The organism is Amycolatopsis sp. 505, from assembly GCF_031625235.1.
Taxonomy (GTDB): domain Bacteria; phylum Actinomycetota; class Actinomycetes; order Mycobacteriales; family Pseudonocardiaceae; genus Amycolatopsis.
Genome location: NZ_JACKQP010000014.1, coordinates 1 through 228,686, shown reverse-complemented (window position 1 = coordinate 228,686; position 228,686 = coordinate 1). Strand labels below are relative to the sequence as shown.

202 protein-coding genes and 5 pseudogenes (1 of these 207 running past the window's edge) are annotated in these 228,686 nt (G+C 71.8%); 123 read left to right on the top strand and 84 right to left on the bottom strand.

The genetic code is table 11. The features are described 5' to 3' along the window. The 3 genes from H5965_RS41205 to H5965_RS41195 form a co-directional block, all read right to left on the bottom strand. On the bottom strand, positions 1-697 hold the 5' portion of the coding sequence (locus H5965_RS41205; RefSeq protein ID WP_310976509.1) for a hypothetical protein. It extends 281 nt beyond the left edge of the window; only the first 697 of its 978 coding nucleotides appear in the window; its start codon is at positions 695-697; its stop codon lies off the left edge, out of view. Continuing rightward, a complete protein-coding gene (locus H5965_RS41200) occupies positions 694-1,194 on the bottom strand; it encodes a SigE family RNA polymerase sigma factor (RefSeq protein WP_310976507.1) in 501 nt (166 codons plus the stop codon). Before H5965_RS41200 ends, H5965_RS41205 begins: the two co-directional genes overlap by 4 nt. Positions 1,195-1,264: 70 nt before the next feature. Further along, entirely contained in the window at positions 1,265-2,437 is a 1,173-nt protein-coding gene (locus H5965_RS41195) for a phytase (RefSeq protein WP_310976538.1), read from the bottom strand. Positions 2,438-2,545: 108 nt separating this feature from the next. Between H5965_RS41195 and hisF the strand changes: the two genes are divergently transcribed. Genes hisF through H5965_RS41175 form a run of 4 tightly spaced genes read left to right on the top strand, consistent with a single transcriptional unit; the run spans position 2,546 to position 4,411 of the window. Then, positions 2,546-3,319, top strand: coding sequence for an imidazole glycerol phosphate synthase subunit HisF (gene hisF, locus H5965_RS41190; RefSeq protein ID WP_310976505.1), 774 nt, complete (start codon positions 2,546-2,548; stop codon positions 3,317-3,319). Then, positions 3,316-3,693: a hypothetical protein gene (locus H5965_RS41185; protein WP_310976503.1), complete on the top strand. Its 378-nt coding sequence runs from the start codon at positions 3,316-3,318 to the stop codon at positions 3,691-3,693. The genes hisF and H5965_RS41185 overlap by 4 nt, the downstream gene beginning before the upstream one ends. After that, a complete protein-coding gene (hisI, locus tag H5965_RS41180) occupies positions 3,690-4,052 on the top strand; it encodes a phosphoribosyl-AMP cyclohydrolase (RefSeq protein WP_310976502.1) in 363 nt (120 codons plus the stop codon). Before H5965_RS41185 ends, hisI begins: the two co-directional genes overlap by 4 nt. Next, on the top strand, positions 4,049-4,411 hold the full coding sequence (locus tag H5965_RS41175) for a DUF1304 domain-containing protein (protein WP_310976500.1): 363 nt from the start codon (positions 4,049-4,051) through the stop codon (positions 4,409-4,411). Before hisI ends, H5965_RS41175 begins: the two co-directional genes overlap by 4 nt. A 9-nt stretch (positions 4,412-4,420) precedes the next feature. Here the strand turns inward: H5965_RS41175 and H5965_RS41170 are convergent, their stop codons facing one another. Together H5965_RS41170 and H5965_RS41165 are read right to left on the bottom strand one after the other, a co-directional pair. After that, positions 4,421-5,254, bottom strand: coding sequence for a helix-turn-helix transcriptional regulator (locus H5965_RS41170; RefSeq protein WP_310976498.1), 834 nt, complete (start codon positions 5,252-5,254; stop codon positions 4,421-4,423). Positions 5,255-5,829: 575 nt separating this feature from the next. Then, positions 5,830-6,444 (bottom strand): TetR family transcriptional regulator, encoded by a 615-nt coding sequence (locus H5965_RS41165; RefSeq protein ID WP_310976497.1) that lies wholly within the window; start codon positions 6,442-6,444, stop codon positions 5,830-5,832. Between the two features lie 95 nt (positions 6,445-6,539). Between H5965_RS41165 and H5965_RS41160 the strand changes: the two genes are divergently transcribed. The 7 genes from H5965_RS41160 (at position 6,540) to H5965_RS41130 (ending at position 12,791) form a co-directional block, all read left to right on the top strand. Beyond that, positions 6,540-8,099, top strand: a complete 1,560-nt coding sequence (locus H5965_RS41160; protein WP_310976496.1) for an anthranilate synthase component I — start codon at positions 6,540-6,542, stop codon at positions 8,097-8,099. A gap of 43 nt (positions 8,100-8,142) precedes the next feature. Then, positions 8,143-8,670, top strand: a complete 528-nt coding sequence (locus H5965_RS41155; RefSeq protein ID WP_310976536.1) for a Trp biosynthesis-associated membrane protein — start codon at positions 8,143-8,145, stop codon at positions 8,668-8,670. Between the two features lie 124 nt (positions 8,671-8,794). Further along, complete coding sequence (gene trpC, locus H5965_RS41150) at positions 8,795-9,604, top strand: indole-3-glycerol phosphate synthase TrpC (RefSeq protein WP_310976495.1); 810 nt, start codon at positions 8,795-8,797, stop codon at positions 9,602-9,604. Further along, positions 9,583-10,809 (top strand): tryptophan synthase subunit beta, encoded by a 1,227-nt coding sequence (trpB, locus tag H5965_RS41145; protein WP_310976535.1) that lies wholly within the window; start codon positions 9,583-9,585, stop codon positions 10,807-10,809. The genes trpC and trpB overlap by 22 nt, the downstream gene beginning before the upstream one ends. After that, complete coding sequence (trpA, locus tag H5965_RS41140) at positions 10,806-11,597, top strand: tryptophan synthase subunit alpha (RefSeq protein ID WP_310976493.1); 792 nt, start codon at positions 10,806-10,808, stop codon at positions 11,595-11,597. The genes trpB and trpA overlap by 4 nt, the downstream gene beginning before the upstream one ends. Before the next feature lie 115 nt (positions 11,598-11,712). Continuing rightward, positions 11,713-12,090 (top strand): Uma2 family endonuclease, encoded by a 378-nt coding sequence (locus tag H5965_RS41135; protein WP_310976491.1) that lies wholly within the window; start codon positions 11,713-11,715, stop codon positions 12,088-12,090. Between the two features lie 47 nt (positions 12,091-12,137). After that, the gene (locus H5965_RS41130; RefSeq protein WP_310976490.1) at positions 12,138-12,791 is read left to right on the top strand and encodes a peptidoglycan recognition family protein; all 654 of its coding nucleotides are present in this window, start codon (positions 12,138-12,140) and stop codon (positions 12,789-12,791) included. Here H5965_RS41130 and H5965_RS41125 read toward each other — a convergent pair. Then, the gene (locus H5965_RS41125; RefSeq protein ID WP_310976489.1) at positions 12,783-14,141 is read right to left on the bottom strand and encodes a glutamine synthetase family protein; all 1,359 of its coding nucleotides are present in this window, start codon (positions 14,139-14,141) and stop codon (positions 12,783-12,785) included. The two genes, H5965_RS41130 and H5965_RS41125, sit on opposite strands and share 9 nt — an antisense overlap. 71 nt (positions 14,142-14,212) lie before the next feature. Between H5965_RS41125 and H5965_RS41120 the strand changes: the two genes are divergently transcribed. From H5965_RS41120 to lgt, 4 genes are read left to right on the top strand one after another with little or no spacing between them, the layout of a single operon-like run. Further along, on the top strand, positions 14,213-15,640 hold the full coding sequence (locus H5965_RS41120; protein WP_310976487.1) for an APC family permease: 1,428 nt from the start codon (positions 14,213-14,215) through the stop codon (positions 15,638-15,640). Further along, positions 15,637-16,761, top strand: a complete 1,125-nt coding sequence (locus H5965_RS41115; protein ID WP_310976486.1) for an amidohydrolase family protein — start codon at positions 15,637-15,639, stop codon at positions 16,759-16,761. The genes H5965_RS41120 and H5965_RS41115 overlap by 4 nt, the downstream gene beginning before the upstream one ends. Continuing rightward, positions 16,758-17,927, top strand: coding sequence for an amidohydrolase (locus tag H5965_RS41110; RefSeq protein ID WP_310976485.1), 1,170 nt, complete (start codon positions 16,758-16,760; stop codon positions 17,925-17,927). The genes H5965_RS41115 and H5965_RS41110 overlap by 4 nt, the downstream gene beginning before the upstream one ends. 18 nt (positions 17,928-17,945) lie before the next feature. Further along, positions 17,946-18,965: a prolipoprotein diacylglyceryl transferase gene (gene lgt / locus H5965_RS41105; protein WP_310976484.1), complete on the top strand. Its 1,020-nt coding sequence runs from the start codon at positions 17,946-17,948 to the stop codon at positions 18,963-18,965. A 3-nt stretch (positions 18,966-18,968) separates the two neighbouring features. Here the strand turns inward: lgt and H5965_RS41100 are convergent, their stop codons facing one another. Continuing rightward, positions 18,969-19,754 carry an SDR family oxidoreductase gene (locus tag H5965_RS41100; RefSeq protein WP_310976482.1) on the bottom strand — a complete coding sequence of 262 codons (786 nt, stop codon included), beginning with the start codon at positions 19,752-19,754 and terminating at the stop codon, positions 18,969-18,971. A gap of 300 nt (positions 19,755-20,054) precedes the next feature. Here H5965_RS41100 and gltB point away from each other — a divergent pair, with 300 nt between their 5' ends. The 5 genes and pseudogenes from gltB to H5965_RS41070 all read left to right on the top strand — a co-directional run bounded on the left by gltB (position 20,055) and on the right by H5965_RS41070 (position 28,987). Beyond that, positions 20,055-24,608 (top strand): glutamate synthase large subunit, encoded by a 4,554-nt coding sequence (gltB, locus tag H5965_RS41095; protein ID WP_310976481.1) that lies wholly within the window; start codon positions 20,055-20,057, stop codon positions 24,606-24,608. Next, complete coding sequence (locus tag H5965_RS41090) at positions 24,601-26,109, top strand: glutamate synthase subunit beta (protein ID WP_310976480.1); 1,509 nt, start codon at positions 24,601-24,603, stop codon at positions 26,107-26,109. Before gltB ends, H5965_RS41090 begins: the two co-directional genes overlap by 8 nt. 162 nt (positions 26,110-26,271) lie before the next feature. After that, positions 26,272-27,153, top strand: coding sequence for a peptidase (locus tag H5965_RS41085; protein WP_310976479.1), 882 nt, complete (start codon positions 26,272-26,274; stop codon positions 27,151-27,153). A gap of 82 nt (positions 27,154-27,235) precedes the next feature. Continuing rightward, a pseudogene (locus H5965_RS41075) lies at positions 27,236-28,636 on the top strand (alpha/beta hydrolase). Positions 28,637-28,675: 39 nt separating this feature from the next. Then, positions 28,676-28,987, top strand: a complete 312-nt coding sequence (locus H5965_RS41070) for a hypothetical protein (protein WP_310976476.1) — start codon at positions 28,676-28,678, stop codon at positions 28,985-28,987. 8 nt (positions 28,988-28,995) lie between these two features. Here H5965_RS41070 and H5965_RS41065 read toward each other — a convergent pair whose 3' ends face one another. Further along, a complete protein-coding gene (locus H5965_RS41065) occupies positions 28,996-29,592 on the bottom strand; it encodes a hypothetical protein (protein ID WP_310976475.1) in 597 nt (198 codons plus the stop codon). Between the two features lie 24 nt (positions 29,593-29,616). On the opposite strand from H5965_RS41065, the gene H5965_RS41060 reads away from it, so the two are divergent. Next, the gene (locus H5965_RS41060) at positions 29,617-31,008 is read left to right on the top strand and encodes a class II 3-deoxy-7-phosphoheptulonate synthase (protein WP_310976474.1); all 1,392 of its coding nucleotides are present in this window, start codon (positions 29,617-29,619) and stop codon (positions 31,006-31,008) included. Here the strand turns inward: H5965_RS41060 and H5965_RS41055 are convergent. Then, positions 31,005-31,139, bottom strand: coding sequence for a LuxR C-terminal-related transcriptional regulator (locus H5965_RS41055; protein ID WP_310976472.1), 135 nt, complete (start codon positions 31,137-31,139; stop codon positions 31,005-31,007). The two genes, H5965_RS41060 and H5965_RS41055, sit on opposite strands and share 4 nt — an antisense overlap. A 461-nt stretch (positions 31,140-31,600) precedes the next feature. Here H5965_RS41055 and H5965_RS41050 point away from each other — a divergent pair, with 461 nt between their 5' ends. Continuing rightward, positions 31,601-31,807 (top strand): hypothetical protein, encoded by a 207-nt coding sequence (locus H5965_RS41050; RefSeq protein WP_310976469.1) that lies wholly within the window; start codon positions 31,601-31,603, stop codon positions 31,805-31,807. An 81-nt stretch (positions 31,808-31,888) separates the two neighbouring features. Here the strand turns inward: H5965_RS41050 and H5965_RS41045 are convergent, their stop codons facing one another. From H5965_RS41045 to pknB, 5 genes are all read right to left on the bottom strand, one after another. Continuing rightward, on the bottom strand, positions 31,889-33,205 hold the full coding sequence (locus H5965_RS41045; protein ID WP_310976467.1) for a wax ester/triacylglycerol synthase family O-acyltransferase: 1,317 nt from the start codon (positions 33,203-33,205) through the stop codon (positions 31,889-31,891). Positions 33,206-33,391: 186 nt separating this feature from the next. Beyond that, the gene (locus H5965_RS41040; protein WP_310976465.1) at positions 33,392-34,096 is read right to left on the bottom strand and encodes a hypothetical protein; all 705 of its coding nucleotides are present in this window, start codon (positions 34,094-34,096) and stop codon (positions 33,392-33,394) included. A 136-nt stretch (positions 34,097-34,232) separates the two neighbouring features. Continuing rightward, complete coding sequence (locus H5965_RS41035; RefSeq protein WP_310976464.1) at positions 34,233-35,729, bottom strand: SPFH domain-containing protein; 1,497 nt, start codon at positions 35,727-35,729, stop codon at positions 34,233-34,235. 206 nt (positions 35,730-35,935) lie between these two features. Next, positions 35,936-36,145: a hypothetical protein gene (locus H5965_RS41030; protein WP_310976463.1), complete on the bottom strand. Its 210-nt coding sequence runs from the start codon at positions 36,143-36,145 to the stop codon at positions 35,936-35,938. Further along, positions 36,142-38,166: a Stk1 family PASTA domain-containing Ser/Thr kinase gene (gene pknB / locus H5965_RS41025; RefSeq protein ID WP_310976461.1), complete on the bottom strand. Its 2,025-nt coding sequence runs from the start codon at positions 38,164-38,166 to the stop codon at positions 36,142-36,144. The genes H5965_RS41030 and pknB overlap by 4 nt, the downstream gene beginning before the upstream one ends. Positions 38,167-38,269: 103 nt before the next feature. On the opposite strand from pknB, the gene H5965_RS41020 reads away from it, so the two are divergent. Further along, the gene (locus H5965_RS41020; RefSeq protein WP_310976460.1) at positions 38,270-38,638 is read left to right on the top strand and encodes an Rv2175c family DNA-binding protein; all 369 of its coding nucleotides are present in this window, start codon (positions 38,270-38,272) and stop codon (positions 38,636-38,638) included. A 207-nt stretch (positions 38,639-38,845) separates the two neighbouring features. Here the strand turns inward: H5965_RS41020 and H5965_RS46270 are convergent. After that, positions 38,846-39,811 (bottom strand): annotated as a pseudogene (locus H5965_RS46270) (MFS transporter); the annotation flags it as partial. On the opposite strand from H5965_RS46270, the pseudogene H5965_RS41010 reads away from it, so the two are divergent. After that, positions 39,810-40,325: pseudogene (locus tag H5965_RS41010) on the top strand (CGNR zinc finger domain-containing protein); the annotation flags it as partial. The pseudogenes H5965_RS46270 and H5965_RS41010 sit on opposite strands and share 2 nt — an antisense overlap. Positions 40,326-40,363: 38 nt before the next feature. On the opposite strand, the gene H5965_RS41005 reads toward H5965_RS41010, so the two are convergent. Genes H5965_RS41005 through merB form a run of 5 tightly spaced genes read right to left on the bottom strand, consistent with a single transcriptional unit; the run spans position 40,364 to position 45,381 of the window. Next, the gene (locus H5965_RS41005; RefSeq protein WP_310976458.1) at positions 40,364-41,143 is read right to left on the bottom strand and encodes an LLM class F420-dependent oxidoreductase; all 780 of its coding nucleotides are present in this window, start codon (positions 41,141-41,143) and stop codon (positions 40,364-40,366) included. Continuing rightward, positions 41,140-42,066: a phytoene/squalene synthase family protein gene (locus H5965_RS41000; protein WP_310976457.1), complete on the bottom strand. Its 927-nt coding sequence runs from the start codon at positions 42,064-42,066 to the stop codon at positions 41,140-41,142. The genes H5965_RS41005 and H5965_RS41000 overlap by 4 nt, the downstream gene beginning before the upstream one ends. After that, on the bottom strand, positions 42,063-43,535 hold the full coding sequence (gene crtI / locus H5965_RS40995) for a phytoene desaturase family protein (protein ID WP_310976456.1): 1,473 nt from the start codon (positions 43,533-43,535) through the stop codon (positions 42,063-42,065). Before crtI ends, H5965_RS41000 begins: the two co-directional genes overlap by 4 nt. Before the next feature lies 1 nt (position 43,536). Next, on the bottom strand, positions 43,537-44,628 hold the full coding sequence (locus H5965_RS40990) for a polyprenyl synthetase family protein (protein ID WP_310976455.1): 1,092 nt from the start codon (positions 44,626-44,628) through the stop codon (positions 43,537-43,539). Between the two features lie 60 nt (positions 44,629-44,688). Further along, a complete protein-coding gene (gene merB / locus H5965_RS40985; RefSeq protein WP_310976454.1) occupies positions 44,689-45,381 on the bottom strand; it encodes an organomercurial lyase in 693 nt (230 codons plus the stop codon). 49 nt (positions 45,382-45,430) lie between these two features. Between merB and metF the strand changes: the two genes are divergently transcribed. The 3 genes from metF to H5965_RS40970 all read left to right on the top strand — a co-directional run bounded on the left by metF (position 45,431) and on the right by H5965_RS40970 (position 49,120). Beyond that, complete coding sequence (gene metF, locus H5965_RS40980) at positions 45,431-46,315, top strand: methylenetetrahydrofolate reductase [NAD(P)H] (RefSeq protein WP_310976453.1); 885 nt, start codon at positions 45,431-45,433, stop codon at positions 46,313-46,315. A 42-nt stretch (positions 46,316-46,357) separates the two neighbouring features. Then, positions 46,358-48,040, top strand: coding sequence for a DUF885 domain-containing protein (locus tag H5965_RS40975; protein ID WP_310976452.1), 1,683 nt, complete (start codon positions 46,358-46,360; stop codon positions 48,038-48,040). Positions 48,041-48,256: 216 nt separating this feature from the next. Beyond that, positions 48,257-49,120: a DMT family transporter gene (locus H5965_RS40970; RefSeq protein ID WP_396136991.1), complete on the top strand. Its 864-nt coding sequence runs from the start codon at positions 48,257-48,259 to the stop codon at positions 49,118-49,120. Between the two features lie 19 nt (positions 49,121-49,139). Here H5965_RS40970 and H5965_RS40965 read toward each other — a convergent pair whose 3' ends face one another. Further along, the gene (locus tag H5965_RS40965; RefSeq protein ID WP_043783214.1) at positions 49,140-49,712 is read right to left on the bottom strand and encodes a GNAT family N-acetyltransferase; all 573 of its coding nucleotides are present in this window, start codon (positions 49,710-49,712) and stop codon (positions 49,140-49,142) included. After that, on the bottom strand, positions 49,709-50,221 hold the full coding sequence (locus H5965_RS40960; RefSeq protein WP_310976450.1) for a YbaK/EbsC family protein: 513 nt from the start codon (positions 50,219-50,221) through the stop codon (positions 49,709-49,711). The genes H5965_RS40965 and H5965_RS40960 overlap by 4 nt, the downstream gene beginning before the upstream one ends. Before the next feature lie 168 nt (positions 50,222-50,389). Here H5965_RS40960 and H5965_RS46265 point away from each other — a divergent pair, with 168 nt between their 5' ends. The 5 genes from H5965_RS46265 to H5965_RS40935 all read left to right on the top strand — a co-directional run bounded on the left by H5965_RS46265 (position 50,390) and on the right by H5965_RS40935 (position 54,698). Continuing rightward, a complete protein-coding gene (locus tag H5965_RS46265) occupies positions 50,390-51,574 on the top strand; it encodes an SAV_6107 family HEPN domain-containing protein (RefSeq protein WP_396136990.1) in 1,185 nt (394 codons plus the stop codon). Then, complete coding sequence (locus H5965_RS40950; protein ID WP_310976449.1) at positions 51,564-52,331, top strand: maleylpyruvate isomerase family mycothiol-dependent enzyme; 768 nt, start codon at positions 51,564-51,566, stop codon at positions 52,329-52,331. Before H5965_RS46265 ends, H5965_RS40950 begins: the two co-directional genes overlap by 11 nt. 58 nt (positions 52,332-52,389) lie before the next feature. Then, positions 52,390-53,121 carry a VOC family protein gene (locus H5965_RS40945; protein WP_310976448.1) on the top strand — a complete coding sequence of 244 codons (732 nt, stop codon included), beginning with the start codon at positions 52,390-52,392 and terminating at the stop codon, positions 53,119-53,121. 234 nt (positions 53,122-53,355) lie between these two features. After that, entirely contained in the window at positions 53,356-53,562 is a 207-nt protein-coding gene (locus H5965_RS40940; RefSeq protein ID WP_310976447.1) for a hypothetical protein, read from the top strand. A gap of 56 nt (positions 53,563-53,618) precedes the next feature. Beyond that, the gene (locus H5965_RS40935; RefSeq protein WP_396136989.1) at positions 53,619-54,698 is read left to right on the top strand and encodes a GNAT family N-acetyltransferase; all 1,080 of its coding nucleotides are present in this window, start codon (positions 53,619-53,621) and stop codon (positions 54,696-54,698) included. A 4-nt stretch (positions 54,699-54,702) separates the two neighbouring features. Here H5965_RS40935 and def read toward each other — a convergent pair whose 3' ends face one another. The 5 genes from def to pdxA all read right to left on the bottom strand — a co-directional run bounded on the left by def (position 54,703) and on the right by pdxA (position 63,215). Next, positions 54,703-55,203, bottom strand: coding sequence for a peptide deformylase (def, locus tag H5965_RS40930; protein ID WP_310976446.1), 501 nt, complete (start codon positions 55,201-55,203; stop codon positions 54,703-54,705). Positions 55,204-55,489: 286 nt separating this feature from the next. Next, positions 55,490-60,160, bottom strand: coding sequence for a DEAD/DEAH box helicase (locus H5965_RS40925; RefSeq protein WP_310976445.1), 4,671 nt, complete (start codon positions 60,158-60,160; stop codon positions 55,490-55,492). Continuing rightward, complete coding sequence (locus tag H5965_RS40920) at positions 60,153-60,941, bottom strand: DeoR/GlpR family DNA-binding transcription regulator (protein ID WP_310976444.1); 789 nt, start codon at positions 60,939-60,941, stop codon at positions 60,153-60,155. The genes H5965_RS40925 and H5965_RS40920 overlap by 8 nt, the downstream gene beginning before the upstream one ends. Then, entirely contained in the window at positions 60,913-62,190 is a 1,278-nt protein-coding gene (locus H5965_RS40915) for an MFS transporter (protein WP_310976443.1), read from the bottom strand. The genes H5965_RS40920 and H5965_RS40915 overlap by 29 nt, the downstream gene beginning before the upstream one ends. Continuing rightward, positions 62,187-63,215 (bottom strand): 4-hydroxythreonine-4-phosphate dehydrogenase PdxA, encoded by a 1,029-nt coding sequence (pdxA, locus tag H5965_RS40910; RefSeq protein WP_310976442.1) that lies wholly within the window; start codon positions 63,213-63,215, stop codon positions 62,187-62,189. Before pdxA ends, H5965_RS40915 begins: the two co-directional genes overlap by 4 nt. A 648-nt stretch (positions 63,216-63,863) precedes the next feature. On the opposite strand from pdxA, the gene H5965_RS40905 reads away from it, so the two are divergent. The 5 genes from H5965_RS40905 to H5965_RS40885 all read left to right on the top strand — a co-directional run bounded on the left by H5965_RS40905 (position 63,864) and on the right by H5965_RS40885 (position 68,101). After that, entirely contained in the window at positions 63,864-65,699 is a 1,836-nt protein-coding gene (locus tag H5965_RS40905) for an Hsp70 family protein (RefSeq protein WP_310976441.1), read from the top strand. Positions 65,700-65,730: 31 nt separating this feature from the next. Next, positions 65,731-65,925, top strand: coding sequence for a DUF3046 domain-containing protein (locus H5965_RS40900; RefSeq protein ID WP_310976440.1), 195 nt, complete (start codon positions 65,731-65,733; stop codon positions 65,923-65,925). Positions 65,926-66,161: 236 nt separating this feature from the next. Next, a complete protein-coding gene (recA, locus tag H5965_RS40895) occupies positions 66,162-67,208 on the top strand; it encodes a recombinase RecA (RefSeq protein ID WP_310976439.1) in 1,047 nt (348 codons plus the stop codon). 150 nt (positions 67,209-67,358) lie between these two features. Beyond that, on the top strand, positions 67,359-67,886 hold the full coding sequence (locus tag H5965_RS40890) for a regulatory protein RecX (protein WP_310976530.1): 528 nt from the start codon (positions 67,359-67,361) through the stop codon (positions 67,884-67,886). Next, a complete protein-coding gene (locus tag H5965_RS40885) occupies positions 67,886-68,101 on the top strand; it encodes a hypothetical protein (protein WP_310976438.1) in 216 nt (71 codons plus the stop codon). The genes H5965_RS40890 and H5965_RS40885 overlap by 1 nt, the downstream gene beginning before the upstream one ends. Before the next feature lie 142 nt (positions 68,102-68,243). On the opposite strand, the gene H5965_RS40880 is transcribed toward H5965_RS40885, so the two are convergent. The 4 genes from H5965_RS40880 to edd all read right to left on the bottom strand — a co-directional run bounded on the left by H5965_RS40880 (position 68,244) and on the right by edd (position 74,273). Next, entirely contained in the window at positions 68,244-69,587 is a 1,344-nt protein-coding gene (locus H5965_RS40880) for an MFS transporter (protein WP_310976437.1), read from the bottom strand. Positions 69,588-69,609: 22 nt separating this feature from the next. Beyond that, positions 69,610-71,577 carry a PEP/pyruvate-binding domain-containing protein gene (locus H5965_RS40875; protein WP_310976436.1) on the bottom strand — a complete coding sequence of 656 codons (1,968 nt, stop codon included), beginning with the start codon at positions 71,575-71,577 and terminating at the stop codon, positions 69,610-69,612. Positions 71,578-71,781: 204 nt separating this feature from the next. After that, a complete protein-coding gene (eda, locus tag H5965_RS40870) occupies positions 71,782-72,387 on the bottom strand; it encodes a bifunctional 4-hydroxy-2-oxoglutarate aldolase/2-dehydro-3-deoxy-phosphogluconate aldolase (protein WP_310976435.1) in 606 nt (201 codons plus the stop codon). After that, entirely contained in the window at positions 72,384-74,273 is a 1,890-nt protein-coding gene (gene edd / locus H5965_RS40865; RefSeq protein WP_310976434.1) for a phosphogluconate dehydratase, read from the bottom strand. The genes eda and edd overlap by 4 nt, the downstream gene beginning before the upstream one ends. Before the next feature lie 234 nt (positions 74,274-74,507). Between edd and H5965_RS40860 the strand changes: the two genes are divergently transcribed. From H5965_RS40860 to H5965_RS40845, 4 genes are read left to right on the top strand one after another with little or no spacing between them, the layout of a single operon-like run. Beyond that, entirely contained in the window at positions 74,508-74,795 is a 288-nt protein-coding gene (locus H5965_RS40860; RefSeq protein ID WP_003054488.1) for a hypothetical protein, read from the top strand. Further along, positions 74,792-75,616 carry a hypothetical protein gene (locus H5965_RS40855; protein ID WP_310976433.1) on the top strand — a complete coding sequence of 275 codons (825 nt, stop codon included), beginning with the start codon at positions 74,792-74,794 and terminating at the stop codon, positions 75,614-75,616. The genes H5965_RS40860 and H5965_RS40855 overlap by 4 nt, the downstream gene beginning before the upstream one ends. 52 nt (positions 75,617-75,668) lie before the next feature. Further along, positions 75,669-77,585 carry a fumarate reductase/succinate dehydrogenase flavoprotein subunit gene (locus H5965_RS40850; protein WP_310976432.1) on the top strand — a complete coding sequence of 639 codons (1,917 nt, stop codon included), beginning with the start codon at positions 75,669-75,671 and terminating at the stop codon, positions 77,583-77,585. Then, positions 77,582-78,334, top strand: coding sequence for a succinate dehydrogenase/fumarate reductase iron-sulfur subunit (locus tag H5965_RS40845; protein WP_043783250.1), 753 nt, complete (start codon positions 77,582-77,584; stop codon positions 78,332-78,334). Before H5965_RS40850 ends, H5965_RS40845 begins: the two co-directional genes overlap by 4 nt. A gap of 53 nt (positions 78,335-78,387) precedes the next feature. On the opposite strand, the gene H5965_RS40840 is transcribed toward H5965_RS40845, so the two are convergent. The 3 genes from H5965_RS40840 to H5965_RS40830 form a co-directional block, all read right to left on the bottom strand. After that, a complete protein-coding gene (locus H5965_RS40840; RefSeq protein ID WP_310976431.1) occupies positions 78,388-79,509 on the bottom strand; it encodes an amidohydrolase family protein in 1,122 nt (373 codons plus the stop codon). Next, complete coding sequence (locus H5965_RS40835; RefSeq protein ID WP_310976430.1) at positions 79,506-80,030, bottom strand: GNAT family N-acetyltransferase; 525 nt, start codon at positions 80,028-80,030, stop codon at positions 79,506-79,508. The genes H5965_RS40840 and H5965_RS40835 overlap by 4 nt, the downstream gene beginning before the upstream one ends. 349 nt (positions 80,031-80,379) lie before the next feature. Further along, a complete protein-coding gene (locus H5965_RS40830) occupies positions 80,380-81,231 on the bottom strand; it encodes a helix-turn-helix transcriptional regulator (RefSeq protein WP_310976429.1) in 852 nt (283 codons plus the stop codon). Positions 81,232-81,513: 282 nt separating this feature from the next. Between H5965_RS40830 and H5965_RS40825 the strand changes: the two genes are divergently transcribed. Further along, entirely contained in the window at positions 81,514-82,182 is a 669-nt protein-coding gene (locus tag H5965_RS40825; RefSeq protein ID WP_310976428.1) for a YoaK family protein, read from the top strand. Between the two features lie 43 nt (positions 82,183-82,225). Here the strand turns inward: H5965_RS40825 and H5965_RS40820 are convergent, their stop codons facing one another. Beyond that, the gene (locus H5965_RS40820) at positions 82,226-82,732 is read right to left on the bottom strand and encodes a hypothetical protein (RefSeq protein WP_310976427.1); all 507 of its coding nucleotides are present in this window, start codon (positions 82,730-82,732) and stop codon (positions 82,226-82,228) included. A gap of 285 nt (positions 82,733-83,017) precedes the next feature. Here H5965_RS40820 and H5965_RS40815 point away from each other — a divergent pair, with 285 nt between their 5' ends. Both H5965_RS40815 and H5965_RS40810 read left to right on the top strand, forming a co-directional pair. Then, complete coding sequence (locus H5965_RS40815; protein WP_310976426.1) at positions 83,018-86,686, top strand: ALF repeat-containing protein; 3,669 nt, start codon at positions 83,018-83,020, stop codon at positions 86,684-86,686. Positions 86,687-86,692: 6 nt separating this feature from the next. Continuing rightward, positions 86,693-87,310, top strand: coding sequence for a hypothetical protein (locus H5965_RS40810; protein WP_310976425.1), 618 nt, complete (start codon positions 86,693-86,695; stop codon positions 87,308-87,310). Here the strand turns inward: H5965_RS40810 and H5965_RS40805 are convergent. The 5 genes from H5965_RS40805 to H5965_RS40785 all read right to left on the bottom strand — a co-directional run bounded on the left by H5965_RS40805 (position 87,307) and on the right by H5965_RS40785 (position 91,501). Then, positions 87,307-88,044 carry an SDR family oxidoreductase gene (locus tag H5965_RS40805; RefSeq protein WP_310976424.1) on the bottom strand — a complete coding sequence of 246 codons (738 nt, stop codon included), beginning with the start codon at positions 88,042-88,044 and terminating at the stop codon, positions 87,307-87,309. The two genes, H5965_RS40810 and H5965_RS40805, sit on opposite strands and share 4 nt — an antisense overlap. Before the next feature lie 75 nt (positions 88,045-88,119). After that, positions 88,120-88,980: an amino acid ABC transporter permease gene (locus H5965_RS40800; protein ID WP_310976423.1), complete on the bottom strand. Its 861-nt coding sequence runs from the start codon at positions 88,978-88,980 to the stop codon at positions 88,120-88,122. 73 nt (positions 88,981-89,053) lie between these two features. Next, positions 89,054-89,701 carry an amino acid ABC transporter permease gene (locus H5965_RS40795; RefSeq protein WP_310976422.1) on the bottom strand — a complete coding sequence of 216 codons (648 nt, stop codon included), beginning with the start codon at positions 89,699-89,701 and terminating at the stop codon, positions 89,054-89,056. A gap of 86 nt (positions 89,702-89,787) precedes the next feature. Next, the gene (locus H5965_RS40790) at positions 89,788-90,714 is read right to left on the bottom strand and encodes a glutamate ABC transporter substrate-binding protein (RefSeq protein ID WP_310976421.1); all 927 of its coding nucleotides are present in this window, start codon (positions 90,712-90,714) and stop codon (positions 89,788-89,790) included. Between the two features lie 58 nt (positions 90,715-90,772). Next, the gene (locus H5965_RS40785; protein ID WP_310976528.1) at positions 90,773-91,501 is read right to left on the bottom strand and encodes an amino acid ABC transporter ATP-binding protein; all 729 of its coding nucleotides are present in this window, start codon (positions 91,499-91,501) and stop codon (positions 90,773-90,775) included. 278 nt (positions 91,502-91,779) lie between these two features. On the opposite strand from H5965_RS40785, the gene H5965_RS40780 reads away from it, so the two are divergent. Together H5965_RS40780 and H5965_RS40775 are read left to right on the top strand one after the other, a co-directional pair. Continuing rightward, positions 91,780-92,454 carry a response regulator transcription factor gene (locus H5965_RS40780; RefSeq protein ID WP_310976527.1) on the top strand — a complete coding sequence of 225 codons (675 nt, stop codon included), beginning with the start codon at positions 91,780-91,782 and terminating at the stop codon, positions 92,452-92,454. Positions 92,455-92,459: 5 nt separating this feature from the next. Beyond that, positions 92,460-93,854 carry a HAMP domain-containing sensor histidine kinase gene (locus tag H5965_RS40775; RefSeq protein WP_310976420.1) on the top strand — a complete coding sequence of 465 codons (1,395 nt, stop codon included), beginning with the start codon at positions 92,460-92,462 and terminating at the stop codon, positions 93,852-93,854. On the opposite strand, the gene H5965_RS40770 is transcribed toward H5965_RS40775, so the two are convergent. Beyond that, complete coding sequence (locus tag H5965_RS40770; protein ID WP_310976419.1) at positions 93,851-94,777, bottom strand: TAXI family TRAP transporter solute-binding subunit; 927 nt, start codon at positions 94,775-94,777, stop codon at positions 93,851-93,853. The two genes, H5965_RS40775 and H5965_RS40770, sit on opposite strands and share 4 nt — an antisense overlap. Positions 94,778-94,902: 125 nt before the next feature. Here H5965_RS40770 and H5965_RS40765 point away from each other — a divergent pair, with 125 nt between their 5' ends. Beyond that, positions 94,903-95,619 (top strand): zinc ribbon domain-containing protein, encoded by a 717-nt coding sequence (locus tag H5965_RS40765; protein WP_310976418.1) that lies wholly within the window; start codon positions 94,903-94,905, stop codon positions 95,617-95,619. 10 nt (positions 95,620-95,629) lie between these two features. Here H5965_RS40765 and H5965_RS40760 read toward each other — a convergent pair whose 3' ends face one another. Next, positions 95,630-95,965: a hypothetical protein gene (locus H5965_RS40760; RefSeq protein WP_310976417.1), complete on the bottom strand. Its 336-nt coding sequence runs from the start codon at positions 95,963-95,965 to the stop codon at positions 95,630-95,632. Positions 95,966-95,967: 2 nt separating this feature from the next. Continuing rightward, positions 95,968-97,722 carry a hypothetical protein gene (locus H5965_RS40755; protein ID WP_310976416.1) on the bottom strand — a complete coding sequence of 585 codons (1,755 nt, stop codon included), beginning with the start codon at positions 97,720-97,722 and terminating at the stop codon, positions 95,968-95,970. 375 nt (positions 97,723-98,097) lie between these two features. On the opposite strand from H5965_RS40755, the gene H5965_RS40750 reads away from it, so the two are divergent. Together H5965_RS40750 and H5965_RS40745 are read left to right on the top strand one after the other, a co-directional pair. Then, on the top strand, positions 98,098-99,948 hold the full coding sequence (locus tag H5965_RS40750; protein WP_310976415.1) for a phosphatase PAP2 family protein: 1,851 nt from the start codon (positions 98,098-98,100) through the stop codon (positions 99,946-99,948). Then, positions 99,945-101,270: a jacalin-like lectin gene (locus tag H5965_RS40745; RefSeq protein ID WP_310976414.1), complete on the top strand. Its 1,326-nt coding sequence runs from the start codon at positions 99,945-99,947 to the stop codon at positions 101,268-101,270. Before H5965_RS40750 ends, H5965_RS40745 begins: the two co-directional genes overlap by 4 nt. On the opposite strand, the gene H5965_RS40740 is transcribed toward H5965_RS40745, so the two are convergent. Both H5965_RS40740 and H5965_RS40735 read right to left on the bottom strand, forming a co-directional pair. Further along, complete coding sequence (locus H5965_RS40740; RefSeq protein WP_310976413.1) at positions 101,255-101,962, bottom strand: serine/threonine protein kinase; 708 nt, start codon at positions 101,960-101,962, stop codon at positions 101,255-101,257. The two genes, H5965_RS40745 and H5965_RS40740, sit on opposite strands and share 16 nt — an antisense overlap. Positions 101,963-102,173: 211 nt before the next feature. After that, on the bottom strand, positions 102,174-106,229 hold the full coding sequence (locus H5965_RS40735; RefSeq protein WP_310976412.1) for a family 43 glycosylhydrolase: 4,056 nt from the start codon (positions 106,227-106,229) through the stop codon (positions 102,174-102,176). A 273-nt stretch (positions 106,230-106,502) separates the two neighbouring features. Between H5965_RS40735 and H5965_RS40730 the strand changes: the two genes are divergently transcribed. The 3 genes from H5965_RS40730 to H5965_RS40720 all read left to right on the top strand — a co-directional run bounded on the left by H5965_RS40730 (position 106,503) and on the right by H5965_RS40720 (position 111,165). Next, positions 106,503-107,876: a glycoside hydrolase family 43 protein gene (locus H5965_RS40730; RefSeq protein ID WP_310976411.1), complete on the top strand. Its 1,374-nt coding sequence runs from the start codon at positions 106,503-106,505 to the stop codon at positions 107,874-107,876. A gap of 21 nt (positions 107,877-107,897) precedes the next feature. Further along, the gene (locus H5965_RS40725) at positions 107,898-109,334 is read left to right on the top strand and encodes an RICIN domain-containing protein (RefSeq protein ID WP_310976410.1); all 1,437 of its coding nucleotides are present in this window, start codon (positions 107,898-107,900) and stop codon (positions 109,332-109,334) included. 79 nt (positions 109,335-109,413) lie between these two features. After that, on the top strand, positions 109,414-111,165 hold the full coding sequence (locus H5965_RS40720; RefSeq protein WP_310976409.1) for a cellulase family glycosylhydrolase: 1,752 nt from the start codon (positions 109,414-109,416) through the stop codon (positions 111,163-111,165). A 12-nt stretch (positions 111,166-111,177) separates the two neighbouring features. Here H5965_RS40720 and H5965_RS40715 read toward each other — a convergent pair whose 3' ends face one another. Beyond that, positions 111,178-112,275: an NAD(P)/FAD-dependent oxidoreductase gene (locus H5965_RS40715; protein WP_310976408.1), complete on the bottom strand. Its 1,098-nt coding sequence runs from the start codon at positions 112,273-112,275 to the stop codon at positions 111,178-111,180. Positions 112,276-112,358: 83 nt separating this feature from the next. On the opposite strand from H5965_RS40715, the gene H5965_RS40710 reads away from it, so the two are divergent. Continuing rightward, a complete protein-coding gene (locus H5965_RS40710; RefSeq protein ID WP_310976407.1) occupies positions 112,359-113,018 on the top strand; it encodes a helix-turn-helix domain-containing protein in 660 nt (219 codons plus the stop codon). A 3-nt stretch (positions 113,019-113,021) separates the two neighbouring features. On the opposite strand, the gene H5965_RS40705 is transcribed toward H5965_RS40710, so the two are convergent. Next, positions 113,022-113,705: a TetR/AcrR family transcriptional regulator gene (locus H5965_RS40705; RefSeq protein ID WP_310976406.1), complete on the bottom strand. Its 684-nt coding sequence runs from the start codon at positions 113,703-113,705 to the stop codon at positions 113,022-113,024. A gap of 67 nt (positions 113,706-113,772) precedes the next feature. On the opposite strand from H5965_RS40705, the gene H5965_RS40700 reads away from it, so the two are divergent. The 3 genes from H5965_RS40700 to H5965_RS40690 all read left to right on the top strand — a co-directional run bounded on the left by H5965_RS40700 (position 113,773) and on the right by H5965_RS40690 (position 117,699). Continuing rightward, complete coding sequence (locus H5965_RS40700) at positions 113,773-114,885, top strand: NAD(P)/FAD-dependent oxidoreductase (RefSeq protein ID WP_310976405.1); 1,113 nt, start codon at positions 113,773-113,775, stop codon at positions 114,883-114,885. Positions 114,886-115,735: 850 nt separating this feature from the next. Further along, a complete protein-coding gene (gene miaB, locus H5965_RS40695; RefSeq protein ID WP_310976404.1) occupies positions 115,736-117,229 on the top strand; it encodes a tRNA (N6-isopentenyl adenosine(37)-C2)-methylthiotransferase MiaB in 1,494 nt (497 codons plus the stop codon). Continuing rightward, a complete protein-coding gene (locus H5965_RS40690; protein WP_310976403.1) occupies positions 117,226-117,699 on the top strand; it encodes a hypothetical protein in 474 nt (157 codons plus the stop codon). Before miaB ends, H5965_RS40690 begins: the two co-directional genes overlap by 4 nt. Before the next feature lie 19 nt (positions 117,700-117,718). On the opposite strand, the gene H5965_RS40685 is transcribed toward H5965_RS40690, so the two are convergent. Both H5965_RS40685 and H5965_RS40680 read right to left on the bottom strand, forming a co-directional pair. Then, a complete protein-coding gene (locus H5965_RS40685; protein ID WP_310976402.1) occupies positions 117,719-118,150 on the bottom strand; it encodes a hypothetical protein in 432 nt (143 codons plus the stop codon). 155 nt (positions 118,151-118,305) lie between these two features. Continuing rightward, positions 118,306-119,619: a DUF349 domain-containing protein gene (locus H5965_RS40680; RefSeq protein WP_310976401.1), complete on the bottom strand. Its 1,314-nt coding sequence runs from the start codon at positions 119,617-119,619 to the stop codon at positions 118,306-118,308. Positions 119,620-119,836: 217 nt separating this feature from the next. Between H5965_RS40680 and miaA the strand changes: the two genes are divergently transcribed. Then, positions 119,837-120,748: a tRNA (adenosine(37)-N6)-dimethylallyltransferase MiaA gene (miaA, locus tag H5965_RS40675; protein ID WP_310976400.1), complete on the top strand. Its 912-nt coding sequence runs from the start codon at positions 119,837-119,839 to the stop codon at positions 120,746-120,748. 9 nt (positions 120,749-120,757) lie between these two features. Continuing rightward, on the top strand, positions 120,758-121,585 hold the full coding sequence (dapF, locus tag H5965_RS40670) for a diaminopimelate epimerase (protein WP_310976399.1): 828 nt from the start codon (positions 120,758-120,760) through the stop codon (positions 121,583-121,585). Positions 121,586-121,589: 4 nt separating this feature from the next. On the opposite strand, the gene H5965_RS40665 is transcribed toward dapF, so the two are convergent. From H5965_RS40665 to H5965_RS40655, 3 genes are read right to left on the bottom strand one after another with little or no spacing between them, the layout of a single operon-like run. Then, entirely contained in the window at positions 121,590-122,477 is an 888-nt protein-coding gene (locus H5965_RS40665; RefSeq protein WP_310976398.1) for an aminoglycoside phosphotransferase family protein, read from the bottom strand. Next, positions 122,470-124,983 (bottom strand): valine--tRNA ligase, encoded by a 2,514-nt coding sequence (valS, locus tag H5965_RS40660; protein WP_310976397.1) that lies wholly within the window; start codon positions 124,981-124,983, stop codon positions 122,470-122,472. The genes H5965_RS40665 and valS overlap by 8 nt, the downstream gene beginning before the upstream one ends. A 9-nt stretch (positions 124,984-124,992) precedes the next feature. Next, positions 124,993-126,246, bottom strand: coding sequence for an MFS transporter (locus H5965_RS40655; protein WP_310976396.1), 1,254 nt, complete (start codon positions 126,244-126,246; stop codon positions 124,993-124,995). A gap of 64 nt (positions 126,247-126,310) precedes the next feature. On the opposite strand from H5965_RS40655, the gene H5965_RS40650 reads away from it, so the two are divergent. The 3 genes from H5965_RS40650 to H5965_RS40640 are packed head-to-tail and all read left to right on the top strand — an operon-like array spanning position 126,311 to position 129,359. Then, positions 126,311-126,814: a winged helix-turn-helix domain-containing protein gene (locus H5965_RS40650; protein ID WP_310976395.1), complete on the top strand. Its 504-nt coding sequence runs from the start codon at positions 126,311-126,313 to the stop codon at positions 126,812-126,814. 42 nt (positions 126,815-126,856) lie between these two features. After that, on the top strand, positions 126,857-128,299 hold the full coding sequence (gene hflX, locus H5965_RS40645) for a GTPase HflX (protein ID WP_310976394.1): 1,443 nt from the start codon (positions 126,857-126,859) through the stop codon (positions 128,297-128,299). Positions 128,300-128,351: 52 nt separating this feature from the next. Then, positions 128,352-129,359 carry an esterase-like activity of phytase family protein gene (locus H5965_RS40640; protein ID WP_310976393.1) on the top strand — a complete coding sequence of 336 codons (1,008 nt, stop codon included), beginning with the start codon at positions 128,352-128,354 and terminating at the stop codon, positions 129,357-129,359. A gap of 329 nt (positions 129,360-129,688) precedes the next feature. Here the strand turns inward: H5965_RS40640 and lexA are convergent, their stop codons facing one another. Further along, positions 129,689-130,348, bottom strand: a complete 660-nt coding sequence (lexA, locus tag H5965_RS40635; RefSeq protein ID WP_167384977.1) for a transcriptional repressor LexA — start codon at positions 130,346-130,348, stop codon at positions 129,689-129,691. A 361-nt stretch (positions 130,349-130,709) separates the two neighbouring features. Here lexA and H5965_RS40630 point away from each other — a divergent pair, with 361 nt between their 5' ends. The 3 genes from H5965_RS40630 (at position 130,710) to H5965_RS40620 (ending at position 135,874) form a co-directional block, all read left to right on the top strand. After that, positions 130,710-131,183 (top strand): LysM peptidoglycan-binding domain-containing protein, encoded by a 474-nt coding sequence (locus H5965_RS40630; protein WP_310976392.1) that lies wholly within the window; start codon positions 130,710-130,712, stop codon positions 131,181-131,183. A 278-nt stretch (positions 131,184-131,461) separates the two neighbouring features. Further along, the gene (nrdR, locus tag H5965_RS40625; protein ID WP_033261941.1) at positions 131,462-131,956 is read left to right on the top strand and encodes a transcriptional regulator NrdR; all 495 of its coding nucleotides are present in this window, start codon (positions 131,462-131,464) and stop codon (positions 131,954-131,956) included. Between the two features lie 30 nt (positions 131,957-131,986). After that, positions 131,987-135,874: a vitamin B12-dependent ribonucleotide reductase gene (locus H5965_RS40620; RefSeq protein ID WP_310976391.1), complete on the top strand. Its 3,888-nt coding sequence runs from the start codon at positions 131,987-131,989 to the stop codon at positions 135,872-135,874. 49 nt (positions 135,875-135,923) lie between these two features. On the opposite strand, the gene H5965_RS40615 is transcribed toward H5965_RS40620, so the two are convergent. Next, entirely contained in the window at positions 135,924-137,462 is a 1,539-nt protein-coding gene (locus H5965_RS40615; protein ID WP_310976390.1) for an FAD-dependent monooxygenase, read from the bottom strand. A 94-nt stretch (positions 137,463-137,556) separates the two neighbouring features. Here H5965_RS40615 and H5965_RS40610 point away from each other — a divergent pair, with 94 nt between their 5' ends. Both H5965_RS40610 and H5965_RS40605 read left to right on the top strand, forming a co-directional pair. Beyond that, on the top strand, positions 137,557-138,252 hold the full coding sequence (locus tag H5965_RS40610) for a TetR/AcrR family transcriptional regulator C-terminal domain-containing protein (RefSeq protein ID WP_310976389.1): 696 nt from the start codon (positions 137,557-137,559) through the stop codon (positions 138,250-138,252). Between the two features lie 61 nt (positions 138,253-138,313). After that, positions 138,314-139,060 carry a ferritin-like domain-containing protein gene (locus tag H5965_RS40605; protein WP_310976388.1) on the top strand — a complete coding sequence of 249 codons (747 nt, stop codon included), beginning with the start codon at positions 138,314-138,316 and terminating at the stop codon, positions 139,058-139,060. Here the strand turns inward: H5965_RS40605 and H5965_RS40600 are convergent. Then, complete coding sequence (locus tag H5965_RS40600; RefSeq protein ID WP_310976387.1) at positions 139,057-139,602, bottom strand: helix-turn-helix domain-containing protein; 546 nt, start codon at positions 139,600-139,602, stop codon at positions 139,057-139,059. The two genes, H5965_RS40605 and H5965_RS40600, sit on opposite strands and share 4 nt — an antisense overlap. Positions 139,603-139,679: 77 nt before the next feature. Between H5965_RS40600 and H5965_RS40595 the strand changes: the two genes are divergently transcribed. Together H5965_RS40595 and H5965_RS40590 are read left to right on the top strand one after the other, a co-directional pair. Further along, positions 139,680-140,291, top strand: a complete 612-nt coding sequence (locus tag H5965_RS40595) for an NAD(P)H-dependent oxidoreductase (protein ID WP_310976386.1) — start codon at positions 139,680-139,682, stop codon at positions 140,289-140,291. Continuing rightward, a complete protein-coding gene (locus H5965_RS40590) occupies positions 140,291-140,605 on the top strand; it encodes a multidrug efflux SMR transporter (protein ID WP_310976385.1) in 315 nt (104 codons plus the stop codon). The genes H5965_RS40595 and H5965_RS40590 overlap by 1 nt, the downstream gene beginning before the upstream one ends. On the opposite strand, the gene H5965_RS40585 is transcribed toward H5965_RS40590, so the two are convergent. Next, on the bottom strand, positions 140,595-142,607 hold the full coding sequence (locus H5965_RS40585; RefSeq protein WP_310976384.1) for a prolyl oligopeptidase family serine peptidase: 2,013 nt from the start codon (positions 142,605-142,607) through the stop codon (positions 140,595-140,597). The genes H5965_RS40590 and H5965_RS40585 overlap by 11 nt on opposite strands. Before the next feature lie 112 nt (positions 142,608-142,719). Between H5965_RS40585 and H5965_RS40580 the strand changes: the two genes are divergently transcribed. Continuing rightward, a complete protein-coding gene (locus H5965_RS40580; protein ID WP_310976383.1) occupies positions 142,720-143,697 on the top strand; it encodes a neutral zinc metallopeptidase in 978 nt (325 codons plus the stop codon). On the opposite strand, the gene H5965_RS40575 is transcribed toward H5965_RS40580, so the two are convergent. Then, positions 143,690-144,262 carry a TIGR03086 family metal-binding protein gene (locus H5965_RS40575; RefSeq protein ID WP_310976382.1) on the bottom strand — a complete coding sequence of 191 codons (573 nt, stop codon included), beginning with the start codon at positions 144,260-144,262 and terminating at the stop codon, positions 143,690-143,692. The genes H5965_RS40580 and H5965_RS40575 overlap by 8 nt on opposite strands. A gap of 83 nt (positions 144,263-144,345) precedes the next feature. Between H5965_RS40575 and H5965_RS40570 the strand changes: the two genes are divergently transcribed. The 3 genes from H5965_RS40570 (at position 144,346) to H5965_RS40560 (ending at position 146,729) form a co-directional block, all read left to right on the top strand. After that, positions 144,346-145,752, top strand: coding sequence for a PLP-dependent aminotransferase family protein (locus tag H5965_RS40570; protein ID WP_310976381.1), 1,407 nt, complete (start codon positions 144,346-144,348; stop codon positions 145,750-145,752). Beyond that, positions 145,749-146,195, top strand: a complete 447-nt coding sequence (locus H5965_RS40565) for a hypothetical protein (RefSeq protein ID WP_310976380.1) — start codon at positions 145,749-145,751, stop codon at positions 146,193-146,195. Before H5965_RS40570 ends, H5965_RS40565 begins: the two co-directional genes overlap by 4 nt. 102 nt (positions 146,196-146,297) lie before the next feature. Further along, entirely contained in the window at positions 146,298-146,729 is a 432-nt protein-coding gene (locus H5965_RS40560; protein WP_310976379.1) for a CBS domain-containing protein, read from the top strand. Between the two features lie 50 nt (positions 146,730-146,779). Here H5965_RS40560 and H5965_RS40555 read toward each other — a convergent pair whose 3' ends face one another. Then, on the bottom strand, positions 146,780-150,346 hold the full coding sequence (locus tag H5965_RS40555) for a toll/interleukin-1 receptor domain-containing protein (protein ID WP_310976378.1): 3,567 nt from the start codon (positions 150,344-150,346) through the stop codon (positions 146,780-146,782). Between the two features lie 240 nt (positions 150,347-150,586). Between H5965_RS40555 and H5965_RS40550 the strand changes: the two genes are divergently transcribed. Beyond that, positions 150,587-151,234 carry a hypothetical protein gene (locus H5965_RS40550; protein WP_310976377.1) on the top strand — a complete coding sequence of 216 codons (648 nt, stop codon included), beginning with the start codon at positions 150,587-150,589 and terminating at the stop codon, positions 151,232-151,234. A 9-nt stretch (positions 151,235-151,243) separates the two neighbouring features. Here the strand turns inward: H5965_RS40550 and H5965_RS40545 are convergent, their stop codons facing one another. After that, positions 151,244-152,803 carry a DUF4139 domain-containing protein gene (locus tag H5965_RS40545; protein WP_310976376.1) on the bottom strand — a complete coding sequence of 520 codons (1,560 nt, stop codon included), beginning with the start codon at positions 152,801-152,803 and terminating at the stop codon, positions 151,244-151,246. Between the two features lie 84 nt (positions 152,804-152,887). Between H5965_RS40545 and H5965_RS40540 the strand changes: the two genes are divergently transcribed. Genes H5965_RS40540 through H5965_RS40530 form a run of 3 tightly spaced genes read left to right on the top strand, consistent with a single transcriptional unit; the run spans position 152,888 to position 156,804 of the window. Further along, entirely contained in the window at positions 152,888-154,684 is a 1,797-nt protein-coding gene (locus H5965_RS40540; protein ID WP_310976375.1) for a Xaa-Pro dipeptidyl-peptidase, read from the top strand. After that, positions 154,684-155,349 (top strand): YdcF family protein, encoded by a 666-nt coding sequence (locus H5965_RS40535; protein WP_310976374.1) that lies wholly within the window; start codon positions 154,684-154,686, stop codon positions 155,347-155,349. Before H5965_RS40540 ends, H5965_RS40535 begins: the two co-directional genes overlap by 1 nt. 57 nt (positions 155,350-155,406) lie before the next feature. Beyond that, positions 155,407-156,804, top strand: a complete 1,398-nt coding sequence (locus tag H5965_RS40530) for an FAD-binding oxidoreductase (protein WP_310976372.1) — start codon at positions 155,407-155,409, stop codon at positions 156,802-156,804. 4 nt (positions 156,805-156,808) lie between these two features. On the opposite strand, the gene H5965_RS40525 is transcribed toward H5965_RS40530, so the two are convergent. Then, complete coding sequence (locus tag H5965_RS40525) at positions 156,809-157,450, bottom strand: response regulator transcription factor (RefSeq protein ID WP_310976525.1); 642 nt, start codon at positions 157,448-157,450, stop codon at positions 156,809-156,811. Further along, the gene (locus H5965_RS40520) at positions 157,447-158,559 is read right to left on the bottom strand and encodes a histidine kinase (protein ID WP_310976371.1); all 1,113 of its coding nucleotides are present in this window, start codon (positions 158,557-158,559) and stop codon (positions 157,447-157,449) included. Before H5965_RS40520 ends, H5965_RS40525 begins: the two co-directional genes overlap by 4 nt. 97 nt (positions 158,560-158,656) lie before the next feature. Here H5965_RS40520 and H5965_RS40515 point away from each other — a divergent pair, with 97 nt between their 5' ends. Further along, positions 158,657-159,511, top strand: a complete 855-nt coding sequence (locus tag H5965_RS40515) for a M23 family metallopeptidase (RefSeq protein ID WP_310976370.1) — start codon at positions 158,657-158,659, stop codon at positions 159,509-159,511. A gap of 174 nt (positions 159,512-159,685) precedes the next feature. Then, complete coding sequence (locus H5965_RS40510) at positions 159,686-160,708, top strand: DUF4192 domain-containing protein (RefSeq protein ID WP_310976369.1); 1,023 nt, start codon at positions 159,686-159,688, stop codon at positions 160,706-160,708. Positions 160,709-160,939: 231 nt separating this feature from the next. Here the strand turns inward: H5965_RS40510 and galE are convergent, their stop codons facing one another. The 3 genes from galE to H5965_RS40495 form a co-directional block, all read right to left on the bottom strand. Further along, entirely contained in the window at positions 160,940-161,920 is a 981-nt protein-coding gene (gene galE / locus H5965_RS40505) for a UDP-glucose 4-epimerase GalE (protein ID WP_310976368.1), read from the bottom strand. Positions 161,921-162,019: 99 nt separating this feature from the next. Continuing rightward, positions 162,020-163,204 (bottom strand): galactokinase, encoded by a 1,185-nt coding sequence (galK, locus tag H5965_RS40500; RefSeq protein ID WP_310976367.1) that lies wholly within the window; start codon positions 163,202-163,204, stop codon positions 162,020-162,022. Next, positions 163,201-163,917 (bottom strand): metal-dependent transcriptional regulator, encoded by a 717-nt coding sequence (locus H5965_RS40495; RefSeq protein ID WP_086838114.1) that lies wholly within the window; start codon positions 163,915-163,917, stop codon positions 163,201-163,203. The genes galK and H5965_RS40495 overlap by 4 nt, the downstream gene beginning before the upstream one ends. Positions 163,918-164,132: 215 nt before the next feature. On the opposite strand from H5965_RS40495, the gene H5965_RS40490 reads away from it, so the two are divergent. From H5965_RS40490 to H5965_RS40475, 4 genes are all read left to right on the top strand, one after another. Then, positions 164,133-164,978: a sulfurtransferase gene (locus H5965_RS40490; protein ID WP_310976366.1), complete on the top strand. Its 846-nt coding sequence runs from the start codon at positions 164,133-164,135 to the stop codon at positions 164,976-164,978. A 445-nt stretch (positions 164,979-165,423) separates the two neighbouring features. Beyond that, the gene (locus H5965_RS40485; RefSeq protein ID WP_310976365.1) at positions 165,424-166,593 is read left to right on the top strand and encodes an acetoin utilization protein AcuC; all 1,170 of its coding nucleotides are present in this window, start codon (positions 165,424-165,426) and stop codon (positions 166,591-166,593) included. A 3-nt stretch (positions 166,594-166,596) separates the two neighbouring features. Beyond that, positions 166,597-169,278, top strand: coding sequence for a GNAT family N-acetyltransferase (locus H5965_RS40480; protein ID WP_310976364.1), 2,682 nt, complete (start codon positions 166,597-166,599; stop codon positions 169,276-169,278). Positions 169,279-169,280: 2 nt separating this feature from the next. Further along, positions 169,281-170,414: a serine hydrolase domain-containing protein gene (locus tag H5965_RS40475; protein ID WP_310976363.1), complete on the top strand. Its 1,134-nt coding sequence runs from the start codon at positions 169,281-169,283 to the stop codon at positions 170,412-170,414. Here H5965_RS40475 and H5965_RS40470 read toward each other — a convergent pair. Both H5965_RS40470 and H5965_RS40465 read right to left on the bottom strand, forming a co-directional pair. Then, complete coding sequence (locus tag H5965_RS40470) at positions 170,411-171,436, bottom strand: acyl-CoA dehydrogenase family protein (protein ID WP_310976362.1); 1,026 nt, start codon at positions 171,434-171,436, stop codon at positions 170,411-170,413. The genes H5965_RS40475 and H5965_RS40470 overlap by 4 nt on opposite strands. A gap of 8 nt (positions 171,437-171,444) precedes the next feature. Further along, the gene (locus tag H5965_RS40465; protein ID WP_310976361.1) at positions 171,445-172,608 is read right to left on the bottom strand and encodes an acyl-CoA dehydrogenase family protein; all 1,164 of its coding nucleotides are present in this window, start codon (positions 172,606-172,608) and stop codon (positions 171,445-171,447) included. A 70-nt stretch (positions 172,609-172,678) separates the two neighbouring features. Here H5965_RS40465 and H5965_RS40460 point away from each other — a divergent pair, with 70 nt between their 5' ends. From H5965_RS40460 to H5965_RS40400, 13 genes are all read left to right on the top strand, one after another. Then, positions 172,679-172,870, top strand: coding sequence for a ferredoxin (locus H5965_RS40460; RefSeq protein WP_310976360.1), 192 nt, complete (start codon positions 172,679-172,681; stop codon positions 172,868-172,870). Positions 172,871-172,952: 82 nt separating this feature from the next. Then, positions 172,953-173,810 (top strand): 3-oxoacyl-ACP reductase, encoded by an 858-nt coding sequence (locus tag H5965_RS40455; RefSeq protein WP_310976359.1) that lies wholly within the window; start codon positions 172,953-172,955, stop codon positions 173,808-173,810. After that, entirely contained in the window at positions 173,807-174,565 is a 759-nt protein-coding gene (locus H5965_RS40450) for a glucose 1-dehydrogenase (protein WP_310976358.1), read from the top strand. Before H5965_RS40455 ends, H5965_RS40450 begins: the two co-directional genes overlap by 4 nt. A gap of 99 nt (positions 174,566-174,664) precedes the next feature. Further along, positions 174,665-175,453: an ABC transporter permease gene (locus H5965_RS40445; RefSeq protein ID WP_310976357.1), complete on the top strand. Its 789-nt coding sequence runs from the start codon at positions 174,665-174,667 to the stop codon at positions 175,451-175,453. Continuing rightward, positions 175,453-176,301 (top strand): ABC transporter permease, encoded by an 849-nt coding sequence (locus H5965_RS40440; RefSeq protein ID WP_310976356.1) that lies wholly within the window; start codon positions 175,453-175,455, stop codon positions 176,299-176,301. Before H5965_RS40445 ends, H5965_RS40440 begins: the two co-directional genes overlap by 1 nt. Further along, the gene (locus H5965_RS40435) at positions 176,298-177,620 is read left to right on the top strand and encodes an MCE family protein (protein ID WP_310976355.1); all 1,323 of its coding nucleotides are present in this window, start codon (positions 176,298-176,300) and stop codon (positions 177,618-177,620) included. Before H5965_RS40440 ends, H5965_RS40435 begins: the two co-directional genes overlap by 4 nt. Next, on the top strand, positions 177,617-178,654 hold the full coding sequence (locus tag H5965_RS40430; RefSeq protein WP_310976354.1) for an MlaD family protein: 1,038 nt from the start codon (positions 177,617-177,619) through the stop codon (positions 178,652-178,654). The genes H5965_RS40435 and H5965_RS40430 overlap by 4 nt, the downstream gene beginning before the upstream one ends. Beyond that, positions 178,651-179,682 (top strand): MCE family protein, encoded by a 1,032-nt coding sequence (locus tag H5965_RS40425; protein ID WP_310976353.1) that lies wholly within the window; start codon positions 178,651-178,653, stop codon positions 179,680-179,682. The genes H5965_RS40430 and H5965_RS40425 overlap by 4 nt, the downstream gene beginning before the upstream one ends. Next, positions 179,679-180,872, top strand: coding sequence for an MCE family protein (locus tag H5965_RS40420; RefSeq protein ID WP_310976352.1), 1,194 nt, complete (start codon positions 179,679-179,681; stop codon positions 180,870-180,872). Before H5965_RS40425 ends, H5965_RS40420 begins: the two co-directional genes overlap by 4 nt. Then, on the top strand, positions 180,869-182,014 hold the full coding sequence (locus tag H5965_RS40415) for an MCE family protein (protein WP_310976351.1): 1,146 nt from the start codon (positions 180,869-180,871) through the stop codon (positions 182,012-182,014). Before H5965_RS40420 ends, H5965_RS40415 begins: the two co-directional genes overlap by 4 nt. Beyond that, the gene (locus H5965_RS40410) at positions 182,011-183,240 is read left to right on the top strand and encodes an MCE family protein (protein ID WP_310976350.1); all 1,230 of its coding nucleotides are present in this window, start codon (positions 182,011-182,013) and stop codon (positions 183,238-183,240) included. The genes H5965_RS40415 and H5965_RS40410 overlap by 4 nt, the downstream gene beginning before the upstream one ends. Beyond that, a complete protein-coding gene (locus H5965_RS40405) occupies positions 183,237-183,725 on the top strand; it encodes a hypothetical protein (protein WP_310976349.1) in 489 nt (162 codons plus the stop codon). Before H5965_RS40410 ends, H5965_RS40405 begins: the two co-directional genes overlap by 4 nt. After that, the gene (locus H5965_RS40400; RefSeq protein WP_310976348.1) at positions 183,722-184,204 is read left to right on the top strand and encodes a hypothetical protein; all 483 of its coding nucleotides are present in this window, start codon (positions 183,722-183,724) and stop codon (positions 184,202-184,204) included. The genes H5965_RS40405 and H5965_RS40400 overlap by 4 nt, the downstream gene beginning before the upstream one ends. Here H5965_RS40400 and H5965_RS40395 read toward each other — a convergent pair. Further along, entirely contained in the window at positions 184,201-184,680 is a 480-nt protein-coding gene (locus tag H5965_RS40395) for a hypothetical protein (RefSeq protein WP_310976347.1), read from the bottom strand. The genes H5965_RS40400 and H5965_RS40395 overlap by 4 nt on opposite strands. A 63-nt stretch (positions 184,681-184,743) precedes the next feature. On the opposite strand from H5965_RS40395, the gene H5965_RS40390 reads away from it, so the two are divergent. The 3 genes from H5965_RS40390 to H5965_RS40380 all read left to right on the top strand — a co-directional run bounded on the left by H5965_RS40390 (position 184,744) and on the right by H5965_RS40380 (position 188,253). After that, a complete protein-coding gene (locus H5965_RS40390) occupies positions 184,744-185,985 on the top strand; it encodes an aminotransferase class I/II-fold pyridoxal phosphate-dependent enzyme (protein ID WP_310976346.1) in 1,242 nt (413 codons plus the stop codon). A 116-nt stretch (positions 185,986-186,101) separates the two neighbouring features. Beyond that, entirely contained in the window at positions 186,102-187,079 is a 978-nt protein-coding gene (locus tag H5965_RS40385; RefSeq protein ID WP_310976345.1) for a ferritin-like domain-containing protein, read from the top strand. Between the two features lie 67 nt (positions 187,080-187,146). Further along, entirely contained in the window at positions 187,147-188,253 is a 1,107-nt protein-coding gene (locus H5965_RS40380) for an FAD-dependent monooxygenase (protein WP_310976344.1), read from the top strand. Here the strand turns inward: H5965_RS40380 and H5965_RS40375 are convergent. After that, on the bottom strand, positions 188,243-189,286 hold the full coding sequence (locus H5965_RS40375; RefSeq protein ID WP_310976343.1) for a LacI family DNA-binding transcriptional regulator: 1,044 nt from the start codon (positions 189,284-189,286) through the stop codon (positions 188,243-188,245). The genes H5965_RS40380 and H5965_RS40375 overlap by 11 nt on opposite strands. Positions 189,287-189,446: 160 nt before the next feature. Between H5965_RS40375 and H5965_RS40370 the strand changes: the two genes are divergently transcribed. Genes H5965_RS40370 through H5965_RS40355 form a run of 4 tightly spaced genes read left to right on the top strand, consistent with a single transcriptional unit; the run spans position 189,447 to position 194,018 of the window. Next, positions 189,447-190,727, top strand: a complete 1,281-nt coding sequence (locus H5965_RS40370; protein ID WP_310976342.1) for an ABC transporter substrate-binding protein — start codon at positions 189,447-189,449, stop codon at positions 190,725-190,727. Next, positions 190,727-191,647 (top strand): sugar ABC transporter permease, encoded by a 921-nt coding sequence (locus H5965_RS40365; protein WP_310976341.1) that lies wholly within the window; start codon positions 190,727-190,729, stop codon positions 191,645-191,647. The genes H5965_RS40370 and H5965_RS40365 overlap by 1 nt, the downstream gene beginning before the upstream one ends. An 8-nt stretch (positions 191,648-191,655) precedes the next feature. Next, positions 191,656-192,543, top strand: coding sequence for a carbohydrate ABC transporter permease (locus H5965_RS40360; RefSeq protein ID WP_310976340.1), 888 nt, complete (start codon positions 191,656-191,658; stop codon positions 192,541-192,543). A 17-nt stretch (positions 192,544-192,560) separates the two neighbouring features. Beyond that, entirely contained in the window at positions 192,561-194,018 is a 1,458-nt protein-coding gene (locus H5965_RS40355; RefSeq protein WP_396136988.1) for a GH1 family beta-glucosidase, read from the top strand. On the opposite strand, the gene H5965_RS40350 is transcribed toward H5965_RS40355, so the two are convergent. From H5965_RS40350 to H5965_RS40340, 3 genes are all read right to left on the bottom strand, one after another. Next, positions 193,994-194,746, bottom strand: coding sequence for a hypothetical protein (locus H5965_RS40350; RefSeq protein WP_310976339.1), 753 nt, complete (start codon positions 194,744-194,746; stop codon positions 193,994-193,996). The genes H5965_RS40355 and H5965_RS40350 overlap by 25 nt on opposite strands. Then, positions 194,743-195,090, bottom strand: coding sequence for a hypothetical protein (locus H5965_RS40345; RefSeq protein ID WP_310976338.1), 348 nt, complete (start codon positions 195,088-195,090; stop codon positions 194,743-194,745). The genes H5965_RS40350 and H5965_RS40345 overlap by 4 nt, the downstream gene beginning before the upstream one ends. Before the next feature lie 129 nt (positions 195,091-195,219). Beyond that, a complete protein-coding gene (locus H5965_RS40340; RefSeq protein ID WP_310976337.1) occupies positions 195,220-197,016 on the bottom strand; it encodes a long-chain fatty acid--CoA ligase in 1,797 nt (598 codons plus the stop codon). Between the two features lie 127 nt (positions 197,017-197,143). Here H5965_RS40340 and H5965_RS40335 point away from each other — a divergent pair, with 127 nt between their 5' ends. Genes H5965_RS40335 through H5965_RS40310 form a run of 6 tightly spaced genes read left to right on the top strand, consistent with a single transcriptional unit; the run spans position 197,144 to position 201,410 of the window. Continuing rightward, on the top strand, positions 197,144-197,554 hold the full coding sequence (locus H5965_RS40335; protein ID WP_310976336.1) for a polyketide cyclase / dehydrase and lipid transport: 411 nt from the start codon (positions 197,144-197,146) through the stop codon (positions 197,552-197,554). A 10-nt stretch (positions 197,555-197,564) separates the two neighbouring features. Continuing rightward, positions 197,565-198,359 carry a metallophosphoesterase gene (locus H5965_RS40330; protein ID WP_310976335.1) on the top strand — a complete coding sequence of 265 codons (795 nt, stop codon included), beginning with the start codon at positions 197,565-197,567 and terminating at the stop codon, positions 198,357-198,359. Between the two features lie 27 nt (positions 198,360-198,386). Then, positions 198,387-198,821 carry an SRPBCC family protein gene (locus tag H5965_RS40325; protein WP_310976334.1) on the top strand — a complete coding sequence of 145 codons (435 nt, stop codon included), beginning with the start codon at positions 198,387-198,389 and terminating at the stop codon, positions 198,819-198,821. Position 198,822: 1 nt separating this feature from the next. Further along, positions 198,823-199,950: an ArsA family ATPase gene (locus H5965_RS40320; protein WP_310976333.1), complete on the top strand. Its 1,128-nt coding sequence runs from the start codon at positions 198,823-198,825 to the stop codon at positions 199,948-199,950. Next, on the top strand, positions 199,947-200,456 hold the full coding sequence (locus tag H5965_RS40315; RefSeq protein WP_310976332.1) for a hypothetical protein: 510 nt from the start codon (positions 199,947-199,949) through the stop codon (positions 200,454-200,456). The genes H5965_RS40320 and H5965_RS40315 overlap by 4 nt, the downstream gene beginning before the upstream one ends. A 15-nt stretch (positions 200,457-200,471) precedes the next feature. Beyond that, on the top strand, positions 200,472-201,410 hold the full coding sequence (locus tag H5965_RS40310; protein WP_285993738.1) for an ROK family protein: 939 nt from the start codon (positions 200,472-200,474) through the stop codon (positions 201,408-201,410). 565 nt (positions 201,411-201,975) lie between these two features. Here H5965_RS40310 and H5965_RS40305 read toward each other — a convergent pair. Beyond that, complete coding sequence (locus H5965_RS40305) at positions 201,976-202,452, bottom strand: SMI1/KNR4 family protein (protein ID WP_310976331.1); 477 nt, start codon at positions 202,450-202,452, stop codon at positions 201,976-201,978. Positions 202,453-202,478: 26 nt separating this feature from the next. On the opposite strand from H5965_RS40305, the gene H5965_RS40300 reads away from it, so the two are divergent. Next, positions 202,479-203,321 (top strand): NUDIX domain-containing protein, encoded by an 843-nt coding sequence (locus tag H5965_RS40300; RefSeq protein ID WP_310976330.1) that lies wholly within the window; start codon positions 202,479-202,481, stop codon positions 203,319-203,321. Between the two features lie 65 nt (positions 203,322-203,386). Here the strand turns inward: H5965_RS40300 and H5965_RS46260 are convergent. The 5 genes and pseudogenes from H5965_RS46260 to H5965_RS40280 form a co-directional block, all read right to left on the bottom strand. Continuing rightward, positions 203,387-203,524 (bottom strand): annotated as a pseudogene (locus tag H5965_RS46260) (IS481 family transposase); the annotation flags it as partial. A 22-nt stretch (positions 203,525-203,546) separates the two neighbouring features. Further along, positions 203,547-203,682: pseudogene (locus H5965_RS46255) on the bottom strand (IS481 family transposase); the annotation flags it as partial. A gap of 119 nt (positions 203,683-203,801) precedes the next feature. Further along, the gene (locus H5965_RS40290; RefSeq protein WP_310976329.1) at positions 203,802-204,941 is read right to left on the bottom strand and encodes a glutamate--cysteine ligase; all 1,140 of its coding nucleotides are present in this window, start codon (positions 204,939-204,941) and stop codon (positions 203,802-203,804) included. Positions 204,942-204,954: 13 nt separating this feature from the next. Continuing rightward, positions 204,955-205,446, bottom strand: coding sequence for a hypothetical protein (locus tag H5965_RS40285; protein WP_310976328.1), 492 nt, complete (start codon positions 205,444-205,446; stop codon positions 204,955-204,957). Continuing rightward, positions 205,443-206,210 carry an alpha/beta fold hydrolase gene (locus H5965_RS40280; RefSeq protein ID WP_310976327.1) on the bottom strand — a complete coding sequence of 256 codons (768 nt, stop codon included), beginning with the start codon at positions 206,208-206,210 and terminating at the stop codon, positions 205,443-205,445. The genes H5965_RS40285 and H5965_RS40280 overlap by 4 nt, the downstream gene beginning before the upstream one ends. 212 nt (positions 206,211-206,422) lie before the next feature. Here H5965_RS40280 and H5965_RS40275 point away from each other — a divergent pair, with 212 nt between their 5' ends. Both H5965_RS40275 and H5965_RS40270 read left to right on the top strand, forming a co-directional pair. Beyond that, complete coding sequence (locus tag H5965_RS40275) at positions 206,423-207,184, top strand: 1-acyl-sn-glycerol-3-phosphate acyltransferase (RefSeq protein WP_086845273.1); 762 nt, start codon at positions 206,423-206,425, stop codon at positions 207,182-207,184. Between the two features lie 17 nt (positions 207,185-207,201). Then, positions 207,202-207,690, top strand: a complete 489-nt coding sequence (locus tag H5965_RS40270; RefSeq protein WP_310976326.1) for a polyadenylate-specific 3'-exoribonuclease AS — start codon at positions 207,202-207,204, stop codon at positions 207,688-207,690. Positions 207,691-207,909: 219 nt separating this feature from the next. Here the strand turns inward: H5965_RS40270 and H5965_RS40265 are convergent, their stop codons facing one another. Next, entirely contained in the window at positions 207,910-208,992 is a 1,083-nt protein-coding gene (locus tag H5965_RS40265) for a 3-deoxy-7-phosphoheptulonate synthase (RefSeq protein WP_310976325.1), read from the bottom strand. Between the two features lie 282 nt (positions 208,993-209,274). On the opposite strand from H5965_RS40265, the gene H5965_RS40260 reads away from it, so the two are divergent. Further along, positions 209,275-210,300, top strand: a complete 1,026-nt coding sequence (locus H5965_RS40260; RefSeq protein ID WP_310976324.1) for a 6-phosphofructokinase — start codon at positions 209,275-209,277, stop codon at positions 210,298-210,300. A 62-nt stretch (positions 210,301-210,362) separates the two neighbouring features. On the opposite strand, the gene H5965_RS40255 is transcribed toward H5965_RS40260, so the two are convergent. Both H5965_RS40255 and H5965_RS40250 read right to left on the bottom strand, forming a co-directional pair. After that, complete coding sequence (locus H5965_RS40255) at positions 210,363-211,799, bottom strand: aromatic amino acid ammonia-lyase (RefSeq protein WP_310976323.1); 1,437 nt, start codon at positions 211,797-211,799, stop codon at positions 210,363-210,365. 34 nt (positions 211,800-211,833) lie between these two features. After that, on the bottom strand, positions 211,834-212,310 hold the full coding sequence (locus H5965_RS40250) for a group II truncated hemoglobin (RefSeq protein WP_310976322.1): 477 nt from the start codon (positions 212,308-212,310) through the stop codon (positions 211,834-211,836). Between the two features lie 69 nt (positions 212,311-212,379). On the opposite strand from H5965_RS40250, the gene H5965_RS40245 reads away from it, so the two are divergent. Then, positions 212,380-212,730, top strand: a complete 351-nt coding sequence (locus tag H5965_RS40245) for a helix-turn-helix domain-containing protein (RefSeq protein WP_310976321.1) — start codon at positions 212,380-212,382, stop codon at positions 212,728-212,730. Between the two features lie 3 nt (positions 212,731-212,733). Here H5965_RS40245 and H5965_RS40240 read toward each other — a convergent pair whose 3' ends face one another. Then, the gene (locus H5965_RS40240; protein WP_310976522.1) at positions 212,734-213,042 is read right to left on the bottom strand and encodes a metalloregulator ArsR/SmtB family transcription factor; all 309 of its coding nucleotides are present in this window, start codon (positions 213,040-213,042) and stop codon (positions 212,734-212,736) included. Positions 213,043-213,199: 157 nt separating this feature from the next. Here H5965_RS40240 and H5965_RS40235 point away from each other — a divergent pair, with 157 nt between their 5' ends. The 8 genes from H5965_RS40235 to H5965_RS40200 all read left to right on the top strand — a co-directional run bounded on the left by H5965_RS40235 (position 213,200) and on the right by H5965_RS40200 (position 222,718). Further along, on the top strand, positions 213,200-214,423 hold the full coding sequence (locus H5965_RS40235) for a glycoside hydrolase family 18 protein (protein WP_310976320.1): 1,224 nt from the start codon (positions 213,200-213,202) through the stop codon (positions 214,421-214,423). 273 nt (positions 214,424-214,696) lie between these two features. Further along, entirely contained in the window at positions 214,697-215,362 is a 666-nt protein-coding gene (locus H5965_RS40230) for a DUF2461 domain-containing protein (RefSeq protein WP_310976319.1), read from the top strand. 90 nt (positions 215,363-215,452) lie between these two features. Next, on the top strand, positions 215,453-216,877 hold the full coding sequence (gene pyk, locus H5965_RS40225; RefSeq protein ID WP_310976318.1) for a pyruvate kinase: 1,425 nt from the start codon (positions 215,453-215,455) through the stop codon (positions 216,875-216,877). Positions 216,878-216,913: 36 nt separating this feature from the next. After that, on the top strand, positions 216,914-217,810 hold the full coding sequence (gene tesB / locus H5965_RS40220) for an acyl-CoA thioesterase II (RefSeq protein WP_310976317.1): 897 nt from the start codon (positions 216,914-216,916) through the stop codon (positions 217,808-217,810). A gap of 349 nt (positions 217,811-218,159) precedes the next feature. Continuing rightward, positions 218,160-219,062, top strand: a complete 903-nt coding sequence (locus tag H5965_RS40215) for a helix-turn-helix transcriptional regulator (protein ID WP_310976316.1) — start codon at positions 218,160-218,162, stop codon at positions 219,060-219,062. A gap of 13 nt (positions 219,063-219,075) precedes the next feature. Further along, complete coding sequence (locus tag H5965_RS40210; protein WP_310976315.1) at positions 219,076-219,279, top strand: DUF397 domain-containing protein; 204 nt, start codon at positions 219,076-219,078, stop codon at positions 219,277-219,279. A 153-nt stretch (positions 219,280-219,432) separates the two neighbouring features. Continuing rightward, positions 219,433-219,633, top strand: a complete 201-nt coding sequence (locus H5965_RS40205) for a hypothetical protein (RefSeq protein WP_310976314.1) — start codon at positions 219,433-219,435, stop codon at positions 219,631-219,633. Between the two features lie 61 nt (positions 219,634-219,694). Further along, positions 219,695-222,718: an AAA family ATPase gene (locus H5965_RS40200; protein WP_310976313.1), complete on the top strand. Its 3,024-nt coding sequence runs from the start codon at positions 219,695-219,697 to the stop codon at positions 222,716-222,718. Positions 222,719-222,859: 141 nt separating this feature from the next. Here H5965_RS40200 and H5965_RS40195 read toward each other — a convergent pair whose 3' ends face one another. The 3 genes from H5965_RS40195 to H5965_RS40185 form a co-directional block, all read right to left on the bottom strand. After that, positions 222,860-224,470: a succinic semialdehyde dehydrogenase gene (locus tag H5965_RS40195; RefSeq protein WP_310976312.1), complete on the bottom strand. Its 1,611-nt coding sequence runs from the start codon at positions 224,468-224,470 to the stop codon at positions 222,860-222,862. A gap of 102 nt (positions 224,471-224,572) precedes the next feature. Beyond that, positions 224,573-225,460, bottom strand: a complete 888-nt coding sequence (locus H5965_RS40190; RefSeq protein WP_310976311.1) for a hypothetical protein — start codon at positions 225,458-225,460, stop codon at positions 224,573-224,575. Between the two features lie 84 nt (positions 225,461-225,544). Next, positions 225,545-226,162 carry a TetR/AcrR family transcriptional regulator gene (locus tag H5965_RS40185; protein ID WP_310976310.1) on the bottom strand — a complete coding sequence of 206 codons (618 nt, stop codon included), beginning with the start codon at positions 226,160-226,162 and terminating at the stop codon, positions 225,545-225,547. Positions 226,163-226,256: 94 nt separating this feature from the next. Between H5965_RS40185 and H5965_RS40180 the strand changes: the two genes are divergently transcribed. Continuing rightward, positions 226,257-227,408, top strand: a complete 1,152-nt coding sequence (locus tag H5965_RS40180; protein WP_310976309.1) for an acyl-CoA dehydrogenase family protein — start codon at positions 226,257-226,259, stop codon at positions 227,406-227,408. A 13-nt stretch (positions 227,409-227,421) separates the two neighbouring features. Then, positions 227,422-228,558, top strand: a complete 1,137-nt coding sequence (locus H5965_RS40175; protein ID WP_310976308.1) for a CaiB/BaiF CoA-transferase family protein — start codon at positions 227,422-227,424, stop codon at positions 228,556-228,558. Positions 228,559-228,686 lie beyond the last annotated feature (128 nt).

The window sequence follows — 228,686 nt, the reverse complement described above, 5'->3', positions numbered from 1 at the left end:
CGGTCAGCTCGGTACCCGCGTCACCGGGACCGGTGCCCTTCACCACGGTCGAACGTTCGGCCAGTCCCGCCGGCAGCGGGCCGAACCGCAGCTCGCCGCGGACGCCGACCGGGTCGGCGGCGACCGAGTCGGCGACCCGCTGGGCGATCGCCCGGGCGTCCGGGAGCCCGAGGACCTGCACGACCAGCACGTGCTGCTCGTCGGCCAGCCAGGTGAGCTCCGCGGTGCCGCGGGAGCCGGTGAGCATGGCGACCCGGCCGTGCACCAGGACCTGGTCCTTGATGGACGCGATCCGCAGCGCCGTCTGCGACCACTCGGGGTCGGCGGTGGGGTACGCCGTCAGCGTGACCTTCGCGAAGCCGGCCGTCCACTGCCGGACCTGCGGGGTGAGCCCGGGTCCGCCTTCGCGGTACTGCTCGGTGAAGCCGTCCGGCAGCCACTCCGGGCCGTAGCCGAGCACCGGGCGGCTCGCGGCCGGCGCCGGGTCCGGCCGGGTCAGCAGCTGCGTGCCGGAGACGACGCCGACGACCACCACGACCACGGCGGCGGCGACCAGGGCCAGCCGGGTCGCCGGCCGCCGCTTCCGCCCGGCGCGGGCGAGCGCGTCGCGCACCGCGTGGCCGTCCGGGGCGCGGGCGGCGAGGCGGTCCAGGCTGTCCCGGATCAGCGTCTCGGTCTCGTGGTCGCTGCGGGTCATTCGGGGGCTCCGGTGGTGACGGCGGTGTGCTTCAACCCGGCTTGGCGCAGGGTGGTCAGGGCGCGCGAGATCTGGCTGCGCACGGTCGACGCGCCGCAGCGCAGGACCGCGGCGATCTCGGCGTCGGAGTAGTTCTCGTAGTACCGCAGCACGACGGCCGCGCGCTGCTTGCGGGGCAGCGTGGCGAGCAGGCCGAGCACGGCGTCCCGCTCGTCGTAGGCGGTCGCGGGGTCGGGCTCGGGCGGGCCGAGGTCGTCGAGGACGTCGTGGCTGCTCGACACCATCCGCCGCACCGCCCGCCGCCGCCAGGACAGGTACTCGTTGGTGATCATCCGCCGCACGTAGGTCGGCGGCGCGGCGATGCCGTCCCACCGCTGCTGGGCGCGCAGGAGCACGTCCTGGACGACGTCCTGCGCCAGGTGCGGGTCGTTCGTCAGGACGGTGGCGTAGCGGAGCAGCCCGTCCAGCCGCTCCGCCACGAACTCTTCGAAGGTCACACGCGTCCTTTCGGTCCCTCCTGTGGACGCGCGAGGGGGCCGTGCCGCTGCACGGCGGACGGAACTTTTTTCACCGGGGCAGGACGTCCTCCAGCCGGACGAACGCGAAACCGGTGGTCGGCAGGTTCCCCACCGCGGGGCGGCGCTCGCCGTCGTGGACCACCAGGAGGCCGTGCGGGAAGCGGCGGCCGAGGGAAGCGGTGCTGATCGCCGAGCCGTCGGAGTGCTCGACCGAGTCCGTGCCGCGGCCCGCGACGATCCGCAGGTCACGGACGTGCCGGCCGTAGACGACGAACCGCGAGTCGCCCTGGCTGGAGGCGAACAGCGTGCCGTTCGCCACCGCGAGGCCCTCCGCGTCGGCGGTCAGCCACCGGCCGCCGTACCCGGGGTCGGCGCCGTCCGGGACGCACTCCTCCGACGCCGCGTCCCAGCGCTGCGGGACGCCGAAGGAGCGCACGCGGTCGATCAGCTCGGGCCGCCCGAAGCCCCCGGACGTCAGCGGGATCCGCCAGATCCCGACGTCCTCCTGGGCGGTGTAGAGCACGCGCCCGTCGAGCACCGAGCCCTCCAGCTGCGGCCGTTCGCCGGGTTCCTCGCACGGCGACCACGAGGTGCCGTCCGGCAGCCGGAACCGCGCCGGCAGGTCCACGGTGTCGATCGGCTCGGTGCCGACGGTGCCGCCCGGCCGGTCGACCAGCCGCAGCAGGGCCACGCGCGTCTCGTGCCGCCGGGTCACCGCGACCCAGCGGAGGCCGGTGCGAGGGTCCCGGCCCGCGGCCAGGCCGTAGGCGGTCCGCTGCTCGTCCACTTCGGACTCCGACGCGGAGAACACCGGCGCGGCGGCGGGGTCGGTGACGTCCCGCAGCAGGTGCGCGCCGGCCGCCGCGCCCGCGGGGTCGATCCGGTAGACGCGGATGCGGTCCCGGCCCCGGTCGCTGACGACGGCCAGGTCCCCGACGACGTCGACGTTGTTGAACCGCCCGCCCGGCCCGGCGGGGACCAGCTGCAGCGTCCGCGCGCCGAGGTCGAACGCGGCGAGGCCGCCCTCCTTGAGGGTGCCGAGGACGACGCTGCGCTCGGGGTCGCGCGGGTGCACCCAGATGGCCGGGTCGTCGGCGTCGGCGTCGGCCGGGGTGGCGCCGGCGTCGTCGACGAAGGCCTGGGTCTGGAGGACGGGCGCCGGGTCGCGGGGAGCGGCCGACGCGGGGACGGCGGTCAGGACGGAGACGGCGGCCACGGCCACCGGGAGGAGTCTGCGCACGCGCGGAAACTAGACGAACCGGGTGGCCGGGGCGTGAACGGCGGATGCCGGATCGCGGCCGGTCCGACCCCCTTGACTACGCTGGTGGCCATGTCTGTCGCGGTGCGGGTGATCCCCTGTCTCGACGTCGACGCGGGCCGGGTGGTGAAGGGGGTCAACTTCGCCGGCCTCCGTGACGCCGGAGACCCTGTCGAGCTGGCCCGGCGCTACGACGCCGAAGGCGCCGACGAGCTCACCTTCCTCGACGTCACGGCCTCCTCCGGCGACCGCGAGACCACCTACGACGTCGTCCGCCGGACCGCCGAGCAGGTCTTCATCCCGCTCACCGTCGGCGGCGGCGTCCGCAGCAACGACGACGTCAACCGGCTGCTGCGGACCGGCGCCGACAAGGTGAGCATCAACACCGCCGCCATCGCGCGGCCGGAGTTCCTCAGCGAGGCGTCGCGGAGGTTCGGTGCCCAGTGCATCGTGCTGTCCGTCGACGCCCGCCGCGTGCCCGAGGGCGGCGAGCCGACCGCCTCCGGCTTCGAGGTCACCACCCACGGCGGCCGCCGCGGCACCGGGATCGACGCCGTCGAGTGGGCCGCCCGCGGCGAGGAGCTGGGCGTCGGCGAGATCCTGCTCAACTCCATGGACGCCGACGGCACGAAGAACGGCTTCGACCTGGAACTCCTCGAACTGGTGCGCAAGGCCGTGCGCGTCCCGGTGATCGCCAGCGGGGGAGCGGGGGCCGTCGAGCACTTCCTGCCCGCGGTGCGGACCGGGGCCGACGCCGTGCTCGCCGCCAGCGTGTTCCACTTCGGACAGCTGACGATCGGGGACGTCAAGGGCGCCCTGCGCGAAGGCGGGGTCGAGGTCCGGTGAAGTCCTGGCAGGCACCCGTCGAGGTGAAGGTGACCGCCGGCCTGCTGGTCGGGCTCCCGGTCGCGTGGGCGCTGCTCGACCTGATCCCGGTGCTGAGCGCCGGGGCGGGCCTGGCCATCTACCGGATGCCCGCGCTTGCGCTGCTCCTCGGCGCCGTGGTGACCACCGGGCTCGTGCTGAAGATGGGCAGCGCCCGGATCGGCGGCCTGGTCGTCACCGTCGTCTTCGCGCTGCTGCACGCGTTCCTGCTGCTCGCCGCCGAGCTGTGGTTCAACAAGCTGTTCTCCGGCCTTTCCTTCGCCGGCTACGGCTACGCGTTCGTCCTGCTGAACTCGATGCCGCTCAAGCGGCACATCCTGGGAGCCACCGCATGACCCTGGACGCGGCCGTCTCGGCGCGCCTCAAGCGCAACACCGACGGCCTGATCGCCGCGGTCGTCGTCGAACACGCCACTTCGGACGTGCTGATGATGGCCTGGATGAACGACGACGCCCTCGCGGCGACGCTGGCCACCCGCCGCGGGACGTACTGGTCGCGCAGCCGGCAGAAGCTGTGGGTGAAGGGCGAGACGTCCGGGCACTACCAGCACGTTCGCGAGGTGCGGATCGACTGCGACGGCGATACGGTGCTGCTGCGCGTCGACCAGACCGGCCCGGCTTGTCACACCGGCACGCACACCTGCTTCGACACCGAGGAACGCCTCCTCCTGGCGGATGAGAAAGAGCACGCGTGACCATCGTCGCCGACATCCTGGTCGGGCTCGTCGCCCTGATCCACCTCTACATCGTCGTCCTGGAGATGTTCCTCTGGACCTCGCCGCGCGCCCGCGCCGGTTTCGGCACCACGAAGGAGTTCGCGGAGGAGACGAAGACGCTCGCGGCGAACCAGGGGCTGTACAACGGCTTCCTGGCGCTCGCGCTGGTGTGGGGCCTCATCGCGAGCGACCCGACCGGGTTCCAGCTCAAGCTGTACGGCATCGTCTGCGTGATCGTCGCGGGCCTCTACGGCGCCGCGACGGCCAGCAAGCGGATCCTGTTCGTCCAGGTGGTGCCCGGCGCGCTGGCGCTCATCGCGCTGCTGCTCGCGCGGTAGCCCGTCCGGTCACCGGGCGGCGTCCCGGAGCAGCGCCAGGGACGCCTCCTCGCTCAGCGCGGCCTTGGCGAGCAGCCTGGCCACCTGCTGGTGCCCGGAAATCTGCGCGTCCTCGTGCAGGAAAGCCGTCGAGCAGACGTGTTCGACGGAGGCGATCGGCGGCGAGCCGGGGAACTCGTAGATTTCGAACGGGCCGATCAGGCCGGGGTGGTAACCGATTCCGGCGGGGACGATGCGCAGGCTGATGTTCCGGCGCTGTGCCATCGCCTCGAGGTGGTCGATCTGGTCGGACATGACCCCGGGAATGCCGAAGTCCTCCTGCAGGGAACGTTCGCCGAGCAAAGCGGTGAACCGGATGGGTTCGCGGCGGGTGAGAATTCCCTGCCGGGCGAGCCGGACCCGCAGTTGCCGGTCGGCCTGTTCGATCGGGACCGCGGAACTGTCCACGATGGCCCGGATGTAGTCCGGGGTCTGCAGCAGCCCGGGAACGATCAACGGCGACCACGAGGTGATGGCGTTCGCGGTCCGTTCCAGGTCCAGTCTCGTGGTGAGCGCGAAGGGGAGATCGGTGTTGCCCGAGGCGAGCCAGTTGGGTTCGCGGGCGTGCCGGGCGAGCGCCCGGATCCGGTCGCGCTTTTCCCCGGTGACGCCGAGCAGCGCCAGGATCGCCGACACGTCTTCGACGCTCGGCAGGCGCTGTCCCTTTTCCCACACGGACAGCAACTGGGGGAGGATGCCCAGTTTGTCGGCGAGAGCCCGCAGGCCGATTTTGCGCGCTTCGCGTTCTTCGCGCAGCGAAGCGGCAAGTGTTCTCGCGGCGGGTCCCGAAGACGTTGGCTTCATGCGGCGATACTACGAATCGCTCAATTCCACGATTGTGCGAATGGTGTCCACGAATGGCGATCGGCCGCAATTCGTCCGGCATTCGGGTGACGCTGATTCACGATCGTTGGTGCCTTGGCTGCGTCGTTTGTCGATGTAGTGCTGGGTCCGGGGGCAGACGCGCCGTCGAGTGAGCATGATGGCATGAAAGGCGTTGTCGAGAGCTCGGTCGCCGCAACGTCCAGGGTGGGACACCGACGGAGCTCAGGAGTGCGGGGCCGGGGCGGAGAGCTGCGTCTTGTTGTCGGTGAGTTCGTCGCGGATGCGCCGGATCGATCCGGTCGGACGGCGCAGTTCGGTGCGGCGGCCTGCAGCGCCCGGGTCGGGCCGATGCCATAGCCGCGGGTGCCCTCCAGCGCGATCACCACACGCGGTCCTGGCGCGTGGTCGACGATCCAGCTCAGTGTGTCTGCGAAGCCCGTTTCGTTGTTGCTGATCCTGGCAACGGCCCAGACCGGAACCGCTGCCCACCACACTCACAGAGCCGGTTGACTGGTGGCTTTTCTCGCGGCTTCGGCGCGATTCCGGCCGCGGGGTCAGCCGATCTCGCCGGTCAGGTACCGCTGCAGGTTCGGCGCGATCGCCCGCACCAGCACCTCGACGTCTTCGGTGGTGAGCGGCTCGAACTTCGCCACGTACCGGACCATGCCCAGGCCCACCATCTGGGTCGCGCACAGGTTCATCCGCAGCGCGTTGCGGTCCGAGCCGATCGAGGTGATCAGCCCGCTGAAGAACCGCTGGAAGAAGTCGCGCAGCACGTGGCCGGCCTGCTCGTGGCCGGTGATGCTGCGGATGAGCGCCACGAACTGGCCGCCGCCCGCGCTGTCCCAGCGGGTGATGAACGTGCGGACGATCCGTTCGCCCAGTTCGTCGGCGGGGCCGTTGCGGAGCGCCTTCTGCAGCTCCAGGGGGTCGAACGGCAGCTCGAGGACCGCCTGGGCGAACAGGCCCTCCTTGCTGCCGAACCAGTGGTTGACCATGGCCGCGTCGACGCCGGCGCGGGTGGCGATCGCCCGCACGGTCGCACCGTCGTAGCCGTTTTCGGCGAACACCGACCGCGCGGCGTCGACCAGCGCCGTGCGGGTGTCCTGGCCGGCCGGGCGGCGCCCGCGGCGGCGGGCAGTAGTCTCGGGGTGGTCCGTGGTGCTCACGACCCCATCATGACGCACGGATCCGCGGAATTCAATGAACGTTGAATTCGACACCCGGAGAAGCCGGGTGCCGAGGGACCGGCACAATGAGGTCCATGGTCAGCGCATCCGCCGGTCCGGCCGGTCCCGGCACGGTCAGCCCGTCCCGCGAAGACTTCCGCGTCCTCGCCGAGAGCCGCCGCGTGATCCCGGTCGTGCGCCGGGTCCTCGCCGACGGCGAGACGCCGATCGGGGTGTACCGCAAGCTCGCCGCCGACCGGCCCGGCACGTTCCTCTTCGAGTCCGCCGAGAACGGTGCGTCCTGGACCCGCTGGTCGTTCATCGGCGTCCGCAGCCCGGCCGCGCTCACCGTCCGCGACGGCGAAGCGGTCTGGACCGGCACCCCGCCGGTCGGCCTGCCCAGCGAGGGCAACCCCCTGGAAGTCCTGCGCGAGACCATCGAGGCCCTGCACACCGAGCCGCTGCCCGGGCTGCCCCCGCTGACCGGCGGCATGGTCGGCTACATCGGCTACGACGCCGTGCGCTGGCTGGAAAAGCTGCCCGAGCTGGCCGAGCGCGACCTCGACGTGCCCGAGCTGACCATGCTCCTGGCCACCGACCTGGCCGCGTTCGACCACCACGAGGGCACGGTCACGCTCATCGCGAACGCCGTCAACTGGGACGACTCGCCCGAGCGCGTGGACGCGGCCTACGACGACGCCGTCGCCCGCCTCTCCGCGATGACCGAGCAGCTGCAGGTGGCCGCGCCCGCCACCGTCGCCGCGTTCGACCGGCCCGCGCCGGACTTCGTGCGGAAGCGGTCCAAGGAAGACTTCCACGCGGCCGTCGAGAAGGCCGTCGAAGCGATCAAGGCCGGCGAAGCGTTCCAGATCGTGCCGTCGCAACGGTTCGAGATCCCGACCGCGGCCGACGCGCTCGACATCTACCGCGTGCTGCGGACGTCCAACCCGAGCCCGTACATGTACCTGCTGCGGCTCGAAGGCTTCGACATCGTCGGCTCCAGCCCCGAATCCCTGGTCACCGTGCGGGACGGCCGCGCGACCACGCACCCGATCGCGGGCACCCGCTGGCGTGGTGTCGACCCCGAAGAGGACGCGCAGCTGGCCAAGGACCTCCTGGCCGACGAAAAGGAGCGCGCCGAGCACCTGATGCTCGTCGACCTCGGCCGCAACGACCTCGGCAAGGTCTGCAAGCCGGGCACCGTGCGCGTGGTCGACTTCTTCCAGATCGAGCGCTACAGCCACGTCATGCACATCGTGTCCACCGTCACCGGCGAGCTGGCCGAGGGCAAGACGGCGTTCGACGCGGTCACGGCGTGCTTCCCGGCCGGGACGCTGTCCGGCGCGCCGAAGGTCCGCGCGATGGAGCTGATCGAGGAGCTCGAGCCGGTCCGCCGCGCGCTCTACGGCGGGGTCGTCGGCTACCTCGACTTCGCCGGCGACGCCGACACCGCGATCGCGATCCGCACCGCGCTGGTCAAGGACGGCATCGCGCACGTCCAGGCGGGCGGCGGGGTGGTCGCCGACTCGGTGCCGGACTACGAGGACACCGAGTCGCTGAACAAGGCCCGGACCGTGCTGTCGGCGGTGGCCGCGGCGCAGACGATGGTGCCGGCGGGCGCCCTCGACCCGGCCGCGGACGCCGCCCGTGTCTGACGCGCCGGGCCCGGACCCGGCCGCCTCGAAGCGTCCACTGTGGATGATGGTGACCGCGCTGCTGCTGGGCGCGGCCGCGTTGTGGGGTGCGTCACGGCTGACGTGGTTCGCCGAGTTCCGCGACGGCGGCGTGCGGGGCACGGTGCTCTACCGCGAGACCGGCGAGCAGCAGGCCGCCGCGCTCGTGCCGCTGGCGCTGCTGGCCCTGGCCGGCGTGGCCGGGCTGGTGGCCACCGGCGGCTGGGCGCGGCGCGTGCTCGGCGTCGTGCTGGCGCTGGCCGGCGTGGCGGCGGTCTGGCTCGGCGTCGCCGGGGTCCGCTTCTCCGGCTACGCCGACGGCCTGCCGGTCACCCAGATGCTGGTGGGCCGCGGCCTGGCCGTGCTCGGGGGAATTCTCGTCGCCACCGGCGGGTTGGCAGCCGTCAAGGGCGCGTCCCGGGCCACCCGGCTCGGGGCGAAGTACGCAGCTCCGGCCACCCGGAAAAAGGTCCGTGACCCCGACGCGGAGCTGTGGGAGGCCCTGTCCGAAGGGGAAGATCCGACCGACGTCCGAGGGAGGCATTCGGAGTAACGCGCACACCCGGAACCGGGCGTCGCGGATGCGGGGGTTAGCATCGTTTCGGCGGGAAGGGGAAGGTTTTTGTGAGCGACCTTGCGAGTGAATCCGTGAGCACGCGCCCTGGTGGGGGCGCCCGGTGAGCGTGCTCGAAGACATTGTCGCCGGCGTGCGGGAAGACCTCGCCGTGCGGGAATCCGCGCTGCCGTTCGACGAGCTGAAGCTCCGCGCGGCCGCCGCCCCGGCGCCGCGCGACGTGATGGCCGCCCTGCGCGAGTCCGGCATCGGCGTCATCGCCGAAGTCAAGCGGCGCAGCCCTTCGAAGGGCGAGCTGGCCGACATCCCCGACCCGGCCGCGCTGGCGAAGGACTACGAAGCCGGCGGGGCGCGCGTGATCAGCGTGCTCACCGAGCAGCGCCGCTTCGGCGGTTCGCTGGCCGACCTGGACGCGGTCCGCGCCGCGGTGGACATCCCCATCCTGCGCAAGGACTTCATCGTCAGCCCGTACCAGGTGCACGAGGCCCGCCTGCACGGCGCCGACATGGTGCTGCTGATCGTCGCCGCGCTGGAGCAGAACGCGCTCGTCGCCCTGCTCGACCGCGTCGAATCGCTCGGCATGACCGCGCTGGTGGAGATCCACAACGCCGAGGAAGCCGACCGGGCCCTCGAGGCGGGCGCCAAGGTCATCGGCGTCAACGCGCGCAACCTGCACACCCTCGAGGTGGACCGCGACGTCTTCTCGCGGCTGGCCCCCGGCCTGCCGATGGACGTCTACAAGGTCGCCGAATCCGGCGTCCGCGGCCCGGGCGACCTGATGTCCTACGCCGGCCACGGCGCCGACGCGGTGCTGGTCGGCGAGGGGCTCGTCGCGTCCGGCGACCCGAAGGGTGCGCTGGTCAAGCTGGTCACCGCCGGGTCCCACCCCGCCTGCCCGAGGCCGTCGCGGTGACGGAACACGGCAAGCACGACCCGGACGAGCGCGGCTACTACGGCCCGTACGGCGGGCGGTTCATGCCGGAGGCGCTGATCGGCGTCGTCGACGAGGTCGCCACCGAGTACGAGAAGGCCCGCCACGACCCCGAGTTCCTGAACGAGTTCAACCGCCTGCTGCGCGAGTACGCCGGACGTCCGTCGCTGCTCACCGAGGCCAAGCGCTTCGGCGAGCACGCCGGCGGCGCGCGCGTGTTCCTCAAGCGCGAGGACCTGAACCACACCGGCTCCCACAAGATCAACAACGTGTTGGGCCAGGCGTTGCTCACCAAGCGGATGGGCAAGAAGCGGGTCATCGCCGAGACCGGCGCGGGCCAGCACGGCGTCGCGACGGCCACCGCGTGCGCGCTGCTCGACCTCGACTGCGTCGTCTACATGGGCGAGGTCGACACCGAGCGCCAGGCGCTGAACGTGGCCCGCATGCGGCTGCTGGGCGCCGAGGTGATCCCGGTCAAGACCGGGTCGCGGACGCTGAAGGACGCGATCAACGAGGCGCTGCGCGACTGGGTCACCAACGCCGACAGCACGCACTACCTGTTCGGCACGGCGGCCGGCCCGGCGCCGTTCCCGACCATGGTGCGCAACTTCCACCACGTCATCGGCGAAGAGGCCCGCGCGCAGATCCTCGAGCAGGCCGGGCGCCTGCCCGACGTCGTCGCGGCCTGCGTCGGCGGCGGGTCGAACGCGATCGGCATCTTCTCGGGCTTCTACGACGACCCGTCGGTGCGGCTGGTCGGCCTGGAGCCGGGCGGCGAGGGCATCGAGGGCAACCGCCACGGCGCGACGCTCACGAAGGGCACGCCGGGCAACCTGCACGGCGCGATGACGTACCTGCTGCAGGACGAGGACGGCCAGACGGTCGAGTCGCACTCGATCTCGGCCGGGCTCGACTACCCGGGCGTCGGCCCGGAGCACGCGTGGCTCAAGGACACCGGCCGCGCCGAGTACCGCCCGGTGACCGACGCCGAGGCGATGGACGCGTTCAAGCTGCTGTCCCGCACCGAGGGCATCATCCCGGCGATCGAGTCGGCGCACGCGCTGGCCGGCGCGCTGGAACTGGGCCGCGAGCTGGGCCCTTCGGGTCTCATCGTGGTGAACCTCTCCGGCCGCGGCGACAAGGACATGGACACGGCGGCCAAGTGGTTCGGACTGGTGAACGAATGAGCGGGCTGGACGACCTCTTCGCCTCGACGCGCGCCGAGGGCCGCGCCGCACTGGTCGGCTACCTCCCGGCGGGCTTCCCGACGGTGGCCGGCTCGAAGGACCTGATCGCGGCCTGCGTCGACGGCGGCGCAGACCTGATCGAGGTCGGCGTCCCGTATTCGGACCCGGTGATGGACGGCCCGACGATCCAGGCGGCCTCGGTGACGGCGCTGGACAACGGCTTCCGCCTCAAGCACGTGTTCGAGGTGGTCGAATCGGTGTCCGCCCGCGGCGGCCGCGCGGTCGTGATGACGTACTGGAACCCGGTGAACCGCTACGGCGTGGACCGGTTCGCCCGCGACCTGGCCTCGGCGGGCGGCCTGGGCTTGATCACGCCGGACCTGATCCCGGACGAGGCCGGCGCCTGGATGACGGCTTCGAAGGAGCACGGCCTGGACCGCACGTTCCTGGTGGCGCCGTCGTCGTCGGAGGAGCGCCTGGCGTTGACGGCGGCCGCGTCGTCGGGGTTCATCTACGCGACCGCGGTGATGGGCGTGACGGGCGCGCGCGACCAGGTCGGCGCGGGAGCGGAAGAGCTGGTCCGCCGCACGAGGGCGCACACGTCGTTGCCGATCGGCGTGGGTCTGGGTGTCCGCTCGGGCGACCAGGCGGCCGAGGTGGCCTCGTTCGCGGACGCGGTGATCGTGGGTTCCGCCCTGGTCACGGCGGCGGCCGAGGGCGCTGACGGCGTGCGTGCGTTGTCGGCGGAGCTGGCGGAGGGTGTGCGCCGGGCGGTCGCGACCGCGTGAGCCGGCGCGCTGTCGCACCCGTGTGACACCCATCGCCCGATCAGAACAGTCGGTGGTGGTCTGCATACTCCTCGTGTGCTGATCCAGAACGCGCTTTTCCTGCCGCCACGACCGGGTGGCTGGACCGTCGACGAAGTCCTCTGGGGAAGGTCCAAGCCGCCTTGGCGCCTGCTTTGCCGGACGACACCGAGCTGCTCCCCGGCGTGAACGTGCGGATCGGACCACAACGGCTGCTGATCCCCGACCTGGTCATTCTCAATTCCTGCTGGCCGCGGAGATCGTCTCACCGTCGACCAAAATCCAGGACCGGGTCCTCAAGCGGGCCATCTACGCCGAAGCCCTGATCCCGTACTACCTCCTGGTCGAACCCGGCGACCCCATCGCGGCGACCCTGTTCGAGCTCCACGGCGGCGAGTACGAACCCATCGCCAAGAGCGACAAAACGGATCTCGCCCTCACTCGCCCCTTCACCGCCACAATCCGCCTCGCCTGACCCGCCTTTGTACGAAAGCTGTACACCCGCGCGGCAAAGTCCGCGCCATGGACATCGCACACCTCCCGCGGCGCAGCTTCCTCCGCGGTGCCGCCGGGCTCGCCGTCGCCGGGGCCGCCGGCCTGGTCCTCCCCCGAGCCGCCCAAGCCGCCACCGAGCCGCGGACCTACAGCTGTGCCGAGTGGGGTGCCCGCCCGCCCGCCGATGCGCTCACCACGCTCGACCACCCCGCGAACCGGATCCTCATCCACCACATCGCCAGCGCCAACAGCACCGACTACTCGCTCGCCCACGCCTTCCAGGTCGCGCGCGACGACCAGCACGACCACATCGACAACAACCACTGGTCCGACACCGGGCAGCACTTCACCGTCAGCCGCGGCGGGTACCGGCTCGAAGGGCGGCACGGCAGCCTCGACGCGCTGCGCGGCCGGAGCACCATGATCCAGGGCGCGCACTGCCCCGGGCAGAACACCAACGCCATCGGCATCGAAAACGAAGGCCTCTACACCAGCGTCGAACCACCGCAGCCGCAGTGGGCATCGCTCGTCGTCTTCTGCGCCTACATCTGCCGCCAGTACGGCATCCCCGTCGAAGAGATCAAGGGCCACCGCGACTACTACAACACCGAATGCCCGGGTGACCGGCTCTACGCGAAGCTCCCGCAGCTCCGGAGCGAGGTCGCGAAAGCCCTAATGTAGGTACCGCATCACGGCGCACAGCTCGTCCGGCGGCAACGCACCCAGCCGGTCGAGCTCGCCGCGGCGGACGTCCATCAGCGTCGTCGCCAGCTCGGGGCCGAACGCCGATGTCAGGGCCGAGTCCGCCTCGAACGCCGTCACCGCTTCGGTCAGCGACGCCGGCAGCCGCGACGCCGAGGGGAGCGTTCCCGGGTCGACGTCGACCGGCTCCGGCAGCGTCGCCTCCTCCGAAACCCCGGCCAGGCCGGCGAAGATCAGCGCCGCCACCAGCAGGTACGGGTTCGCCGTCAGGTCGAAGCACTTGACCTCGAAGTTCGCCGCCCGGTCGCGCTGCCCGGCCGGGCCCTGGACCAGCCGCAGCGGCGCCTCGCGGTTCTCCAGGCCCCACGCGTGGAACACCCCGGCCCAGTGGTGCGGCTCGAGCCGCAGGTAGCTGACCACCGAAGGCGCGCCGATCGCCAGCAGCGCCGGCAGCCGGGCCAGGATCCCGGCGCCGAACGCCTCCGCCGTCTCGGTGAGCCCGAACCGCCGGTCGCCGCCGGCGCACAGGTTGCGGTCACCGTCCCACAGGCTCAGGTGGACGTGCCCGCCGTTGCCGACGCCGTCCGGGGCGAACTTCGGCGTGAACGACGCCCGCAGCCCGTGGTGCTCGCTGACCGTCCGGATCGTCTCGCGCGTCAGCACGGCGACGTCCGCCGCGCGCACCGGGTCGCCCGCCGCCACCGACACCTCGAACTGCCCGGCCGCGTACTCGGGGTGGATCTGCTCCACCGCGACCCCCTGGGCGGCCAGCGTCGACACCAGCGTCCGCAGGTAGCGCGCCTGCGAAGACAGCCGCGCGTAGCCGTAGGCCGGGCCCGCGGTGGCCGAGCGCGGATCGTCCGGCGCGTCGGCCGCCGTGACCACCCACTCGATCTCGAACGCCGTCCGCACGTTGTAGCCCAGCTCCGCGAGCCGGGCCGTCGCGGCCGCCGCCAGCGCCCGCGCGTCCTGCGGGTGCGGCTCGCCTTCCTGGTCGTAGCGCCAGGCCGGCGCCCACGCCCAGCCGGGCTGCGCGGCCAGCGGCACGAGCGCGTCGAGGTCCGGGTGCAGCCGCAGGTCGCCGACCGGGCCGCGCGAGTACTCGCCGCCCACGATGTCGTCGGTGGCCAGGAAGAAGTCGAACGAGTTCGACGCGCCGACGCCCCACGCCGCCGCCGACCACAACCGGTCCACCGGGACCGCCTTCACCCGCGCGATGCCGCTGTTGTCCACGAAGGTCAGCGCGACGAGCTCCACGCCGGCGGCGCGCAGGCCGTCGGCCCGGAGTGCGCCCTGTTGCGCGAGTTCTGCCCGATCGAGCTGGCTCATCCTGCCCCCGTCGATGTTCACTGGGTCGGTTGCTTGCGCTGAGTCGATGGCTTGCGAGTGAGGTGGAGATCGTGTCAGACACCGTCGAAACCCGTCCAGGGCTACGCCGATCCCTCTCCGTCTGGCAGGCCGTCGGCCTGTCCGTGGCGCTGATGGCCCCGAGCATGGCCGCCAACATCAACCCCCAGCAGACCGCCGCGGCCGCCGGCCGGGCGGTGCCGCTCGCCTTCCTGCTCTCCGCGGTCGGCGTCCTGCTGGTCGCGTACGGCTTCGTCAAGCTCTGCCAGCACTACCAGCACGCCGGGTCGGTGTACGCCTTCGTCGGCGCGACCCTCGGCCCGCGCGCGGGGGTCGTCTCGGGCATCGGGCTGCTCGGGACGTACACGTTCTACGCCGTCGTCACCAGCTCGGCGGCGGGCACGCTGGGCACGGCTTTCCTGACGCAGACCGGGATCTGGCCGGATCCGCCGTCCTGGGGCCCGTTCGTGCTGACCGCCGTGGCGTTGATCGGCGCCTGGCTGCTGTCCGTGGTGCCCGCGCGCCGCGGCACGAGCACCCTGCTCGCCGTCGAAGGCGCGACGATCGCGGTGATCCTGCTGGTCACCGTGGTGATCGGGGTCCGGCTCGTCGCCGGGAACGCCCCCGGCGGCGCCCGGTTCACGATGGAGGTCTTCGTCCCGGAAACCGGGCTGTCCGGGGTGTTCCTCGGCGCGGTCTTCGGCTTCCTGTCGTTCGCCGGGTTCGAAGCCGCCGCGACGCTCGGCGAGGAAACCCACGACCCGAAGCGCAACATCCCGCGCGCGATCCTCGGCACGGCCCTCTTCGGCGGCCTCTACTTCGTGGTGGTGACGGCCGTGGAGATGATGGCGTTCGGCAGCGACGCGAGCGCGTTCCACGACTCGCCGTCCCTGCTCGGCGACCTCGGCAGCCGGTACGCGGGCGCCTGGGTCGGCGACGTCATCAGCGTCGGTGCCGCGATCAGCGCGTTCGGTTGCTGCCTCGCCTGCGTCGTCGGCGGTTCGCGGCTGCTCTACGCCCTGGGCCGCGACGCCGGTGGCGGCCTCGGCCGGACGTCCTCGCGCGGTACCCCGGTGGCCGCGGTGAGCGTCGTGACCGCCGCGGCGGCGCTGATCATCGTGGTGTGCGCGGTCTTCTTCGGCGCGACGGCGTCGGACACGTTCGCCTGGTCGGGCTCGATCGGGACCCTCATCCTGCTGGTCATCTACCTGCTCACGACGATCGGCGCGATCCTGCTGCTGTTCGTGAAGCGCCGGATGCGCGTGCCGGGGTGGCACCTCGTCTTCCCGATCGGCGCGCTCGCCGTGCTCGGGTACACCGTGTACGTCAACGTCGTGCCGTACCCCACCGAAGGCCCGGCGCGGTGGTTCCCGGTGGTGGCTGCGGCGGTACTGGTGCTCGCGGTGATCGCCGTCCTGTCCGCGCCGCGGTTCGCTCGTAGGGTGGGGGAGAGGCTGACGAACGCGGACGGAGGCGCATGACGAGTTTGCTCCCGTTCGTCGCGGATCTGCCGCTGGTGGACCACCACTGCCACGGCGTCGTCACCCGGGACGTGACCCGCGCGGACTTCGAAGCGATGCTGACCGAGGCCGACGCGCCGTCACCGCTGGGGACGAGCCTGTTCGACTCGCTGATCGGGCTGGCCGTGCGCGCCCGCTGCGCGCCCGTGCTAGACCTGCCCGAGCACGCCCCGGCCGAGGTCTACCTCGAACGCCGCGCCGAACTGGGCGCGGCCGAGGTGGCCCGGCGGTTCCTGCGGGCCACCGGCACGACCGCCTTCCTGCTGGACGGCGGCTTCCTGCCGGACGCGCTGACCACCACGCCGCAGTTCGCCGAGCTCGCGGGCACCCGCGCGCACGACGTCGTCCGGCTGGAACAGGTGGCGGAGGCGGTGATCGGGGGAACCACGGCAGCCGGGTTCGCCGGGGCCTTCGCCGACGAGCTGGGGAAACGCGCGGCCACGGCCGTCGGGCTCAAGTCGATCGCGGCCTACCGCGTCGGCCTGGAGCTGGCCGGGGAGCGGCCGTCGCCGGCGGAGGTCGAGGCCGCCGCTGGGAGGTGGCTCGCCGCGGGCGGCGGGCGGCTGGCCGACGAGGTGCTGCACCGCCACCTCGTGTTCACCGGCCTCGACCTGGGCCTGCCCGTGCAGTTCCACGTCGGCTACGGCGACTCCGACGTCGACCTGCACCGGTGCGACCCGCTGCTGCTCACCGGGCTGCTGCGGGCGACCCGTGGCCGCGGTGTGCCCATCCTGCTGCTGCACAACTACCCGTTCCACCGCCACGCGGCGTATCTGGCGCAGGTCTTCGAGCACGTGTTCGTCGACGCCGGGCTCATCACGCACAACGCGGGCTTCCGGGCGCCGGCCGTGCTGGCCGAGCTCCTGGAGCTCGCGCCGTTCGGGAAGGTGCTCTTCTCCACCGACGCCTTCGGGCTGGCCGAGCTGTACCACCTGGGCACGGCCCTGTTCCGGCAGGGCCTGTCGGACTTCCTGCGTGCCGCGCTGGCCGCGGACGCGATGTCCGAAAAGGACGCCGTCCGGCTGTGTGCTTTGGTGGGACACGAGAACGCGAAGAGGATCTACCGCTTGGAGCACGTGTGAGTGATCTGTGGACCCGGTGGACGCAGGCGATCGCCGACGAACTGCCCGCCGCCGTCGAGCTCCGGCACGCCGTGCACGCCGACCCGCGCGGCTCCGGTGACGAGGAGGACACCGCCCGCCTGGTCGCCGGCGCGCTCGGCGCGGGCGACGGCACTCGTATCGCCAAGACCGGGCGCGCCATCCCGCTGCCCGGCGGGGCCGGCCCGGCCGTGGCGCTGCGGGCCGAGCTCGACGCCCTGCCGGTGCTGGAGGGCACCGGCGTGCCGTGGGCGTCCGGGAACGAGTTCATGCACGCGTGCGGTCACGACGTCCACCTCGCCGCGCTGGTCGCCGTCGGCCGGGCCGCGCAGCGCGTCGGCGTGCCGCGGCCGATCCTGGCGCTGCTGCAGCCGCGGGAGGAGACATCGCCGCCGGGCGCGCTCGACGTCGTCGAGTCCGGGGTGCTGGCCGAGCACGGCGTGGACGCGGTGATCGGCGCGCACGTCCAGCCGCGGATCGCGCACGGCGTCGTCTCGGCGGTGCCGGGGCCGGTCAACGCCTCCACCGACGAGTTCGAGGTGACGATGCACGGCCAGGGCGGCCACGCCGGCTACCCGCACCTGCTGCGCGACCCGATCCTGGCGCTGTCCCAGCTGGTGGTGAGCCTGCAGCAGGTCGCGTCCCGCCGGATCGACCCGGTGTTCGGCGCGGTCTGCTCGATCGGCCGCATCCAGGGCGGCGCGGCGGCCAACGTCGTTCCCAACAGCGCGAGCGCGTTCGGCTCGCTGCGCCTGATGCGCACGAAGGACCGCGAACGGGCCCTGGAAACGCTGGCGGAGATCGTCCACGGCACCGCGCGGGCCCACGGCTGCACGGCCGAGCTGGAGATCAGCCCCTGCGAGCCGGTCCTGGACAACGACGCGGCACTGGCCTCGGGCGCGCAGCGGTGGCTGCGGCACGCGGGCTTCGTCGTCGACGAGGGGTTCCGCTCGTTCGGCGCCGACGACTTCGCCCACTACTGCGGCGGCGGCACCCGCGGGCTGATGCTGTTCGTCGGCCTCGGCGACACGGCGGGGGTGCCGAGCCTGCACGACGAGCGGTTCCTGCCGCGTGACCAAGCCGTCACCCAGGTCGCCCACGCGCTGGTGGCGGGGTACCTGGCCGCCTTGGAGGCTCCGGTGCCTTAGCGCTACGGTGGCCGCGTGATGAGCGCCTACCTCGCGACGATCCCGAGCCCCGACCGCGGTGTCTGGCACCTGGGACCGATCCCGCTCCGCGCGTACGCCCTGTGCATCATCGCCGGCATCATCGTGGCGATCTGGTGGGGCGAGCGCCGGTGGATCGCCCGCGGCGGCACCAAGGGCACGGTGATCGACATCGCGGTGTTCGCGGTGCCGTTCGGCCTGGTCGGCGGCCGGTTGTACCACGTGATCACCGACCCCGAGCTGTACTTCACCGAGGGTCGCAACCCGTGGAACGCGTTCGCGATCTGGGACGGCGGCCTCGGCATCTGGGGCGCGATCGCCCTCGGCGCGGTGGGTGCGCTCATCGCCTGCCGCCGCAAGGGCATCCCGCTGCCGGCGATGGCGGACGCGGTGGCGCCGGGCATCGTCGTCGCGCAGGCGATCGGCCGCATCGGCAACTACTTCAACCAGGAGCTCTACGGCGCGCACACGGACCTGCCGTGGGGCCTGGAGGTCTACCAGCGCTTCAACCCGGAGGACCCGGACAACCTCCTGAACGGCGTCGCGACCGGCCACATCCCGCTGCCGGAGAGCCCGGTCCACCCGACGTTCCTGTACGAGCTGATCTGGAACCTGCTGGTCGCGCTCCTGGTGGTCTGGGCGGACCGCAAGTTCAAGCTCGGCCACGGCCGGGCCTTCGCGCTCTACGTGGCGGGGTACACGGTCGGCCGCGGCTGGATCGAGATGATGCGGACCGACACGGCGAACCACATCCTCGGGCTGCGGGTGAACGTGTGGACGTCGATCCTGCTGTTCGCGGGCGCGGTGGCGTACTTCGTGGTCGCCGGGAAGCGCGGGCCGCGGGAGGCGCCGGAGACCCTGGTCAGCAAGGACGCCGCGGGCCCGGACGAGGTCCCGGCTTCGGAGGCCCCGGCCGAGCAGCCCGAGGCCGAGCCCGCCAAGGTCACGGCCGACGTTCCGGCCGAGAAGCCCGCGGAGGAGACCCCGGCCGAAGAGCCGAAGAAGACCGACGAGAGCTGAGCGTCAGAGGTCCGGCAGGCCCAGCTCCAGGTTCGGCGCCTGCAGCCCGCCGTCGACCTCGAGGATCTTGCCGGTGATGTACCCGCCGGCCCGGGACGCCAGGAACACCACCGTCGCCGCGATGTCCTCCGCCTCGCCGATCTTGCCCAGCGGTGTCTCGCCCTCCATCTTGGCGCGCAGCTCCGGGTTGCCCACCACGATCTCCAGGGCCGACGTCGCCACCGAACCCACCGAGATGGCGTTCACCCGGACGCGAGGGGCCAGATCCGCCGCCGCCAGGCGCGTGTAGTGGGCCAGGGCCGCCTTCGCCGTTCCGTACGCCGCGAAGCCCCGGCCCGCGAGGCGGCCCATGACCGAGGAAATGTTGACTACCGAGCCGCCCGTCTCCAGCAGCGAGGGTGCCGCCGCCACCGTCAGCGCGTGGGCCGTCGCCACGTTGAAGCGGAACGCTTCCTCCATGAAGTCCACCGACGACTCGAGCAGGGGCCGCGGGTACGTGCCGCCCACGTTGTTGACCACCAGGTCGAGCCGGCCGAACTCGGACACCGCCGTCGCGGCCAGCGCGGCCGCCGCCTCGGGGGAGGAGAGGTCGACGGGTACTGGGAACGCTCGGCGGCCGGCCGCGGAAACCCGGGCCGCGACCTCGTCGAGCTGGGCGGCGGTCCGGGACGCGATCACCACGTCGGCGCCCGCTTCGGCGAGGGCCACGGCGGTGGCCGCACCGATCCCGCGCCCTGCTCCGGTGACCACCGCGACCTGGTCGGTGAGCTTGAACCGATCGAGGATCATGCGGCGAAATGTAACACGTTCTAGTGACCGCGGACACAGCGAGCCGATCAGGTCACGTTAGACTCGACCGGAGTTTCCGGGCCGTATACTTAGCGGAACGAACTACCGGAAGCCCATCAGGAACTACGTCGTTCCGCGCAGCCAGATCGTTACCGTCCGACGCCGTCCGGGGCGCTCTGAGATGCTGCTGGCATGTTTCCCAGGTGTTAAAGTCGCGCTAACAAGCGGGCCATCGTCGTCCCGTGCGCTCCCCGGCCGGTAGCCCGGCCCCGCACGAACAAGACGACGAAGGAGGTCCCGTTGATCTTCTCCGCCATGCCCGGCAAGCAGGGTCTGTACGACCCGGAGACCGAGCAGGACTCCTGCGGTGTGGCCATGGTGGCCGACATCCGCGGGCGCCGTTCCCACGGCATCGTCACCGACGGCCTGGCCGCGCTGACCAACCTCGACCACCGCGGCGCCGCGGGCGCCGAGCCCACCTCCGGCGACGGCGCCGGCATCCTCCTGCAGCTGCCCGACGCGCTGCTGCGCGCCGAGGCCGGCTTCGAACTGCCCGCGCCCGACGAAGACGGCCACCACTCCTACGCCGCCGGCATCGCGTTCCTGCCCCAGGACGCCGAGCAGCGCCGCAAGGCCGTGGGGCTGGCCGAACGCATCGCCGTCGAAGAGGGCCTGGAGGTCCTCGGCTGGCGCGAGGTGCCGGTCGACGCCGATCGCGCCGACATCGGCCCGACCGCCCGCTCGGTCATGCCGCACTTCGCCATGCTTTTCGTCACCGCCGACGGAAAATCCGGCCTGGAGCTGGATCGGCTGGCCTTCTGTCTGCGCAAGCGCGTCGAGAACGAGAGCGCGAACGCCGGCTGCGGCACGTACTTCCCGTCCCTGTCCTCGCGGACGATCGTCTACAAGGGCATGGTGACACCGGAGCAGCTGCCCGCGTTCTTCGCCGACCTCCGCGACGAACGCCTGGAAAGCGCCATCGCGCTGGTGCACTCCCGCTTCTCCACCAACACCTTCCCGTCGTGGCCGCTGGCCCACCCGTTCCGGTTCGTCGCCCACAACGGCGAAATCAACACCATCCGCGGCAACCGCAACCGCATGCGGGCCCGCGAGGCGCTGCTCGAATCCGACGTCCTCCCCGGCGACCTGTCCCGGCTGTTCCCGATCTGCTCGCCGGACGCGTCGGACTCGGCGTCCTTCGACGAGGTCCTCGAGCTGCTGCACCTGGGCGGCCGGTCGCTGCCGCACGCGGTGCTGATGATGATCCCGGAGGCGTGGGAGAACCACGCCACCATGAAGCCCGAGCGCCGCGCTTTCTACCAGTTCCACGCCAGCCTGATGGAGCCGTGGGACGGCCCCGCGTGCGTCACCTTCACCGACGGCAGCCTGGTCGGCGCGGTCCTGGACCGCAACGGCCTGCGCCCGGCGCGCTGGTGGCGCACGGCCGACGACCGCGTGGTCCTGGCCAGCGAGGCCGGTGTCCTGGACGTCGCCCCGAAGGACGTCGTCGCCAAGGGCCGGCTCAAGCCCGGCCGGATGTTCCTGGTCGACACGGTGGCCGGCCGGATCGTGGACGACGAAGAGGTCAAGTCCGCGCTGGCGAGCGAGCTGCCCTACGACTCGTGGCTGCACGCGGGCCTGCTCCAGATCGCCGAGCTGCCCGACCGCGACCACGTCGTGCAGAGCCACGACTCCGTGCTGCGCCGCCAGCTTTCCTTCGGCTACACCGAAGAAGAGCTCAAGATCCTGCTCGCGCCGATGGCCGAGAAGGGTGCCGAGCCGATCGGCTCGATGGGGTCGGACACCCCGCCCGCGGTGCTGTCGCAGCGGTCCCGCCTGCTCTACGACTACTTCAAGCAGAACTTCGCCCAGGTGACCAACCCGCCGCTGGACGCGATCCGCGAGGAGCTCGTCACCTGCATGGCGCGGATCATGGGCCCCGAGCGCAACCTGCTGGCCCCCGGCCCGGCGTCGTGCCGCCACCTGAAGCTGCCGTACCCCGTCATCGACAACGACGAGCTCGCCAAGCTCATCCACATCAACGACGACGGCGACCTCCCCGGCTTCGCCTGCAGCGTCCTTTCCGGACTGTACGAAGTGGACGGTGGCGCGGAAGCGCTCGCGGGCGCGATCGAGCGCGTCCGGCGCGAGGCGTCCGAGGCGATCGCGGCCGGCGCGCGCACGCTCGTGCTGTCCGACCGCGACTCCGACCACCGGATGGCGCCGATCCCGTCGCTGCTGCTGGTCTCCGCGGTGCACCACCACCTGGTCCGCACCAAGGAACGCCTGCGGGTCGCGCTGGTCGTCGAATCCGGTGACGCGCGCGAGGTGCACCACATCGCGCTGCTGCTCGGCTACGGCGCCGCCGCGGTCAACCCGTACCTGGCCTTCGAGACCATCGAAGACATGATCTCCCAGGGCGCGGTCACCGGCATCGAGCCCGCCAAGGCCGTCCGCAACTACGTGTACGCGCTGGTCAAGGGCGTCCTGAAGATCATGTCCAAGATGGGCATCTCCACGGTCGGCGCGTACACCGCCGCCCAGGTCTTCGAATCCCTCGGCCTGAGCCAGGACCTGCTCGACGAGTACTTCACCGGGACGTCGTCGAAGCTCGGCGGCGTCGGCCTGGAGGTGCTCGCCGAAGAGGTCGCGACGCGCCACCGCCGCGCGTACCCGGAGAACCCGACCGACCGCGTCCACCGCGGACTCGAGACGGGCGGCGAGTACGCCTACCGCCGCGAGGGCGAGCTGCACCTGTTCACGCCGGAGACGGTGTTCCTGCTGCAGCACGCGTCCAAGACCGGCCGCGACGAGGTGTACCGCAAGTACACCGACGAGGTGCACCGCCTCTACCGCGAGGGCGGCACGCTGCGCGGGCTGTTCTCGTTCAAGGACGGCGTCCGCGAGCCGGTGCCGCTCGACGAGGTCGAGCCCGCCGAAGCGATCTTCAAGCGCTTCAACACCGGCGCGATGTCCTACGGCTCGATTTCGGCCGAGGCGCACGAGACCCTGGCCATCGCCATGAACCGCATCGGCGGCCGGTCCAACACCGGCGAGGGCGGCGAGGACCCGGAGCGGCTCTACGACCCCGAGCGCCGCAGCGCGATCAAGCAGGTCGCGTCGGGCCGCTTCGGCGTCACCAGCGAATACCTGGTGAACGCGGACGACATCCAGATCAAGATGGCGCAGGGCGCGAAGCCCGGCGAGGGCGGCCAGCTGCCGCCGAACAAGGTGTACCCGTGGATCGCGCGGACCCGGCACTCGACGCCGGGTGTCGGCCTCATTTCTCCGCCGCCGCACCACGACATCTACTCCATCGAGGACCTGGCCCAGCTGATCCACGACCTCAAGAACGCCAACGAGCACGCCCGCATCCACGTGAAGCTGGTGTCCTCGCTCGGTGTCGGCACGGTCGCGGCCGGCGTGTCCAAGGCGCACGCCGACGTCGTGCTCATCTCCGGCCACGACGGCGGCACCGGCGCGTCCCCGATGAACTCGCTCAAGCACGCGGGCACGCCGTGGGAGATCGGCCTCGCCGAGACCCAGCAGACGCTGCTGCTCAACGGCCTGCGCGACCGGATCACCGTGCAGGTGGACGGCGCCATGAAGACCGGGCGCGACGTCGTCATCGCGGCGCTGCTCGGCGCCGAGGAGTACGGCTTCGCGACGGCCCCGCTCGTCGTCGCGGGCTGCATCATGATGCGCGTCTGCCACCTCGACACGTGCCCGGTCGGCGTCGCCACGCAGAGCCCCGAGCTGCGCAAGCGCTACACCGGCCAGGTCGAGCACGTGGTCAACTTCTTCAAGTTCGTCGCCGAAGAAGTCCGCGAAACCCTGGCCGCGCTGGGCTTCCGCACGCTGGACGAGGCCATCGGCCACGCCGAGCTGCTGGACACCGACGAGGCCGTCGACCACTGGAAGGCGGCCGGGCTCGACCTGAAGCCGATCTTCGAGATGCCGTCGGAGACCCCGTACGGCGGCGCGAAGCGGCGCACCCGTGGCCAGGACCACGGGCTCGAGCACGCCCTGGACCGCACGCTCATCCAGCTCGCCGAGGCGGCCCTGGAAGACGCGCACCACGTCAACATCGAGCTGCCGGTGCGCAACGTCAACCGGACCGTCGGCACGCTGCTGGGCTCGGAGATCACCCGCCGCTACGGCGGCGACGGCCTGCCCGAGAACACCATCAACGTCAAGCTCACCGGTTCGGCGGGCCAGTCGCTCGGCGCGTTCCTGCCGCGCGGCGTCACCCTCGACATGGTCGGCGACGCGAACGACTACGTCGGCAAGGGCCTCTCCGGCGGCCGGGTCGTCGTCCGCCCCGACCCGGAGGCGACTTTCGCCGCCGAGGCGCAGACGATCGCGGGCAACACGATCGCCTACGGCGCCACCGGCGGCGAGATCTTCCTGCGCGGCCAGGTCGGCGAGCGGTTCTGCGTCCGCAACTCCGGCGCCACGGTCGTCGCCGAAGGGGTCGGCGACCACGCCTTCGAGTACATGACCGGCGGCCGCGCGGTGGTGCTCGGCCCGACCGGGCGCAACCTGGCGGCCGGCATGTCCGGCGGCATCGCCTTCGTCCTCGACGTCGACGCGAAGAAGGTCAACCAGGACATGGTGGACCTGCTGCGCCCGACCGCCGACGACCTGGCGTGGCTCAAGAAAACCGTGCAACAGCACTACGATCTCACCCGCTCCGCGGTCGCGGCTTCGCTGCTCGGCGACTGGCCGCGCCGGTCCGTGGCGTTCACGAAGGTGATGCCGCGCGACTACCAGCGGGTCCTGGACGCGGCGAAGGCGGCGCGCGCTGCCGGCCGCGACGTCGACGAGGCGATCATGGAGGCCGCTCGTGGCTGACCCGACCGGTTTCCTGAAGTTCGAGCGCGAAGAGCCCGCGAAGAAGTCTTACGAGGAAAGGCTTTCCTCGTGGGGCGAGGTCTACGCGGACGTCGACCCGAACGAGCGCAACGAGCAGGTGCGCAAGCAGGCGTCGCGGTGCATGGACTGCGGCATCCCGTTCTGCCACTCCGGGGGGTCCGGCTGCCCGCTGGGCAACCTGATCCCGGAGTGGAACGACCTGGTCCGCCGCGGCGACTGGGCCGCGGCGAGCGACCGGCTGCACGCGACCAACAACTTCCCCGAGTTCACCGGGAAGCTGTGCCCGGCGCCGTGCGAGGCGGGCTGCGTGCTGTCGATCTCGCCACTGTCGGGCGGGCCGGTGTCGATCAAGCGCGTCGAGCAGACGATCGCCGACCAGTCCTGGGAAGCGGGCTACGTCCAGCCGCAGGTGTCCGAAGTGTCCAGCGGCCGCCGGGTGGCGATCGTCGGCTCCGGGCCGGCCGGGCTCGCCGCCGCCCAGCAGCTGACCCGCGCCGGCCACGAGGTGACGGTGTTCGAGCGCGACGACCGCCTCGGCGGGCTGCTGCGCTACGGCATCCCCGAGTTCAAGATGGAGAAGAAGGTCCTCGACCGGCGCCTGGCGCAGCTGCGCAAGGAGGGCACCCGGTTCGTGACGGGCTGCGAGGTCGGCGTCGACCTGTCGGTGGAGGACCTGCGCGCGCAGTACGACGCGGTGGTCCTGGCGGTCGGTGCCCTGCGCGGCCGCGACGACACGACGACCCCGGGCCGCGAGCTGGCGGGCATCCACTTGGCGATGGAGCACCTGGTCCCGGCCAACAAGTTCGTCGAGGGCGACGGCCCGCCCGCGATCGACGCCCGCGGCAAGCACGTGGTGATCATCGGCGGCGGCGACACGGGCGCGGACTCCTACGGAACGGCAACACGCCAGGGCGCGCTGTCGGTGACGCAGCTCGACCAGTACCCGATGCCGCCCTCGGTTCGTGACGACGAGCGGTCGCCGTGGCCGACGTGGCCGTACATCCTGCGCACGTACGCGGCGCACGAGGAGGCGGGCGAGCGCAAGTTCGCGGTGGCGGTGCGCCGGTTCGTCGGGTCTTCCGACGGGCGCGTCACGGCGGTGGAGCTGCAGCAGGTCCGCGTCCAGAAGGATCCCTCTTCCGGCCGTCGCGAGGTCATCCCGGTCAACGACGAGGTCGAGACGCTGCCGGCGGACCTGGTGTTGCTGGCGATCGGCTTCGAGGGCGTCGAGGAGATGCCGCTGCTGTCGGGGCTCGGGTTGTCGTTGACCCGCAGGGGAACGCTGTCGTGCGGCGCGGACTGGCAGACGGAGACGCCCGGGGTGTTCGTCTGCGGTGACGCGCACCGCGGAGCGTCGCTGGTGGTCTGGGCGATCGCGGAGGGCCGCTCGGTGGCCAACGCGGTGGACACGTACCTGACGGGCGCGTCGGACCTCCCGGCCCCGGTGCACCCGACGGCGTTGCCGCTCGCGGTCGTCTGATCTTGTTCCACGCGAAGGCCCCCTCGCCGCTGGTGAGGGGGCCTTCGCCGCGTCCTGAAAGCGTTACGCCGAACGGCGGCTGTGCACTCTGTACACAGACAACTACTTTCGAGTAGCTGTGTCGCCTTTGCGACGATTCACTTCTGCGGAAGGTGGGGCGTCTTGAAGCACACGAAAACCGCGGTGGTCACCGCCATCCTCGCTCTCGCGTTCGCCCTGGTCGGCACCCCGGCCCAGGCGGCACCGAAACCCTTCTGGACGCCCGATGCCATGCGGGCGGCCGTCCCCATGGAGTCGCTCGTCAAAGCCCCGGAAGTCACGCCGAAGGACGTGGCCAAAGGGCAGAGCGCGATCATCCGGAGCATTCCGAACGGCGGGGGACCCTGGACCGGCGGCGGCAAGGTCACGCAGACCGCCGGGCGGGTGTTCTTCCTGTTCAACGGCCAGAAAGCGTCGTGCTCCGGGGACGCCGTCACCAGCACCAACGGCAGCGTCGTCGTCACCGCCGGGCACTGCGTGAAGTACCAGGGCAGCTGGCACACCCAATGGGTCTTCGTGCCCGGCTACAACAACGGCAACGCCCCCTACGGCCAGTGGACGGCGAAGACCACCCTCACCACGCCGCAGTGGGAAGCCAGTGAGGACATGAACTACGACGTCGGCATGGCCGTCGTCAACCCGCTCGACTCGCAGCGGCTCACCGACGTCGTCGGCGCGCAGGGCATCGCCTTCAACCAGCCGAAGAACCAGAACATGTACACCTTCGGCTACCCCGCCGCCGCGCCCTACGACGGGACGAAGCTGGTCTACTGCAGCGGCAGCACCTTCACCGACTTCCTGCTGACCAAGGACCACGGCATGAACTGCAACATGACCGGCGGCTCCAGCGGCGGTCCGTGGTTCCTGTCGTTCAACGAGGGCACCGGCACCGGCGTGCAGGCCTCGGTGAACAGCTTCGGCTACACCTTCCTGCCCGGCTACATGTTCGGGCCGTACTTCGGCACCGACGCGCAGAACCTGTACAACCGCGCGCAAGCCGCGTGACCGCACGTCAGCCCAGGGGCGGAGCACGAGTTCCGGTCCCTGGGCTGACGTCCGCGCGCGGCGGGCAGGCCAGGCTCGGGGCATGCGGAAAACCCTGATCGCCCTGGTGTTCCTGCTCGCCGCGCCCCCGGCGGAGGCGGAGGCGGAGGCGGCACCACGGCTCCAGTGGACGACTCCCTGCCCGGACTACGGCATGTCGCCGTCCCCGACGGCCGGCCTCGAATGTGCCACCCTGCGCGTTCCGCTCGACTACGCGCACCCGGACCGGACCATCGAGCTCACGCTCTCCCGCCACGCCGCCGCCCCCGGCGAGAAACGCGGCGTGCTGCTGATGAACCCCGGCGGGCCGGGCAGCCCCGGGCTCGCCATGCCCGCCCAGCTGCTGTAGCGGATGGGCGGCTCCGGCCTCCCGGACGTCTACGACGTCATCGGGTTCGACCCCCGCGGCACCGTCTACAGCACCCCGGTGACCTGCGGCATGACGACGCCGGAGGAGCGCGGCGCGGTCCTCGGCCCCTATGCGGACGGGCCGCGGGACGTTCTCGCCACCGCGGCGAAAGCGCGGGCCGTGGCCGCCAAGTGCGGCAGTGCGTCCACAACGGACCTGCTGCCGCACATGACGACCGCGAACACCGCCCGGGACCTCGACCGGATCCGGGAAGCACTGGGGGAGAACAAGATCTCCTACTACGGCGTCTCCTACGGCAGCTACCTCGGCGCCGCCTACGCGTCGATGTTCCCGGCCCGCACCGACCGGATCGTGCTCGACAGCGTCCTGGGCCCGCGGGGCCTCGACGTCCGCGCCAACCAGCGCTTCGCGGAAGGCTTCGACGACCGCTTCCCGGACTTCGCCGCGTGGGCGGCCGAGCGCGACGACGTCTACCACCTGGGGCGGACGCCGGCCGCGGTGACGGCGAAGTTCTTCGAGCTCGCCGCCGTCCGCGGGCCCGGATTCCGCGCGAACACCTGGAACGGGCTGTACGACGACGCCTCCTTCCCCGCCGTGGCGCGGGACTGGGCGGGCACCGCGCGCGCCGCGGCCGGGCCGCTCGACGGCGACAACCACGCCGCCCTCCAGCTCCAGGTGCTCTGCAACGACTCCGACTGGCCCGAGCAGGTCGGCTACTACCAGCACGCGGTCGAACGCGAACGGGCGCGGCACCCGATGTTCGGCCCCGCCGCGGCGAACGTGAACCCGTGCGCGTTCTGGCCCGTCGAGCGCGCCGAGCCGCCGGTGCGCGTCGGCGGCCCCGGCCCGGCGAACGTCCTGCTGGTGCAGAACCGGCGCGATCCGGCGACCCCGCTGTCGGGCGCGCGGGAGACGCGGGCGGCGTTCGGGGCCCGCGCGCGGATGATCACCGTCGACGCCGGCGGGCACGGCGTCTTCACGCGGGAAAACGCTTGCGGAAACGAAGCGGTGCTGAGCTATCTGCGTGACGGGGTCTTCCCGGCGGCGGACGGTTCCTGCCAGTCTGAGCGGTGAGGGGGACGATTCCCCCTCGGGGGAATGAGGGGAAAAATCATGAAAAGAATGCTGTTCTTCGCCGTGTCCGTGCTGGCCGCCGCCCTGCTGGCCGCCCCCGCGGCGTCGGCCCGGACCACGTTCTGCATTCCGGAAAGCCTCCGATTGCTCGGCACGGACGGCAACGACCTCTGCCTCGGGGTGCCGACACCGTCGATCACGCCGCCGTTCACCGCGTTCGCCGAACAAAACGGCAGTCAGGACACCTGGTGCCTGTACACCGGCCCGAAATACAGTGGATCGATGCTGCGCGTTCCCGCCTTCTCGAGCGCCACCGTGTTCGCGACGTTCGCCTCGGGACGGCCCTGCTGAGCCCGGGGTCAGCGCAAGGCGGTGAGCAGCGCCCAGTAGCCGCCCCCACCGACGACGACCCCCATCAGCAGGCCGGCCAGCACCTCGGGAGTGGTGTGGTCACGCAGCGCGACGCGTGACCACGCCACCCAGGCCGCGGGCAGGGCGAGCAGCAGCGCCCACGGGCCGTACGTCAGGGCCAGCACGACGACGGCGGCCGAGGCGACCGCGGCGTGCAGGGAGATCTTGAACTTCGCGCCGAAGGTGATCGCCACCGCGACCAGCAGGCTCGCCAGCATCGACGCCGCCAGGGCGACCAGCGGCGCGGGTGCGCCCCCGGCCAGCAGCACGGCGAAGCCGAGGCCGAGCGACACCCCGGCGGCCAGCAGCGGGACCCGGCGGCCCGCCCGGTTCGTCACGTGGTGGCCGTCCCACCGGCCGCGCCTGGCCCCGCGGACGATCACCGCCATCGGGATCAGCGAGCCGGTGACCGAGATCAACAGGCCCCAGCCGAGGGTCGGCAGCGGCCGGTGGCCGGTCGCGGCCCAGGCGACGGCGAGGGGCAGCGTGAGGACCCAAACCCAGGGTGCCAAGACCTCGGTGGCAAACCTGGCGAAGCGGAGCACGGCGCAAACCTTATATTGGTCTGCGTGAACTGGACTGTGGACGTCCCCGTCGACACACTGCCCGAGCTGCCGCCGCTGCCGCCTGAACTGCGTCAGCGGCTCGACAAGGCACTGGCGCTCCCGGCCGCGCAACAGCCGGAGTGGCCCGATCCCGAGGCGACCCGCCGGGTCCGCGCCGTGCTGGAGAGCGTGCCGCCGATCACCGTCCCGGCCGAGATCGACCGGCTCAAGGGCCAGCTGGCCATGGTCGCCCGCGGCGAGGCGTTCCTCCTGCAGGGCGGGGACTGCGCGGAGACGTTCGAGTCCAACACCGAGCCGCACATCCGGGCCAACCTGCGCACGCTGCTGCAGATGGCGGTCGTGATGACCTACGGCGCGAGCCTGCCGGTGGTCAAGGTCGGCCGCATCGCCGGGCAGTACGCGAAGCCGCGCTCGGCCGCGACGGACGCGCTGGGCCTGCCGGTGTACCGCGGCGACATCATCAACTCCCTGGTCGCCAAGCCCGAGCTGCGCGTGCCGGACCCGGGCCGGATGATCCGCGCCTACGCGAACGCGGGCGCCGCGATGAACCTGGTCCGCGCCCTCACCGCGGCCGGCATGGCCGACCTGCACCAGGTGCACGACTGGAACAAGGACTTCGTGTCGGCCTCGCCGGCGGCGCAGCGCTTCGAGTCGCTGGCCAACGAGATCGACCGCGGCCTGCGGTTCATGTCGGCGTGCGGCGTCACCGACACGTCGCTGCAGTCGACCGAGATCTTCGCCAGCCACGAGGCGCTGCTGCTCGACTACGAGCGTTCGATGCTGCGCCTGGACAACGCCGACGTGGCGAACCCGAAGCTGTACAACCTCTCGTCGCACTTCCTCTGGGTCGGCGAGCGGACCCGGCAGCTGGACGGCGCACACATCGCGTTCGCCGAGCTGCTGGCCAACCCGATCGGGTTGAAGATCGGCCCGACGACCACGCCGGCGCAGGCCCTCGAGTACGTCGAGCGGCTCGACCCGCGCTTCGAGCCGGGCCGGCTGACGCTGATCGCGCGGATGGGCAACGGCAAGGTCCGCGAGGTGCTGCCGGCCATCGTGGAGCAGGTCGAGGCGTCCGGGCACAAGGTCATCTGGCAGTGCGACCCGATGCACGGCAACACCCACGAGTCGTCGACCGGCTACAAGACCCGCCACTTCGACCGCATCGTGGACGAGGTCCAGGGCTTCTTCGAGGTGCACAACAAGCTGGGCACCTACCCGGGCGGCATCCACGTGGAGCTGACCGGCGAAGACGTCACCGAGTGCCTCGGCGGCGCCCAGGAGATCTCGGACGTCGACCTGTCGGGCCGCTACGAGACGGCCTGCGACCCGCGGCTGAACACGCAGCAGTCGCTGGAGCTGGCGTTCCTGGTCGCGGAGATGCTCCGCGGCTAGACCGGGGCCAGGCCCGCGGTCCGGGCCGGGGTGATCGCCTCCGCGCGGCCCCTGGCCCCCAGTTTCACGCTGATCACCGACACGCGGTTGCGCACCGTCTTGGGCGCGATCCCGAGGCGGCGCGCGATCACCGCGTCGGCGACGCCGCCCGCCGGTCCGGCGCGGCGCGGGGGACAGCAGCAGCCGGGGGATCCGGTCGGCGAGGCCGTCGCCGAACACGACCGCGCCGGCCGCGACGTTGCGGATCGCGCGCGTGACGTCGGCCGGCCCGGTGTGCGCGGGCAGGTAGCCGCGCACCCCGGCCCGCAGAGCGCCGGTGAGCGCGACGTCCAGCACCAGGACGTCCGGCCGGTGCTCGAGCACGGCCTCGATCGCTTCCGCGCCGGTCGCCGCGGTGGCCAAGTTCCGGCCAGGACGACGGTGGTCATCCGCCGACCGGGACCGGCGGGCCTTGCCAGACGTTCTCGCGGGTCATCCGGCCGTCGCGGAATTCGCAGACGTGCAGCAGGCGGAACGTCACCCGCTCGACCGCTGGTTCGAGCAAGGCGGCACGTCGGCGGAAGCGCCGGTCCGCGGCCAGAGCCGGATCCGCATGACGCGGCAGGTCCTCGAGCCGCTCGAAGGCAAGCTGCCGCCGGAGGAGTACCGCCGGCTGACGATGCCCCTGATGCTCGTCTACGGCGTCGAGGCGCTGATCGTCACCCGGGACGCCTGTCACCTCGAGCCGGACGAGGCCACCGAGGTGATGCGCTGGGCCGTCCAGGTGCTGATCCGGGCGGCCACCGAGCGTCCGGTGTGATGTGGAGGCGGTAGCGGTCGGCCCAGTCCGGGCGGTTTGCCGGCGACCATGAAGGTCTCGGCCGCTGCGGCGCAGCTCCAGCTAGGAAGCGTCGAGCAGCCGGGCGGCCGACTTCAGGACCGCGTCGCGCAGGGAGCCCACGTCCGGCACCGCCGCGCCGTTGACCTGCAGACCGATGTGGACCGAGTCCCGGTAGGTCGCGACCGCGATGCCCACCGCGTGGCGCGGGGCCAGCGGCACGAACGGGTAGATCTCCGCCAGCCGGGCGCCGTCGAGCGAGAGCCGCGTCGGGGGCAGCGGGACGGTGGTGATCACCAGGTCGAACAGCATCGGCGCGGCCTGGCCCGCGGTGCGGGTGCCGAGGCGGTGCAGCAGCGGCGGGACGCGCCCGGCCAGCAGCGGCAGCGCGCCGGCCCCGCGGCTCGGGCCCGCCGCCTTGTTGCGGGTCATCGCCCGGCGGACCACCCGCAGCCGCTCGACCGGGTCGTCTTCGCCGACCGGCAGGTCGCAGAGGTAGCCCGAAAGCTTGTTGCCGCCGAGCTGGTCGGCCGCCCGGCCGCGCACGCTCACCGGGATCAGCGCGCGCAGCGTGCGGCCGTCGGCGCGCTGCCCGCGGTTCACCAGCCACTCGCGCAGCGCCCCCGACAGCACCGCCAGGACGACGTCGTTGGTCGTGCCGCCGTGCGTGCGGCGCACCCGGCGCAGCTCGGTCAGCGGCAGCCGGACGAACCCGAGGCGCCGCTCGGCCGACGGCGGGGCCGACACCGGCGAGAGCGGCGGGCGCGCGGCCCGCACGAGCGACGACGCGATCCCGGCGGTCTCGTTCGCCTGGCCCCACACCGTGCCGAGGGCGTCCTTCACCGTGTCCAAAGTGGAGCGCGGGGCGGGGATCGGGCGGGCCGGCGCGGCGATCCGTTCCGGCAGCTTGACGCCGTCGAGCAGCCCGGCCGCGACCGCGTACGCGCCGGCGCCGTCGGTGAGCGCGTGGTGCAGTTTCAGCAGCAGCGCGAACTTCCCGTCCGGCAGCCCGGTGACGAGGGTCAGGTGCCACAGCGGCCGGGTCGTGTCGAGCGGCTCGGCGATCCACCGCGACGCGTACGCGGACAGAGGGTCCGGTTCGTACAGTGAGCTCAACACGACGTGGTGAATGTGGTCGCTCGCAACAAAACCGGGGTCGTCGCTCCAGCGGGCCGAGCCGGGCGGGAACAGTTCGGCGCGCGCCCGCTGGCGCAGCTTGGGCAACCGGGCGGCCCGCTGCGCGAGCAACGCCGTCAGCGCGGCCGGGTCGAGGTGGCCGCGGGCGGTGAAGGTGACCACCGCTCCCATGTGCATCGGGGTGGTTTCGCTTTCCAGGCACAGGAAAGCGACGTCGAGTGCGCTGAGCGGCGAGCCTGCCATGGGCGACCTTTCCGGGTTCGCGGGGGGCGCACGGCCACGTGCGTCGGAAGGGAAGGAACCCACTGCACCAGCCCGACATGACGGCCGGGTGGTCGAAGTGTTTCCACCACGCTAACGAGCGGCCCCGTTCATCCATTCGAGATACCCCGGGCCGCGGTGCCCGGGCTCACAGATCGAGAAGACGGTTCATTCCCCCGGAGCAGGCCGGGGTGCGTCCGCCTGGGCGACCGGCGCCCCCCAATCGGGGGTGAGCGCCACCTGCTTGCCGACGCGGCGCACCGGCAGGCCGTTCACCTGCCGCCGGCCGAGCCCCGGCCAGATTTCCGCGGCGTCCTTCGCCGCGGAGCGGATCGCGCCGCCGTCGAGCGTCGTGCGGGTCTCCGGGATTTCGCGGTCCGTCCACTGCACGACCAGCTTGAGCGGGCCGGCCGAGGGGAGCGGCCACAGGAAGACCTCGTGCTCGACGGCGAAGCGCGTGCCACCGACCGGCGTGGCCCGCAGCACCGGGGCCTCCGGCTCGGACGCGGACGGCACCGAGATCGTCTCGGAGCTCGCCCGGCTGCCGTCGGCGTAGAGCACGCCGATCAGCAGCCCGTTGTAGTCGGGCTTGCGCCGGTGGTCGATCAGCCCCTCGGCGGGGTCGTCGACCAGGCTGTCCCGCGAGTACACCGTGACGCGCAGGGTCAGCGCCTCCGGCCACACCTCGATGGCCCGCAGCGCGACCACCGTGCGTTCGGAGCGGCCCAGTGGCTGCGCCCACGGCAGCACCGCCGGGACGATGTGCTCGCGCGGGGGATCGGTCCAGTGCCGTCCGTTGAACGCGTAGAGCTCCTGCTCCGGGACGGGGAACAGGGGACGCTCGCGCGGACCGCCGGTGAAGAAGCTGCTCATCGGGCGGCCCGCGACACGCTGTCCGGCACCATGCGCCCACGGTAGGACAACCGCCCGGGAATTTCCGCCCCCGATCGGGCGTACGGCCCCTGCTTCCGGTGATCCCGGACACAAGGGCCGTACCCAGCGTGACCTGTCAATCGCTCAGTTTGAGTTCGCCGTTGCGCCGGGCGGTCTCGTCTTCGGCCGGCTTGCCCATGGCGTCCATGAGCTGCCGGGCCAGGCCGAGACCGGTCCCGCCGAGCGAGAGGGCCTTGGCGAACATGTCGGACATGCCGTCGGCGCCGTTGAGCACGACCATGTGGTCGACGTTGCCGAACGCGCTCGCGCCCGCCTCGACGATCTCCGGCCAGCGCTCGGCCAGCTGCTGCGCGACGACGGCTTCCTGGTTCTCCGCCAGCGCCGCGGCGCGCGCCTTGATCGCGTCGGCTTCGGCCAAGCCTTTCGCTCGGGCCGCCTCGGCTTCGGCGAGGCCGCGCGCCTTCGCGGCTTCCGCCTCGGCGAGACCGCGGGCCTTGGCCGCGGCGGCCTCGGCTTCACCGGTGGCCCGGGTCGCGCCCGCCATCGCCTCGGCGCGGGCCTTGGTGGCTTGGGCCTCGGCCTCGGCGGCGGTCTTGACGCGGGTGGCGTCCGCCGCGGCCCGCAGCTCGGTCTCCTTCGCCTCGGCCTGGGCCTTGGCGATCGAGGCGTCGCGGGCGGCGTCGGCGGTGGTGCGGGTGTCGTAGGCCTTCGCGTCGGCCGGCTTGCGGACCTGCGACTGCAGCCGCTGTTCGGCCAGCGCGGCCTCCAGCTCAGCGGCCCGGGTCTCCTGGACGACGACCTCCTGGCGCGCGGTCGCCTCGGCCAGCGGACCGGACTGCGACGCCTTCGCCCGCGCCTGGTCGACCTCGGCCTGGTAACCGGCCTGCTGGATCTGGCTTTCGCGGACGGCGGCCGCCTTCTTCGCGGCGGAGACCTGCTCGACCTCGGCGGCCTCCTGGTCCCGCTGCGCCTCGGCGATGCGGGCCGACGCGGCGACCGCGGCGGCGTGCGGCTTGCCGAGGTTGAGGATGTACCCGGACTCGTCGTCGATCTCCTGGATCTGCAGCGAGTCGACGATCAGCCCGAGCTTGATCATCTCGGTGGCCGAGGACTGGCGGACCTCGCCGGTGAGCGCGTCCCGGTTGTGGATCATCTCCTCGATGGTCAGCCCGCCGACGATCGAGCGCAGGTGGCCGGAGAAGAGCTCGTGGATGGTGTCGTTCATGCCCTTCTGCTGGTCCAGGAACCGGCGGGCGGCGTTGGCGATCGAGGCGTAGTCGTCCCCGACCTTGTAGATGACGACGGCCCGCACGGTGACCGGCAGCCCCTGCTTGGTGACGCAGGAGACCTGCAGGTTGACCCCGCGCGTGTCCAGCGACAGCCGCCGCGCGGTCTGGAACCCGGGGATGACGTTCACCCCGCGGCCGGTGATGATCTTGAAGCCCAGGCTGTCCGCGGTCTCGGCCCGGTCGACGCGGACCCCGAGCCCGGAGATGATCAGCGCCTCGTTCGGTTCGGCGACCTTGTAGAGCAGCCGCAGGATCCCGAAGACGACGATCAGGACGGCGATGACGCCACCGGCCGAGACCAGCAGGATTTCGACGAGACTCATGGCACCGACCCCCTCGCTTTTCTGTTGTGGGTGTGTTGGTGCCTCTTCGACGCCGTCAGCGGGTCAGCGGTTGCCACCGTTCGACGGGGAAATCGCGGCCGCGCCCCGGCGGAACGTCGCGAATGACTCATTCGGGACGTCCGAGGTCCCGAATGAGTCATTCGCGGCACCGGAAGCCGGGCGGAGCGGGGCCGCCGAGCCCGTCGTCAGCGGGTCAGCGGTTGCCACCGTTCGACATAAACCGTCCGCGGCGGTTCGAAGTCCACCACCAGCACCTGGGTGCCGGAGCTGAACGTCTCCTCCGGGTCCGCCGGGTACGCGTAGAACGCCTCCGTGCCGCCGCGGACGTTCAGCAGCACTTCGCCGATGAGGCCGGGGCCGATCGTGCCCGTCACGCGGCCTCGGCTGCCGATCATCCCCCGAAGCCCTTCAGCTTGACCTTGGAGTTCTTCGCCACGAACGTGCCCGGCTGCGGGTCCTGCTGGAACACGAAGTCGAACCCGCCGCCACCGCCGTTGCCGCGCCCGCGGCCGCCTTCGCGGTCGGCCTTCAGACCGGCCTGCTCCAGGATCTTCTGGGCGTCGTCGAACGAGCGGAACCGGACGTCCGGCACCTGGACCGCGTTGTTGACGAACACGCCGATCCGCTTGGCCTTCGGCTGGGCGTTCGCCGGCGGGTCGGTCCGGGTGACCGCGCCGGCCGGGACGTCCTGCTTGAACTCCTCGCCCGCCTGGAACGGCTCGAACCCGGCCTGCTGCAGCAGCTGGAAGGCCTCGTCCTTGGGCCGGCCGGTGACGTCCGGGACCGGCGGCAGCGGGATCGGGCCCTTCGACACGATGATCGTGACCTGGCCGCCGATGGTCAGCTGGCTGCCCGCCGACGGCGTCGTGCGGATGACCGCGCCCTGCGGGACCTCGGCGTCGAAGTCGTCGCCGCCGCGGACCGGGGTCAGCTGCGAAGCCTTGATCGCCTGCTCGGCGTCGGCGAGCGCGGTGCCCGGCTGGATGTCCGGCACCTGCGGGCGGCCCTTCGACAGCACCACCGACACCGTCGCGTTCGGCGACAGCGTGGTGCCCTCGGCCGGGTCGGCGCGCAGCACCGTGTTCGACGGTGCGGTGTTGTCGTACTCCTGGCTGAACTGCGGGTTCAGCTTCACCGCCCGCAGCGCGTCGCCGGCCGCGGCCTGGTTGAGCCCGACCAGCTTCGGCACCCGCGCGGTCTTGTCGCCGCCGGTGTCGGTCAGGATGAACGCGAACGCCCCGATCAGGCCGCCGAGCAGCAGCACCGCGGCCGCGATGACGAGGATCCGCTTGCGGTTGTCCTGCGGCGGCTTCTCCGGCTCGGGCCGGCTCCGGCGCCGCGGCGGGGGCGGCGCCACGGGCGGCACCCGGGTGGTCGCCGGCCCGGCGGCGTGGCTCAGCGCCCGCGTCACGTTCGGGCGGTGCACCGGCATCGTCTTCTCGGTGTCCGGCACCTGCGGGATCCGCGGCAGCGTGCGCTCGGTGTCGGCGAGGTCGCCCTGGCCGTGCGACACCGGGATCGGCACGGTCACCGGCAGCAGCCCCAGCTGGGCGCGCACCGCGGTCAGCTCGGTGAGGAACTCCCCGGCGTCGGCCGGCCGCAGCCGCGGGTCGCGGCGCGTCGCCCGGACGACCAGGTCGTCGAGGGCGGGCGGCAGGTCCGGGCGCAGCCGGCTCGGCGGCGGCACGTCGTCGTTCACGTGCCGGTAGGCGACCGAGATGGCCGTGTCCCCGGTGTAGGGGACCTGGCCGGTCAGCATCTCGTAGAGCAGGATCCCGGCCGAGTAGACGTCGCCGCGCGCGGACGCCGCGCCGGTTTCGACCTGCTCGGGGGCGAGGTAGGCGACCGTGCCGAGGATGACGCTCGAGCTGGTCGTGCCCGCGCTCGCCACGGCCCGCACCAGGCCGAAGTCCGCCACCTTCACCGCACCGCCGGTGTGCTGCCCGACCCGGCCGATCAGCACGTTCTCCGGCTTCACGTCCCGGTGCACCAGCCCGGAGGCGTGCGCGGCGGCCAGCGCCGACAGCACCGGCTCGGCGACGCTCAGCGCCACCGCGACGTCCAGCGGGCCCTCGTCGTCCAGCAGGTCGCGCAGCGTCCCGCCGTCCACCAGCTCCATCACCAGGAACGCCAGGCCCGACTCCGCACCCGGCGGCAGGTCGAAGCCCTGGTCGTGCACCGCCACGACGTGCGGGTGGTGCAGTTGCGCCGCGGACTGCGCCTCGCGCACGAACCGGTCCACGAACGACCGGTCGTCGGCGAAGCGCGGGTCCATGATCTTGATCGCGACCGGACGGTCCAGCCGGGTGTCCGTCCCCCGATAGACGGAAGACATTCCGCCGTGGGCGAGCAGCCGGTCCACCCGGTAGCGCCGCTCCAAGAGCGTGCCGACCAGGCTGGGTTGGGTGCGTGTCACGAGTATGGATCGTACGGAATCGCACACGCCTCGTGGAGGAGACCTCGCGGGTCACCCGTGCGCACTAGCGGGTGAGGGGACGGAATGTGGCACAGTGTCACCTGTGAGTGGGATTCCTGTCGCCGAAGACATCCTCGACACCGCCATCGCGGTCCTTCCGCTGGCGGAGGTGGCGACCGTCCTCGGGACTTCGGCCAACAAGGTGCGGCAGATGCTGCGCGACGGGCAGCTGATCGCGCTCAAGCGCGGCGGCGAACTGTGCGTGCCCAGCGATTTCTTCGTGAAGGACGGCGTCGTCAAGGGCCTGACCGGGACGATCACCGTGCTCGCCGATTCGGGGTTCTCCCGGACCGAGATGCTGCGGTGGCTGTTCACCGCGGACGACACGCTGCCCGGGAGCACGCCCATCAACGCCCTGCGGACCAGCCACGGCACCGAGGTCAAGCGGCGCGCCCAGGCGATGGCGTTCTGACCCGCAGCTCTTTCGGGGGTCCGGGTGGCGGAGCCCCCGGCCCGGGGCGAAGCCCCGGATGTCACTGCTGATACAGCTCGCCGCGGCGCTCAGCTGAACAGCCGCCGCGGCGATCAGGCACGCCGGCAGCGACCACGCGGCCAGTGGCCCGGCCAGCGCCGCGCCCGCGGCCAGCCCGGTGATCTTCACGCTCGCCGCCGTCGTGAACACCTGCGCGCGGACGTGCTCCGGTGCCTCCCGGTGGCGGATCGCGAACAACGCCGTGAGCTGCGGACCTTCGGCGACTCCGGCCAGTACGGCCGCGACGGCGACGCCGTGCCCGGTCGCGGCCACGAGGCAGCTCACGGCCAGCAGGAGGGCGCTCAGCCAGACGATCCGGTCGGGCGTCCACGGCAGCGGCTTCTTCGCGAAGACGGCGTTGGCCAGCAGGGAGGCCACGGCCAGGACGGCCAGCAGCAGGGCGCCGTCCGCCGGGCCGCGCAGGTGCGCCGCGCCCAGGAGGGGATAACAGACGGTGACCATGCCGATCCCCGCGCAGGGGATCGTCGAGGCGACGGTCGCCCGCCGCAGCGGCGCGTTGCGGACCAGGACCCGGAAGCCGTCCCTGAGGCGCGACTTCCTCGGCGTCCGCTTCGGCAGGAACCACGCCACGGGCATCGCCACGGCGACCATGCCGACCGCGGCGACCAGGCCGGCCGAGCCGCCGAGGAGCCCGGCGAGCCCGGGCCCGGCGAGGGCGGCGGCGGTGAACGTCATGGCGTCGAGCCGGCTGGCTTTCGGCAGCGCCGGCCCGGCGACGGCGGGCAGCTGCGCGGTCCAGCCACCGGCGATGGCGGGGTTGAGCAGCCCGGCGACGACCGCCACCCCGACGACGGCGAGTAGCGGCAAGTGCCCGAAGAGGGCGCTGACCAGCGCGATCCCGCCCGCGTACCCGCCCAGCGCGACGGCGAGCAGCCGCCCGGGGTGAGCGCTGCGATCCAGCAGGGCGCCGAACCCGGGCCCGCCCACGGCGGCGGCCGCGGTCAGCCCGGCGAGCAGGGCCGCGCCGGCGTGCGGGCCCGCGGTCATCCCGAGCAGCAGCAAGGCGGGACCGGACAGCTCGTCACCGGTCCGGGCGAGCGTGGCGCCGAGCAGGTAACGGCTTATCACTGTCGAGACGTTACAGTGAGGCATGGCCTTTCCGCACCGGGATTCCGTGCAGCGCGCTGTCGACCTGCTGAACGTCCTGCTGGTCCCGTCCCCCGACCCGGCCGCGGTGGCGCAGGTGCTGCGCAATCACGGCGAACCGGAGGTCTCGCTGTCCCCGGAGGACATCGCGGATTTGCGGGCGGCGGCCCGCGAGCTGCGCGAAGTGTTCGCGGCGCGCGACGTCGCTTCGGCGGCTTCGGCGCTCAACGCGTTGTTCGCGGCGTACGCGGGCCCGCCGCGCCTGACGAACCACGAAGAGGGCTACGGCTGGCACCTGCACGCGGACGCGGCCGACGACGGGCCGTGGGGAGCGTGGCTGGTGACGTCGTCGGCGCTGGGGCTGGCGTCGCTGCTGGCGGAGCGCCAGGGGGTGCCGGGCGGGCTGTGCGCGTCACCGACGTGCGGGAAGCCGTTCGCCCACACGGGCGGGGGAAGCCCGCGAAGGTACTGCTCGCCCCGGTGCGCGACGCGCGAACGCGTCGCCGCGCACCGGGCGCGCGGGCCGGGACCACGGGCGGGTCCCGGCCACCGGGCAACTCAGCCCTGGGTCTTGTCGCGCCAGGCGATCCAGGACTTCAGCGCGTCGAGGTCGTAGTCCGGGCCGCCGACGCCGACGGTGAACGTCGTGACGCCCAGCTCCAGGAGCTTCGGCCCCAGCTCGTCCGGGTCGCCCTGGACGCCGCACGAGCGCTCGATCTCGGCCGGGTCGCGGCCGACGTCCGCGCAGTGCTGGTCGAGGATCTTGACCTTGCGGCCGACGACCTCCGGGTCGCCGAAGCCGTGCCAGATGTCGCCGTGCTTGGCGACCAGCTTGAGCGTCTTCTTCTCGCCGCCGCCGCCGATGAGCACCGGGATCTTGCGGGTCGGTGCCGGGTTCAGCTTGCCCAGGCGCGACTCGATGCGCGGGAGGGACTCGGCGAGGTCGTCGAGCCGGCCGCCGGCGGTGCCGAACTCGTAGCCGTACTCGTCGTAGTCCTTCTCGAACCAGCCGGAGCCGATGCCGAGGATGAGCCGGCCGCCGGAGATGTGGTCGACCGTGCGGGCCATGTCGGCGAGCAGCTCGGGGTTGCGGTAGCTGTTGCAGGTGACGAGCGCGCCGATCTCGACCCGGGACGTCGACTCCGCCCACGCGCCGAGCATCGTCCAGCACTCGAAGTGCTTGCCCTCGGGCTCGCCGTACAGCGGGTAGAAGTGGTCCCAGTTGAAGACGATGTCGGCCCCGAGGTCTTCGGCGGCCGACGCGGTGCGCCGGATGCTGTCGTAGTCGGCGTGCTGCGGCTGGAGCTGCAGGCCGATCCGGATGCGTCGTTGGGTCATGATCGCAGCCTACGACCGCCGCGGAACGTCTCGCGCGCCCAGACCGCGGCCAATGGGGGTAGTGCGACCACCAGCCTCCGCGACTTCGGCACCACCGCCCGCCGCGTCAGGATGTCGTAGTCCAGGGCCACGATCTCGTCCAGGATGCCCTCGTACAACGTCAACGCCGTCCGCACGCACGGGCGCGATTCCGGACGCAGCAACGCCACCCCCGCCTCGGCCCGCCGGTACACCGCCCGGGTGCGCGCGACGAAGTACGCCAGCGCCGCCCGGATCCGCGGGTCCGGGGCGCGCCGCTCCAGCATCGAGCGCGAGACGCCGAACGCGGCCAGCTCGTCGAGCGGCAGGTAGAGCCGTCCCCGGTCGAGGTCCTCGCCGACGTCGCGGAGGAAGTTCGTCAGCTGGAACGCCTCGCCGAGCGCGATCGCGCCCGGCTCCGCGTCCGCCACGGCGCCCACCGTGCCGAACACCGGCAGCATCTGCAGCCCGATCACCGCGGCCGAGCCGTACATGTAGTCCCCGAGCTCGCCGAACGTCCGGTATTCGACCGGCGAAAGGTCCATCCGCATCGACTTCAGGAACGCGTCGAACAGCTCCCGTGCGAGGCCGTGGCGCCGCACGGTGTCCGACAGCGCCGCCAGCACCGGGTCGTCCGGCGTGCCGCCCGCGAAGACGACGTCGACCATCTCGCCGACCGCGTCCAGGGAAGCCGCCGGATCGCTGCCCGGTGCCGGGTTGTCGACCAGCTCGTCCGCCATCCGCGCGAAGCCGTACAGCGTGTGCGCCGCCGGCCGGGCGCGGGCCGGCAGCAGCCGCGTCGCGAGGAAGAACGTGCGGCCGTAGTGGGCGTTGATGCGGCGGCACTCGGTGTACGCCGCCCGCAGCTCCGGCGAACGGATGCCCGCCGCGTCGAGTTCGTTCACCGGCCGGTGATCCGTTCCGCCGCCAGCCGGCCGGAGATGAGCACCGGCGGGATGCCGACGCCGGGCGTGGTGCCGCAGCCGGCCAGCACGACGTTCCCGGCCGCGCGGACCAGGTTCGCCGGCCGGAACGGGCCGGTCTGGGTGAACGTGTGCGCCAGTGAGAACGGCGTCCCGGCGGTGAGCCCGCGCGCCGCCCAGTCCGCCGGGGTGATCGTCTCGTCGACGCTGAACTCGCCGCCGAAGCCGGTCAGCCCGCGCGCTTCCAGGGTCCGCAGCAGCTCTTCGCGGTACGGCCCGCGGACGCGCTCCCAGTCGATCGGCCCGCGGCGCAGGTTCGGCGCGGGCGCGAGCACCGAGACGATCTCTCCGCCGCGCCCGGCCAGCCCCGGGTCGGTCGCCGTCGGCCGGGTGACCAGCAGCGACGGGTCGCTCATCAGCTTGCCTTCGCGGATGATCTCGGCGAACGTCCGCTCCCAGGCGCCGCCGAAGAAGATGGTGTGGTGCCCGAGGTCCCACTTTTCGCCGGTCCGCCCGTGCAGGACGACGGCCGACGGCGAATAGCGCAGCGGCAGCGGACGGCGGGGCCGCGCGCCGAGGAGCCGGTAGGCCGTGCCGAGCTCGGTGGCCAGCACGACGGCGTCGCAGGCGATCCGCTCGCCCGAGCGCGTCCGGACCGCGCGCACCCGCGAATGCACCCGCTCGAGCCACGCGGCCTCGGTCCCGAACCGCACGTCCGCGCCCGCTCGCGCGGCGGCCCCGGTCATCGCCCGGCCGATCTCGCCCATCCCGCCTTCGGGGTAGTAGACGCCGCCGACGGTGTCCATGTAGGCGATGACGCCGTACGCGCCGATCGCGCGGGCCGGGTCGAGGCCCGCGTAGAGCGCCTGGAAGGTGAAGAGCCGCCGCACGCGCTCGTCGAGCAGGTACCGCCCGACGCGCGGGCCGAGCCGCCCGAAGCCGCCCAGCGCGGCCAGGCGGGCCAGCTCGGGGCGGGCCAGGTCGAGCGGCGAGTCGAAGTTCGCGGCCAGGAAGTGGTCCTTCTGCGCCGCGTACAGCTCGGTCAGCCAGCGGCGCAACGCCCGGTAGCCGGCTGCTTCGCGGGCGCCGGCGAAGGCGCGGATTTCGGCCTCCATCGCGTCGCCGTCGGTGCGCAGCGCCAGTGAACTGCCGTCGGCGAACCGCGCCTGGTAGGCCGGGTCGAGCCTGGTCAGGCGCAGGTTCTTGGCCAGCGGCTCGCCGACCGCGGCGAACGCCTCTTCGAGCAGTTCCGGCATGGTGAGCACGCTCGCGCCGGTGTCCACGGCGTTGCCGTCGAAGCTCTGCTGCCCGGCTCGCCCGCCCGGGACGTCCGCCTGTTCCAGCAGCGTGACCTGCCGTCCCGCGCCGAGCAGGTGCAGGGTCGCCGAAAGGCCGGCCAGTCCCGCGCCGATGACGACGACGTGGTCGGCCGGTGCGTCGAGCGTGCGCACGTCAGTACGTCCGCTGGGTGGCCTTGACGACCAGCCCGGTCAGCGCCGCGGGCGCGGGCTCGGCCAGGTGCGCGCGGTCCAGCGCGGCCATCGCCGCCGACGTCAGCTCGTCGATCCGGCGCTCGACCGCGTCGACCGCGCCGACCTGCTGCAACGCCATCCGGACGGTCTCGACGCCTTCGTCGGACAGGTCCGCGTCGCCGATCGCGTCCGCGATCACCGTGGCCGCGGCCTGCTCGTCCTTCTCGGCCGCGAGCTGCAGGCCGAGCGCGACGAGCAGGGTGCGCTTGCCCTCGCGCAGGTCGTCCCCGGCGGGCTTGCCGGTGACCGACGGGTCGCCGAAGACGCCGAGCAGGTCGTCGCGCAGCTGGAACGCCACGCCGACCTCGCCGCCGAACTCCAGCAGCGTGGCGATCAGTTCCGGCGACGCGCCGCCGAGGGCGGCGCCCAGGTGCAGCGGCCGCTGCACGGTGTAGGCGGCGGTCTTGAGCCGGTCGATCTTGAGCGCGGCCTCGACCGAGGCGTCCCCGGTGGCCTGCGTGCGGACGTCGAGGTACTGCCCGGCGAGGACTTCGGTGCGCATCGCGCGCCAAGCCGGGCGCGCCGCGGCGAGCGTCTCCGCGGGCAGGGGCGCGTCCGCGAACATGTCGTCGGCCCAGGCCAGCGCCAGGTCGCCGACCAGGACCGCGGTGGCCAGGCCGAACGTCGCGGGGGAGCCGAGCCAGCCGCGGTCGGCGTGCAGCTTCGCGCCCGCGATGTGCACCGTCGGGTTGCCGCGGCGGGAGTCGGAGGAGTCGATGAGGTCGTCGTGGATCAGCGCGCACGCCTGGATCAGCTCCAGGCTGGACACCGCCTGCAGCACGCCCTCCGCGTCCGGGCCCGCCGGGTCGCCGCCCGCGCCGCGCCAGCCCCACCAGGCGAACGTCGGGCGCAAGCGTTTGCCGCCGCCCAGCACGAACCCGCGCAGCGCGTCGATCCCGGCGGCCACGGTGGGCTCGGTGGCGAGGATCGCGGTGCCCGCCCGATCGAGGAACCCGGCCAGCGCGCGCTCGACGTGGGCGGGCAGGTCACTGTCGGCGGCGGGCGCGTTCATCCCGCCATCCTCGCCGAACCCGCGCAGGCGGGGCCCGCCGGGGCCCCCGGATGTGGCGAATCAGACTCCGGCCGTGGCCGGGGCCCAGAACGGCCCGGTGAGGCCCGCCTCGGCGAAGTAGGCGACCGCGCTGTCCGGTTCTCGCCGCCGGTAGCCGCGCTCGAGCCGGCCCGCGTACCAGCCGCGGGCGAGCCGCCAGAGCGTGACGAGATCCATGACGTACCCCTTGGCCTGCGCGGTCGCCGCGAGCCAGGCGTCCACACAGGACTCGCAGCAGAACAGCCGCTGGTGGCCGCAGGTGTGCAGCACGTCGTCCCACATCCGCGCGGCGGGGACGAGGAAGTGCGCCACCTGCGCGCCCTCCGGCGGCGCCGTGCGGTTCACGACCAGGGCGTGCGGCTGGGCGCAGCCGGGGCAGCGGGTGGCGACCAGCACCTCGGGCTCGTCGTCGACCAGGTGGGGGATGGCGAACGAGTCCCACGCGCAGCCGCCCCACCAGAGCGTGTGCGAGCCCATCACGGAGAACCCGAGCGGCTTCGCCGCGAACGGGTGGGCCAGCACGACGTGCTCGCACTCGTCGAGCACCAGGTGGTGGGCGTCGGCGAGGCGGTGCAGCGCCTGCTTGGCGACGGCCAGGGACCCGCCCGCGGCGTCGGCCAGCTCCGGCCCGGTCGGCGCGCGGCCGCGGTCGGCGAAGGCGTGGTAAACGGCCAGGCGCACGTCTTCGTCCCAGCTCGCGTCGTCGTACCTCATCGCTCACTCCTGTATCGAGTCTAGAGCCGGGACCCTTAACATTCGAGGTATGACGTCGGTGATCGAGCGGTTGCGAGGAGACGGGCCGAAGTTCTCCATCGAGTTCTTCCCACCCCGGGACGCGGCGGACGAGGCCGTCCTGTGGAAGGCCATCCGGGAACTCGAGCCGTACGACCCGGCCTACATGTCGATCACCTACGGGGCCGGCGGCTCCAGCCGCGACGGCACGGTCCGCAGCATCGCCCGCGTCGCGACCGAGACGACGCTGGTGCCGATGGCCCACCTGACCGCGGTCAACCACTCCGTCGCCGAGCTGCGGAACGTGATCGGCTGGTACGCCTCGGTCGGCGTCCGCAACATCCTCGCGCTGCGCGGCGACCCGCCCGGCGACGTCTACGGCGAGTGGATCCCGCACCCCGAAGGCCTCACCTACGCCGAAGAGCTGGTGCAGCTGGTCCGCGAGCTGGGCGACTTCTGCGTCGGCGTGTCGGCGTACACCTACGGCCACCCGCGTTCGTCCGACCTCGAGTCGGACACGAAGTACCTGGTCCGCAAGCTGCGCGCGGGCGCGGACTTCGCGATCGCGCAGCTGTTCCACGACCCCGAGGACTTCCTGCGCCTGCGCGACCGGGTCGCCGCGACCGGCTGCGACGTGCCGGTGCTGCCCGGGGTCATGCCGCTGACGACGATGCGGACCCTGCAGACGACGATCAAGCTGTCCGGCGCGCCGGCCCCCCGCAAGCTCCTGGACCGGCTCGAACCGCTGGCCGACGACCCCAAGGCGTTCCGCGCGGCGGGCATCGACGTCACCACGGAGCTGTGCGAGAAGCTGATCGCCGAGGGCGTGCCGAACCTGCACTTCTACACGTTCAACCGGTCGAAGGCGACGCGCGAGGTGATCGCCCGGCTGGGCCTCGTCCCGGCCCGTGCTTAAGTACGTACCACCAGGTACGGGTGGCCCGGTAGCGTGCCGGACATGGCTTCTACTGCTTCCGAAGGCGTGCACGAAATCTGTGACCGGTACGTCGACGACTACGCGGCCGCCGACCCGGTCGCGGCGACCGCGCACGGGATCGCCGGCCACGACCACCGGCTGACCGACTACTCGGCGGACGGGTACGCCGAGCGCGCCGGCCTGGCCGCGCGGGCGCACGCCGCCGTCACCGCCGCCGAGCCGCGGGACGCCGCCGAGCGCGCGGCGAAGGCCGTGTTCACCGAGCGCGTCGGCCTGGAGCTGGAGATCCACGAGGCCGGCCTGGACGTGGCGAGCCTGAACGTCATCTCCAGCCCGGTGCAGGAACTGCGGATGGCGTTCGACCTGATGCCCCGGGAAACCGAGCGGGACTGGGCGGTCCTCTCGGACCGGATCGCCGAGGTCCCGCAAGCGCTGGCGAACATCCGCAGCGGCCTGCTTTCGGCGTCCGACGCGGGGCACGTCGCGGCGCTGCGGCAGGTCGCGAAGGTCGCGGAGCAGTGCGAAACGTGGGCGGGGCTGAAGGAGGAGACGGGCTTCTTCACCGAGCTCGCCGGCGGCGCGGCGCCGGAGGGGCTGCAGGCCGACCTCGGGCGTCACGCGCGGGCCGCCGACGAGGCGTTCGCGGAGTTCGCCGGCTTCCTGCGGGCCGAACTGGCCCCGAAGGCCCCGGTCAAGGACGCCGTCGGCGAGGACGTCTACCGCCTGTGGTCCCGGTTCTTCGTCGGCGCCACGCTGGACCTGCGGGAGGCGTACGACTGGGGCTGGGCGGAGTTCGCCCGGATCGAGGCCGAGATGCGCGCGGTGGCGAACCGGATCAAGCCGGGCGCGTCCGTCGCGGAGGCCGCGGCCGCTCTCGACGCGGACGCGCGGTACCGCATCCGCGGCCGCGCGGAGTTCGAGGCGTGGATGCAGCGCCTGTCCGACGACGCCCTGGAGTCGTTGCGCGGCAAGCACTTCGACATCTCCGACCGGGTGATGGCCCTGGAGTGCAAGATCGCCCCGCCCGGAGGCGGCGTCGGCGCGTACTACACGGGACCGAGCGAGGACTTCGTGCGGCCGGGCCGCATGTGGTGGTCCCTCCCGGCGGGCCGTGACGAATTCAGCACCTGGCGCGAGACGAGCACGGTGTACCACGAGGGCGCACCGGGTCACCACCTCCAGATCGCGACGGCGGTGGACCAGTCGGGCGGGCTGAACAAGTACCAGAGGCTGCTGGCGTTCACCTCGGGCCACGCGGAGGGCTGGGCCCTGTACGCGGAGCGCCTGATGGAGGAACTGGGCTACCTCGCCGACGACGGCGACCTGCTGGGGATGCTGTCGGAGCAGCTGTTCCGCGCCGCCCGCGTGGTGGTGGACCTCGGCATGCACCTGGAGCTGGGGATTCCGGCGGGAACGGGCTTCCACGAAGGCGAGCGGTGGACGCCGGAGCTGGGCCTGGAGTTCATGCTCACCCGCACGATCACGGACCAGGCCCACATCCGCGACGAGATCGACCGCTACCTGGGCTGGCCGGGCCAGGCCCCGGCGTACAAGATCGGCGAGCGCCTCTGGCTGACGGCCCGCTCCGAGGCCCAGGCCCGCGCCGGAGCGGGGTTCGACATCAAGCGGTTCCACACGGAGGCGCTCAAGCTGGGCGGGATGGGCCTGGACACGCTGCGGGAACAGCTGTCCCAGCTGGACTGAGCACTCGGGGGCGGGGCCACCGTAAACCGGTGGCCCCGCTTCGCTTCTCCCCGATAGGTTTCCTCCGTGCGCCGAATCCTCTTCGTCACCCCACCGCCTCGCGCCTGAGCGGGGTGGTCCTCCGCCGCGTGGCCTTCGGGGCCCGCGGCTGATTCGTGGTGCGCACTCACCCCGCGTCGTCGATCTCCGTTTTTCCTTCGACGCAGGAGCGTTCCCTTGGTGTCTCTGTCCACGCGCGCCCATTCTTCGGCCGCGCTCGTTCTCGCCGGTGTCCTCTGGGGCACCGGTGGCCTCGCCGGCTCGCTGCTTGCCCGGCGGGCCGGCCTCCATCCGCTCGCAGTCGCCGACTACCGGCTGCTCGTCGGCGGCGCCGTCGCGACCCTCCTCCTGAACGGCCGTTCCCTTCCCCGCACCGCGGAGGCCGCCCGGCGCGTCCTGGCCGTCGGCGGGCTGTTCGCCCTCTTCCAGGCGAGCTACTTCGCGGCCGTCGCGCTCAGCTCGGTGAGCGTCGCGACCATGACCACGATCGGCGCCGCGCCCGTCTTCGTCACCCTCGCGTCAGTGCGGAAACTCCGCCGCTGGACGCTGGTCTCGGTGACGGGCACCCTCGCCGGACTGGTGCTGCTCCAGTGGTCACCGGGCGAAGCGATCTCGTTCGGCGGCCTCGGTTTCGCGCTGCTCGCGGCGGCCGGTTTCGCCACCCTCACGCTGGTCACCGCGAAGCCCGTCGAAGGCCTGGACCCGCTGTCGACGACGGGGTTCGGCTGCCTCGCCGGCGGCCTGCTGCTCCTGCCGGCCGCGAGCTGGTCGGGCATGGCGGTCCCGCTGCACGCGGACGTCCTCGCGATCGTCTGCTACCTCGGCGCTGTCCCGACAGCGCTCGCGTACGCCGCGTACCTGCGCGGCCTGGCCGATGCGCACCCCGTGCTCGGCTCGCTCTCGGCGGTCCTGGAGCCGCTGACGGCCGCGGTGCTCTCCGCCGCGCTGCTCGGTGAGCGGCTGAGCGTCACGGCCTGGTGCGGCGCCGCCGTGCTGGTCGCGGCGCTGGTCGTCGGCTACTGGCGGCCCGAGCCGCGGTGAGGGCTTGCTGCCCCTCGGCTCAGCGCGGGTCGAGGGGCAGCGCCCGCCCCAGGATCGCGAACGGCCGCGGGTCGCCGGCGAAGTGGTAGTCGCGCAGGACGTCGACGAAGCCGGTGCGGCGGTAGAGCTTCCACGCCCGGCTCGTGCCCTCGGGCGTCGACAGCAGCACGTTCGCGCTCGGGACGCCTTCCAGGAGGCTGCGCAGCAGGTCCTCGCCGATCTGGTGGCCCTGGTTCTCCGGCCGGACGTGGATCTCGGTCAGCTCGAAGTAGTCCGACAGCCACCGGTCGGCCTCGGCGGCCCCGGACCGGCGGCTCAGGCCGTGGCGCACCTGCTCGTGCCACCACTGACCGGCCCGGCCGCGGTAGCCGTAGGCCACGCCGAGCAGGACGTCGTCGGCGTCGAGCGCGGCCATGCAGCGCCAGCCCTCGCGCAGCGCGTGGGTGAGCCACATCGGCGCGCGCTGCTCGGCGGTGCCCGCCGGGTACCGCATCGCCCGGACGTAGATGTCGAGCGCTTCGGGCAGGCGGGCGCGGAACTCGTCCGCGGAGAGCTGGACGTACCGGGAGCAGCCGGCGGGCATCGCGGTCACGGCTGTCCATCCTCCTCCGCGCCGCCGAGCGCGCCCGGGGTGCCCCCGGTCAAGGCGACCAGCCCGGCGAAGGTCGTGGGGAAGACGGCCTTCGGGTGCCCGGCGGCGGCCCAGACGACGTCGTGCTCGCGCAGCGCGGTGTCGACCAGGGTCGGCAGCGGCGACGGGTGCCCCACGGGGGCGACACCGCCGATCGGCTGCCCGGTGTGCGTCCGCACGAAATCGGGGTCGGCCTTGCCGATTTCGCCCCCGGCCAGCCGTTCGAGGGTCGCCGGATCGGCGCGGTGGGCACCCGAGGTGAGGGCGAGGAGCGCTTTTTTGTCGGACCCCAGGCGGAAGATGAGGCTGTTGGCGATGGCCCCGACGGGCACGCCGAGTGCCTCGGCCGCCTGAGCGGCGGTCCGGACCTCGGCGGGCAGGACACGGATGCCCTCGGCGGCGCCGCGCTGCCCGGCTTCGGCCAGCGCGGCCGCCACCTTGGCGACGGCGGGGTGCTCCAGCGAACTCATGAACCTATGAGATCACGGCACCGACCTGGTGTCCCGCACCACGCCCCCTGGGGTTGAGCGGGCACCGGGTCGGGGGTTACTCTGGAAATTGTTCGAACAGGCGTTCGACATCGGTGAGTGGGCACCGGTCAGGTGCCCGGGGCTCACCCGCGCAGGAGGAGGGTCGCCATGTCCGTCAAGGTCGTGTCCCCCACGGATCCCGGGCAGCCGGAGCTGCCCATGTCGCTGCGCCCGCAGCCGTCCCCGGCCGGTGCCCGGCGCTCCCGGCAGTGCGTGTCGCCGGCAGCGGAGTCGCGGCAGCGCCCTGCGTCGGCGGTGGATTCCCGGCAGCCGCAGCTGCCGATCGCCCTGTGCACCTCGGGAGCCGAGCTTCCGGCCCCGGAGATTCCCGAGCAGACCCGCCCGGCGGACATCGACTCCGGCCGGCCTGTCGCGGATTCGAGGCAGCTCGAGCTGTCGGCTGCGGAGCCGTCCGGGCAGCCGGTCGCGCCGCCCGCCTCCGGCCGGCCCGCCGCGTTCGAGCCGCAGCCGGTGGCGCCGTCTTCTGCCGGCTCGGGCCAGTCGGTCGCGCAGCCGCAGTCGGTGGCACCGTCCGCTTCCGTTCAGCCCGCCGCGTTGGCGGAGGCATCGCAGCCGGAGCTGCAGCAGCCTGCTGTCGCCGAGCCTGGGCGGCTTGAGCTGTCGGCCGCGGAGCCGGCCGGGCAGCCGGTGGCACCGTCCGTTGCCGGTTCCGGCGAGCCCGCCACGCTGGCGGATGCGCCGCAGGCCGAGCCGCGGCCGGTCGTGTCGTCCGCTGCCGGCTCCGGCGAGTTCGCCAAGCCGCAGGCCCAGCCGCCCGTGGCCGATCTGCCGGCTCCCGGAGCCCCGGCCGCCGGTGCGCCCGAACTCCCCATGGAGCTCCGCCCGCCCGGCGCCGACTCCGACCAGTCGCAGCTGCCCATGTCCCTGCGCCCGCCCGCGTCGCCGGCCGCCGCCGGGTTGCTGGCCCAAGCGCGGCGGGGGCTGGCCGAGGCCGCTCAGGAAACCCGGCCCGCCGAACGCTTCATCGGTGCCTACCTCGCCGCCCTTCGCGGGGCCGCCGCCGTGCTCGCCGCCCGGGGGCGGCCGCACCGGGGGCGGGCCCGGCCCGCCAGCACCTGGGTGCTGCTCGACTCCGTCGCCCCCGAGCTGCGCGAATGGTCCGCCTTCTTCGCCAGCAACTCGGCCACCCGCGCCGCCGCGCAGGCCGGGATCACCGGGAAGGTCACCGCCGAGTCCGCCGCCGGGCTGGTCGGGGCCGCCACGCCGTTCCTCGAGCTCGTCCGCCGTCTCGTGCACGGCCTGCCGATCACCGGGGAAGCCCATGTCGCGTGAGCACGGCCCGGTCGACCAGGGGCGGTTGCTCACGGCGTTGGGAATCGAAGGCAGGCTGCTCGCCGAAGCGGTGCACGCGGCGCCGACCGAAGCGCCGGTGCCCGCTTGTCCCGGCTGGTCGCTCGGCGAGGTCGCCCGGCACGTCGGGAGCCTCTACCGGCTGGTCCGGCGCCGGCTGACCGACGGCCGCAGCCCCGAAGACTGGCCACGCGAGCCCGAGCCGGGCCAGAGCCTGCGCGCGTTCCTGGAGGAGGGCCTCACCGAACTGCTCGACGAGCTCGCCGCGCACGACCCGGAGGACCGCGCCGACACCTGGTGGCCGGCCGACCGGACCTACGGGTTCTGGCGCCGGCGGATGCTGCACGAGACGGTCGTCCACCGGGTGGACGTCGAGCAGGCGTCGGGCGCCGAGCCGCGCGGCGTGCCCGAAGACGTCGCGATCGACGGCATCGACGAGGTGCTCACCCTGTGGTTCGGGCAGAAGCTCCCGATGCTCGGCCTGACCGGCACGAAGGCGGGCTCGGTCGGCGTCCGCGCCGGCGCGCACAGCTGGATCGCGCGGGCCGGTCCCGTCACGACCGAGGCCTGGCGCTGTTCGGCCGCGGAGGCCGAGGCCGCGGACGACGTCGTCACGGCCAAACCCGCGCAGATCTACCTGTGGCTCTGGGGCCGCGCGTCCCTGACCGCGGTGACCGTGCGCGGCGTGCACGACCAGGCGGCCCAGCTCTGGGCGCTGCTGCGGCTCGCGACCCGATGACCCGGCCGGTGGGGAAGCCGAACCGGAATTGTCGGAGGTGGCGGTTAGCCTGCGGCGCATGACCACGCGCCTGGTGAACCTGGTGATCGACGCGGCGCGGCCGGAAGTCCTGGCGGACTTCTGGGCCGCGCTGCTCGGCTGGCACGTCGCCGTCGAGGAGCCCGGCGAGATCGACGTCCGGGCTCCGAAAAGCGACGGCTGGGACCTGGACCTCGTCTTCGTGCCGGTCCCCGAACCCAAGGAGGTCAAGAACCGCATCCACCTGGACCTGGCGAGCACGACCCCGGAGCACCAGGCCGAGCTGGTGGCGCGCGCCCTGGAGCTGGGCGGCCGCCGGGTCGACGTCGGCCAGGGCGACGTGCCCTGGGTGGTGCTCGCGGACCCGGAAGGCAACGAGTTCTGCGTCCTCGAACCCCGCGAGCGGTACGCGGACACCGGCGCGGTGGCGTCGATCCTGGTCGACGCCCGCGACCCGGAGCTCCTGGCGGGCTTCTGGGCGGGAATCACCGGCCGCCCGATCCAGGCCCGCGAAGGTGACGTCCTGGTGGGGCTGCGCGCGCCGTCCGGCCGGGGGCCGTGGCTGGAGTTCCTGCGCAACGACGACGTCAAGAGGGGCAAGAACCGCGTGCACCTGGACGTCGCGCCCCCGGCGGAGGCCGATCACGCCGCAGCGGTGACGCAGGTCATCGCGGCCGGTGCGGCGCCGGCGGACCTGGGCGGTCCCGCGCTGCCGTGGCGGGTGCTGACCGATCCGGAGGGCAACGAGTTCTGCGTGCTCACCCCGCGCTGACCCAGCTTGGGGATCATGGAGATCTTCGACTGGCAGGGGCGCCGGATCGCCTGGGATCGCGCCGGATCGGGGCCCGCGGTGGTGTCGCGCACGACTACGGCGGCGCGGTTTCCCTGCGCGCCCACCTGGTCACCGGCGTACCGTACGCGTCGCTGCTGATGGCCGACGCCGTGGCTCGGACCGGAGGGGCAGCCGGCGTTCTACCGCCAGATCGCCGCGTACGACGAGCACTATTTGGTCGAGAACGAGGATCGGCTGGACCGGATCGACCTGCCCGTGCGCGTGCTGTGGGGCGTCGAAGACACGTGGATCCCGCAGGCCACCGGCGACCGGCTCGCCGCCGCCATCCGTGGCGCGGCGTTCGCCCCGGTCGCGCTGGCCACCGAGCTGCGGTCCTGGCTGAGTGTTTCGGCGGCGTTGCCGGGTCGCGTCGAACGCTGACCTGCGCGAAACACCGGCGTCCTGGAGCGGCAACAACCCCGGGGGACCGTGGGGGCATGGAGACTTCCAGAGCGTTGCCCCAGCCGGGCCGGACGGCCGTCGCCGAGGAGCCGGCGGCGCCGTCGGCGTGGCGGGTGCGGATCCGGATGCACGACCACCCGGGCACCCTCGCCCGCATCGCCATCCGGCTCGCCGACCTCGAGTGCAACATCCTCGGTCTGTCCGTGCTGCCGGTGCCGGGCGGAGTGCTCGACGAGATCGTGCTGCGCCCGGCGACCGGCCTGCCCCGGCGGCACCTGGTCGACGCCATCCGCGCCGAGGGCTGCGAGTGCACGGCGATCATCGACGCCGACGTCCACGAGCTCGTCGACCCGTCGGCATCGACGCTGCTCGCGGCCCGCCGCGCGATCGACGACCCGGCGCGCCTGGCGGAAGTGCTGAAGGACGTGCTGGCCGCGGACGTCGTCACGCTCGTCCCAGCCGCCGAGGCGAACCCGGCGCGCACGGAGAGCGGGCACCGGGCGGTGTTCGCGCTGACCGACGGAGGCGCGCTGGTGGCGCGCCGCCAGTGGGCGCCGTTCGTGCAGCTGGAGCTGACCCGCGCCGAAGCGCTGGTGACGCTGCTGGCGGCAGCGGCCCGGAACGCGGCCGGCCCGGTGGTCCTCGACCGCCCGGACGGCGCGGCGATCGTCCTGCGCAAGGGCGTCCCCGGCGACGCCGACGCGGTGGCCGAGCTGCACCGACGCTGTTCGATGGCGACGTTGTTCCGCCGCTACCACACGGGGGTGCGGACGGTCCCGCGCCGCCGCCTCCACCGGCTGCTGGTGCCCCCGCGCGGCACGAGCGTGCTGGCGGTGTTCGGCCGCGAGGTGATCGGCCTGGCCCAGCTCATCCCGACGCTGACCGGCGGAGCGGAGATTTCCCTGCTGGTGGAGGACGACTGGCAGCAGCAGGGAATCGGAACGGCCCTCCTGGCGCGGCTCGCGGTGCTGGCGGAGGCCCAGGGCATCAGGGAGCTGTCCGCCGAGTGCTTGGCGGGCGACGACATCCTGCCCCGCACGGCGGCCCGCGCCGGCCTGCGCACAGAACGCAGCATCGACGACGGCGCCCGGCTGAGGCTGTTCTTGCCGGCGTGAGCCGTCAGCGCTTCCAGAACCAGTCTTTGCCGCGCGCCTCACGCAGGGCGGTCTTCTTGCGCTCGGCGGTGAGCCGGTCGAGGTAGAGAACGCCGTCGAGGTGGTCGGTTTCGTGCTGCAGGCACTGGGCCAGCACGTCTTCGCCTTCGACCTCGATGGGCTCGTTGTGGACGTCGACGCCGCGCACCTTCGCGTGTTTCGCGCGCTTGGTGGGGAACCACAGTTCCGGCACGGACAGGCAGCCTTCGTCGATCTCGTGTGTCTCTTCGGACAGTTCGACGATCTCGGGGTTGATGACGTACCCGGTCAGCCCGGCAACGTCGTAGCTGAAGACGCGAAGCCCCACGCCGATCTGCGGCGCGGCCAGCCCCGCGCGCCCGGCGGGCTTGACGGAGTCGACCAGGTCCCGCACGAGCGCCTCGAGCTTCTCGTCGAACACGGTGACCGGATCGCAGACGGACTTGAGGATCGGATCCCCGAAATAGCGCAGTTCGCGCATCGCCATGAGCAGAACATCCTTCGTGCGTGTCGGACTGGCAGCTTAGGGCAGCGAGGAAGCCGATCGCGCGGGAATCGCCAACCAGCCTCGCTTGCCGACGGCTTGGGTTGCGCTGCCTGGGGTCGAGGGTGGAGTGCGCGGTGCGGCGGACCGACCGGCTTCGGCGTGATGGGTGCGGCGCGGCGGGTCGGCTTCGGCGGGATCGGCGGGCAATCGCGGCGGCGGTGAAGGGCCGGGCTGGCGATTCCAGCCCGCTCGCCCGGCCTGCCCGGGCTCGGCGGCCCGCCCTGGTCTAGGCGCGTAGGCGCAGGCCGGAGGGGGTGGCTCGGAAGCCTGCCTCCTGCAACACCTCCGCCAGCTCCGAGGTCAGGGCCTGCTCGCCGTCCGCGCGTTGGACCGACAGCTGACCCAGCCAACCTTCGCGGACCGCTGCCGACAATGCCTGGGCCGCCTCTGCGAGTGGCTGGCGCTCCTCTGTGAAACTCAGCAGGGATCGGCCTCCTCTCTCCACGTACAGGGCCGGGACTCCGTCGACCAGGACCGCCAGTGCGCCCGCCTTGCGGGCGGGGCGGTGTTTCGTGTCGCCCGTTGCCGCCGGCCAGGGGAGGGCTGCGCCGTACGGTTGGGCCGGGTCCGCCGCCGCCAGGACTACTGGGCGGCCCGGGGCCGGGCGGCCTGGGCCGGACAGGGCGCGCAGGCGGTCGACCGCGCCCTTCGCCGCGAACTGGGCCGCGCCGAGGCCCTCCACCACGTAGCCGCGGATCACCTGGCCCGTGTCCTCCATGCCGCGCAGGACCTTGTAGATCCCGGAGAACCCACCCGTGACGCGTTCGGTGTCCAGTGCGCCGCGGGTGAGGACGCCGTGGCGCTCCAAGAACGCTTCCGTCCTCGCGTGGGCGCGGCGGGTTGCGTCGGTTTCCCGGGGTGGGGTCAGTGCCCAGCGGCCCGCGACCGTCGGCGGGCCGGATCGCGATGGCATCTGGGGCCGCCCCGCCCGCAGCCGTGCGTAGCGGCCGCGAGGCGCCTGGCGACGGGGCTTGTGGGCGCCGTGCCCGGCGACCTGTGCCCGCAGTGGGCCGAGGGTGTCGCCTGTGACCAGCCCGGCCCAGACCAGGTCCCACAGCGCCGCCACGACTTCGGCGTCGTTGGGGGCCTTGTCCACCAGCACCGTCGCGCGGTCCACCAGCTGGCGGAAGAACAGCGCGCCACCCTCCAAAGTGGACACGATCGCGTCGTGCAGCGGGCCGGTCGGGATGTCCTCGACGACTTCGGGCAGCAGGAGATCGGCCACGTCGGTCGGGGCCAGCGCGATCCAGCCGTCGCCGCCGGACAGGGCGCCGCAGCCCGCCCACGTCACTTCGCCCGCCGTCGTCAGCTCGTCCAGCAGGGCGGGGGAGTAGCCCGGCAGCCGTCCAGGCAGGATCAGCGACTCCACCGCGCTCGCCGGCAACGGCGCCCCGGCGAGCTGCTCGACCACCGACAGCACGTCGTCCGCTGTCGGGGCCGCCCGGACGCGGCCGCCGAACCCGTGCCACGCGGGCAGGAACCGGCCCAGCGCCGCCGGTTCGACCGGTTCGACTTCGGCGCGCAGCTTCGCCAGCGACGCCCGCCGAAGCCGGCGCAGCACCGCCGCGTCGCAGTACTCGACTCCGACGCCGTGGGTTTCGGGATGGCCGACCGGGCTCAGCTCGCCGCGGACCAGGCGGCCTTCCCCGGTCATCCGGTCGAGCACGCCGGTGACGACCGCCGTGCCGAGCCCGAACCGCGCGGCCGCGTCCGCCGCCGCGAACGGGCCCCGGCCGCGGGCGTAGCGCGACAGCAGGTCCCCGAGCGGGTCCGCCACCGGTTCGGTGAACGCCTCGGGCACGCCCACCGGCAGCGCGGTGCCCAGCGCGTCACGTACCCGGCCGGCGTCCTCGATCGCCAGGAACCGTTCCGCGCCGCCGATCCGCACCCGGATCGCCCGCCGGGCCGCTTCCAGCTCGGTGAGCCACTCGGCCTGGATCCCGCGTTCCGCGGCCTCCTCGACGGTCAGGTCGCCGAGGAACCGCAGCAGGTCGGCGGCGTCCTCGGCCGAGCGGGCGTGCCTGTCCGGATCGAGCCGCTGCAGCGACCGTTGCACTTCGGCGACGGCTTCGGGATCCAGCAGCTCGCGGATCGCCTCGGTGCCCAGGAGCTCGGCCAACAGCGCCGAATCCAGCGACAGCGCCGCCGCCCGCCGCTCGGCCAGCGGTGCGTCGGTCTCGTACAGGAACATCCCGATGTAGCCGAAGAGCAGGCTGCGCGCGAACGGCGACGCGGCCGGCGTTTCGACCTCCACCAGCCGGACCTTGCGGGCCCGGACGTCGGCCATCAGCTCACGCAGGCCGCTCACGTCGTAGACGTCCTGCAAAACCTCCCGCATGGCCTCGAGCACGACCGGGAACCGCTCGTACTTCGCCGCGACCGACAGCAACTGTGACGCGCGTTGCCGTTGCTGCCACAGCGGAGTCCGCCGCCGCGGATCCCGGCGGGGGAGCAGCAGCGACCGGGCCGCGCACTCCCGGAACCGGGCAGCGAACACGGCCGAGCCGCCGACTTCGGCGACGATCAGCTGCTCGACCTCCTCGGGGTCGAGCAGCACGTCGTCCGCGCCGATGGTGACTTCGCCACCGTCAGCGTCCAGGGCGTCCGGCAGCCGCAGGACGATGCCGTCGTCGGAGTGCGCCACCTGCGCGTCCACCCCGCGGTTTTCCCGCAGCCGCGCGGCGATCGCGAGGGCCCACGGCGCGTTCACCTGCGCGCCGAACGGCGAGTGCACGACGATCCGCCAGTCGCCGAGCTCGTCGCGGTAGCGTTCCAGCAGGATCGTCCGGTCGTTCGGGACGTGCCGGGTGGCGGCCTTCTGCTCGGCGAGGTAGGCGAGCAGGTTGTCGCACGCCCGCTCGTCCAGCCCCGCCGCCTCGGCCCGCTCGCGCGCCTTCTCATCGTCCGAAGTGGACAGTTCGCGGACGAACTTCCCGAGCGCCCGGCCCAGTTCCAGCGGGCGGCCCGGCGCGTCACCCTTCCAGAACGGCATCCGCGCCGGTTCGCCCGGCGCCGGCACCACGATGACGCGGTCGTGCGTGATGTCGGTGATCCGCCACGACGACGTGCCGAGCAGGATGGTGTCGCCGACGCGCGACTCGTACACCATCTCTTCGTCGAACTCGCCGACGCGCGAGCCGGGCTTGTCGTCCGCGCCCGGCGTCATGACGGTGAACAGGCCGCGGTCGGGGATGGTGCCGCCCGACGTGACGGCCAGCCGCTGCGCGCCGGGCCGCCCGCGCAGCTCGCCGCCGATGCGATCCCAGGTGATCCGCGCCCGCAGCTCGCCGAACTCCTCGCTCGGGTAACGGCCGGCCAGCATGTCGAGCACCGCGTGGAGGGCGTCGTCGGGCAGCGCCGCGAAGGGGGCCGCCCGCCGGACCAGCGAGGCCAGGTCCGGCACCGTCCACGGCTCCAGCGCCACCATGGCGACGACGTGCTGCGCCAGGACGTCCAGGGGGTTGCGGGGGTAGCGGACCGCCTCGATCGCGCCGGTCGCCATCCGCTCCGCGACGACCGCGCAGGAGACGAGGTCCCCGCGGAACTTCGGGAACATCACCCCGGACGACACCGCGCCGACCTGGTGCCCGGCGCGGCCGACGCGCTGCAGCCCGGACGCCACCGTCGGCGGCGCCTCGATCTGCACCACCAGGTCGACGGCGCCCATGTCGATGCCCAGTTCCAGCGACGACGTCGCCACCACGCACGGCAGCTGCCCGGACTTCAGCGACTCCTCGACGTGCGTGCGCTGCTCCCGCGACATCGACCCGTGGTGGGCCCGGGCGATCACCGGCGGCGCCCCGGTGCTCACGCCGGACTGCGCGATGGCTTCGGCGGGGAACGTGTCGGCTGGGGTGAGCTCGGTCTGCTCGGCGGCGAGTTCGTTGAGCCGGGCGGTGAGCCGCTCGGTGAGCCGGCGCGAGTTGGCGAAGACGATGGTCGAGCGGTGCGCGCGGATCAGGCTCAGCACCCGCTCCTCGACCGCCGGCCAGATCGACGGCCGCTGGACGGGGTTGCCGGCCATCTCTTCGAGGGTGCCCAGGCCACCCGGCGCGATGTCCCCGGGCGGGAAGGCCTCGGTCAGCGACTCCAGGGATTCCAGCGCGTCGAGCGGGCTCGGCGCCGGGCCGCTGCGGGGCGCGTCGAGGTTGCTCATGTCCTCGACCGGGACCTCGACGCGGACCTCGATGGTCTTCGCCAGCTTCGGCTGGACCACGCGCACCGGCCGGCCGCCCGCCAGGAACGCGCTCACCTCGTCGATCGGGCGGACCGTCGCCGACAGGCCGATCCGCTGCGCCGGCTTCGGCAGCAGCGCGTCCAGCCGCTCCAGGGAGAGCGCCAGGTGCGCGCCGCGCTTGCCGCCGGCGACCGCGTGCACCTCGTCGACGATCACGGTCTCGACGCCGCGCAGCGACTCCCGCGCCGACGACGTGAGGATGAGGAACAGCGACTCCGGCGTGGTGACCAGCACGTCCGGCGGTGTCTTGGCGAACGCGCGGCGCTCGGCTGCCGTGGTGTCGCCGGTGCGCATGCCGACCTCGATGCCGGGCACCGGCAGCCCGAGCCGGCGGCTGGCCTGCGAGATGCCGGCGAGCGGGGCCCGCAGGTTCCGCTGGACGTCGACCGCGAGGGCCTTCAGCGGCGAGACGTACAGGATCCGGCAGCGCTTGGTGGCTTCCGCCGGTGGCGGCTCCACCGAGAGCCTGTCCAGCGCCCAGAGGAACGCGGACAGCGTCTTGCCGGACCCGGTGGGCGCGACGACGAGGGCGTGCTCACCCGCGTGCGCGGCCCGCCAGGCCCCTTCCTGCGCCGCGGTGGGCGCGGCGAAGGCCCCCGCGAACCAGTCCCGGGTCGCGGGGGAGAAGAGGTCGAGCACGTCAGTAGCCACGTCATTCATGATGCGCGGCACCACCGACAGTTTCCGGCGCGCTCGCCAGGATCACGCTGTGGGCGAACTGCGGGAACGTCACATCCACCCGCCGCTCGTCGGTGATGAGCCGGTACTCGCGGTCCAGGGGCGCCCAGTAGGAAAAAGGGGCCTGGTCCAGCTTGGAGCGGTCGGCCAGCACGTACGCCTGGCCGCCCGCGTGGAGCATCGCGTGCTTGACCACCGACTGCTCCAGTGACGGGCAGCACAACCCCCGGTCGGCGACCACGCCGTCCGCGCCCAGGAACACCCGATCGGGTGAGATGTGCCGCAGCTGCGCGAGCACGTTCTCACCGAGGATCGCTTCGCCGGGGTGCCGCAGCCGACCGCCCAGGACGATGAGGTCGATCCCGGAGAAGCCCGCGAGCTCGCGGATCGCGGTGACACCGTTGGTCACCACGGTCAGCTCCTCGCGGTGGGCGAGGTGGCGGGCGAGCCTGCCGGTGGTCGTGCCGGCGTCGAGCAGCACGACCTCGCCGTCCTGGACGAGCGCGGCGGCCTCGCGGGCGATCGCCTCCTTGGCGGCCGCGTGCTCCCGGTCCTTCTCGCGGGGGCTGCGTTCGGTGTCGAGCGCGCCGCCGTAGGTGCGGACGACGTGCCCGGCGCCGGCGAGCGAGGCGAGGTCGCGGCGGATCGTCGACTCGGAGACGCCGAACTCTTCGGCCAGCTCCGCGATGCCGCCGGCGCCGTCGCGGACGGCTTCCAGCAGCATCGCGCGCCGGTCACGGGTGCCTGGTCGCGGCTGGGACATGCGCCGACTCTTCCACAGTCGCGGGTTTCAGCCCGAAGAACGCCAGGCCGGCGGCCACGGCGAGGAACGCGGCCAGGACGACGAACCCGGTGGTCGCCGTGCCGGTGACGTCGGTGAGCCAGCCGACCAGGTACGGCCCGGCGAACCCGCCGAGGTTGCCCAGCGCGTTGATCAGGCCCATCGCCACGGCGACGACCTCGATGCCCAGGACCCGGCTGGGGATGGCCCAGAACGGCCCGTACGGCATGTAGACGCCGGTCGCGACGACGCAGAGCAGGACCAGCTGCACGGCCGCCGGCCAGTGCACGAGGTTGCCCAGCAGCAATCCGGCGATCGCGACGAGCAGCGGCACCGTGACCGCGAGCCGCCGGTTGCCGGTGCGGTCGGACCAGTGCGCGCAGGCGACCATCCCGGCCAGCGCCAGCACGTACGGCACGGCCGACAGGAAGCCGACCGCGGTGGCCGAGCCGCCCGTCATGGTCTTCACCACCGACGGCAGCCACAGGGAGAAGCCGTAGAAGCCGGTGATCCAGAAGAAGTAGACGCCGACCAGCAACAGCACCTGGTGGTTCGCCAGCGCCTGCCGGTAGCCCTGCTTGGCGAACGCCGGCTTCGCGTCTTCTTCGGCCTTCAAGGTGGTTTCGAGGTACTCGCGTTCCGCCGCGGAGATCCACCGGGCCTGCGCCGGCCGGTCGGCCACCGCGAACCACCAGACGACCGCCCACACCAGCGGCGGCAGCCCCTGCAGGACGAACACCCAGCGCCAGGACATGTGGTCGAGCATGAACCCGGACAGCGGCGACATGAGGATCGCCGAGATCGGCAGGCACGTCATCCACAGCGCGTTCGCCCGCGCCCGCTCCGCCTGCGGGAACCAGGACGCCAGCAGGATGAGCACCGCCGGCCACACACCGCCCTCGAACAGCCCGAGCAGCAGCCGGGCCAGGTGCAGCTGCGTTTCGTTCCGCACCAGGCCGCACAGCACCGCCGCGACCGCCCACGCGATCATCAGCAGCACCACGGTCTTGCGGGCGCTCCACTGCGCCGCCAGCACCGCCGCCGGGATCTGCAGCACGAGGTAGCCGACGAAGAAGATGCCGCTCGCCAGCCCTTTCGCGCTGGCGGACAACGGGAAGTCGGCGCCGATGTAGGGCAGGATCACCGCGACGTTCGTGCGGTCGAGGTAGGCCAGCATGTACATGACCACCGCGACCGGGATGACGTACGCCCAGCGCTTGCGGGGGATCACCGGAGGCCGGGCGGGTAGATGACCGGCAGTTTCCGCGCGTAGGGCGCCAAGGTGGCCGCGGCCTTGAACGCCGCCCGCATGGTGCCGTGCGACGCCCGGCCGGTGCCGGCGATGTCGAACGCGGTGCCGTGGTCGACCGAGGTGCGCAGGATCGGCAGGCCGACCGTCACCGACACCGTGCCGTCGAAGTCGTACGTCTTCGACGCGATGTGCCCCTGGTCGTGGTAGAGCGAGAGCACGCCGTCGAACCGGCCCTGGATCCCTTGGTGGAACACGGAATCCGCGGGGATCGGGCCGACCACGTCGAGCCCGGCCGCCCGCGCGGCGGCGACCGCCGGGGCGATCGCGACGATCTCCTCGTCGCCGAACTTGCCGTTTTCCCCGCCGTGCGGGTTCAACGCCGCCACGGCCAGTCTCGGTTTCTCCGTGCCGAAGACCTCCAGCGCGGTGTACGCCTCCCGGATCGCGTACTCGATGTTCTCGCGGGTGATCTGGTCGATCGCCTCGCGGAGGGAGAGGTGCCGGGTGGCGAAGAAGATCTTCAGCCCGGACACCCAGAACATCGTGTTGAACCGGGTCGACCCGGTCAGCTCGCCGAGCATCTCGGTGTGCCCGAGGTGCCGCGAGCCCGCCGCCCAGATGGCTTCCTTGTTGATCGGCGCGGTCACCACCGCGTCGACCTCGCCGGCCAGCGCGAGCCGGGTGGCGACCTCGATCGCCCCGACCGCGGCGGCCCCCGCTGTCGCGCTCACCTCGCCCCACGGCAGGTCTTCGGTGACGACGCCGAGGTTGAGCACGTCGATCACGCCGGTGGTGAAGCGCGCGTCGGCGACCGTGGCGATCGGGTTGATCTCCAGGTGCAGGCCCAGGTGCCGGACCAGGCGTTCCAGCACGATCGCGTCGCCCACCGCCACCCCGCGCGCCAGCTGGAGGGCTTCGGGCTCGGCGAGGGTCTTGAGGGTGATCTCCGGGCCGATGCCGACGGGGTCGCCGAGGGTGACGGCGAGAACGGGGAGGTCGCTCACGGGTTGTTCCTTCCGGTGGCCAGGACGTGGTTCAGGTGTTCCAGGCAGGCGACTGTGCCAACCGAGGGCCAGGGGCTCCGGCACCCGGACCCCCGAAATGCGGCGTGGGCGTCGCGTTTGCCGATCCGGTGCGTGCCGAGCACCAGTCGGGTGGCCTCCCCGAGGGCGGGCGAAAACCGGGCCGCCACCTCCGGGGCGACCGGTGTTCCGGGCGCGGGTGCACGTGCTCGCATGCCCACCACACGGTGGCCGGCGGCCAGGAGTTCGCGCGCGGCGGCGGCCGGGTGGGGCCTCTCCGGGGCGACGTCGCCGTACCGCGCGTCCAGCACGTGACCGAGGCCAGGGGATCCCGCGCCGCGGGACTTCCCGCCAGCGGCACGACGTCGACCGCCTGCGCCGCGTGTGGTGGCGGGACGTGCCGGGTACTCACGCTCACTGACAGCGCGTCGGTCCCGCTTTCCCACATTGAACCCTCCCTTTTGCGCAGTTCGAGCGGTCGAGTTGATCGAACTGCGCAACTATCGTGCACCTTGATCGCCGCCCGCGTCAAGGAGCAGTGACTTTCGCGGGTCCGCACGCACGGTGATCGCGCGCATGGCAGCATCACGCGGGCGCCGTCGTGGCGTGTTTTTCGCGAAGGGGAGTGCTGTGCGGATCCTGTCGGTGGACCTCGGGACGTCCAACACCGTCGCCGTGCTGTCGGCGCACGGCATGCCGCCCCGGGTCGTCGAAGTGGACGGCTCGGCCAACATGCCGTCGGCGGTGTTCGCCACCGAAGAGGGCACGATCATGGTCGGTCGCGACGCCGAGCGGCGCGCCCGCCTCGACCCGACGCGCTTCGAACCGAACCCCAAGCGCCGCATCGACGAGCAGACCCTGCTGCTCGGCACCGATGTCGTCCCGGTGACCGACGCGCTGGCCGCCATCCTGCGCCGCGTGCTCGAAGAGACCTCCCGCCAGCTCGGCGGCGAGCAGCCCGACGAGGTCCGGCTGACCCACCCCGCGCAGTGGGGGCAGACGCGCCGGAACGTGCTCATGTCCGCCGCCCGGCTCGCCGGGATGGGCCCGAACATCCTGCTGGTGCCCGAGCCGGTCGCCGCCGCGGCGCACTTCGCGTCGTTCCCCGGCAAGTCGCTCGCGCCCGGGCAGGCGCTCGCCGTGTACGACCTCGGCGCCGGCACCTTCGACGTCGCGGTCGTCGGTGCCACGCAGAACGGGTTCACCGTCCTCGCCGAAGACGGCCTGCCCGACCTGGGCGGCCTCGACGTCGACCAGGCGCTGATGGTGCACGTCGGGCGCGAGGTGTCGCACTCCGACCCGCAGCGCTGGCAGCGGCTCCTGCGGCCGGAATCGACCGGCGACCGGCGCACCCGGCGCGCGTTGCAGGAAGACGTCAAGGCGGCCAAGGAGGCGTTGTCGCGGCACCCGCAGACCGAGGTGCCGATGCCCGAGCCGTTCAAGGACGTCCTCGTCACACGCGGTGAGCTGGAGGGCCTGGTCCGGCCGGCGATGCTGCGCAGCGTCGAACTGTTGTCGCGGACGTTGCGGTCCTCGGGGCTGACCCCGGACCGGCTGGCCGGCATCTACCTCGTCGGCGGGTCGAGCCGGCTGCCGCTGGTCGGCACGATGATCGCGGAGAAGCTGGGGGTCGTGCCGGGCAGCCTCGACCAGCCGGAGACCGCGGTCGCGCTCGGCGCCCAGCACGTGGCCCGCGACGGGCTGTCCGTGCGCACCCAGAACGTCGAAGGCGCGGTGGCCGCGGGTGCGCCGCCGCACCGCCCGCAGTACGCGCCGCCACCTCCGCAGTATCCGGGCTACGCGCCGTCGAACTTCCCGCCGAGCGGCCCGCAGCCGGTGCCGTCGAACTTCCCGGCGTACTCGCCCGCGCCCGAGAAGGCCGAGCCTCGCGGGAAGAAGAAGCTGCTGATCGGGATCGCGGCCGCGGTCGTCGTGGTGCTCGCGGCCGGGGTGACGTACTTCCTCACGTCGTCGTCCTCGGTGCCGACCTATACCGCGGACCAGTGCAAGACGCCGGGGCAGGCGGACGACAAGGGGTTCACCGGGTGCCTGCGCCAGCTCGCCGGGAAGATCGCCGACACCGGCGACTGCAAGCCGGGCATGGGCAACGGCCCGGCGGCGCCGGCGCAGCGCCTGGGTGTCTCCTCCACCTGCTCCGCGCCGGGCCGGGCGGGCACGCAGGTCACCTACGTCCACGGTGACAGCGCCGACGCGCTCAAGCAGTACACCGACGGCCTGCTCGCCTCCGCGGGCGGCGACCGCACCGAGGCCGACTGGGGCGGCAACGGGCTCAAAGGGCACTACTCGTCGGCCGCGGGGAAGACGTCGGCGGTGCTCGTGTTCACGGTGTCGGACCGGCCGCTGGCCGGGTTCATCTACCAGCTGAACACCAGTGACCAGGCGGCGGCGACCACGCCCGGCACGCTGGCCGACTACTTCGAGGCGAGCGTCCAGCCGGGGCAGTAGCCGGTCGGGCCCGCCGGTTAGAGTGGGTCCGATGCGGATCACGGTTTTCCGGCGGCTGATGGCCGAGGAGTTCGGCCCCGGGCGGGCCCAGGTGCTGGCCAGGGACCACGTCCTGAGCGGGCTCGGCGGGCGCACCGTCGACCAGGCGCTGACCGCGGGGATCCCCGCCAAGGAGATCTGGCGCGAGGTCTGCGACGCCTTCGACGTCCCGGTCGAACGGCGCTGACCTGGGGTTTCCGGACCAGTGCCGACCCGGGCGGGCGAAAATCCTAGCGCAAGGGTGTGTCGCTGCCGACCTCGAACAGGTGTTCGTCTAAGGTGTTGTCCACATCGGGTCCAGCGATCCACAGATTGGGCGCCGCGCCTGGAATTGTCGGTCCCCGCCGCTAGCGTCGGACCGGACAGCTGAAGAACCGACACAGACCCCGGGACACGGGGCTTCGACCAGCGAGGTGGACTTCCATGCCTGCAGCACCCGACAAGGACAAGGCGCTCGAGCTCGCGCTCGCGCAGATCGACAAGCAGTACGGCAAGGGCTCGGTGATGCGCCTCGGCGAGGACACCCGGCCGCCCATCGCCGTGATCCCCACCGGCTCGATCGCCCTCGACGTCGCGCTCGGCATCGGCGGGCTGCCCCGCGGCCGCGTCGTCGAGATCTACGGCCCGGAGTCCTCCGGTAAGACGACGGTCGCCCTGCACGCGGTGGCTAACGCGCAGCGCGCCGGCGGCATCGCGGCCTTCATCGACGCCGAGCACGCGCTCGACCCGGAGTACGCCAAGGCCCTCGGTGTCGACACCGACGCGCTGCTCGTCTCCCAGCCGGACACCGGTGAGCAGGCCCTCGAGATCGCGGACATGCTGATCCGCTCCGGGGCGCTCGACATCCTGGTCATCGACTCCGTGGCCGCGCTCGTGCCGCGCGCGGAAATCGAGGGCGAGATGGGTGACTCGCACGTCGGCCTCCAGGCTCGCCTGATGAGCCAGGCGCTGCGGAAGATCACCGGTGCGCTGTCCAACTCGGGCACGACGGCGATCTTCATCAACCAGCTCCGCGAGAAGGTCGGCGTCATGTTCGGCTCCCCGGAGACGACCACCGGTGGTAAGGCGCTGAAGTTCTACGCGTCGGTCCGCCTGGACGTGCGCCGCATCGAGACGATGAAGGACGCCGGCGAGGCGGTCGGCAACCGGACCCGCGTCAAGGTCGTCAAGAACAAGGTGGCCCCGCCCTTCAAGCAGGCCGAGTTCGACATCCTGTACGGCCAGGGCATCTCCCGCGAGGGCTCGCTCATCGACATGGGTGTCGACCAGGCCATCGTGCGCAAGTCCGGTGCCTGGTACACCTACGAGGGCGACCAGCTCGGCCAGGGCAAGGAGAACGCGCGCCGGTTCCTGCGCGACAACCCGGACATCGCCAACGAGATCGAGAAGCGGATCAAGGAGAAGCTCGGCATCGGCCCGCAGGTCGACGCGGCCGCAGTCGACGCGGTCCCGGCGCCGGTCGACTTCTGATCGGAGGGGAGCGGCGGGGTGAGGTGTGCGCTCGCCTCGTCCCTCCGCCGTGTCTCCCGGAGTTGCGCCGGGTGGTGACGTCCGGCCTCGGTGACGTGTCTGCCGGGGCCGTGAGAACGAGGAGTGATCGAGGTGGCCAGGGCGCCGAAGGTGCCGCCGGCCGAGCTTCCTCCCGAGGAGCGGTACAAGAAGGCCAAGGAGATCTGCTTCGATCTCCTGGCCGCTCGGCCGCGGACTCAGGAAGAGCTGCGGCAGGCGTTGCAGCGCAAGGGGTTCGACGAGGAAACCAGCGAAACCCTGCTCGGCAAGCTCGACCGGGCCGGGCTGGTGAACGACGAGGAGTTCGCCCAGCTGTGGGTGAAGTCGCGGCACGCGAACCAGGGGCTGTCCCGCACCGCGCTGGTGGCCGAGCTGCGGCGCAAGGGCGTCGACGGCGAGGTCGCCGCGCAGGCGGCGGGCGAGGTCGATCGCGAGTCCGAGGAACAGATGGCCAGGGAACTGGTCCGCAAGCGCCTCGGCTCGCTCGGCAACGTCGACGAACAGACCGCCCTGCGGCGGCTGCTCGGCTTCCTCGCGCGCAAGGGCTACCCGCAAGGCCTGGCCTACACCGTGATCAGGGAGGAACTCCGCGAGTACGGCGCGGAGTCCACCCTGCTCGACGACGCCGTCATCGAGTGATGGCGGACGTCCGGACCGTCGAGCACTTCTCGCAGAGCAACCCGGTGGGGCCGGGGCAGGGAGACGTCTCCGCCCTGCTGCGCCGGGTCGCCGACACCCTCGACGAACTCGGCGACGTCCAGGTGCAGGACGTCGTCTTCGGCAGCGAAGTCACGGCAGGCGAAGACGACCTGCACGTCACCGTTTACTTCCACCGGGAGCCGCGGCGGCGGTGACGTCAGTGAAGCGTATCCGTTGTAGTCCCGCTCGTGCACCGAGTTGGTCGCGGAACGTTTCCACCGAGTGATTTGCCGGTCTCGTCGAGGCCTTCGATCGTGCTGGTGCGTAGTGTTCGGAGCTGCTCTGCGGCGGGCTGGCTCACGATCCCCGTGCTTCGAGGCGCGAATTTCCCGCATCCAAGTTCACTGCGCGAGCCGTGGCAACGGCAGGTCGGTCTGATACGTGGGAGGCGTGGCGGTACACGGCCTCGACGGCCGGCGTCCTTCGGTCCGAGCGGTGCTTGCGGACGGCCAGCAACAGCAACGCCAGCAAGCCCATCGCGACGCACGTCACCACGGCGGTCAGGACCAGGAACTCGTTCAGCTGCCCGGCCGCCAGGTACGCGCCCAGGGCCACCGCGACCAGGGCGCACACCGCCCTGTCCACAATGGACTCCATGGACAGGAGGGTGGCCCGGTAGCGGGAGTCCGGGATGGAGTCGTTCAGCAGCTGCTTCTGGACCGGGAACGCGATGCCCGTCGCCACCGCGAAGACGCACAACAGCACCACCGCCGGGAACGAGCCGACGAACACGATCACCCCGAGGCACACCGCCATCACGATCGTCAGCGTGAAGACCGTGCCCACCGGGCCGATCGCGCGGCGGAGGCGGTGGGGGCGGGCTGCGCCCAGGGCCTCGAAGACCGTCATCGCGGCCAGGACCGCTCCGTACCAGTTCACCGAGAGCGTCTTCGATTCCAGGATCGGCTGGAACAGGTTCACCTGGCAGATGCGCACCAACGTGAACATCGCGACGCCCTGCACCATCAGCAGCACCAGCCAGCGGGACGACCGCAGGGCCGACAGCGCGCCGCCGACTCCGGCCACCAGCGAGGCCGTCTTGCCGGTCACGCGGCGGCCTCCCGGGATCGGGGGGAGCTTGGCCGCGAAGACGAGCGCGATGGCCGCGTTGATCGCCGTCAACCAGTACGGCGAGGGGAGGCTCCAGGACATCAGGAGGCCGATCACCGGCCAGAACAGAATCTTGCCGACCAGGCTGTACGCGCGGCCGACGCCCTCCACCCGGAGGTAGTGTTCCCCCGCGCCGGATGCGTGCAGGTACTCGTACAAATACGCGCTCTGCGCGCCGGACACCAGCGAGCGGGCCAGGGCGATCAGGATGAAGTGCACCAGGAACCCCGTGTACGAGCCCAGGAACACCGGCACCAGGTTCGCCGCCACCAGCACGCCGGCGCCCGCCGTCAGGGACGTGCGGTAGTCGAAGCGGTCGGCGATCATCCCGGTCGGGATCTCGAGCAGGCAGAACACGATGTAGTAGATGCTCTGGATGCCGAAGATCTCGCCGTCGGAAAGTCCGATGAGCTTCTGGTACGAGTAGAAGATCGGCACCCACAGCAGCAGGCCGAAGAAGAACTGGAACCCGTAGGTGAGCCGGACGGCTCGCTGGACGTCGGGTTTCGCGGGCAGACGGAGGCCCAGCATGATCGCGTTTCTCCCGGGGAGGTCAGGCCGAATAGGGGCGCAGCTGCACGAGGTGGAGGTGCTCGCCGTCGGCGAGCCACTCGATGTCCACCGGTGCGTCGAACGTGTAGTCGGGCGAGAAGTGGCCCTGCAGCAGGCGGCCGGCGATCGCCAGCCGCTGGAGCTGGTCGTGGGCCCGCGAGTCGAGGTCCGCGGGCGCGTCGCCCAGGGACAGCGTGCGGCCGCCGCCCTCGACCGTCGAATACAGGTACTGCATCGGGAGGGCCGACCCGTCGACGACGTCGGTCACGCGCGGCGACACGTTGACGTACACCGTGCGGAAGTCCGCGCGGTTCATCGGGTTCGTCGTCACCAGCACCCCGCCGAAGTCCGCCGCGACCTGCTCCTGGATCACCACGCCCATGTAGCACTCGTCGAGGGAGATCCCCGCCTGCTGCCGCAGCCGGACGCTACGCACCGACACCAGCGACGCCCAGACCTCCTTGACGCTGGCGAAGATCCGCTCGGCCGTGGTGACGTGGTTGTGCGACTCGTAGATCCCGGCGGCGGAGAACCCGGCGAGGTCTTCCGCGTTCGACGAACTCCGGACGACGAACGCCCGCACGCCGGCCAGCTGCGACACCAGCGCCGAGTCGATCTCACCGGCGAGCGCGCCCGGCAGGCGTGCCGACCGGATCAGGCCCTGCAGCTCGACGCACAGCGGCTCGATCTCCCGCGCGTCCAGCTCCAGGGCCATCTTCAACTTGCCGATGGCCTGCTGGATCCGCGGCGACGACTCCAGGAACCGGCGTTGCAGCGAGAACGGCAGCGCGATGCCGCGCGGCACGCGGACGTGCTCGTCGAGCAGCCGGCGGGCCGCGGCACCGAGGTCCGCGTCGAGCGGGACCTCCAGCAGCCGCGCCAGATACGGGAGCAGGTTGTCCCGCGGCGGCCGCGGCACCTGGTAGAAGCCGAGCAGCCGCTGGGACCCGTGCGCCAGCACGTGGTGCAGCTCGCCGAGGTTGGCCGCCTTGGTGCCGTAGCGGTGGCGGTCGGCCGCGCGCAGCCGGGCCAGGTTCACGATCGGGCTGTGGTCGGCCTCCGGCTGCTCCAGGGTGACGCGCTGGGCGTACCAGGACGGCGGGACCGCGTCGGCCGGCTCGTCGACCTCGCGCAGGGTCAGCGCCTGGGCGTCCACTGTGTACTCGACCCACTTGCCGTCGAGCCCGCGGCGCTCGATCTCGGCCAGGGCGCCGAGCTGGACGGCGTTCGGGATCTGCCAGCCGGTGGCGAGGACGTTGGTGTGCGACAACGGCGTCGTGTGCCGGGCGTTGACGATCCCCGCCAGCCGCGGGATGTCGTCGGGGACGCGGTCCATCACGATGATGTCGGTCCAGTCCAGCGTCGCGGCCCGGTACTCGGCCTCGCTGCGGAACGCGCGCAGCCGCCCGACGGCGGTGCCCGGGTTCAGCGCCACGAACGGCGCCGTGGAGAACAGCTCGTGCGCGAAGACGCGCGGCAGCTCGCTCGCCGGGATCTCCCGGACGATCCGCTCCTGCAGCTGGTTGGCCGGTTTGAACAGCAGCGGCAGCGCCGGGTCGACGTACTGCGCGACGAAGGCGTGGAACTCGCGGATCAGTGCGGCCGGCATCGTGTCGACCTCGACCGTCTCCAGCGAAAGCATCTGCGGGTGCAGCGCGAGAATGCCGAGGAGGAACCGGCGGTCCGGCGCGTGATAGAAGGCTTCGTTGTACGAGTCGATCTCGGCGCGCACGCGTTCTCCGCCGACGCCGAGGATCTCTTCCCCGATATAGATCGCGTGAAAGGAATGGCGCGCGTTGTTCAGAAAGTGGATCTTCGCCTGCTCACGGTCGACCACGACCTTGACGAAGGAATAGCCGCCGAGAGTGCCGCCGAGCTGGTGGAGTGCGGACACCGAAAGGCGTTCACCGACAAGGGCGGCGACGGTCTCGGGGGCAGGACTGGGCGTGACCACGCTGGTCAGGGACACGGATTCTCCTCGCTGGAAATAGCGAAGAGAAACGATAACAGGCCGGTAAATCACCCACCTGCGCGGTGAATGCGCCATTCAGCGGGATGCATGACCGGCGCCACACCCGCTCGGAGCACCGTTCCAGCGCACTGGAACGGTGCTCCCGGAATGCGGACGCGCATTCCGCCGTTCGGGGACGGCGATGACGCGGAGTGATTTCCGCTACAGCGCGGCCGCCTCCGCGGCCAGCTTCTCGATCGTGGCGGGGTCGAGTGAGGCCGTCAGCCACGATCCGCCGATGCAGCCGACGTTCGGCAGCGCCAGGTACGACGGCGCCGAGGCCACCGTGATCCCGCCGGTGGGGCAGAACTTCAGCGACGGCAGCGGTCCGGCGATCGACTTCAGGTACGCGACGCCGCCGGACGCCTCCGCCGGGAAGAACTTCAACGCCGAAAGCCCGCGCTCGGCCAGCCGCATCGCCTCGGACACCGTGCTCGCACCCGGCAGGAACGGCAGCCCGGAGTCGAAGCACGCGTCGACGACGGCGTCCGTGCAGCCCGGGGTCACGAGGAACTTCGCGCCCGCGTCGGCCGCCTGCTTCGCCTGGTCCGGCGAGGTCACCGTGCCGGCGCCGATGACGATGTCCGGCACCTCCGCGGCGACCCGCTCGATCGCGGACAGCGCCGCCGGGGTGCGCAGGGTCAGCTCGATGACCCCGATCCCGCCGGCGAGCAGGGCCCGGGCCGTGGGCACCGCGTCGTCGGCGTCGTCGATCACCACGACGGGCATCACGGGGGACAGCTCGAGCAGGTCTTGACCGGTGGTCACTGACCGACCTCCTGGGTAGCGAAAGCGGGCGTTCCGAAGTGTTCCGGCGTCAAGCCTCCGAACACCGATGCGCCCTGGTCGGCGGGGCCGACGGCCCGGCGCAACGCGGCGAACAGCTCTCGGCCGGTGCCGGTCCAGGATGCTTCGGACGGAGGGGCGTCCACAAGTTCACGCCGGGCGAGTTCTTCGTCACCGACCAGCACGTCGAGCGAGCCCGCGGACGCGTCGAGCCGGATGACGTCGCCGTCCGCGACGCGGGCGATCAGGCCGCCCGCCGCGGCTTCCGGCGTCACCTGGATGGCCGCCGGGATCTTGCCCGAGGCACCCGACATGCGCCCGTCGGTGAGCAACGCCACGGCGTACCCGCGGTCCATCAGCACACCCAGCGCCGGCGTCAGGCCGTGCAGTTCCGGCATGCCGTTGGCCTGCGGGCCCTGCTGCCGGAGCACGACGACGACGTCCCGGTCCAGCTCGCCGGCGTCGAACGCGGCCTTGAAGTCCTCCTGCGTGGTGAACACCCGCGCCGGCGCCTGGACGACCCGGTGCTCGGGCGCCACCGCGGACACCTTGACCACCGCGCGGCCGAGGTTGCCCTCGACCATCCGCAGCCCGCCGTCGGCGGCGAAGGGGCGCCACACCGGACGCAGCACGTCTTCGTCGAGGCTGCGGGTGGGCACGTCCCGCCAGACCAGCTCGCCGTCGGACAGGATCGGCTCGGCGCGGTAGCGGTGCAGCCCGAACCCGGCGACCGTGTGCACGTCCTCGTGCAGCAACCCGGCGTCGAGCAGCGTGCCGACCAGGAACTGGATGCCGCCGGCGGCGTGGAAGTGGTTGATGTCGGCGCTGCCGTTCGGGTAGACCCGGGCCAGCAGCGGCACGACGGCCGAGAGGTCGGAGAAGTCGTCCCAGGTCAGCTGGATGCCCGCGGCCGCGGCGATCGCGACCAGGTGCATCGTGTGGTTGGTCGACCCGCCGGTGGCGAGCAGCGCGATGACGCCGTTGACGAACGCCTTCTCGTCGAGGATCCGCGCGACCGGCGTGTACTCCTCGCCACGGGACAGCGCGACGACCCGGCGCCCCGCTTCCTCGGTCAGCGCCTGGCGCAACGAAGAACCCGGCTGGACGAAGCTGGCGCCGGGCAGGTGCAGGCCCATCACCTCGACGACCATCTGGTTCGAGTTGGCCGTGCCGTAGAAGGTGCAGGTGCCGGCCGAGTGGTACGACGCCGCTTCGGCGTCGAGGAGGTCTTCGCGGGTCGCGAGGCCCTCGGCGTAGAGCTGCCGGACGCGGGCCTTCTCCTTGTTGGGCAGCCCGGAGTTCATCGGCCCGGCGGGAACCAGGATCGCCGGCAGGTGGCCGAACGACAGTGCACCGATCAGCAGGCCGGGCACGATCTTGTCGCAGACGCCCAGCAGCAGCGCGGCGTCGAACATGTCGTGCGAGAGCGCGATCGCCGTCGACATCGCGATGACCTCGCGGCTGAACAGCGACAGCTCCATGCCCGCGCGGCCCTGCGTGATCCCGTCGCACATCGCGGGCACGCCGCCGGCGAACTGGGCGACCCCGCCGGCGGAGCGCACGGCCTTCTTCAGCCAGGCCGGGTATTCCTGCATCGGCTGGTGCGCCGAAAGCAGGTCGTTGTAGGACGACACGATCGCGACGCCGGGGGCGCGCGCGGCCCGCAGCGCTTCCTTGTCGACGCCGTCCATCGCGGCGAAACCGTGGGCGAGGTTGCTGCACGCGAGACCGCGGCGGACCGGGCCTTCTTCGTGCGCGGCGGCCGTGCTGTCGAGGTAGGCGGAGCGGGTCGCGGCACTGCGCGCGGCGATGCGGGCGGTGACCTCGGCGATGACGGGGTGCAACGATGTGGTGGGGGTCGGGCTCATGTCCGGCTCCGGATCACTGGTGTGGGGTGGTCCGCGGGACGGCAGCGCTGACGCCTCAGGGTCGTGACACTGGCCACACTACCTCGGGAAAACGCCGAATCAAAATCGATTCAGAAGATCGCTTCGCGTGACCCCGATCACCTCCGGAACCGTTAGTGTGCTAGTTGTCACACTGCACGACGCGTGGCAAAGCCTTCGCCGGTTCCCTGCCAGCCCCACCACACGGGAGGCATGATGTCCACCTCCGAGATCGCCGAGCTGCGGCGAACCATCGGCCAGCTCCGGCAGTGCGTCGGCGCACTGCGCTCTCGCTACGGCGACGCGTCGGCGGTCCGCCGGCTCGCCAACGACGTCGAGCGCCTCGACATCGACACCGCGGACCTCGACGGCGTGCCCCTCGCGGTGCCCGCCCAGGCGAAGGCCGCGGAGCGCGTCCCCGTCCCCGACACCCCCTACGACCCGGCGCTGTGGCACGGCGCCGATGACGAAGGCGTCGGCGGCTACAAGCGCGACCAGCGGTGAGCGCTCCCGCTGACAACGGCGTCGGCACCGGCGTCCGGGCCCCGAAGCGGGCCCGGATCGCCGAGCGCACCCTCCGCACGGACCGGTGGTGGCTCCAGCCGCTGCTGACCGTGCTCGGACTGTCGGCGTTCATCATCTACGCGACGGTCCGGTCGTTCGTGCGCACCGCCTACTGGGTGCCCGACTACCACTACCTGACGCCGTTCTACTCGCCGTGCCTGTCCACTTCCTGCGTCGAGGGCTCGAGCCACTTCGGCCACTGGTTCGGCGACCTGCCGGGGTTCATCCCGCTCGGCTTCGTGGTGCTGCCGTTCCTGCTCGGGTTCCGCCTGACCTGCTACTACTACCGCAAGGCCTACTACCGGTCGGTGTGGTTCTCCCCGCCCGCCTGCGCCGTCGCGGAACCGCACGCCAAGTACACCGGCGAGACGCGGCTGCCGCTGATCATCCAGAACGTCCACCGCTACTTCTTCTACGTCGCGCTGATCGTCTCGCTGGTGAACACCTACGACGCGATCACCGCGTTCCACGGGAAGACCGGCGGCTTCGGCTTCGGGCTCGGCAACATCATCCTGCTGGGCAACGTGGTCCTGCTCTGGGCCTACACGCTGTCCTGCCACTCGTGCCGGCACGTGACCGGCGGCCGGTTGAAGCACTTCTCCAAGCACCCGGTGCGCTACTGGATCTGGACCAAGGTCTCGAAGCTCAACACCCGCCACATGACGCTGGCCTGGACGACGCTCGGCACGCTGGTGCTGACCGACTTCTACGTCATGCTCGTCGCCAGCGGCGCGATCTCGGACCTGAGATTCGTCAACTAGCGCCGCTTCTTCCCAACCACAGACGTCCCCAGTTCCGAGGTGGAATCTCTTCATGACCGAGGTCGAACGGCACAGCTACGACGTGGTGGTGATCGGTGCCGGTGGCGCCGGTCTGCGCGCCGTGATCGAAGCCCGTGAACGCGGCTTCCGCGTCGCCGTCGTGTGCAAGTCCCTGTTCGGCAAGGCGCACACGGTGATGGCCGAGGGCGGGTGCGCCGCCTCGATGGGCAACGCGAACTCGAACGACAACTGGCAGGTCCACTTCCGCGACACCATGCGCGGCGGGAAGTTCCTCAACAACTGGCGGATGGCCGAGCTGCACGCCAAGGAAGCGCCGGACCGGGTCTGGGAGCTCGAGACGTACGGCGCGCTGTTCGACCGCACTGCCGACGGCCGGATCAGCCAGCGCAACTTCGGCGGGCACACCTACCCGCGGCTGGCGCACGTCGGTGACCGCACCGGCCTCGAGCTGATCCGCACGATGCAGCAGAAGATCGTCTCGCTGCAGCAGGAGGACTTCGCCGAGACCGGGGACTACGAAGCGAAGATCAAGGTCTTCGCCGAGTGCACGGTCACCGAGCTGCTGACCACCGAGGGCCGCATCGCCGGCGCGTTCGGCTACTGGCGCGAGAGCGGGCGGTTCATCCTCTTCGAAGCGCCCGCGGTCGTGCTCGCCACCGGCGGCATCGGCAAGTCGTTCAAGGTGACGTCGAACTCGTGGGAGTACACCGGTGACGGCCACGCGCTGGCCCTGCGGGCGGGCGCGAAGCTGATCAACATGGAGTTCGTCCAGTTCCACCCGACCGGGATGGTCTGGCCGCCGAGCGTCAAGGGCATCCTCGTCACCGAGGGCGTGCGCGGTGACGGCGGCGTGCTCAAGAATTCCGACGGCAAGCGGTTCATGTTCGAGTACGTGCCCGACGTGTTCAAGGGCCAGTACGCGGAGAGCGAAGAGGAAGCCGACCGCTGGTACGCCGACGCGGACAACAACCGGCGGACGCCGGACCTGCTGCCGCGCGACGAGGTGGCCCGCGCGATCAACTCCGAGGTCAAGGAGGGCCGCGGCTCCCCGCACGGCGGCGTCTTCCTCGACATCGCCAGCCGGCTGCCGGCCGAGGAGATCCGCAAGCGGCTGCCGTCGATGTACCACCAGTTCAAGGAGCTGGCGGACGTCGACATCACCGCGGAGCCGATGGAGGTCGGGCCGACCTGCCACTACGTCATGGGCGGCATCGAGGTCGACCCGGACACGGCGGCGGCGAGCGTGCCCGGCCTGTTCGCGGCCGGCGAGTGCTCGGGCGGCATGCACGGCTCCAACCGGCTCGGCGGCAACTCGCTGTCCGACCTGCTGGTGTTCGGCCGCCGCGCGGGGCTCGGCGCGGCCGAGTACGTGCTCGGCCTCGACAGCAGGCCCGCTGTGCTCGAGTCCGATGTGGACGCCGCGGCGAAGATGGCGCTCGCGCCGTTCGACCCGCCGGCCGGCGCTTCCGCGGAGAACCCGTACACGCTGCACACCGAACTGCAGCAGTCGATGAACGACCTGGTCGGCATCATCCGCAAGGCGGAGGAGATGGCGCAGGCACTGGCGAAGCTCGACGAGCTGCGGCAGCGGATCCTGCGCGTCACCGTCGAAGGGCACCGGCAGTTCAACCCCGGCTGGCACCTCGCGATCGACCTGCGCAACATGCTGATGGTCAGCGAGTGCGTCGCGAAGGCGGCGTTGACGCGGACCGAAAGCCGCGGCGGGCACACGCGCGACGACTACCCGGGCATGGAAGCGGACTGGCGCAACAAGCTGCTCGTGTGCTCGGCGTCCCCGGGTGACAACCCGGTGGTGCCGGACGTCGACGTCGAGGTGAAGGAGCAGGTGCCGCTGCGGCAGGACCTGCTGGAGCTGTTCGAGTTCGGCGAACTCGGGAAGTACTACACCGATGCGGAGCTCGAGACGCACCCCGGGAGCAAGGCATGAGCTACAAGGCGAGTTTCCGGGTCTGGCGCGGCGACGCCGACGGCGGCGGGCTGCAGGACTTCACGGTGGAGGTGAACGAGGGCGAGGTCGTCCTCGACATCATCCACCGGCTGCAGGCGACCCAGGCCGCGGACCTCGCCGTCCGCTGGAACTGCAAGGCGGGCAAGTGCGGCTCGTGCTCGGCGGAGATCAACGGCCGCCCGCGCCTGCTGTGCATGACGCGGATGTCGACGTTCACCGAGGACGAGGTGATCACGGTGACGCCGATGCGGACGTTCCCGGTGATCCGCGACCTCGTCACCGACGTGTCGTTCAACTACACGAAGGCGCGCGAGATCCCGTCGTTCACCCCGCCGGCCGACCTGAAACCGGGCGAGTACCGGATGCAGCAGGTCGACGTCGAGCGGTCGCAGGAGTTCCGCAAGTGCATCGAGTGCTTCCTGTGCCAGAACACCTGCCACGTGGTGCGCGACCACGAGGAGAACAAGGAAGCCTTCGCGGGGCCGCGGTACCTGATGCGCATCGCGGAGCTGGAGATGCACCCGCTGGACGTCGCGGACCGGCGTGATGCCGCGCAGGACGAGCACGGTCTCGGGTACTGCAACATCACGAAGTGCTGTTCGGAGGTGTGCCCGGAGGGGATCCACATCACGGACAACGCGCTGATCCCGATGAAGGAGCGCGTGGCGGACCGGAAGTACGACCCGATCGTGTGGCTGGGCAACAAGCTCTTCCGGCGGGACAAGTAGGGCTTTCCCCCTCGACGCTCGCGAACCGCGCCTCGGGCCGGTTCGCGAGCGTCTTACTTTTCGGCGGAACCGGTGACGCGCTTCCCGTCGTGCCAGACCGCCCGGGTCCGCCCCGGCAGGTCGGTCACGTCGAGATCCGTGCCGTCCAGCAGCACCAGGTCCGCTCGTAACCCCGGCTCGATACGGCCGCGGTCGTCGTCGAGGCGGAGCAGCCGCGCCGCCGCGGCGGTCGCCGCCTTCAGCGCCGCCGCTTCGCCGAGCACCTCGGCCAGCAGCCGCAGCTCGGTCGTCAAGTCGACATGGGGACGCGGGGCCAGGTCCGAACCGGCAGCGACGCGGACCCCCGCCTCCGCCGCGAGCCGGAGCGAACGGCGGTGCGTCTCGGCGAATTCGCTGCCGCTGATCGGCGAGAGCGTCGGCACGTACCAAGCGCCGGCCAGCGCCTCGACAGCGGAGTCGTCGAGGAAGGTGCCGTGCTCGATGCTGCGCGCCCCGGCGCGGGCGGCCGAGACGACGGCGGCGGACGTGTGCGCGTGGGCCAGGACGTCCCGGCCGCAGCGGCGGGCCTCGTCGACCAGCGCGGTGAGCTCGTCGTCGGTCGGCCGGACGTCGGTTCCCGAGCGCACCGCTCGCATCGCCCCGCTCGCACCGACCTTGATCCAGTCGGCGCCCGCCCGCACCATCCGGCGGACCGCCGCGCGCGCCGCGTCCGGGCCGTCGAACAGCGGGTCGGGCAGCGACGGGTCACCGTAGTGGTCGACGGCGCCGGCGGGCGGCTCCCAGCCGTCGCCGAGCCCGCCGGTCGGCCCCAGCTGACGCAGGCTGATCCGCAGGTCCGGCCCGGCGATCCACCCTTCGCGCAGGGCGTGCTTGAACCCGGCGTCGGCACCCCAGGCGTCCCGGACGGTGGTGATCCCGCGCGCCAGCAGCCCGCGCAGCACCGGCACGGCTTCGAGGATCCGGGCGCTGCGCGGCAACGGCTCGGGCCGCGGAAAGGCGACGTGCACGTGGCAGTCGATGAGCCCCGGGATCAGCAGGCCGCCCGAGCAGTCGACCCGTTCGCCCTCGAGGCCCAGGCCGACTTCGGCGATCCGGTCGCCGTCCAGCCGCACGTCCGCGCGGGTCGTCTCCCCGGTTTCGGGGTCGAACACCCGCGCTCCGGCGAGCACCGTCACGCGAGTTCCTTGCGGTAGATGAGGAAATCGCACGGCGTGGCCAGCGACGGCGCGAGATGCGGGTAGTCCTCGGCGAGGTCGGCGCGGTGCGTCACGCGGTAGCCGAGCCGGCCGTACCACTCGGCCAGGAACTGCTTCGACGGATGCGTCCAGTCGCGCGGCACGAGCAGTTCGAGCTGCATCTCCCGGCATCCGGCGTCCCGGCTGGTCTGCTCGGCGAACCGCACCAGCTCCCGCCCGATGCCGAGGCCCCGCCGCGCCGGGTCGGCGGCGAGCATGCCGAATTCGCCGACGACGTCGTCGAGCCGCCGGATCCGCACGGACCCGGCGAGGTCACCGTCCACGAACGCGGCGGCGATTTCCCCGGCTGCCACGAACCCGGTGAACTCCTCGACGGACGTCCGGTCGGTGCTTCCGAGCCAGAGCCCCTTCTCGGACTCGGCGTAGACCTGGTTGACCAGCCCGGTGATCCGCTCGATCACCGCGGGATCGGCGGACGGCGGCAGCAGCTCGATCTCCATGTCGCCATCCTGCCGTGCGCTGGAAGAAAGCCGAAACGGGGCTGCCCTTTGTCCGAAGGGCCGGAGCACCGGTGGCACACAACGCGGAGCGGGAAGCGCCGCCCACACCAGCAGCTGCTGTGCGACTGGCGGATCAGCGGGCGAAAGGTGTTGACAGCAAACAAAGGAAGCGAGCCCATCTTGAGCTTCGGCAAGCGCGGGTGACCGGCCGAACGCCGACCGCGAAACAGAGACGGCGGAACGGGAGCCTTCGATGCGGCGTGGAACCGGTGCCCCACAAGCCATTCGGCCGTGAGGTGCCCGGCGCCGGGCGCCTTCGCGTCCCGGGCCGCGGTGCCGTCGTCGTCGGTCACTGTCTCAGGCGTTCGTACTCGTCCGCGAACCGGACGAGCCACTCCAGGGACTGTCCTTCGGGGAGGGCCACTTGTTCCAGGCGGGTGGTGAGCAGGTAGAACGCCTCCACGGCGATGCGGTCGTCGACGAACAAGCCCGCGGTGTAGGTCTCTTCGTAGACGACCGGTGGGTGTTCGGGGAACTCCATGACCGTGAAGGTCGTGCTCAGCACGCGGAACGTGGGGTCCGACTCCGGGACCACCCGGATGACGCAGTGCGGCAGGTTCGTGGCCAGCACGAGGTTCTGGAGCTGTTCGTGCATGAGCGACGGGCTTCCCACGACCGAGCGCAGCGCGCGCTCGTGGATGAAGAAGGTGCAGTTCGGCGGGTTGTGGCGTTGCAGGAGCTGCTGCCGGTCCACGCGGGCGCGCGTCAGCATGTCGAGCCTGTCCGCGGTGTAGCGGCCGGTGAGTTCGAAACAGGTGTGGACGTACTCCTCCGTCTGCAGCATCCCGGGGATGGCGGCCGGGCTGTAGTAGACCATCGACCGCGCGAGGTTCTCCTGGATGACGAGGGATTTCATCGGGTCGACGAGCTTGTCGAAGTACGGCCGCACCCAGTAGAGGTCGCCGGACGGCTTGGCCAGCTCGAGGAGCCGCGCGCGTTCGGCGGCTCCGGTGCCGCAGTGGGCGAGGTAGATCGCGGCGTCGACCGCCGAGATGCGGCGGCCGTTCTCCCAGGCCGACACCTTCGACGCCGACCAGTCCGCGCGGCGGGCCACCTCGCGCAGGGTCATCCGCTTCTGCTCGCGCTGGCCCTTGAGCTCGTAGGCCATTTCGCGCGTGCGCACCGTGCTCTTTTCGGTCATGGCACGGACGGTAGAGGGGACCTCCGACAAAACGACGCACGCCGCGCGCGGATTCACCGCAAGGAGGTCGCTGTTCCGCCTGTGTGACAACGCAATCCGGCTCCCGAAGCGCTGCGAAGCTGCTTCGCGCGGCGAAGGCGCTTCGCGCATCTTAAGCGATATATGGCGGCGGAAACAATGCGGCCGGCGATTCGGCGAAATGGCGCGGAGTCGCTTCGGCGCGCGGGTGGTCAGGGGCGGCCGACGGCCGCGCGTCCGGGCGCGAGGTGGTTGACTGCCCGCATGGCTGAACCGAAACCGCGGGGCCTGGCCGCCCTGTTGCTGACGCTGACCGTCGTCACCGGGGTGGTCGATGCCGTCAGCTTCCTCGGGCTGGGCCGGGTCTTCGTCGCCAACATGACCGGGAACGTGGTGTTCCTCGGGTTCGCGGCGGCGGGGGAGACGACGCTGTCGGTGCTCGCCTCGCTGACCGCCGTGCTCGCGTTCCTGGCCGGCGCGCTCGCCGGCGGCCGGCTCGCGCGGCGGGAGGACGACTACGACGCCCTGCGGCAGGCGACCGGGGCGCAGGCCGCCCTGATCGCGGTCGCCGTCGTGCTCTCCGCCACCCTCGGCGGCGGCACGCGGCTCGGCGCCGAACTGCTGATCGTCGTGCTCGGGCTGGCGATGGGGCTGCAGAACGCCGCCGTCCGCCGGATCGGGGCGCCCGATCTGACGACGACCGTCCTGACCATGACGCTCACCGGCTTCGCGGCCGACTCCAAGGCGGCCGGCGGGACCGGCTCCCACCCGCTGCGGAAGGCGGCCGCCGTCGGCGCGATGCTCGCCGGGGCCTTCGCCGGCGGCCTGCTGCAGCTGCACGTGGCCATGTGGGCCGCGCTCGCCGTGGCGCTGGTGCTGGTCCTGGCCGTGCTCGCCGCGCTGCACCGGGCGAAGCGGTCCACAGAGGACTGACCGGGACCGGGAAGGCCACCGCGGTGGCCTTCCCGGAGCCGGCTCAGGCGCCGGTGACCCTGAGCTCGACCAGCGTCGCCGGGTCCTGCCCCGCGCCCTCGCCGAATCCGGTCCAGCCGTGCGTGTCCACGTTCACCGTGGTCGGGGCACCCTTGATCGTGACCGTCGCCTTGACGTTGTGCGCTTCCTGGTCGTCGCCCTTGGCCTGGAAGGCGTACGGGATGCTCAGCTTGAGGTAGCCGCTCGGCCCGGTCACCTGGAAGCAGTAGTGACCCGGGTCGGTGCCGTGGTCGGCCGGGTTGTTCGTCGAGTACACCTCGATCACGCCGGTGTGGTCGGCGCAGCCGACCAGCAGGATGTGCCCGTCGCCGCTGACCAGGGTGATGCCGCGGTCGCGCAGGATCTTGTCCGCGCCCGGGTAGCTGTAGTCCTCGACCAGGCCGGGCGGGGTGTCGTCGGCGGTCGCGGCGTGGGTGATCGCCGCTGTGCCGGAGATCACGGCGGCACCGGCGACGGCGGCCGAGGCGAGCAGGGTGGTGCGGAAACGCATGTCGGGTTGCACTCCTTGTCGTTGACGGGGCTGGGCGCGCGTCGCCGGACAGGGTGCTGCGTCCTCGACCCGACATGGCCCCCCATGCGAGAACAGACGGACCGTATCCCCCGCTCGCCGTCCGGTCAACGCCGGTGATCATTACTTGATCGGAGTCTTTTCTTCGCGGCGAACCTGCGCTTAAGGTACGTCTCGGCTGACACAGGGGGGACCGCGTGTGCGCGGCAGCCGGCGGCTTGCTGCCGCCGAACCCCCTGCGGATCTGACGAGGGGGCAGCGGGGTACATGGGCATCCGACACCTACGGGCCGTTCTGACGGCGACGACGGCGTTCGCGCTCGTCGCCGGCATCGTGGCGACACCGGCCGCGGCGGCGGACCCGCCGCAGCCGACGGAACGCCAGCAGGTGCTGGCGCTGATGCGCGACGGCAGCCCGGTGATCTCCCGCGCGGCCGAGGCCGCGCTGTGCGGCACCGACGACGACGTGCACACCTTCCTGGCCACCGGGCTGAGCCGGGTGCAGGAGGTCTCCGACCGCGTCGCGGTGCAGCAGATGATCTCCACCGGCGGCCCGGCGACGCAGCACGCGGCCAACGCCGCCCTCGGCGGCACCATCGCCGACGTGCGGGCCTTCCTCGCGAACGGGTGGCGCCAGGCCTGGCAGACCGACCTGCGCGTGCAGGTCTCGCGGCTCCAGTCGGCCGCCACCGGCCCGACCGTGAAGAGCGCCGCCAACACCGCCCTCAACGGCACGTCCGACGCCCAGCTGGCCTTCCTCGGCCAGGGCTACCAGCGCGCCCAGGTGATGGACGACCGGATCGCCGTGCAGCGGCTGATCAACGCCGCCGGGGCCGAGGTCAAGAAGGTCGGCAACTGGGCGCTGTCGTCCAGCGCGGACGACGTGCGCTGGTTCCTCCAGAGCGGCTACCAGGTCGCGCTGCAGCGTGACCAGGAGACCGCGACGGTCGCGCAGCTCGCCGATCTCGCGAAGAGCTCGCAAGCCCGCGCGACCGAGCAGACGCAGGCGGCGAAGGACGCGGCCGACCAAGCCGCGACCGCCGCCGCGGCCGCGAAGGCCGACGCCCAGATCGCCGCCGACGAGACGCGCAAGGCGCAGGGCTCGGCCGAGCAGGCCGCCCAGGCCGCGGCGCGGGCGGCCGACGCCGCCAACCGGGCCGCGCGCGCCGCGCAGACCGCGATCAACGCGGCCAACGCGGCGAACAACGCGGCGCGCGAAGCCGCGGCCGCGGCCAGCCAGGCCGCCTGGGCCGCCTCGATGGCCGGCCGGGCCGCCTCGAACGCCCGCAACGCGGCCGCCGCCGCGGCCACCGACCGGGGCCAGGCCGACCGGGCGACGCAGGCCGCGAAGGACGCGCGGGACGCCGCCAACGGTGCGCAGAGCGCCGCCGACGCGCTGACCCACGCCATCGACGCCGTGCACGCCGTCGCCGTGACCGTGCAGGCGGCCGCCGCCGCGGCCAACGACGCCGCCGCGGCCGCCGCGGCTTCGTCCGAGGCCGGTGGCTACGCGCAGCAGGCCGGTGCCAGCGCCGCCGAGGCGAAGAACGCCGCCGCCCGGGCCCAGCGCAACGCCAACGAAGCCAGCCGCGCGGCCGCCGCCGCGCTCTCGCTGGCCAACGACGCCGCCGCCTGGGCCGGCCAAGCGCGGCAGGCCGCGCTGGACGCCGTCGCGCACGCCAACGCCGCGGCCGCCGCGGCCGACGACGCGGCCCAGCACGCCGGGGAGGCGGCCGGGGCCGCGCAGCGCGCGAAGGACGCCTCGATCGAGGCGAAGAACGCCGCCGACGCCGCGCAGGGGGCCGCCGACCAGGCCGAGAACACCGCGAGCCTGGCCCGCCGCGCCGACGCGGAGCGGCTCGCCCAGCAGCAGTCCCAGGCCATGCGCGACGCGCAGGACGCCAAGCAGGCCGAGGACTCCCGGACGGTGGCGGCGCACTGGAGCGCCGGCCAGCCCGAGCAGCTGAGCCAGCAGGCAGCGACCCTGCTGGCCGCGGCCAAGGATCCGGCGGCCCCGCCGGCGGCGGCGATCGCCAGCGGCCGGAAACTGGCCGCCGAGCTGATGCACACCGGCGGCCCGAAGCTGTTCGCCGCGGCGAGCACCGCGCTCGCGGGCACGGACGCCGAACTGACCGCCTTCGTCCAAAGTGGCCTGAACGGGGCACTGGAGCAGGACGACCGGCTCAGCCTCAGCATCGTGGGCGGCGCCTCCCTGGTGCCGGCCCAGCGCGCCGCGGCCGGCACCGCCGCCGCGGGCAGCCACGACCAGGTCAAGCAGTTCCTGACGACCCGCGACTACCAGGGCAAGGTGACCAACGACCGGCTCGAAGCGCAGCGCATCTCCTCTCTCGGCGGGCCGGCCACCAAGGACGCGGCCAACCGCGCGCTCTCGGGGACCCCGGCCGACGTCGCCGCGTTCCTGAAGACCGGGCAGTACACCGCGGCCAAGAACGACGACCGGATCGCCGTCCAGAAGATCCTGGACAAGGGCGGCCCGGAGGTGAAGGCCGCGGCCAACGCCGCGCTGTCGGGGCCGTGGACCTACGTCCGCCAGTTCCTGCAGTCCGGGCAGTACAGCGCCGCGTGGCGGGACGCCGACGCCGCGCAGCACGTCGCCCAGATCAACGGCTACGTCGCCAACGCGAAGGAAGCCGCGGCCCTGGCCCACCAACAGGCCGCCCTGGCCGCCGAGTACGCGGCCAACGCCGCCGGTTCGGCCGCCGAAGCCGCCGCGGCGGCCCAGGCGGCGAAGGACTCCGCGGCCGAGGCACAGCAGCACGCCGAAGCCGCCAAGGCCTCCGCCGACCAGGCCGAGAAGTCCGCCGCCCAGGCGGCGCAGTCGGCCGAGACCGCCCGGTGGGCGGCGTCGAACGCGCAGGCGGCGGCGCAGTCCGCGCAGCGCTCGGCGGCCCAGGCGGCGCAGTCGGCCGCGCTGGCCAACCAGTACGCCGCGGAGGCCCGCGAGGCGGCGGCCCGGGCGCAGGCCGACGCCGACGCGGCGGGCAAGGACGTGCTGGAAGCCAGCCAGGCGGCCGCGGACGCGTACAACGCGGTCAACGTCAAGCAGTCCGAGGAAAACGCCAAGCAGCAGGTCATGGACATGCGCGGCACCGTCCAGCAGGTCCGGGACGCGGTCGCGCAGGTCATCCAGGACCACCCGGAGCTGCAAGGGCTCCTGGACACGGCGAACCAGCTGCTGTCCATGATCGACACGATGGCCGGCGCCACCCTCGACTACGTGCGCGACCACGCGGGCGAGCTGCTCGCGCTCATCCAGCACCTGGCCGAGGTCGCCGGCGGCGTCGGAGCCGCGCTCGGCGGCGCGTCGGTCGCCGGCGGCGCGATCGCGGCGTGCGCCGAAGAAGTCGGTGCGGGTGCGGCGATCGGTGCCGGTGGTGGCGCCGCGTTCGCCGGCATCGGCGCGGTGCCCGGCGGCATCGGCGGCGCGCTCGTCGGGGCCATCGCGTGCATCTTCACCTCGGGCCCGGCGGTCTACGCCGGGATCGCCGAGATGATCGGTGGCCTGGCCATGGCCATGCACGGCATGGAGGGCATGGCCGACGACATCAAGAACCTCGCCGAGAACCCGGGCAACAAGATCGGCGACGCGCGCGAGGTGAAGGTCGCGGACATCGTCGGCGGCCGGCGCACCAAGGAGCTCACCAACGACGGCCAGGACTTCACGATCGTGCAGCCGGGTGTCGGCAAGACCGGCGTGGACGTGTTCGGTCCGAACGGTGAGTACATCGCGGTCGGCGGGCCGGGCAAGGCGCTGGACACCACCAAGCTGGGCAGCCAGATGAAGGTCCTCAGGTGGGGCGCCGACCAGGCGGGCGTGCGGGCCCTGGCGTACTTTGAGGAGGGCACGCCGCAGGCGGCGCTCGACCTCGCCAAGAAGTGGCTCGGCGACGGCAACGTCATCCTTTTCCCGAAGTAGGCAGGAATGTCCGACGGATTCGTGCGCCTGTACCGGCGGGACTGGACACCGGAACAGGTGCACCGGCGGGTCGACTCGCTGGCGGCGGCGGGGATGGTGCTGAGCCATCCCCGCACCGGCCGGATCACCGCGATCAGCGGCGAGGGCGAGACCATCGGCGAGCAGGTCGAGATGAACCGTGCCGGCCTGCTCGCCGCCATGGCCGGCCTGGGGGAGAAGCAGTTCACCTTCCAGTACTGGCTGACCGACGACGAAGACGCCGACGTGGTCTGCACGGTGAGACAGGCCGGTGACGGCGTGGTCGTCGAGGACTACGGGCTCGACGGCTTCGGCGGTCCGGTCCACCGGAAGGGACAGGACACGGTGATCCGCCGGATCCTGGCCGAGTTCCGGGCGACCGGGCCGGCCGCGGTCGGCCTGGTCGTCGACCGGTGGGGGCCGTCGCTGGACACCGACCTCGACGACATCGTGACCGGCGGCCCGACCCCGGTGACGATCACCCCGGAACTGATGGTGTTGCGGCCCGAGATCGCGCGCCGGCATTTCGAGCCCGGAGAACTGGTCCCGTTCGGCGACTTCCTCGCCCGAGACACGGACGGGATCCTCGCGCTGGTCCCGGACTAACCGAGCGAGCGGCCGCCGTCGACGAGCAGGCGTTGCCCGGTGATGAAGCCGGCTTCCTCCGAAGCGAAGAAGCTCACCGCGGCGGCCACCTCCTCCGGCGTGCCCAGGCGCCCCGCGGGGACCGAGGCCCGGTACTGCTCGCGCTCGGCTTCCGGGACCTCCGCGTGCCGCTCCACCGGGATGAACCCGGGCGCCACCGTGTTGACCGTGATGCCGTCCGGGGCCAGCTCGCGGGCCCACGCCCGGACCAGGCCGAGCTGGGCGCTCTTGGCCGTCGCGTACGCCGAGCGGCCGGGTGGCGGGCGGTCCGCCACCTCCGAGTCGACGTGCACGATGCGGCCGTGACCGCGGGCCCGCATCCCCGGCAGCACCGCGTGGCCCAGCAGCACCGGCGACCGGACGAAGAAGTCCAGCTGGGCCAGGTGATCCGGCCAGTCGACCGCGGACACCGGCGCTTCCGGCTGCGGTCCGGTCGCGTTGAGCACCAGCACGCCGATCGGGCCGAGCACCGCCGTGACCGCGTCGACCAGCTCGCCGGCCTGGCGCCGGTCCGTCACGTCCGCGGCGAACGCCGCCGCGCGGCCCCCTTCGGCGAGGATGCCTTCCGCGGCCGTCTTCAGGTCGGCGTTGTCGTGGCGGCCGTTGACCGCGACGGCGAACCCGTCTCTGGCCAGCCGGCGAGCGATCACGCGGCCGAGACCCCGGGAACTGCCGGTCACCAGTGCGACACCCATGCGCCCGACGCTAGGGGACACCTCCGGACACGACAAGGCCCCCGGGACAGGTCCCGGGGGCCTCGAACGGGTGACTCAGGCCGACGCGGCCGCCAGGTTTTCGGTCGCGGCGGGCGGTGCGGCCACGACCTTCTTGTTGCGGCGGTTGCGTCGCTCCAGGTACGTCGCCAGCGCTGTCAGCAGCAGGCACATCACGACGTAGATGGCGGTCGCCACGATCGTCGACGGCACGATCGGCCGCCCGAACGCGCCCTGCGAACCGATGTAGCGCGCGTAGTACAGCAGCTCCTGGTAGGTGATGATGAACCCGAGCGCGGTGTCCTTCAGCAGCACGACCAGCTGGCTGATGATCGTCGGCAGCATCGCCCGGATCGCCTGCGGCAGCAGCACCAGGAACATCACCTGCGTCTTGCGCATGCCCAGCGCGTACGCGGCTTCGCTCTGGCCCTTCGGCAGCGACTGGATGCCGGCGCGGAAGACCTCCGCGAGCACCGAGCCGTTGTACAGCGTCAGGCCGAACACCACGCCGAGGAACGGCGTCATCGGCACGCCCAGCGTCGGCAGGCCGAAGTAGAACAGGAACATCAGGATCAGCGCCGGGATGGCGCGGAAGAACTCGACGACGAACCCGGAGACCCGGCGGATCCACACGTGGTCGGACAGCCGGCCCGCCGCGAAGATCGCGCCGAAGATCACCGCGAGCACCGCGGCGGCGGCGAACGCCTCGACCGTCGCGAGCACCGCGTCGGCCAGGTCGCGCTGCACCTGCGCGTACTGCAGCCACTCCCACTTGCGGGCGGTGAACTGGCCGCTGTCGTAGAACCGCCAGCCGATGTAGCCGACGAAGGCGAGGACCACGAGCGTGCCGATCACCGCGTACGTGCGGTACCGGAGCCGGGCCTTCGGGCCCGGGACGTCGAACAAGACGTTGCTCATGCGCACACCTCGCTGACGCTCGGTGCGGCCTGAGCCGCAAGCGCAGTGTTGAATGATTCGGTCGCAAGCTCCCTCATCGGGCCACGCTCCAGCGCTTCTCCAGGCTGCGTTGGACGAACGACAGCACGGCGACCAGGATGATGAAGCCGAGCGCGACCCACAGCAGGCCGATCAGCTGGTTCTCCCCGCGTTCGGACAGGTACTGGCGGATCGCGCCGGCCTCGGCGACGGAGAAACCGGCCGCGATGGTGGTGTTCTTCAGCAGCGCGATCAAGGTGCTGATCAGCGGCGGCACGACCGAGCGCAGCGCCTGCGGCAGCACGACCTGGCCGAGGATCTGGCCGAAGGTCAGCCCCAGCGCCCGGCCCGCCTCGGCCTGGCCGACCGGCACGGTGTTGATGCCCGAGCGCACGACCTCGCAGATGAACGCCGAGGTGTACACGGTCAGCGCCGTCACCGCGGCCGGGAAGTAGTCGAGCTTGACGATGTCGAGCAGCGGGTAGGCGAACACGAAGAACGCGAACACCAGGGTGAGCGGCGTGTTCCGGGCGATCGTCACGTACGCCGCGCCGACGGCGCGGAAGACGGGGACCGGGCTCACCCGCAGCATCGCCAGGATCGTGCCCCAGATCAGGCTGCCGACGGCGGAGAGCACGAACAGTTCGATCGTGCGCAGGAAGAACGGACCGAACAGGTCCAGGTTGTTGAGCAGGACGTCCATGGAGCCTTCCCCGCGTCCGTGGTCAAGGAGTGGATGTGAGAGGGCCGGTGAACCGGGAAACCCGATCCACCGGCCCCGGTGTCACGTCAGTACTTCTCGAGGGTCGGCTTGGTCGCGGTCGAGCCCGACTTGCCGAGGGTGGCGTCGTAGATCTTCTGCCAGGTGCCGTCGTCCAGCGCCTTCTGCAGGATCTCGTTGACCTTGTCGCGCAGCACCTTGTCGTCCTTGTTGAGGCCGATGCCGTACTTCTCGGTCGAGAACGTCTTGCCGACGACCTTCAGGGTGTCCGGCTCCTGGGCCGCGTAGCCCTTGAGGATCGCGTCGTCGGTCGTGACCGCGTCGACGTCCTTCGACTGCAGCTTCTCGACGCACTGCGAGTACTTCTGGAACTCGACGATGTTGCCCGGCTCGGTCAGGTTCTGCTGCCGGACCTTCTGGATCGGGGTCGAGCCGGTGACCGAGCAGACCTTCTTGCCCTTGAGGGTCTCCGGGCCGGTGATCGAGGTGTCGTCCTTGCGGACGAGCAGGTCCTGGCCGGCGACGAAGTACGGGCCGGCGAAGGAGACCAGCGCCTTGCGCTTGTCGGTGATCGAGTAGGTGCCGACGTAGTAGTTCACGTCGCCGTTCGCGATCGTCTGCTCACGCGCGCCGGAGTCGACCGTGCGGAAGGTGATCTTCTCCGGGTCGAAGCCGAGGCCGGCCGAGACGAGCTTCGCGATCTCGATGTCGAAGCCGCCGAACTTGCCCGTCGTCGGGTCCTTCTGGCCGAGGCCCGGCTGGTCGTCCTTGGCGCCGACGGTCAGTGCGCCCGCCGACTTCATCTTGGCGTACACCGGCGAGCCGGCCAGGTCGACGCCCTGCGCGACCGGGTAGCTCAGCGCCGCGGGGGCGTTCGTGCCGCTCTGGTCACCGGAACCCGGCGAGGTCGGCGTGCCTTCCTTGCCACAGGCGGTCAGCGTGGTCAGCGCCAGGCCACCGGCGAGCAGTCCCACCGCGAGGGTGCGGATCCTCATGTGAATCTCTCCTGTGTGTCGTCACCCGGACGCCGACGGCGCCGCGGAACGTTTGTTCTCAGTGGGTCAGGATCTTGCCGAGGAAGTCCTTCGCGCGCTCGCTCTTCGGCGCGGTGAAGAACTCTTCCGGCGTCGTGTCCTCGACGATCTCGCCGTCGGCCATGAAGATCACCCGATCGGCTGCCCGCCGGGCGAAGCCCATCTCGTGGGTGACGACGAGCATCGTCATGCCGTCCTTGGCCAGCCCCGTCATCACGTCGAGGACCTCCTGGACCATTTCCGGGTCCAGCGCCGAGGTCGGCTCGTCGAACAGCATGACCTTGGGCCGCATGGCCAGCGCCCGCGCGATGGCGACGCGCTGCTGCTGGCCACCCGAAAGCTGCGCCGGGTACTTGTCGGCCTGGTTGGCGATGCCGACGCGCTCCAGCAGCTCCATCGCCGTCTTGCGCGCTTCGGTCTGCGAGGTCTTGCGGACCTTCACCGGCGCGAGCATGACGTTTTCGACGATGGTCTTGTGCGCGAACAGGTTGAACGACTGGAACACCATGCCGACGTCGGCCCGCAGCGCGGCCAGCGCCTTGCCCTCGGCGGGCAGCGGGACGCCGTCGACGGCGATCTCGCCCGAATTGATCGGCTCGAGCCGGTTGATCGCCCGGCACAGGGTCGACTTGCCCGAGCCCGACGGGCCGAGCACCACGACGACCTGGCCGCGAGGCACCTCGAGCGTGATCTCCCTGAGCACGTGCAGGTCGCCGAAGTACTTGTTCACGGCGGACGCCTTGATCATCGGCGCCGCCACCTCCGCGGTCATCTGGCCTCCCGGGTCGTTCGTGCAAATCGGGCATGGGTCACCACGCGATGGCGAGAACCTACCGTTGCTTCACCGGCTGGCAAGGCCGCTTGAGCAATACTTAGGGTTTCAACTGAGTATCGATGTCCCTTTTGGGGGGTGTCCACCCGGAGTCACGGAGTGTGACCGTCCGGGTGGCCGGTGCGGGAGCCGCCCGGACGTCCTAGAGTTCGCCGTACCGGCCGGTGAAGCAGGTCACCATGGGAGGCGGACGGGTGCGGGTGCTGCTGGTGGAGGACGACGACCGGGTCGCGGGCGCGCTCATCCCGGCGCTGACCCGCCGCGGCCTGGCGATCGCCCGGCTCGCCACCGGCGCCGGCGTGCTCGACCGGGTGCACGAGGTCGACGTCATCCTGCTCGACCTCGGCCTGCCGGACATCGACGGCGTGACGCTGTGCCGCCAGATCCGCGCGGTGAGCGACGTCGCGATCATCGTCGTCTCGGCGCGCGGCGAGGTCGACGACCGGATCCAAGGCCTGCGCGCGGGCGCCGACGACTACCTGGTCAAGCCCTACGACGTCGAGGAGCTGCTCGCCCGGGTCGAGGCCGTGCGCCGCCGCCGCGGGGAGCACCCCGCCGCCGAGCCGGTGGTCATCCGGGTCGGGGACGTCACCGTCGACGTCTCCCGGCACGAGGTACTGGTCGACGGCAAGGCGGTCGCGCTGTCCCGCAAGGAGTTCCAGGTGCTGGCGCTGGTGGCGGGCGCCCGCGGGGCGGTGTGCTCGCGCGAGCACGTGCTCACCGAGGTGTGGGGCCACCGCGGCGCGGCGGAGAGCCGGTCGCTGGACGTCCACGTCGCGACGCTGCGGACGAAGCTGGGCCGCCCGGCGCTGATCGAGACCGTCCGCGGGGTCGGGTACCGGCTCGGCGGCCAGGTCGCCCGGAGCTGAGGCGGGTGCGCGTCCGGCTGCAGGGCATCGTGCTGACGCTGGTGGCGTTGCTGGTGTTCGGCCTGGGCATCCCGCTGGCCAGGAGCATCGCCGCGGGGGCGCAGCAGGACCTGTTCCTGGACCGGCTGACCGACACGGCCCGGTTCGCGTCGCTGGCGCAGCGTCCGCTGCTGGACAACAAGCCGGGGCTGATCGAACCCGACCTGATCCGCTACACCGACGTCTACGGCGTCCAGGCGCTGGTCGTCAACCAGGACGGCAAGCTGTTCGCCTCCTCGCTCGGGCAGTCCGCGCGGATCGACCTGAAGGACGACCGGGTCAGCGGGCCGGTCCACGAGGCGCTCGCCGGTCGCCGGTCCCAGCCCACCGGGGTGCTGATGCCGTGGGATTCGACGCCGCTGGTGCTCGCCGAACCGGTGCTCGCGGACGGTGAGGTGCACGGCGCGGTGCTCACCGTGTCCGACACCGGCGCCGAGCGGGCGGACGTGCTGTGGTGGTGGCTGCTGCTCGCCGCGGGCGGGATCCTCGCGTTCACGCTCGCGCTGGCCGTGGCGATCCCGGTGGTCCGCTGGATCCTGCGGCCGGTGCACCGGCTGGACGACGCGACGGGCGCGCTGGTGGCGTCGGTGGTCAGCGGCCGGGAAGCCGAGCCGGTCGGGGAGAGCGGCGGGCCGCCGGAGCTGCGGCAGCTGGGCCGCTCGTTCGACCGGATGGCGTCCAGCGTGTCGGGTGCGCTGGCGGCACAGCGGGCGTTCGTCGCCGACGCGTCCCACCAGCTGCGCAACCCGCTGACGGCGTTGAAGATCCGGCTCGGCAACCTCGAAGGCCACGTCGACGACGAGCCGGCGGCCGCCGACCTGGAAGCGGCGCGGGTGGACGCGGGCCGCCTGCACCAGATCCTGGACGGCCTGCTGTCGATGGCCCGCGCCGAGGCTTCGGGTGGCGAGCTGGACCCGGTGGTGCTGGACGAGGTCGTGGCGGACCGGGTCGCCGATTGGTCGGTGGTGGGCGAGGCCCGCGACGTCCGCTTGGTGGTGGAGACGTCCGGCGACGGCGCGCGCGTGTGCATGCCGCCGAGGGGCGCGGAGACGATCCTGGACGCGTTGCTGGACAACGCTTTGAAGTTCACGGCGGCGGGGACGGAGATCCTGGTCGCGGTGGCGCGCTCGGGCGACCGGGTGCGGTTGTCGGTGCGGGATCACGGGCCGGGCCTGCCGCCGGAGGAGCTCGACCGGGCGCTGGACCGGTTCTGGCGGAGCCCGGCGCACCAGAACGTGCCGGGGTCCGGGCTGGGGCTGGCGATCGTGAGTGAGATCGTCGCGCATTCGGACGGGGAGCTGGCGCTGGAACTGCCCGAGGGGGGCGGGCTCCGGATCTCGATGGTGTTCCCGGTGGCCTAGGTCTTCTGCGACCGGTAGTACCGCAGCGCGCCCGGGTGCAGCGGGATCGGCTGGGTCTCGATGCCCGGGTGGACGTCGATCGACAGGGCCGCCGAGTTGGCGTTCGCCAGCTCGCGGCGGGCGTCGAACAGGCCGCGGACCAGGGCCTCCGCCACGTCGTCCGGCATGGACTCCGGGACCACCAGGAAGTTCGGCACCACCAGCGTCGTCACCGGGAAGGCCTGGTTGTACGTGCTCGCCGGGATCGTCGCGGTGCTGTAGACCTGGCTGCTCGCCTGCACCCTCGGCATGACGTCGGCGAGGTCGAGCAGGTGCAGCTTGCCCCGGTTCTCCGGCTCCAGCAGCTTCGGCGTGGGCAGGCCGCCGGACCAGAAGAACGCGTCGACCTCGTGGTTCAGCAGCGCGGTGACGGACTGGTCGAGGCCGCGGGTGCTGGTGCTGACGGAGTCCCGCAGCCCGATCGTCTTGAGCAGCCAGTTGGCGATGAACTCGACGCCGGACTGCGGTGAGCCGATCGCGATCCGGTGGCCGCTCAGCTGCGACACCGACCGGATGTCGGAGTCGGCCCGGACGACGATGTGCAGGTAGTCGTCGTGGATCCGGGCGAGCGCGGCGAACCTCGGCTTGGCTTGGTACTGGGCCGCGGCGACGTCGGCCGCGACGAAGGCGACGTCGGCCTGGCCGGTGAGGACCTTGTCGACGTTGTCGGGCGAGCCCTGCGTCTCGAGCACCGCGGGCCGGTCGATGCCCAGGCCGCCCTGCCAGGCCGTGGCGAGGGTCTGGGCGAGTTTGTAGTAGACGCCGCTGGAGGTGCCCGCGGCGATCCGCAGCTCGAGCCCGCCGAACCCGGAGGTGCAGGCGGCGAGCACCAGCAAGAGGGCGGCCGCGATCGCGAGTCCGCGCGTGCGCCTGCTGCTGGTCACCGCCTGATCGTGCCAGACGCCGGGCACCGGAGGGAATTCCGGGACCGCCGATTCCGCGGGAATCCGGAAAGATCGGTTTCGGCCCGGTTTGTAACAGGCCGCTTCACGCGACGGACTTCAAGGCCATGAGCTCCTGCACGGTGTGCGAACGAGAACTCGAACCCCAGGCCCGATTCTGCGGAACCTGCGGGACGCCGGTCGACGCTCTTTCCCCGGCGCCGTCCGGGACCGTGACCGGTTCGTCGTCGCGGAAACTGCTCCCGTTGCTGGCCGCGGGATCGCTGGTGGCGCTGGCCGCCGCCGGAGCGGTGATCTTCGCGGTTTCCCGTTCGCCGGGCCCCGCCGCGCCCGCGGCGCAGCCCGGAACCGGACCGGTGGAGGCGCCCACCCAGCCGTGGGCGCCCGCGACGAGCGCGGACCTGCGCACGACGTGGTCGCCGCCGTCCGTGACCACGTCGAGCACGACGGTCACCGAAGCCGACCTGCGCGACCAGGTTTCCCGCGACCACGACGTCGCGGAAAGCCTGGTCGGGCGCTGGCTCCCGCAGTTGTCGTCGAAAGCCGCCGGTCTCGTGGTGAACGGCGTGACCTACGACGACGCCGCCGTGCTGGCCGATTTCCGGCGGTTGCGGGAAAAGTACCCCGACGCTTTCATGGTCGATTCCGGTGATTACCGGAACTTCAGCCGCAGCGGCTTCTGGGTCACCCTGAAAGGGCAGGCTTTCTCCAGCGCCGACGACGCCAACGCGTGGTGCGGGCAGCAGGGATTCGCCCGGCAGGACTGCCACGCGAGCCGGCTCACCCACACCGGTGGGCCGAGTGGCAACTCCAAGCCGCGGTGACGAGGCCTCGTCACCCGAAGAGCTTGAGGACGAGCTCGGTGATCTTCGTGAGCGGTGCGCTCAGGTCGCCGATCAGGGTGGTGACGGTTTCCCAGCGCTTCCGGACCACCTTGCCGCGCGGCTCCTCCTTCTTCAGCTCCTCCTCGATCTTGCCCACTTCCGCCTGCACTTCGGCGCGGTCGGCCGCGGGGGCGGCGGCGATGATGTCGGGCCGCACCCGGGCGAGTGCCTCGAGCAGGTCCTCCACCGGCGCCGCCGGCCCGGACGTGTAGTGGTTCACGCTGGCCTGGTGCCCGACGGCGCTGCCCTCGAAGTGCGCGCCGCGCATGTCGAACCGGTCGCCCATGATCACTTCTCCTTTGCGGGCTTGCCGCCCTTGTTGACGCTGCTGTGCGAGCCGACCGCCGAATCGACGAAGGTGCTGCCGCGCAGGTCGTAGGTGTTGTAGACGGGATCGGCCAGTTTCGTGAACTCGACCACGGAGTAGCCGCGCTCCTGCAGGTAGGCGCCGACCGCGCGGAACAGCGTCGAATCCATGATCCGGACGTACCGCTCCACGTCGACGTCCTGGAAGTAGCTCTGCACCAGCTCGGCCTGCGCCAGTTCGCGCAGGCTCCGGCCGGCCCCGTACTTGGCCGGCTCGATCTTGTCGGGGCGCTGCTGCAACGCCTTGAAGCCGCGGAACACGGTCTTGGCGCGCCGGAGGACCGTCGCCGGCAGCAGGCACCACTCGACGGCCGCGGCCCGCAGCGGCGCGAGCACGGGGGACCGGTGCCGGTCGATGGTCCGGTAGCGCGGATCGATCGGCAGCAGGGCCAGGAACTGCCATTCGAGGAACAGCATCCGCTGGTTCGTCCCGACGTGGAGGTAACACGACGTGGTCAGGTCGCGGTCCCACGACTCGATGCGGTAGCAGCGGTAGTACCGCGCCCACTCCACCGAAGCGTCGGCGAGGTGGCGGGCCGCTTCGGGGTCCAGCTGCGGAGCCGGCCGCCCGGCCAGGCTCGGCAGGACGCCGGGCACCGCCGCCCGGTCGGCCACCAGCCGGTCCGCCGGGATGAGCACCTGCTCGCGCAGCACCAGGTCTTCGAGGCGCCGGCCGGGGCCCAGCGAGGACGTCCCGCGCAGCCGCGCCATCGCCGCGCTGACCTGGTCCTGCAACCCGGTGACGTTGATCGTCTCCGGTTCGGCGTCGTCGTCGGCCGGTTCGAGCGGCAGGGTGATCACCTGCTGGTGCAGCGGGATCCCGGCGCCCACGAACGGGGAGAACCCCCGGTGCACGACCACGTCCACCTTGTCGGGGTGGCGCGCCAGTTCCTGCTCCACCCGGGCCAGATCGCCCAGCGGCCCGGCGAACCGGTCCAGGCCGAGCCCGCGCAGCCACCGCTCCTGCTCGTCCGCGCTCATCTCCCGGTTGGGGACGAAGGTGCCGGTGCGGAACCGGTCGAAGACCAGGAAGTGCACCGCGAACTCGTCGGCGCCGAGGACGACGGCCATCAAGACGATCAGGACGAAGGGAACGACGATGACGCCCACGCCCAGGCCGGCGCCCACGCTCGAAGCCGCCGTGCCCAGCTCGGAGCCCGGTGACTCGGACCCGAGGCCGAACACCGTCCCCAGCGCGTAGCCGATGACGCTGATCCCGGCCAGCGGCAGGACGACGGCGACCATGAGGACCGTCCCGATCGCCGCGCCCCGCTTGGTGGGCGTGAGCTTGCCGGTGACCACGGCCAGGACGGTGGCGACCACCAGCCACGCGATGAACCACAGGGGGTTGAGGACCAGCATCACCAGCAGCAGCCCCAGCAGCACCCCGTCGCGGATGCGCCGCCGCGCGCGGGCGGCCACCGCCTCGCGCAAGACGGCGGTGGTGTCCACGCCGGGTGTCTGCGGAACGGCGCGGAACGGTTCGACGAGGAATTCCTTGATCGCCTCGTCGGCGAATTTCTCGTCGAGCTGCGCCGCGGCACAGAGGTATCGCGTGGTGATGTCCCGCCGCGCCAGGGAAGCGCCACACTGCTGGCAGTATTTGTCCCCGGCTCGGTTGACCGACCGGCAACGCCGGCAACGTCTGCTCTGTTCGGTTTCGACACCGACAGCCATGGAATTCCCTTTCCGGTCCGATCCCACCCGGGAGTCGTCCGGCCGGCCGTGCGGTGTTACAGACCGGAACCGCGTTCACCGGTTCCGGTCGTCGTGCGACCGGGCGGGTGCGCCGAGTTGCCGGTGTCGCCGGCAACCCGGCCCAGAGCGAGATCCGGGGCGCGGTCGCGGCGATCAGCCCGCTCGGGCGAGTCACCGCGCCCCGTCGAAGTCCGGATCGAGTGAATTCGTCGAATTCACAGAGGCTTCGCAAAAGATCAGGTTACTGACGGGCGAATTACTCCGGACGCTGCTTGACCCGGATCTCCCCGGCGCTGATCATTCCCGCAGCGATTCCCGGCGCGCATCTCCCGCGCGCCTTCCCAGGAGAACCCATTGAGCCTCGCGCCCTTGGACCGGCGGGCCTTCCTGCGCCTGTCCGCGCTCGTCCCCACCGTCGCCGTCCTGCCCGCTGTGCTCAGCGTGCCCGCCTGGGCGGAGGCGACAACGGCGTTCGTCGACTCCTACCGCACGAACATCCCGGCCAACCACACCGCGGAGACCAACGCGGCGGTGCGGATCCTGAGCGGGATGCAGCGGGTCTGGCGCACCGGGTCCACTTGGGACAGTGGGGCCGTGCTCGACGCCGCACTGCTGCGCGCGAACGTCCGGCACTGCGTCGCCGTCACCCGCGCCCGGACCGACGCCGAAGCCAAGCGCTCCTTCGTCTACGACCGCCAGCACCAGTCCTACGCCGCCATCGGTGGTCTTGGCCCGCTCGCGGACCTCTACCGCCGTGGCGCCAAGGCGGTCACCAGCATCACGAGTGCCCCGGACGGCACGCCGCCGGCGAAGATCGACGACGCCGTCCCGGCGAACGCCCCGGCGGGCTCGGCGCTCGGCGCCGGTTCGCACGACTCGGAACTGGGCCTGGTGGCCACCCTCATGGACACCGTCCGCGGCACCTGGGCCTCGGGCAACCCGAGCAAGGCCGCCTACCAGTACCCGCGGCCGTGGCGGATGACCGCCGACAGCCGGGTCGAGGACACCGGCCGGGTCGACGCGCTCGGCTTCCCGGTGTACCGGTCCGACGTGGTCGTCGCGCCGCAGCTGCTGCGCCAGCGCAGCACGACCCCGGCCGAGGACGGCGGCTTCCCCAGCGGTCACACCAACGCGTTCCACCTGGCCTGCCTCGCGCTGGCCTACGCGGTCCCCGAGCGGTTCCAGGAGCTGGTGGCGCGGGCCTACGACCTGGCCGACACGCGGATCGTCGCCGGGATGCACTCGCCGGTGGACGTGATCGGCGGCCGCACCCTGGCCACCGCGCTCACCGCCGCGACCCTCGCGGACCCGGAGAACGCGACGCTCAAGGCGGCGGCGCGGGAACAGGCGCTGAAGTACTTCACCGCGAAGACCGGCACGACCCCCGACACGCTCTTCGCCCGGGCACACACCGGCGCCGACGAGTACGGCGACCGCCGCGCCAACGCCGCGATGGTCGCCCGCCGGGCCACCTACGGCCTGCCGGACCGCGGGGCGCGCACCGCGATGCGCGTCCCGAAGGGCGCCGAGGTCCTGCTCGAAACCCGCCTGCCGTACCTGGACGCGGCGCAGCGGCGGGAAGTTTTGCGCACGACGGCGTTCCCGGGCGGCAACCCGCTGCTCGACGGCCCGGAGCCGTGGGGGCGGCTGAACCTCTTCGCCGCGGCCGACGGCTTCGGCGCGTTCCACACGAGCGTCCGCGTCACGATGGACGCCACCCGCGGCGGGTTCTCCGCGAACGACAGCTGGCGCAACGACATCGGCGGCGACGGCGGGCTCGTCAAGGCGGGCACCGGGACGCTGACACTGGCCGGGGCCAACCGCTACCGCGGCGGCACCCGCGTCGAGGCGGGCACGCTGGTCGCGGCGACGCCGGGCGCACTCGGCACCGGCACCGTCGAACTCGCCGGCGGCGTGCTGCGCGCGTCCGGCCTCCGGATCGGCGCCTACCACCAGACCGGCGGCACGCTGTCCGCTGCCACCGGGCCGGCGCTGGTCGTGCGCGGCGAGGCCATCCTCGACCGCGGCAGCGTCCTGGAGCTGCGGATCGACGGCTCCGGCCCGGGGCACGAGCTCGACGTGCTGTGCGCGCGGCGGCTGCGTGGCCGGTTCGCCGCCATCCGAGCCGACCGCCCGGGGTACCGGGTGGTCCCGCGCTACACCTCCACCGGTTTGTCCGTCCGAATCCAGCGGGAGTTCTCGTGAGAAAACGCATCGCCGCGTTGGCACTCGCCGTCACGGTGTCCACAGTGGTCAGTCCGGCGGCCGCGCGGGCCGCCGACGGCGGCAGCTTCTCGGTCCTGGCCTACAACGTCGCCGGCCTGCCCGAGAGCATCTCGAGCGCGCCGACCCCGCGTGACCCCGCCACGACGGCGATCGGGCAGCGGCTCGGCCCCTACGACGTGGTGCACGTCGAGGAGGACTTCAACTACCACGCGAAGCTCTACGCGGCCGACCAGCACCCGTACCGGACGCCGACCAGCGGTGGCGCGGGAATCGGCAGCGGGCTGAACACGCTGTCCTCACTGCCGTACGACGCCGACGACTTCGAGCGCGTCCGCTGGACGTCCTGCCAGCTCGACTCCGGCGACTGCCTGACCCCGAAGGGCTTCACCTTCATGCGGGTGCGGCTGGCCGAAGGCGTGTACGTCGACTTCTACAACGCGCACACCAACGCCGGGACGAACGCCGGCGACGAGGCCTCGCGCGCGTCCAACCTGGCGCAGCTGACCGCCTTCATCCGGTCGCACTCGGCGGGCAACGCGGTGGTCGTCATGGGCGACACCAACACGCGCTACACCCGGGCGGCCGACACGATCGCGCAGTTCGGCGCGGACAACGGCCTCACCGACGCGTGGGTCAAGCTCGTGCGCGGCGGCGTCGCGCCGGCTCCAGGCAGCCCCGACCTCGTGTGCGACAAGCAGGCGCCCGCCAACGACTGCGAGGTCGTCGACAAGGTGCTCTACCGCAGCAGCAAGCTCGTCTCGCTCGACGCGACCTTCTACAACAACGAGCACTCGAAGTTCCTGTACACCGCCGGCAACATGCTGTCCGACCACGACCCGATCACCGTGCGCTTCAGCTGGCAGCGCAACCCCGCGCTGCAGCTGTCGGACCAGTTCGGCGGCCCGCACGGCGACTACTTCACCGACGTCCCCGCGGTGCCCGCGAACGCCCGGGTGCGGACCTGGTCGCTGCGCAGCGGCAACCGCGTCGACCAGGTGGGGGTGACCCTGGAGAACGGCACCACGCTGACCCACGGCGGCACCGGCGGGACGGCGGCGTCGCTCGCGCTCGGCACCGGCGAGTACGTCACGACGGCGACCCTGTGCCAGGGCAAGTACAGCAACACGACCCGGATCTTCTCGGCCCGGTTCACCACCAACCTCGGCCGCGTCCTCGCCGGCGGCTCGACGACCGGCGACTGCGTCACCCGCACGGCCCCGGACGGCTGGCAGCTCGCCGGCTTCCACGGCCGCACCGGTGCCGAGGTCGACAAGGTGGGCTTCGTCTACACGCAGCGGTAGTCGCCGGCCGGCCCCCGAGGCGCCCCGCGGTCCGGAGCAGGTTCCGGACGGCGGGGCGTCACGCTGTTCAGCAGCTCTTCGGCGACGGCCATGGTGGGCCGGGCCGCGGGGTCCGGGTGCAGCAGCCGCAGCACGGCTTCGGCGAGCGGGTGCCGGACCAGGCCGAGATCGCCGCCCAGCGCGGCGTAGAGGGTGGCGCCCAGGGAGTACACCTCCGCCGGGAAGTCGGGGAAGCCGCCGTCGAGCACCTCGGGGGCGAGGTAGCTGTGCAGGGGGTTCCCGCCGCCCACGATCGCGGCGCGGCCCTGGGCGGAGACGACGACGTGGTCCGGATCGACGGCGGCGTGCAGCACGCCTTCGTCGTGCGCGGCGGCCAGCTGGGCGGCCAGCTGGACCCCGAACCGGGCGACCAGCCCGGCGGCGAGCGGACCGTGCTCGCCGAGCAGCTCGGTCAGCGTCCGCGCCCCGGGGTACTCGAGCACGAGGTAGGTGGTGCTGTCCTCGTCGACGACGTCACAGATGGCCGCCCGCGGCGCGGGGATGGCGGGCACCGCGGGCGGCTCGTCGAACAGCGGTTTGACGGCGACGATCCGGTCGAGCCGTTCGTCCTGGGCGTGCCAGACCACGGTGCCCGCCCCGGCCGGGCCGAGCAGGCGGTACCGGTCACCGATCAGTGTTCCTTCGCTCGCCACGTCGTTGTCCCTCCGCGTCGTCCACCGTCCTACCGGGAGATACGGCCGGAACCCGAATCCGGTTCGCTTGATCGACTCGATTCCCCGTTCGTGACAAAACAACGGCGGGTCACTGCCGCTTTTTCGACAACTTGTTCACCCCGGCGGGGGAGAACGGCCCGGGCCCGGCCCGGCGGCTTCGCGGCCACCCGGCCGGGCTCGGGCCCGGTGTTCACCTCCACTTGAGCGGCGGCACGCTCCCCAGCGTCGGCACCACCTCGGCGATCGTCCCGTCCGCGCCGAACCGCAGGCGGTCGATCGTCACCTCGCGGTGCGTTCCGTCCCCTCCCGGGATCGCGAACCGGTGGTAGGCGATGTACCACTCGTCCTTGCCCGGCACCTGCACGATGCTGTGGTGCCCGGTGCCCAGGATCCCCAGCGACGGGTCCTTCTCCAGGATCACGCCCCGGTTCACCAGCCCCGCACCCAGCGGGCCGGTCGCCGTCGCGTAGCCGACGCGGTAGTTCTCGCTGCCCGTGTCGTCGATGGACCACGTGAGGTGGTACGTGCCCGCGCGCTTGGTCATGAACAGCCCCTCGCGGAAGCCGTCGAGGCCGGTCAAGCGGGTGATCTTCGCCGGGTCGTACGACGTCAGGTCGGCGTTCAGCGGTACCACGTAGGCGGTGCCGTTGCCCCAGTACAGGTACGTCTGCCCGTCGTCGTCGGTGAACACCGCCGGGTCGATCGCCTGGCCGCCCGCCGGGTTCGCCGCGATCAGGGGCTTGCCCAGCGCGTCGGTGAACGGCCCGGTCGGCGACGAAGACACCGCGACGCCGATCTTGGCGTCCGCGCAGAAGTAGAAGTAGTACTTCCCGTTCTTTTCGGTGATCGTCGGCGCCCACGCCCGGCTGTCCGCCCAGGACACGTCCGGGCCGAGGTCGAGGATCTTCGGGTGCCGCGTCCAGGTGACGAGGTCCTTGCTCGACCACGCGTCGAACGTCGTCCCCGACCAGCCGGGGTAGCCGTCGGTCGTGGCGTAGACGTAGTACGTGTCGCCGAAGCGGACGATGTTCGGGTCGGCGTTGAAGCCGGGCAGGACCGGGCTGTTCATCACCACCGCGGTGACCGTCCACGTCCGCCGCTGCCGGCCGGCGCCGACGACCGCGTAGCCCACCGGGCCGGTGAAGTCCTGCCGCGAACCGTTGTGGGGGAACACCTGCGTGCCGTCGGCGACCTGCAGCACCGGCGCCAGCCGCCGCACGTCCGTGCCCGGCTTCACCGGCAGGACGATCGTGCCCTTCGCGCTGTCGACGATCGCCGGCACCCGGAGGGAGCCGAGCGTCACCGAGCCGACGGCCGTCTCGTTGCCCGGCGCACCGAGCACCTCCTTGGCCGTCAGGCCGCGGTTCCACACGGTGAACCGCCGCATCTTGCCCTGGAAGTACTTGTCGGCACCGTAAGCGGACCGACCTAGGTAGTTCGACGTCGTGATGCCCGCGCCGAGGTCGCCGGGTTTCGCCGTGACACCGTCCACACGGGCCACTTCGACGCCGTTGTCGTACAGCCGCGCGGTTCCGTTCGCCAGCGTGTACGTCAGCGTGTGCCAGGCGCCGCGGGACAGCGCCCGCTTGCTGTCGGCGTTCTGCTCGGTCGACCAGTTGCCCGCGGCGATCGCGGCCCGGTAGGTGTCCCCGGTCGCGAACAGGTAGCCGTCCCCGGCGTTGTCCGTGCTGTTGCCCAGGTTCCACAGGAAGTACGGCGTCTGCTGGCCGGGGTCGACCCACACCTGCGCCGACACCGTGATCCCGCTCAGGCCGCTCATCAGGTTGTTCGGCAGAGCGACATAACCGTCCTTGCCCCCGAAGGCGAGCCCGTCCGCCGAGCGCGTGACGCCGCCGTGCACCGTGGCGTCCCGCCCGTTCCCGGAGACGTCGGCGACGGTGTCGCCCCGGCCCGCCGCGGTGAGGTCGTAGTCGGCGACGACACCTTTCCTGTCGGCCGTCACCGGCGGCGGCCCCTGCCGGAGCCGGGCCAGCTCGGCCTTGGTCACCGGCAGCACCGTGCCGTGGCGCGGGCTCTTCGGGAGCTGGTACTCCGCCGGGATCGTCCAGTTCGGCTTCGCCAGGGAATCGGTGACGAACGGGACGTACCCGCGCCGCGGCGTCTCGTCCATGAACGCGTAGACCTTGGTGCTGTCGTTCGCCTTGAACACCGTCGGGCCTTCCACCCAGTCGGTGCCGAGCTTGGTGCGGATGCAGTCGGAGACCAGCTCCCAGTTGCGCGGCTTGGTCGTCGGCAGGTCCACCGCACGCAGGTTCTTCGACCGCTCGAGCACGATGTCCCGCTCGCAGGACCCGATGACCTTGCCGTCGGTGGTGAGGCGGTAGTAGTAGTCGCCGTCCTTGAGCACGGTGGAGTCGATGACGCCCTCACCGGGGTCGTTCCACACCTGCGGCTTGCTGAACGTCCGGAAGTCCCGCGTCGTCGCGTACATCATCCGCGGGTACGTCGAGCCGGTGTGGTCGACGTCGGTGGGGGCGTAGGGGCTGGTGGCCCAGTAGACGACGTAGGCACCGATCGCCGGGTCGTAGGTGGCCTCGGGCGCCCACGTCATGCCGGCCGTGTCGTCGGAGACCCGGACGTGCCGCTGGTTCGACCAGGTGACCAGGTCGGTCGACTCCCAGATCTCCAGGTACTGGCTGCCGTGGCGCTGCGCCTGGTCCCAGCCGCGGCCGTCGTTGATCTGCAGGTCGGTGGCGACGATGTAGAACCGGTCGCCTTCGGGTGAGCGGACGATGAACGGGTCGCGGACACCGGTTTCGCCGTAGTTCGAGCGCAGGACGGGCTTGCCGCCGTTGAGCTCGTCCCAGTGCAGCGGGTCGTTCCCGCGGCTGGCCGCGAAGTGGATCTGCTCGGTATCCTGCGTCGCCTCCCCGGTGAAGTAGGCGAACATGTACCCCTCGAGCGCTTCCTTCTTCGGCAGCGGCAGGACGGTGAGGGTGAAGGAGCGTTCGGCTGTCGCGTGGCCCTTTGTCGCACGGACCGTGAGACGCGCTTTGGCCGGCCGCGCACCGGCCGCGGGCCGGGTCACCTCGCCGGTGGCGGTGACGACGCGGGGGTCCTGGCTGCGCCAGGTCAGCGTGACGTCGCGGGCGCCCTTGACCGGCAGCGTGATGTTGCCGCGGATCGCGTCCTGGTCCGGGATGACGAGGTCCTCGAGTGCGTTGTCGACCTTCTGCCGGTCGGTGATGTCCTGCAGCACGGTGACGGTGAAGGAGCGGCTCGCGCTCTGGCCGGCGTAGGAGACGGCCGCGGTCAAGGTCACCTTCGCGTTGCCGGCGCCGGGCGCGGGCCGCGTCACCACGCCCGCCGGGGACACCACGGCCGGGTTGCTCGACGTCCAGGCGATCGCCGAGCCGCCGGCACCGGTCTTGGGCAGCGTGAGGTTGTCGGTGACGGCTGAGGTGTCGCCGAGGTCGAGGGCGGCCGCGTCGGCCGTCGCCCGCCCGGCGGCGGTGCGCTCGCCGAGGGCGCGGGCCTCGTCGGCGGTCACCGCGCGGTCGTAGACGCGGAAGTCGCGGACGTTGCCCTTGAGGTACTTGTCGCCGTCGTAGACCGACCGGCCCAGGTAGTCGGCGGTCGTGGTGCCGCCGCCGATCGAGCCGGGCGTGATCGTGATGCCGGTGTTGCGGGCGACCTCGATCCCGTCCTCGTACAGGACCGCGGTCCCGCCGCCGAGGGCGTAGGTGATCGTGCGCCAGCTGCCGCGGGAGAGGTTGCGGCCCGCGCTCGCGTTCTGCTCGGTGGACCAGTTGCCGGAGGCGATCGAGCCGCGGAAGGCGTCGCCGGTGGTGAACAGGTAGCCGTTCCCGGCGCCACCGCTCGTGTTGCCGAGGCCCCACAGGAAGTACGGCGTGTCCTGGTCGGCCGCGATGTTCACCTGAACCGAAACCGTGATGTCCGTGAGACCCCGCATGAGGTTGTCGGGCAGGCGCACGTGTCCGTCGGTGCCACCCAGGCGCAGGCCTTCGTCACCCTGCCACGTGGTGTCACCGCTGACGCTCGCGTTGCGGCCGTGGCCCGAGGCATCGGGCACCGTCGTGCCGGAGCCGCCGGTGAGGTCGTAGCGGACGACCAGGCCGTCGTCCAGGGTCGCCGCGTGGCCGGAAGCGGCCCACACGGTCGTGGACGCCGCGGCGATGGCGAGGGTGGCGAGGATCGCGGTCAGCGGGCGGGGCCGCCGGGAGAACTCCGGCGACGACGGCGTCGCCGAAAGTCGAACGGGCATACCGGCTCTCCAGGAAGTGGGCGCCGACGGCGCGGGAAGAAGGACCTCGCGCGGGGAGGATCCGGAGCCACAACCTGACTGCCGGGCGCGAAGTGAGCGCTAACATAGCTCCCGATCCACGCCGGGTCAATTGGCTGTTTTGCCTGGTGGCGTCGGATCTCCCGCCGATCGGACCCTTGACACCCGGTGGCGCGAGTCACTTACACTACGACCGCTTGTTAGCGCTAACAATCTCCTTTGGGCCCGGCACTCGACGACGAGGTGGACGAGACCATGATCAGTCGGCGTGGACTGATGGCGGGCACGGCGGGCGCCGTGGTCGCCGGCGTGCTCGGCAGCAGGGCCTCCGCCCAGGCCGCTTCCGGCGCCTACGTCATGGCGTACTTCACCGAGTCGCCGTCCATGACCGGTGCCGACTACGGGCTGCACCTGGCGGTCAGCGCGGACGGCCTCGACTGGATGCCGCTCAACCGGAACAACCCCGTCGTGACGCCGGCCGCCGGCACCGGCGGGCTGCGCGACCCCTTCGTGCTGCGCAAGCAGGACGGCCGGTTCACCGTGCTGGCGACCGACCTCAAGGGCACCGACTGGTCGCTGCAGAACCAGTACGTGCACGTCTGGGATTCCGCCGACCTGCGCGGGTTCACCGGGTACCGCCGGATCAAGCTGCACTCGATGGCCACGCACAGCTGGGCGCCCGAGGCGTTCTGGGACCCCTCGCGCAACCAGTACGCGATCATCTACTCGGCGGCCTCCGGTGGCCACGACGTCATCATGGTCAACTACACCACCGACTTCGTGACGGTCGGCGCGCCGCAGGTGTTCTTCGACCCCGGGCATGCGACGATCGACGGGACGATGGCCTCGATCGGCGGCGTCAATTACCTGTACGTCAAGAACAACACGAACAGCACCCTGGTCGGCCAGCGCTCCGGTTCCCTGGCGCCCGGCGGGTTCACCACGTACCGGACCGGGATATCGCCCGGGCGGGGGGTGGAAGCGCCGCAGATCGTCCCGGCGCTGTCAGGGAACCGCTGGTACCTCTGGGGCGACACCTGGAGCCCCAACGGCCGGTTCTTCTGCTGGGAGACCGCCGATGTCGCCGCCGGGACCTGGACGCTGCTGAACGACCGCGCCTACACCCAGCCGCTGAACTCCAAGCACCCCGGCATCACGCCGATCACGGCCGCCGAGCGGTCCGCCCTCGTCGCGCAGTGGGGCGCCCCGGCCTGGCGGCGGCTCAAGTCCTACAACTTCCCCGACCGCTACGTCCGGCACGCGAACTCCGTGGGCCGCATCGACGCCTACCCGTTCGACCCGTATGCCGACCAGCTCTGGAAACTGGTGCCCGGCCTGGCCGACGCGGCCGGCGTGTCGTTCGAATCCGTCAACTACCCCGGCCGGTACCTGCGGCACTACGCCTACGAGCTGCGCCTCGCCGCCGACGACGGGTCTGCGAACTTCAAGGCGGACGCCACCTTCCACCAGACGGCCGGGCTCGCCGACGCGAGCTGGTCGTCCTTCCGCTCGCACAACTACCCGGACCGCTACCTCCGGCACTACGACTACGTGCTGCGGATCGACCCCCTGGGCAGCACATCCTCCACTGTGGACAAGCAGGACGCGACTTTCCGCGTCGGCTACTGACCCGCTTGCGAAGGAGCCGTCATGCTACGACGACGTGGCCCGGTTTTGTCCTTGCTCGTGCTCGCCGCCCTGCTGCTCGGCGCGCCCGGTGCGCACGCCGCGCCGGTGACGGTGACCAGCGGGAGCCAGTTCACCGACACCTCCGGCGCCCTGGCGCACGCGCACGGCGGCGGGATGCTCAAGGTGGGGGCGTACTACTACTGGTTCGGGGAGAACCGCAACGCCGACGACACCTTCCGGGCCGTCTCGGCCTACCGCTCGACCGACCTGAAGACCTGGGAGTTCCGGGGCGACGTGCTGACGCAGTCGTCGGCGGCGGAGCTGGGCCGGGCCAAGATCGAGCGGCCGAAGGTGATCTACAACAGCTCGACCGGCCAGTACGTGATGTGGATGCACAAGGAGAACGGCGACGACTACGCCGAAGCACGCGCGGCCGTGGCCACTTCGTCGTCCGTCGACGGTAATTACAGCTACCGCGGCAGCTTCCGGCCGCTCGGCGCTCACATGTCGCGGGACATCACGCTGTTCAAGGACGACGACGGCACCGCGTACATGGCGTCGGCGGCCCGCGAGAACGCCGATCTCAACGTCTACCGGCTCACTGCCGACTACACCGGTGTTTCGGCGCTGGTGCAGACGTTGTGGCCCGGCTCGTACCGCGAGGCGCCGGCGATGTTCAAGCGCAACGGCGTCTACTTCCTGCTCACTTCGGGGGCCACGGGCTGGCAGCCGAACCAGCAGAAATACGCCACGGCCACGAGCGTCACGGGCACCTGGAGCGGGTTGGCGAACGTGGGGGACTCCACCGGTTTCGGCAGCCAGACCGCGTACGTCCTGCCCGTGCAGGGCTCGCAGGCGACCTCGTACCTCTACCTGGGTGACCGCTGGGCGGGCGCCTGGCAGCGTCCGGTCAACGAGTCGCGCTATGTCTGGCTGCCGCTCGGCTTTCCCAGCAGCACGACGATGTCGCTGAGCTGGTACCCGAAGGTGAGCGTCGACGCGGCGACCGGCGTGGTCGCCGGGGCCGGCTCCGGCAGCGCGTACGAGACGATGGTGGCGCGCCACAGCGGGAAGTGCGCCGACATCCCGAGTTCGTCCCGGAACGACGGCGTGGCGCTCACGCAGTACACGTGCAACAACGGCGCGAACCAGCAGTGGAGCGTGCTCGACCTCGGCGACGGGTACGTCAACCTGATCGCCCGGCACAGCGGGAAGTGCCTCGGCATCGCGGGCGGCTCGACGGCGGACGGCGCGGCGGCGGTGCAGGGGACGTGCACCGCGGGCACGAACCAGCAGTGGCAGGCCCAAGCCGTCGGCGGCGGGTACACCCGGTGGGTGGCGCGCCACAGCGGGAAGTGCCTGGACGTCGTTTCCGCGTCCACGGCCGACGGTGCCGCGGTGAAGCAGTACCCGTGCACCGGCGTCACGAACCAGCAATGGCAGCGGAAGGCGGCCTGAACGGCTCCGTTCGGCCCTTGACGACCGGGTGGCGGCTCGCTAACTTTTGCGAAACTCCTTCATGTTTGGGGCCGCCATCATGCGCATGCTCGTGGCTTTGCTCACCGCCGTGGCGCTGACCTCCGGCGTCGTCGCTTCCGCTGTCGCCGAAGACGTTCCCGCGCACCGGCTGTCGGTGCGCGGCTCGGCCTTCGTCGACGAGTACGGCCGCGAAGTCGTCTTGCGCGGCTTCAACGTCTCGGGCGAGGTGAAGCTGGCGGAAAACGGTTTCCTGCCGTTTGCCAATGGGGCCGACGCGCGTCGCTCGGCCCAGGCGATGAAAGCGCTCACCGGCGCGAACGCCGTGCGGATCCCGATCGCGTGGGCCGGGACGCAACCGGTGCGCGGGCCGGTGAACACGCAGTACCTGGCGAAGCTGACCGAGCAGGTGAAGGCGTTCCTGGACGAGGGCTTCACCGTCCTGCCCGACTTCCACCAGGACCTGTTCTCCCGCTACCTGTTCAACCGCGGCAGCTGGTACACCGGCGACGGCGCGCCGAAGTGGGTCGTCGACCTCGGCGGCTACCCGGCGGAGAGCTGCGGCATCTGCGCCCACTGGGGCCAGAACATCACCCAGAACGGTGCGGTCCAGGACGCCACGAAGGACTTCTGGCACAACGCCCGCGGCATTCAAGACGAGTTCGTCGGCATGGCCGCCCAGACGATGACCTACCTGCGGACGAACCTGAGTGCCGCGCAGTTCGCGGGCATCGCGGGCGTGGACCCGTACAACGAGCCGTTCGCCGGGCGGTACGACTCCGGCCAGGACAGCAAGGCGTGGGAGCAGAACGTCCTGTGGCCGTTCTTCCAGCGGTTCCGCGACGCGATGGATTCCGCCGGCTGGCAGGACAAGCCCGCGTTCGTCGAGCCGAACATGTTCTGGAACGCCAACATCTCCTTCCAGCTCCACCCCGGCGGCTTCCAGGACACCGGCGTCATGGGCCCGCGGTACGTGTTCAACACGCACTTCTACGACCAGCTCGCCCAGTCCGGCGTGTTCATGCCGGGCAAAGCGGGCGACGGCCAGTACAGCGGCGCCTTCGGCACGGTCCGGGACCGCGCGGCCGCGCTCGGCACGACGGCGATCGTCACCGAGTTCGGCCACCCGATGACCGGGTACACCTCGGACAAGACCCCGACCGTGGACAAGGCGATGTACCAGGCCCTGGACTCGCGGGTGTCCGGCGCGAACTGGTGGCGCAGGCCGGCGGACTCGGGCCCGGTGCTGTCGGCGACGCAGTGGCAGTGGGACATCTACAGCGGCCGCCACCACGAGCTGATGAACGACAACCCGGACAAGGTCAAGACGGACGGCGACGCCTGGAACGGCGAGGACTTCTCCTCGGCCCGCACGGCGGACGACGGAACGGTCCAGCTCCGCCAGGACGCCCGGCTCCTCGACCGCCTCTACCCGGCCGCGGTGGCGGGCCACACGCTGGCGTTCACCTACGAGGACCGCTCGCGGGACGGCAGCCAGACGCTGACGTGGAACCGGATCCCGTCGACGATGCCGGCCACGGCCGCACTGACCGGCGCGGGCCGCTACGGCGTCCTGGTGTGGCAGGGGACCGACGCGGGCGCGCCGACCGAGCTGCACGTCCCGGCGGGGATGACGCCGACGGTGGTCACCGACGTGGCCTCGCCGGCCCGGGTGGGCGACCGCCTGCGCCTGCCGGCGACACCGGGCCTGCACTACGCCCTGATCGCGGAACCGGCGTCGGCGCCGACCTCGGCCCAGCTGGCGGCGGTGCGGGCGGAGCTGGCGGCCTGGGCGCCGACGGCGGTGCGCTAGCCGCGTCGGCGCCTACCCGGCCAGCATGGCGACCATGCCGTGCGGGGCGTCGTCGCCGAACATGATCGCGTAGACGTCCTCGTCCGCCGCTTCCGCGGCCGCGCGCGCGAACATGGCCTGCTCGTATTCGGCCAGCGCCGTCTCGACGTCGCCGTGGGTGGCGAGGGCCCGGCCGAGTTCGGCGCCGTCCAGCATGGCCAGGTTCGCGCCTTCGCCGTTCGGCGGCATCAGGTGGGCCGCGTCGCCGAGCAGCGTCACGCCCGGCACGCGGTCCCAGCGGTGCCCGGCCGGCAGGGTGTGGAGGCGGCGCAGCACCGGCGGGACATCGCTTTCGGTGATCAGGGCGGTCAGTTCGGGAGCCCAGCCGGCGAACTCCTCGGCCGTGCGAGCCGTCACGGCCTCGGCGTCGGCCCCGGCGAGCCAGTCCCGCGGCTTGAACACCTGCGCGTAGGTGTGCAGTGTGCCGCCGCCTTCGCGGTGCGCGACGATCCCCTTGCCCGGCGCGAGCGCATAGAGCGCGCCGGCCCCGACGACCTTCGCCGCGGCGGGATGCCGGACGTCGCCGTCGAAGAGGAAGGTCTCGACGACCGACACGCCGACGTACTCCGGGACCGCATCGGAAAGCAGCGGACGGACTTTCGACCACGCGCCGTCCGCCCCGACCACCAGGCTCGTGGTGAAAGCGCTTCCGTCGGCCAGGCGGACTTCGTGGCGGCCGTCGCCGAGGGCCCGCGCGCCGGCGACCTTGTGTCCCCAGTGGACGGTGCCGGGTGGCAGCGCATCGAGCAGCAGCTGCCGCAGTTCGCCGCGCTGCACTTCGGGCCGTTCGCCGGTGCCGTCGTCGGGCTGGTCGAGCAGCACGGTGCCGTGGCGGTCGACGACGCGGGAGGACTCGCGGCCCGGCAGGACGAGCTCCCGGAAGCCGTCGGTCAGCCCGGCGGCGTCCAGCGCGGGCTGGCCGTTCCAGGGGTGGATGTCGAGCATCCCGCCCTGGCGGCGGGCGGCCGGTGAAGCTTCGGCCTCGTAGACCTCGGCCGGGATGCCGTGCCGGTGCAGGACGCGGGCCAGGACGAGCCCGCCGAGGCCGGCGCCGATGATCGTGACAGTCATGGTCACCTCCGATTGGATTGACGTTCCAATCACTACGCTAGCACGAGTTTGGATCGGCGTTCCAATCATGCGATGATCGGCCCATGGCGAAACGGCGCGCGGACGGGCTGTCCAAGGAAGTGATCGTGCAGGCGGCGGCCGCGATCCTGGACGACGGCGGCGAGGCCGCGCTGACCTTCCGCGCGCTCACCGCCCGCCTCTCGACCGGTTACGGCGCGATCTACCACCACGTCGCCAACAAGAGCGACCTCCTGGCCGCGGCGACCGACGCCGTCATCGCGCGCGTGATGGGCGACGCCGTGGCCGAGGGCGAGCCGCGGGAAGCGCTGCGCACGGTGTCGCTGGGCCTGTTCGACGCGATCGACGCCCATCCGTGGGTCGGCGCCCAGCTGTCCCGCGAGCCGTGGCGGCCCGCGCTCCTGGAGGTCTACGAGCGCATCGGCGGGCTGCTCGTCGCGCTCGAAGTGCCCGAGCGGGCGTTGTTCGACGCCGCGGGCGCGCTCGTCAACTACGTGCTCGGCGTCGCCGGGCAGAACGCGGCCAACGCCCGGCTCCTCGCCGCCGGTCAGGGGGACCGCTCGGCGTTCCTCGCCACCGTGTCGGCGAAATGGGCCTCACTCGACCCGGGCGAGTACCCCTTCGTGCACCGGGCCGCGACCCAGCTGCGGGAGCACGACGACCGCGAGCAGTTCCTCGCGGGTGTCGACCTCTTCCTGGCCGGGATCGCGACCCTGCGCGGGTAGGGCCTACCGGCGGCCGATGCCCGCTTCGATGCCGTCGAGCAGGAAGTCCAGGCCGATCCGGAAGGTCTGGTCGGCATCGAGGTGGGCGGCGTCGCGGACGACCGTCTCCAGCGCGGGGAAGCGGCCGGTGGCGAACATCCGCACCAGGTAGGGGCCGTGGGTGCGCTGCCACTGCCGCTGGTCCAGCCCGCTGGCGCGCTCGGCCCGCCGCTCGGCGATCTCCCGGCGGACCGCGCCGACCACGTAGGCGTCGACGGCGGCGGCCATCGGCATGACGACGTCGACGTCGACCCCGCCCAGCGCGGCCAGCACGGCTTCACCCCGGGCCAGCGCGTTCGGTCCGAGCTGGGGCCGGCCGCCGATCAGGTCGGCGAACCACTCGTGCCGGTGCGCGGCCTGCCGGGTGGCCTCGGCCACCGACGTCAGCACCTCCCGCCAGCCGTCCCCGGCCGGCCGGATCTCGCCGTGGACGGCGTCGACCATCAGGTCGAGCAGCTCGTCCTTGGTGTCGATGTAGCCGTAGAGCCGCATCGGCCCGACGTCCAGCGCGCCGGCGATCTTGCGCAGCGACACGGCTTCGAGGCCGGCTTCGTCGGCCAGCTCGACCGCGGTCCGGACGATCAGGTCCCGGCTCAGCGGAGCCGGCGCCGGCCGGTTCGCCGGCTCCGGCCGTTCCCACACCAACATGGGGGTGACAGTACAGCGCCCGCCGCGATACAGTGTATCGAGACGTACGGCGTATCGGAGGGGAGTCATGGCCATCGCTATCGTGGGAGCCGGCATGGGCGGCCTGGCGCTCGCTCGCGTGTTGCACGTGCACGGCATCGAGGCCGTCGTGTACGAACGCGACGCGGCGCGCGACGCCCGCCACCAGGGCGGGATGCTCGACATCCATTCCGGCCAGCGGGCGCTGCGCGAGGCGGGCCTGCTCGAGAAGTTCCTGTCCGTGGCCCGCAGCGAGGGCCAGGACATGCGCCTCCTGGAACCGGACGGCACGCTGCTGCTGCAGGAGGACACCCCGGACGACGCGCCACCGGCGCGGCCGGAGATCGACCGCACGGACCTGCGCAACCTCCTGCTCGACTCGCTCCCGCCGGGAGCGGTCCGCTGGGGTCGTGCGTTCGACCACGCCGAAGCGGGTGTCGTGCATTTCGCGGACGGCACCAGCGCGGGCTACGACCTGCTGGTGGGCGCGGACGGGGCGAACTCCCGGGTCCGGGCGTTGCTGACCGACGCCCGCCCGGTGCACCTCGGCCAGAACGCGGTCGAGCTGGCCATCCCGGACATCGACCGCACCCACCCGGACCTGGCGGCGATGGTCGGCCGAGGCAACTACTGGGTGTTCGGCGAGGGAAAGTCGTTGTCGGCCCAACGCAACGGCGACGGCTGCGTCCGCGTCGGCGTCAGCTTCTACAACACGGGCGAAGCCTGGTTCGCGGAGAGCGGCATCCGCTTCGACGACCCACCGGCGGTCCGGGCGCGCTTGGTCGAGCTCCTGGCCGGCTGGGACCCCCGCATCACGGCGTTGATCGCCGCGGCCTCCGACGACACGGTGGCCCCCCGCCCCCTCGCCACCCTCCCCGTCGGCCTGACGTGGCCATCGAACCCGAGCGTGACCCTCGTCGGCGACGCGGCCCACCTGATGCCCCCGGTGGGCGAAGGGGCGAACATGGCCCTCCTGGACGGCGCGGTCCTGGGGCTGGCGCTGGCGGAGCACCGGGACGACTTCGCCACGGCGGTGGCGGAGTACGAGCGGGAGATGTTCGCTCGCACCGCCGCGGCAGCCCGCATGTCGGCGGACATGCAGGAGCTGCTGATGTCCCCGGACGCGAGCCGGCGGTTGCTCGAGTTCTTCCAGCCGGGGTGAGGGGGCGCCCATACCCGCCGAGCCGACCCCGCCCGGGGTTCGGGTTCAGCCGAGCCCAACGCGCACACTTGCCGAACGCAGCCCGGCCCCGCCCAACCGGAGTCCGTGCCGCCCGGCCCAGCCCGCCCAGCCAGGCCCGGCCCGCCCAGCCGAGCCCAACCCGGCCCGGCCCGCCCGGCCGAGCCCAACCCGGCCTGGCCCGCCCGGTCGAGCCCAACCCGGCCTGGCCCGCCCGGTCGAGCCCAACCCGGCCCGGCCCGCCCAGCCCAACCCGGCCCGGCCCGCCCAGCCGAGCCCAACCCGGCCTGGCCCGCCCGGTCGAGCCCAACCGGACCCCGCCTGGCCCACCCGCCCGTCCGCCAAACCGAGCCCGGTCCCGCCCAGCTCGAGTCCGCGCTGCCCGGCCCAGCCGAGCTCAAACCGACCCGGCCCGCCCAGCCGAGCCCCACCCCGACCCAACCCGGCCGGGCCTGCCCACACGAGCCGGTCCGGTTCAGCCGAGCCCAACCCAACCCGGCCTGGCCCGGCCGGTCGAGCCCAACCGGACCCCGCCCGGCCCACCCCCGCCCGTCCGCAGCCCGGTCCCGCCCGACCCGAGTCCGCGCCGCCCGGCCCAGCCCAGCCCGCCCAGCCGAGCCGGCCCGCCAGCCGAGCCCGAGCCGCCCAACCCAACCCGGGCCGAGCCCGGCCCGGCAGCCGAGCCCAACCCGACCCGCCCGCCCCCAGTTGGGCCTCGCCGCGAACGGCACGCCGCCGCCCGGTACCTCCGCACACCAGACCCGGCCGCCCCGTCCACGCGACCCAGGGCACCGCGGAACCGCAGGCGGCGGCCGGTCTACCCTGGAGGCCGATGACCGAGAACCAGGCACCCAGGGCGTACCAGATCCGCACCTTCGGCTGCCAGATGAACGTGCACGACTCCGAGCGCCTCGCCGGGCAGCTCGAGGACGCGGGCTACGTGCCGGCCACCGCCGGGGCCAAGCCTGACCTGATCGTGTTCAACACCTGTGCCGTCCGGGAAAACGCGGACAACAAGCTGTACGGCACCCTCGGGCACCTGCGCCCGGACAAGGTCGCCAACCCCGATCTGCAGATCGCCGTCGGCGGGTGTCTCGCCCAGAAGGACCGCGGGGAGATCGTCAAGCGGGCGCCGTGGGTCGACGTCGTGTTCGGGACGCACAACATCGGGTCGCTGCCCACGCTGCTCGAACGCGCCCGGCACAACGCCGAGGCCGAGGTCGAGATCCTCGAATCGCTCGAGACCTTCCCCTCGACGCTGCCCGCGCGGCGCGAGTCGTCCTACGCGAGCTGGGTGTCCGTTTCGGTCGGCTGCAACAACACCTGCACCTTCTGCATCGTCCCGGCCCTGCGCGGCAAGGAACGCGACCGGCGGCCCGGCGAAATCCTCGCCGAGGTCGAGGCGCTCGTCGCCGAGGGCGTGCTCGAGGTCACGCTGCTCGGTCAGAACGTCAACTCCTACGGCGTCGAATTCGGGGACAGGCTGGCGTTCGGCAAGCTGCTGCGCGCGTGCGGGACCGTCGACGGCCTCGAGCGCGTCCGGTTCACCTCGCCGCACCCGGCGGCGTTCACCTCCGACGTCATCGACGCCATGGCCGCGACCCCGAACGTCTGCCACCAGCTGCACATGCCGCTGCAGTCCGGCTCCGACCGGGTGCTGCGCGAAATGAAGCGCTCCTACCGTTCGGCGCGCTTCCTGAACATCCTCGACGAGGTCCGCGCGGCCATGCCGGACGCCGCGATCACCACCGACATCATCGTCGGCTTCCCCGGCGAGACCGAGGAGGACTTCCAGGCGACCCTGGACGTCGTGGCGCAGGCCCGCTTCTCCAGCGCGTTCACCTTCCAATACTCGAAGCGCCCCGGCACGCCGGCCGCGACGATGGAGGGCCAGCTGCCCAAGGAGGTCGTGCAGGAGCGCTACGACCGCCTGGTCGAGCTGCAGAACGCGATCTCCTGGGAAGAGAACAAGAAGATCGTCGGCCGCACGGTCGAGCTGCTGGTCGCCGCGGGGGAGGGCCGCAAGGACGCCGAGACGCAGCGGATGAGCGGCCGCGCCCGCGACGGGCGCCTGGTGCACTTCACGCCGACCGGCGCCCACGTCGACCGCGCGGTCCGCCCGGGTGACGTCGTCGAGACGGTCGTCACCTACGGCGCCCCGCACCACCTGGTGGCCGACGGCGACCTGCTGTCCCACCGGCGGACGCGGGCGGGCGACAACGCGGAGGCCGGGCTGCGGCCGAAGACGAGCGGCGTCACGCTGGGCCTGCCGGGCTTCGGTGCCCCGGCCGCCCGGCCCGAACCGGTGAGTGGGTGTGCGCTGTGACCGAGTCGCGAGGCAACGGCGAGCTGGCCGAGCTGGCGGCCGAGATCGACGAAGCGGGCGCGCGGGCGTCCCGCACGGTGGAGCTGGGCCGCCGTGGGTTCACCATCGCGGTGTTCACCTTCGCGCTCCTGATCTGCCAGATCCTCCCGTGGGTCGGCGACCACGCGGGCTGGCAGGTGCTGGCCGGCGAGGGCGGCGGCATCCCGCAGCTGTTCGCGGCGACGTCGACGGTGGTCGGCATCCTGGCCTCGGCACTGGCCCTGGTGACGCGCCGCTGGTGGCTGTCCTGGGTCTGCGCGGCGGGCGGCTGGTTCGCCTCGGTGGACGGGCTGCTGGCCATCTGGTCCCAGCAGTCGTCCCACGCGCCGGGTTCCGCGGGCGGCGGCCCGGGGATCGGCATGGTGATCGCCTGGATCGCGATGATCTGCCTGGCGGTCTCCTGGATGCGCACGGCGTTCTCGCGCACCTGAGCACCGGTGGGGACCAGGCTCAGCCGACGCGCAGGGTGAGCGTGCCGGCCGAGTAGGCGGCGGCGTAGAGCGTGGTCTCGGGGTGGTAGAGCCGCAGCGAGACGGTGGCGCTCAGGCTGAAGCTGAGGCTGAGCGAGAACCCGCCGTTGGGCCGGCAGGTGGTGTCGGCGATGTTCACCCAGGCCCCGGCCTGCAGCTGCTGCACGACGACGGTCTCGACGCTCCCTTCGGAGCGGGCGGCGTCGAGCACCTTCAGGTTGCCCTTGAGGTCGACCTTCTCGCCGACCTTGACGTGGTCCTTGCCCAGCTTGCCCTCGACCTTCACCTTGCCCTTGCCGGCTTCGGTCGCCGAAGCGAGGGGCGCGGCCCCGGCCGGGGCCGCGAGCGCCGGCCCGGCGAGGGCGAGGGTGACGGCCAGAGCGGTGAGGATCCTGCGCGGTGTCCTGATCATGAGCAGAGTGGAGCACCGGGAGCGGAGCGCGGCGCGCGGTGACCCCCGGTCGGGGAACCGACCGGACCTCTTCGGGTGCTTCCGCTTGCCGTCAGCGCCGGGAACGCCACGAAGGCCGCATCCGAGGGACGCCCCGGATGCGGCCTTCGGCGACTTCAGCGGTCGGCGACCGCCGCCTCCGCGGCCTGCAGCCACTCACGCCACTGCGCGGCCTGCTCGTCGGCCTTCTTGGCCCGGCGCTCGTCCCCGGCCGCGCGCGCCTTCGCCGCCTGCGACTCGAACTGCTCGACCCGCTCGCGGAACTGGGCCGCGCGGGCCTGGGCCTCCGGGTCCGTCCGGCGCCACCGCGAGTCCTCCGCCGCCTTGACCGCGTCCTGGACCGCCTTCAGCCGGCCGTCCAGCTCGCGGATGCGCTCGCGGGGGACCTTGCCGATCTCGTCCCACTGCTCCTGGATCCGCCGCAGCGCGCTCTTCGCCGCCTCCAGGTTGGCCGCCGCGTCGATCTTCTCGGCCTCGACCAGCAGCTCTTCCTTGCGGGCGGCGTTCGCGCCGAACTCCGCGTCGCGCTCGGAGAACACCGCGGACCGGCGGGCGAAGAACTTGTCCTGCGCCGCGCGGAACCGCTGCCACAGCGCCTCGTCGCTGTCCTTCGGCGCCCGGCCCGCCGCCTTCCACTCGGTCATCAGGTCCTTGTAGCGGCCCGCCGTCTCGCCCCAGTCCTCGGACTCGCTGATGGCCTCGGCCTCGGCGATGAGCTCTTCCTTGCGCTGCTTGGCCGACGCGCGCTGCTTGTCCAGCTCGGCGAAGTGCGAGCCGCGGCGGCGGTTGAACGCCTCGCGGGCCTTCGAGAACCGCTTCCACAGCTCGTCGTCGGTCTTGCGGTCGACGCCCTTGACCGTCTTCCACTCGTCCAGGATCGCGCGCAGCCGGTCGCCCGCCGCCTTCCACTGGGTGGAGTCGGCCGCGATCTTCTCGGCCTCCTCGGCCAGCGCCTGCTTGCGTGCGACCGCGGCCGCCCGCGCCTCCTCGCGCTCCGCCTTCGCGCTGGCCAGCGCCTTCTCGGCGTGCCCGATGACGTACTCCAGCCGCGCGGCGAGCGCGGCCAGGTCGCCGACCAGGGCCGCCTCGGCCAGGCCGTCGCGGATCTGGGTGGCGCTCGACAGCGCGTGCTTCGGGTCGCCGGCCCCGGAGATCAGCCGGGTCTCCAGCAGCTCGACCTCGGTGCGCACGTCGTCGAACCGGCGTGCGTAGTGCACCAAGCCCTCGTCGGGGCTGCCGGCCTGCCAGACGCCGACGGCGCGCTCGCCCTCGGGGGTGACGACGTAGACGGTGCCCTCGTCGTCGATCCGGCCCCAGGTCGACGGGGTGGGTTCGGCGGGCGGCACGGGCGGGGCGGCGTGCCCGGCGTGCAGCGCGTGCGGCACCGGGTGCGGGGCCGGGGTACCGGTGGAAGTGTTCTCCTGGGCCATCGCAGGCTCCTTATCGCCTGTACGCCCGCGGGTGCGGGCGCCCCGCCGCGAAGCGGGGCCGGGTAATGCGGTCGTCACGGGCCGTGCTCGGATGCTACGGCCCCACGCGGCATTCAAGCAGCTCAGCGCGCACCGTGGTACTGGATGGGCCACCTGAAGCTCGTGATCCTACTTCCGGTGGACGCTCTCGATCGGCCCGCAGGTATCGTCAGCCGCCGTGAACAGCCCCGTCGTCCCGCTCGCGGTGGTCGGGCCGACGGCCACCGGAAAGACCGCGCTGGCCGTGGACCTGGCCCGCGAGCTCGGCGGCGAAGTCGTCAACGCCGACGCGATGCAGCTCTACCGGGGCATGGACATCGGCACTGCCAAGGCCACCGAGGCCGAGCGCCGCGGCGTCGCCCACCACCTGCTCGACGTCCTGGACGTGACCGAGACGGCGTCCGTCGCGGCCTACCAGCGGCACGCGCGGGCCGAGATCGAGCGGCTGCTGGCGGCCGGGAAGGTCCCGGTGCTGGCCGGCGGGTCCGGTCTCTACGTCCAGGCCGTGCTCGACGACCTCCGGTTCCCCGGCACCGACCCGGCCGTCCGGGCCCGGCTCGACGCGGAGGCCGAAGAACTCGGCACCCCCGCGTTGTACACCCGGCTGGGTGAGCGCGACCCGGTCGCCGCCGCCAAGATCCTGCCGACCAACACCCGCCGGATCGTGCGCGCCCTTGAGGTCATCGAGATCACCGGCGAGCCGTTCTCGGCGAACCTGCCGGCGCCGGGGCCTGCCCGCTACGGCACGGTCGTGCTCGGCGTCGACCGCCTGCCCGAGGAGCTCGACGAGCGGGTGAACGAGCGGGTGGTGCGGATGTTCGAGGCCGGGCTGGTCGACGAGGTCCGCGAGCTCGAAAAGCGGGGCCTGCGCGAGGGGAAAACGGCGTCGCGGGCGCTCGGCTACCAGCAGGTGCTCGCCGCACTGGACGGCGACGGCGACTTCGAGGCGGCCGCCGCGGCCACGGCGCAGGCCACCCGGCGCTTCGTCCGCAAGCAACGCTCCTGGTTCCGGCGCGACCAGCGGATCCACTGGTTCGACGGCGCCGATCCGGGGCTGGCCGCGCGCGTCCTGGATACCCTGGGCCGGTAATCTGCCCCCATGGGCGGAATCGAGTTCCTCAAGGGGCACGGCACGCAGAACGACTTCGTGCTGCTCCCCGATCCGGCGGGCCGCCTCGAGCTGACCGAAGCGAGGGTCGCCGCGCTCTGCGACCGCCGGCGCGGCCTCGGGGCGGACGGCGTGCTGCGCGTCGTGCGCGCCGCGGCGATCGGCGAGCCGTCCGCGGGCGAGTGGTTCATGGACTACCGCAACGCCGACGGCTCGATCGCGGAGATGTGCGGCAACGGCGTGCGCGTGTTCGCCCGCCACCTGGTCGACGCCGGCCTGGCGGCCGAAGGCGAGTTCGTCGTAGGCACCCGCGCGGGTGATCGCCCGGTCGTGGTGCACCCGGACCGCTCGGTGACCGTCCAGATGGGGCCGGCGACGATCACCGGCACGTCGGTCACGGTGGTGGCCGGCCGCCCGTTCTCCGGCGTCGCGGTCGACGTCGGCAACCCGCACCTGGTCTCGCTGCTCGACGACGACGTGGCCGCCCTCGACCTGCGCGACCAGCCGGATTTCGACCACGACGTATTCCCGAACGGCGTGAACCTCGAATTCATCAACCACCTCGGCGAGGGCGCGCTGCGGATGCGCGTGCACGAGCGCGGCGTGGGGGAGACGCGCGCGTGCGGCACCGGCACGGTCGCCGCGGTGGCGGCCGCCTTCCACCTGGCGGGCACGGACACCGGAGCCTCCACAGTGGACGTCCCGGGCGGCCGCGTCGAGGTCACGGTGTCCCGCGGCGCATCGACGCTGTCGGGCCCGGCGGAGATCGTGGCCCGCGGCGAAATCGACGAAGCCTGGTGGGCCGCCGCCGGTTCGTGACGCCCTAGCCGGCCAGGATCTCGCCGAGGACGCGACGTCCTTCCGCGGCCTCCTCGCCGTCCCGGGTGCAGGCGACGAGCGTCTTCCACAGCGCCCAGCCACGGCCGCGGGTCCAGGTGGCGTCGTCGACCGACAGGAGTTCGCGGAACACCCGCCTGCCGTCGGCCGTCAGCAGTGTCCAGGCGATCGCCAGGTCGCACGCCGGGTCGCCGACCCCGCAGGTCCCGAAGTCGATGACGGCCGCCAGTCCGCCGTCGCGCAGCAGGAGGTTGCCCGGGGCCAGGTCGCCGTGGAACCAGCGGTCCACGCCGTCCCAGGGCGCCGCCAGCGCCGCCTCCCAGAGCTCCCCGGCGGGGCCGGTGCCGTGCAGCTTCGCCAGCGCGCGCCGGGCCTGCCCGTCGTAGGTGCGCAGGGTGGCGCCCCGGAACCAGTTGTGCTTCCCCGGCTGCGGGCCGTCCGTCGCGTCGACGCCCTGAAGCGCCGCCACGAACCCGGCCAGGTCCCGCGCGAAGCGGACGGGGTCGGTCACCCCGTCCGCCGTCGCGGGTTCGCCGTCGAGCCACCGGTACACCGACCAGGCGAACGGGTAGCCCTCCCCGGGACGCCCCGCCGCCAGCGGGACCGGGACCGGCAGCGGCAGCCGCGGCGCGAGCGCCGGCAGCCACCGCTGCTCCTTCTCCACGGCCAGCGCGTACTCGGCGGCGCTGGGCAGCCGCACCACCATCGTGTCGCCGAGGTGGAAGGTGAAGTTGTCCCACCCGCTCGTCCGCACCGGCCGGACCGGGAGCCCGGCCCACCGCGGGAACTGGCCGTCGATCAGCCGCCGCACCTGATCGGTGCCGACGCTGACCCGCCGCGGCAGCGGGCCGAGGTCCCGGGGCGCGTCAGACACTGGCTTCGACCGCGAATTCGCCCTCTCGCGTGGTGATGTCCGCGACGGCGCCGGCGACCCGGATGTCCGACTGGACGTCCGCGAACCGCGCCAGCAGCTCGGCCGGGCCGGTCACGGTCAGCGTCTCGACGGCCGCCCGCATCGACACCTTCGCGTCCGTCTTCGCCCGGCGCACCGCGGCGATCACCTGGCTCGCCAGCGCGAGCAGCTCCGGATCGCCGTCCGACGACGTCACGACCGGCCAGGCGGCCCGGTGCACCGAACCCTCCTGCCACCACGACCAGACCTCCTCGGTCGCGAACGGCAGGAACGGCGCGAACAGCCGCAGCACCGCCGACAACGCCGTCACCAGCGCGACCTGCGCGGACTCCGCTCCCGCAGGACCGCTGTCGCCGTACGCGCGGCCCTTCACCAGCTCGACGTAGTCGTCGCAGAACGTCCAGAAGAACGTCTCGGTCACCTGCAGCGCCCGCGCGTAGTCCAGCGCCTCCAAAGCCGCGGTCGCCTGCTCGACGACGACGGCCAGCGACGCCAGCAGCGCCCGGTCCAGCGGCTCGGTGACCACTGCGGACGGCGAAGGCACGCCGAGGCCGAGGACGAACCGGCTCGCGTTGAGCAGCTTCGTCGCCAGCCGCCGCCCGACCTTCATCTGGCCTTCGTCCACGGCTGTGTCGACGCCGGGCCGCGCACTCGCCGCCCAGTAGCGGACCGCGTCCGAGCCGAAGCGCTCCAGCAGGTCCACCGGCGTCGTCACGTTGCCCTTGGACTTCGACATCTTCTTGCGGTCCGGGTCGAGCACCCAGCCCGCGATCGAGGCCGCCCGCCACGGCAGCACGCCGTGCTCCAGCTCCGCCCGCACCGCCGTCGAGAACAGCCAGGTGCGGATGATCTCGTGCGCCTGCGGCCGCAGGTCCATCGGGAACACCCGCGCGAACAGGTCGTCGTCGAGGCTCCACCGGCCGACGATCTGCGGCGTCAGCGACGACGTCGCCCAGGTGTCCATCACGTCGGGGTCGGCGGCGAACCCGCCCGGGACACCGCGCTGCTCCTCGGTGAACCCCGGTGGTACGTCGCTGCTCGGGTCCACCGGCAGCGTGTCCGGCAGCAGGCGCGCGTCGTAGTCGGGCTCGCCGTGGTCGTCGAGCCGGTACCACAGCGGGATCGGCACGCCGAAGAACCGCTGCCGGCTGATCAGCCAGTCCCCGGCGAGGTTCTCCACCCACGACGAGTACCGGACGCGCATGTGCTTCGGCACCCAGTTCAGCTCTTCGCCGCGGGCGAGCATCTTCTCCCGGAAGGCCGCGTCGTTCCCGCCGTTGCGCAGGTACCACTGCCGGCTGGCGACGATCTCCAGCGGCTTGTCGCCCTTCTCGTAGAACTTCACCGAGTGCGTGATCGGCCGCGGTTCCCCCTGCAGGGCCCCGGCTTCGCGCAGCAGGCGGACCAGGATCTCACGTCCCGTGTGGACGGTCTTGCCCACCAGCGGCGCGTACGCCTCCGCGGGCACCCCGGACGGCGCGTCCGGCAGGAACCGGCCGTCGCGGCCGAGCACCACCCGCGTCGCCAGCCGCAGCTCCCGCCACCAGGTGACGTCGGTGGTGTCGCCGAAGGTGCACACCATCGCGATCCCGCGGCCCTTCTCCGGATCCGCGAGGTGGTGCGCCACGACGGGCACCTCGACGCCGAACACCGGCGTCCGCACGGTTCTCCCGAACAGCGGCTTGAAGCGTTCGTCGTCCGGGTGGGCCACCAGCGCGACACAGGCGGGCAACAGCTCGGGCCGGGTCGTCGCGATCACGACGTCTTCGCCGTCCGGGCCGGTGAACGCGAGGTCGTGGAACGCACCTCGGCGTTCGCGGTCCTCCAGTTCGGCCTGGGCGACGGCGGTGCGGAAGCTGACGTCCCACAGCGTCGGCGCCTCGGCCTGGTAGGCCTCGCCGCGGTCGAGGTTGCGCAGGAACGCGCGCTGCGAGATCAGCCGCGAGTCGTGCCCGATCGTCTGGTAGGTCATCGTCCAGTCGACCGACAGCCCGAGCTGCCGCCACAGCTGCTCGAAGACCTGCTCGTCGGTCTCGGTCAGCGCCTCGCACAGCTCGACGAAGTTGCGCCGCGAAATCGAGACCACGTCCTTGCCCGGCTTCTCCGGGGCGCGGAAGCCCGGGTCGTAGGGCAGCGACGGGTCGCAGCGCACGCCGAAGTGGTTCTGCACCCGGCGTTCGGTCGGCAGGCCGTTGTCGTCCCAGCCCATCGGGTAGAACACCTCGCGCCCGCGCATCCGCTGGAACCGCGCGAGGACGTCGGTGTGGGTGTAGGAGAAGACGTGCCCGATGTGCAGCGACCCGCTGACCGTCGGCGGGGGAGTGTCGATCGAGTAGATCTCGTCCCGGGTCTTGGTGCGGTCGAAGCGGTAGGCGCCAGTGGACTCCCATACGGGTACCCACTTGGCCTCCAGACCGTCGACACCGACCTTGTCCGGGACTCGCGGGCGTTCGTATGGGGTGTTCATGAAGCAACTCTAGGGTGCGGCGGAACCGGTTTTCGCCTCGGTCGGCAGGTCGCGCATGTGCCGCAGGGGTGAGCACACCACCCACAGCACCGACGCGGCCTCGCCGGCCACGGCCACCCACAGCGCGCCGCGCAACCCGAGTCCTTCGCCGAGCGCGCCGCCCAGCAGCCCGCCGAGCGGGATCGTGCCCCAGACGACGAACCGCACGCTCGCGTTCATCCGGCCGAGCAGCCGGTCGGGGCAGATCACCTGCCGGTAGGAGACCGAGGCCACGTTGTAGACGATGATCCCGAACCAGCCGAGCGCCGACCCGAACCCGGCGAGGACGAGCCGCCAGCCCGGCGCGGCCAGCGGGAGCAGCAGGTGGCCGGGGAGGGTGCACAGGGGAACCAGCCAGATCGACCGCGCCTGGCCGATCCGCCGGGTGAGCGCGCTCGAGCAGACCGCGCCGAGGATCCCGCCGGCGCCCCCGACCGCCAGCAGCGCGCCGACCGCGGCCGGGGCCAGCCCGACGGTCCGGGTCAGGAACAGCACGTACACCGCGGTGAACGCGCCGCCGAAGAAGTTCGCCGTCGCCGTCGTGCCCACCGTCGCCCGCAGCGGCTTGTCGGAGAACACGAACCGCAGCCCTTCGGCGATCTGCGGCAGCAGCCGGGCCCGGCCGTCGCGCTCCGGCGCCGGTTCGACCGCGCGGATGCGCAGCAGGAACAGGGCCGACGTCAGGGAGCCGAGGCTGGTGACCAGCACGGTGTTCGCCGCGTTGAGGACCTGGACCAGCACGCCGGCCGCGCCCGGTCCGGCGATCTGCGCGGTCGACTGGACGGCCTGCAGCTTCGCGTTGCCCTCCAGCAGGTGCTCCCGCCCCACGAGCGACGGCAGGTAGGACTGGTAGGCGACGTCGAAGAACACCGTCGCGATGCCCACGAACAGCATCACCACCACGAGCTGGACGAGCGTCAGCACTCCGGCCCACCACGCGAGCGGCACGGTGAGCAGCAGCGCGAAGCGGGTGAAGTCGGCGGTGAGCATCACCCGGCGGCGGCTCAGCCGGTCCACCCACACGCCGGCGGGCAGCCCGATCAGCAGAAAGGCGAGCGTTTCGGCCGCGGTCAGCAGCCCCATCTCGAACGGCGTCGCGGCCAGCGTCACGGCCGCGAGCAGCGGAATCGCGGTGTACCCGACGGCGGTGCCGAACTGGCTGGCCGTGTCGCCGGCCCAGAGCCGCCGGAAGTCCGCGTGGCGGAAGAGTGACCCCCTGTGCATGGCTCCCGAGTCTGGCGGGACTGATTGGAAAGTGTCAATCACTGTTCGCTCTAAGCTGTGCGCCGTGCCACCCGAGAAACGACGTCCCGCGACCGAAGCCGAGGCCGCCGCGCTGGCCTCCGGAATACGGCTGCGCATCATCCGGTTGACCTTCTCGGAGGCGCTGACGAACAAGGAGCTGGCGAGGCGGCTGGGCCGGGACCCCGCGACCACGCTGCACCACGTGCGCAGACTCGTCGAGACCGGCTTCCTCGCCGCGCAGCCGCCGCGCCGCGGGGCCCGGGGCGCCCGGGAAATTCCGTATCTTTCGACGGGGCTTTCGTGGACACTCGACTCATGCGGTGACAAGGGCGTGGAACAGGCGGTTCTCGAGGCTTATCTGGCCGAGATCGCCGAAACCGGATTCGAGGGCGTGCACCAGTCGCGCCTGGTCGTCCAGGTGGCCCCCGAGGAGCGGGCAGAGCTGGAAACGCGGCTCAACGCCCTGCTCGAGGAGTTCCGCGCGCGCCCGCGCCGCCCCGGCGCCGAGCGCACCGCGGTCTACCTCGCCACCTATCCCAGCACGTAAAAGTTCGGTTCCCGCGGCGAATCGTGGGAACATGGAGGCACGATGACAGAACTGACACACACCGAAGACCACGACGACGACCTGTACGACCCGTCGACCGGCGAGATGGAGCTCGAAGACCGCGCGTCGCTGCGCCGGGTCGCGGGGCTGTCCACGGAGCTGGACGACGTCACCGAGGTCGAATACCGGCAACTGCGGCTCGAACGCGTCGTGCTGGTCGGCGTGTGGACCGAGGGCACGGCCCTGCAGTCCGAGGCGTCGCTGGCCGAGCTGGCGCGCCTGGCCGAGACGGCGGGCTCGGAGGTCCTCGAAGGGCTCATCCAGCGGCGGACCAAGCCGGACCCGGCCACCTACATCGGCTCGGGCAAGGTGCGGGAGCTGCGCGACATTGTCGGCTCCACCGGTGCCGACACCGTGATCTGCGACGGCGAGCTCTCGCCGGGCCAGCTGCGGCAGCTCGAGGAGAAGGTCAAGGTCAAGGTGATCGACCGGACCGCCCTGATCCTCGACATCTTCGCCCAGCACGCCCGGTCCAAGGAGGGCAAGGCGCAGGTCGAGCTGGCCCAGCTGCAGTACCTGATCCCGCGGCTGCGCGGGTGGGGTGCGTCGCTGTCCCGGCAGGCCGGTGGCCGCGCCGGTGGCGCGAACGGCGGTGTCGGCCTGCGCGGTCCCGGTGAGACCAAGCTCGAGACCGACCGGCGGCGGATCAACAAGCGCGTGGCGAAGCTGCGCCGGGAGATCGCGGCCATGGACACCATCCGCGAGACCAAGCGCGGGCGGCGGCTGGCCAACGAGGTGCCCAGCGTGGCGATCGTCGGCTACACCAACGCCGGCAAGTCGAGCCTGCTCAACGCGCTGACCGGGGCCGGGGTGCTGGTGGAGGACGCGCTGTTCGCCACCCTCGACCCGACCACCCGGCGCGCGCAGACGCCGGACGGCCGCGGCTACACGCTGACCGACACCGTCGGGTTCGTGCGGCACCTGCCGCACCAGCTGGTGGACGCGTTCCGCTCGACGCTGGAGGAGGCCGCGGACGCGGACCTGCTCGTGCACGTGGTGGACGGGTCCGACCCGGCGCCCGAGGAGCAGGTCAGCGCGGTGCGCGAGGTGCTCGGCGAGATCACGCGCAAGCGCAAGGAGCCGCTCCCGCCGGAGCTGCTGGTGATCAACAAGACCGACGCGTCCGACGAGGTCAGCCTGGCCCGCCTGCGGCACGCGCTGGCCGGCTCGGTCCAGGTCTCGGCCCGGACCGGGGCGGGCATCCCGGAGCTCGTCGAGGTGATCGCCGACCGCCTGCCGCGGCCGGAGGTCACGGTCGAGGTCCTCGTGCCGTACTCGCGCGGCGAGCTGGTCGCGCGGGCGCACGCGGACGGCGAGGTCCTCGAAGAGGAGCACGCCGAGGAGGGCACGCGCCTGCTGGTGCGGGTCCGCCCGGACCTCGCGGCGGCTTTGCGCGAGTACGAGACCAACTCGACCAGGGCCTGACACGTCTCCGTAGTGTGCGACCGGAGTGGTCGCACACTACGGAGGTGGCTGGGTGCGCTGGGCTGTCGTTCTGGTCTTCACGGTCGTGCTGGGCGGGGCGGCCCCCGCTTGGGCGGCTCCTGCGCCGGAGCCGTTGTGCACGATGAAGGACTCCCGGATCGGCGAGCTGTCCGGCCTGGTCTCCGACGGGTCCAAGCTGTACGCGATCAACGACGGCGGCAGCAAGGTCCAGGTGTTCGTGCTGGGCCGGGACTGCAAGGTGCAGAAGGTCCTCACGGACAAGACCGACCCGTTCGACGTCGAGGACCTGGCCCGCACGCCGGACGGGACGCTGTGGCTGTCCGACACCGGCGACAACAAGAAGGGCCGGCTGACGGTCGCCCTGCTGGAGATGAACCCGCAGGGCAAGGTGACGCTGCACCGGCTCACCTACCCGGACGGCCAGCACGACACCGAAGCGCTGATCATGGACAAGGCGGGAACGCCGTACCTGATCACCAAGGACATCCTCGGCGAGGCCCGGGTCTACCGGCCATCGGGGCCACTGGCGAGCCCGGGCCCGACCACGCTGGAAAAGGTCGGAACGGTGAAGATCGCCACGACGGACACCCAGGGCGGCCCGGTCGGTTCGATCGGCTCGGTCCTGGTGACGGGCGGTGCCTCGATGGCCGACGGCAGCGCGGTGGCCTTGAGGACGTACACGGACGCGTACGTGTACGCGGCCCCGGACGGCGACGTCCTGGCGGCCCTGCAGCGCAACCCGGTGCGGATCCCGTTGCCGGGGGAGAAGCAGGGCGAGGCGATCGCGTTCGACCCGGACGGGACGCTGATTTCGGGAAGCGAAGGCGTGGGCCAGCCGCTGCGCACGGTGAAGGGGGCGGCGGCGTTGGCGGCTTCGGCAGCGCCGGCGTCGGACGGCACACCGGCATCGAGCACGGGCGGTGGGGGTGGCTCGTCGGACGGCGGCGGAGTGCCGATCCTGCCGGCGGCGGGGATCGCGGTGGCGGTGGCGGGCTTGGGGTGGTTCGGGTTCTCCAGGTTGCGTCGCCGCCGAGGCTGAGCGCGCCGACCGCTGGCCCACCCTGGCCGCCACCGAGGCTTGGTGCGCGAAGCACCGCCGCAGCGGACGGCGTGCCTCGGGTGGCCCCTCCGCGCGGTGCGGGGCGCGGCGGCACTGGCCGCGCAGTCCGTCGCACCGGCGGAGGGAACGACCTTGACCGGCACGAGCGCGTCGTCCGGCTCGGCGGAGGACGGGGCCGGGCTCCCCGTCCTGCCTGCCGCCGGGATCACGGTCGCCATGGTCGGTCTCGGCTGGTTCGGCTCCCCACGGCCGAAGATCATCCGATCCGGTGAATCTCCCGGGCCGTGCGAAAGCCCGGAAGCCAATCCCTAGAGGCGGCGGAGCACCGCCACCACCTTGCCGAGCACCGTGGCGTCGTCGCCGGGGATCGGCTCGTACGCCTCGTTGTGCGGCATCAGCCAGATGTGGCCGCCCTTGCGCTTGAACGTCTTGACCGTGGCCTCGCCGTCGATCATCGCCGCGACGATCTCGCCGTTGTCCGCGTCCGGCTGCTGGCGGACCACGACCCAGTCGCCGTCGGTGATGGCCGCGTCGACCATCGAGTCACCGGTGACCTTCAGCAGGAACAGCTCGCCCTCGCCGACGATCTCCCGCGGCAGCGGGAACACGTCCTCGATGGCCTGCTCGGCCAGCACCGGGCCACCGGCGGCGATCCGGCCGACCAGCGGCACGTACGCCGCCTTCGGCATGACCGGCTGCTGGTCCATCTCGATGCCCATGGGGTTGTCGTCGGTCGCCGCGAGCACACCGACCGCGCGCGGGCGGTTCGCGTCCCGGCGCAGGTAGCCCTTGCGCTGCAGCGCGCGCAGCTGGTGCGAGACCGACGACGTCGACGTCAGCCCGACCGCCTCGCCGATCTCGCGGACGCTCGGCGGGTAGCCGAACCGGCTCACCCAGGTGCGGATCACGTCGAGCACCTGCTGCTGGCGGACGGTGAGGGTCTCGTCCACGTCGTACACCTCGGGCATGGCGTGCACCTTGCCCGAGCCGCCGGGGGACCCGCTGGTCCTGCCCGCCTTGTTCTCCTTCGCCACTGCGTCGCCTCCCAGACGTTCGCTGCACGTATCTGCGCGCCGGCCGCCGCCCGCGGGGTTGCGGGCAGGCTCGCCGGCGGCATCTGCCCGGCAGATGCCCTGGTCACCGACGTTAGCCCCCGGGCACGACGATTTCAAACATCTGTTCGATCGACACGCCGTGTCCGCTCGATTTTGTCGGTGGCAGGTGGTAGACCTTCGCACGGGCGTTCGATAGAACGCCTGTTCGACCTTGATCCACGGGCCGCTCCCGGCCCCGGAAACGGGCGGACACCAGGGTTTCGAGGAGGTTCGGATGTCCATTCTGGCCGAACGCGGACACGTTCGCCCGGCGACCCCGGTCCCGGCGCCCCTCCGTCCCGTGCGCATCCTGCGCGGGCGCCGCGGCGAGGTGCACCGCCCGCCGACGCGCGCGCGGGTCGTGGCGGGCCGGCGCCCGGCCGGGGCACCGTGCGCGGCACCGCGGCGGGTGCCGGTGCGGTGGCCCTGGCTCGCCGCCCTCGCCGTCGCGAGCTGCCTCATGATCACCGGATTGGGTCTTCTGGGGAGCGGGGCGTCCGGCGCCCCGGTGCCGGAGCGGACGGCGACGGTGTCCGTCGGCCAGGGCGACACGCTCGCTTCGCTGGCCGCCCGATTCGCGCCAGACAGTGAGCCTGGCGCGGTTGTCGCCCGGATCAAGGAGCTGAATCGCCTGGACCAGGCCGTTCTGGTGCCCGGGCTGCCGCTCACGGTCCCGGTGGCGGACGCCGCCGCCGTCCCCGCACCCTGATCCGCCGGCACCGTCAACCGCACTCACCCGGGCGTGGATCGGGTCCGGCGCGCCGCTTGCGCGCGTCCCTCTCGAGTTCTACCCTTCGCCGCTATATGTAGTAGTTACACCGCTGTAGTTGGTCCACAGGTTGGGGTAGACTGGGCAGCAGTTGTCCACAGCTGGTCGGCCTTTACCCACCGGATGTCCACAAAACGATCACCAGGTGCAGGGGTTGCGTGGTGGCCGCGGGGACGTCGACCGCGGGCGGCCGGCGCGGAGGGGAAGGTGATCGGCGGATGAGGTGCCCGTTCTGCCGGCATGCGGACTCTCGGGTCGTCGACTCCCGAGAGGTGGATGAAGGCCAGGCGATCCGCAGGCGGCGCTCGTGCGCGTCGTGCGGACGGCGGTTCACGACGTCGGAGACGATGGTGCTCGCCGTCGTCAAGCGGTCCGGGGTCACCGAACAGTTCAGCCGGGACAAGGTGGTGAGCGGCGTCCGCCGCGCCTGCCAGGGCAGGCCGGTCGACGACGACGCGCTGCAGCAGCTCGCGCAGCGCGTGGAGGAGTCGATCCGCTCCGCCGGGCTGGCGGAGATCCCGAGCCACGAAGTCGGCCTGGCCATCCTGGGCCCGCTGCGTGAGCTCGACGGGGTCGCCTACCTCCGGTTCGCCAGTGTCTACCGCTCCTTCTCCTCGGTCGAAGACTTCGAGAAGGAGATCGCCGACCTGCGTGAGGCCATGGCGGGTGCTGCTGCCGAGAAGGACAGCGATCAGCGCGAAGACGGCGACTGAGCCGTCCCGCTGCGGGAGAGGGTTCAACCGATGACGGAAACCGTGGGAACGGGGGCCCGCGCGGCCGCCGGCAAGAAGAGCAAGGCCGCCGGCGGGCTGAGCGTGCGGCGCGTCTTCACGACCGAAGGCCAGCACCCGTACGACCAGGTGACCTGGGAGCAGCGGGACGTCGTCATGACGAACTGGCGCGACGGCTCGGTCAACTTCGAGCAGCGCGGCGTGGAGTTCCCCGAGTTCTGGTCGGTCAACGCCACCAACATCGTCACCAGCAAGTACTTCCGCGGCGCCGTCGGCAGCCCGCAGCGCGAGCGCAGCCTCAAGCAGCTCATCGACCGCGTCGTGCACACCTACGTCAAGGCCGCCCGCGACCACGGCTACTTCGCCACGCCGCAGGACCTCGAAATCTTCGAGCACGAACTCACCTGGATGCTGCTGCACCAGGTCTTCAGCTTCAACTCCCCGGTCTGGTTCAACGTCGGCACCCCGTCGAAGCAGCAGGTCAGCGCGTGCCAGCCGTACGACGCCCTCGTGAGTACCCCCGGCGGCGCCGTGCCGATCGGCCGCTTCGTCGAGCTGAACGCCGTGGGTGCCAAGGTGTACGACGCGCACGGCCTTACCAAGGTCGTCGCCACCAAGGCGAACGGGATCAAGGAAGTCCTGCGGGTCACGACGAAGTCGGGCCACGTTCTCGACGTGACAGCGGACCACCTCGTGTGGCGAGCGAGTGCGGGTGGCGGGAAGTTCGTGCCCGCCGGCGACCTGCGGGTCGGCGACCAGCTCGAATGGCACCGCCGGGCCGCTTTCGGTGAAGAGGAGATCAGGGAAACCGACATCGCCGAAGCCGCGCTGGCCGGCTGGCTGCAGTCGGACGGCTTCGTCGGTCAGCACGACGGGACGAACCGCTCGCTCACCATCGAAGCCATGACCGTGAACGACGCCGAGCTGGCTTGGGTGCGTACGGCGCTCGACCGCGTCTTCCCGGACGTGCACCGCCACGAACGTGCCGTCGAAACCCAGGACAAGACCCTCGACTGCCGCCGAACCCGGCTCTACGGCAACGTCCTCGAGAACTTCGTCGAAACCTGGGGCCTGCGTGCTCGCGGAGTCGACATGGAGGTGCCGTCGTTCCTGTACACGGCGCCGCTGCCGGTCGTCGCCGCTTACCTGCGGAGCATTTTCCAAGCCGAGGGCTATGTCTCCGCGCGGGAGCGGTCCACTTTGGTCGCGCTGGACATGATCGGCGAAGACCTGGTCCGCGGTCTCCAGCAGTTGCTGGCCCGGTTCGGCATCTTCGCCCGGGTGGGCCGCGAGAAGGAGAGCCGGCCGGATCGGCACGACCTCTGGGGCATCCGCATCCAGAACGCCGGTGACCGGCGGATCTTCGCGGACGAGATCGGCTTCGTCGATCCGGTGAAGACGGCGAAGCTCGAGGCGTCCTTCGAAAAGCCCGGCCTGCCTGCCCACGAGCGGAAGCGGCTGGAGATCGCCGCGATCGAAAGCCGCGGCGAGCTGCCGGTTTACGACATCCAGACGGAATCCGGCGAGTACCTGTCCGGGAACCTCCGCGTCCACAACTGTTTCATCCTCGCCGTCGACGACACGATGGAGTCGATCCTCAACTGGTACCGCGAGGAGGGCCTGATCTTCAAGGGCGGCTCCGGCGCCGGCCTCAACCTCTCCCGCATCCGCTCCTCGAAGGAGCTGCTGACCTCCGGCGGCACCGCGTCCGGCCCGGTCTCGTTCATGCGCGGCGCCGACGCGTCCGCGGGCACCATCAACTCCGGCGGCGCCACCCGGCGCGCGGCGAAGATGGTCGTCCTCGACGTCGACCACCCGGACATCGAGGAGTTCATCCAGACCAAGGCGCGCGAAGAGGAGAAGATCAAGGTCCTCCGCGACGCGGGGTTCGACATGGACCTCTCCGGCGCGGACATCTCCTCGGTGCAGTACCAGAACGCGAACAACTCGGTCCGCGTGTCCGACGAGTTCATGCAGGCGGTCGAGAACGGCACCGACTTCGGCCTGCGCGCGCGGCTCACCGGCGAGGTCATCGACCGCACCGACGCGAAGAAGCTGTTCCGCACCATGGCGCAGGCCGCGTGGGAGTGCGCCGATCCCGGCATCCAGTACGACGGCACGATCAACGACTGGCACACCTGCCCCGAGTCGGGCCGGATCACCGCGTCGAACCCGTGCAGCGAGTACATGCACCTCGACAACTCCAGTTGCAACCTGGCGTCGCTGAACCTGCTGAAGTTCGTCACCCCCGAGGGCACGTTCGACGCGCCGCTGTTCGCCCGCGCCGTCGAGTTCGTCATCACCGCGATGGACGTCTCGATCTGCTTCGCGGACTTCCCGACCGAGCCGATCGCCGACACCACGCGCAAGTTCCGCCAGCTCGGCATCGGCTACGCGAACCTCGGCGCGCTGCTGATGGCGCTGGGCCACGCGTACGACTCCGACGGCGGCCGCGCGCTCGCGGCGGCGATCACGTCGCTGATGACGGGTGTGTCGTACCGGCGTTCGGCCGAGATGGCGCAGGTCGTCGGTGCGTACGAGGGTTACGCGCGCAACGCCGAAGCGCACCAGCGCGTGATGCGCAAGCACGCGGCGGCGAACGAGCTCGTCCGCACGTACCACTCGAACGACGCCGCGGTCCGCGCCCTGGCGACGGAGGAGTGGCAGAAGGGCATCGAGATCGGCGCGAAGCACGGCTGGCGCAACGCGCAGGCGTCGGTGCTCGCCCCCACCGGCACCATCGGCTTCATGATGGACTGCGACACCACCGGGATCGAGCCGGACTTCTCGCTGGTGAAGTTCAAGAAGCTCGTCGGCGGCGGTTCGATGCAGATCGTCAACCAGACGGTGCCGCGCGCGCTGGAGGCACTGGGTTACCCGGGCGAGCAGGTCGAGGCGATCGTCGAGTACGTGGCGCAGAACGGCCACGTCGTCGACGCGCCGGGGCTGCGTCCCGAGCACTACGAGGTGTTCGACTGCGCGGTCGGCGAGCGCTCGATCGCGCCGATGGGGCACGTCCGGATGATGGCCGCGGTGCAGCCGTTCCTCTCGGGCGCGATCTCCAAGACCGTCAACATGCCGGAGTCGGCGACGGTCGAAGAGGTCGAGGAGATCTACTTCCAAGGCTGGAAGCTCGGCCTCAAGGCCCTCGCGATCTACCGCGACAACTGCAAGGTCGGCCAGCCGCTGTCGACGGCGAAGAAGACATCGGAGACCGCCGCCGCCGAGCCGGAGAAGGTCGTCGAGTACCGCCCGGTCCGCAAGCGCCTGCCGAAGAAGCGCCCGAGCCAGACGGTGTCGTTCACCGTCGGCGGCGCGGAGGGCTACCTGACGGCGGGCTCGTACCCGGACGACGGCCTCGGCGAGATCTTCGTCAAGCTGGGCAAGCAGGGCTCGACCCTGGCGGGCGTGATGGACGCGTTCTCGATGTCCATTTCGGTCGGCCTCCAGCACGGCATCCCGCTCGAGTTCTACGTCTCGAAGTTCTCCAACCTCCGCTTCGAGCCGGCGGGCATGACGGACGACCCGGACATCCGCATCGCGACGAGCGTGATGGACTACCTGTTCCGCAGGCTGGCCCTGGATTACCTGCCGTACGAGAAGCGCTCCCAGCTGGGCATCCTCTCGGCGGACGAGCGCTCGGCCGAAGTCGAGGCGTCCTACGGCGCCCCGAAGGTCGACCTCGAAGCCCTTCAGTCCACTGTGGACGCGTCACCGGAGCCGCATGTGGCGGAGCCGGAGCACCCGCACCGCGAAGCCCAGACGACGACGGAGCTGATGGAGCTCCGCCTCGGCAAGGCGGCGGACGCCCCGCTCTGCATGACGTGCGGAACGAAGATGCGCCCGGCAGGTTCGTGCTACGCCTGCGAAGGCTGCGGCGCGACCTCGGGTTGTAGCTGACGGATCCGCGGCCGGGCCGGGCATCGCCTGCCCGGCTCGGCCGCGGTGCTCAGCGGGCCAGGATCTGCGCCACGACACCGCCGAGGTCGCCGGCCGGCTCGGTGCTCCGCCAAGCGACGAAGTGGTCCGGCCGCACCAAGACGGCGCCGCCCTCCGCGATCCCGGTGGTGCTGAGCCAGGTTTCGTCCTCGACGACGTGTGCGTCGACGTCGAGCCTCTGCGCCGCCTCGAGCCACGCCCGGCCGGACGGGCCGGCGAGCAGCGTGAGCCGCCGGCCGACCAGGTCCAAAGTAGACAGGCCGTCGCCCAGCCAGGTGTGCGGCACGCGGGAGCCGGGTGTCCCGTCCAGGATGACGTCCTCCGTGGACGGCAGCGCGGTCCGCGCACCGAGCACCGCCGTCGAGGCGTAGCGGAAGCCGAGGTGGACGATCGGGGCGTTGACCACGCCCGCCGCGGCGCGTGCGGCGGCCGCCGCCGGCCCCTGTTCCCAGTGCAAGCGGGGATCTTCGAGCCGCAGCAACGCCTGTTCGAGCGCGAGTGCCGCCACCGGACGGCGTTCGGCTTCGTAGGTGTCCAGCAGCGCCGGGCCGGCCGAGCCGTCGAGGACCGCGGCCAGCTTCCACGCCAGGTTGTGCGCGTCGGCGATGCCGGTGTTCGCGCCGAACGCGCCGAGCGGCGGCACCGCGTGCGCCGCGTCCCCGGCCAGGAACACGCGGCCGGCGCGGAACCGGTCGGCCAGCAGGCCCCGCACCCGCCACGGCAGCGCGCTCAGCACCTCCACCGCAAGGTCCGGGTCGCCGACGGCGGCGCGGATCAGCGCGCGGCAGCGGTCCGGGGGGAACGCCTCCGCCGGCTCGTCGCCGAGTCCGGTGTGGAAGATCCAGTCCTTTTCGCCGTCGACGGTCACCAGCATCCCGGGTGACTCGGGCGTGGTGATCGTGCAGTTCGCGAAGTGGTGGCCCTTGGTGTACGGCGTGAGGTCGGCGCGGAAGAGGATGTTGAGCAGGGGCTGCCCGAGTGCGCCCGGCCCGGTCGTGCCGATGCCGAGTGCGGCGCGCACCTCGCTGCGGCTGCCGTCGGCCGCGACCAGGTAGCTCGCGCGCACGGTTTGCCGGCCGTCCGGCCCGTCGAGCACCGCGGTGACGCCGGAGTCGTCCTGTTGTGTCGAGACGAGCGTGGTCGAGTACGCGACCGTGGCTCCGCGCTCCCGCGCCGCGCTCAGCAGCACCGCGTCGAGCCGGTCCTGCGGGCAGGTGCCGCGCAGCACGCCCGGGCTGAGCTCGCTCGCCGTGAGGTTCGGGGTGTTCGGCACGGCGGGCGGGGTGTCCGGCAGGTCCGCCGTCGCCAGGGTCGGCGCGGAGATCTTGCCGAGCGTGGCGGACGCCCGGACCGCGACGGCCTCGACGTCGCCGTGGATGCCGGCCTGGCGGAAGAACTCCATGGTGCGGAAGCCGAGACCGGTGGCGCGCGGGTGCGGGGACGGGCCGGCCGCGCGTTCCACGACGAGGGCCGGGACGCCGTGGCCGGCGAGGAAGAGGGCGGTGGACAGGCCGACGGTGCCCCCGCCGGCGATGAGAACCGGAATCATGCTGGAACCCCCAGTTGTGGCTACGGTGTACTCGATTCGGATACACCGTAGCCACTCGGGTACGATGTTCGCAACGGACGACGGGAGAACGACGATGGCCGACGAGCCGGCGCTGGTGTGGGCCAAGGAACGGCGCAGCCCGCGGCGCCAGGCCCCGGGGGTCGAGCAGATCGTGCGCACGGCGATCGCGATCGCCGACGCCGAAGGTCTCCCCGCGGTCTCGATGCGCCGGGTGGCGACGGACCTCGGCTCGGGCACGGCGTCGCTCTACCGCTACGTGGCGAGTCGCGACGAGCTGCTGGACCTGATGATCGACGAGGTGAAGGCCGCCGAGCACACCGAAATCACCGGCGACTGGCGAGCGGACCTGGCGAGCGTCGCCCACCAGGTCCGGCTGACGCTGCTGCGGCACCCCTGGCTGAGCGGCGAGCTGCCGGGCCGTCCGGCACTGGGAACGAACTCGTTGCGTCGCCACGAAGCCGCGCTGGCCGCAGCGGCCGGGCTGACCGCCGACATCACCTTGGCGGCGGGAGTGGTGGACACGGTGCTGGCGTACGTCTTCGGCACGGTCGCGCAGGAACTGGCGGAGCTGCAGGCCCAGCGCCGCTCCGGCCTGACGAAGGAGCAGTGGCAGGCGAGCGTGGGCCCGTACATCCGCGACGTCATCGCGAGCGGGCAGTACCCGCAGTTCACGCGCCGGGTGGTCGAGGGCGAAGAGTGGAGCGCGGAGCGGGTGTTCGAGTTCGGCCTGAACTGCGTCCTGGACGGCGTCGCGGCCCGGGCCGGCTGACTCACCGAATCTCCACGAAAGCCCCGCACCCCGACCACAAGCACGCGGCATCATCGACCCGATGACGTACGCACACTGGCTCCAGGATTTCGAAACCGAGGCCGAACGCCGCAGGCAGCGCGATGACCCGCCGTGGGAACGGGGCGCGCGCCTTCACCCCGACGTCGCCAAGAGCATCCAGCGGTTCCAGGTCGGCGAAGCCGGCGACGGGGCCAACCTCATCGCGAAAGCCGCCGGGGACGACACCTACCTCGCCGCCGTGAAGCTCTTCGTCGCCGAGGAACAGAACCACGCGCGGATGCTCGGCCTGCTGCTCGGCGCCGGTGGGGTGCCGACCCTGGCGAGCCACTGGTCGGACACCGTGTTCGTCAAACTGCGCCGGGCGCTCGGGCTGCGGCTGGAACTCATGGTGCTGCTCATCGCCGAGGTCGTCGCCCTGCGGTACTACCGCGCCCTGCGCGACGGCACGGCGGACCCCTTGGTGACGCAGGTCGCGGCCCGCATCCTCGCCGACGAGGAGCGCCACGTCCCCTTCCACTGCCACCGGCTCCGCGCCGGCTTCGGCGGCCTGTCCAAGGCAGCGCGCGCCGCGGTGTTCGGGGGCTGGCGGGTGCTGCTGCTCGGCGTCGCGGTCACCGTTGCCACGGACCACGGGCCGGCACTGCACCACCTCGGCGTCGGGCGGCTCGTCTTCGTCGCCGACGTGCTCACCGAGTTCGAGGCCGCCCTCGCGCGGATCCGCGGTGAGGAGCCGAGGCCGGAGCCGCGGCACCTCCCGAAGCGCGCCCGGCCGCGCGGGCTCTTCTAAAGGAGCCCGGCCAACTGCCGCAGCGCCGCGGTGATCCGCTCCGAAGACACGCCCCGCGACGTCTGGTGCAGGAACAGCTCGGGCGCCAACGGCGCCAGCAGCACATCCGCCAGGACGTCCGGGTCCGCAGCCCCCGCCGTCTCGGCCAGCACTCGCACGTGCGTCCGCCAGAAGCCGTACGCCCCCGTCGTGAACCGCGAATGGCCCACCTCTGCACCCAGCACCAAGGGTGCGTGCCGCTCCAGCAGCCCCACCATCGCCTCGTAGAACGCCGCCAGCCGCTCGGCCGGTGGTGCGCCCGGGCCCAGCGGTGGGTCTCCGCGCAGCAACGACTCCTGCAACCGTCGCTCGTGCTCGTCCAGGAGGGCCACCGCGATCGACGACCGGTCCGGATAACGCCGGTACAGCGTTCCCCGGCCGACGCCCGCCGCGCGGGCGATGTCCTCCATCGTCACCTCGGCCGCGCCGCGGGTGGTGAACAGCTGCTCGGCCGCCGCGAGGATCTTGGCGCGGTTGCGGGCCGCGTCGGCTCGTTCGGGCATGGCGCCAGCCTAGGGAATATCCGGACGGGGCGTCCAGTTAGCCTCAAGTGGACACCGCGTCCACTTGAGGAGGAATCGTGCCCCACCTGCTGCACCTCGACTCCAGCGCCCGCCGCTCGTCGTTCTCGCGCGAACTGTCCGCCCGGTACGCCGCCGGCTGGACCGGCACCCGGACCTACCGCGACCTCGCCGCCGATCCGGTCCCGGTGATCGGTGAGGCCTGGACGGAAATCTGCGACGCCCTGCTCGCAACCGGGATCACCGACCCCGCGCACTACGCCGACGTCGTCGAGACGCCGGAGCAGAAGCGGGCCTGGGCGATCGTCGAGCCGGTCCTGGCCGAGCTGCTCGAAGCCGACGTCGTCCTGATCGGCGCGCCGATGTACAACTTCTCGATCCCGGCCGCCCTGAAGGCGTGGATCGATCAGGTGACGTTCCCGAAGATGGACCTGAGCGGCAAGAAGTTCGTCATCGCCGGCGCCCGAGGGGGCACGTACGCGGAAGGGACGCCGCGAGCCCCCTTCGACCACCACGAGCGCTACCTGCGGGACTTCATCGCCGGGCACTACGGCGTCGACGACGTCCGGTTCGTGCACGCCGAGCTGACCAACGCCCTGGTCGACCCGCACCTCGCCGCGCGCGATGGCGAGCGGAGGAAGTCGCTCGAAGCGGCCCGGACGGCGTTCTGATGGGCTGGGTGACGCTCGTCTGCGCCGGGCTCGTCGAAGTCGCCTGGTCGCAGAGCATCAAACCGACGGAGAACTTCACCCGGCCGTGGCCGACGCTCCTGTGCTTCGTGCTCGGCGCCGCCGCCGTCTACCTGCTGTCGCGCGCGATGGACACCGTCCCGGTGGGCACCGCCTACGCGGTGTTCACCGGGATCGGTGCCGTCGGCGCGATCGTGCTCGGCGTCGTCGTCACCAAGGACCCGCTCAGCGTCGGCCGGGTGGCCGCGCTGGCCCTGATCGTCGGCGGCGTCGTGCTCGCGCGGGTCACTTCGTGAGCTGCTCCCACAGGAATTCGAACACCAGCGCCCACTTGAACGCCAGCTGCTCGTTGTCGGCCGCGGCACCGTGGCCGCCTTCGATGTTCTCGTGATACCGGACGTCGTGCCCCTGCTCACGCATCCGCGCCACCATCTTGCGGGCGTGGGCGGGGTGCACGCGGTCGTCGCGCGTCGACGTCACGAACAACGACGGCGGATACGTGCGTCCACTGTGGACGTTCTGATACGGGGAGTACCGGGAGATGTACTCCCATTCTGCGGCCTCGTCGGGGTCGCCGTACTCGGCCATCCACGACGCGCCGGCCAGCAGCAGGTGGTAGCGGCGCATGTCCAGCAGCGGCACCTGGCTGACGATCGCGCCGAACCGGTCCGGGTAGCGCGTCAGCATCACGCCCATCAGCAGGCCGCCGTTGCTGCCGCCCTGGATGCCGAGCCGCGACGGCGTCGTGATGCCCCGCGAGACCAGGTCCGCGGCCACCGCGGCGAAGTCCTCGTACACGCGGTGGCGCTCGGCCTTGATCGCCTGGGTGTGCCAGCCGGGCCCGTACTCGCCGCCGCCGCGGATGTTCGCGACCACGTACGTGCCGCCGCGGGCCAGCCAGCCGCGGCCGATCATGCCGCTGTAGGACGGCGTCAGCGAGATTTCGAAGCCGCCGTAGCCGGTCAGCAGCGTCGGGCCACCCTCGGCGCCGGACGGCCGGACGACGAAGTACGGGATCTTCGTGCCGTCCTCCGACGTCGCGAAGTACTGCGCCACGCTCATGCCCGAAGCGTCGAAGAACGCCGGGGCCTGCTTCAGCACTTCGACCTCTTCGCCGACGTGGCCGTAGCTCAACGTCGACGGCTGCAGGAAGCCACTGGAGTCGATCAGGTACTCGTCGCTGACGTCGGGGTCGGTGTCGAAGATGTCCGCGCTGCCGAACTCGGGCCCGCCGGCGAGGGGCTCCTCGGTCCAGGCGCCGGGCCCGGGCGTCAGGGTGCGCAGCTCGCTGCGGACGTCGCGCAGCGTGCCGAGCAGCAGGTGGTGGCGCGTCCAGGCCCAGTACTCGAGCGAGGTGTGCTCGTCGGGGGTGAACAGCGTCGTGAAGTTCCGCTCGCCGGCCATGAAGGCGTCGAAGAGGATGGCGATCAGGGAGCCCGCCGGGTGCTCGGTGCCGCCGACGGTCCACGCCGTCCGCGGCCGCACGAGCAACCACTCGCGGTGCACGGACGTGCTCGCGTCGTCCGGGACGTCGATCTTGACCAGCCCGGACGGCGTCTTCAGGTGCAGTTCCGAACGGTAGAAGTCGATCGCGCGGCTGACGAAGTCGCGTTCGAAGCCTTCGGTCGGGTCGTGGGACGCGCCGATCGAGACGTCGTCGGGCTTGCCCTCGAAGACCGTGACGGCTTCGGAGAGCGGCGTGCCGCGGCGCCACTCCTTGGCCAGCCGCGGGTACCCGGAGCTGGTCAGCGAGCCCGGGCCGAAGTCCGTTCCGATGTAGACGCGGTCTTCGTCGATCCAGCCGATCCGCGTCTTGGCCTCCGGGACGGTGAACCCGTCCGCGACGAACTCGTGCGCGTCCAGGTCGAATTCGCGGACCACCGTGGCGTCCGCGCCGCCGCGGGACAGCTCGACCAGGCCGCGCCGGTAGCCCGGCCGCAGCACGGTCGCGCCCTGCCAGACCCAGTTCTCGCCCTCGGCCTCGGCCAGCGCGTCGACGTCGAGCAGCAGCTCCCACTCGGGCTCGGCCTGCCGGTAGGACTCCAGCGTCGTCCGCCGCCACAGGCCGCGCGGGTGGCTCGCGTCCTGCCAGAAGTTGTAGAGGAACTCGCCGCGGCGGCGGACGTACGGGATCCGGTCGTCGGCGTCGAGCACCTCGCGCAGCTCGTCACGCAGTTCGGCGAACCGCGCGCCGGTGGTCAGCTCGGCCAGCGTCTCGTCGTTGCGGGTGCGCACCCAGTCCAGCGCTTCGTCGCCGGTCACGTCTTCCAGCCACAGGTAAGGATCCTCCACACTCATGCCGACAGTCTCGCCCGGCTGACGGCCTCGAGGCCACCCGGTGGCGTGTTCGTTTCGTGATCCCTGCCTCCCGGGGTGTCCGTATGCTGGTGCCACACAGCAGGGGGAGACCGTGAACGACGCCGAACCGCCATGGCCGGGGACGGCCCGGCCACCGGAACCCGCGTGGGTGCCGGAGCCGAACCCGTGGGCACCCAACTGGGCGGCGGCTCCGCCCGTCCCCATCGCGCCGCCGCGCAATCGGCTCTGGGGTGCCGTCACCGGAGTGCTGATCGTCGTCGTGTCCGTCTCGCTGATCGCGGCCACCATCCCGCGCCGGGTGGACGGCCGCGCGTTCGCCGCGCAGGGCGCCGATACCGGCCGGGCGTACGGCGACACCGGGAAGCCCCCGAAGGCCGTGCCGGAGCTGGCGCGCAACCCTCTGCTCGGCGACGGCATCAGCCCCGGCCCTGCGACCTGCACCCTGCCCGATCTCGGCCGGGCGGCCGAACAGCTCAAGGCCTACTACACCGCGCTCGTCACCTGCCTGGAGCAGTCGTGGCGCCCGGCGCTGGAGAAGGCGAACGAGCCGACGCTCACCGCCACCGTGTCGGTGACGCTGCCGGAACACAGCTCGTGCGGTGAGGCGCCGACGGAGAACGAAGCCGTCGCCTACTACTGCGGCGGCGACACGACGATCTACGCCCCGACCGACTGGATGCTGTCGGACGCCGGGCTCAACAAGGCCCGGCACATCGCGACGATCGCCCACGAATACGGCCACCACGTGCAGCGCGAGAGCGGCATCCTGTCCGCGGCGGCGGACAAGATGACCTCGCCGGACGAGAACAGCACGGCCGACAAGGAGGTCGTGCGCCGGATCGAACTGCAGGCGAACTGCTTCGGCGCGCTGTTCCTGACCGCCGTCGCCGGCTCGGGCTCGATCAGCCGGTCGCTGGCGAACGCCGCGGTCGCCGACTACGGCCGGGCCAACGACAGCGACACCCACGGCTCGCGCGAGCACCAGCTGTCCTGGGCGAAGGCCGGTTACGACGGCAAGGTGACGAAGGCCTGCAACACGTGGAGCGCCCCGGCCGACGAGGTCAGCTGACGGCCCAGGCGGGGTCGCGGCCGAGCAGGGCGAGGAACCGGTCGAGGGGGCTCGCGTCCGCGGGGACGTCGACGCTGGGGGCGAACGAGCCGTTTTTCTCGCGGGCTTCGTCCGGGATCCGCTCGGCCAGCTTCGTGGCGATGTACACGGCTTCGGCGTCCGGCTCGTAGGGCAGGCCGAGCGTGCGGGCCAGGTCCCAGCCGTGCGCGACCGTGTCGACCAGGTGCATGTGCGCGGCGATCGAGCCGGGGAACGTGCCGAAGTGGTTGATGGTGAGCTGCCGCTCGAGCACGGCGTCGCCCGCGAAGGCGTCGAGGAAGTCCTCGACGGACGCCCGGTACGCGGCGTGGGCGTCGTCGCCGAGGGAGCCGGCGTCCCAGTCCGGTGCCGAGCCTTCGCGGGCCGCCGTCGCGAAGGCGTGGTTCTCGCTGACCTGGTGGCGGAGCAGATCGGCGAGCGTCCAGCCGGCGCACGGGGTGGGGCGGGCGAGGTCGGCGGGGGTGACGCCGGCGACCAGCTTGTCGAGGAGGAGCAGGGTGCGGCGGTCGAGTTCGCGGAGATCCATACCGGGCACGTTAGGCGGGCCAGCGGACCACGAACAGTGCCAAATCCGCCGCAACCTTTGTGGGCCAATCTAGACTGGCGCCGGTGGAGATCCACATCGACCTGACCGGGACGCGCGGCCACCGCGACGCGATCTACCGGCAGCTGCGCGCGGCGATCCTGGCGGGGCGGATCCGGCCCGGCGAGGCGCTGCCGCCCACCCGTGAACTCGCGCAGCGGCTGGCGGTCTCCCGGACGACGGTCAGCGCGGCCTACGACCGGCTCACCGCCGAAGGGTTCCTCGCCGGGCGCGTCGGCGCGGGCACGTTCGTCACGGCTTCGCCGGTTTCCGCCGAGCCGGTGCCGGACGTCGCGGGCGTGCGGCCGCTGCCGGAGTGGGACGCCGTCCCGTCGCCGCCCGCGCCGTTCGCCCCGGCGCCGGAGTTCGACTTCCGGCCGGGCGTCCCCGACCTCTCGCTGTTCCCGTTCGACACCTGGCGGCGGCTGATCACGCAGCGGCTGCGGGCCGGCCAGGCCGACCTGATGACCTACGGCGACCCGCAGGGGCACGCCGGGTTGCGCGCCGAAATCGCCCGCCACATCGGCGTCTCGCGGGACGTCCGAGCGAGTGCGGCGCAGGTCGTCGTCACCGCCGGCGCCCAGCAGACGACCGACCTCGTCGCGCGGGTTCTGCTGCGAGCCGGCGACTTCGCCGCCGTCGAGGACCCCGGCTACCCGCCGCCGCGGCTGGTGCTCGGCGCGCGCGGTGTCCGGGTCGCCCCGGTGCCGGTGGACGCCTTCGGCATCGTCGTCGACGCCATCCCGGCGGGGACGCGGCTGGTGTACGTGACGCCGTCGCACCAGTACCCGCTCGGCCTGTCGATGTCGCTGGACCGCCGGCTCGAGCTGCTCGACTGGGCCGAGCGCAACGACGCGGTGCTCGTCGAGGACGACTACGACACCGAGTTCCGCTACACCGGACGGCCGCTGGAACCGTTGCACAGCTTGGATTCCCGCGGCCGGGTCGTGTACGTCGGCTCGTTCTCGAAGGTGCTCTCGCCGGCGTTGCGGCTGGGGTTTCTCATCGCGCCGCCGTCGCTGGTGCCCGCGCTCGTGAAGGCCCGTTACCTCACCGACTGGCACGCGCCGAACGTCGAACAGGCGGCGCTGGCGGCGTTCATGGCCGAGGGCGGCTTCGCCCGGCACGTCCGGCGGATGCGGAAGGTCTACCGCGCCCGGCACGAACTGCTGGGCCGGGCGCTGGGTGCGTTCGACTTCTTGACGCCGTTGCCGTCTTCGGCGGGCTTGCACCTCAGCGCGGTCGCGGCGGCCGACTGCGGCCCGCTGGTGCGCGCCGCCCGCCGTCACGGCGTCCGGCTGTACTCGCTGGGGGACTTCGGGGTGGGGGAGCGGCGGCACGGGCTCGTGTTCGGTTACGGTGCGGTCGCGGCCGAGCGGATCGAGCCCGGGCTGGCCCGGCTGCGGGCACTGGCGGACGAAGGAGCGGCATGACCGACGACGTGATGGTGGCGATCGACGCCGGTCTGCGGCAGCACATCGGCGGCGACCGCGCCGGCGCGTACGCGACCTTCGCGGGGCTGTGGGCTTCGATCGGCGAAGACGGCGACCCGCTGCACCGCGTCGCACTGGCCCACCACATGGCCGACGTCTGCGACGACCCGGCCGAGGAACTCGAGTGGGACCTGCGGGCCCTGGCCGCGGCCGATTCGCTGACCGACTCGCGAGCCCAGGAGTACCACTCGTCCCTGGCCGTGCGCGGCTTCTACCCGTCGCTGCACCTCAACCTGGGCGAGGACTACCGCAAGCTCGGCGACCTGCCCGCGGCCCGCGAACAGCTGGCGCTGGCCCGCGCACGCCTCGACGCCCTCGGCGACGACGACTACGCGGCCGGGATCCGGCTGGCCCTGGACGGCCTGGCCGAACGGCTCGGCTGAATCGGTACGAATACCACGAAGACGCCCCGTTTGCCGGACTTTCGCGGGACGCCAGGGGGCCCTAACCTGTGGTGATCCAGCTCACCGACGGGAAGGATCGCCATGCGGATTGCGGATCTGCTGCGCAAGAAGGGGTCGGCGGTCGCGACGGTCACCCCCGAGACGACGGTGACCACGCTGCTGGCCGGACTGGCCGAACACAACGTCGGCGCAATGGTGGTCGTCGCCCCGGACGGCGCCATCGCGGGCATCGTCTCCGAACGCGACGTCGTGCGGCGCCTGAACGACCACGGCCCCGGCCTGCTCGACGGCCCGGTCTCGGAGATCATGACGAAACTGGTGGCGAGCTGCACCCCGGACGATTCGGTGGACCAGCTGTCGGTCCTGATGACGGAGCGGCGCATCCGCCACGTCCCGGTCCTCGCCGACGGCCGGCTGGCCGGCATCGTGTCCATCGGGGACGTCGTGAAGAACCGGATGGAACAGCTGGAGCAGAGCCAGGAACAGCTCCAGGCCTACATCTCGCAGGGTTAGTGCGCGCACCGCGGGTGCTCGCCGGAGTCTTCGGCGAGCACCCGTTGCCGTCACGGCACTCGCGAGTCGCCGACCCGCTCACGGATGCTGAGCCGCGGATCCGTGGTCAGGATCTTGCGGATTCGCGTGTGTTCCGGCCGGTCGGTGAGGGCGTCGGCCAGGCTGGCCCGCACGATCCGTGCCGGATCACGCGCCAACGACACTCCCGGCTCCGGATCGGTCGGTGCTTGAGCCCACAGTACGGCAGCTAGCGCCCGGACGTGCTCATTCACATGAGTGGCCAGAAGGTCGGGCGGAAGATCGTCCGGAGATGACCGCACCACCAGCAACGTCCGAACGATTTTCATGATCTCGACCTCGTCCGGCCGGGCGAGAAGCCGGATCGCGTGCCGCCGGACCAGTTTCCGGTCGTCGTCCGTGGTGGCCAGGCGTGCACACGTCTGGACGGCCGCGTCGACGACGGTGTCCGGACCCATGTCGACCCGCATGGCGCTCAACGGGTGCCGCATTCCCGCCATCAGGAGATCGTGCCCGCTGAGCGGCTGGTCGTCGCCCATCAGCGGCCGTACGGCTTCGAAGGCACGCTTGCGTTCTTCGGAAGACAGGTCCGGCGCGATGCCGGCCAGCTCGTCGAGGGTGCCTCGCCTGTTCGCGATGCCCTCGTCGGCGTCGAGTGCCCTGCACACCAACGCGGACACGAGCTCGGACCTGACCTCGTCGTCGAGGAGCTCGGAGGTGGCGACCATCCAGGTGTTGTAGCCCCAAATCGACATGACGCCCGGCTGTGGACGTGTGCGACCGAGCGTCGCCCGCGCCGCGGTGGCCACTCGCTCGCGGAGCCGTTCCGTGCTGACGCCGATTCTGACCAAGATGGATTGAGCCCAGCGGTTCCCCGTCTCGGCCGGGCCGAGTAGCACGGCCTTGGCCCGATCCAGGTGCCGTTCCAGCACAGTCAACCCGGCGATCAACGCCTTTCCGCCGAAGTCCTCATTCAAGACGGCGCCCTCGAGCAGCTGCTGGACGGCGACATCGGCCAAGCCGGGCTGACGTTCGGCGATCCCGATCAGCAGTCGGGCGTGATCGGAGTCGGTGCGCCGACCGGTCTTGTCGTCCCTGGGCAGCCACGGTTCGGTAGCGGTCAGCGCGCGGCGTGCCTGGGACTCCGTCATGCGTGGGCAAAGGGCCACGAGCACCTTCGTGCCTCGCGTTACCAGATTGCTGAAGAGGGTGGGCCGCGGACCGCGTCCCTCGATGACATCGAGGGCGACCTCGATCCAGGCTTCCGCGTCTTCCTTGTCGAGAAGATCGCCCACCACGGCAGCGACCTCGAGCGCGGCACCGAGTTGGCCGGCCGTCCGTCCGGCGACCTGGATCGGCCAGCCCAACGTCGCGTCGGGCAGGGCCGCGGCGGCCTCTCCGGCGGTCTTCCCGGCCTCGGCGCGGACCAACTCCCGCAGACCGGCGAGTGGCTCTTCGTTCTTCTGCAGCACTGAACCGAGAAGTTCGGACGTCTCATTCTCGCCGACGAGGTCCGCTCGGACGATGGCCTTCCACCTCCACTGGGTGAGCAGCCGTACTGCCCGCCGGCCGCCCTTCCCCTCGGTGACGCTCCGGAGCGCTCGTTCTTCGATCGTCGGGCTGCCCGGCAAGCGGTGTGACCAGGTACCGTTCCGTAGGTGCTGCGCGAACGGGTGTTCCGCGTCTCCAGTTGCGAAGAAAGTGCCGCCGCGCACGCGAAGCGCTCTGAGCGCATAAAGCCAGTCGGCTGCTTCGTCGGTCATCCGCTCGGTGAGGGCTCGGGTGATTGCGTCCTGGTACGCGCGGATCGCTCCCTCGAATTCTTTGGTGAACGACAGGGCACGCGCTTTCCGAGCCAGCACCCACGCGCGATGCTCCGGACCGAACTGGCCGGCCCGGTCGTCCAGGTCCGTCCACTTCCCGGTCACGTCCGCCACGCACATGCCCAGCCGCACCACCAGGTCTTCCTCGCGGGAGCCTCGAAGAGGCAGCGGAAGAGCCAGCTCGGCAAGCCGTTCGACACGCTGCTCGACCACCGCGGTCTCGCCTTCCGCGATCGCGTGTTCCGCCAGGAAGACGGCCGCGTCGAGCAAGTGCGGATCGTCCGGCTCTAGTTTGTCGAAAGGATCCGCGAAGTGGTCACCGATGCCCGCGAGCCCGGTGAGGACGCCCTCCGCGGCGCGGACGGCGGCGAGGGCCCGGCCGTACCGGCAGTCCTCGGCGTGCTTCGCCTTCGCCTCGTCGAAGAGCGAAGAATGCTCGGTCGAGTCGCCGGTCCCGTTCACCGACTTCCACACCAGTTCGAGGCGGACCGCTGCGCCCTCGTCGAGCGAGCCCGCCTGAATCAAGGCTTGTGCCTGCCTCGAACGGATGTCATAGGCGTGCACGTCGAAGCCCGCGTCAGTCAGGGCGTCGGCGATCCTGCCGTACTCGGTGGCCGCGGCGGCCGGATCGGTCTTGGCTTTCGCATCGGCCGCGGAGCCGTCTTTGTCGAGCCCGAGGTGCCGCAGAGGCCCCTGCAGCACGGCGTTGGACAGAACGTCGCGGTCTGTGCTGGGTAGCGGATCCGCCGTCGAGGTGGGTGGGTAAGCCTTTGAATTGCTGCTCCGGAACTCCGGCACCGAACGGCAGATCACCGAGGCATAGGCCTGCGCGAACGCGGAGGTCGTCCCGGCCGCTTCGAAGGCCGCGCGTACTTCATCTTGCCGAAGAGGCGGAAGCCGCACCGGGTCGGAATCCAGGAGGCGGCCGGGCCCGGTTGGCAGCAGAACCCGGTGGCCTCGGGTGAGAGCCGCATCGACGTCGGGGCTCTGGTGACAAGGCACCAGAACGCACGGTTTGCCGATGGCCACGCATCGCGCCCACGCCTCGGCGTCGTGCGCGAGGATCGTCCGCGGGCCGCCGTCCGGCTTGTCGGCGGCGAAGACGGCGGCGACGAACGCCAGGGCGAGCTCGTCCGATTCGGCCTGGACGACCGTGGCGACGGCGGCCCCGGTGGCCCGTGTGCGGACGATGTCGGCCTCCGCGGCCCTGCCGGCCAGCAGCACGCCCGCCGGCAAGGCCGGATCCGTCGCCTGGGACCATCTCGTCCACCATGCTGTCAGGTCTTCGCTGCCCGGAAGAACAAGAGCGCCGAGTTCGGGAACTTCGCCGATCAGCTCGTTCACCAAGCGATCGAAATCCTGAGGCGAACTGCGCCGGTTAACCGTGCGGTACTGGTGGTCGAGCAGTCCCTGGATGTCTGCGGGCAGCTTGTCACGTCGAGGCAGGGCAGAATCGACGAGGAGCGGGACGACGCGTTTTCCCGCCTCCAGCGCCAGTCGGATCTCGCGGTGAACCCAGTCGCCCGGCTTGCGCAGCTTCCGGCGATTACGCCAACTGAGCCAGCGTTCCCCGATGACCACGATCAACACCGCACACTGGGCGAGCGCGTCTTCGATTTCCTTGGCGTACCGGCTTCCGGCCGCGGCTTCCTGGGAGACGTGGAAGACCTCGGAACGCCCGAGTCTGGCTTTCAAGTGGCCCGCGAACGAAGCGGCGAATGCCGCCTCGTCGCCGACTCGGTAGTTCACGAAAACAGAGCCGTTGAACGCGCTCATCCAGTTCCCTTCCCTGGCCGATCGACTGGCTCATGGTCCAGGACGCCGGGAAGTTTCCGCTACTTTACGGATGAGTAGGCAACGGGAAACACCTGCCGGCGCTCGACCGGTCGCGTCACCCTGGCCGAAGTCTGTTCACCGGCTTCGGAGGAGTCCGCCATGAGGTCGAAATCGCCTTCCCGGACCCTGCATGAAATCCGGGATCGATGCCTTGCGGTCATCTCCGCTTCAGGAGCACACGTGGAAGGCTGGTCGCTCTCCGAGGATTTGCCAGACCGGAAGCTCTCCTTGGTCGAGCTGGTCGAGCTGGCCCGGTCGACGACCACGACCTCGGACGCGAAGGCGGCGATCTGGGCAGAAGCGGTCCGCCGCACGCAGACGGAACCACGGCTATGGTTGCCGGTGGCCGTGGCCATGATGGCGCCGGAACTGTCTTTCATGACCCGGCAGTTCGTCGACGAAAACGGAGCGGATTCCGAAGACGTACTGGGGGATCTCTTTCTCGGCTTCCTCGAAGCCCTGCGTGGCGCGGACCCCGACATGCGCAGGCTACTGACCCATCTCAAACGCGTGACCCGGGCCAGGGCGACCCAGCCGTCGGTCGGACGCGTTGCCGGTTACGGAGCCATACCGGCAGTTCGTGCGGTGCCGTTGTCGTCTCCGGCCGGGCACGTCGATCTGGTACTCGCTGATGCGGTGGAGCATCATTTTCTGACCCGCGCCGAAGCGGAACTCATCGCCCGGACCCACTTCGAAAAACTCGCGTTGTCGGTCGTGGCTCGGGAGCTCGGGTTCCCGCCGGGGCAGGCGGCCGCGGCGCGGTATCACGCCGAGCGCAAGCTGATCGAGTTCATCCACCGCGTGGGCACCTGGTCGGTTCATCGGTGAACCAGCCGCTCATTCCCGCCAGCCCGCAAGCTCCACACCCTTGGCGACATCGACCCGATAGGACAGGGTCACCGTCTTGCTCTCCCCGGGCGCCAGCGTCAGCTTCCACGTGAACTCGCCCAGCTCCGACGTCTCCGCCGGTTCGGGCGAGGTGCGAACGTCCTTCACCGTGATCGTGTCGTCCCGCGAAACCGGCGCCTGATCCAGCACCGCGACCACTGCTTCCCGCGGCCCGTGGTTGCCGACCGAAATCCGGTACTCCGCTTCACGCCGCTTCTGCCCCGACAGCGTCGCCTTGGATGCCGTCCGCCGCACCAGTTCCCGCTCGATCCGGATCCGGTCGTCGACCCCCAACGCCAGTTCCAGGTCCTCCCCGGGCGCCCACGGCTCGAGCACGGTCGTCCCGACGAACTCCGCGTCGTGGAACACCGAAGCCCGGCCGGGCCGCAGGGCGTGCTCCGACGAATTCACCACCGTCGCCCGCAAGTACGCCTCCTCCGCGAGCACCGGCGCGGTGACGTACCCGAGCGACGCCGTCAGCGAAAGCTGCGCCAGCGTGGTCCGGTGGCCGGAAGCCCCGGACGGCACCGCGACCGGCCTCGATGGCCGGTAGGTGACCGCGGTCGTGCCCTGCTCGACCGACGCGAGTTTCGGTGCCAGCGACGCCGAGGACGCCGAGGACGCCGCGAAGTCCCTCCGCACGCCTTCGGGAGCGGCACCCGCTGCGCCGTAGGCCGCCGCGGGTGCGGCCGGGACCGGGCGGACCCGATCCAGATACCACGGCTGCAGTTCCGGCACCACCACCGACACCGCGGGCCGGGCCGTCGACAGCGCCAGCTCGCACTCCGGCCAGTCCTCGCCGGTGTACTGGCTGACGAGCCCGTACGAGACCACGGTGACGTCGGTGCCGCGCACCCGGATGTCGTACCCCGGTTCCCAGCTCGCGCCGGGGACCACATAGGACAGTTCCAGCTCGGCTTCCGCGGTGGCGTCCGAGATCTCCAGCTCCACGGTCACCGACGTGCTGTCCCGCCCGGTCTGCGCGCCCTGCGCCTCGATCCGCCGGTCGAGCGCGGCGAGGTCGTCGCGCAGCCGGGCGATCCGCTCGCTCAGCACCCGGCGCGCCTTCAACGCCGAGGCCAGCCGCGCACTCAGCGCGTCCGTCACCTCCGCGACGCGCGAAGGTTCGGCGGTGCCGGCCGCGAGGGCTTTCGCGAAGCTGCCGCCGCTGCGCTTCGCGAGCGAAGTCAGCAGATCGACCTTCATCGTCTCGGCCGCTTCGTCGTCCAGGACGCCGTCGAGCGTGGCCTGGTCGGCCCGCCGTTGCTCGACGAGCTCCTGCAACGCCGGGTCGGCCGGCTCGGCGTGCCACTCGGTGCGCACGTCGACGCCGGTGATCAGCGCGGGCCCGGTGCCGGTGACGCGCACCGAGCCCGGGTCGAGGGCCGGGGGCAGCCCGGCGAAGGTGAGGCGCGGACCGCCGTCGAGCGGAGCCTTGCCCCGGCGGGTGATCCGCGCCTGCTGCGGGTAGACGGTCACGGCGGTGATCGGCGCTTCGACGGTCGGCATGCCTCCGACGTTAGTCTCTTGACACCCCCGCGGGCGGACCGGAAGTGTCTTCAGTCGTCCGCTTCGCCCGGCTTGGGGGTTTGAGTGAAAGCCGCAGTCCTGCTCGCCGCCGTCCTCGCGCTCCCGCTGACCGCGGGCATCGCCGAAGCCGCGCCACCGGCCCCGGTGTTCACCGGGGGCCAGGCGCAACCGGTGTTCGACCCGGCCGACGTCGTCCGCGAGGACGTCTGGGTCACCGCGCCCGTCGACAGCGACCACGATGGCGCCGACGACCTCGTGCACGCCCAGGTCGTGCGCCCGCGCGCGACCCAGCAGGGCCTGAAGGTCCCCGTCGTCTACCAGGCCAGCCCGTACTACGCCGGCGGCAACGACGTCGCGAACCACGACGTCGACGTCGAGCTGTACGCGCCGGGGTACGCCCGCGGCCCGGAAGGTCCGCGCGTCGCCGCGCACGGCGTCGGCCCGGCCACCCCGATCACCTGGCGCTACCAGGACTACTTCACCGCGCGCGGATTCGCCGTCGTCTACGGCGAATCGCTCGGCAGCGGCCTCTCCACCGGCTGCCCGACCACCGGTGACGTCAACGAGACGATCGGCGCCCGCTCGGTCGTCGACTGGCTCAACGGCCGCACGAGCGCGAAGGACGCCAACGGCGCCGCGGCGAAGGCGGACTGGACGACGGGCAAGACCGGCATGATGGGCGTCTCCTACAACGGGACGCTGCCCAACGCCGTCGCGAGCACCGGTGTCCAGGGCCTCGAGACGATCGTGCCGATCGCGGCCATCTCCAGCTGGTACGACTACTACCGCAACGACGGCGCGGTCGTCGCGGCCGGCGGGTTCCAGGGCGAGGACGCCGACGTGCTCGCCGAGTACGTCTACACCCGCGCCGACCGGCAGGCCTGCCGGTCGGTGATCGACGGGCTGACCCGCGACCAGGACCGGGTCACCGGCGACTACACGCCGTTCTGGGACGTCCGCAACTACCGCAACGACGTCGGCAAGGTGCGCGCGTCGGTGCTCGCGGTGCACGGCCTCAACGACTGGAACGTCAAGACCGACCAGGTCGCGACCTGGTACGAGGCGCTCAAGGCCCGCGGTGTCGAGCACAAGATCTGGCTGCACCAGTCCGGGCACGCCGACCCCTACTCGCTGCGCCGCGACGTCTGGCTCGCGACGTTGAACAAGTGGCTGTCCCACTACCTCTACGGCATCGACAACGGCATCCAGAACGAGCCGAAGGCGACGATCCAGCGCGAGGACAAGTCGTGGGCCGACGAGGCCGACTGGCCGGCGCCGGGCACCGCCGACGTCCGCGTGTACCCGTGGCCGGGCGGCCGCTCGAAGGGCACGATCGACACGCGCAACCCGGTCCCGGGCACGGCGGCCGTGGAAACCCTCGCCGACGACTCGTCGAAGACGATCGAGCAGCTGGCCGGCCTCGCCTCGTCCGGCAACCGGCTGCTGTACGCGACTCCGGCGGCGAAGCAGTCCGTCCGCCTCTCCGGCACGGCTCGCGCCGACCTGGCGCTGGCCTTCGACCGGCCGGCGGCGAACGTCTCGGCGATCCTGCTCGACCGCGCCCCCGACGGCACGTCCCATGTGATCAGCCGCGGCTGGACCGACCCGCAGAACCGCACGTCGCCGGCCCGCACCGAGCCGATCACGCCGGGGCAGACCTACCGGATCGGCGTCGACCTGATGCCGAAGGACTACATCCTCGCGGCGGGCCACCGGCTGGAGGTCCTGGTCGCCTCCAGCGACCACGACTACACGCTGCGGCCGAAGCCGGGCGCCGGGCTCGCGCTCGACCTCACGAAGACGTCGGTCACGCTCCCGGTCACGGGCGGCAAGCCGGCGCTGCGGGCCGCGTTCGGCTGATGCTGCCGGAGCAGCTCCGGGCCGACGTCCGCACGTTGTGGGACTACCACGACCTGCGGCACGCGCCGCGGCGGTCGGACGCCGGGATCGGCCTCGGGAGCCGCGATCCCGGCGTGGCGGTGCACGCGGCGGAGCTGTTCCACGCCGGGTGCTTCCCGCTGGTCGTGTTCACCGGCGCCAACGCCCCGACGACGGTGGACCGCTTCCCGCGCGGCGAAGCGGTCCACTACCGCGAAATCGCCCTCGAGCTGGGCGTGCCCGACGAGGCGATCCTGGTCGAACCCGAGGCCCGCAACACCGGGGAGAACATCGTGTTCACCCGCCGGCTGCTGGCCGGCCGGGGGATCCGGTCCGTGACCCTGGTGACGCGGCCGTACCAGCAACGCCGTGCCTACGCGACCGCCAAGCGGCTCTGGCCTGGCGTCGACGTCGTGTGCGCGTCGAAGGCGGCGTCGTTCGAGGACCACGTCAGCGGGGAAGAGGACGCCGAGCGCGTGATCGGCATGCTCGTCGGCGAAACCCAGCGAATCACCGAGTACGCCGAGCGGGGCTTCGCGATCCCGCAGCGCGTCCCGCCCGGTGTCGAGCGGGCGTTCGGCCGGCTGGTCGAGGCCGGGTTCACGCAACGGCTGGTCACTCTCCGCGGTGACGATCACTCAATGTAACGATTTTCGCAGGTCAGGCGACTTACCGGCGTTCCGTCCGCTGCGAGAGGACCCGCCATGACCTCGACCGCCGAACCCACCTTGGAGAGCCTGCGCACCCAGTTGTCCGGCGCCGTGCTGACCGACGGCGAACCGGGCTACGACGTCGCCCGGTCGGTCTGGAACGGGGAGATCGACCGCCGCCCCGCGGTGGTGGTGCGGCCCGCCGGGCCCGCCGACGTGGCGGCAGCGCTCGCGTACGCGCGTGAAGCCGGCCTCGAGGTCTCGGTGCGCGGCGGCGGGCACAACTACGGCGGCGCGGCGGTCGTCGACGGCGGTCTCTGCCTCGACCTGAGCTCGCTCGACGCGATCAGCGTCGACCCGGAGGGCCGGACCGCCCGCTGCGGCGGCGGGACGACGTGGGCGCAGCTCGACACGGCCACGCAGGAGTACGCGCTCGCGGTCCCGGGCGGGACGATCAGCCACACCGGCGTCGGCGGGCTGACCCTCGGCGGGGGCTTCGGCTGGCTCACCGGCAAGCACGGGATGTCGTGCGACAACCTGCTCTCGGCCCAGCTCGTCACGGCCGACGGCGAGATCCTGCGCGTGTCGGCGGAGGAGCACACCGACCTGTTCTGGGCCCTGCGCGGGGGCGGCGGCAACTTCGGCGTCGTCACCGAATTCGAGTTCCGGCTGCACCCGATCGGGCCGATCGTCCACCTGGGACTGTTCTTCTACGGCCTCGACGACGGTGTGGCCGCGCTGCGCCACGCCCGGGAGCTGCTCCGGACGTTGCCGGGCGAGCTGGGCGTGCTGGTGGCCGGGCTCAACGCGCCACCCGCGCCGTTCGTCCCGGAGCTGTTCCACTTCCGGCCGGGCTACGCCGTGCTGATCGCCGGCTTCGAGGGGGAGGAGCGGCACGCCGAGGCGGTCGCGGCGGCGCGGTCGGGGCCGGCGCCGCTGTTCGAGTTCGTCTCGCCGATCCCGTACGTGGAGCTGCAGCGGATGATCGACGACGCCGCGCCGTGGGGCATCCTCGCCTACGAGAAGGCCGCCTACGCCGACGGCTTCACCGACGAGATCATCGAGGTGATCGCGGATTTCCTGCCGCGCAAGACGTCCCCGCTGTCGCTCATGCCGATCTTCGCGATGCGGGGCGCCTTCACGGAGGTCGCCGACGACGCCACGGCGTTCGGCGGCCCGCGGCGCGAAAGCATCCTGATCAACATCGACTCGCTCGCGACCGAGCCGGAGCCGTACGCCGTGGACCGCGCGTGGGTGCGCGAGTTCTGGGAAGCGCTGGTGCCGGTCTCGTCCAACTCGGCGGGCTACGTCAACTTCATGGCCGAGTACGAAGCCGACCGCGTCCGGACGTCGTACGGCCCGGAGAAGTACGCGCGGCTGGCCCGGATCAAGGCGGCCTACGACCCGCGGAACGTGTTCCACCACAACGCGAACATCCGGCCCGCGCCGTGACGGGTCAGCCGGCGATGCCGGTCCGGTAGGCGAACGCGACCGCCTGCGCGCGGTCGCGCAGCCCGGCCTTGGCGAACAGGTGGTTCACGTGGGTCTTCACGGTCGCCTCGCTCACCACCAGCGTGCGGGCGATCTCGGTGTTCGACAGGCCCGCCGCGATCAGCCGCAGCACCTCGATCTCGCGGGCGGTCAGGCCTTCGACCTCCTGGACGCGCGGCGGGGTGCTGCGGGCGGCGGCTTCGACCAGCCGCCGCTGCAGTTCACCGTCCACTGTGGACTGCCCGGCGGCGGCCGAGCGCAAGGCCCGCGCGATGGACTCGGCGTCGGCGTCCTTGGTCAGGAACCCGCGGGCGCCGGCCCGTAGCGCGGCCAGCAGCGACTCGTCGTCGGCATACGTGGTGAGCACGACGACCTCGGTGCCCGGGTGCCCGGCCCGGATTCGTTCGGTGGTTTCGACGCCGTCGCAGCGCGGCATCCGCAGGTCCACCAGCACGACGTCGGGGTGGTGGGCGGCGACGAGGTCGAGCGCGGCCAGCCCGTCGGCGGCGGCGCCGACCACCTCGACGCCGGGCAGCAGCCCGAGCAGCGTGACGAGGCCTTCCCGGACCACCGCCTGGTCGTCGGCCAGCACGACGCGCAGCGTCACGCCGGCACCGTCAGGTGAATCCGCCATCCGTCCTCCCCCGGCCCGCTTTCCAGGCGCCCGTCGAGCAGCGCGACCCGTTCGCCCATCCCGCGCAAACCGTAGCCTGCCGCCGCCGCGTCCGGCGGCCGCCTGCCCTGCCGGTCGGCCACGGTCAGCTCCACGGACTCGTCGGCATAGGCCAGTGTGACGTCCACTTCGGCCTGCGGCGCGTGCTTGCGCGTGTTGGCCAGTGCTTCTTGCACCGCGCGGACCAGCGCGGTGCCGACGGCCGGATCGAGCTCGCGCGGCCGCCCTTCGACCGCGAGGTCCGCCCGGGCCCCGCTGTCCAGCCGGTAGGCGGCCAGGAGGTCCGCGATCGCGCGTTCCACACCGACGGCGTCCTCGCGCAGCGCGGCCACCGCCTTGCGGGCTTCGGCGAGCCCTTCCGAAGCCAGGGTCTGCGCGCGTTCGATCTGGGCGACCGCGTCCGGGCTCGCGCCGTCGCGCACCAGCATCAGGCGTGCGCCCTGCAGGTTCAGCGAGAGCCCGGCCAGGGAATGCGCCAGGACGTCGTGCAGCTCGCGGGCGATGCGAGCGCGTTCGGCGAGGGCGGCCGCGCGGGCGTGCTCCTCGTTGGCGGTCTGCGCGCGGGCCAGCGCCAGCTCGGTCTGTTCGAGGCGGGCGAGGCGGGCCCGGCGGTTGAGGCCCATCAGGACGACGACGGCGAGCACCGCGTATGTCGACAGCGCGCCTTCCCACACGTGGTACCGGGCTGCCCCGGCCGTGATCGCCGCGACGTCGAGCACGACGGCCAGCACGATCGGCACCGTGGATTGGCGCAGTACGACGAAGAACGTCGTGCTGAACATCGCCACCGATATCCAGCTGCTCGGCAGCAGGACCCAGAGTGCGCCGGTGCTCGCGATGACGGCGAGGGGCAGGGCCGCCGTCAGCGGCCGGACGCGGGCCTCGTGGATCCACAGCAACGGGATCGACAGCACGAAGGTGAACCCGATCAGGAGCCAGGCCCGCAGGTCCGCGCGGGGCGTGGCGGCGGCCATCGGCACGGCGACGAGCGCCCAGCGCAACCAGCCCTGAGCCCGGGGGAACGCGGCCGGCCGGGTCGTCATTTCGACAGTCCTCCGTGGGTGCTTGTACGGAAAATGTACCGGCGGGGACTTCCCTTCGTGGTGTCAAGTTGTCCCGTTTGTCAAGGAGGTTCCTCCCATGTCCAAGTTGCGACGGCTCGCCCTGATCGCCGCCGCCGCGGCGCTGCCCGCGCTCGGCCTCTCCCTCGCCGGTCAGACGACGGCGTCGGCCGCGCCGAACTTCCAGGTGCCGTTCAAGTGCGGCGTCACCGTGACGGCCGCGACGTTCAGCGGGCACAGCCCGGCGTACTCGGTCGACTTCCAGAAGGACGGCATCACCGGCATGCCGGTGCTCGCCTCGGCGTCGGGCACGGTGACCCGGGTGGCCGACGAAGGCGGCACGAGCTACGGCAAGTGGATCGAGCTGGACCACGGTGGCGGCTGGAAGACCCGCTACGCGCACCTGTCGGCCCAGGAGGTCTCCGTCGGGCAGTCGGTCGTGGGCGGCAAGCAGATCGGCAAGGCGGGCGCGACCGGCGGCGTCACCGGCCCGCACCTGCACTTCGAAGAGCGCCTGGACGGCGTGGTGCAGAAGGCCAAGCTGAACGGCGTCGCGGTGCCGTACTACGGCCACACCAGCTTCACGAGCAAGAACGGCTGCGGCGGCAACCCGTACTCGGCCGAAGAGGTGTGCGGCGACGGCTTCTCCGTGGTGGACCAGCAGGCGCTGGCCAACTCCTCGGGCACGGCCTACCTGCTGTACAACGCGTCCACCAAGGCGAACTGCGTGACCACGCTGAAGGCCACCTCGCTCGGCACCGCCAGCGCCGTCTCGGCGTTCCTCGAGGTCCAGGGTTCGGCCCGGGTGACCGATTCCGGCAGCTTCACCTACTACGCCGGGCCGGTGAAGAAGACCGCCGACTCGACCTGCGTGAAGTGGGGCGGCTCGGTGGGCGGCAACACCTACGAGAGCGGGTTCGAGCACTGCGACTGACGTCCGGGATTCCGGACCCCGTTCGGCCGGTGGGGCCGGGCAGCATAGCCCGCCCCACCGACAGGAACGGCCCGCCCGGTCGCGGCCGGGCGAATTCCGTCCACATCGGCCCTCTCCATCCACAGATTTGCCGCCACCGCCCCAGCCGGCCCGGTTCTGCCGCATCGTGGAGGCATGACCACCACCACCCCGGCCGACCTCCGCGATCCCGCGCAGCTGCTGGCCGCGCTCCCGTACCTGATCGGCTTCCGCCCCGAGGAATCCGTCGTCCTGCTCGGCCACCGGCACCCGGGCAACAGCCCGGGCCTGGTGCTGCGCGGCGACCTGCCCAGCCCGGAGCATCGGGCCCACCAGGCGCAGGCGATGGTCCCGGCGTTCGCCGCGGGCCACCACATCGGCGTGACACTCGTGATCGTCGGTGGCGAGCGAAGACCCGGAAAGCCCCCGCCGCACCAGGGTTTCATCGACGAACTGGAGCGGGCGGTGGGGGAGTGCGGCCTCCCGGTGCTGCACGCCCTGTGGGCGCCCGAGATCGCCAAGGGCGCACCCTGGGCGTGCTACCGCACCGAAGAATGCAGCGGCGAATTGCCGGACCCGAGCGCAACGGTCGTGGCGGCGGCCGCAACCGAGCGCGGCACGGTCGTGTTCGACAGCCGCGAGGAGCTCGAGGACCTGCTGGCCCCGAGGTCGCCCGAGGCCCTCGCCCGCCGCGCGGATCGCTTGTCGCGCCTGACATCCCCGGACGAAACAACCGTCGATGAGGCGGCCACGGTGGTCCGGGAGGCGTTCTTGCGCCAGCGCCGGGACGAAGGCCCGCCGACGGACGAGGAGGCGGTCCAGCTGGCAAGAGCGTTGGAGCGGCCCGAAATCCGCGACATGTGCCTGGCGATGGCGGTACCCGCAGGCAACCCATCGGCCCGGGAGGCGGAGCGCGTCTGGCTGACGTTGGTCCGCGAGATCCCACCCCCGCACCGAGCGGAGCCGGCGGCGTTGCTGGGTTTCACGGCCTACCTCCGCGGCGACGGAGCCTTCGCGGGCATGGCCCTGGACAACGCCCTGGAGGCAGCACCGGGCCACCTCCTGACATCGCTGCTGAGAAGGGTCCTGGACACCGGAACACCACCGGAGGTCATCCGCGGCTTGGCGGCAGCGGCGGCCGGCCCGTTGGCCGGCTTCGGCCTGGACCAGGCGGCGTGAGTCCCCTACGGCTCGGCGATTCGTCCTCTGTGGACACCGGAGGGGTGAGCCGCGGTCCGGGTGGGCGCGGGAGTCCTCGGGCGGGGGGACGGCCAGCAGGCCGTGGCGCTCGGAGGAGTCGGTCTCACCTGCCGAAGTCCGCCGGCTCCCGAGCCGAGCGCAGCGCTTCGACCCGCCGCCTCGGCGGGCTGAGGCGCAACGCCCCGGCCCGCCGAAGTCATCGGTCCGACGTCAGCTCCGCCGAGCCTGGGTGAACTCCCAAGCGTCCCGGACGATCCCGGCCAGCTCGGTCCGCTCCGGCTTCCACCCCAGCTCCTCACGCGCCCGGTCGCTGGCCGCCACGAGCACCGACGGGTCGCCCGCCCGCCGCGGAGCCACCGCCGCCGGCACCGGGTGGCCGGTCACCGCCCGGCAGGCCTCGATCACCTCGAGAACGGAGAACCCGGTGCCGTTGCCCAGGTTGTAGATGCGGTGCTCGCCCGCGGTGGCGTGCTTCAGCGCCAGCAGGTGCGCGTCCGCGAGGTCCACCACGTGGATGTAGTCGCGCACCGCCGTGTGGTCCGGCGTCGGGTAGTCGTCGCCGTAGATCTGGATGCGCTCGCGGTCGCCCGAAGCGACCTGCAGGACGAGAGGAATGAGATGGGTTTCCGTGGTGTGGCGCTCGCCGAAGGCGCCGTACGCCCCCGCGACGTTGAAGTACCGCAGGCTCACCGCAGCCAGGCCGTGCGCGACGGCGAAGCTGGTGATCGCGGCGTCGATGGCGAGCTTCGTGGCGCCGTAGGTGTTGGTCGGCCGGGTCGGCGCCGTCTCCGGGATCGGCGACTGCTCCGGCTCGCCGTAGGTCGCCGCCGTCGAGGAGAACACCAGCCGCGGCGTGCCGTGCTCCTGCATGGCCTCGAGCAGCCGCAGGGACGTGACGACGTTGCCTTCCCAGTACTTCGCCGGCTCCGTCATCGACTCGCCGACCAGCGACTTCGCCGCGAAGTGCAGTACGCCGTCGAAGCCCTCGCGCAGCAGGCTGCCCGCCACCTCGGCGGCGTCGCCTTCGATGAACCGCGCGTCCGGGTGGACGGCGTCGGCGTGCCCGGTGGACAGGTCGTCGACGACCGTGACCTGGTGCCCGGCTTCGACCAGCCGGGCGGCGCAGACACTTCCGACGTACCCGGCTCCGCCCGTCACGACCAGCTTCAGGGCGTTGCTCTGCTCCGACACATCCAGGCCTTCCTGCCGAGGGTGACTGTGCCCCACAGTCTTCCCCCTGGCCGACGCGCGGGTCCGCGCGGGGGTTGCCCCGGGCGGACCCGCGCGGTGTCAGAGCTCGTCGCGGCCGGCGCCGCGCGAGGGCACCGCCGTGAACATCCGCGGCCGCCGGTAGCCGGCCTTTTCGTAGGCCACCTCGACGGCCTCCTTGACCCGGTCCAGGTCGGCGTCGCGGACCAGCGCGATCGCCGAGCCGCCGAAGCCGCCGCCGGTCATCCGCGAGCCGAGCGCACCGGCCGCCCGGGCCGAGTCGACCGCGAGGTCCAGTTCGGCCGTGGAGATCCGGTAGTCGTCGCGCATGCTGACGTGCGAGGCGTCCAGGTACGGCCCGATGTCGGCCAGTCGCCCGGCGCGCAGCAGCTCGACCGTCTCGAGCACCCGCTGGTTCTCGGTGACGACGTGCCGCACCAGCGGCGCCAGGTCCTCCGGCAGCCGGTCGAGGGCGTCGGAGAGGCCTTCGACGGTGACGTCGCGCAGCGCCTTCACCCCGAGCAGCTCGGCCGCCCGTTCGGTGCCGCGGCGGCGCTCGCCGTAGCCGCCTTCGGCGTGCGAGTGCTTGGTGCGGGTGTCCATGATCAGCACCTGCAGCCCGGCCTCGGCGAGGCCGAACGGCACCTGCTCCTGCTCACCCGACCGGACGTCGAGGAACAGCACGTGCGACTCGGTGCAGCAGAGGGACGCCGTCTGGTCGAGCAGGCCGGTGGGGGCGCCGACGAAGTCGTTCTCCGACCGCTGCACCCACCGCGCGATCTCGGGCCGCGTCGGGACGTCGTCCCGGCTGCCGTCGACCTCGATGCCGGCCAGGCCGAGCAGCGCCAGCGACACCGCGCACTCGAGCGCGTGGGAGGAAGACAGGCCCGCCCCCGACGGCACGTCCCCGGCGATGACCAGGTCGGCCCCGTTCGCGAAGCCCTGGTCGCGCAGCACCCAGGCCACCCCCGCGGGGTACGCGGCCCACCCGTCGACCGAGCCCGGCGCCAGGTCGGCGAGCTTGAGCTCGCCGGAGCGCTGGAGCTGGCCGTCGTCGCCCAGCGTGGCCACGGACAGGGTGCCGTCCTCGCGGGGCGACGCCGCCACGGCCAGCCGGTGCGGGAGGGCGAACGGCAGCACGAAGCCGTCGTTGTAGTCGGTGTGCTCGCCGATCAGGTTGACGCGGCCGGGCGCCGACCAGACGCCGGCCGGCGCCTTGCCGTGGACCGTGCGGAACGCCGCCACGGCCTCCGAAGCGGGGCTCATCGGGCCTGCGCCAGGACGGCGTGCAGCGCGGAGCTGGCGACCTGGGCGGTGGTGTCCCCGCCGGTGACCTCGATGGTGCCGCCGTTGGCCTTGCCGACGGTGACCGTGCCGCCGGGCACGATGCCGACGGACTTGAGCTCGGTCATCAGCGACTCGTCCAGCTGGACGTGCTCGGCGATGCGCCGGATCTCGACGCGGCCGCCGCCGGTGCGGGCGAACTCGTCGAGCCGGACCAGGTCGGCCTCGGCGGGCGGCGCCGGTTCGCCGTCGCCCAGCTTGTCGAGGCCGGGGATCGGGTTGCCGTAGGGGGAGGTGGTCGGGTGGTCGAGCAGCTTGACCAGCTTGCGCTCGACGGCCTCGCTCATCACGTGCTCCCACCGGCACGCCTCGTTGTGCACGTGCTCCCACTCGAGCCCGATCACGTCGACGAGGAGGCGCTCGGCGAGCCGGTGCTTGCGCATGACGGCGATGGCCAGTTCCCGGCCGTGATCGGTCAGCTGCAGGTGCCGGTCGTCGGCGACCACGACCAGCCCGTCACGCTCCATCCGGGCGACGGTCTGGCTCACCGTCGGGCCGCTCTGCTGCAGGCGCTCGGCGATGCGGGCGCGCAGCGGAACGACACCTTCTTCTTCGAGCTCGTAAATGGTACGCAAGTACATCTCGGTGGTGTCGATGAGATCGTTCACGCTGTCCCCTTCGTCCGCGTTGCTCATCGTAGTCGTTGACCCCGGCAGCGGCGGCGGCCCTCGGGGGTACCGCGCCGACGGTCACCGATCCGGCCCCAGCCGCGGCCGGAGACGCCCCGGCACTGGTCACGTGCCGGGCGGAGGACGGCGTCTTTCCGGCCGGATCGGTGCGGGCTCGCCGGCGGGGGGAGACGTCCGCCACCCCGGCGCGGCCGGGCGGGCGGTCGCTGGAAGATGGGGGCATGCGTCCGCTGATCAGCACCACCGACCTCGCCGCCGCCCTGGCCGGCCCGGCCGGGGACCGCCCCGTGGTCCTCGACGTCCGCTGGCGGCTCGCCGGCCCGCCCGGCGCCGACTCCTACCGCGAGGGCCACGTACCCGGAGCGGTGTTCACCGACCTCGACGAAGTCTTGGCGGGCCGGCCGGGCGAGGGCGGCAGGCACCCCCTGCCCGACCCGGCGGACCTGCAGCGGGACTTGCGCGCGGCCGGGGTCCGCGAGGGCGCCCCGGTGGTGGCGTACGACGACGCGGACGGCTCGGTGGCGGCGAGGGCCTGGTGGCTCCTGCGCTGGGCGGGCCACGAAGAGGTGGCGGTACTGGACGGCGGTTACGCGGCGTGGACGGCCGAGGGCCACCCGGTGAGCACGGAGGAGGCGACCCCGGAGCCGGGCGACCTGACGGTCCGCCCGGGAGGCATGCCGGTCTTGGACGCGGACGAGGCAGCAGCCCTGGCCCGCGACGGCCTCCTGCTGGACGCCCGCGCAACACCGAGGTACACGGGCGAGACGGAGCCGGTGGACCCCCGAGCAGGCCACATCCCGGGCGCGGTGAACGCCCCCTTCGCAGCCCACGTGACAGAGGACGGCCACTGGCGCGCCCCGGCCGAGCTGGCGGAGAGGTTCGCAGGGCTGGGCCTCCGCCCGGGCGAGCCGGTAGCCGCGTATTGCGGCTCAGGGGTGACGGCCAGCTCGGTGGTCTTGGCCTTGGAGCTGGCGGGCCACCCGCGAGCGGGCCTGTACGCGGGCTCGTGGTCCCACTGGTCCCGGGACCCGGCCCGCCCAGCGGCAACAGGCCCCCTCCCCGGCTGAGCCGAGCCCGCCTCCGAGCCGAGCGCGGGCCATCGCCCAGCGGCGGCCCCTCCGGGCGAGCCACCTCGGCTCCGAGCCGAGCGGCGGTCGCCCGGGCTCGGCCCGCCTCAGCGCGCGGCCGAGCCCGGCATCGCCCCCTCTCCGGCTGAACCACCCCGGGCCAGGCCGAGTGGCGCTGCGGCCTGCCGGCGGGCATCCTTCCGGGCCGGCCGGGCCGGCCGGGCCAGCCGGGCCAGCCGAGCCGATCCCGCCCGCCGGGCCGCCGTGTCTCCGGCCGGACCGCCCTGCCCCGGCGCGCAGCGACCCCGCACCCCGGCGGGACCGGCCACCGCCGCCCACCCACTCCGAGCCCACCACTCCAAGCCCGCCCACTCCGAGCCACCCACCCCGACCCGCGAGCCCGTCCACTCCACGCAGGCCCGCGATCGGCACTAGAGTCGACCGCATGTCGCCGGCCGTTGTTTGGGATCGGGCCCTGCTGGGTTATGACCTGGGCGGGGATCACCCGTTCAATCCCGTGCGGCTGGAGCTCACCGTCCGGCTGGCCACCGAGCTCGGCGTGCTCCAGGACGTCGAACTGCTCGTCCCCACCGCGGCCGGGGACGAAGAACTGCTGCGGGTCCACGCTCCCGAATACCTCGCCGCCGTGCGGGAGGCTCCTCTGGTCGGGTGGGATGTCGGGCATGGGCTCGGGACCTCCGACAACCCCGTCTTCTCCGACATGCACGATGCCTCCGCCCTCGTCGTCGGGTCGACGCTGCTCGCCGCGCGGAAGGTCGCCGAAGGGGAAGCCAAGCGGGCCGTCAACATCGCCGGGGGGCTGCACCACGCCATGCGGGACCAGGCCGCGGGGTTCTGCGTCTACAACGACTGCGCCGTCGCCATCTCTTGGCTGCTCGACCACGGCTTCGAGCGCATCGCCTACATCGACACCGACGTCCACCACGGCGATGGCGTCCAGGCCGCCTTCTACGACGACCCGCGCGTCCTCACCATCTCCATGCACCAGCACCCCTTCACGCTCTGGCCCGGCACCGGCTACTCCGCCGAGACCGGCCGGGGGAAGGCCGACGGCACCGCCGTCAACGTCCCGCTGCCGCCACGCACCAAAGACCCCGGCTGGCTGCGGGCCTTCCACGCCGTCGTTCCTTCCCTCCTCGCCGACTTCGAACCGCAGCTGCTCTTCACCCAGTGCGGCGTCGACTCCCACGAGGAAGACCCCCTCGCCGACCTCTCCCTGTCCGTCGACGGGCACCGGACCATCTACGCCACCCTCCGGGACCTCGCCGAGACCTACGCCGGCGGCAAGTGGATCGCCGTCGGCGGGGGTGGCTACCAGCTGATCCGGGTCGTTCCCCGCTCCTGGACGCACCTGCTCGCCACCGTCCTCGACCGGGACGTCGACCCCGCGACGCCGCTGCCGCCCGGCTGGCGGGAAACCGTCACCAAGGCCGCCCCGCACGCCGAACTGCCGCAGACCATGTCCGACGACCGCGACACCGGATTCAAGCCGTGGGGTGACGGCGAGGACGACCCGGTCGACATCGCCGTCCGGGACACGCGCCGCGCCGTCTTCCCGCTGCACGGCCTCGATCCCGACGACCCCAGGGACTGACCGATGGCCGGACGGGATCCCTTCGACTACCCGCGCGACTGGGAGGCCGACGTCGTGCTGTCCGACGGCGGCACCGTCCACCTGCGCCCGGTCGTGCCCTCCGACGCCGACGGCCTCGTCGCCTTCCACGCGAAGCTCTCCGAACGCACCCGCTACTTCCGCTACTTCGGCGCCTACCCGCGGATCCCCGAAAAGGACCTGAAGCGCTTCTCGACCGTCGACCACCACGACCGGGTCGCGTTCGCCGCCTTCCTGGGCGACGACATCGTGGCCGTCGGGCGGTACGAACGGCTCGACCACGGGCCGTCGGCGGAGGTCGCCTTCGTCGTCAGCGACGCCCACCAGGGCCGCGGGCTCGGCTCGATCCTGCTCGAACACCTCGCCGCGGCCGCGTCCGAATGCGGGCTGCGCCGGTTCGTCGCCGAGGTGCTGGCCGAGAACTCCGCCATGGTGCGGGTCTTCCGCGACGCCGGCTACCAGGTCAGCCGCGAATTCGAGGAAGGCGTGCTGCACCTGGAGTTCGACATCGACGCGACCGAGGAGTCCCTCGCCGTCGCGCGGTCCCGGGAGCAGGCCGCCGAGGCCCGCAGTGTGCACAACCTCCTGCACCCGACGTCGGTGGCCGTGATCGGCGCGTCCACCGAACCGAACAAGGTCGGGCACGTCGCCTTCGCGAACCTCCTGGTCGCCGCGTTCACCGGCACCGTCTACCCGGTCAACGCCGAGCACCGCTCGGTCCGCGGCGTCCGCGCGTACCCGTCCGTGCTGGACATCCCGGACCCGGTCGACCTGGCCGTCGTCGCGGTGCCCGCCGAGTCCGTCGAGTCCGTTTTGGACGCTTGCCTGGCCAAGGGCGTGAAGACGCTGCTGATCCTGTCCAGCGGGTTCGCCGAAGCCGGGCCGCACGGCCTGCACGCCGAGCTGCGGCTGGTCGGCGAGGCGCGGGCGCACGGCATGCGCGTGGTCGGCCCGAACGCGCTCGGCGTCCTCAACACCGCACCCGGGATCCGGCTGAACGCCACTCTCGCGCCGCGGTTGCCCGGCCGCGGGCGCACCGGCTTCTTCTGCCAGTCCGGCGCCCTGGGCACCGCGATCCTCGCCGACGCCGAAGCGCGCGGCCTCGGCCTCTCGACGTTCGTCTCGGCCGGCAACCGCGCCGACGTCTCCGGCAACGACCTGCTCCAGTACTGGGAGACCGACCCGGACACCGACCTCGTCCTGCTGTACCTCGAGTCCTTCGGCAACCCGCGCAAGTTCGCGCGGCTGGCCCGGCGGCTCGCCCGGACCAAGCCGATCGTCGCGGTCAAGTCCGGGCGGCACGCCGTCCGGCCGCAGCTCGCGGCGACGTCGACCGAGATCGACGAGGCCAGCGTCCAGACGCTGTTCGAGCAGGCCGGGGTCGTCCGGGTGGAGTCGCTGGCGCAGCTGTTCGACACCGCCCTCGTCTTCGCCCACCAGCCGCTGCCCGCCGGACCGCGGGTCGCCATCGTCGGCAACTCCAGCGCGATCGGGCTCCTGGCCGCCGACACCGCGCGGATGCAGGGCCTGCGGCTGGCCACGGACCCGGTGGACGTCGGCCCGCAGGCGCCGCCGGAGGAGTTCGCCAAGGCCGTCCGCGAGGCCCTCACCTCGCCGGAGACCGACGCGCTCGTCGTCGTGTTCGCGCCGCCGATCGCCATTCCCGGCACCGCGTACGCGCGCGCCCTGCGGGAAACCGTCGTCGAACTCGGGCAGCGGAAGCCGATCGTCTCGACGTTCCTCGCCGCCGAGGGCGTGCCGGACGAACTCGCCGTGCTGTCCCGCGACGGCGTGCCGACGCGGGGCTCGATCCCGTCGTACCCGAGCCCCGAACGCGCGGTGAACGCCCTCGCCCGGGTCGTGCGGTACGCGGCGTGGCGGCAACGCCCGCAGGGCACGCTCATCCGGCCGTCCGGCATCCACACCGAGCAGGCGCAGGGCATCGTGCGCGAGCTCCTCGAAGCCGACAGCGGCAAGACGACGCTGCTCTCGGACGCCGAAGTCGTGCGGCTGCTGGATTGCTACGGCATCGACGTCGTGCCGTTCCGCATCGTGTCCACTGTGGATGAAGCGGTGGCGGCGGCGGGCGAGCTCGGCTACCCGGTGACGCTCAAGGCGGTCGACGAACGGCTGCGCGGCCGGCCCGACCTGGCCGGCGTCCGGCTCGACCTGGCCTCCGAAGACTCGGTGCGCACCGCCTACGAGACGTTGCGCGAGGTCTCCGGCGACGACGAGGTCTACGTCCAGCGGATGGCGCCCAAGGGCCTGTCGTGCGTGATCGGGCTGCAGGACGACCCGTCGTTCGGCACGCTCGTGTCGTTCGGGCTGTCCGGGCTGGTCAGCACGCTGCTCGGCGACCGCGCCTACCGGGCCGTGCCGCTCACCGACGTCGACGCCGCGACGCTCCTGCGCGAGCCGCGGACGGCGCCGCTGCTCACCGGCTACCGCGGCGACGAGCCGGCCGACCTCGCCGCCCTGCAGGACATGGTGCTGCGCGTGGCCGCGCTGGCCGAGGACAACCCCGAGGTGCGGTCGCTGGTGCTGGACCCGATCCTGGCCTCGCCGGACGGCGCCTTCGTCGCCAACGCCCGCCTGGTGCTGGGTGCCCCGCCGTCCCGGCCGGACACCGGCCCGCGCCGGCTGCGCGCGATCAACCCTCAGGACTGACCATGACTGCGCTGTCCGAGCTGCTGACCCGGCACACCGGCGACCTGCCGGGCGCGGTGGCGCTCGTCGCCCGCGGCGACCAGGTCGAAGCCGCGGCCGTGGGCTCGGCCGACGCCGAGGGCACCGTGCCGATGGCGCGGGACTCGCTGTTCCGCATCGCGTCGCTGACCAAGCCGATCACCACCGCGGCCGTTCTGCTGCTCGTCGACGACGGCGAGCTGGCCCTGGACGACCCGATCGCGCGGTGGCTGCCGGAGCTGGCTTCTCCCGTGGTCGTCCGGACGCCGGACGGCCCGATCGACGACGTGGTGCCGGTCGTCCGCCCGATCACCGTGGCCGACCTGCTCACCTTCCGCAGCGGGTACGGCATCACCGAAGACATGACGCAGCCCGCCGTCGACCTGCTGCTCCAGGTCCTGGGCCACCCGGCCGCGTCGCCGCGGGCGCTGTCGCCGGACGACTGGCTGGCGGCGCTCGCGCAGGTGCCGCTGCTGCACCAGCCAGGCGAGGAGTGGCTCTACGACACCGGCTCGGACCTCCAGGGCGTGCTGATCGCGCGGGTCTCCGGCCGTCCGCTGCCGGAGTTCCTGGCCGAGCGGCTGTTCGAGCCGCTCGGCATGGCCGACACCGGATTCACCGTGCCGACCCCGGCGCTCGGCCGGTTCACCAGCGCCTACCGCCGCGGCGAGGAGGGACTGCGGCTGATCGACTCGCCGGAGGGCCGCTGGAGCGCGCCGCCGCCGTTCCCGTCCGGGGCCGTCGGGCTCGTCTCGACGGCCGACGACCTGCTGGCCTTCGCGAAGTTCCTCCGTGACGAGGGCACCGCGGGAGGCCACCGCCTGCTGACGCCGGAGTCGGTCCACCGGATGACGACCGACCACCTGACCCCGGCCCAGAGGGAGGCGGCCCGGCCGTTTCTGCACGGCCAGGGCTGGGGCTACGGCGGATCGGTGGACGTCGACGCGAAACAGCCCTGGGAGGTCCCGGGCCGCTACGGCTGGATCGGCGGCGCGGGCACGGCCCTGCACCTGACCCCGGCGACGGGCACGGTCTCGGTGCTGCTCACCCAGGTCGAGCTGACCAGCCCCGAGCCCACCCCGCTGATGAAGGAGTTCTGGACCTACGCGGCGAGCTAGCCGCGGTCCGCGAGCCGCTCGCCCAGCGCCAGGAGCTGCTGGGTGGCCGCCCCGAGCTGGAACTCCAGGCGTTTCGCCGCCGCGAAGTACCGGTGGACCACGTGGTCGACGTCGATGCCGACGCCGCCGTGGACGTGCACCGCCGTGTGCGCCACCCGGTGGCCCGCCTCCGCCGCCCAGAACTTCGCCGTCGCCACCGCTTCCGCGGCGGCCGGGACGTCCGACGTCAGCTGCCACGCCGCCTGCAGCGTCGTCAGCCGGACCGCTTCGACGTCCAGGTACGCGTCCGCCAGCCGTTGGCGGACCGCCTGGAAGCCGCCGATGACGTGGTCGAACTGCTTCCGCTCGGCCGCGTACGCCGCGGTCAGCTCCAACGCGCGCTCGACGACGCCGAGCTGCTGCGCGCACACCCCGACCGTCCCGCGCAGGCGCAGCCACTCGCCGATGTCGCCCAGCGGCACTCCCGGCACGTCGGACAGCTCCAGGAGCGCAGCGTCCGCGTGGTCGGTCGTCTGCTGCGGCCGCACCGTCACGCCGGATGCGGAAGCGTCGACCAGGAAGACCTCGTCCGAGGTGGCGACCAGGAACCCGTGCGCGAACGCGCCGAACGGCACCGCCGTCTGCGCGCCGGACACCCGGCCGTCCGACGCCGTGAAGCCGGACAGCGCCACGGCCAGGACGCGCTCGCCGCGCAGGACCGGCAGCACCCAGCGGTCCACCAGCTCGGGCGTGCCGAACTCGGCCAGCGCCGACGCCGCCATCGTGATCGACGACAAGTAGGGGACCGCCGCCACCGCGCGGCCGATCTCGGTCAGCACCGCGCACTGCTCCGGCAGCCCGAACCCGCCGCCGCCCAGCGACGACGGCAGCGCCGCGTCCAGGACGCCGGCCTGGCCGAGCGTCGTCCACGAAACGGTGTCGAAGCCGCCGGTGCCGTGCGGGTCGTGGGTGGCCTTGTCGGCCAGCAGCCGCCGGGTCAGCGCCGCGAGGTCGGCCGACGCTTCGGAAGGGGTGAAGTCCATGGGTGCTCCTAGCGCGTGACGGGCAGGCCGAGGGCGGTCGCGGCGATCATGTCCCGCTGGATCTCGTTGGTGCCGCCGCCGAAGGTGAGGATCAGCGCCGACCGGTGCAGCCGCTCGATCCGCCCGGACAGCTGCGCCCCCGGCGAGCCTTCGCGGACGACGGCGGCCGCGCCGAGCACCTCCATCAGCAGCCGGTAGGCCTCGATCGCGAACTCCGTGCCGAACACCTTCGTCGCCGACGCCTCGGCCGGGCCGAGCTCGCTGGCCGCGGCCGCCCAGGCGATCCGCCAGTTCCGCAGCTTCAGGTACTCCGCGCCCGCGTGCACCCGCGCCAGGTGCAGCCGTACCCACTCCTGCTCGATGGCGCCGGTCTCCTTCGCCCATTCCAGGACATCGGCCAGCGCCTTGCGGATCGGCGCCGACGACGTCAGCGCGACGCGCTCGTGGTTGAGCTGGTTGGTGATCAGCGGCCAGCCCGCGTTCTCCTCGGCGACGCGCGCCGACACGGGGACGCGCACACCGTCGTAGTAGGTCGCGCTCGTCCCGGCGCCGGCGACCGTGTGCACCTTGGTCCACGAGAAGCCCTCCGCGGACGTCGGCACGATGAGCATCGACAGCCCGCGGTGCTTCTTCGCGGACGGATCGGTCCGGACCGCGAGCCAGACGTAATCGGCGTACTCGATCAGGCTCGTCCACATCTTCTGGCCGGTGACGACGTACTCTTCGCCGTCGCGCTCGGCGCGCGTCCGCAGCGACGCCAGGTCGGTGCCGGCCTCCGGTTCCGAGTAGCCGATCGAGAAGTGCAGCTCGCCCGCGGCGATCTTCGGCAGGTAGAACGCCTTCTGGTCTTCGGTGCCGTAGCGCATGATCGTCGGGCCCACGGTGTTCACCGTCAGGAACGGCACCGGCACCCCGGCGACGGCCGCTTCGTCGGTGAAGATCAGCTGGTCGAGCATCGACCGGCCCTGCCCGCCGTACTCGGGCGGCCAGCCCAGCGCGAGCCAGCCGTCCTTGCCCAGCTGCCGCACGATCTCCTTGTACGCCACGCCATCGCCGTACTCGCCGCCGCCCGAGCGGAGGCCCGCCCGCCGTTCGGGCGTCATCAGCTCGGCGAAGTACTCCCGAAGCTCGGCCGCCAGGGCCTGCTGCTCCGGCGTGTAGTCGATCCGCACCTGTCACCTCGATCCGGCGTTACACTAGAACCTGTTCTAGTTGTACCAGGACTCGTGTGGCGGAGGAAGCATGGAGATCGGGGTCGACCGTGAGCTGTGCGAGGCGAACGCGGTGTGCGTGGGGTTCGCGCCCGGGATCTTCGACCTGGATGACGACGAAGAACTCGTCATCCGACCCGGCGCGGTGCCGGAGGACCAGATAGAACGCGTTTCGGATGCGATCAAGGGCTGCCCGAAGAACGCCCTGTTCACCATCAGTTAGCAGTGTTCACCGAAGGGGTTGCCTAGAACGAGAACAGATTCTACTGTAGGCCAGATCCTGGACTCGACGAGGAGGTCCCGCGGTGAGCTTGACCGGCAGGACGGCGATCGTCACGGGGGCCGCCGCGGGGCTGGGCCGGGCCGAAGCGCTCGCGCTCGCCGCGGGCGGCGCCACGGTCGTCGTCAACGACATCGGCGAGCCGAAGGACGTCGTCGCCGAGATCGAGGCGGCCGGCGGCCGGGCCGTCGCGGTGGCCGGCGACGTCGGCGAACGCGCCACGGCCGACGCGCTGGTGAGCGCCGCGCTCGACCTCGGCGGGCTCGACATCGTGGTGAACAACGCGGGCGTCCTGCGCGACAAGATGCTGTTCTCGATGTCCGACGACGACTGGGACACCGTGCTGCGCGTGCACCTGCGCGGGCACTTCCTGTTGTCCCGCAACGCCGCGAAGCACTGGCGCGACAAGTCCAAAGCGGACGGCGCACCGGTGTACGGGCGGCTGGTCAACACCGCGTCCGAAGCGTTCCTCATCGGCTCGCCGGGCCAGCCGAACTACGCCGCCGCGAAGGCGGGCATCACCGCGCTCACCATGTCGGCCGCCCGGAGCCTGGCCAAGTACGGCGTCCGCGCCAACGCGATCTGCCCGCGCGCACGGACGGCGATGACCGAGGGCGTGTTCGGTGCTCCTCCCGCCGAGGGCGCCGATCCGCTCTCGGTCGAGCACGTCGCCCCCTTCGTCGCCTACCTCGCCTCCCCGGCGGCCGAGCACGTGAACGGGCAGGTGTTCGTCGTCCACGGCGGCACGGTCGCCCTGGTCGGGCCGCCGCGGATCGAGCAGCGCTGGAAGCTCGACGAGCTCGAGACGTCCCTGAGCGGCTTCTTCGCCGACCGCGACCCCGGCCGGATGTTCGCCGCCACCGAAATCCTGGGAGAGTCATGAGGCTGGACGGGAAGATCGCCCTGATCACCGGCGCGGCGCGCGGGCAGGGCGAGGCCGCCGCGCGCGCGTTCGTCGCCGAGGGCGCCAAGGTGGTGATCGCCGACATCCTCGACGACGAGGGCAAGCAGCTGGCCGCCGACCTCGGCGAACAGGCCGTCTACCAGCACCTCGACGTCGGCGACGAGGACGGCTGGACCGCCGCGGTCGAGCGCGCGACCACCGAGTTCGGCGCGCCGAACGTGCTGGTCAACAACGCGGGCATCCTGCACTTTTCGGAGCTCGGGCAGACGACGCTGGCCGACTACGAACGCGTGATCCGGGTGAACCAGATCGGGGCGTTTCTCGGGATGCGTTCGGTCGTTGAACCGATGACCGCCGCCGGCGGTGGCTCCATCGTCAACGTGTCCTCTGTGGAGGGTCTGGCCGGGATGCCCTACCTCGTCGCCTACACCGCGAGCAAGTTCGCGATCCGCGGCATGACCAAGGTCGCGGCGATGGAGCTCGGCAAGAAGCGCATCCGCGTGAACTCGGTGCACCCCGGCGCGATCGACACCAAGATGGTCGAGACCGCGGCGGGCGGCCAGAAAGTCGACATGTCGTACGTCGGGAAGAAGGTCGCGCTGAAACGGGTCGGGCAGCCGGAGGACGTCGCCAAGCTGGTGTTGTTCCTGGCCAGCGACGAGAGCGCGTACTGCACGGGTGCGGAGTTCGTGGCGGACGGCGGGGCGACGGCGACGCACGCCCTCAACTTCTGAAGGAGAACTGCCGAAGGGGAGAGTGAACACCGCTAACCAAAAGCGGGAACCGGGTGTGGAGAAGACTCGGAGGTCAACGGCGATCTACTGGGAGGTGTGGTGAGCGGAGGCACTGGCACGCTCCCGGGAACCGCGGCGCTGACCCAGGTCGGCCGCCTGGCCACGCTGTCGGTGGAAGTCCTGCGCGCGATCTTCAAGCGCCCCTTCCAGACGCGTGAGTGGATCCAGCAGTGCTGGTTCTTCGCCAGCGTCACGATCCTCCCGACGGCCCTGGTCGCCATCCCGTTCGGCGCGGTGATCGCCCTGCAGCTCGGCTCGCTGACCGCGCAGATCGGCGCCCAGTCGTTCACCGGCGCGGCCAGCGCCCTGGCGATCGTGCAGCAGGCCAGCCCGCTGATCACGGCGTTGCTGGTCGCGGGCGCGGGCGGCAGCGCGGTCTGCGCGGACATCGGCGCGCGCAAGATCCGCGAAGAGATCGACGCCATGGAAGTCCTCGGCGTCAACCCGATCCAGCGCCTCATCGTGCCGCGGGTGCTCGCCGCGATGGTCGTTTCGGTGCTACTGAACGGCTTGGTCAGCGTGGTCGGCGTGCTCGGCGGCTACTTCTTCAACGTCGTCCTGCAGGGCGGCACCCCCGGCGCGTACCTGGCCAGCTTCAACGCCCTCGCGCAGGTGCCGGACCTGTGGATCAGCGAGATCAAGGCGCTGCTGTACGGCTTCGTCGCCGGGGTCGTCGCGGCCTTCCGCGGGCTGAACCCGGCGGGCGGTCCGAAGGGCGTCGGTGACGCGGTCAACCAGGCCGTCGTGATCACGTTCCTGCTCCTGTTCCTGATCAACGTCGTGCTCACCGCGATCTACCTGCGGATCGTCCCGCCGAAGGCGATGTGATGACCGCCGGAGGAGTCGACGCCGACCGGACGCTCGAGTACATCGCGCGCCCGGGCCAGAGCCTGGAAGGGCTCGGCAAGCAGCTGGCGTTCGCCGCGAAAGCGCTCGCCTGGTCGCCGCGCACGATCCGCCGCTACAGCCGGGAAACGCTGCGCCTGCTCACCGAGGTCTGCTTCGGCACCGGCGGCCTCGCGGTCATCGGCGGCACGCTCGGCGTGATGATCGGGATGACGCTGTTCACCGGCCTGATCGTCGGCCTGCAGGGCTACTCCGCGCTCAACCAGCTCGGCACGGCCGCGCTCACCGGCTTCATCTCCGCCTACTTCAACACCCGCGAAGTCGCCCCGCTGTCCGCGGGACTCGCCTTGAGCGCGACCGTCGGCTGCGGCTTCACCGCCCAGCTCGGCGCCATGCGGATTTCGGAGGAGATCGACGCCCTGGAGGTCATGGGCGTGCCGAGCATGCCGTACCTGGTGACGACCCGGGTGCTCGCCGGCGTCGCCGCGGTGATCCCGCTGTACGCGGTCGGCCTGCTGTCGAGCTACCTCGCGTCCCGGCAGATCACCATCTGGCTCTACGGCCAGTCCGCGGGCACCTACGACCACTACTTCACCCTCTTCCTGCCGCCCGGCGACGTCCTCTGGTCGTTCGGGAAGGTGATCGTGTTCAGCGTGCTCGTGATCCTGTCCCACTGCTATTACGGGTTCCACGCCAGCGGCGGCCCGGCCGGCGTCGGGGTCGCGGTGGGCCGCGCGGTGCGGACGTCGATCGTGCTGATCTCGGTGCTGGACTTCTTCCTGTCCCTCGCCATCTGGGGCGCGAACACCACGGTGAGGATCTCGGGATGAGGCGCGAGCTCTGGCAGCGGCTCCGGTACCAGGTGCTGGGGCTGGTCTTCCTGCTCGTCGCCGCCCTGTTCATCGCGCTCACGCTCGCTGTCTACAACAAGGCGTTCACGCCGGTGACGCTCGTGAAGCTGGAGACCGACCGGGTCGGCAGCCAGCTGCGCACCGGCGGCGACGTCAAGGTCCGCGGCATGCTCGTCGGCGAGGTCCGGTCGGTGCTGGCGAAAGGCGACCACGCCGAGCTGGAGCTGGCCCTCGACCCGGACAAGACGCACGTCATCCCGAAGAACGTCTCCGCGCGGCTGCTGCCGAAGACGCTCTTCGGCGAGCGGTACGTCGCCCTGCAGTTGCCCGGCAAGTCCGACGGCCCGATCGAGGCCGGTGACGTCATCCCGCAGGACCGCAGCAGCGCGGCGATCGAGCTGCAGAAGGTCCTCGACGACGTCATGCCGCTGCTGCAGGCGGTCCAGCCCGAGAAGCTGTCCAGCACGCTCACCGCGGTGGCGACCGCGCTCGACGGCCGCGGCAAGCAGCTCGGCGACACCCTCGTCCAGCTGAGCGACTACCTCGGCCGGCTGAACCCGGCACTGCCGGACGTCAAGGCCGACATCACCGGCCTCGCGAATGTGGCGAACACCTACGACAAGGCCGCGCCGGACATCCTGCAGGCGTTGTCGGACCTGACGACGACCAGCCGGACGATCGTCGACCAGCGCGCCCGGCTGGCCGACCTCTACGCCACGGTCACCGCCGCTTCGGTGGACCTCACGAGCTTCCTCCAGGTGAACAAGGACAACCTGATCCGGCTCACCACGGCCATCCAGCCGACGCTGGACGTCCTCGCGAAGTACGCGCCCGAGTACCCGTGCCTGATGCGCCAGCTCGCCGAGTCGGTGCCGCGGGCGGAACTGGCGTTCGGCAAGGGCACCGCGTACCCGGAGGTCAGCCGGGTGACCATCGAGTTCGCCGCCAGCCGCGGCAAGTACCTGCCCGGCGTCGACGAGCCGAAGTACGAGGACAAGCGCGGCCCCCGCTGCTACCCGAGCGTCCCGCACCCCGGCGTGTGGCCGCAGTACCCGCCCGACGGCCCGATCGAGGACGGCTCCAGCAAGCCCCCGCCGCCGAAGTACCCGCCCGAGACGCTGCCCGCCGGTGGGGGCGCCATCGGCGGCGACGGCACGATCGTCGGGTCGGCCTACGAGAACGACCTGATCGACCTGCTCGCCTCGCCCGCGCTCGGCACCGCGCCCGGTGCCGTGCCCGGGTGGGCCGGCCTGCTCGTCGGGCCGCTCTACCGCGGGGCGGAGGTGGAGCTCAAGTGAGGAGTTTCGTCCCGTCGCTGATCAAGCTGGGCGTCTTCGCGGTCGTCACCGTGCTGCTGACCGGGATCCTGGCGGCCACCATCGCGAACACGAACTTCGGCGAGACGTCCGGCTACCTGGCGAAGTTCACCGACGCGTCCGGGCTCAAGGAAGGCGACGACGTCCGCATCGCCGGCGTCAAGGTCGGCCAGGTCGACGCGATCGAGGTGGTCGAAGGAGACCGGAACCTGGCCCAGGTGCGGTTCGACGTCGAGCACACCTACCGGCTGCCGGAGACGGTCACCGCGACGATCAAGTACCGCAACCTCGTCGGCCAGCGCTACCTCGCCCTCGGCACCGACGTCCCGGGCGACAAGGCGCTGCCGGACGGCGGCACGATCCCGCCCGAGCGCACCAAACCCGCGTTGAACCTCACCGTGCTGTTCAACGGGTTCAAGCCGCTGTTCAAGGCGCTGAGCCCCCAGGACGTCAACCAGCTGTCGGCCGAGATCATCAGCGTCTTCCAGGGCGAGGGCGGCACGATCACCAGCCTGCTGCAGCACACCGCGTCCCTGACGACGGCGATCGCGCGCAAGGACCAGGTGATCGGCCAGGTCATCGCCAACCTCAACACCGTGCTCGGCACGGTGAACGCCCACGGTGCGCAGCTCGGTGACCTCGTCGAGCAGACGCAGAAGCTGGTCAGCGGGCTGGCCGAGCAGCGCAAGCCGATCGGCGACGCGGTCAGCGCGCTCGGCGACCTCGCGGTGTCGACCACCGGGCTCCTGGCCGACGCGCGCCCGGCGCTCAAGGACGACGTGGCCCGGCTCGGTGTGCTGTCGCAGAACCTCGGCGACTCCGGGGTGCTGCTCAACCACCTCCTCGAGGTGCTGCCGGGCAACCTGCAGAAGTTCACCCGGACCCTGAGCTACGGCAGCTGGTTCAACTACTACCTGTGCGGGATCACCGGCACCATCGGCATTTCCTCGCTCGACATCACCCTGCCGATCATCCCGATCCCCGGCACGCAGCGCGCGGAGAGGTGTGGTCCGTGAAGCCGCTGAAGGAACGCAACCAGGCCGCGGTGGGCGCGGTCGCGCTCGTGCTGATCGTGCTCGTCACGGCCACGACGTACTTCTCCGACCAGCTCCCGTTCTTCGGCAACGGCACGACGTACTCGGCGTACTTCGGCGAGTCCGCCGGGCTGGCGCCGGACAACGAGGTCGAGGTCGCCGGCGTCAAGGTCGGCACGGTGTCGTCGGTGAAGCTGGCGGGCAAGCAGGTCCTGGTGAAGTTCCGGGTCAAGGACGTCCGGGTCGGGGACGCCACGACGGCGTCGATCGAGATCAAGACGCTGCTGGGGGAGAAGTACCTCGCGCTCGACCCGAAGGGCGACGGCGCGCAGGAGCCGAACTCGACCATCCCGCAGACCCGCACGCGCACGCCGTTCCAGCTGCAGGACGCGTTCGAGCAGCTGTCGACGACGGTCGGCGACATCGACACGAAACAGCTGGCGGACAGCTTCAACGCGCTTTCCGACAGTCTCAAGGACAGCCCGCAGTACCTGAAGGACACGCTGACCGGCCTGTCGTCCTTGGCGAAGACGGTGTCCTCCCGCGACGCCGACCTGCACACGCTGCTGGCCAACACGAGCCAGGTGTCGAAGACGCTGTCCGACCGCAACGCCCAGCTGCAGCGCGTGATCAGCGACGGCAACCTGCTGCTCACCGAGCTGCAGAACCGCAAGCAGGCCATCAACGCCCTGCTCACCGGCACCCAGCAGCTCTCGCAGCAGCTGACCGGCCTCGTCCAGGACAACCGCGACCAGCTCAAGCCGACGCTGGACAAGCTGGGCAAGGTGACCGACATCCTGCAGCGCAACCAGGGCAACCTCGACAAGAGCCTGCAGCTGATGGCGCCGTTCGCCCGGGTCGGCGCGAACGCCACCGGCAACGGCCGCTGGTTCGAGGGCTACCTGTGCGGGCTCCTGCCGCCGACGATCACCGTGGGCGGCCTGCACATCAACCCCGAAGGCTGCACCCCGCCGATCGCGGCGCCGAACCAGGGGGTGGGCCGCCGATGACCATCCACACCGCCCGCGGCCGCAGCCTGGTGACCTGGCTGGCGTTCGCCTGCATCCTCGCCCTGATCGTCACCGCCGGGCTGTACCTGGTGTTCCGGGCGTCGAACGGCACCAAGCTGTCCGCGTACTTCGGCAAGACCGTCGGGCTGTACGCGGGTTCGTCGGTGCGGGTGCTCGGCGTGCCGGTCGGCGAGGTCACCGACGTGACGCCCGAAGGGGACGCGGTCCGCGTGGACATGCGCGTCGACGACGTGTCGCTGCCCGCCGACGTCGGCGCGGTCGTCGTGGCGCCGAGCCTGGTCAGCGACCGGTACGTCCAGCTGACCCCGGCCTACGACAGCGGTCCCGTGCTCGCATCGGGGACGGTGCTCGCGAAGGACCGCACGGCCACGCCGGTGGAACTGGACGATCTGTATTCGAGCCTCGACAAGCTGTCGACGGCGCTGGGCCCGAACGGCGCGAACAAGGACGGCGCGTTGTCCGGCGTCCTGGACACCGCGGCGAACACGCTGAAGGGCAACGGCGCTTCGCTGAACTCGACGGTCGGGCAGCTGGCCGAGCTCGCGAAGACCCTCGACGGCTCGAAGGACGACCTGTTCTCGACCGTGCAGAACCTCAACTCCTTCACCGGCGCCCTGGCCCAGAGCGACCAGCAGCTCAACGAGTTCTACGGCCGCGTCGCCGACGTCAGCCAGTTCCTCGCCGCCGACTCGTCCGAGGTCGGTGCCGCGTTGCAGTCCCTCGGGGGCGCGCTCGGCGACGTCCAGCAGTTCGTCAACGACAACAAGACGGTCTTGGAGTCCAATGTGGACAAGCTGGCGTCGCTGTCGAAGGTCCTGGTCGACCAGCGTGCCGCGCTCGCCGAGGTGCTCGACATCGCGCCGACCGGCGCCACCAACTTCATCAACTCCTACGACGCGGCGTCGGGCACCATCGCCGTCCGCGACAACCTGAACGAGCTGACCAACCCGCCGATCCTCACCGCGTGCCGCCTGATCAGCTCGTTCACGCCCAAGGAAGTCCCCGACACCCTCGGCACCATCTGCAAGCAGCTGGCCCCGGTCCTCGACGGCGCCTTGAAGCTACCGACCATCCCGCAGGTGCTGAATTCGCTGCAGAACGGGACGCTGCCGCCGTTGCCGCTCCCGCTCGTCGACGTCATGGAACAGCTTTCGGGCGGTGCCAAGTGAAGCGGCTTGCGGGGGTGCTCGCCGGGGTGCTCGTGCTGGCGGCCTGCAGCGACGGCGGGTTCAACGGTCTCTACGGCACGCCGCTGCCGGGCGGCGCGGACGTCGGCGACCACCCGTACCACGTCACCGCGCTGTTCACCGACGTGCTCGACCTGGTGCCGCAGTCGAGCGTCAAGGTCAACGACGTCGCGGTCGGGCGGGTCGACAAGATCACGCTGACGCCGGACACGCGCTCGGCGCTGGTGGCGATGACCGTCAACGGCGACATCGCGCTGCCCGCCAACGCGCGCGCCGAGCTGAAGCAGTCTTCGCTGTTGGGGGAGAAGTTCGTCGAACTGAGCGTGCCCACGGCGGAACCCGCGTCGGGGAAGCTCGCCGACGGCGGGCAGATCCCGCTCGGGCGGACCAACCGCAACCCCGAGGTCGAGGAGGTGCTCGGCGCGCTTTCGCTGCTGCTCAACGGCGGCGGCGTCGAGCAGATCCAGAAGATCAGCCACGAGCTCAACGACGCGCTGTCCGGGAACGAGCCGGAGATCCGCGCGCTGCTGTCCCGGGTGGACGAACTGGCCACCCAGCTCGACGGGCACAAAACGGAGATCCTGCGGGCGATCGACGGTCTCGCGAAGCTCTCGAAGACGTTGACCGGCCAGACGCAGAACCTGACGAACGCGCTGGACAACCTCGCGCCGGGCCTGAAGGTCGTCACGGACCAGCGCGACCAGCTCGTGGGCATGCTGAACGCGCTCGACACGCTGTCCGGCGTCGCGGTGGACACCGTGACCAAGAGCCGCGACCAGCTCGTCGCGAACCTCAAGGCCCTGCAGCCGACGTTGACGAAGCTCGGCGAGGCCGGTGCCAACCTGCCGAACGCGTTGCAGATCCTGCTGACGTACCCGTTCCCGGACTACGCGGGCAACGTGATCAAGGGCGACTACGCGAACGTCGAGGCGAACGTGAACCTCGACCTGGACGTGCTGATCTCGAACTTCACGAACTCGTCGCAGCCGCCGATCGCCCTGCCGTCCGGGCAGCCGTCCGCCGTCGCGCCCCCGCTGCCGCTGCCCGACCTGGGCACGGTCCCGCCGGCGGCCGGTCCCGGCCTGCTGGGCGGCCTGCTCGGCCTGATCGGGGGCGGCCGGTGACCCGCAAGATCCGGATCCAGCTGTTCGCGTTCGTCGTCATCGCGGTGGTGTCGGTCGTCTACGCCGGCGGCCGGTACGCGGGGCTGGACCGGCTGTTCGGCAACCGCGGCTACGTCGTGACCGCACAGCTGACCGACTCCGGCGGCATCTTCGTCAACTCCGAGGTCGCCTACCGCGGGGTCACGGTCGGCCGGGTGACGTCGATGACGCTGACCGAGCACGGCGTCGACGTCGCCCTGGACATCGACGCGGGCGCCCCGGACATCCCGGCCGACGCGCACGCGCAGGTGGCCAACCGTTCTGCGGTGGGGGAGCAGTTCGTGGACCTGCTGCCGCACCACAACGGCGGCCCGTTCCTCGAGGACGGCTCGGTGATCACGGCGGACAAGACGTCGCTGCCGCCGTCGCCGGACACGGTGCTGACCCACCTCGACGACCTGGTCGCGAGCGTGCACCCGGAGTCGCTGCGTACGGTCGTCGACGAGACGTACAACGCGTTCGCGGGGGCCGGGCCGGAACTGCAGCAACTGCTCGACAGCACGGGTTCGCTGACGGCCGTGGCCGCGCAGTACGTGCCGCAGACGCAGGGGCTGCTGGCGAACTCGCGGATCGTGCTGGGCACCCAGGAGCGCCAGTCGGCGAACATCACCGACTTCGCTTCGGGGCTGCGGACGATCGCCGGTCAGCTGAAGAAGTCGGATCCGGACCTGCGGCGGGTGATCGCGCAGGCGCCGCAGCTGAGCCGGCAGATCAGCGACGTGCTGGCCGCGTCGGGGACGGACCTGGGCGTCCTGTTCGCCAACCTGCTGACCACGGCGCAGATCACGACGTCCCGGAAGGACTCGATCGAGGAACTGCTGGTCGCTTATCCGATCATCTCGGCGTTCTCGCCGTCGACGTCCCCGGACGGCACCGGGCACCTGGGTGTGGTGTTCAACTTCTTCGACCCGGCTTCGTGCACGAAGGGGTACGAAGGGACGAAGCAGCGTCCGGCGAACGATGAGTCGGAGGCGCCGGTCAACACGAACGCGTACTGCGCCGAGCCGCCCGGGAGCCCGACCGGCGTGCGGGGCGCGCAGAACGCGCCGTACGCGGGGAAGCCGCCCGCGATCCCGGCGGCACCTTCGCAGACTGCTTCTTCCACGCCTGCGCCGTTGCCGGGAATGCTCAGCCTGCTGACCGGGCCGTCCGCGGGCGGACTCGGCCGGTTGCTGGGCGCGCCGTGACACAGCGGCTCCTGGTGGTCCTGGCGGCGTTGTCGATCCTGGCGGCGGCGTTCGCGGGCTGGTCCTGGTGGCGCGCGGCTTCGGACGAGTCCTCGGCCCGCGGCCGTTCGCGCGACGAAGTGCTCGCGGCAGCAGGCCCGGCATTGGTCACGTTGAACACGATCGACTACCGCACGGCGGCGGCGGACGTCGACCGCTGGATAGCGGCGACGACGGGCCAGTACGGGAAGGACCTGTCGGGCGACCGCCAGCTGCAGATCGACCGGGCGGTCACGGCCCGCACGGTCTCGTCGGCATCGCTGGTCCAGGCGGCGGTGACGGAGATCGATCCTGCTCGTGGTTCCGCCCGTCTGTTGGCGGTCCTGGACGTGCGTGTGTCGACGGGCGGTGGCGCGGTTTCGCCGCGTCTCAACCGCCTGACGGTGGACGTGTCCCGCTCCCCGTCCGGCTGGAAGATCGCGGCAGTCCAGGCGGCGGGCTCATGACGCGTGCCCTGGTCCTGGTGGTGGCGCTGGCATTGGGCTGCACGGCGTGGTTCGGCATCGAAGCGGCCTCGCTGTCGCCGGGGGACAACCAGGCTTTGGTGGACGTGCAGGCCACTTCGGACGTTTCGTCTCAGGTGAGCGACGCGGTGAAGGCGGTGTTCTCGTACGACTACGCAAACCTGCCCCGCACCGAACGCGCGGCGGCGGAGGTGTTGACGGGGGATGCGGTCCGGCAGTACTCATCCCAGTTCGCTTCCGCGCGAACGCGGGCCACGGCGGAGAAGCTGACCCGGACGACGACGGTCCGGGCGGTGGGGGTGCGCTCGTTGCGAGGGGACTCGGCGGACTTGCTGTTGTTCCTGGACCAGCAAACGGTGGCTCAGGGCGGAGGAGCACCGACGTCCTCGGTGGCCCAGCTCGCCGTGACGGCGAAGCGCGTGGACGGGCGTTGGAAGCTGGCCACCCTGACGGCGCTCTAACCGTCCCAAACGGCCGCGCCCTGCCGCAAAACCTCCACATCGGACCCTTCCTCGACCGGCCACAGCTCCACCACGTACCGGTAGTGCTCCCCGAACTCGTGCTCGTTCCACGTCACCGCGGGCGGATCCGCCGGTACGTACGACACCCGCGCCCGGTACAACCCGGGCAGCACCGAAAAGAACTTCTCCTGCGACGGGTAGTCCGAAGGCCCGGAAATCACCAACCGCCCGCTCGGAACCGGAAGGTCCGCTTCCACCACGTGCTCGGCGTCCGGCAAGAGAGCAGGCGCCGAAGGCAGCAGCGTCACCGATGACTCGACCACGTCCGACCGCGCCGTCGCGATCGCCAGACCGCCCGGCTCGGCCCCGATCCGGTGAAGCTCCACCGCGGAAGCGGTCCAGCCGTTGCCCGTCAACCGGGCGGAAGAATCCCGGATGGTGAACTGGCGCTGGTCGGCGTGGACGACGAGATGCACACCAACCACCCTAGCCAGGACCCGCCCCGAAATGGTATCGACGGCGGGTTTAGCGTTGACGGCATGACCACTGCTTCCGTCGACGTCGACACGGCCCGCAGCGACTACGCGGCCCTGGTCGGCCGAGGCCTCTCCCTGGACATCACCCGCGGCAAGCCGTCCCCGCAGCAGCTCGACCTCTCGAACGCGCTGCTCTCCCTCCCGGGCGACGGCACCTTCAAGGCCGAGGACGGTACCGACGTCCGCAACTACGGCGGCCTCAACGGCCTGCCCGAGCTGCGCCGCATCTTCGCCGCCGCGCTGCAGGTGCCCGCCGGGCAGCTGCTCGCCGCCGGCAACTCGAGCCTCGAGCTGATGCACGACGCCGTCGTCCAGGCGCTGCTGAGCAAGCTGCCCGGCGCCGAGCGCCGCTGGGCCGACGAGCCGCAGGTGAAGTTCCTCGCCCCCGTCCCGGGCTACGACCGCCACTTCGCGCTCACCGAGCGCTTCGGCATCGAGCTCGTCCCGGTCGACATGACCGACGAGGGCCCCGACATGGACGCCGTCGAGACGCTGGTCGCCGAGGACCCCACCGTCAAGGGCATCTGGTGCGTGCCCAAGTACAGCAACCCCACCGGGGTCACGTTCAGTGACGACGTCGTGAAGCGGCTCGCCACCATGCGCACCGCGGCGCCGGACTTCCGGATCTTCTGGGACAACGCCTACGCCGTGCACCACCTCACCGACGACGAGCCGGAGCTGGCCGACCTCCTGGCCCTGGCCACCGAGGCCGGCAACGCCGACCGCGTGTTCGTCTTCGGTTCGACCTCGAAGATCACCCTCGCCGGCGCCGGCGTCGGCTTCTTCGGCGCGTCCGAGGCCAACCTCGCCTGGTGGACCGGCAACACCGGCAAGCGCACCATCGGCCCGGACAAGGTCAACCAGCTGCGCCACGCGCACTTCCTGAAGGACGAAGACGGCGTGCGCGCCCACATGCGCAAGCACGCCGAGATCATCGGCCCGAAGTTCGCGGCCGTCGACCGCATCCTCACCGAGGAGCTGGCCGACCTGGCGTCCTGGACCAAGCCGACCGGCGGGTACTTCATCACGCTCACCGTCCCGCAGGGCACCGCGAAGGAGGTCGTGCGGCTGGCGAAGGAAGCCGGGGTCGCGCTGACCCCCGCCGGGGCGACCCACCCGCACGGCAACGACCCGGCCGACGCCGTCATCCGGATCGCGCCGACCTTCCCGAAGCTCGAAGAGGTCGAAGAGGCCGTCCGCGCGCTCGCCGTGTGCGTCCGGCTCGCCGTCGCGCAGCGCGGCTGACCTGGGCAAACGCAAGTCGATCAAAATTTTTCCCGTTTTGACCGAGCCGGGGGACGCCCAGGTACGTATGACCGGTGGGTGAGGTGGACGAACTCGTCACGAGAGGACGTCCCCCGGTGTTCGGAAAACGCTACACAGAGCAGCTGATCGAGCGCAGCGCGGAGAACGCGACCGACCGCCGCCGCTTCCTCAAGGCTGCGGGAGCGGCGGGGCTCGGCGTCGCGGGTGCCGGCGCGCTCGGCACGGCGCTGTCGCTGGGCCTCGGCTCGGCCGGTGCCACCTCGCAGTACGGCGCGCAGGGAGGTGACGCGGGGAAGGAGGCGGCGAGTGACGCCGCGGTGCTGAACTTCGCGCTGAACCTCGAGTACCTCGAGGCCAACCTGTACTCCTTCGCCGCGTACGGCTACGGGCTGAACGAGAAGTACGTCAACGGCGTCGGCAACCTCGGCAAAGTCTCCGGCGGGCACGGCGTCAAGTTCAAGAGCGAGCACACCAAGCAGATCGTCCAGGAGATCGCCGGCGACGAGGTCGCCCACGTGAACTTCCTGCGCAAGGCGCTGGACAAGGCCGCCGTCGCGCAGCCGGAGATCGACTTCCAGAACAGCTTCACCGCGGCCATGCAGGCGGCCGGGGTGATCCAGAAGGGTCAGACGTTCGACCCGTTCGGCAGCGAGAACAACTTCCTGCTCGCCGCCTACCTGTTCGAAGACGTCGGCGTGTCGGCCTACAAGGGCGCGGCGCCGCTGGTGAACAACAAGACGTTCCTCGACGCGGCCGCGGGCATCCTGGCCGTCGAGGCCTACCACGCCGGGATCATCCGGTCCGCCCTGTTCGAGCGGGGCCTCGGCGACGTCACGAACAAGATGTCCGACGCCCGCGACAGCCTCGACGGCAAGGCCGACGACGACGAAGGCGTCATCAAGAACGGCAAGGCGAACCTCGTCCCGGCCGACGCCAACGGCATCGCGTTCGGGCGCTCCGCCGAGCGCGTGCTCAACATCGCGTACCTCAACCCGGACAAGGTGTCCTCGGGTGGCTTCTACCCGCGCGGCCTGAACGGCGACATCGCCACCAGCGGTGCGAAGGAGAAGTAGGCACCGCGTGCCGCCGTCACGGTAACGTCAACGGCGGCGGCACGCGGAGTCGACGGGGGGACGCGAAGTGCGGGTACTGGTCGCGGGTGGCGGGATCTCGGGCACGGTCACGGCGATGGCGCTGAAGCTCGCCGGGCACGAGCCGATCGTGTACGAGGCCTACCCCGCCGGTGGGGACGACATCGGCGCGTTCCTCACGATCATGCACAACGGCATGGACGCCCTGCGCGCGATCGGCGCCGACCGGCCGGTGATCGACGCCTCCTTCGCGGCGTACGGCGTCGAGCTCGTCGCCCCGAACGGGGAGACCGTCGGGCGGCGCGAGTTCGACACCGAAGGCCTCGACGGGCCCCGCACCCTGACCCGCGCCACGCTCTACCGCGTCCTGCAGGACGAGGCCACGCGCCGCGGGGTCCCGCTGGAGCGCGGTCGCCGCCTGGTGAGCGCCCGGTCCGGCCCGGGCGGGATCACGGCGGAGTTCGCCGACGGCACCACCGCGACCGGCGACGTCCTCGTCGGCGCGGACGGCCTCCGCTCGGTCGTCCGGCGGCTGATCGACCCGGCCGCCGACGAGCCCCGCTACACCGGGCTGACCGTCGTCTACGGCTACACGCGGGCGGGCGGGCTGCCCGCCGCGCCGGGGATCTACCGGATGGTCCGCGGCAGCCGGGCCGCCTTCGGGTTCACCACGGACACCGGCGGCGCCACCTTCTGGTTCGCCCGCATCCCGGACGCCGAGCGGCCGCGCGAGGAGATCGCGGCGGTCACCCCGGCGGGCTGGCGCGAGTTCGCCCACGCGGCCTTCGACGGCGATCCGTTGCCGTGTGCGGACATCGTCGCGGCCACCGGGGACGAGGTCTTCGGCGGGCACTCGTACGACGTCCCGGAGACCCGCGTCTGGTCGACGCCCGAGATGGTCCTGACGGGCGACGCCGCCCACGCCGCGTCCCCGGCCGCGGGCCAGGGCGCGTCGATGGCCCTGGAGGACAGCGTCGTGCTGGCGCAGTGCCTGCGCGACCTCCCGGACCCGGCCGCGGCTTTCGCCGCGTACGAGGGGTTGAGGCGGGAGCGCGTCGAGAAGCTGGTGAAGGCGAGCGCGGGTGGCGACGTCGGCGAGGAGCGCGGCTGGCTGTACTCGCACCACATCGACTGGGACGCGAAGATCACCGTCTAGCGCCGCAGGAATCGCGGACGACCAGTTTCGTCGGCAGCAGCACCGGTTCCGGGGTCGTCGCGTTCTCGAGCATCGCCAGGAGCGCCCCCGCCGCCGCCGTGCCGAAGCCCGGTTTGTCCTGGGCCACCGTCGTCAGGGCCGGGTCGACCAGGGACGCCACCTCGATGTCGTCGAAGCCGACCACGGCCAGGTCCGCCGGCACCCTCAGCCCGGCCGCGCGGGCCGCCAGCAGGGCACCCACCGCCATCTCGTCGCTGGCCGCGAACACCGCCGTCGGCGGCTCCTTGCGGGCCAGCAGCCGGCGCATGCCGACGAAGCCGCTCTCGCGGTAGAAGTCACCTCCGACCACGAGATCCTCCGACACCGGGAGGCCGGCTTCGGCCAGCCCGCGCCGGTAGCCCTCGGTGCGCGCGGTCGCCGGCGCGTTGCCGCGGGGGCCGGTGATCGTCGCGATCCGGCGGTGGCCGAGGGCGGCCAGGTGGCGGACCGCTTCCGCCGCGCCCCCGGCGTTGTCCGACGTCACGTGCGTGGCCCGCGGCCCGGACAGGGCGACGTCCAGCGCGACGCACGGCAGCCCGGACTGGGCGAACGCGGTGAACGCGTCGGCGTCCGTCCCGCTGTCGATGAGCACCAGCCCGGCCAGGTGGTGTCTTCGGGTCATGCTCACGTAGCCGATCGGATCGGCCAGTGACACGCCGGGGTGGCGGTCGCGCGCGTCGTCGCTCGTCGCGAGCAGCAGCAGGTGGTAGCCGTGCGAACTCAGCGCGGATTTGAGGCCCAGCAACAGGTCCTGCAGGAACGGGTGCCGCCAGCCGGGCCGCCGGTGGTCGGTGTCCCAGACCAGCCCGACCATCGCCGACTGCTGCCGCGACAGCGCGCGCGCCGACTCGTTCGGCGAGAAATCGAGGTCCCGCGCCACGCGTTCGACGCGTTCGCGCGTGGTCGCGCTGACCGTGGCCGGGCGGTTGAACACCCGCGACACGGTGGCGACGGAAACCCCGCAGAGCTGCGCGACCTCGCGGGCAGTGACCATGTCGATCTCCGTTCTTGTAACCGGTTACATCTGTAGCACACGACGTCTGGCAGCGTAAACGCCAGCCCTGGTTATCATTTCGTTACTTGACGAAAGGGTGTTGGGAGCGCTCTCATGGGTCCCGCGTTTTCCGACCGGCCCGCAGAACAACGGAGATCTCATGCGCCCGAAAACGAGAAACCGCCGGATCCGCCTGCTCGCCGGGGTGGGTGCCGCCCTGGTCGCGCTCACCGCGGTGAGCGCGTGCGGCGACAGCGGCGCCGCCGGCGGCAAGGTCAAGCTGAGCCTCGGCCTGTTCGGCAACTTCGGCTATACCGACCTGATCAAGGAGTACCAGGCGGCGCACCCGGACATCGAGATCACCGAGCGGACCGCCGCCTACTCCGACCACCACAAGAACCTCGCCGCGCACCTGGCCACCGGCGCCGGCGCCGCGGACATCGAGGCCATCGACACCGGCTACGTCGCCCAGTTCAAGGCGACGCCGGACAAGTTCGTCGACCTCAACACCGTCGGCGGGGACAAGCTCAAGGACCGCTGGCTCGGCTGGAAGTGGGCCGCGTCGCTGGGCAAGGGCGGGCAGCAGATCGGCTACGGCACCGACGTCGGCGGCCTGGCCATCTGCTACCGCCGTGACATGTTCAAGACCGCCGGGCTGCCCGAGGACCGCGACGCCGTCTCCGCGCTCTGGCCGACCTGGCAGGCGTTCTTCGAGACGGGCAAGCGCTTCCAGGCCCAGGCACCCCAGGGCGTCAAGTTCATGGACGGCGGCCCGACCGTGCTCAACGCCATCGTCGGCCAGGCCCCGCAGGGCTACTACGACCAGAACGACCAGATCATCGTGGGCAGCAACCCGGCGCTGCGCCAGGGCTGGGACCTCGTGGTCGACGCGGTCAAGGCGAACCTGAGCGCCGGCCTGCTCTACAGCACGCCGCAGTGGAACACCGGCTTCACCCAGGGCCAGTTCGCGACCGTCACCTGCCCGGCGTGGATGATGACCAAGATCAAGGACCAGGCGCCGGACACCGCGGGCAAGTGGGACGTCGCGGCCGTGCCGGGTGGCGGCGGCAACTGGGGCGGCTCGTACCTGACCGTGCCCAAGCAGGGCAAGCACACCAAGGAAGCGGCCGACCTCGCCGCCTGGCTGACCGCGCCCGAGCAGCAGGCGAAGGTGTTCACCAGCAAGGGGCTGCTGCCCTCGGTGCCGTCGCTCTACGACGACCCGAAGATCACCGGCTACACCAATGCCTTCTTCAACAACGCACCCGTGGGCAAGGTCTTCACCGACGCGGCGAAGAAGCTGAACCCGCAGTACCAGGGCCCGAAGGCCGGTGACGTGCAGACCGAGTTCGGCAACGCGATGCAGCGCGTCGAGCAGGGCAAGCAGGACGGCCCGGCGGCGTGGCAGCAGCTGGTCGGTGACGTCGCGAAGATCAAGTAATGGCACTCACCTTCGCCGAGCGGCGGCAGAAGTGGGACGTCAAGCTGTCGCCGTTCGGCTTCATCAGCCCGTACTTCCTCATCTTCGGCGTCTTCGGGCTGTTCCCGCTGGTGTACACGGCGGTCGTGTCGCTGCAGAAGCGGAACCTGATCGACGCCGAGGGTGCGCAGTTCATCGGGTTCGGCAACTACGAGCAGCTGCTGTTCCACGACCCGTACTTCTGGAACTCGATGGGGAACACGGTCAGCCTGTGGCTGCTGACCACGATCCCGCAGATCCTGTTCGCGCTGGGCATCGCGCACCTGCTCAACCGGCGGCTGCGCGGGCGGATGTTCTTCCGGATGGGGATGATCCTGCCGAACATCACCTCGGTGGCGGCGGTGACGATCATCTTCGCGCAGCTGTTCGGCCGGGACTTCGGCCTGGTCAACTGGGTGCTGAGCTGGTTCGGTGCCGGTCAGGTCGACTGGCAGGCCGGCACGGCCAGCTCGCACACGGCCATCGCGGCGATGGTCGTGTGGCGCTGGACCGGCTACCACGCGCTGATCTTCCTGGCGTCGATGCAGGCGATCCCGTCGAGCATGTACGAGGCCGCCACCCTCGACGGGGCCAAGGGGTGGCAGCAGTTCTGGCGGATCACCGTGCCGCTGCTGCGGCCGCAGATCATCTTCTCGACGGTGATCGCGACGACCGGGAACATGCGGCTGCTGGCCGAGCCGCTGCTGTTCAACCCGGGCACGGCGGCCGCCACCGGCGGCTCGGACCGGCAGTTCCAGACCGCCGCGCTCTACCTCTACGAACAGGGCTTCGCCAAGTACGACTTCGGCTACAGCTCGGCGATCGCGCTGATCCTGGCCGTGGCCACGATGCTCGTCGCGGGCCTGTCGTACCTGGTGACCCGGCGGATATCGACGGACTGAGGAGCGACATGACCACCGTGCTGACCCCGGCGGCCTCCGCGCCGCCGGCCGCCTCACCCGGGCGGCTGCGGCGGATCTCCAGGCGGGTCGCGAGCCCGTGGACCTACGCCGCGCTGATCGCGATCCTGGCCGGCTCGGCGTTCCCGGTCTACTGGTCGTTCGTCGTCTCCTCGCAGACGACGGAGGCGGTCGGGAAGGTGCCGCCGGTCCTGGTGCCGGGCGGGCACCTGTTCGAGAACATCGCCCGCGTCTTCGACGAGACGGATTTCGCGCTGGCGCTCGGCAATTCGCTCATCGTCGCGGGCACGATCACCGTGTCGGTGGTGCTGTTCTCGACGCTGGCCGGGTTCGCCTTCGCCAAGATGCGCTTCCGCGGGCGGACGGCGCTGCTGCTCGTCGTGGTCGCCACCCAGGCGATCCCGACCGAGCTCGGCGTCGTCCCGCTGTACATGATGATGGCCGACTTCGGGTGGGCCGGGCAGCTGCAGGCGGTGATCGTGCCCGGCCTGGTCACCGCGTTCGGCGTGTTCTTCATGCGCCAGTACTTCGAACGCGCGTTGCCGCTGGAGCTGCTGGAGGCCGGCCGGATGGACGGCTGCGGCTCGCTGCGGCTGTTCTGGCACGTGGCCCTGCCGGCCGCCCGCCCGGCCGCGGCGGTGCTCGGGCTGTTCACCTTCATGCAGGCCTGGAACGACTTCTTCTGGCCGCTGGTGGTGCTGGTGCCGGAGAACCCGACCGTCCAAACCGCACTGTCCACACTGGCCAGTGGCTACACCACCGATTACACGCTCGTGCTCACCGCCGCCACCATCGGCACCGTCCCCGTCCTGATCGTGTTCCTGCTGTTCGGCCGCCAGATCGTCGGCGGCATCATGCAGGGCGCGCTCAAGGGCTGACCCCTCCGGAGTTGACCGTGACCAGCAGTGACAACTGGGGCTTCACCCCGGGCCGGGGGCTTCGCCACCCGGACCCCCGAAATGAGAGGTTCCCGCCCGCCTTCCGCTGGGGCGTCGCGACTTCGGCGTTCCAGATCGAGGGCGCCACGACCGCCGACGGCCGTGGACCGTCCATCTGGGACACGTTCGCGGCGGTCCCCGGCGCGGTGGCCGGCGGCCACACCGGAGAACCGGCGGCCGACCACTACCACCGCTGGGAGGCGGACCTCGACCTGCTCGCCGAGCTGGGCGTCGACAGCTACCGGTTTTCGGTGTCCTGGCCCCGGATCCAGCCGTCCGGCCAGGGTGCGCCGGAACGCCGGGGCCTGGCCTTCTACCGGCGGCTGGCGGAAGGCCTGCGGGAGCGGGGGATCGAGCCGTTCCTGACGCTCTACCACTGGGACCTGCCCCAGGCCCTGGAGGACGAGGGCGGCTGGCGGTCCCGCGACACGGCGTACCGGTTCGCCGAGTACGCGGCGCTGGTGCACCAGGAACTGGGCGACGTCGTCGACTTCTGGACGACGCTGAACGAGCCGTACCCGTGCGCGGTGGCCGGGTACGGCGAAGGCCGCCACGCGCCGGGGGCGCGGGAGGGACACGGCGCGCTGGCGGCCGCCCACCACCTGCTGCTCGGGCACGGCCTGGCGGTCCGGGCGATGTGCGAGCGGGCGGCGCTGCCCCACCAGTTCGGCATCGTCCTCAACCAGTCACCGGCGGTCCCGGTGACGGACTCGCCGGCGGACACGGCGGCGGCGGCCCGGCAGGACACGTTGCTGCGCAGGCAGTTCACCGACCCCCTGTTCGGCGGCCGCTACGCCCCGGGCCTGACGGCGATGTTCGACGGCGTCTCGGACTTCTCGTTCCGCCGCGAAGAGGACCTGGAGATCATCGCGGCGCCCCTGGACTACCTGGGCGTGAACTACTACTACCGGGTGCACGTGGCGGACGCCCCCCACCGCGAGCCGGACCCGGCACTGCGAACGGTGGCGGACATCGGCGTGGACACCACCCGCCTGCCGGACGTCCCGCGCACGGGCATGGGCTGGCCGGTCGAGCCGGAGGGCCTGACGGAAGCCCTGGTCGGCCTGCACAACCGCTACCCGGGCCTGCCACCGGTGTACGTCACGGAGAACGGGTGCGTGTACACCGACCGGAGCGACTTCGCGGACTACGAACGAATCAGCTTCCTGAGCGAGCACATCGAGGCGGCCCGCACCGCGGCGGCGGCGGGGGTGGACCTGCGCGGCTACTTCTGCTGGTCGCTGCTGGACAACTTCGAGTGGGCACACGGCTACAAGCACCGGTTCGGCTTGATCCACGTGGACTACGAGACGCAAGCGCGCACACCGAGGTCGAGTTACCGCTGGTACCGCGACTTCATCGCGGCCCAGCACATCCCGGGTGGTGCTGATCAGGCAGGCAGCTCGAGGTCGTGATCGACGACGGTGGCCTGGCCGGCCACGCCGTTGGGCGAGGGATTCCACGGGGGTCGAGCCAGTTCCGCTTCCACGGTGCGGGCGCGCCTCATCCGGGCGGCATGGTTCCATCCCGTCACGTACTCGCCGGAGGCATCGCGGTACTGGTACATGCGCAACGCGTCGGCAGCGAGCCCATCCGGCATCCACCGCGCCAGGGTGTTGTGTCCTTGGTACCGCCGGGTTTGCGGGTCTCGCCGGTAGAAGTACGGTTGGTAGACCTTGGCGGCCCGGACCTGGAAGTGGCCCGCGTTCCAGCTCTCGTTCTCCCCGGCCTTGAACAGGTCCTTGGACAAGAAGCCGAGCAGGCCGCCGGCCAGCAACCCGATGCCGTAAGCCAGGCTCTTCGAGTCGAAGTGTTCGGATACCCAGGCAACCACGTTGACCGTCGTGGCCAGCAGGGCCACGGCCGCGCAGACCAATGTCGCCAGTTCGCATTCCGCCAAGAAGACCAGGCGTGCCGGTTTCTCGGCGACCCGGCGGCGGCAGACGGCGATGACCGCGGTCATCGTCAGGACAACGGCGAGCGCGGCCGATCCGAGCACCCATCGGAGCTCGGCGGTGCCGGCCGCCAGGCCGAGGGAAGCGGCCGCGATGAGCATGAGGGCGGGCCGGGCCGCTCGCCAGAGGCTGGCGCCCGAGAAGAGTCCGGTTTGGCGCGCGTACGGAGTGGGGGTGGTCATCGTCATCGCGGGTGCGGCGGCCGGTGAGCGCAGATCCAGTTGTCGGGCGGCGGCGGTACATTCGTGAAGGTCGACTCCGGGAATTCGTCGCGGCAAATGGTTCCCGCCGCTGCTGCACGCAAGAAGCCTTCGGCCATTCGCATGTAGTAGACCGGGCTTCCCGGGGTGGTCGGCCAGTCCGCCGGAACTTCGACGCCGGCCTCTTTGCTGGTCAGTCCCAGATCGGTCCCGGCGGCCTCGAGCTCCTGCCGTTGGTCGACGAGGTCTTCCAGCGTCGCCTCGGCCCGGATCCGGACCGCCGCGACGGCCGGCGCGGAGAACGCAGAGGACGAGGGATCCCAGTCGGTCACGGAAACGGAAAGCTCGGTCCTGGCGTGACCATGGTGCAATCATCATTGCCGCAAAGTCGTGATCCGAAAAGCAGCGAAGGCCGTCTTGACGGATTCAGAATTCGTCAAGACAGCCTTCGCTGAGATCGACTACTTCTTGTACAGGCCCTCGATGTCGTTCGCGTAGTTCTTCGAAACCACGTTCCGCTTCAGCTTCAGGCTCGGCGTGATCTCGCCACCGGCCTCGGTGAAGTCGTTCGCCAGCACGGTGAACTTCTTGATCGCCTCGGCCTTGGACACCGACTTGTTCGCCTCGTCCACCGCGGCCTGGATCTCCGCGAGGAGGTCCGGGTCCGCGGCCAGGTCCGCCACCGAAGCGCCGGCCGGCTTGCCGTGCTGGGACTTCCACGACGGGAAGTACTCCTCGTCCACCGTGACCAGGGCCGCGATGAACGGGCGCTGGTCGCCGACCACCATCGCCTGGCTGACCAGCGGGCACGCCTTGATCGTGTCCTCGAGGCCGGACGGGGCGACGTTCTTGCCGCCCGCCGTCACGATGATCTCCTTCTTGCGGCCGGTGATCTTGAGGAAGCCGTCCGCGTCCAGCTCGCCCAGGTCGCCCGTGTGGAACCAGCCGTCGGTGAGCGCTTCCTTGGTGGCCTGCGGGTTGTTGTAGTACGCCCGGAACACGACGTCGCCCTTGAGCAGCACTTCGCCGTCGCCGGCGATGCGGACCGACGTGCCGTTGACCGGCTTGCCGACCGTGCCCACGCGGAACGCCGTCTGCGTGTTGACGTTCGCCGCCGCGGACGTCTCGGTCAGGCCGTAGCCCTCGAACACCGGGACGCCGATGCCGCGGAAGAAGTGCGCCAGGCGCGCTCCCAGCGGGGCGCCGCCGGACACCGCCGCCACACAACGGCCACCGAGGGCCGCGCGCAGCTTGCCGTAGACCAGCTTGTCGAACGCCAGGTGCTTCAGCTTCAGCCCGAGCCCGGCCCCGCCGGAGTCCTGGGCCTCGCTGTAGGCGACCGCGGTGGCCTCGGCGGCGTCGAAGATCTTGCCCTTGCCCTCGCTGTGCGCCTTCTGCTTCGCCGAGTTGTAGACCTTCTCGAACACGCGCGGCACCGCGACGACGAACGTCGGCCGGAACGTGCCCAGGTCGGCGACCAGGTTCTTGACGTCCGGGGTGTGCCCGAGGGTGACGCGGGCGGTCAGCGCGGTGACGGCGATCGCGCGGGCCAGCACGTGGGCCAGCGGCAGGAACACCAGCAGCGAGTTGCCCTGCTCCATCAGCTGCGGGAACGCCTCGATGTCGGCGCGGATCTCGGCCAGCAGGTTGCGGTGGGTCAGCTCGACGCCCTTGGGGCGGCCGGTGGTGCCCGAGGTGTAGACGATGGTGGCCAGCTCGTCCGCGGTCACCTCGCGGCGGCGGTCGTGCAGCTCGTCGTCCGAGAGCGACGCGCCCAGGGCCGACAGCTCTTCGACGGCGGGGGAGTCGCCCTCGATCTGCCAGGTGTTGGCCAGCTCGGTGAGCCGGTCCCGGACCTCGTCGACCGCCGCGGCGTGGGCGGTCGTCTCGACGAAGACGCCCTTGGCGGCCGAGTCGGAGAGGATCCAGTGCACCTGCTCCGGGGAGGACGTGTCGTAGATGGGCACGGTGACCGCGCCGGCCGCCCAGATCGCGAAGTCGATCAGCGTCCACTCGTAGCGGGTCTTCGACATGATCGCGACGCGGTCGCCGCGGCCGATCCCGGCCTTGGCCATGCCCTTGGCCACGGCCAGCACCTCGGCCGCGAACTCCTTGGCGGTCACGTCCAGCCAGCTGCCCTCGACCTGGCGGCGGAAGCTCACCACGTCGGAGAACCGCTCGGCGTTCGCCCAGACGACGTCGGACATGTTTTCGTCGTCGGCCACCGGCTTGCCGGCGGGAGCGCTGTATTCGCGCACGTGGACCTCCGTGTTCAACGCGTGCGGCAGGTGACACCGCTGTTACCCGCCAGTCAACTTAGCGTGGTGAGCACCTTAAGACCATGCTGATCGCCGCCGCGAGGCGAGGCCGTGACATTCTTCGCACGTGAACGCGCCACCCTCACTCGACATCGTCGACGAGACGTTCCTCGCCGTTCCGCCGGCCACCGTGGCCGCGGTCTTCGCCGAGCCGGCCTCCTGGCGGCGCTACTGGCCCGACCTGGTCCTCGAGGTCTACACCGACCGGGGCGACAAGGGCCTGCGCTGGACCGTGACGGGTGCCCTCGTCGGTACCATGGAGGTCTGGCTCGAGCCGGTGCTCGACGGCACCCTGCTGCACTACTTCCTGCGGGCGACCCCCGCCGACGCGGCCGGGGCACCCCGTGCGCTGGCGCCACGCGACCTGCGGCGGGAGTTCGACCGGCGGGCCCGCGCGGCCAAGGCGATCGCGCTCGGGCTCAAGGAGATCCTGGAGGACGGCCGCGAGCCCGGCGTCCCTCCGCGCGGCGAGAACTAGGGGAGCACGGGTGCGGGTACACGTCGTCTCGGACGTGCACGGCAACGCCGACGCGCTCAAGCGCGCCGGGGACGGGGCCGACGCCCTGGTCGTGCTCGGCGACCTGATCGACTTCGTCGACTACCACGACCACGAAAAAGGCATCATGGGCGCCCTGTTCGGCGCGGAGAAGGTCGGCGAGTTCGCCCGCCTGCGCCGCGAGGGCACCCGTGACGAAACCGTTGCCTTCTCGCGCACGCTCTGGGCGACCCTCGACGACCCGGGCGCCGCGGTCGACGAAGCCGTCCGCGCCCAGTACGCGACGCTGTTCGCGGCGATGACCGCGCCCACCTACGCCACCCCCGGCAACGTCGACACCCCGGCGCTGTGGCCGGAGTTCACCGGCGAGGGCGTGCACGTGCTCGACGGCGAGGTGGCCGAGATCGGCGGCCTGCGGTTCGGGTTCGTCGGCGGCGCGCTGCTGCCCGACGGCGTCGTCCCGCGGCCCCGCAAGGGCGCCGCCTGGCGTCCCTACCTGCGGGTTCGCGAGGACTACGACGCGAGCGTCGCCGCGCTCACCGACGTCGACGTCCTCTGCACGCACGGTCCGCCGGCCCTGCCGGAGCTGACCTACGACGTCGTGGCGCGCCGCAGCGAGATCGGCTCGACGGCGCTGCTGGCGCTGATCCGGGCCCAGCGGCCGCGCTGGTCGGTGTTCGGGCACGTGCACCAGCCCCTGGCCGCCCGCGCCCGGGTCGGCCTGACCGAGTGCCGTAACGTGGGTCACTTCAAGGAGACCGGGCAGCCCTACGTGCTGCGCTGGTGACCAAGCGCGGCGGCTACGCTTCGACCCATGGCCGAGCAGTCCACACAGTCCATCGAGGTCGACGCCGAGCCCAGCCGGGTGATGGCCGTGATCGCCGACTTCCCCGCGTACCCGGAATGGGCCAAGGCCGTCCGGCAGACCGAGGTCCTCGACACCGACGGCGAGGGCCGGGCCAAGCAGGTCAAGCTGACCTTGGACGCGGGCCCGATCAAGGACGTCTACACCCTCGAGTACGACTGGGACGACGACGGCCTCGGCGTCAGCTGGCACCTGGTCAAGGGCCAGATGCAGAAGGCGCAGAACGGCCGCTACGCGCTGGCCGACCTCGGCGGCCGGACGCGGGTCACCTACACGCTGTCGGTCGAGCTGGCGCTGCCGATGATCGGCCTGCTGCGCCGCAAGGCCGAGAAGATGGTCATGGACACCGCGCTGAAGGAGCTGAAGAAGCGGGCCGAGGGCTAGCGTGCGGATCCTGCTGTGCACCGGCAAGGGGGGTGTCGGGAAGACCACGCTGGCCGCGGCCACCGGCGCCGCCCTCGCCGCCCGCGGCAGGAAGACCCTCGTCGTGTCCACCGACCCGGCGCACTCGCTGGGTGACGCCTTCGCACGTCCCCTCGGCGCCGAACCGTCCGAAGTGGACTCGCTGCTGTCCGGCGTGCAGGTCGATTCGCGCACCTTGGTGGACGCCACCTGGGAAGGGCTGCGCGGCGAGCTGCGGGCGGTGCTGGCCGGCGCGGGGCTCGACACGCTGGACGCCGAAGAGCTCACCGTGCTGCCCGGGGTCGACGAGCTGCTCGCCCTCACGGAGGTCCGGCGGCTGGCCGAGGACGGGCCGTGGGAGACCGTCGTCGTCGACTGCGGGCCGACGGCCGAGACGCTGCGGCTGCTCGCCCTCCCCGAAGCCGTCTCCGGCTACCTGACCCGCGTGTTCGGCGGCCGCGTCAGCGAGCCGATCCGACGGCTCGGTGCCCACCTCGACGGCCTGCGCGCCCTGCTCACCGATCCGTCGGTGACGACCGTCCGGCTGGTCCTCACGCCGGAGCGGGTGGTCGTCGCCGAGGCGCGGCGCACGCTCAGCTCCCTGGCCCTGCGCGGCATCGCCGTCGACGGCCTGATCGCCAACCGGCTGATGCCCGCGCCCGGCATCTGGCGCGGCGGCGCCGCGTCCTGGCTGCGCACGCGCCGGACGCAGCAGGACGCCGTGCTCGCCGAGCTCGCCGCGGCCGGGATCGCGCCGATCGCCCGCGTGGAGCACCGCGCCGTCGAGCCGGTCGGGCTGCCCGCGCTGCTGGAGATCGCCGCCGAGCTCTACCGCGGCGAAGACCCCCTCGCGGGCAACGGCACGCCCGTCACCCCGCTGCTGCGCGTGCGGCCCGCCACCGGCGGGTACACCCTGCGCGTCGCGATCCCGCTCGCGCGGGACGCCGAGGTCGACCTCGCCCGCGTCGACGACGACCTGGCGATCACCGTGGACGGCTTCCGCAGGCTCATCGCCCTGCCGGAGCCGCTGCGGCCGTGCCGGATCACCGGCGCGGAATCCGACGCCGACGGCCTGGTCGTGCACCTGGCCGGGAACCGGGGACGCGGGTGAGCGAAGAGGAACACGGGCCGCGGCTGGCGGAGGAGATCCGCCTGCTCGCCGAGATGGTCGCGGAGAAGGCGGCGCCGTGGCTCGAAGGGGTGCTTGCCGCTGGGCACGGCAGCTTTTCGGGGGTTCCGGGTGGCGGAGCCCCCGGCCCGGGGCGCAGCCCCGGTGATTACAGCAGCTTTTCGGGGGTTCCGGGTGGCGGAGCCCCCGGCCCCGGTGATCACGCCACCCCTGACGAGGCGAAACCGGCCGGTTCGGCGTGCGGCTGGTGCCCGCTGTGTGCGATCGTCGCGGTGGTGCGGGGGGAACGGCCCGAGCTGGTCGCGCGGCTGGCCGAGCAGCTCGCGCAGCTGGTCGCCCTGCTGCGCGCGGTGCTCGCGGACCGCTGGGAGCCGCAAGAAGGCGTGCACATGCCCGGGTTCCGGCCCGCGCCGCGGCCCGCGGACCCGCGGACCTCGCCGCGGGTGCAGCACATCGCCGTCCGCCGGCGCGACGAGTGGGAGAGCTGAGTGCGGACGATAGGGGTGGACGTCGGCGGGACGAGCATCCGGGCCGGCGTGGTGGACGAACGCGGCTCCCTGCTCGACACGGCCAGGGTCGCGACGCCGACCGAGGAGGGCGCCCTCGAGGACGCCATCGCCGGGGTCGTCGAGGACCTGCGCAACCGCCACGACGTGGCCGGGGTCGGGCTGGCGGTGGCCGGCTTCGTGGCCCGCGACCGCCGATCGGTGATGTTCGCGCCGCACCTGGCCTGGCGCGGCGCCCCGGTCGCGGACCGGATCGAAAAGCGCGTCGGCCTGCCGGTGCTGCTGGAGCACGACGTCAATTCGGCGATCGTAGGCGAGCACCGCTTCGGCGCGGCCCGCGGCGCCCAGGTGGCGGCGCTGGTGGCCCTGGGAACGGGCATCGGCGCGGGGCTGCTGCTGGACGGCAAGCTGTACCGGGGCGCGTACGGCGTGGCGCCGGAGCTGGGCCACCTGACGGTGGTCCGCGGCGGGCGGCCGTGCCCGTGCGGCAAGTACGGCTGCTGGGAGCGGTACTGCAGCGGAACGGCCCTGGCGGCGACGGCGGTGGAGCTCCTGGCCCGGCACCCGGGCCGCTCGACGGTGCTGGCCCCCCAGGTGGCGGGCGACCCGGGTTCGGTGACGGGCCGCCGGGTGGCCGGAGCGGCCCGCGACGGCGACCCGATCGCCCAGCTGGCGATGGCCGAGCTGGCCAAGTGGCTCGGCGAGGGCCTGGCCCTGGTGGCGGACGTGTTCGACCCGGAGATCATCGTGATCGGCGGGGGAGTGTCGGAGTCGGCGCCGTTGTTCCTGGACGAGGCCCGCGAGCACTACGCGGGCACGATCACGGGGGCGCGGCACCGCCCGCTGGCCCGGATCAGGACGGCCCACCTGGGCGACGACACGGCGATCGTCGGAGCGGCCGCGCTGGCCCTGGAGGCGGCGAAGACCCCGGTCTGATCTTGTGGACGGCGACCGCTGCGGGCGCTCTGCTCGCGCGGAACTGTCGGTGGTCCCCGGTAGCGTGGAAGTCGGGGGGCGGGCCCGCGGGGGATGGCGCGGCAGCATGACGTGGCGGGCGGTGCGCTCGATCAGGGTGCCGATGGCGACCGGTCGTGCTCGGGCCGGGCGGCGGCCCGCTCGTGGGCGGCGTGGGGCTGGCCGGTCCCGCCGCGGTGCAGCTCCCGGATGATCGTCGGCACCAACCCCTGGAGGGTGTGGCGGGCCCGTGTCACCCGCCCCCCGATCGGGTACCCGATAGCCGGCCCGGGGAGGGAGCGCGCATGCCGGGGGACGTGTGGATCGGGATCGGAGGCGCGGCGCTGATGGCGGCCGGCGTCCTGCTGCGGCGGAAGGTGCGCGGCCGGCGGGCGAAGCTGCTCCCGGCCGGGCTGGTGATCTTCGGCTGGATGCTGGTCGGGCAGTTCCTGATCAAGCCGCTCGTGCCGACTCCGGTCGTCGCCGGGATCCTCCTCGGCGGCCTCAGTCTCGGCATCCTCCTGACCGCGGTCATCGGCGGCCGCGCTCACTCCTCCGGGAAGTCCGCCGACGGCACCAGCCCCTCGGCGAACGCGCGGAACGTCGGCGCCAACGCCAGCTCCGACGCCAGCTCCACGTCGAACCAGGTCACCGACGGCTCCGACGACCGGCGGTAGTCCAGGGCGATCCACGTGTGCCCGTCGCCGGACAGCACCACCACCCGCTTCGGCAGGTCCCACTCGGTGCTCAGATACGGCGAGTCCAAGATCGACAACCGGCCGCCGACGCCGAGCAGGTGGTCGAACGGCACGTGCGTCCCGCTGTACGACGTCGGCTCGCTCGTCGGGAAGGCGTCGAACGCGGCCGCCACCGTGCCGCCGTTGCGCAGGCCCAGCAGCTCGCCGAGCTCGAGGGGCAGCCGGACGCCCAGCTCGCGGCCGGCGTGGGCGAACGCGCGGGCGTCCAGGGGCTCGCCGGGGCCGGCGTCCCAGAAGGTGGGCTTGAGCTGATCGAACCGGGTCACGCCGGAGAGTGTGACAGGCTGGAGCGGTGAGCCCCCCGTCCGCGAGCGTCTTCGTCCGCTGTGCCGGCGGGCACCTGCACTGGGGCCGCTACGGTGCCGCCGGGCTGCTGCTCGTCGATCCCGCCCGCGGCGTCCTGCTGCAGCGCCGCGCGTGGTGGGTGCACCACGGCCGCACCTGGGCTCTGCCCGGCGGCGCCATCGAAGCCGGCGAGACCGCCCGGACCGCCGCCGCGCGCGAAGCCTTCGAGGAGACCTCCGTCCCCGCCGAGGCCTTCCGCGCCGTCTCCGCCTCCGTCGTCGACCACGGCGACTGGAGCTACACCACCGTCCTCGCCCTCGCCGACGGCGCCGAAGCGCGCGTCGCCAACACCGAAAGTGCGGAGGTGCGCTGGGTGGATCCCGACGACGTCCCCGGTTACCCCCTCCACCGCGACTTCGCCGCCGAATGGCCGGACCTGCGCGACCGCGTCGGCCGCGAACTCGTCCTGGTCGTCGACGCGGCCAACGTCGTCGGCTCGCGCCCGGACGGCTGGTGGCGTGACCGGCACGGCGCCGCCGAGCGCCTCCGCGACCAGCTCGCCAAGCTCGCCGAAGCCGGCGTGCCCGACCCGGACGACGCGGCGGTGACCTGGTGGCCGCGGATCATCCTGGTCGTCGAAGGCCAGGCCAAGCACGTCACCGGCACCCCGGGGGTCGAGGTCGTCGCCGCGGACACCGACGGCGACTCGAAGATCGTCGAGGTCGTCGCCCAGCAGCAGGCGAACGTCCTGGTCGCGACGGCCGACCGCGAGCTGAAACGGCGCGTCGAAGCACTCGGCGCGTCGATCATGGGCCCCGGCACGCTCCGCAGGCAGCTCGACGAGCTCTAGTTGTGCTGACCTGTGAGGTTGGGGATGCGGCTGGCGGGCGGGTGGCCTGCGAGCGCGGTGTGGCCGCGGTAGCAGGATCCGTTGTCGGTCAGGACCCGTCGGATGGTGATGCCGTAGTCGGCGAAGAACGCCCGGGCGCGGGTCCAGAACGCGACCGCGGTTTCCCGGGTCTCGTCGGCATGGATTTCGGTGTAGGCCAGGCGGGGAAGCCGGTAGCGGGCCGGCCGGCCCAGTGGGCGGCGGTGGAGACCGACACCTGGAACCGTTCGGCGGCTCGCCGTAGCGGCCAGCCGTCCTCGACGACACAACGGGCCACGCAGCGTCTGCCGGTCGGGGTCAGGGGTGCGTTAGCGTGAGTCACGAGGACCTCCAGGGCAGCCGGTGCAGATGTCGCAACCACACCGACCCCGGAGGCTCTCCCTCACACCAAGATCATCCGATCACGTGTCACCACGATCGCAACCTCCCCGGACAGAACATCTAGTCCCGCGCGATCCCGTCGCGCATCTCGGCGACGAGCGACGCCATCACGGCCTTCAGGCTGCCCTTGTGCTGCTCGGCCACCGCGCGCTGCCGCCGGTAGCTCGGCCCGTAGCGCAGGATCGTCTCGACGTCCCGCAGCTCGGCCACGCAGTCCAGCCGCCGCGCCACCGGCTCCAGCCGGTCCAGCAGGTCGGCGACGTCGTCGGTGACCAGCCGCTCGCGCCCGGCCGCGTCCAGGATGATGATCGCGTCCGTGCCGTAGCGGGCCGCGCGCCACTTGTTCTCCTGGACGTGCCACGGCGGCAGCGTCGGCAGGATCTCGCCGTCCTCCAGGCGCTCGACGAAGTCGTCCACCAGGCACTGCGTCAGCGCCGCGATCGCGCCGACCTCCTCCAGGGTCGGCAGGCCGTCGCAGACGCGCATCTCGATCGTGCCGAGCTTCGGCGACGGCCGGATGTCCCAGCGGATCTCCGAGAAGTGGTCGATCACGCCGGTGGTGAACATGTCCTCGACGTAGCTCTCCAGCTCCGCCCACTTCCGGAACTGGAACGGCAGCCCGGCCGTCGGCAGTTGCTGGAACATCAGCGCCCGGTTCGACGCGTACCCGGTGTCCTCGGCGCCCCAGTACGGCGACGACGCCGACAGCGCCTGCAGGTGCGGCGCGTAGTTGAGCAGCGCGTCGAGGACCGGCAGCACCTTCTCGCGGTGGTCGACCCCGACGTGGATGTGGACGCCGTAGATCAGCATCTGCCGTCCCCACCACTGGGTCCGGTCGATCAGCTTGGCGTAGCGCTCCTTGTCGGTGACCTTCTGCTGGTACCAGTTCGAAAACGGGTGCGTCCCCGCCGAGAACATCTCGACGCCGAGCGGGTCGGCGACGCCGTGCACGACGTCGAGCGAGCCGGCCAGGTCGGCCTTGGCCTCGGCGATCGTGTCGCAGACCCCGGTGATGATCTCGATCGTGTTGAGCAGCAGCTCCTGCTTGATCTTCGGGTGCTCGTCCCGCCCGTCGGGCCGGACGGCCTCGAGGATCTGCTCGGCCACCGACGACAGCTCGCCGCTGCGGCGGTCGACCAGGCCGAGCTCCCATTCCGCGCCGACGGTCGATCGCCGCGAAGGACTGAACTCGATGTGCATCGCCGTCCGGGGGTCAGACCTGGGCGCCGTTGCTGGGGTCCGCGCCGGGCGGCGGCCCCTGGCGCACGCGGAGCAGCAGCAGCGCGATCGCCGTCGCGAGCGCGAGGATGCCCAGCGGCGTCGCCACCGTCGGGCCGACGCCGATCGCGCCGGGCAGGATCAGCAGGAACAGCCCGGACAGGAACAGCAGCAGGATGAGGAACGCGCCCAGCTTCGGCCGGGGCAGCGGCGGCGGCTCCGGCGGGACGTAGTGCTCGTCGTCGCCGGCCGGGTCGTCGGAGAACATCGTGGTGTCCCACGACGTGCCCCCGGAGCGCCAGCCGGGCTCCGGCGGACTGTCCACGGCCGGCGGGTCGGCGGGCCGCTCGGGCGTCTTGCGGGACTCGGTCCCGGCGGCCTCGGCGGTGTCCTCTTCCGGGAGGCCGAACCCGCCGGCCCGCAGGTCCGCGACGATCTCGGCGAACGTCGCGTCGACGTCCTCCGGCCCGTCCTTCCCCCGGCTCATGCGGTCTCCTCGGGCTGGGCGGCGTGCGCCTTCGCGAACTCGACGCTGCGGGTGAAGATCACTTCGGCGTCGTTGTCCTGCGTCGCCACGTGGTAGCTGTTCTCCAGCACGACCTCGGTGACGTCGGTGCTCGAGACGCCCCGGAGCACCAGCTGCGAGTTCACCGGCTCGACGACGTGGTCGACCGACGAGTGCAGCAGCAGCACCGGCTGCGTCACCTTGGCCAGGTCGGCGCGCACGACCGCCCACAGCTTCGCCAGGCTCGCCGCCGCGCGCACCGGCGTCCGCGGGTAGGCCAGCTCCGTCTCGCCCGGCTTCTTGATGTCGTTCGCGATCGCCGGCACCGACGGCACGATCCGGCCCAGCACCGGCAGCAGCTTGGTGTCCCACTTCAGCCGCGTCACCGACGGGTTGACCAGGACGATCCCGGCGATCCGGTCGCCGAACTCCTCGGCCAGGCGCAGGGTGAGCGTGCCGCCCATGGAGAGGCCGCCGACGAAGACGGTCTTGCAGGTCGCGAGCAGCGCGAGGAGGGCCTCGCGGACGGCGCCGTACCAGTCCTCCCACGTCGTGCGGTTGAGGTCCGGCCAGCGGGTGCCGTGGCCCGGCAGCAGCGGGCAGCGCACCGTGAACCCGGCGCCGGCCAGGTGGTCACCCCAGGCCCGCATGCTCGCCGGAGTACCGGTGAACCCGTGGCAGAGCAGGAACCCGGTTTCGGCCGAACCGGTGTGGCCGAACGGTTCCGCGCCGGCGAGCACGCCCATGCGATCGCCTTCCGTGTGAGCGGTGCAGTCCGTCCATGCTCTCACGCCCGGCGGACCTTGTGGGGCTCCGCCCGGGCCCGGAATTCGCTGTGAGATCGATCGCTGCCGAAGTGGTAACCGGGTGGTCGGCGTTGTGCGGCGGCCGCCGGTGTTCGTAGGCTGTTCGTCTCGGGTGACAGGGGCTGCGGCTGCGATGGAGGACTGAGGCACCGGTGCTGTACTGGCTCATGAAGTGGGTGTTCCTCGGACCGCTGCTCAAGACGCTCTGGCCGACCAAGGTCGTCGGGGCGGAGAACATCCCCGAGACGGGTGGCGCGATCCTGGCCGGCAACCACCTGGCGGTCGCGGACTCGTTCTTCATGCCGCTGCGGGTCAAGCGCAAGGTGACCTTCCCGGCCAAGTCCGAGTACTTCACCGAGCCGGGCTTCAAGGGCACGCTCAAGAAGTGGTTCTTCACCGGCGTCGGCCAGTTCCCGATCGACCGGTCCGGCGGCAACGCCGCCCAGGCCGCCCTCGACACGGCCACCCGCCTGGTCCGCGAGGGGCACCTGCTCGGCATCTACCCGGAGGGCACCCGCTCCCCGGACGGCCGCCTGTACAAGGGCAAGACGGGCGTCGCCCGGATCGCCCTGGAGTCCGGCGGCGTGGTGGTCCCGGTGGCGATGATCGGCACGGACAAGGTCAACCCGATCGGCTCGAAGATGTGGTGGCCGCGGCGGCTCGAGGTCCGGTTCGGCAAGCCGTTGGACTTCTCCCGGTACGAGGGGCTGGCGGGCGACCGGTTCATCGAGCGGTCGATCACGGACGAGATCATGTACGCCCTGATGGAGCTCTCGGGCCAGGAATACGTCGACATCTACGCGGCGAAGGCAAAGGAGCTGCTGGCGGCGGAGGCGGCCGGGGTCAAGCCCGCGGTGCCCGCCCAGCCGTCCGCCCGCGACGCGGCCCGGGTGCCGGATTCCAAGGTCGGCTGACCCACTACTGTTCACCAGTGCGTTTTTTCTACGACACCGAGTTCATCGAAGACGGCGTGACGATCGATTTGGTGTCGATCGGGGTGGTCGACGAGCGGGGCCGCGAGTTCTACGCGGTCTCGACGGAGTTCGACCCTTCGAAGGCGGGGCCGTGGGTCCGGGACAACGTCCTGGACAAGCTCCCGTCCCCGGCCGACCGGGCCTGGCGGAGCAGGGAGAAGATCCGCGCGGACCTGCTGGAGTTCTTCGGCAAGCCGCCGGGCGGGATCGAGCTGTGGGCGTGGTTCGCGGCGTACGACCACGTGGCCCTGGCCCAGCTGTGGGGCCCGATGCCGGCGCTGCCCCGGCAGCTGCCGAGGTTCACGCGGGATCTGCGCCAGCGCTGGGAGGACGCCGGGAAGCCGAAGCTCCCGGCGGCGCCGACCGACCAGCACGACGCACTGGCGGACGCGAAGCACAACCTGGCGCGGTGGGAAGTCATCGAGAGCTACTTCCCACGCCGCTGACCGCCCGGCCGGCCGCGGGGGCGCCCCCCGGTTTCCACTTTACCGGCGGGGACCGACACTTCCCGAAGCTCGCCGCGGTTCGAACGTCGCGAATGACTCATTGGGGACCTCGGACGTCCCCAATGAGTCATTCGCGACGTCCGGTCCTGCCGCACGCCCCGGAACTGTCGGGGGTCCCCGGTAACGTAAAAACCGGGGGACCCCCAGGCCGGGGACCTCTCAGCGGCGCGCCCGCACCGCCGAGGCCAGCTCGTCCAGCAGCGGCGCCGTGTCATCCCAGGCCAGGCAAGCGTCCGTGATCGACTGCCCGTAGGTCAGCTCCGAAGCCCGCCCCAGCGAAAGCTCCTGCCGCCCACCCGCGAGGAAGCTCTCCATCATCAGCCCGGCGATCCCGCGCTCACCCGCGGCGATCCGCGCCGCCAGCTCGGAAACCACCACACCCTGCCGCACGTGGTCCTTGCCGCTGTTGCCGTGCGACGCGTCGATGATCACCCGCTCCGGCAGCCCCGCCTTCGCCAGGCGTCCCAAGGTGTCCGCGACCGTGGCCGCGTCGTAGTTCGGGCCGGCGTTGTGGCCGCGCAGGATCACGTGGCAGTCCGGGTTGCCCGATGTCGTCAGCAGCGCCGCCAAACCGTCCGTGTTGATGCCCGGGAACACGTGGCTGGCCGCCGCCGCGCGGGTGGCGTCGATCGCCACCTGGACGTCGCCCTCCGTCGAGTTCTTGATGCCCACCGGCATCGACAGGGCGCTGCACAGCTGGCGGTGGACCTGGCTGGCCGCCGTCCGCGCGCCGATCGAACCCCAGGTCACGATGTCCGCGATGAACTGCGGCGTGATCGGGTCGAGGAACTCGCAGCCCACCGGCAGGCCCAGCGCCGAGACGTCGAGCAGCAGCCTGCGGGCCATCCGCAGGCCCTTGTTGACGGCGAACGTGCCGTCGAGGTCCGGGTCGTTGATCAGGCCCTTCCAGCCCAGCGTGGTGCGTGGCTTCTCGAAGTACACGCGCATCACGATGTGCAGCTCGCCGCGCAGCTCCTCGGCCTTCGCGGCCAGCCTGCGGGCGTAGTCGAGGGCCGCCTCGGGGTCGTGGACCGAGCACGGGCCGACCACGACCAGCAACCGGTCGTCGCGGCCTTCGAGGATGTCGACCGTTTCGGCGCGGCCGTGGCGCACCACCTTCGCGACCGCGGCGTCGACCGGATGGTCTTCGCGCAGCAGTGCGGGCGAAATGAGCGGACTGATCGACGTGGTGCGCGCGGCGTCGAGGTCACCGATGGTGGCCGGTCCGGCGGAGAGCGTCATGGCGGGGGTGTTCCTTCCTGGTGGACACCGACCCGCGGGGGACTCGCCGAGCCGGTTGGAGATCCGGCTCGGGGTGGGAGGTCAGCGCAGGTTCACGCCGCCGTGCCCACCCGGGGCCGGCTTCGTAAACCAGAAATAGCGCTGCACGGGCTCAACGTAGCACAGCCGTCACCCGGACCGATCCGGCAGGTGGTAGGGGCTGCACCGATCAAGACGAGAGCCGCTACGCTGACACCCGACGAAATGTGACTGTCATCTCCCGAGAACAGACGGAGGCTTCTCATGCGTGTCGGTGTGCTGACCGGCGGCGGCGACTGCCCGGGGCTCAACGCGGTGATCCGCGCGGTGGTGCGCAAGGGCATCGAGGTGCACGGCTGGGACTTCGTGGGCTTCCGCAACGGCTGGAACGGCCCGCTCACCGGCGACAGCCGCCCGCTGGGCCTGAACGACGTCGAGGACATCCTCACCCGCGGCGGCACCATCCTGCGGTCCTCGCGCACCAACCCGTACAAGGTCGACGGCGGCGTCGAGAAGATCAAGCAGGTCCTCGCCGACCAGGGCGTCGACGCGCTGATCGCGATCGGCGGCGAGGACACCCTCGGCGTCGCGAAGCGGCTGACCGACGACGGCGTCGGCGTCGTCGGTGTCCCCAAGACGATCGACAACGACCTGGGCGCCACCGACTACACCTTCGGCTTCGACACCGCGGTCTCCATCGCGACCGAGGCGATCGACCGGCTGCACACCACGGCCGAGTCGCACCACCGCGCGCTGGTCGTCGAGGTCATGGGCCGGCACGCCGGCTGGATCGCGCTGCACTCCGGCCTGGCCGGCGGCGCGAGCGTCATCCTGGTGCCGGAGAAGCACTTCAACGTCGACCAGGTCGTCTCCTGGGTCGAGCGCCGCTTCGAGAAGGAGTTCGCGCCGATCATCGTCGTCGCCGAGGGCGCGCTGCCCGAGGGCGGCGAGGAGAAGCTGCTCACCGGCGAGAAGGACGCTTTCGGGCACGTCCGCCTCGGCGGCATCGGCACCTGGCTGGCCGACGAGATCGCCCACCGCACCGGCAAGGAGTCCCGCGCGGTGGTCCTGGGTCACGTCCAGCGCGGCGGCACCCCGACGGCCTACGACCGCGTCCTGGCGACGCGCTTCGGCCTCAACGCGGTCGACGCGGTCGCGGACGGCGACTTCGGCGTGATGGTCGCCCTCAAGGGCACGGACATCGTCCGCGTGAAGCTGTCCGAGGCGACGGCCGAGCTGAAGACGGTCCCGGCCGAGCGCTACCAGGAAGCCGAAGTCTTCTTCGGCTGAGTTGTCCGCTGCGGGGCACCTCCACGGCTCTGAACCGCCGTGAAGGTGCCCCGCACGGCGTTTCAGATCCGGGCCAGCGCGTCCAGCACACCGCCCGCGGCGGCGATGTCGTCGGTGAGCGGCCGGTCGTCGAGACCGGGATCCAGCACCTCCGACGCCGCTTCGAAGGCGTCCCGGACCGGCAGTTCCACCAGGTCCGCCTCCCGCATCCGCAGCGCCCGGACCGCCGCCACCAGCTCGCACGCCAGCACCTGCTGGTAGGCCGAACACGCCGCCGTCGCCGCGCGGGCCGCCTGCGTCGAGAAACTCGCGTGGTCCTCGATGCCGCGGGAGACCACCGCCGTGCCGAGCGTGGCCGGGAGCGCCGCCTGGCGCAGCTCCGTCAGCGCGTCGTGCGCCACGTACTCCAGGATCATCACGCCCGAGCTGCCCGGCGGCCCGGCCGCCAGGAACGGCCGCAGCCCGGTGAACTCCGGCTCCACCAGGTCGCCGAGGCGCGCCACCGACAGCTCCGCCACCTGGTGCACGGTCGCCCGCGCCTGGTCCAGCGCCGTCGACACGTACGCCGTGTGGAAGTGCGCGTGGTGGTAGGCGTCGTTGTGGACCGTCGAGATCATCGGGTTCTCCGTGCTCGCGTTGATCTCGACGGCGAGGACGTCCCGCAGGTAGTGGATCGCGTCCAGTGCCGGGCCCTGCACCTGCGGGAACGCCCGCAGCCCGAACGGGTCCTGGATCCGGCGTCCCGGCTTCGGCGTCTGGTGCATGCCCAGCAGCCGCCGCATCTCGGCCGCGCAGGCGACCTGCCCGGCGTGCGGACGCGCTTCGTGCACCGGCGTCGCGTACGCCTCGGGGTTGCCGTCGAGAGCGACGTACGTCAGCGCCGCGACGGCGTGGCTCGCGCGGGTCAGCGAGTCCAGCCGCATCGCCGCGAGAGTCGCTTCGGCGAGCGTCGCGGCGTTGCTGCTCATGAAGGCCAGCGCGTCACCCGCCCGCACCGGGACCGGCGGCACGTGCCCGGTGACCCACGGCCGTTCGCCGGTGAGCGCCAGCGCCGCCTCGGCCAGCGGGGCCAGGTCGCCGGTGCCGATCGCGCCGAGCCGGTGCACCAGCGGCCGCGCGCCGGTGCGGACCGCTTCGGCCAGCGCGCCGATCAGGTCCGGGCTGATCCCGGACCGCCCGGAGAGCAGCTGGTTGAGCCGGATCAGCAGCATCGCCCGGACCTGGCCGGGCGGCATCTCGTCCCCGCTGCCGCCCGCGTGACTGCGCAGCAGCCGCAGGCCGTGCGCCACGGAACTCTCGACCGTGTCGTCCTTGTTGGCCCCGACGCCGGTGGTGCGGCCGTAGACCACCCGGCGCGTGCTCAGCTCTTCGGCGAGCTTCCACGCGTGCTCGGCCGCTCGCAGCGCGGCGATCGAGACGTCGATGCCCAACGGGCCCTCGGTGCGCGCCGCGGCCACCACGTCCGCGCACCGCAGGGTCCGGCCGTCCACCCGGATCAAGGCAGCCTCCTTCCGACTGCCCCTCACTATGCGGCTACGACGACGGCGGCTGCCAGGGCGGTACCGGCCAGTCCCACTGCGGGACCGGTTCGTGCAGGTTCGGTTCGGCGCCGGGCGCGGAGAAGATCACGGCCAGGCGGCTGCCCCACTCGAGGTAACCGGCGAACGCGGCCCGGAACTCCGGGTCGCCGGGCAGGCCGGCCTCGTCGGCGGCGTCGAGCAGCAGGGTCACCCACCGGCGGCGTTGCTCCTCGGTGATCCCGCGGCCGAGGTGGCGGCCGATCATGTGGGCGTGCCCGCCGTGGCCCGCGGAGTACTCGGCCGGCCCCCCGAACACCTCGCCGAGCCAGACGGCCACGTGCTCGGCGTGGTGCGGGTCCATGTGCCGGAAGACCGGTTCGAGCAGCGGATCTTCGAGGACGTGCCCGTAGAAGATCGTCAACAGCTTCACGAGGGCTTCGTGGCCGCCCGCCCATTCGTAGAGGGTCGGCGTGGTTTTTGGCACGATCACCCGGTCAGGCAACCAGTGGTTCCCCCGGCCGGGCAACCACGTACTTTCCGGTGCGTAGGGGAGAGCGGGATGAAGCGGTACCACTGCGCGACGGAGCTGGCGGTCGACCTGATCGGGGGCAAGTGGAAGCCGGTGATCCTGGCCCACCTCAAGGAGGGCGCCCACCGCTACGGCGAACTCCGGCGCCGGATGCCGGCGGTGAGCGAGAAGATGCTGACCCAGCAGCTGCGCGAGCTGGCGGCGGACGGCCTCGTCCGCCGCGAGGAGTTCGACGGCCGGGTCCCGCACGTCGAGTACCACCTGACGGCGGTGGGGGAGGAGCTGCGCCCGGCGCTGACCGCGCTGTACGAGTGGGGCGAGCGCCGCGCGGCCGAGCGGGGCATCGCCTTCGAGCCGGCGCCGGAGCCCGGCCGGCCCTGACCTTCAAGGCGAGCCGGTCTCGTCCAGCCGGCTTTCCAGCGCGTCGAGGCGGTCCGACCAGAACCGGCGGTAGGGCGCCAGCCAGGCGTCGACCTCGGCCAGGGGCTCCGGGCGCAGGGCGTAGCACCGCTTCTGCGCCGCGACCCGGACCGTCACCAGCCCGGCTTCGCGCAGCACCCGCAGGTGCTTGGACACCGCGGGCTGGCTCAGCGCCAGCTCGTCGACCAGCTCGCCGACCGAGCGCTCGCCGTCGCGCAGCAGGTCGAGGATGGTCCGGCGCCGGGGTTCGGCGAGGACGTCGAAAGTCTGCATCACCCCTGAAATGTGCTCCGCCGGGCATATTCCTGTCAAGGAATGTGGATCTGCCATGGTCTGAACCATTGACCTAGTGGTCTAGTCCACTTACGGTGAGTGTGGTCCCCACCACTCCGGCACCGTGGCCGTGAGTAATTCCCGGGAGGGAGAACGCATGTCCCGTTTGCGCAGGAAGAGCTTCTCGGCCCTGCTGGCCGTGGCGGCCGCCGCGGGCCTCGTCGCGGGCGGCGCGGCCGCCCCGGTGGCCGTCGCCGCGACCGAGAGCGCCCAAGCCTCCGTCGGCAAGGTGGTCGGCTACTTCACCGAATGGGGGGTCTACGACCGCAACTACCACGTCAAGAACATCGAGACGTCGGGCTCGGCGAGCAAGCTGACCCACATCAACTACGCGTTCGGCAACGTGACGAACGGCGGCTGCGCGATCGGCGACGCCTACGCCGACTACCAGAAGACCTACGACGCCGCGGGCAGCGTCGACGGCGTCGCCGACACCTGGGACCAGCCCCTGGCCGGCAGCTTCAACCAGCTCAAGAAGCTCAAGGCCAAGCACCCCGGCCTGAAGGTCCTCTGGTCCTTCGGCGGCTGGACCTGGTCGGGCGGCTTCGCGCAGGCCGCGAAGAACCCGGCGGCGTTCGCGAACTCCTGCTACAACCTGGTCAACGACCCGCGCTGGGCCGGCGTCTTCGACGGCATCGACATCGACTGGGAGTACCCCAACGCCTGCGGCCTGAGCTGCGACACCAGCGGCGCGGCGGCGTTCAAGAACCTCCTGGCGGCGCTGCGGGCGAAGTTCGGCTCGAAGCTGGTCACCGCGGCGATCACCGCGGACGGCACCAGCGGCGGCAAGATCGACGCGGCCGACTACGGCGGCGCGGCGCAGTACGTCAACTGGTACAACGTGATGACCTACGACTACTTCGGTGCGTGGGCCGCGCAGGGCCCGACGGCTCCGCACTCGCCGCTGACGTCGTACTCCGGCATCCCGACCGCCGGCTTCTACTCCGACGCGGCGATCCAGAAGCTCAAGAGCAAGGGCGTCCCGGCGAGCAAGCTGCTGCTGGGCATCGGGTTCTACGGCCGCGGCTGGACGGGCGTCACGCAGAGCGCCCCGGGCGGCACCGCGACCGGCCCGGCCCCGGGCAAGTACGAGCAGGGCATCGAGGACTACAAGGTGCTCAAGACGTCCTGCCCGGCGACCGGCACGGTCGCGGGGACCGCGTACGCCAAGTGCGGCAGCAACTGGTGGAGCTACGACACCCCGGCGACCATCGCGGGCAAGATCTCCTACGCCAAGACCCAGGGCCTGGGCGGCGCGATGTTCTGGGAGCTCTCGGGCGACACCACGAACGGCGAACTGATCACCGCCGTCGCGAAGTGACCACCCCCGGTGCGGCCGGCCGCCGGCCGCACCGGGGCTCACCCCGCCCCGGCGGGTGGGTGCTCCGCCGTCGCGCGCAGCAGCTCGCCGAGCACCCCGATGTCCACATCGGACAGCCGCTCGAACCGGACGCAGCTCTTCCCGGCCGAACCCTTCGGGCGGCCTCGCCCTGGGTTTCGGGGGCACGAGCCGGAACCGCTCGATCACCTCGTCGTGTCCGGCGCGGTGGTCCTCGTGCGGGAGTCGCCGGTGCCCCCGTTTATCTTCGTCGGCGTGAAGTTCAGCGGATTCGGCGAGTACGCCGTCGACTTCTTCGACGGCCTCGTGGAGGACAACTCCAAGCCCTACTGGGACGACCACGTCGAGACCTACAAGTCCGACGTCCGCGCGCCGATGGAAGCGCTGCTGGCCGAGCTCGCCCCCGAGTTCTCCGACGGCTTCGGCGAGCCCAAGGTGTTCCGCCCCTACCGGGACGTCCGCTTCGCCAAGGACAAGACGCCGTACAAGACGCACTGCGGCGGGGTGATCGAGCAGGGCCGCGGCGGCGGCGCCTACTACGTCGAGGTGGGCCCCGAGGGTCTGCGCGTCGGTGGCGGCTGCTTCTACCTCGCATCCGACCAGATCGCCCGGTTCCGCAAAGCGGTCGACACGGAGCTGCACGGCGAGGCGCTGCGGAAGATCCTCGCCAAGCTGGAGCGCACGGGCTGGGAGGTCAAAGGCGACCGCCTGAAGTCGAAGCCGCGCGGGTTCGCCGAGGACCACCCGCGCCTCGACCTGCTGCGCTACCGCTCGGTGTACGCCGTGCGCGGCTGGGAGCCCGACGACGTCCTGCACGAGCGGGGTGCCTTCGACCGCGTCCGGAAGGCCTGGCGGCAGCTGCGCGAGTTCAACGAGTGGGCCCGCGACCGGGTCGGCCCGAGTGAGCGGCCGCGTCGCTAGCGTGATCTGACGAGGCAGGTTCTGAACATCTTCTTGAACATTCGGGATCGGTACAGACGAACGCGCGAAGAGGGTCTACGCTATGTGGACGTGAGCCGACGCGCGAAGATCGTTTGTACCCTGGGCCCTGCCACCGCGACCCCGGAGAAGATGCGGGCCCTGGTGGATGCCGGCATGGACGTGGCCAGAATGAACTTCAGCCACGGCAGCCACAGCGACCACAAGCAGGTCTACGACCTGATCCGGGCCGCCGCCGCGGAGAGCGGGCGGGCGGTCGGCATCCTCGCCGACCTGCAGGGCCCGAAGATCCGCCTGGGCACCTTCGCCGGCGGGCCGGTCGAGTGGCACAACGGCGACATCGTCCGGATCACCGTCGAGGACGTCGCCGGCACCCACGACCGCGTCTCGACCACCTACAAGGGCCTGGCGAAGGACGCCAAGCCCGGCGACCGCCTGCTCGTCGACGACGGCAAGGTCGGCCTGGTGGTCAAGGGCGTCGAGGGCCCGGACGTCGTGTGCGAGGTCACCGAGGGCGGCCCGGTCAGCAACAACAAGGGCGTCTCGCTGCCCGGCATGGACGTCTCCGTGCCGGCGCTGTCCGACAAGGACATCGAGGACCTCGAGTTCGCGCTCGAGCTGGGCGTCGACTTCATCGCCCTGTCCTTCGTCCGCTCGCCGGCCGACATCGACCTGGTCCACCAGGTGATGGACCGGGTCGGCAAGGGCCGGCTGCCGGTCGTGGCCAAGATCGAGAAGCCCGAAGCCGTCTACAACCTCGAAGCCATCGTGCTGGCCTTCGACGCGGTGATGGTCGCCCGCGGCGACCTCGGCGTCGAGCTGCCACTGGAGCAGGTCCCGCTGGTGCAGAAGCGCGCCATCCAGATCTGCCGCGAGAACGCGAAGCCGGTCATCGTCGCGACGCAGATGCTCGAGTCGATGATCAACAACTCCCGGCCGACCCGCGCCGAGGCCTCCGACGTCGCGAACGCGGTGCTCGACGGCACCGACGCGGTGATGCTGTCCGGCGAGACCAGCGTCGGCCGCTACCCGATCGAGACCGTGCAGACGATGGGCCGGATCATCGAGGCGGTCGAGACCGACTCGCCGATCGTGCCGCCGCTGTCGCACGTCCCGCGCACCAAGCGCGGCGTCATCTCCTACGCCGCCCGCGACATCGGCGAGCGGCTCAACGCGAAGGCCCTGGTCGCGTTCACCCAGTCCGGTGACACCGTGCGCCGCCTCGCGCGGCTGCACACCCGGCTGCCGCTGCTCGCGTTCACGCCCGAGGAATGCGTCCGCAGCCAGCTGTCGATGACCTGGGGCACCAACACCCACATCGTCCCGCAGGTCAGCTCGACCGACCAGATGATCCAGCAGGTCGACCACGCGATGCTGGAGATGGGCAAGTACCAGAAGGGCGACCTGGTCGTCATCGTGGCCGGTTCCCCGCCGGGCACCGTCGGGTCGACCAACCTGATCCGCGTGCACCGGCTCGGTGAAGACGACCACGCTTGAGAGACCGACCGCTCAGTATGCACGTATGGTCCTGACATGACTGAAATGGCCAGGACGGCCGCCACCGAACTGGAGCTCCCCGGTGGCGGCCAGCCGGTGCTCGACCGCCTGATCGCGCTGCTCGACCTCGAGAAGATCGAAGAGAACATCTTCCGCGGCGTTTCGCCCGCCCACTCGCCGGTGCGGGTGTTCGGCGGCCAGGTCGCCGGCCAGGCGCTGGTCGCGGCCGGGCGCACGGTCCCCGAGGAACGCCGGGTGCACTCGCTGCACGCCTACTTCATCCGCGGCGGCGACCCGAGCGTGCCGATCGTCTACGAGGTCGACCGGATCCGCGACGGCCGGTCGTTCACCACCCGCCGGGTCGTGGCGATCCAGCACGGCAAGGCGATCTTCTCGCTCTCGGCGTCGTTCCAGACGGACGAGGCGGGCATCGAGCACGCCGAGGCCATGCCGGAGGGCGTGCCGGCGCCGGAGACGCTCCCGACGCTGATGGAGCGCGCCGAGGGGTACGCGATCGGCGCGCACGCCCGGCCGCGGCCGATCGACCTGCGGTACGTCAACGAGCCGCCGTGGGTCACCCGGCAGACCGGCGAGCGGCCCGCGCGCAACCAGGTGTGGATGCGCGCCGACGGGAAACTGCCCGACCAGCAGCTGCTGCACGTCTGCGTGCTGACCTACGCCTCGGACATGACGCTGCTGGACTCGGTGCTCGCCCGCCACGGCGTCTACTGGGACACCGACAAGGTGCTCGGCGCCAGCCTCGACCACGCACTGTGGTTCCACCGGCCGTTCCGCGCGGACGAGTGGTTCCTCTACGACAGCGCCTCCCCGACGGCGTCCGGCGCCCGCGGCCTGGCCACCGGCCGGTTCTTCGCCCAGGACGGCACGCTGATCGCGACGGTCGTCCAAGAAGGACTCCTGCGCGTGTTGTGAGGTTCGCCGGGAAATCACCCGCACGGGCGACCAATTGCCCGAATATCGGTCTCCGGAATAGGGCATTCGACGCGGGTGAGGAGCCCGGGACCGATCGGGGGACAGCCCCGGACTCCTCCGTCCGATGATCGCGCGGCACTCCGCGCGGTCATCGTCTACCCTGCTCAGAGGCCGGTCGAAGCCACGGCTGGCCGACTGTCAGGCGCCCGACGCAGTGCAGGGTGCGAGGATACAAGAGCATTCTGCAAATTGCAGATCCGGCGCCGGAATCGACTCGCTGTTAATGCTCCACCGACTCCGCGCCCGGGTGGTTGGATACAGGTAGCACTCGACATCCGGAGGTGCCGCGATGGCAAGGGGACAGAGCCCCACGGTTCGCCGCCGGCGGCTGGCGGGGGAGTTGCGCCGCCTCCGCGAGGCCGCCGACCTCACCATCGACGAGGTCGGCGAGAAGCTCGAGTGCTCGGCGTCGAAGATCAGCCGCATCGAAACCGGCCACGTCGGCGTCACCCCGCGTGACGCCCGGGACATGCTCGCCCTCTACGGCATCACCGGCGACGAGCAGGAGGCGCTCGTCCAGCTGGCCAGGGAGGCCCGCAAGCGCGGCTGGTGGCACGCCTACAACGAGGTGTTCACCGGCACCTTCGTCGGGCTCGAAGCCGACGCCAGCTCGCTGCGCGCGTTCCAGGCCCTGCTGGTGCCCGGGCTGCTGCAGACCGAGCGGTACGCCCGCGCGGTGATCCGCGCGCTGCGGCCGGACGCCGAGGACGCCGAGATCCGCCGCCGCGTCGCCGCCCGGATGGCCCGGCAGGAACTGCTGTCCGAGACCCCGCCGCCGGAGTACTGGGCGGTGATGGACGAAGCCGTGCTCCGCCGCGTGGTCGACAGCCCCGAAGTGATGGCCGAGCAGCTCTACCGGATGGTCGCCGTCGCCGAGAAACCGAACGTGACCATCCAGGTCGTGCCGTTCGGGGCCGGCGCGCACCCCGGCATGGAAGGCCCCTTCCTCATCATGGGCTTCCCCGAGCAGGCCGACCCGGACGTCGTCTACGTCGACGACAGCACGTCCAGCGGTCTTTACCTGGAGGAACCCACAGACGTGCGGCGCTACGGGCTGATGTTCGACCATCTGCGCGCCGCCGCACTGAAACCGGACGACTCGGTGGACCTGATCGCCGAGGCGGCCGGACGGTTCGCCGAACAGGCGGCCGTACCGGGTCCGGTGCACCATCCGGAACCGAGGACACAGTAAGGGAGTGGGGACCATGGAAGCAGAACTCTCCGGGGCGCGGTGGCGCAAGAGCAGCCACAGCGGCGGCGGCAACGACTGCGTCGAGGTCGCGTTCGTCGAAGGCGGAGCCGCGGTGCGCGACTCGAAGGACCCCGAAGGGGGTGCGTTCCGCCTGCCCGCGTCGGGCTGGCGGGGGCTGCTGGCCGCGGTGCGGACCGGCGGCCCAGCACGCGACTGAGCCCTCTGGAAAAGACCCCTTACCCCCGCCGAGCTGGGCTCGGCCGGGAGTAAGGGGTCTTTTCGCGCGCAGGCGTACGTGATCACCCGATGCCCGGGGCGGCACCTCAGGACGAACCTGAGTGCTACCAACCGCCAGGGACAGGGGAACACGATGCACAGCGATCTCATGCTCGACGCAGTCCGGGCCGAAGCGGCCTACCGGGCCGAGGAACTGCGGAAGGCCGGGCGCAGCGCCTGGGCCGCCCGCGCCCGCCGCGCCGTCCGCCACGTGCGGGCCGCGCGCACCGACGTCGACGTACCGAAGCAGGAGCGCCGGGAAGCCGCCCGGGCGACCGCCGAAACCGCCCGGTAAGGGGGGCGGGATGGTGTCGATGGCGATAAGCGGTCGGAAACTGTCGGTGGGGTGAGCAACAATGCTCCTCGTGCCCCGACTCGGCTCCGGAATCCCGCTCGTCGCCCGTACCCACGAGATGCGGCGGCTCCGCGCCGCCTTCGCCAGGGCCGAACGTGGCGAAGCCGGCGCGGTGCTGCTCTCGGGGGACGCCGGGGTCGGCAAGACCCGGCTGCTGACCGCGCTCGCCGAGCACGTCGCCGGCTGCAGTGGGCTCGTGCTCACCGGCCGCTGCATCGACGTCCGCGAAGGCGGTCTTCCTTATCTTCCGTTCGCCGAGGCGCTCGCCCCGCTGGGCAGCGCGACGGATCCGGCGGTCGCCGCCGCGGTGCGGGCCCGGCCCGCCCTCGGGCGGCTGCTGCCGCAGGGGCAGGGCCTCGAGGAACCCCGGGCGGCCGAACACCCGCCGATGACCTCCAACGACCGGGAAACCATGGTGCGTCCCCGGCCGGAGCAGGATCTCGGTCAGCTGCAGTTGTTCGACGCGGTACTGGGGGTGCTGACCGAGATAGCGCAGGCGCGCCCGGTGGTGATCCTCCTCGAGGATCTCCACTGGGCCGACGCCTCGACCCACAACCTGCTGTCCTTCCTGCTCAGCCGCCTGCGGGCGCAGCGGCTGCTGGTCGTGGGCAGCTACCGCGAGGAGGACGTCCACCGGCGGCACCCGCTGCGCGGCCTCCTCTCCGAACTGGTCCGGCTCGCCACGGTCGAGCGCGTCGACCTGCAGCCGTTCGGCGCGGCCGACGCCCGCAGGTTCGTCGAGGCGCTGGCCGACGAGCCGCTGCCGCCGGACGTCGTGGCCGACATCGTCAGCCGCTCCGAGGGCAACCCGTTCTTCGCCGAGGAGCTGCTCGCCACCAAGACCGAGTGCAACGACCTGCCCGCCGGGCTGGCCGAGGTGCTGCTGTCCCGGCTCGAGCGGCTCTCCCCGGACGCCCGCCGGGTCGCGCGGGTGATCTCGGTGGCCAACGAGCCGGTCATGCACGGCGCGCTCGCCGAAGTCTCCGCGCTGGGGGAACTCGAACTCGACGAGGCGCTGCGCGAAGCCGTCCAGCACCACGTGCTGGTGGTGCTCTCGGACGGCTCGTACACCTTCCGGCACGCGTTGCTGCAGGAAGCGGTGTACGGCGACCTGCTGCCCGGGGAGCGGTCACGCACGCATGCGGCGTACGCGGCGCGGATCAAAGCGCGTCCTCAAGGGCGTGGCCACGACGCGAAGCTGGCCTACCACTCGATGCAGAGCAGCGACCTCGCCACCGCGTTGCCGGCATTGCTGCGCGCGATGGACGAAGCCGAGAAACTCGGCGCGCCCGGGTCGGCGCTGCAGCACGTCGAACAGGCGCTGTCCATCTGGGACGCCGTCACGCCGGCGGACCGGCCCGAAGGGGTCGACGAGCTGAAGCTGCTGTACGAAGCGTCGTACTTCGCGGGGACGTCCGGTGAGCCCGAGCGGGCCGCCGCGTTCGCCCGCTCCGCCACCCAGGCGCTGACCGGCGAGATCCCGAACGACCGGGCCGCGAAGGTGTGGCGGCGGCTGGCGGACGCGCTGCTGGCGCTGGAAGGCACCCTGGACGAGGCGGTCGCCGCCATCGACCGGGCCTGGGACCTGGTCAAGGACACCGAGCCCAGCTCCGCGCGCGCCTGGGTGCTGGCCAGCCGGGCCGGCTTCCTCCGGATCCTCGACCAGCCCGAAGCGGCGCTGGACAGCGCGCTCACCGCGGTCGCCGACGGGCAGGCCGTGGGCGCGACCGGCGCCGAGGCGTCGGCGCTGGTCACCCTGGGCACGCTGGCCGACTCGCGCGGCGATGCCGCCGAGGCCCGGGAGCGGCTGCGCCAGGCCCAGCGCAAGGCGCGTGAGGTCGGCGCGTACAACACCGAAATCCGCGCGACCTACTTCCTGGCGCTGAGCCACGACGACCAGGGCGACTTCGCCGCGGCGCTGGAGCACGCCTCACACGGCGTCGCGCGGGCCGAGGAAGCCGGGCTGAGCTGGAGCGTCTACGGGCTCGAGCTGCGGGCACGGCAGCTGATGCTGCGCTACCTGATGGGCGACTGGCCGGACGAGAGCGCCGGCCGCGCCGGACGCGGGGTGTCCAACGCGGTCGCCGCGCGGATCCTGGCCATCTGGTCGCTGTTCGTCGTCGCCCGCGGCCGGTTCGGCGAGGCCGAGAAGCTGCTGTCGGGGCTGCGGCAGCACTGGACGGCGGACATGCAGATCCCGCTGTCGGCCGGGGGCGCCGGCATCGAGCTGGCGTACTGGCGCGGCGACCACGCCGGGGCCGTGCGCCAGGCCGAAGACCTGATCGGCTGGCTGGAGCGGATCGAACCCGGCCTGCTGGCCGGCATCCGGGTGGGCGCGCTCGGCGTGTCCGCCGCGGCCGCGCTGGCCGCCGACGCCCGCCTCCACGGCGACCAGGCCGCGGCCGAAGCCGCGGTGGCGGCCGGCGAGCGTTTCCTGGCGCACGGCCGGATGTGCTCGGTCGTCGGCCAGCCGCGCTCGGGGGCGCTCGGGCCGGAGGGCCGCGCCTGGCTGGCCCGCCTGGAGGCGGCGGCGACCTGCCTGTCCGGTCGCGGCGACGCGGACCAGTGGGCTGCCGCGGCGGAGGCGTTCGGCTACGGCGCCGTCTACGAGCAGGCGGTCTGCCGCTGGCACGAGGCGGAAGCCCGGCTGGCGGCGGACGAGGGCGCGGGCGCGTCCCTCGAAGCGGCCCACGCGGTGGCGGTCCGGCTCGGCGCGATCCCGCTGCGCGACGCGGTCCGCGACCTGGCCCACCGCGCCCGCATCGAGCTGGACGGCGTCGAACCGGCACCCCCGGCCCGCACGGTCACCGACCCCCTGACCGACCGCGAGCGCGACGTCCTGGAGCGCGTCGCCCTCGGCCGCACGAACCGCCAGGTCGGCGAAGAGCTCTACATCAGCGAAAAAACGGTGAGCGTCCACCTTTCCCGCGTGATGGCCAAGCTCGGCGCCAGCCGCCGCGCGGAGGCCGTCGCCATCGCCTACGACCGAGGCCTCCTCACCGCCCCCACCGCCGAACACGCGTGATCAGAGGGTCGACACGCGTGATCGAAGGGTCGACACGTGTGATTGAAGGGTCGACACGGCCGGGCCCGCGGGTTTCGCCGTGTCGACCCTCCAATCACGAGTGATGACCCTTCAATCACGCGTGCTGACCCTTAAATCACGTCAGCGGGGGAGGCGGCGGAGGGCTTTGAGGCCGAACGTCATGCCTCGGGACCACAGCGAGCCCGGGACAGCGCGAGGCGGGCGCAGGGCCAGGCCGCGCTGGAGCGCGATCGACTGGGACTCCGTGTACTTCAGCAGGCCTTCGGCGCCGTTGCGGCGGCCGACGCCGGAGTCCTTCATCCCGCCCATCGGGACGCCGACGCTGCCGAACGTCGCCGCGTAGCCCTCGTTCACGTTGACCGTCCCGGCCTTCAGCCGCGCCGCGACCTCCCAGCCCGCGCGGCCGTTGCGGGACCAGACGCTGGCGTTGAGCCCGAACGGCGTGTCGTTGGCCCGCTCGATCGCGTCCGTGACGTCGGTGTAGCCGTAGATCGACACCACCGGCCCGAACGTCTCCTCGGCGAACGGCAGCATGTCCGGCGTGACGTCCGAAAGCACCGTCGGCTCGTAGAACAGCGGGCCGAGGTCGGGCCGCGCGCGGCCGCCGGTGAGCACCGACGCGCCCTTCGCGCGGGCGTCCTCGACGTGCGCCGACACCGCCGCGAGCTGGTCTTCCGACGTCAGCGAGCCCATCTGGGCGTGGTAGTCCAGCGCGCCGCCGAGCCGCACCGCCGCGGTCCGGGCGACGAACGCGCGGGTGAACTCGTCGCGGATGTCCTCGTGGACGTAGATCCGCTCGACCGACACGCACAGCTGCCCGGCCGAGGAGAAGCACGCCGTCACCGCGCCCGTCGCGGCCTTCGCGACGTCGGCGTCGGGCAACACGACCATCGGGTTCTTGCCGCCGAGCTCCAGCGAGTACGACGTCAGCCGCTTCGCCACCTGCCCGGCCAGCTCCTTCCCGGTCGGCGTGGACCCGGTGAAGCAGAGGTAGTCCGACTCCTCGACCAGCGCGGTGCCGATCTTCGAGCCCCGGCCGAGCACGATCTGCCAGGTCCCGGCGGGCAGCCCGGCCTCCTCGGCGAGCTCGTGCAGCCACAGCGCCGAAAGCGCGGTCTGGTTGTCCGGCTTCTGCACGACGGCGTTGCCCGCGGCCAGCGCCGGCAGGACGTCCATCGCGGTCAGGGCCAGGGGGTAGTTCCACGGCGAGATGATCCCGACGACGCCCTTGGGGTGCCGGACCTCGCCCGCGCGGGTCAGGCCGGGAATGACGCCGGCGACGCGCCGGGGCGCGAGGATCTTCGCCGCGTGCTTCCCGTAGTAGGCCGCCACCAGCGCGGTCGCGCTGACCTCGTCGAACGCGTCGAGCCGCGCCTTGCCGGCTTCGACCTGGACCAGGTCGAGCGCCTCGTCCTGCCGCGCGAGGACCAGGTCGTGCAGCCGGGTGAGGACGCGGGCGCGCTCGGCGGGGGAGCGGTCCGCCCACGGCCGCTGGGCCGCCCGGGCACTGTCGAACACCGCGCGGACGTCGGCGTCGGTGGCCTGCGGCAGGGTGGCGATCGGCAGCCCGGTGAAGGGCGCCCGCATCCGGATCGGCGCCGAGTCCGCGCCGCCCCGGACGCGGGCGACGAGCTGGGCCGCCCGCACCGAGCTCGGCGCTCCGGCGACGCCGCCGATCGTCGGCGGCAGCGAGGTGTCTTCGACCGCGTTCGCGGGGGTCGTGCTGGTCATGACGTCTCCGTTCCGCGGAGTCCGCGCGACGTCGCGCGGAGGTTACCGACGAGTACACCATACCGTCGGTACGTCAGGTGTCCAGCGTGATGTGAATAAAATTCACGTATTGGGCGGGTTCAGCGGCGGCAGCTGGTAGTTCGGCTCGGTCGGTTCCTGCCGGTCCGGGTGCGGCTGCGCCTGGGTGACGCCGCCGTAGGGATCGTCGGGCTGCTGCGAGGGAGACGCCGGGGTGCCGTAGGAGGGCGGTGGCTGCGGACCGGTCTGCGGCGGGGCCTGCGCGGGGAACGGCTGCGACGGCGGATATCCCTGGTACGGCTGCGCGAACTGCTGCTGCGGCACCGGGTACGGCCTCGACGGCTGCTGGTACGGCCCCGGCGGCGGCCCGGCCGGGGCCGCGGCGGGTGCCTGCCGCCCGGCCAGCGCCGCGGACACCAGCGCCAGCAGGGCGACGATCCCGCCGCCGATCAGCAGCCAGAACCCGATCCCGGTCAGGTAGTGGGACTTGACCGTCCCTTCGTCGGACTCGTAGCTCAACGTCGCCGAGACGTCCATGCCGAGCATCCACACCGCCGCGGTCACCCCGGCGGCGCCCGCCACCAGGGCCGTCCGGGCGGCCGAGCGCACGCCGGGCTTCGCGGAGCGGCGCGCGCCGGCCAACGCCAGCCCGGCCCCGGCCAGCAGCACGACCGAGGCGGCGGTCAGCGGGATGCCGTACCGGGCGACGTGCGTCTGCTCGTAGAACTTCTTCGCTTCCTCGCCGGGTTCGACGGCGAACGAGCGCGACCAGGCGCTGATCGTCTGGCTGCTCTCGGTCTTGCCGTCCACCACCTGCTCGAACGACGTCTGCGGCAGGAACGACCCGGTGATCACCAGCGCCGCGGCGAGGATGCCGAGGATCGCGGCGAACAGCCGGAAGACGGCACCCGGATCGGCCGGCGGCTGTGCGGGCGGCGGGCCGTAGGGGTACGGGTACGGGGCGGCGGTCATCGGAACTCCCCTCGTTCGGAGGGGATTGGACCACGAAATCGCCTGCGGGATAAGGGGCAAAGCGCCCTGGTGGTGCCGCGCTGGTCAGCTCGGCGCAGCGGTAGCGTCCTGGTAGAGCAGGACGGCGATGCGCTTCCACTCGTCCAGCAGCTGCCGGCGCCGGTTCGGGTCGCCGCCCAGCTCGGCGTCCAGCGCCAGCCCGCGGGTGAGGTTCACGGTGAGCCAGAACAGCATCTCCGCGCGTTCCGGCGGGAGTTCGCCGGCGACCTGCGTGACGTGCTCGAGCGTGGCGCGGCCGAGCGCGCGGTCGACCGGGCGGATGGCCGCGCGCAGCTCGGGATCGGTGCGGGCAGCGACCCAGAGCTCGGTGACGGCCGTCGAGAGCGTGCCGGAGTAGCCGGCCCACAGCAGGTCGATGGCCGCGGCGACCCCGCTGCCGCCGCCGGGCAGCTCGTCCAGCGACGCCGCGAGCTGGCGGCGCAGCTTCGTCGTCAGGTGCTCGACCGCGGCCGCCATCAGCTCGGCCTTCGCGGTGAAGTGGTGCTGCACCGCGCCCTTCGACACGCCCGCGCGGGCGCAGATCTCCTGCACCGACGTGCGCGCGTAGCCGACCTCGACCAGGCAGTCGATGGTCGCGTCGAGCAGCGCGGTGCGGGTCTGCTCGCGCCGCTGTGCCTGGGTCCGGTGCGTCGTCTCGGTCACCGCGGCCTCCCACCTTTACCTACGGGCCGGTACGGATGTACATTCCGATCAGAACTTACATGCTGATCGGAATGTTTTCCAGCAGGAGGGTCCCGTGCCACTGCAACTGCCGAAGAGCTCGTGGAGCACGACCGAGCTCGATGACCTCCGCGAACTCGCGCGGTCCTTCCTGCAGAAGGAAGCCGTCCCGCACCAGGAGCGCTGGGCGGCGGAGAAGAAGGTCGACCGCGAGCTGTGGACGAAGGCGGGCGAGGTCGGCCTGCTCTGCCTGTCCATCCCCGAGGAGTACGGCGGAGGCGGCGGCACCTTCGCGCACGAAGCCGTCCTCTACGAAGAGCAGGCGCGGGCGGGGGACAGCGCGTGGGGCGTCACCGTCCACAATGGAATCGTCGCGCACTACCTGCTCGCTTACGCCTCGGAAGAGAAGAAGCGCGAGTGGCTGCCGAAGCTGGCCAGCGGCGAGATGGTCGGCGCGATCGCGATGACCGAGCCCGGCACCGGCTCCGACCTGCAGGGCATCAAGACGCGCGCGGTCCGCGACGGCGACCACTACGTCATCAACGGCGCCAAGACCTTCATCACCAACGGCCTGCACGCCGGCCTCGTGGTCGTCGCGGTGAAGACGGACCCGGACGCGGGCGCGCAGGGCGTCTCGCTGATCGTGGTCGAGACGGACACGCCGGGCTTCCGCCGCGGCCGCGTCCTCGACAAGGTGGGGCTCAAGGGCCAGGACACCGCCGAGCTGTTCTTCGACGACGTCCGCGTGCCGGCCGCCAACCTCCTCGGCGACGCCGAGGGCCAGGGTTTCTTCCAGCTGATGCTGCAGCTGCCGCAGGAGCGGCTGATCATCGCCGTCACCGCGGTGGCCGGGCTGGAGGCGGCGGTCGACCTCACGCTCGAGTACACCAAGGAGCGCACGGCGTTCGGCCGGCCGATCTTCTCCTTCCAGAACACCAAGTTCACCCTCGCCGAGGCGGCGACCGAGGCCGCGGTGGCACGCGCGTTCCTCGACCAGTGCATCGAACGCCACCTGCGCGGTGAACTGGACGTCCAGGGCGCGGCGATGGCGAAGTTGTGGACCACCGAGCGCGTCAACAAGGTGATCGACGACTGCGTGCAGCTCTTCGGCGGCTACGGCTACATGACCGAGTACCCGATCGCGCGTGCCTGGGCCGACGTCCGGATCTCCCGGATCTTCGGTGGCACCAGCGAAATCATGAAGGAAATCATCTCCCGCTCGCTCTGAAAGGGTCCCGCTCATGAAGGCAGGTCCGCTCGGCGGCCTGAAGGTGGTGGAGCTCGCGGGTCTCGCGCCCGGGCCCTTCGCCACGATGATCCTCGCCGACCTCGGCGCCGACGTCGTCCGCGTCGACCGCGCGCAGCCGGGGGAGGACGTGCTCGGCATCCAGACCGACCCGCTCGCCCGCGGCCGCCGGTCGGTCGGCATCAACACCAAGACGCCCGAAGGCGTGGAGCTGGTGCTGAAGCTCTGCGACACGGCCGATGTCCTCATCGAGGGCTTCCGCCCCGGTGTCGCCGAACGGATCGGGCTCGGCCCCGACGTCGTGCACGCCCGGAACCCGCGGCTGGTCTACGGCCGGATGACCGGCTGGGGCCAGGACGGGCCGCTGGCCACGGCGGCCGGGCACGACATCAACTACATCGGCATCGCCGGTGCGCTGGAGCCGATCGGGCGCGCGGGCGAGCGGCCGGTGCCGCCGCTCAACCTCGTCGGCGACTTCGGCGGCGGCGGGCTGCTGCTCGCGATGGGCGTCCTGGCCGCGCTGTACGAGCGGAACACGTCCGGCCGCGGCCAGGTCGTCGACGCGTCGATGGTGGACGGCGCGGCGCTGCTCACCACCAGCCTGCACGGCATCAAGGCGGCCGGGCTCTGGTCGGAGGAGCGTGGCGAGAACATGCTCGACGGCGGCGCGCCGTTCTACGACACGTACGAGACCGCGGACGGCAAGTACGTCGCCGTCGGCGCGATCGAGATGCGGTTCTGGGGCGAGCTGGTCAAGGTCCTGGAGCTGGACCCGGCGGAGCTGCCGCTGCACATCGACAAGACGCAGTGGCCGCGGCTGCGCGAGATCGTGGCGGGCGCGATCGCCAAGCACACGCGCGACGAGCTCGTGGCGCGCGCGTCCGGCACCGACGCGTGCCTGACACCGGTGCTGTCGCCGTCGGAAGCGGCGTCGCACCCGCACAACGCGGCGCGCGGCACGTTCGTCGAGATCGGCGGCATGGTCCAGCCGGCGCCGGCGCCGCGGTTCGACCGGACCCCGCCGTCGACGCCGGAAGCCCCGCGCGCCAAGGGATCCGACACCGAAGCCGTGCTCGCCGAGCTGGGCGTCACCGACCTCGACGCCCTGCGCGCGGCGGGGGTGATCGCCTAGCTGTGATGTCCAGGGACGTTGTTCCGAGTCGAGGTGACCCGGTGTCGGCCTGTCGTGCTGACAGGTGAAGGCCTCCGGTTGTGAAGTGGAGCTGTCTAGGAACCACATCACCCGCCGGAGGCCTTCGT

Bases quoted from the DNA above. Each gene is read 5' to 3' on its own strand.
- H5965_RS40925 (WP_310976445.1), bottom strand. From the start codon at position 60,160: ATGAATGACGTGGCTACTGACGTGCTCGACCTCTTCTCCCCCGCGACC.
- trpA (WP_310976493.1), top strand. From the start codon at position 10,806: ATGAGCGGGCTGGACGACCTCTTCGCCTCGACGCGCGCCGAGGGCCGC.
- H5965_RS40215 (WP_310976316.1), top strand. From the start codon at position 218,160: ATGGCAAGGGGACAGAGCCCCACGGTTCGCCGCCGGCGGCTGGCGGGG.
- H5965_RS40950 (WP_310976449.1), top strand. From the start codon at position 51,564: ATGTCGCGTGAGCACGGCCCGGTCGACCAGGGGCGGTTGCTCACGGCG.
- valS (WP_310976397.1), bottom strand. From the start codon at position 124,983: ATGAACACCCCATACGAACGCCCGCGAGTCCCGGACAAGGTCGGTGTC.
- miaB (WP_310976404.1), top strand. From the start codon at position 115,736: ATGACCGAGAACCAGGCACCCAGGGCGTACCAGATCCGCACCTTCGGC.
- H5965_RS40850 (WP_310976432.1), top strand. From the start codon at position 75,669: ATGACCGAGGTCGAACGGCACAGCTACGACGTGGTGGTGATCGGTGCC.
- H5965_RS40585 (WP_310976384.1), bottom strand. From the start codon at position 142,607: ATGAGTGTGGAGGATCCTTACCTGTGGCTGGAAGACGTGACCGGCGAC.
- lexA (WP_167384977.1), bottom strand. From the start codon at position 130,348: ATGCCCGAGGTGTACGACGTGGACGAGACCCTCACCGTCCGCCAGCAG.
- H5965_RS40800 (WP_310976423.1), bottom strand. From the start codon at position 88,980: ATGAGCAACGTCTTGTTCGACGTCCCGGGCCCGAAGGCCCGGCTCCGG.
- nrdR (WP_033261941.1), top strand. From the start codon at position 131,462: ATGAGGTGCCCGTTCTGCCGGCATGCGGACTCTCGGGTCGTCGACTCC.
- H5965_RS40975 (WP_310976452.1), top strand. From the start codon at position 46,358: ATGGCTTCTACTGCTTCCGAAGGCGTGCACGAAATCTGTGACCGGTAC.
- H5965_RS40245 (WP_310976321.1), top strand. From the start codon at position 212,380: ATGAAGCGGTACCACTGCGCGACGGAGCTGGCGGTCGACCTGATCGGG.
- H5965_RS40815 (WP_310976426.1), top strand. From the start codon at position 83,018: ATGGGCATCCGACACCTACGGGCCGTTCTGACGGCGACGACGGCGTTC.
- hisI (WP_310976502.1), top strand. From the start codon at position 3,690: ATGACCCTGGACGCGGCCGTCTCGGCGCGCCTCAAGCGCAACACCGAC.
- H5965_RS40880 (WP_310976437.1), bottom strand. From the start codon at position 69,587: ATGCTGGGCCTCCGTCTGCCCGCGAAACCCGACGTCCAGCGAGCCGTC.
- H5965_RS40240 (WP_310976522.1), bottom strand. From the start codon at position 213,042: ATGCAGACTTTCGACGTCCTCGCCGAACCCCGGCGCCGGACCATCCTC.
- H5965_RS40730 (WP_310976411.1), top strand. From the start codon at position 106,503: ATGATCAGTCGGCGTGGACTGATGGCGGGCACGGCGGGCGCCGTGGTC.
- H5965_RS40365 (WP_310976341.1), top strand. From the start codon at position 190,727: ATGGCACTCACCTTCGCCGAGCGGCGGCAGAAGTGGGACGTCAAGCTG.
- H5965_RS40470 (WP_310976362.1), bottom strand. From the start codon at position 171,436: ATGGACTTCACCCCTTCCGAAGCGTCGGCCGACCTCGCGGCGCTGACC.
- H5965_RS40435 (WP_310976355.1), top strand. From the start codon at position 176,298: ATGAGGCGCGAGCTCTGGCAGCGGCTCCGGTACCAGGTGCTGGGGCTG.
- H5965_RS40960 (WP_310976450.1), bottom strand. From the start codon at position 50,221: ATGAGTTCGCTGGAGCACCCCGCCGTCGCCAAGGTGGCGGCCGCGCTG.
- H5965_RS40545 (WP_310976376.1), bottom strand. From the start codon at position 152,803: ATGCCGACCGTCGAAGCGCCGATCACCGCCGTGACCGTCTACCCGCAG.
- H5965_RS40630 (WP_310976392.1), top strand. From the start codon at position 130,710: ATGTCCATTCTGGCCGAACGCGGACACGTTCGCCCGGCGACCCCGGTC.
- H5965_RS40530 (WP_310976372.1), top strand. From the start codon at position 155,407: ATGACCTCGACCGCCGAACCCACCTTGGAGAGCCTGCGCACCCAGTTG.
- H5965_RS41130 (WP_310976490.1), top strand. From the start codon at position 12,138: ATGGACATCGCACACCTCCCGCGGCGCAGCTTCCTCCGCGGTGCCGCC.
- H5965_RS40485 (WP_310976365.1), top strand. From the start codon at position 165,424: ATGTCGCCGGCCGTTGTTTGGGATCGGGCCCTGCTGGGTTATGACCTG.
- def (WP_310976446.1), bottom strand. From the start codon at position 55,203: ATGGCGATGCGCGAACTGCGCTATTTCGGGGATCCGATCCTCAAGTCC.
- H5965_RS40845 (WP_043783250.1), top strand. From the start codon at position 77,582: ATGAGCTACAAGGCGAGTTTCCGGGTCTGGCGCGGCGACGCCGACGGC.
- galK (WP_310976367.1), bottom strand. From the start codon at position 163,204: ATGAGCCCCGCTTCGGAGGCCGTGGCGGCGTTCCGCACGGTCCACGGC.
- metF (WP_310976453.1), top strand. From the start codon at position 45,431: ATGACGTCGGTGATCGAGCGGTTGCGAGGAGACGGGCCGAAGTTCTCC.
- H5965_RS40400 (WP_310976348.1), top strand. From the start codon at position 183,722: ATGACGCGTGCCCTGGTCCTGGTGGTGGCGCTGGCATTGGGCTGCACG.
- H5965_RS41170 (WP_310976498.1), bottom strand. From the start codon at position 5,254: ATGAAGCCAACGTCTTCGGGACCCGCCGCGAGAACACTTGCCGCTTCG.
- H5965_RS40935 (WP_396136989.1), top strand. From the start codon at position 53,619: ATGGAGACTTCCAGAGCGTTGCCCCAGCCGGGCCGGACGGCCGTCGCC.
- H5965_RS41005 (WP_310976458.1), bottom strand. From the start codon at position 41,143: ATGACCCAACGACGCATCCGGATCGGCCTGCAGCTCCAGCCGCAGCAC.
- H5965_RS40830 (WP_310976429.1), bottom strand. From the start codon at position 81,231: ATGACCGAAAAGAGCACGGTGCGCACGCGCGAAATGGCCTACGAGCTC.
- H5965_RS40280 (WP_310976327.1), bottom strand. From the start codon at position 206,210: ATGGGCGTGCTCGCCGGCGCGGAACCGTTCGGCCACACCGGTTCGGCC.
- H5965_RS40860 (WP_003054488.1), top strand. From the start codon at position 74,508: ATGTCCACCTCCGAGATCGCCGAGCTGCGGCGAACCATCGGCCAGCTC.
- H5965_RS40350 (WP_310976339.1), bottom strand. From the start codon at position 194,746: ATGACGATGACCACCCCCACTCCGTACGCGCGCCAAACCGGACTCTTC.
- H5965_RS41115 (WP_310976486.1), top strand. From the start codon at position 15,637: ATGACGAGTTTGCTCCCGTTCGTCGCGGATCTGCCGCTGGTGGACCAC.
- H5965_RS40820 (WP_310976427.1), bottom strand. From the start codon at position 82,732: ATGCGTTTCCGCACCACCCTGCTCGCCTCGGCCGCCGTCGCCGGTGCC.
- H5965_RS41035 (WP_310976464.1), bottom strand. From the start codon at position 35,729: ATGAGTCTCGTCGAAATCCTGCTGGTCTCGGCCGGTGGCGTCATCGCC.
- H5965_RS40620 (WP_310976391.1), top strand. From the start codon at position 131,987: ATGACGGAAACCGTGGGAACGGGGGCCCGCGCGGCCGCCGGCAAGAAG.
- H5965_RS40205 (WP_310976314.1), top strand. From the start codon at position 219,433: ATGCACAGCGATCTCATGCTCGACGCAGTCCGGGCCGAAGCGGCCTAC.
- H5965_RS40755 (WP_310976416.1), bottom strand. From the start codon at position 97,722: ATGGCTGTCGGTGTCGAAACCGAACAGAGCAGACGTTGCCGGCGTTGC.
- H5965_RS40535 (WP_310976374.1), top strand. From the start codon at position 154,684: ATGCTGCCGGAGCAGCTCCGGGCCGACGTCCGCACGTTGTGGGACTAC.
- H5965_RS40720 (WP_310976409.1), top strand. From the start codon at position 109,414: ATGCGCATGCTCGTGGCTTTGCTCACCGCCGTGGCGCTGACCTCCGGC.
- H5965_RS40835 (WP_310976430.1), bottom strand. From the start codon at position 80,030: ATGGAGATCGAGCTGCTGCCGCCGTCCGCCGATCCCGCGGTGATCGAG.
- H5965_RS40725 (WP_310976410.1), top strand. From the start codon at position 107,898: ATGCTACGACGACGTGGCCCGGTTTTGTCCTTGCTCGTGCTCGCCGCC.
- H5965_RS41100 (WP_310976482.1), bottom strand. From the start codon at position 19,754: ATGATCCTCGATCGGTTCAAGCTCACCGACCAGGTCGCGGTGGTCACC.
- lgt (WP_310976484.1), top strand. From the start codon at position 17,946: ATGAGCGCCTACCTCGCGACGATCCCGAGCCCCGACCGCGGTGTCTGG.
- H5965_RS40700 (WP_310976405.1), top strand. From the start codon at position 113,773: ATGGCCATCGCTATCGTGGGAGCCGGCATGGGCGGCCTGGCGCTCGCT.
- H5965_RS40555 (WP_310976378.1), bottom strand. From the start codon at position 150,346: ATGAGCGCGTTCAACGGCTCTGTTTTCGTGAACTACCGAGTCGGCGAC.
- H5965_RS41040 (WP_310976465.1), bottom strand. From the start codon at position 34,096: ATGAGCAGCTTCTTCACCGGCGGTCCGCGCGAGCGTCCCCTGTTCCCC.
- H5965_RS40375 (WP_310976343.1), bottom strand. From the start codon at position 189,286: ATGGTCACTGCCCGCGAGGTCGCGCAGCTCTGCGGGGTTTCCGTCGCC.
- dapF (WP_310976399.1), top strand. From the start codon at position 120,758: ATGGGCGGAATCGAGTTCCTCAAGGGGCACGGCACGCAGAACGACTTC.
- H5965_RS40790 (WP_310976421.1), bottom strand. From the start codon at position 90,714: ATGAGGATCCGCACCCTCGCGGTGGGACTGCTCGCCGGTGGCCTGGCG.
- H5965_RS40420 (WP_310976352.1), top strand. From the start codon at position 179,679: ATGACCATCCACACCGCCCGCGGCCGCAGCCTGGTGACCTGGCTGGCG.
- H5965_RS40990 (WP_310976455.1), bottom strand. From the start codon at position 44,628: ATGAACGCGCCCGCCGCCGACAGTGACCTGCCCGCCCACGTCGAGCGC.
- H5965_RS40920 (WP_310976444.1), bottom strand. From the start codon at position 60,941: ATGTCCCAGCCGCGACCAGGCACCCGTGACCGGCGCGCGATGCTGCTG.
- H5965_RS40735 (WP_310976412.1), bottom strand. From the start codon at position 106,229: ATGCCCGTTCGACTTTCGGCGACGCCGTCGTCGCCGGAGTTCTCCCGG.
- H5965_RS41030 (WP_310976463.1), bottom strand. From the start codon at position 36,145: ATGATCGGCAGCCGAGGCCGCGTGACGGGCACGATCGGCCCCGGCCTC.
- H5965_RS40490 (WP_310976366.1), top strand. From the start codon at position 164,133: ATGCGTCCGCTGATCAGCACCACCGACCTCGCCGCCGCCCTGGCCGGC.
- H5965_RS40810 (WP_310976425.1), top strand. From the start codon at position 86,693: ATGTCCGACGGATTCGTGCGCCTGTACCGGCGGGACTGGACACCGGAA.
- H5965_RS40760 (WP_310976417.1), bottom strand. From the start codon at position 95,965: ATGGGCGACCGGTTCGACATGCGCGGCGCGCACTTCGAGGGCAGCGCC.
- H5965_RS40710 (WP_310976407.1), top strand. From the start codon at position 112,359: ATGGCGAAACGGCGCGCGGACGGGCTGTCCAAGGAAGTGATCGTGCAG.
- H5965_RS40360 (WP_310976340.1), top strand. From the start codon at position 191,656: ATGACCACCGTGCTGACCCCGGCGGCCTCCGCGCCGCCGGCCGCCTCA.
- H5965_RS40610 (WP_310976389.1), top strand. From the start codon at position 137,557: ATGGCCGACGAGCCGGCGCTGGTGTGGGCCAAGGAACGGCGCAGCCCG.
- H5965_RS40805 (WP_310976424.1), bottom strand. From the start codon at position 88,044: ATGGGTGTCGCACTGGTGACCGGCAGTTCCCGGGGTCTCGGCCGCGTG.
- H5965_RS40450 (WP_310976358.1), top strand. From the start codon at position 173,807: ATGAGGCTGGACGGGAAGATCGCCCTGATCACCGGCGCGGCGCGCGGG.
- H5965_RS40560 (WP_310976379.1), top strand. From the start codon at position 146,298: ATGCGGATTGCGGATCTGCTGCGCAAGAAGGGGTCGGCGGTCGCGACG.
- hisF (WP_310976505.1), top strand. From the start codon at position 2,546: ATGTCTGTCGCGGTGCGGGTGATCCCCTGTCTCGACGTCGACGCGGGC.
- edd (WP_310976434.1), bottom strand. From the start codon at position 74,273: ATGAGCCCGACCCCCACCACATCGTTGCACCCCGTCATCGCCGAGGTC.
- H5965_RS40200 (WP_310976313.1), top strand. From the start codon at position 219,695: ATGCTCCTCGTGCCCCGACTCGGCTCCGGAATCCCGCTCGTCGCCCGT.
- H5965_RS40715 (WP_310976408.1), bottom strand. From the start codon at position 112,275: ATGACTGTCACGATCATCGGCGCCGGCCTCGGCGGGCTCGTCCTGGCC.
- H5965_RS40175 (WP_310976308.1), top strand. From the start codon at position 227,422: ATGAAGGCAGGTCCGCTCGGCGGCCTGAAGGTGGTGGAGCTCGCGGGT.
- H5965_RS40795 (WP_310976422.1), bottom strand. From the start codon at position 89,701: ATGGACGTCCTGCTCAACAACCTGGACCTGTTCGGTCCGTTCTTCCTG.
- tesB (WP_310976317.1), top strand. From the start codon at position 216,914: ATGACTGAAATGGCCAGGACGGCCGCCACCGAACTGGAGCTCCCCGGT.
- H5965_RS41155 (WP_310976536.1), top strand. From the start codon at position 8,143: ATGATGGTGACCGCGCTGCTGCTGGGCGCGGCCGCGTTGTGGGGTGCG.
- H5965_RS40260 (WP_310976324.1), top strand. From the start codon at position 209,275: ATGCGTGTCGGTGTGCTGACCGGCGGCGGCGACTGCCCGGGGCTCAAC.
- H5965_RS40190 (WP_310976311.1), bottom strand. From the start codon at position 225,460: ATGACCGCCGCCCCGTACCCGTACCCCTACGGCCCGCCGCCCGCACAG.
- H5965_RS41160 (WP_310976496.1), top strand. From the start codon at position 6,540: ATGGTCAGCGCATCCGCCGGTCCGGCCGGTCCCGGCACGGTCAGCCCG.
- H5965_RS40885 (WP_310976438.1), top strand. From the start codon at position 67,886: ATGGCGGACGTCCGGACCGTCGAGCACTTCTCGCAGAGCAACCCGGTG.
- H5965_RS40460 (WP_310976360.1), top strand. From the start codon at position 172,679: ATGGAGATCGGGGTCGACCGTGAGCTGTGCGAGGCGAACGCGGTGTGC.
- H5965_RS40325 (WP_310976334.1), top strand. From the start codon at position 198,387: ATGGCCGAGCAGTCCACACAGTCCATCGAGGTCGACGCCGAGCCCAGC.
- H5965_RS41050 (WP_310976469.1), top strand. From the start codon at position 31,601: ATGACGCGGCAGGTCCTCGAGCCGCTCGAAGGCAAGCTGCCGCCGGAG.
- H5965_RS40370 (WP_310976342.1), top strand. From the start codon at position 189,447: ATGCGCCCGAAAACGAGAAACCGCCGGATCCGCCTGCTCGCCGGGGTG.
- H5965_RS40785 (WP_310976528.1), bottom strand. From the start codon at position 91,501: ATGATCAAGGCGTCCGCCGTGAACAAGTACTTCGGCGACCTGCACGTG.
- H5965_RS40265 (WP_310976325.1), bottom strand. From the start codon at position 208,992: ATGACGCTCTCCGCCGGACCGGCCACCATCGGTGACCTCGACGCCGCG.
- H5965_RS40655 (WP_310976396.1), bottom strand. From the start codon at position 126,246: ATGCACAGGGGGTCACTCTTCCGCCACGCGGACTTCCGGCGGCTCTGG.
- H5965_RS41045 (WP_310976467.1), bottom strand. From the start codon at position 33,205: ATGGCAGGCTCGCCGCTCAGCGCACTCGACGTCGCTTTCCTGTGCCTG.
- H5965_RS40575 (WP_310976382.1), bottom strand. From the start codon at position 144,262: ATGGATCTCCGCGAACTCGACCGCCGCACCCTGCTCCTCCTCGACAAG.
- H5965_RS40390 (WP_310976346.1), top strand. From the start codon at position 184,744: ATGACCACTGCTTCCGTCGACGTCGACACGGCCCGCAGCGACTACGCG.
- H5965_RS40195 (WP_310976312.1), bottom strand. From the start codon at position 224,470: ATGACCAGCACGACCCCCGCGAACGCGGTCGAAGACACCTCGCTGCCG.
- H5965_RS40565 (WP_310976380.1), top strand. From the start codon at position 145,749: ATGACCGACGACGTGATGGTGGCGATCGACGCCGGTCTGCGGCAGCAC.
- H5965_RS40705 (WP_310976406.1), bottom strand. From the start codon at position 113,705: ATGTTGGTGTGGGAACGGCCGGAGCCGGCGAACCGGCCGGCGCCGGCT.
- H5965_RS40900 (WP_310976440.1), top strand. From the start codon at position 65,731: ATGCGGATCACGGTTTTCCGGCGGCTGATGGCCGAGGAGTTCGGCCCC.
- H5965_RS40680 (WP_310976401.1), bottom strand. From the start codon at position 119,619: ATGGCCCAGGAGAACACTTCCACCGGTACCCCGGCCCCGCACCCGGTG.
- H5965_RS40515 (WP_310976370.1), top strand. From the start codon at position 158,657: ATGTCCAAGTTGCGACGGCTCGCCCTGATCGCCGCCGCCGCGGCGCTG.
- H5965_RS46265 (WP_396136990.1), top strand. From the start codon at position 50,390: ATGTCCGTCAAGGTCGTGTCCCCCACGGATCCCGGGCAGCCGGAGCTG.
- H5965_RS40235 (WP_310976320.1), top strand. From the start codon at position 213,200: ATGTCCCGTTTGCGCAGGAAGAGCTTCTCGGCCCTGCTGGCCGTGGCG.
- H5965_RS40825 (WP_310976428.1), top strand. From the start codon at position 81,514: ATGGCTGAACCGAAACCGCGGGGCCTGGCCGCCCTGTTGCTGACGCTG.
- H5965_RS40600 (WP_310976387.1), bottom strand. From the start codon at position 139,602: ATGCCCGAACGAGCCGACGCGGCCCGCAACCGCGCCAAGATCCTCGCG.
- H5965_RS40685 (WP_310976402.1), bottom strand. From the start codon at position 118,150: ATGATCAGGACACCGCGCAGGATCCTCACCGCTCTGGCCGTCACCCTC.
- H5965_RS40480 (WP_310976364.1), top strand. From the start codon at position 166,597: ATGGCCGGACGGGATCCCTTCGACTACCCGCGCGACTGGGAGGCCGAC.
- H5965_RS40510 (WP_310976369.1), top strand. From the start codon at position 159,686: ATGACCACCACCACCCCGGCCGACCTCCGCGATCCCGCGCAGCTGCTG.
- H5965_RS40440 (WP_310976356.1), top strand. From the start codon at position 175,453: ATGACCGCCGGAGGAGTCGACGCCGACCGGACGCTCGAGTACATCGCG.
- H5965_RS41070 (WP_310976476.1), top strand. From the start codon at position 28,676: ATGAAAAGAATGCTGTTCTTCGCCGTGTCCGTGCTGGCCGCCGCCCTG.
- H5965_RS40605 (WP_310976388.1), top strand. From the start codon at position 138,314: ATGACGTACGCACACTGGCTCCAGGATTTCGAAACCGAGGCCGAACGC.
- H5965_RS40615 (WP_310976390.1), bottom strand. From the start codon at position 137,462: ATGATTCCGGTTCTCATCGCCGGCGGGGGCACCGTCGGCCTGTCCACC.
- H5965_RS40290 (WP_310976329.1), bottom strand. From the start codon at position 204,941: ATGCACATCGAGTTCAGTCCTTCGCGGCGATCGACCGTCGGCGCGGAA.
- H5965_RS40945 (WP_310976448.1), top strand. From the start codon at position 52,390: ATGACCACGCGCCTGGTGAACCTGGTGATCGACGCGGCGCGGCCGGAA.
- recA (WP_310976439.1), top strand. From the start codon at position 66,162: ATGCCTGCAGCACCCGACAAGGACAAGGCGCTCGAGCTCGCGCTCGCG.
- H5965_RS40590 (WP_310976385.1), top strand. From the start codon at position 140,291: ATGGGCTGGGTGACGCTCGTCTGCGCCGGGCTCGTCGAAGTCGCCTGG.
- H5965_RS40495 (WP_086838114.1), bottom strand. From the start codon at position 163,917: ATGAGCAACGCGGACGAAGGGGACAGCGTGAACGATCTCATCGACACC.
- hflX (WP_310976394.1), top strand. From the start codon at position 126,857: ATGACAGAACTGACACACACCGAAGACCACGACGACGACCTGTACGAC.
- H5965_RS40210 (WP_310976315.1), top strand. From the start codon at position 219,076: ATGGAAGCAGAACTCTCCGGGGCGCGGTGGCGCAAGAGCAGCCACAGC.
- H5965_RS40765 (WP_310976418.1), top strand. From the start codon at position 94,903: ATGAGCTCCTGCACGGTGTGCGAACGAGAACTCGAACCCCAGGCCCGA.
- merB (WP_310976454.1), bottom strand. From the start codon at position 45,381: ATGAGGTACGACGACGCGAGCTGGGACGAAGACGTGCGCCTGGCCGTT.
- H5965_RS40520 (WP_310976371.1), bottom strand. From the start codon at position 158,559: ATGACGACCCGGCCGGCCGCGTTCCCCCGGGCTCAGGGCTGGTTGCGC.
- H5965_RS40285 (WP_310976328.1), bottom strand. From the start codon at position 205,446: ATGAGCCGGGGGAAGGACGGGCCGGAGGACGTCGACGCGACGTTCGCC.
- H5965_RS41125 (WP_310976489.1), bottom strand. From the start codon at position 14,141: ATGAGCCAGCTCGATCGGGCAGAACTCGCGCAACAGGGCGCACTCCGG.
- H5965_RS40475 (WP_310976363.1), top strand. From the start codon at position 169,281: ATGACTGCGCTGTCCGAGCTGCTGACCCGGCACACCGGCGACCTGCCG.